Source organism: Bradyrhizobium sp. 187 (genome assembly GCF_023101005.1).
Taxonomy (GTDB): domain Bacteria; phylum Pseudomonadota; class Alphaproteobacteria; order Rhizobiales; family Xanthobacteraceae; genus Bradyrhizobium; species Bradyrhizobium canariense_D.
Window position 1 is genome coordinate 7150058 of record NZ_CP064693.1, and the last position, 228464, is coordinate 7378521.

204 protein-coding genes, 1 tRNA gene, 4 pseudogenes and 1 riboswitch (1 of these 210 cut by a window edge) are annotated in these 228464 nt (G+C 64.5%); of the genes and pseudogenes, 103 read left to right on the plus strand and 106 right to left on the minus strand.

What is annotated here, in order from left to right; translation table 11 throughout:
• Positions 1-107, plus strand: the final stretch of a protein-coding gene (locus IVB19_RS34450; protein WP_083926594.1) for a DUF2865 domain-containing protein. The gene continues 670 nt to the left of window position 1, outside the view; the window shows 107 of its 777 coding nt (coding positions 671-777); its start codon lies off the left edge, out of view; it ends in the stop codon at positions 105-107.
• A 156-nt stretch (positions 108-263) separates the two neighbouring features.
• On the opposite strand, the gene IVB19_RS34455 is transcribed toward IVB19_RS34450, so the two are convergent.
• The gene (locus tag IVB19_RS34455; RefSeq protein ID WP_018460048.1) at positions 264-695 is read right to left on the minus strand and encodes a hypothetical protein; all 432 of its coding nucleotides are present in this window, start codon (positions 693-695) and stop codon (positions 264-266) included.
• 188 nt (positions 696-883) lie between these two features.
• On the opposite strand from IVB19_RS34455, the pseudogene IVB19_RS34460 reads away from it, so the two are divergent.
• Positions 884-1173 (plus strand): annotated as a pseudogene (locus IVB19_RS34460) (GIY-YIG nuclease family protein).
• 63 nt (positions 1174-1236) lie between these two features.
• Here IVB19_RS34460 and IVB19_RS34465 read toward each other — a convergent pair.
• Complete coding sequence (locus tag IVB19_RS34465) at positions 1237-1494, minus strand: hypothetical protein (RefSeq protein ID WP_026233931.1); 258 nt, start codon at positions 1492-1494, stop codon at positions 1237-1239.
• Between the two features lie 206 nt (positions 1495-1700).
• On the opposite strand from IVB19_RS34465, the gene IVB19_RS34470 reads away from it, so the two are divergent.
• Together IVB19_RS34470 and IVB19_RS34475 are read left to right on the plus strand one after the other, a co-directional pair.
• The gene (locus tag IVB19_RS34470; protein WP_085384957.1) at positions 1701-4217 is read left to right on the plus strand and encodes a glycogen/starch/alpha-glucan phosphorylase; all 2517 of its coding nucleotides are present in this window, start codon (positions 1701-1703) and stop codon (positions 4215-4217) included.
• Positions 4218-4311: 94 nt separating this feature from the next.
• On the plus strand, positions 4312-5127 hold the full coding sequence (locus IVB19_RS34475; RefSeq protein ID WP_018460051.1) for an acyl-CoA thioesterase: 816 nt from the start codon (positions 4312-4314) through the stop codon (positions 5125-5127).
• 149 nt (positions 5128-5276) lie between these two features.
• Here IVB19_RS34475 and IVB19_RS34480 read toward each other — a convergent pair whose 3' ends face one another.
• From IVB19_RS34480 to IVB19_RS34490, 3 genes are all read right to left on the minus strand, one after another.
• The gene (locus IVB19_RS34480; RefSeq protein WP_018460052.1) at positions 5277-6893 is read right to left on the minus strand and encodes a phosphoenolpyruvate carboxykinase; all 1617 of its coding nucleotides are present in this window, start codon (positions 6891-6893) and stop codon (positions 5277-5279) included.
• A gap of 299 nt (positions 6894-7192) precedes the next feature.
• A complete protein-coding gene (locus IVB19_RS34485) occupies positions 7193-9787 on the minus strand; it encodes a CHAT domain-containing protein (RefSeq protein WP_247820791.1) in 2595 nt (864 codons plus the stop codon).
• Between the two features lie 63 nt (positions 9788-9850).
• A complete protein-coding gene (locus IVB19_RS34490) occupies positions 9851-10600 on the minus strand; it encodes a HugZ family pyridoxamine 5'-phosphate oxidase (RefSeq protein ID WP_026233934.1) in 750 nt (249 codons plus the stop codon).
• Between the two features lie 242 nt (positions 10601-10842).
• Here IVB19_RS34490 and IVB19_RS34495 point away from each other — a divergent pair, with 242 nt between their 5' ends.
• From IVB19_RS34495 to IVB19_RS34515, 5 genes are all read left to right on the plus strand, one after another.
• Positions 10843-11544: a response regulator transcription factor gene (locus tag IVB19_RS34495; RefSeq protein ID WP_007597749.1), complete on the plus strand. Its 702-nt coding sequence runs from the start codon at positions 10843-10845 to the stop codon at positions 11542-11544.
• A 116-nt stretch (positions 11545-11660) separates the two neighbouring features.
• Positions 11661-13466 (plus strand): sensor histidine kinase, encoded by a 1806-nt coding sequence (locus IVB19_RS34500; RefSeq protein WP_018460056.1) that lies wholly within the window; start codon positions 11661-11663, stop codon positions 13464-13466.
• Positions 13463-13987 (plus strand): HPr kinase/phosphorylase, encoded by a 525-nt coding sequence (locus IVB19_RS34505; RefSeq protein WP_018460057.1) that lies wholly within the window; start codon positions 13463-13465, stop codon positions 13985-13987. Before IVB19_RS34500 ends, IVB19_RS34505 begins: the two co-directional genes overlap by 4 nt.
• 133 nt (positions 13988-14120) lie before the next feature.
• Entirely contained in the window at positions 14121-14522 is a 402-nt protein-coding gene (locus IVB19_RS34510; protein WP_007597752.1) for a PTS sugar transporter subunit IIA, read from the plus strand.
• Positions 14519-14836: an HPr family phosphocarrier protein gene (locus IVB19_RS34515; protein WP_018460059.1), complete on the plus strand. Its 318-nt coding sequence runs from the start codon at positions 14519-14521 to the stop codon at positions 14834-14836. Before IVB19_RS34510 ends, IVB19_RS34515 begins: the two co-directional genes overlap by 4 nt.
• A 15-nt stretch (positions 14837-14851) precedes the next feature.
• Here the strand turns inward: IVB19_RS34515 and IVB19_RS34520 are convergent, their stop codons facing one another.
• Positions 14852-16477 (minus strand): glycosyltransferase family 39 protein, encoded by a 1626-nt coding sequence (locus IVB19_RS34520; RefSeq protein WP_026233935.1) that lies wholly within the window; start codon positions 16475-16477, stop codon positions 14852-14854.
• Positions 16478-16603: 126 nt separating this feature from the next.
• Here IVB19_RS34520 and lepA point away from each other — a divergent pair, with 126 nt between their 5' ends.
• Positions 16604-18415, plus strand: a complete 1812-nt coding sequence (gene lepA / locus IVB19_RS34525; protein WP_018460061.1) for a translation elongation factor 4 — start codon at positions 16604-16606, stop codon at positions 18413-18415.
• A gap of 268 nt (positions 18416-18683) precedes the next feature.
• Here the strand turns inward: lepA and IVB19_RS34530 are convergent, their stop codons facing one another.
• Positions 18684-19457 carry an SDR family NAD(P)-dependent oxidoreductase gene (locus IVB19_RS34530; RefSeq protein ID WP_018460062.1) on the minus strand — a complete coding sequence of 258 codons (774 nt, stop codon included), beginning with the start codon at positions 19455-19457 and terminating at the stop codon, positions 18684-18686.
• A gap of 181 nt (positions 19458-19638) precedes the next feature.
• On the opposite strand from IVB19_RS34530, the gene IVB19_RS34535 reads away from it, so the two are divergent.
• A complete protein-coding gene (locus IVB19_RS34535; RefSeq protein ID WP_245288562.1) occupies positions 19639-19962 on the plus strand; it encodes a response regulator in 324 nt (107 codons plus the stop codon).
• A 20-nt stretch (positions 19963-19982) separates the two neighbouring features.
• Here the strand turns inward: IVB19_RS34535 and IVB19_RS34540 are convergent, their stop codons facing one another.
• Both IVB19_RS34540 and IVB19_RS34545 read right to left on the minus strand, forming a co-directional pair.
• Complete coding sequence (locus tag IVB19_RS34540) at positions 19983-20192, minus strand: hypothetical protein (protein WP_085352004.1); 210 nt, start codon at positions 20190-20192, stop codon at positions 19983-19985.
• Positions 20193-20206: 14 nt separating this feature from the next.
• The gene (locus IVB19_RS34545; protein ID WP_007604975.1) at positions 20207-20380 is read right to left on the minus strand and encodes a hypothetical protein; all 174 of its coding nucleotides are present in this window, start codon (positions 20378-20380) and stop codon (positions 20207-20209) included.
• A 501-nt stretch (positions 20381-20881) separates the two neighbouring features.
• On the opposite strand from IVB19_RS34545, the gene IVB19_RS34550 reads away from it, so the two are divergent.
• The 3 genes from IVB19_RS34550 (at position 20882) to IVB19_RS34555 (ending at position 23058) form a co-directional block, all read left to right on the plus strand.
• Positions 20882-21343: a GNAT family N-acetyltransferase gene (locus IVB19_RS34550; protein WP_018460065.1), complete on the plus strand. Its 462-nt coding sequence runs from the start codon at positions 20882-20884 to the stop codon at positions 21341-21343.
• Between the two features lie 108 nt (positions 21344-21451).
• Complete coding sequence (locus IVB19_RS40145) at positions 21452-21949, plus strand: amidase family protein (protein ID WP_253075158.1); 498 nt, start codon at positions 21452-21454, stop codon at positions 21947-21949.
• Positions 21949-23058 carry an amidase family protein gene (locus IVB19_RS34555; protein WP_253075226.1) on the plus strand — a complete coding sequence of 370 codons (1110 nt, stop codon included), beginning with the start codon at positions 21949-21951 and terminating at the stop codon, positions 23056-23058. Before IVB19_RS40145 ends, IVB19_RS34555 begins: the two co-directional genes overlap by 1 nt.
• Positions 23059-23212: 154 nt before the next feature.
• On the opposite strand, the gene IVB19_RS34560 is transcribed toward IVB19_RS34555, so the two are convergent.
• On the minus strand, positions 23213-24613 hold the full coding sequence (locus tag IVB19_RS34560; protein WP_026233936.1) for a TAXI family TRAP transporter solute-binding subunit: 1401 nt from the start codon (positions 24611-24613) through the stop codon (positions 23213-23215).
• A gap of 256 nt (positions 24614-24869) precedes the next feature.
• On the opposite strand from IVB19_RS34560, the gene IVB19_RS34565 reads away from it, so the two are divergent.
• Positions 24870-26024 carry an acyl-CoA dehydrogenase family protein gene (locus tag IVB19_RS34565; protein ID WP_026233937.1) on the plus strand — a complete coding sequence of 385 codons (1155 nt, stop codon included), beginning with the start codon at positions 24870-24872 and terminating at the stop codon, positions 26022-26024.
• A gap of 206 nt (positions 26025-26230) precedes the next feature.
• The gene (locus IVB19_RS34570; protein WP_018460068.1) at positions 26231-26971 is read left to right on the plus strand and encodes a hypothetical protein; all 741 of its coding nucleotides are present in this window, start codon (positions 26231-26233) and stop codon (positions 26969-26971) included.
• 53 nt (positions 26972-27024) lie between these two features.
• Here the strand turns inward: IVB19_RS34570 and IVB19_RS34575 are convergent.
• Positions 27025-29193, minus strand: a pseudogene (locus tag IVB19_RS34575) (putative bifunctional diguanylate cyclase/phosphodiesterase).
• Between the two features lie 459 nt (positions 29194-29652).
• Here IVB19_RS34575 and mepA point away from each other — a divergent pair.
• The 4 genes from mepA (at position 29653) to modC (ending at position 32973) form a co-directional block, all read left to right on the plus strand.
• A complete protein-coding gene (mepA, locus tag IVB19_RS34580) occupies positions 29653-30597 on the plus strand; it encodes a penicillin-insensitive murein endopeptidase (RefSeq protein ID WP_026233938.1) in 945 nt (314 codons plus the stop codon).
• 221 nt (positions 30598-30818) lie between these two features.
• Positions 30819-31601, plus strand: coding sequence for a molybdate ABC transporter substrate-binding protein (modA, locus tag IVB19_RS34585; protein WP_018460072.1), 783 nt, complete (start codon positions 30819-30821; stop codon positions 31599-31601).
• 11 nt (positions 31602-31612) lie between these two features.
• Complete coding sequence (modB, locus tag IVB19_RS34590) at positions 31613-32308, plus strand: molybdate ABC transporter permease subunit (protein ID WP_018460073.1); 696 nt, start codon at positions 31613-31615, stop codon at positions 32306-32308.
• A gap of 2 nt (positions 32309-32310) precedes the next feature.
• Positions 32311-32973: a molybdenum ABC transporter ATP-binding protein gene (gene modC, locus IVB19_RS34595; RefSeq protein WP_018460074.1), complete on the plus strand. Its 663-nt coding sequence runs from the start codon at positions 32311-32313 to the stop codon at positions 32971-32973.
• A gap of 258 nt (positions 32974-33231) precedes the next feature.
• Here modC and IVB19_RS34600 read toward each other — a convergent pair whose 3' ends face one another.
• Positions 33232-33492, minus strand: coding sequence for a PepSY domain-containing protein (locus IVB19_RS34600; protein WP_018460075.1), 261 nt, complete (start codon positions 33490-33492; stop codon positions 33232-33234).
• Positions 33493-33829: 337 nt separating this feature from the next.
• The gene (locus IVB19_RS34605; RefSeq protein WP_018460076.1) at positions 33830-35623 is read right to left on the minus strand and encodes a potassium/proton antiporter; all 1794 of its coding nucleotides are present in this window, start codon (positions 35621-35623) and stop codon (positions 33830-33832) included.
• Positions 35624-35834: 211 nt separating this feature from the next.
• On the opposite strand from IVB19_RS34605, the gene IVB19_RS34610 reads away from it, so the two are divergent.
• From IVB19_RS34610 to radC, 3 genes are all read left to right on the plus strand, one after another.
• Positions 35835-37151 (plus strand): mechanosensitive ion channel family protein, encoded by a 1317-nt coding sequence (locus IVB19_RS34610; protein ID WP_026233939.1) that lies wholly within the window; start codon positions 35835-35837, stop codon positions 37149-37151.
• Between the two features lie 121 nt (positions 37152-37272).
• Positions 37273-38091 carry a type I methionyl aminopeptidase gene (map, locus tag IVB19_RS34615; protein ID WP_018460078.1) on the plus strand — a complete coding sequence of 273 codons (819 nt, stop codon included), beginning with the start codon at positions 37273-37275 and terminating at the stop codon, positions 38089-38091.
• A gap of 101 nt (positions 38092-38192) precedes the next feature.
• Positions 38193-38906: a RadC family protein gene (gene radC, locus IVB19_RS34620; protein ID WP_018460079.1), complete on the plus strand. Its 714-nt coding sequence runs from the start codon at positions 38193-38195 to the stop codon at positions 38904-38906.
• On the opposite strand, the gene IVB19_RS34625 is transcribed toward radC, so the two are convergent.
• Together IVB19_RS34625 and IVB19_RS34630 are read right to left on the minus strand one after the other, a co-directional pair.
• A complete protein-coding gene (locus tag IVB19_RS34625) occupies positions 38903-39223 on the minus strand; it encodes a YMGG-like glycine zipper-containing protein (RefSeq protein WP_026233940.1) in 321 nt (106 codons plus the stop codon). The two genes, radC and IVB19_RS34625, sit on opposite strands and share 4 nt — an antisense overlap.
• A gap of 163 nt (positions 39224-39386) precedes the next feature.
• On the minus strand, positions 39387-39761 hold the full coding sequence (locus IVB19_RS34630) for a hypothetical protein (protein WP_018460081.1): 375 nt from the start codon (positions 39759-39761) through the stop codon (positions 39387-39389).
• A gap of 253 nt (positions 39762-40014) precedes the next feature.
• Here IVB19_RS34630 and IVB19_RS34635 point away from each other — a divergent pair, with 253 nt between their 5' ends.
• A complete protein-coding gene (locus IVB19_RS34635) occupies positions 40015-41409 on the plus strand; it encodes a peptidoglycan-binding protein (protein ID WP_018460083.1) in 1395 nt (464 codons plus the stop codon).
• Positions 41410-41476: 67 nt separating this feature from the next.
• Here IVB19_RS34635 and IVB19_RS34640 read toward each other — a convergent pair whose 3' ends face one another.
• From IVB19_RS34640 to IVB19_RS34660, 5 genes are read right to left on the minus strand one after another with little or no spacing between them, the layout of a single operon-like run.
• A complete protein-coding gene (locus tag IVB19_RS34640) occupies positions 41477-42169 on the minus strand; it encodes an AprI/Inh family metalloprotease inhibitor (protein ID WP_026233941.1) in 693 nt (230 codons plus the stop codon).
• A complete protein-coding gene (locus tag IVB19_RS34645; protein WP_018460085.1) occupies positions 42169-43158 on the minus strand; it encodes a 2-hydroxyacid dehydrogenase in 990 nt (329 codons plus the stop codon). The genes IVB19_RS34640 and IVB19_RS34645 overlap by 1 nt, the downstream gene beginning before the upstream one ends.
• Complete coding sequence (locus tag IVB19_RS34650) at positions 43158-43976, minus strand: ABC transporter permease (RefSeq protein WP_018460086.1); 819 nt, start codon at positions 43974-43976, stop codon at positions 43158-43160. Before IVB19_RS34650 ends, IVB19_RS34645 begins: the two co-directional genes overlap by 1 nt.
• Positions 43973-44803, minus strand: a complete 831-nt coding sequence (locus IVB19_RS34655; RefSeq protein ID WP_085358545.1) for an ABC transporter ATP-binding protein — start codon at positions 44801-44803, stop codon at positions 43973-43975. The genes IVB19_RS34650 and IVB19_RS34655 overlap by 4 nt, the downstream gene beginning before the upstream one ends.
• Before the next feature lie 10 nt (positions 44804-44813).
• Complete coding sequence (locus IVB19_RS34660; RefSeq protein WP_026233942.1) at positions 44814-45836, minus strand: ABC transporter substrate-binding protein; 1023 nt, start codon at positions 45834-45836, stop codon at positions 44814-44816.
• Positions 45837-45974: 138 nt separating this feature from the next.
• On the opposite strand from IVB19_RS34660, the gene IVB19_RS34665 reads away from it, so the two are divergent.
• The 3 genes from IVB19_RS34665 to IVB19_RS34675 all read left to right on the plus strand — a co-directional run bounded on the left by IVB19_RS34665 (position 45975) and on the right by IVB19_RS34675 (position 49555).
• Entirely contained in the window at positions 45975-46781 is an 807-nt protein-coding gene (locus IVB19_RS34665) for a creatininase family protein (protein WP_085358543.1), read from the plus strand.
• A gap of 139 nt (positions 46782-46920) precedes the next feature.
• Positions 46921-47184 carry a hypothetical protein gene (locus IVB19_RS34670; protein WP_007597808.1) on the plus strand — a complete coding sequence of 88 codons (264 nt, stop codon included), beginning with the start codon at positions 46921-46923 and terminating at the stop codon, positions 47182-47184.
• A 388-nt stretch (positions 47185-47572) separates the two neighbouring features.
• On the plus strand, positions 47573-49555 hold the full coding sequence (locus tag IVB19_RS34675) for a carbohydrate porin (RefSeq protein ID WP_026233943.1): 1983 nt from the start codon (positions 47573-47575) through the stop codon (positions 49553-49555).
• A gap of 19 nt (positions 49556-49574) precedes the next feature.
• Here IVB19_RS34675 and IVB19_RS34680 read toward each other — a convergent pair whose 3' ends face one another.
• Complete coding sequence (locus IVB19_RS34680) at positions 49575-51650, minus strand: methyl-accepting chemotaxis protein (protein WP_018460091.1); 2076 nt, start codon at positions 51648-51650, stop codon at positions 49575-49577.
• Positions 51651-51887: 237 nt separating this feature from the next.
• Here IVB19_RS34680 and IVB19_RS34685 point away from each other — a divergent pair, with 237 nt between their 5' ends.
• Positions 51888-53183, plus strand: a complete 1296-nt coding sequence (locus IVB19_RS34685) for a hemolysin family protein (protein WP_085349708.1) — start codon at positions 51888-51890, stop codon at positions 53181-53183.
• Positions 53184-53395: 212 nt separating this feature from the next.
• Here IVB19_RS34685 and IVB19_RS34690 read toward each other — a convergent pair whose 3' ends face one another.
• From IVB19_RS34690 to IVB19_RS34700, 3 genes are all read right to left on the minus strand, one after another.
• Complete coding sequence (locus tag IVB19_RS34690) at positions 53396-53638, minus strand: PilZ domain-containing protein (RefSeq protein ID WP_018460093.1); 243 nt, start codon at positions 53636-53638, stop codon at positions 53396-53398.
• 98 nt (positions 53639-53736) lie between these two features.
• Positions 53737-55446 carry an FMN-binding glutamate synthase family protein gene (locus tag IVB19_RS34695; RefSeq protein ID WP_198957634.1) on the minus strand — a complete coding sequence of 570 codons (1710 nt, stop codon included), beginning with the start codon at positions 55444-55446 and terminating at the stop codon, positions 53737-53739.
• A 218-nt stretch (positions 55447-55664) separates the two neighbouring features.
• Positions 55665-56438 carry a ferredoxin--NADP reductase gene (locus IVB19_RS34700; RefSeq protein WP_018460095.1) on the minus strand — a complete coding sequence of 258 codons (774 nt, stop codon included), beginning with the start codon at positions 56436-56438 and terminating at the stop codon, positions 55665-55667.
• A gap of 400 nt (positions 56439-56838) precedes the next feature.
• On the opposite strand from IVB19_RS34700, the gene IVB19_RS34705 reads away from it, so the two are divergent.
• On the plus strand, positions 56839-57642 hold the full coding sequence (locus IVB19_RS34705; RefSeq protein WP_018460096.1) for an ATP-grasp domain-containing protein: 804 nt from the start codon (positions 56839-56841) through the stop codon (positions 57640-57642).
• Between the two features lie 21 nt (positions 57643-57663).
• Here the strand turns inward: IVB19_RS34705 and IVB19_RS34710 are convergent, their stop codons facing one another.
• The 8 genes from IVB19_RS34710 to IVB19_RS34745 form a co-directional block, all read right to left on the minus strand.
• A complete protein-coding gene (locus tag IVB19_RS34710; protein ID WP_018460097.1) occupies positions 57664-58512 on the minus strand; it encodes an amidohydrolase family protein in 849 nt (282 codons plus the stop codon).
• 3 nt (positions 58513-58515) lie between these two features.
• Positions 58516-59493, minus strand: coding sequence for an aldo/keto reductase (locus IVB19_RS34715; RefSeq protein WP_018460098.1), 978 nt, complete (start codon positions 59491-59493; stop codon positions 58516-58518).
• Positions 59494-59596: 103 nt separating this feature from the next.
• The gene (locus IVB19_RS34720; RefSeq protein WP_026233945.1) at positions 59597-60529 is read right to left on the minus strand and encodes a sugar-binding protein; all 933 of its coding nucleotides are present in this window, start codon (positions 60527-60529) and stop codon (positions 59597-59599) included.
• A gap of 94 nt (positions 60530-60623) precedes the next feature.
• A complete protein-coding gene (locus tag IVB19_RS34725) occupies positions 60624-61706 on the minus strand; it encodes an ABC transporter permease (protein WP_018460100.1) in 1083 nt (360 codons plus the stop codon).
• On the minus strand, positions 61706-62464 hold the full coding sequence (locus IVB19_RS34730) for an ATP-binding cassette domain-containing protein (RefSeq protein WP_007597833.1): 759 nt from the start codon (positions 62462-62464) through the stop codon (positions 61706-61708). Before IVB19_RS34730 ends, IVB19_RS34725 begins: the two co-directional genes overlap by 1 nt.
• 12 nt (positions 62465-62476) lie before the next feature.
• Positions 62477-63799, minus strand: coding sequence for a xylose isomerase (gene xylA / locus IVB19_RS34735; protein WP_247820792.1), 1323 nt, complete (start codon positions 63797-63799; stop codon positions 62477-62479).
• The gene (gene xylB / locus IVB19_RS34740) at positions 63800-65254 is read right to left on the minus strand and encodes a xylulokinase (RefSeq protein WP_018460102.1); all 1455 of its coding nucleotides are present in this window, start codon (positions 65252-65254) and stop codon (positions 63800-63802) included.
• Positions 65255-65336: 82 nt separating this feature from the next.
• A complete protein-coding gene (locus IVB19_RS34745) occupies positions 65337-66395 on the minus strand; it encodes a LacI family DNA-binding transcriptional regulator (RefSeq protein WP_018460103.1) in 1059 nt (352 codons plus the stop codon).
• Between the two features lie 111 nt (positions 66396-66506).
• Here IVB19_RS34745 and IVB19_RS34750 point away from each other — a divergent pair, with 111 nt between their 5' ends.
• Complete coding sequence (locus IVB19_RS34750; protein WP_018460104.1) at positions 66507-67034, plus strand: DUF1003 domain-containing protein; 528 nt, start codon at positions 66507-66509, stop codon at positions 67032-67034.
• A gap of 1 nt (position 67035) precedes the next feature.
• On the opposite strand, the gene IVB19_RS34755 is transcribed toward IVB19_RS34750, so the two are convergent.
• Both IVB19_RS34755 and IVB19_RS34760 read right to left on the minus strand, forming a co-directional pair.
• Positions 67036-67503 (minus strand): GNAT family N-acetyltransferase, encoded by a 468-nt coding sequence (locus IVB19_RS34755; protein WP_085384941.1) that lies wholly within the window; start codon positions 67501-67503, stop codon positions 67036-67038.
• A gap of 10 nt (positions 67504-67513) precedes the next feature.
• Positions 67514-68095, minus strand: a complete 582-nt coding sequence (locus tag IVB19_RS34760) for a helix-turn-helix domain-containing protein (protein WP_018460106.1) — start codon at positions 68093-68095, stop codon at positions 67514-67516.
• A 188-nt stretch (positions 68096-68283) separates the two neighbouring features.
• Here IVB19_RS34760 and IVB19_RS34765 point away from each other — a divergent pair, with 188 nt between their 5' ends.
• On the plus strand, positions 68284-69276 hold the full coding sequence (locus tag IVB19_RS34765) for an alpha/beta fold hydrolase (protein WP_018460107.1): 993 nt from the start codon (positions 68284-68286) through the stop codon (positions 69274-69276).
• Positions 69277-69280: 4 nt separating this feature from the next.
• Here IVB19_RS34765 and IVB19_RS34770 read toward each other — a convergent pair.
• A tRNA-Gly gene (locus tag IVB19_RS34770) sits at positions 69281-69354 on the minus strand.
• A gap of 172 nt (positions 69355-69526) precedes the next feature.
• Here IVB19_RS34770 and IVB19_RS34775 point away from each other — a divergent pair.
• The 5 genes from IVB19_RS34775 (at position 69527) to IVB19_RS34795 (ending at position 72574) form a co-directional block, all read left to right on the plus strand.
• Positions 69527-70105: a methylated-DNA--[protein]-cysteine S-methyltransferase gene (locus IVB19_RS34775; RefSeq protein ID WP_018456084.1), complete on the plus strand. Its 579-nt coding sequence runs from the start codon at positions 69527-69529 to the stop codon at positions 70103-70105.
• Between the two features lie 9 nt (positions 70106-70114).
• Entirely contained in the window at positions 70115-70954 is an 840-nt protein-coding gene (locus IVB19_RS34780) for a helix-turn-helix transcriptional regulator (protein ID WP_018456083.1), read from the plus strand.
• 56 nt (positions 70955-71010) lie between these two features.
• Positions 71011-71370 (plus strand): VOC family protein, encoded by a 360-nt coding sequence (locus IVB19_RS34785; protein ID WP_026233083.1) that lies wholly within the window; start codon positions 71011-71013, stop codon positions 71368-71370.
• A gap of 195 nt (positions 71371-71565) precedes the next feature.
• Positions 71566-71967: an SRPBCC family protein gene (locus IVB19_RS34790; RefSeq protein WP_018456081.1), complete on the plus strand. Its 402-nt coding sequence runs from the start codon at positions 71566-71568 to the stop codon at positions 71965-71967.
• 100 nt (positions 71968-72067) lie between these two features.
• Positions 72068-72574, plus strand: coding sequence for a hypothetical protein (locus IVB19_RS34795; protein ID WP_026233082.1), 507 nt, complete (start codon positions 72068-72070; stop codon positions 72572-72574).
• Here the strand turns inward: IVB19_RS34795 and IVB19_RS34800 are convergent.
• The 4 genes from IVB19_RS34800 to IVB19_RS34815 all read right to left on the minus strand — a co-directional run bounded on the left by IVB19_RS34800 (position 72571) and on the right by IVB19_RS34815 (position 77074).
• Positions 72571-74016: an MATE family efflux transporter gene (locus tag IVB19_RS34800; protein ID WP_085349691.1), complete on the minus strand. Its 1446-nt coding sequence runs from the start codon at positions 74014-74016 to the stop codon at positions 72571-72573. The genes IVB19_RS34795 and IVB19_RS34800 overlap by 4 nt on opposite strands.
• Before the next feature lie 161 nt (positions 74017-74177).
• On the minus strand, positions 74178-75227 hold the full coding sequence (locus tag IVB19_RS34805) for a hypothetical protein (RefSeq protein ID WP_204513160.1): 1050 nt from the start codon (positions 75225-75227) through the stop codon (positions 74178-74180).
• 104 nt (positions 75228-75331) lie between these two features.
• On the minus strand, positions 75332-75760 hold the full coding sequence (locus IVB19_RS34810; RefSeq protein ID WP_018456077.1) for a PAS domain-containing protein: 429 nt from the start codon (positions 75758-75760) through the stop codon (positions 75332-75334).
• A 177-nt stretch (positions 75761-75937) separates the two neighbouring features.
• Positions 75938-77074, minus strand: coding sequence for a 2'-deoxycytidine 5'-triphosphate deaminase (locus IVB19_RS34815; RefSeq protein WP_371827082.1), 1137 nt, complete (start codon positions 77072-77074; stop codon positions 75938-75940).
• An 80-nt stretch (positions 77075-77154) separates the two neighbouring features.
• Positions 77155-77234, plus strand: a riboswitch (SAM riboswitch).
• Positions 77235-77304: 70 nt separating this feature from the next.
• Here IVB19_RS34815 and IVB19_RS34820 point away from each other — a divergent pair.
• Positions 77305-78501: an O-succinylhomoserine sulfhydrylase gene (locus IVB19_RS34820; RefSeq protein ID WP_007615678.1), complete on the plus strand. Its 1197-nt coding sequence runs from the start codon at positions 77305-77307 to the stop codon at positions 78499-78501.
• A gap of 54 nt (positions 78502-78555) precedes the next feature.
• On the opposite strand, the gene IVB19_RS34825 is transcribed toward IVB19_RS34820, so the two are convergent.
• The 3 genes from IVB19_RS34825 to IVB19_RS34835 are packed head-to-tail and all read right to left on the minus strand — an operon-like array spanning position 78556 to position 81605.
• Positions 78556-79548: an SGNH/GDSL hydrolase family protein gene (locus IVB19_RS34825; RefSeq protein WP_026233081.1), complete on the minus strand. Its 993-nt coding sequence runs from the start codon at positions 79546-79548 to the stop codon at positions 78556-78558.
• 12 nt (positions 79549-79560) lie between these two features.
• Positions 79561-80340, minus strand: a complete 780-nt coding sequence (locus IVB19_RS34830) for an SGNH/GDSL hydrolase family protein (protein WP_018456073.1) — start codon at positions 80338-80340, stop codon at positions 79561-79563.
• The gene (locus tag IVB19_RS34835; RefSeq protein ID WP_085349686.1) at positions 80340-81605 is read right to left on the minus strand and encodes an OpgC domain-containing protein; all 1266 of its coding nucleotides are present in this window, start codon (positions 81603-81605) and stop codon (positions 80340-80342) included. Before IVB19_RS34835 ends, IVB19_RS34830 begins: the two co-directional genes overlap by 1 nt.
• A gap of 204 nt (positions 81606-81809) precedes the next feature.
• Between IVB19_RS34835 and apaG the strand changes: the two genes are divergently transcribed.
• Positions 81810-82202 (plus strand): Co2+/Mg2+ efflux facilitator ApaG/CorD, encoded by a 393-nt coding sequence (gene apaG / locus IVB19_RS34840; RefSeq protein WP_026233080.1) that lies wholly within the window; start codon positions 81810-81812, stop codon positions 82200-82202.
• A gap of 61 nt (positions 82203-82263) precedes the next feature.
• Here apaG and IVB19_RS34845 read toward each other — a convergent pair whose 3' ends face one another.
• The 3 genes from IVB19_RS34845 to IVB19_RS34855 all read right to left on the minus strand — a co-directional run bounded on the left by IVB19_RS34845 (position 82264) and on the right by IVB19_RS34855 (position 85583).
• Positions 82264-83283, minus strand: coding sequence for an Hsp33 family molecular chaperone (locus IVB19_RS34845; RefSeq protein WP_026233079.1), 1020 nt, complete (start codon positions 83281-83283; stop codon positions 82264-82266).
• 162 nt (positions 83284-83445) lie between these two features.
• Positions 83446-84381 (minus strand): ornithine carbamoyltransferase, encoded by a 936-nt coding sequence (gene argF / locus IVB19_RS34850; RefSeq protein ID WP_018456070.1) that lies wholly within the window; start codon positions 84379-84381, stop codon positions 83446-83448.
• Complete coding sequence (locus tag IVB19_RS34855) at positions 84381-85583, minus strand: aspartate aminotransferase family protein (protein WP_026233078.1); 1203 nt, start codon at positions 85581-85583, stop codon at positions 84381-84383. The genes argF and IVB19_RS34855 overlap by 1 nt, the downstream gene beginning before the upstream one ends.
• Positions 85584-86038: 455 nt before the next feature.
• Here IVB19_RS34855 and IVB19_RS34860 point away from each other — a divergent pair, with 455 nt between their 5' ends.
• Positions 86039-86551 (plus strand): GcrA family cell cycle regulator, encoded by a 513-nt coding sequence (locus IVB19_RS34860; RefSeq protein ID WP_007597869.1) that lies wholly within the window; start codon positions 86039-86041, stop codon positions 86549-86551.
• A gap of 238 nt (positions 86552-86789) precedes the next feature.
• Here the strand turns inward: IVB19_RS34860 and phoB are convergent, their stop codons facing one another.
• The 8 genes from phoB to IVB19_RS34900 form a co-directional block, all read right to left on the minus strand.
• Positions 86790-87497 carry a phosphate regulon transcriptional regulator PhoB gene (phoB, locus tag IVB19_RS34865; RefSeq protein WP_007597871.1) on the minus strand — a complete coding sequence of 236 codons (708 nt, stop codon included), beginning with the start codon at positions 87495-87497 and terminating at the stop codon, positions 86790-86792.
• 22 nt (positions 87498-87519) lie between these two features.
• The gene (gene phoU / locus IVB19_RS34870; protein ID WP_018456067.1) at positions 87520-88236 is read right to left on the minus strand and encodes a phosphate signaling complex protein PhoU; all 717 of its coding nucleotides are present in this window, start codon (positions 88234-88236) and stop codon (positions 87520-87522) included.
• A 10-nt stretch (positions 88237-88246) separates the two neighbouring features.
• Complete coding sequence (pstB, locus tag IVB19_RS34875) at positions 88247-89068, minus strand: phosphate ABC transporter ATP-binding protein PstB (protein WP_018456066.1); 822 nt, start codon at positions 89066-89068, stop codon at positions 88247-88249.
• The gene (gene pstA, locus IVB19_RS34880; protein ID WP_018456065.1) at positions 89065-89910 is read right to left on the minus strand and encodes a phosphate ABC transporter permease PstA; all 846 of its coding nucleotides are present in this window, start codon (positions 89908-89910) and stop codon (positions 89065-89067) included. Before pstA ends, pstB begins: the two co-directional genes overlap by 4 nt.
• A 4-nt stretch (positions 89911-89914) precedes the next feature.
• On the minus strand, positions 89915-90904 hold the full coding sequence (gene pstC / locus IVB19_RS34885) for a phosphate ABC transporter permease subunit PstC (RefSeq protein WP_018456064.1): 990 nt from the start codon (positions 90902-90904) through the stop codon (positions 89915-89917).
• Positions 90905-91002: 98 nt separating this feature from the next.
• Complete coding sequence (gene pstS / locus IVB19_RS34890) at positions 91003-92016, minus strand: phosphate ABC transporter substrate-binding protein PstS (protein ID WP_026233076.1); 1014 nt, start codon at positions 92014-92016, stop codon at positions 91003-91005.
• A 143-nt stretch (positions 92017-92159) separates the two neighbouring features.
• Positions 92160-93458, minus strand: coding sequence for an ATP-binding protein (locus tag IVB19_RS34895; protein ID WP_018456062.1), 1299 nt, complete (start codon positions 93456-93458; stop codon positions 92160-92162).
• Between the two features lie 33 nt (positions 93459-93491).
• Entirely contained in the window at positions 93492-94547 is a 1056-nt protein-coding gene (locus IVB19_RS34900; protein WP_018456061.1) for a putative bifunctional lysylphosphatidylglycerol flippase/synthetase, read from the minus strand.
• 350 nt (positions 94548-94897) lie between these two features.
• Between IVB19_RS34900 and IVB19_RS40295 the strand changes: the two genes are divergently transcribed.
• The gene (locus tag IVB19_RS40295) at positions 94898-95029 is read left to right on the plus strand and encodes a hypothetical protein (protein ID WP_256467754.1); all 132 of its coding nucleotides are present in this window, start codon (positions 94898-94900) and stop codon (positions 95027-95029) included.
• A 27-nt stretch (positions 95030-95056) separates the two neighbouring features.
• Here the strand turns inward: IVB19_RS40295 and IVB19_RS34905 are convergent.
• The 4 genes and pseudogenes from IVB19_RS34905 to IVB19_RS34920 all read right to left on the minus strand — a co-directional run bounded on the left by IVB19_RS34905 (position 95057) and on the right by IVB19_RS34920 (position 98389).
• Positions 95057-95988: pseudogene (locus tag IVB19_RS34905) on the minus strand (haloalkane dehalogenase).
• Positions 95985-96575 (minus strand): TetR/AcrR family transcriptional regulator, encoded by a 591-nt coding sequence (locus IVB19_RS34910; RefSeq protein WP_018456057.1) that lies wholly within the window; start codon positions 96573-96575, stop codon positions 95985-95987. Before IVB19_RS34910 ends, IVB19_RS34905 begins: the two are co-directional and overlap by 4 nt.
• 120 nt (positions 96576-96695) lie before the next feature.
• Complete coding sequence (locus IVB19_RS34915; protein ID WP_018456056.1) at positions 96696-96992, minus strand: membrane protein; 297 nt, start codon at positions 96990-96992, stop codon at positions 96696-96698.
• Between the two features lie 2 nt (positions 96993-96994).
• Entirely contained in the window at positions 96995-98389 is a 1395-nt protein-coding gene (locus IVB19_RS34920; RefSeq protein ID WP_018456055.1) for an OmpA family protein, read from the minus strand.
• 164 nt (positions 98390-98553) lie between these two features.
• Between IVB19_RS34920 and IVB19_RS34925 the strand changes: the two genes are divergently transcribed.
• Both IVB19_RS34925 and IVB19_RS34930 read left to right on the plus strand, forming a co-directional pair.
• Positions 98554-99612: a polysaccharide deacetylase family protein gene (locus IVB19_RS34925; protein WP_018456054.1), complete on the plus strand. Its 1059-nt coding sequence runs from the start codon at positions 98554-98556 to the stop codon at positions 99610-99612.
• Positions 99613-99736: 124 nt separating this feature from the next.
• The gene (locus IVB19_RS34930) at positions 99737-100537 is read left to right on the plus strand and encodes an SDR family oxidoreductase (protein WP_018456053.1); all 801 of its coding nucleotides are present in this window, start codon (positions 99737-99739) and stop codon (positions 100535-100537) included.
• A gap of 110 nt (positions 100538-100647) precedes the next feature.
• Here IVB19_RS34930 and boxB read toward each other — a convergent pair whose 3' ends face one another.
• The 4 genes from boxB to IVB19_RS34950 all read right to left on the minus strand — a co-directional run bounded on the left by boxB (position 100648) and on the right by IVB19_RS34950 (position 106384).
• A complete protein-coding gene (boxB, locus tag IVB19_RS34935) occupies positions 100648-102084 on the minus strand; it encodes a benzoyl-CoA 2,3-epoxidase subunit BoxB (protein ID WP_026233075.1) in 1437 nt (478 codons plus the stop codon).
• Positions 102085-102207: 123 nt separating this feature from the next.
• Positions 102208-103896 carry a 2,3-epoxybenzoyl-CoA dihydrolase gene (boxC, locus tag IVB19_RS34940; RefSeq protein ID WP_247295966.1) on the minus strand — a complete coding sequence of 563 codons (1689 nt, stop codon included), beginning with the start codon at positions 103894-103896 and terminating at the stop codon, positions 102208-102210.
• A 72-nt stretch (positions 103897-103968) separates the two neighbouring features.
• Positions 103969-104790, minus strand: coding sequence for an alpha/beta fold hydrolase (locus IVB19_RS34945; protein ID WP_018456050.1), 822 nt, complete (start codon positions 104788-104790; stop codon positions 103969-103971).
• A 52-nt stretch (positions 104791-104842) separates the two neighbouring features.
• The gene (locus tag IVB19_RS34950; protein ID WP_247295964.1) at positions 104843-106384 is read right to left on the minus strand and encodes a benzoate-CoA ligase family protein; all 1542 of its coding nucleotides are present in this window, start codon (positions 106382-106384) and stop codon (positions 104843-104845) included.
• Positions 106385-106524: 140 nt separating this feature from the next.
• Here IVB19_RS34950 and IVB19_RS34955 point away from each other — a divergent pair.
• Positions 106525-107445: pseudogene (locus IVB19_RS34955) on the plus strand (shikimate kinase); the annotation flags it as partial.
• A gap of 12 nt (positions 107446-107457) precedes the next feature.
• Positions 107458-107850: a group II truncated hemoglobin gene (locus tag IVB19_RS34960; RefSeq protein WP_018456047.1), complete on the plus strand. Its 393-nt coding sequence runs from the start codon at positions 107458-107460 to the stop codon at positions 107848-107850.
• A gap of 90 nt (positions 107851-107940) precedes the next feature.
• Here IVB19_RS34960 and IVB19_RS34965 read toward each other — a convergent pair whose 3' ends face one another.
• The gene (locus IVB19_RS34965) at positions 107941-108726 is read right to left on the minus strand and encodes an IclR family transcriptional regulator domain-containing protein (protein ID WP_018456046.1); all 786 of its coding nucleotides are present in this window, start codon (positions 108724-108726) and stop codon (positions 107941-107943) included.
• Positions 108727-108838: 112 nt separating this feature from the next.
• On the opposite strand from IVB19_RS34965, the gene IVB19_RS34970 reads away from it, so the two are divergent.
• From IVB19_RS34970 to IVB19_RS34980, 3 genes are all read left to right on the plus strand, one after another.
• On the plus strand, positions 108839-110197 hold the full coding sequence (locus IVB19_RS34970) for an aromatic ring-hydroxylating dioxygenase subunit alpha (RefSeq protein WP_204513152.1): 1359 nt from the start codon (positions 108839-108841) through the stop codon (positions 110195-110197).
• A gap of 193 nt (positions 110198-110390) precedes the next feature.
• On the plus strand, positions 110391-111827 hold the full coding sequence (locus tag IVB19_RS34975) for a glutamine synthetase family protein (protein ID WP_026233074.1): 1437 nt from the start codon (positions 110391-110393) through the stop codon (positions 111825-111827).
• Between the two features lie 293 nt (positions 111828-112120).
• Positions 112121-112486 carry a hypothetical protein gene (locus tag IVB19_RS34980; protein ID WP_039799580.1) on the plus strand — a complete coding sequence of 122 codons (366 nt, stop codon included), beginning with the start codon at positions 112121-112123 and terminating at the stop codon, positions 112484-112486.
• Between the two features lie 166 nt (positions 112487-112652).
• Here the strand turns inward: IVB19_RS34980 and IVB19_RS34985 are convergent, their stop codons facing one another.
• The 7 genes from IVB19_RS34985 to IVB19_RS35015 form a co-directional block, all read right to left on the minus strand.
• A complete protein-coding gene (locus IVB19_RS34985; protein ID WP_018456043.1) occupies positions 112653-113366 on the minus strand; it encodes an ABC transporter ATP-binding protein in 714 nt (237 codons plus the stop codon).
• On the minus strand, positions 113359-114126 hold the full coding sequence (locus IVB19_RS34990) for an ABC transporter ATP-binding protein (RefSeq protein WP_018456042.1): 768 nt from the start codon (positions 114124-114126) through the stop codon (positions 113359-113361). The genes IVB19_RS34985 and IVB19_RS34990 overlap by 8 nt, the downstream gene beginning before the upstream one ends.
• Entirely contained in the window at positions 114119-115063 is a 945-nt protein-coding gene (locus tag IVB19_RS34995; RefSeq protein ID WP_018456041.1) for a branched-chain amino acid ABC transporter permease, read from the minus strand. Before IVB19_RS34995 ends, IVB19_RS34990 begins: the two co-directional genes overlap by 8 nt.
• Positions 115060-115977 carry a branched-chain amino acid ABC transporter permease gene (locus IVB19_RS35000; protein WP_007615745.1) on the minus strand — a complete coding sequence of 306 codons (918 nt, stop codon included), beginning with the start codon at positions 115975-115977 and terminating at the stop codon, positions 115060-115062. The genes IVB19_RS34995 and IVB19_RS35000 overlap by 4 nt, the downstream gene beginning before the upstream one ends.
• Before the next feature lie 309 nt (positions 115978-116286).
• On the minus strand, positions 116287-116505 hold the full coding sequence (locus IVB19_RS35005; protein ID WP_026233073.1) for a hypothetical protein: 219 nt from the start codon (positions 116503-116505) through the stop codon (positions 116287-116289).
• A 1-nt stretch (position 116506) separates the two neighbouring features.
• A complete protein-coding gene (locus IVB19_RS35010; protein ID WP_018456038.1) occupies positions 116507-117166 on the minus strand; it encodes an acyl-homoserine-lactone synthase in 660 nt (219 codons plus the stop codon).
• Positions 117167-117249: 83 nt separating this feature from the next.
• Entirely contained in the window at positions 117250-117978 is a 729-nt protein-coding gene (locus tag IVB19_RS35015; protein WP_018456037.1) for a helix-turn-helix transcriptional regulator, read from the minus strand.
• Positions 117979-118145: 167 nt separating this feature from the next.
• On the opposite strand from IVB19_RS35015, the gene IVB19_RS35020 reads away from it, so the two are divergent.
• The 10 genes from IVB19_RS35020 to IVB19_RS35065 all read left to right on the plus strand — a co-directional run bounded on the left by IVB19_RS35020 (position 118146) and on the right by IVB19_RS35065 (position 128180).
• On the plus strand, positions 118146-118322 hold the full coding sequence (locus IVB19_RS35020; RefSeq protein WP_018456036.1) for a hypothetical protein: 177 nt from the start codon (positions 118146-118148) through the stop codon (positions 118320-118322).
• 332 nt (positions 118323-118654) lie between these two features.
• Positions 118655-119593: a LysR family transcriptional regulator gene (locus IVB19_RS35025; protein WP_018456035.1), complete on the plus strand. Its 939-nt coding sequence runs from the start codon at positions 118655-118657 to the stop codon at positions 119591-119593.
• Between the two features lie 143 nt (positions 119594-119736).
• A complete protein-coding gene (locus IVB19_RS35030) occupies positions 119737-120615 on the plus strand; it encodes a shikimate dehydrogenase (RefSeq protein ID WP_018456034.1) in 879 nt (292 codons plus the stop codon).
• A 55-nt stretch (positions 120616-120670) separates the two neighbouring features.
• Positions 120671-121801, plus strand: coding sequence for an ABC transporter substrate-binding protein (locus IVB19_RS35035; RefSeq protein ID WP_018456033.1), 1131 nt, complete (start codon positions 120671-120673; stop codon positions 121799-121801).
• A 97-nt stretch (positions 121802-121898) separates the two neighbouring features.
• Positions 121899-122774, plus strand: coding sequence for a branched-chain amino acid ABC transporter permease (locus tag IVB19_RS35040; RefSeq protein ID WP_018456032.1), 876 nt, complete (start codon positions 121899-121901; stop codon positions 122772-122774).
• A complete protein-coding gene (locus tag IVB19_RS35045; RefSeq protein WP_018456031.1) occupies positions 122771-123769 on the plus strand; it encodes a branched-chain amino acid ABC transporter permease in 999 nt (332 codons plus the stop codon). Before IVB19_RS35040 ends, IVB19_RS35045 begins: the two co-directional genes overlap by 4 nt.
• Entirely contained in the window at positions 123766-124509 is a 744-nt protein-coding gene (locus IVB19_RS35050; protein WP_018456030.1) for an ABC transporter ATP-binding protein, read from the plus strand. The genes IVB19_RS35045 and IVB19_RS35050 overlap by 4 nt, the downstream gene beginning before the upstream one ends.
• A gap of 10 nt (positions 124510-124519) precedes the next feature.
• The gene (locus IVB19_RS35055) at positions 124520-125257 is read left to right on the plus strand and encodes an ABC transporter ATP-binding protein (protein ID WP_018456029.1); all 738 of its coding nucleotides are present in this window, start codon (positions 124520-124522) and stop codon (positions 125255-125257) included.
• The gene (locus IVB19_RS35060; RefSeq protein ID WP_018456028.1) at positions 125254-126312 is read left to right on the plus strand and encodes a Gfo/Idh/MocA family protein; all 1059 of its coding nucleotides are present in this window, start codon (positions 125254-125256) and stop codon (positions 126310-126312) included. The genes IVB19_RS35055 and IVB19_RS35060 overlap by 4 nt, the downstream gene beginning before the upstream one ends.
• Positions 126309-128180 (plus strand): bifunctional sugar phosphate isomerase/epimerase/4-hydroxyphenylpyruvate dioxygenase family protein, encoded by a 1872-nt coding sequence (locus IVB19_RS35065; protein WP_018456027.1) that lies wholly within the window; start codon positions 126309-126311, stop codon positions 128178-128180. The genes IVB19_RS35060 and IVB19_RS35065 overlap by 4 nt, the downstream gene beginning before the upstream one ends.
• Before the next feature lie 169 nt (positions 128181-128349).
• Here the strand turns inward: IVB19_RS35065 and IVB19_RS35070 are convergent, their stop codons facing one another.
• Entirely contained in the window at positions 128350-129522 is a 1173-nt protein-coding gene (locus IVB19_RS35070) for an ABC transporter substrate-binding protein (RefSeq protein WP_018456026.1), read from the minus strand.
• A 296-nt stretch (positions 129523-129818) separates the two neighbouring features.
• Here IVB19_RS35070 and IVB19_RS35075 point away from each other — a divergent pair, with 296 nt between their 5' ends.
• Complete coding sequence (locus IVB19_RS35075; protein ID WP_018456025.1) at positions 129819-131081, plus strand: NAD(P)/FAD-dependent oxidoreductase; 1263 nt, start codon at positions 129819-129821, stop codon at positions 131079-131081.
• 164 nt (positions 131082-131245) lie between these two features.
• Here IVB19_RS35075 and IVB19_RS35080 read toward each other — a convergent pair whose 3' ends face one another.
• Both IVB19_RS35080 and IVB19_RS35085 read right to left on the minus strand, forming a co-directional pair.
• A complete protein-coding gene (locus IVB19_RS35080; protein ID WP_018456024.1) occupies positions 131246-132457 on the minus strand; it encodes an ABC transporter substrate-binding protein in 1212 nt (403 codons plus the stop codon).
• A 44-nt stretch (positions 132458-132501) separates the two neighbouring features.
• Positions 132502-133722, minus strand: a complete 1221-nt coding sequence (locus tag IVB19_RS35085; RefSeq protein WP_018456023.1) for a cytochrome P450 — start codon at positions 133720-133722, stop codon at positions 132502-132504.
• A gap of 83 nt (positions 133723-133805) precedes the next feature.
• On the opposite strand from IVB19_RS35085, the gene IVB19_RS35090 reads away from it, so the two are divergent.
• On the plus strand, positions 133806-134312 hold the full coding sequence (locus IVB19_RS35090; protein WP_018456022.1) for a MarR family winged helix-turn-helix transcriptional regulator: 507 nt from the start codon (positions 133806-133808) through the stop codon (positions 134310-134312).
• A 359-nt stretch (positions 134313-134671) separates the two neighbouring features.
• On the opposite strand, the gene IVB19_RS35095 is transcribed toward IVB19_RS35090, so the two are convergent.
• On the minus strand, positions 134672-136522 hold the full coding sequence (locus IVB19_RS35095) for a feruloyl-CoA synthase (RefSeq protein WP_085357700.1): 1851 nt from the start codon (positions 136520-136522) through the stop codon (positions 134672-134674).
• 380 nt (positions 136523-136902) lie between these two features.
• Here IVB19_RS35095 and atzF point away from each other — a divergent pair, with 380 nt between their 5' ends.
• The gene (gene atzF, locus IVB19_RS35100; protein ID WP_018456020.1) at positions 136903-138708 is read left to right on the plus strand and encodes an allophanate hydrolase; all 1806 of its coding nucleotides are present in this window, start codon (positions 136903-136905) and stop codon (positions 138706-138708) included.
• A 110-nt stretch (positions 138709-138818) separates the two neighbouring features.
• Here the strand turns inward: atzF and IVB19_RS35105 are convergent, their stop codons facing one another.
• The 10 genes from IVB19_RS35105 to ugpB all read right to left on the minus strand — a co-directional run bounded on the left by IVB19_RS35105 (position 138819) and on the right by ugpB (position 149844).
• Positions 138819-139541 (minus strand): GntR family transcriptional regulator, encoded by a 723-nt coding sequence (locus tag IVB19_RS35105; RefSeq protein WP_018456019.1) that lies wholly within the window; start codon positions 139539-139541, stop codon positions 138819-138821.
• Between the two features lie 4 nt (positions 139542-139545).
• Complete coding sequence (hpxZ, locus tag IVB19_RS35110) at positions 139546-139938, minus strand: oxalurate catabolism protein HpxZ (RefSeq protein ID WP_018456018.1); 393 nt, start codon at positions 139936-139938, stop codon at positions 139546-139548.
• A gap of 1 nt (position 139939) precedes the next feature.
• Entirely contained in the window at positions 139940-141337 is a 1398-nt protein-coding gene (locus IVB19_RS35115; protein ID WP_018456017.1) for an AtzE family amidohydrolase, read from the minus strand.
• Between the two features lie 7 nt (positions 141338-141344).
• Entirely contained in the window at positions 141345-141524 is a 180-nt protein-coding gene (locus IVB19_RS35120) for a DUF4089 domain-containing protein (protein ID WP_018456016.1), read from the minus strand.
• Positions 141524-143287, minus strand: coding sequence for a dipeptide ABC transporter ATP-binding protein (locus IVB19_RS35125; protein WP_247295952.1), 1764 nt, complete (start codon positions 143285-143287; stop codon positions 141524-141526). Before IVB19_RS35125 ends, IVB19_RS35120 begins: the two co-directional genes overlap by 1 nt.
• 103 nt (positions 143288-143390) lie before the next feature.
• The gene (locus IVB19_RS35130) at positions 143391-144290 is read right to left on the minus strand and encodes an ABC transporter permease (RefSeq protein ID WP_018456014.1); all 900 of its coding nucleotides are present in this window, start codon (positions 144288-144290) and stop codon (positions 143391-143393) included.
• A gap of 2 nt (positions 144291-144292) precedes the next feature.
• A complete protein-coding gene (locus IVB19_RS35135; protein ID WP_018456013.1) occupies positions 144293-145306 on the minus strand; it encodes an ABC transporter permease in 1014 nt (337 codons plus the stop codon).
• Positions 145307-145519: 213 nt separating this feature from the next.
• A complete protein-coding gene (locus IVB19_RS35140; RefSeq protein ID WP_018456012.1) occupies positions 145520-147142 on the minus strand; it encodes an ABC transporter substrate-binding protein in 1623 nt (540 codons plus the stop codon).
• A gap of 259 nt (positions 147143-147401) precedes the next feature.
• Entirely contained in the window at positions 147402-148349 is a 948-nt protein-coding gene (locus IVB19_RS35145; protein ID WP_247338302.1) for an aminoglycoside phosphotransferase family protein, read from the minus strand.
• Positions 148350-148503: 154 nt separating this feature from the next.
• Positions 148504-149844, minus strand: coding sequence for a sn-glycerol-3-phosphate ABC transporter substrate-binding protein UgpB (gene ugpB / locus IVB19_RS35150; RefSeq protein ID WP_026233069.1), 1341 nt, complete (start codon positions 149842-149844; stop codon positions 148504-148506).
• A 186-nt stretch (positions 149845-150030) separates the two neighbouring features.
• On the opposite strand from ugpB, the gene IVB19_RS35155 reads away from it, so the two are divergent.
• The 11 genes from IVB19_RS35155 to IVB19_RS35205 all read left to right on the plus strand — a co-directional run bounded on the left by IVB19_RS35155 (position 150031) and on the right by IVB19_RS35205 (position 161139).
• Positions 150031-151026 (plus strand): TRAP transporter substrate-binding protein, encoded by a 996-nt coding sequence (locus tag IVB19_RS35155; protein ID WP_026233068.1) that lies wholly within the window; start codon positions 150031-150033, stop codon positions 151024-151026.
• A 54-nt stretch (positions 151027-151080) separates the two neighbouring features.
• Positions 151081-153111 carry a sensor histidine kinase gene (locus IVB19_RS35160; protein ID WP_018456008.1) on the plus strand — a complete coding sequence of 677 codons (2031 nt, stop codon included), beginning with the start codon at positions 151081-151083 and terminating at the stop codon, positions 153109-153111.
• The gene (locus tag IVB19_RS35165; protein WP_018456007.1) at positions 153081-154826 is read left to right on the plus strand and encodes an ATP-binding response regulator; all 1746 of its coding nucleotides are present in this window, start codon (positions 153081-153083) and stop codon (positions 154824-154826) included. Before IVB19_RS35160 ends, IVB19_RS35165 begins: the two co-directional genes overlap by 31 nt.
• 10 nt (positions 154827-154836) lie before the next feature.
• Positions 154837-155571: a response regulator gene (locus IVB19_RS35170; RefSeq protein WP_018456006.1), complete on the plus strand. Its 735-nt coding sequence runs from the start codon at positions 154837-154839 to the stop codon at positions 155569-155571.
• 411 nt (positions 155572-155982) lie between these two features.
• Positions 155983-156594 (plus strand): sigma-70 family RNA polymerase sigma factor, encoded by a 612-nt coding sequence (locus tag IVB19_RS35175; protein ID WP_018456005.1) that lies wholly within the window; start codon positions 155983-155985, stop codon positions 156592-156594.
• 312 nt (positions 156595-156906) lie between these two features.
• Positions 156907-157335, plus strand: coding sequence for a cytochrome c biogenesis CcdA family protein (locus IVB19_RS40835; protein ID WP_247820794.1), 429 nt, complete (start codon positions 156907-156909; stop codon positions 157333-157335).
• Positions 157269-157604: a cytochrome c biogenesis CcdA family protein gene (locus IVB19_RS40840; protein WP_247820796.1), complete on the plus strand. Its 336-nt coding sequence runs from the start codon at positions 157269-157271 to the stop codon at positions 157602-157604. The genes IVB19_RS40835 and IVB19_RS40840 overlap by 67 nt, the downstream gene beginning before the upstream one ends.
• Positions 157605-157635: 31 nt before the next feature.
• On the plus strand, positions 157636-158199 hold the full coding sequence (locus IVB19_RS35190) for a thioredoxin family protein (RefSeq protein ID WP_018456003.1): 564 nt from the start codon (positions 157636-157638) through the stop codon (positions 158197-158199).
• An 84-nt stretch (positions 158200-158283) separates the two neighbouring features.
• Positions 158284-159258 (plus strand): hypothetical protein, encoded by a 975-nt coding sequence (locus tag IVB19_RS35195; RefSeq protein ID WP_018456002.1) that lies wholly within the window; start codon positions 158284-158286, stop codon positions 159256-159258.
• A 196-nt stretch (positions 159259-159454) separates the two neighbouring features.
• Positions 159455-160048 carry a L,D-transpeptidase gene (locus tag IVB19_RS35200; RefSeq protein WP_018456001.1) on the plus strand — a complete coding sequence of 198 codons (594 nt, stop codon included), beginning with the start codon at positions 159455-159457 and terminating at the stop codon, positions 160046-160048.
• Positions 160049-160101: 53 nt separating this feature from the next.
• The gene (locus IVB19_RS35205) at positions 160102-161139 is read left to right on the plus strand and encodes an amino acid ABC transporter substrate-binding protein (protein ID WP_026233067.1); all 1038 of its coding nucleotides are present in this window, start codon (positions 160102-160104) and stop codon (positions 161137-161139) included.
• A gap of 192 nt (positions 161140-161331) precedes the next feature.
• On the opposite strand, the gene IVB19_RS35210 is transcribed toward IVB19_RS35205, so the two are convergent.
• Together IVB19_RS35210 and IVB19_RS35215 are read right to left on the minus strand one after the other, a co-directional pair.
• Complete coding sequence (locus IVB19_RS35210; RefSeq protein ID WP_018455999.1) at positions 161332-162471, minus strand: acyl-CoA dehydrogenase family protein; 1140 nt, start codon at positions 162469-162471, stop codon at positions 161332-161334.
• A gap of 148 nt (positions 162472-162619) precedes the next feature.
• Entirely contained in the window at positions 162620-163834 is a 1215-nt protein-coding gene (locus tag IVB19_RS35215) for an acyl-CoA dehydrogenase family protein (protein ID WP_085349645.1), read from the minus strand.
• 136 nt (positions 163835-163970) lie between these two features.
• Between IVB19_RS35215 and IVB19_RS35220 the strand changes: the two genes are divergently transcribed.
• Both IVB19_RS35220 and IVB19_RS35225 read left to right on the plus strand, forming a co-directional pair.
• Entirely contained in the window at positions 163971-164516 is a 546-nt protein-coding gene (locus tag IVB19_RS35220) for a carboxymuconolactone decarboxylase family protein (protein ID WP_018455997.1), read from the plus strand.
• A gap of 91 nt (positions 164517-164607) precedes the next feature.
• Positions 164608-165102: a VOC family protein gene (locus tag IVB19_RS35225; protein ID WP_018455996.1), complete on the plus strand. Its 495-nt coding sequence runs from the start codon at positions 164608-164610 to the stop codon at positions 165100-165102.
• Here the strand turns inward: IVB19_RS35225 and IVB19_RS35230 are convergent.
• Positions 165099-165611: a DUF2938 domain-containing protein gene (locus IVB19_RS35230; RefSeq protein ID WP_018455995.1), complete on the minus strand. Its 513-nt coding sequence runs from the start codon at positions 165609-165611 to the stop codon at positions 165099-165101. The two genes, IVB19_RS35225 and IVB19_RS35230, sit on opposite strands and share 4 nt — an antisense overlap.
• Positions 165604-166383 carry a class I SAM-dependent methyltransferase gene (locus tag IVB19_RS35235; protein ID WP_245288425.1) on the minus strand — a complete coding sequence of 260 codons (780 nt, stop codon included), beginning with the start codon at positions 166381-166383 and terminating at the stop codon, positions 165604-165606. Before IVB19_RS35235 ends, IVB19_RS35230 begins: the two co-directional genes overlap by 8 nt.
• Positions 166384-166559: 176 nt before the next feature.
• Here IVB19_RS35235 and IVB19_RS35240 point away from each other — a divergent pair, with 176 nt between their 5' ends.
• Positions 166560-166994 (plus strand): helix-turn-helix domain-containing protein, encoded by a 435-nt coding sequence (locus tag IVB19_RS35240; protein WP_018455993.1) that lies wholly within the window; start codon positions 166560-166562, stop codon positions 166992-166994.
• Here IVB19_RS35240 and IVB19_RS35245 read toward each other — a convergent pair.
• The gene (locus IVB19_RS35245; protein WP_018455992.1) at positions 166986-168230 is read right to left on the minus strand and encodes an MFS transporter; all 1245 of its coding nucleotides are present in this window, start codon (positions 168228-168230) and stop codon (positions 166986-166988) included. The genes IVB19_RS35240 and IVB19_RS35245 overlap by 9 nt on opposite strands.
• 173 nt (positions 168231-168403) lie before the next feature.
• Positions 168404-169651 carry an MFS transporter gene (locus tag IVB19_RS35250; RefSeq protein ID WP_018455991.1) on the minus strand — a complete coding sequence of 416 codons (1248 nt, stop codon included), beginning with the start codon at positions 169649-169651 and terminating at the stop codon, positions 168404-168406.
• A gap of 207 nt (positions 169652-169858) precedes the next feature.
• Here IVB19_RS35250 and IVB19_RS35255 point away from each other — a divergent pair, with 207 nt between their 5' ends.
• Positions 169859-171925, plus strand: coding sequence for a prolyl oligopeptidase family serine peptidase (locus tag IVB19_RS35255; protein WP_026233064.1), 2067 nt, complete (start codon positions 169859-169861; stop codon positions 171923-171925).
• Positions 171926-172041: 116 nt separating this feature from the next.
• Here IVB19_RS35255 and IVB19_RS35260 read toward each other — a convergent pair whose 3' ends face one another.
• Positions 172042-172713 (minus strand): DUF938 domain-containing protein, encoded by a 672-nt coding sequence (locus tag IVB19_RS35260; protein ID WP_018455989.1) that lies wholly within the window; start codon positions 172711-172713, stop codon positions 172042-172044.
• Positions 172714-172971: 258 nt separating this feature from the next.
• On the opposite strand from IVB19_RS35260, the gene soxX reads away from it, so the two are divergent.
• The 10 genes from soxX (at position 172972) to IVB19_RS35310 (ending at position 180519) form a co-directional block, all read left to right on the plus strand.
• A complete protein-coding gene (soxX, locus tag IVB19_RS35265; RefSeq protein ID WP_018455988.1) occupies positions 172972-173325 on the plus strand; it encodes a sulfur oxidation c-type cytochrome SoxX in 354 nt (117 codons plus the stop codon).
• Between the two features lie 38 nt (positions 173326-173363).
• Complete coding sequence (soxY, locus tag IVB19_RS35270; RefSeq protein ID WP_018455987.1) at positions 173364-173855, plus strand: thiosulfate oxidation carrier protein SoxY; 492 nt, start codon at positions 173364-173366, stop codon at positions 173853-173855.
• A 15-nt stretch (positions 173856-173870) separates the two neighbouring features.
• Positions 173871-174182: a thiosulfate oxidation carrier complex protein SoxZ gene (gene soxZ, locus IVB19_RS35275; protein WP_018455986.1), complete on the plus strand. Its 312-nt coding sequence runs from the start codon at positions 173871-173873 to the stop codon at positions 174180-174182.
• A complete protein-coding gene (soxA, locus tag IVB19_RS35280) occupies positions 174182-175045 on the plus strand; it encodes a sulfur oxidation c-type cytochrome SoxA (RefSeq protein ID WP_018455985.1) in 864 nt (287 codons plus the stop codon). The genes soxZ and soxA overlap by 1 nt, the downstream gene beginning before the upstream one ends.
• A complete protein-coding gene (locus tag IVB19_RS35285; protein WP_018455984.1) occupies positions 175042-175359 on the plus strand; it encodes a hypothetical protein in 318 nt (105 codons plus the stop codon). The genes soxA and IVB19_RS35285 overlap by 4 nt, the downstream gene beginning before the upstream one ends.
• A gap of 55 nt (positions 175360-175414) precedes the next feature.
• Complete coding sequence (gene soxB / locus IVB19_RS35290; protein ID WP_018455983.1) at positions 175415-177166, plus strand: thiosulfohydrolase SoxB; 1752 nt, start codon at positions 175415-175417, stop codon at positions 177164-177166.
• Positions 177163-177621, plus strand: coding sequence for a DsrE family protein (locus tag IVB19_RS35295; protein WP_018455982.1), 459 nt, complete (start codon positions 177163-177165; stop codon positions 177619-177621). Before soxB ends, IVB19_RS35295 begins: the two co-directional genes overlap by 4 nt.
• A 270-nt stretch (positions 177622-177891) precedes the next feature.
• Positions 177892-178929 (plus strand): MBL fold metallo-hydrolase, encoded by a 1038-nt coding sequence (locus IVB19_RS35300; protein ID WP_018455981.1) that lies wholly within the window; start codon positions 177892-177894, stop codon positions 178927-178929.
• 76 nt (positions 178930-179005) lie between these two features.
• Entirely contained in the window at positions 179006-179179 is a 174-nt protein-coding gene (locus IVB19_RS35305; RefSeq protein ID WP_247820797.1) for a hypothetical protein, read from the plus strand.
• Between the two features lie 131 nt (positions 179180-179310).
• Positions 179311-180519, plus strand: coding sequence for an MFS transporter (locus IVB19_RS35310; protein ID WP_018455979.1), 1209 nt, complete (start codon positions 179311-179313; stop codon positions 180517-180519).
• 187 nt (positions 180520-180706) lie between these two features.
• On the opposite strand, the gene IVB19_RS35315 is transcribed toward IVB19_RS35310, so the two are convergent.
• Positions 180707-182077 carry an MFS transporter gene (locus tag IVB19_RS35315; protein ID WP_247295946.1) on the minus strand — a complete coding sequence of 457 codons (1371 nt, stop codon included), beginning with the start codon at positions 182075-182077 and terminating at the stop codon, positions 180707-180709.
• Between the two features lie 145 nt (positions 182078-182222).
• Between IVB19_RS35315 and IVB19_RS35320 the strand changes: the two genes are divergently transcribed.
• From IVB19_RS35320 to IVB19_RS35335, 4 genes are read left to right on the plus strand one after another with little or no spacing between them, the layout of a single operon-like run.
• Entirely contained in the window at positions 182223-182876 is a 654-nt protein-coding gene (locus IVB19_RS35320) for an ABC transporter ATP-binding protein (RefSeq protein ID WP_018455977.1), read from the plus strand.
• Positions 182873-185335, plus strand: a complete 2463-nt coding sequence (locus IVB19_RS35325) for an ABC transporter permease (protein ID WP_018455976.1) — start codon at positions 182873-182875, stop codon at positions 185333-185335. The genes IVB19_RS35320 and IVB19_RS35325 overlap by 4 nt, the downstream gene beginning before the upstream one ends.
• On the plus strand, positions 185325-186407 hold the full coding sequence (locus tag IVB19_RS35330) for a lipocalin-like domain-containing protein (protein ID WP_247295944.1): 1083 nt from the start codon (positions 185325-185327) through the stop codon (positions 186405-186407). Before IVB19_RS35325 ends, IVB19_RS35330 begins: the two co-directional genes overlap by 11 nt.
• A 27-nt stretch (positions 186408-186434) precedes the next feature.
• Positions 186435-186821, plus strand: coding sequence for an MAPEG family protein (locus IVB19_RS35335; RefSeq protein ID WP_018455974.1), 387 nt, complete (start codon positions 186435-186437; stop codon positions 186819-186821).
• Between the two features lie 161 nt (positions 186822-186982).
• Here the strand turns inward: IVB19_RS35335 and IVB19_RS35340 are convergent, their stop codons facing one another.
• From IVB19_RS35340 to IVB19_RS35350, 3 genes are all read right to left on the minus strand, one after another.
• Positions 186983-188176, minus strand: a complete 1194-nt coding sequence (locus IVB19_RS35340; RefSeq protein WP_026233063.1) for an ABC transporter substrate-binding protein — start codon at positions 188174-188176, stop codon at positions 186983-186985.
• Between the two features lie 306 nt (positions 188177-188482).
• Complete coding sequence (locus IVB19_RS35345) at positions 188483-191647, minus strand: efflux RND transporter permease subunit (RefSeq protein ID WP_018455972.1); 3165 nt, start codon at positions 191645-191647, stop codon at positions 188483-188485.
• Entirely contained in the window at positions 191644-192849 is a 1206-nt protein-coding gene (locus IVB19_RS35350; RefSeq protein WP_018455971.1) for an efflux RND transporter periplasmic adaptor subunit, read from the minus strand. The genes IVB19_RS35345 and IVB19_RS35350 overlap by 4 nt, the downstream gene beginning before the upstream one ends.
• A 279-nt stretch (positions 192850-193128) precedes the next feature.
• Between IVB19_RS35350 and IVB19_RS35355 the strand changes: the two genes are divergently transcribed.
• From IVB19_RS35355 to IVB19_RS35385, 7 genes are all read left to right on the plus strand, one after another.
• The gene (locus IVB19_RS35355; protein WP_018455970.1) at positions 193129-194283 is read left to right on the plus strand and encodes an iron-containing alcohol dehydrogenase; all 1155 of its coding nucleotides are present in this window, start codon (positions 193129-193131) and stop codon (positions 194281-194283) included.
• An 18-nt stretch (positions 194284-194301) separates the two neighbouring features.
• A complete protein-coding gene (locus tag IVB19_RS35360) occupies positions 194302-195852 on the plus strand; it encodes an AMP-binding protein (protein ID WP_247295941.1) in 1551 nt (516 codons plus the stop codon).
• Positions 195853-196024: 172 nt separating this feature from the next.
• Positions 196025-197623: an ABC transporter substrate-binding protein gene (locus tag IVB19_RS35365; RefSeq protein WP_085361917.1), complete on the plus strand. Its 1599-nt coding sequence runs from the start codon at positions 196025-196027 to the stop codon at positions 197621-197623.
• A 35-nt stretch (positions 197624-197658) separates the two neighbouring features.
• A complete protein-coding gene (locus IVB19_RS35370) occupies positions 197659-198606 on the plus strand; it encodes an ABC transporter permease (RefSeq protein ID WP_247490743.1) in 948 nt (315 codons plus the stop codon).
• Positions 198607-198615: 9 nt separating this feature from the next.
• Positions 198616-199509: an ABC transporter permease gene (locus tag IVB19_RS35375; protein WP_018455966.1), complete on the plus strand. Its 894-nt coding sequence runs from the start codon at positions 198616-198618 to the stop codon at positions 199507-199509.
• Positions 199509-200516, plus strand: coding sequence for an ABC transporter ATP-binding protein (locus IVB19_RS35380; RefSeq protein ID WP_018455965.1), 1008 nt, complete (start codon positions 199509-199511; stop codon positions 200514-200516). Before IVB19_RS35375 ends, IVB19_RS35380 begins: the two co-directional genes overlap by 1 nt.
• Positions 200513-201499, plus strand: coding sequence for an ABC transporter ATP-binding protein (locus IVB19_RS35385; protein WP_018455964.1), 987 nt, complete (start codon positions 200513-200515; stop codon positions 201497-201499). The genes IVB19_RS35380 and IVB19_RS35385 overlap by 4 nt, the downstream gene beginning before the upstream one ends.
• Before the next feature lie 50 nt (positions 201500-201549).
• On the opposite strand, the gene IVB19_RS35390 is transcribed toward IVB19_RS35385, so the two are convergent.
• The 7 genes from IVB19_RS35390 to IVB19_RS35420 form a co-directional block, all read right to left on the minus strand.
• A complete protein-coding gene (locus tag IVB19_RS35390) occupies positions 201550-203523 on the minus strand; it encodes an acetyl-CoA carboxylase biotin carboxylase subunit (protein ID WP_018455963.1) in 1974 nt (657 codons plus the stop codon).
• Entirely contained in the window at positions 203520-205136 is a 1617-nt protein-coding gene (locus tag IVB19_RS35395) for an acyl-CoA carboxylase subunit beta (protein ID WP_018455962.1), read from the minus strand. The genes IVB19_RS35390 and IVB19_RS35395 overlap by 4 nt, the downstream gene beginning before the upstream one ends.
• A gap of 113 nt (positions 205137-205249) precedes the next feature.
• Positions 205250-206116, minus strand: a complete 867-nt coding sequence (locus IVB19_RS35400) for a beta-keto acid cleavage family enzyme (protein ID WP_018455961.1) — start codon at positions 206114-206116, stop codon at positions 205250-205252.
• A gap of 199 nt (positions 206117-206315) precedes the next feature.
• A complete protein-coding gene (locus IVB19_RS35405) occupies positions 206316-207116 on the minus strand; it encodes a helix-turn-helix domain-containing protein (RefSeq protein WP_018455960.1) in 801 nt (266 codons plus the stop codon).
• A 170-nt stretch (positions 207117-207286) separates the two neighbouring features.
• The gene (locus IVB19_RS35410) at positions 207287-207943 is read right to left on the minus strand and encodes a glutathione S-transferase family protein (protein WP_018455959.1); all 657 of its coding nucleotides are present in this window, start codon (positions 207941-207943) and stop codon (positions 207287-207289) included.
• Positions 207943-209106 carry an acyl-CoA dehydrogenase family protein gene (locus tag IVB19_RS35415; protein WP_247295935.1) on the minus strand — a complete coding sequence of 388 codons (1164 nt, stop codon included), beginning with the start codon at positions 209104-209106 and terminating at the stop codon, positions 207943-207945. Before IVB19_RS35415 ends, IVB19_RS35410 begins: the two co-directional genes overlap by 1 nt.
• 76 nt (positions 209107-209182) lie before the next feature.
• The gene (locus IVB19_RS35420) at positions 209183-210319 is read right to left on the minus strand and encodes an acyl-CoA dehydrogenase family protein (RefSeq protein ID WP_018455957.1); all 1137 of its coding nucleotides are present in this window, start codon (positions 210317-210319) and stop codon (positions 209183-209185) included.
• A gap of 262 nt (positions 210320-210581) precedes the next feature.
• Between IVB19_RS35420 and IVB19_RS35425 the strand changes: the two genes are divergently transcribed.
• Together IVB19_RS35425 and IVB19_RS35430 are read left to right on the plus strand one after the other, a co-directional pair.
• Positions 210582-212132 (plus strand): acyl-CoA synthetase, encoded by a 1551-nt coding sequence (locus tag IVB19_RS35425; protein ID WP_026233060.1) that lies wholly within the window; start codon positions 210582-210584, stop codon positions 212130-212132.
• 73 nt (positions 212133-212205) lie between these two features.
• A complete protein-coding gene (locus IVB19_RS35430) occupies positions 212206-213426 on the plus strand; it encodes an ABC transporter substrate-binding protein (RefSeq protein WP_247295930.1) in 1221 nt (406 codons plus the stop codon).
• Positions 213427-213476: 50 nt separating this feature from the next.
• Here IVB19_RS35430 and IVB19_RS35435 read toward each other — a convergent pair whose 3' ends face one another.
• Both IVB19_RS35435 and IVB19_RS35440 read right to left on the minus strand, forming a co-directional pair.
• Positions 213477-214988, minus strand: coding sequence for a glycosyltransferase family 2 protein (locus IVB19_RS35435; RefSeq protein ID WP_247820799.1), 1512 nt, complete (start codon positions 214986-214988; stop codon positions 213477-213479).
• A gap of 47 nt (positions 214989-215035) precedes the next feature.
• Entirely contained in the window at positions 215036-215806 is a 771-nt protein-coding gene (locus IVB19_RS35440) for a helix-turn-helix transcriptional regulator (RefSeq protein ID WP_247295928.1), read from the minus strand.
• A gap of 183 nt (positions 215807-215989) precedes the next feature.
• Here IVB19_RS35440 and IVB19_RS35445 point away from each other — a divergent pair, with 183 nt between their 5' ends.
• The 5 genes from IVB19_RS35445 to IVB19_RS35465 all read left to right on the plus strand — a co-directional run bounded on the left by IVB19_RS35445 (position 215990) and on the right by IVB19_RS35465 (position 223508).
• Positions 215990-218251 carry a marine proteobacterial sortase target protein gene (locus tag IVB19_RS35445; RefSeq protein WP_247820800.1) on the plus strand — a complete coding sequence of 754 codons (2262 nt, stop codon included), beginning with the start codon at positions 215990-215992 and terminating at the stop codon, positions 218249-218251.
• Between the two features lie 189 nt (positions 218252-218440).
• A complete protein-coding gene (locus IVB19_RS35450; protein ID WP_085361925.1) occupies positions 218441-219010 on the plus strand; it encodes a class GN sortase in 570 nt (189 codons plus the stop codon).
• A 151-nt stretch (positions 219011-219161) separates the two neighbouring features.
• Positions 219162-220142, plus strand: a complete 981-nt coding sequence (locus IVB19_RS35455; protein ID WP_085361926.1) for a glycosyltransferase family 2 protein — start codon at positions 219162-219164, stop codon at positions 220140-220142.
• A gap of 157 nt (positions 220143-220299) precedes the next feature.
• Entirely contained in the window at positions 220300-222519 is a 2220-nt protein-coding gene (locus tag IVB19_RS35460; protein ID WP_247820802.1) for an acetate--CoA ligase family protein, read from the plus strand.
• Between the two features lie 158 nt (positions 222520-222677).
• Positions 222678-223508 (plus strand): MlaD family protein, encoded by an 831-nt coding sequence (locus IVB19_RS35465; RefSeq protein ID WP_018455949.1) that lies wholly within the window; start codon positions 222678-222680, stop codon positions 223506-223508.
• Positions 223509-223511: 3 nt separating this feature from the next.
• Here IVB19_RS35465 and IVB19_RS35470 read toward each other — a convergent pair whose 3' ends face one another.
• From IVB19_RS35470 to IVB19_RS35480, 3 genes are all read right to left on the minus strand, one after another.
• The gene (locus tag IVB19_RS35470; RefSeq protein WP_247295926.1) at positions 223512-226631 is read right to left on the minus strand and encodes an autotransporter outer membrane beta-barrel domain-containing protein; all 3120 of its coding nucleotides are present in this window, start codon (positions 226629-226631) and stop codon (positions 223512-223514) included.
• Positions 226632-226933: 302 nt separating this feature from the next.
• Positions 226934-227974, minus strand: a complete 1041-nt coding sequence (locus tag IVB19_RS35475) for an aliphatic amidase (protein WP_018455947.1) — start codon at positions 227972-227974, stop codon at positions 226934-226936.
• Between the two features lie 40 nt (positions 227975-228014).
• A complete protein-coding gene (locus IVB19_RS35480; protein WP_018455946.1) occupies positions 228015-228389 on the minus strand; it encodes an FmdB family zinc ribbon protein in 375 nt (124 codons plus the stop codon).
• Positions 228390-228464: the final 75 nt, after the last annotated feature.

Consider the following 228464-nt stretch of genomic DNA (forward strand, 5'->3'; position numbering starts at 1 on the left):
ACACGGTGGCGGCGGATGCCCCTGCCGCGGAGATCGTGCGCGAGACGCTCCCCGACGTGACGGTGCCGAAAACGCAAAAGCCGGCGAAGCGGGCTGGGCTGGACTAGCTCAGGCTCGTCTGTAGCCAAGCCGTCATTGCGAGCGACTTGTCCGCCGAAGCTCGAAGAGCGAAGGCGGAAGCGAAGCAATCCAGTCTGGCTCCGTGGAGGCACTCTGGATTGCTTCGTCGCAAGAGGCTCCTCGCAATGACGGAGGATGGTGGGTCACCGTCCGATGATCACGCCGATCACGTTCGGCGCCGCCAGATATTTCTCCTCGATCGCCGCGCGCGCGGCGGCGCGGTTGTCTGCCGTGAGCAGGCCGCGCTTCTCGGCTAAAATCATCCAGCAAAAACCCCACCAGTCGGTGAGCATGCCTTGGTCGTCGACGAGATCATAACCCTGCTCGGCGGCGAAGATGCGCGCATGCGCTTCGTCAAGCGTGTCGAGGAACAGATGGTCCTGCGCCGAAAACAGATCGTCGCTGACGTCGTCGATGGTGTAGCCCCAGATCGACTGGCACACCGCGTTGAACTCGCGGTCGAACTGGTCGTCGTCGACCGCGTGGCGCCGCGCCGCCTGATGCAGCCGCGACAGCGAGCGCGCGAAATCGGCGATCCTGGTGAGGGCAAATTGATCGAAGGCAATGGTGGACATGTAGTCCTCGCGAAGTCTGGCAGACGCTAGATATGGTGTCGGCAACACGCCGAATCACAATGATATATCAAAGACTTGCTAAAGTGTTCTTAATTTGTTCTGATGTTAGGCGCGATTGTTGGAGAGCGTCGTCCTGGCGAAAGCCAGGACCCATTACCCCGGTCAGTGTTGCTTTTGCGGGTTGGGCCATGAGCACGAGCAGCTACTTCGTCTACATTCTCGCAAGCCGCCATCACGACACGATCTATATCGGAATCACCAACGACGTCCGCGCGCGGCTTGAGCTACATCGTTCGGGTCGCGGCTCGAAGTTCGTGCACAAGTATAAAATCTTCCGCCTCGTTCATGTCGAAGCCTACGCAACACTGCAGGAGGCGATCGCGCGCGAGAAGCAGCTCAAGTTGTGGAAGCGGGACTGGAAGATCAAGCTGATCGAGGAAGAAATCCCGATTGGAATGATCGGTCAGGCCTCATCTGACAGGCGGGTAATGGGTCCTGGCTTCCGCCAGGACGACACCTTCTTCGTTGCACCAGCCCCTGCTCAATTCGCCGCTGACATCAACTTATCCCCGCACGCGCTTGCGTAAAATTTGCCGCCGCATTGGCGCTTGATGGCGGCGCAGCGGGCGGCGGAGGATGCGTTTTGCGGAAGCGTGACGGCGCAGCTCAGGCCGTCGGCGCTGCGGCCGATCTTGCCGGCGGCGAAGGCGGCGCTGGACGCGGTGATGCAGACGACGAGGAAGGTGGCGGCGGCGATTTCGATCAGCCGTCGCGTCACAGGTCTCATCAGAGAGTTCATCGGGCGCCTCCTCCACACTGATGGCTGAATTGGCCGCCATTCTAGCACCAAATCCACGTTTCCCCGTATGCGTCCGGGTTCCCAAATCGGCCCGTTCCTTGCATAATTTTACGCCAAACGCAGTGCACGGTCGCACCAGCAATGGTTCCGTACAGAGGCAAGATGCGTAGGGTCAGTAGTGTTCTCGCGACCAGGAAGTGACGACTTTGCAAGATTCATCGTTCCAGCCCAATTTCTCCGCCCCCAACCAGCCCATCGACGAACTCGCTCTGGCTGAGATCAAGGGCGCGATCCTGGCGAAGCTGCGCCTTGCCATCGGCAAGGATGCGGGCATGGCCACCAAGCACGACTGGTACCAGGCCGCGGCGCTGGCGCTGCGCGATCGCATCGTGCATCGCTGGCTCACGGCCGAGAAGCACAGCTACGATGCGGGGCGCAAGCGGGTCTATTATCTCTCGCTCGAATTCCTGATCGGCCGCCTCTTCAGCGACGCGCTGAACAATATGGGGCTATTGAAGATCTTCGAGGTCGCGCTCGGCGATCTCGGCGTTTCCTTGCCTGAGCTGCGCAAATGCGAGCCGGACGCGGCGCTCGGCAATGGCGGCTTGGGCCGTCTCGCCGCCTGCTTCATGGAAAGCATGGCGACGCTGTCGATCCCTGCGATCGGCTACGGCATCCGTTATGATTACGGCCTGTTCCGTCAGATCATCAATCAGGGCTGGCAGCAGGAATATCCGGACGAATGGCTCGGCTTCGGCAACCCTTGGGAATTGCAGCGGCCCGAAGTGATCTATGACATTCGCTTCGGCGGCGGTGTCGAGCATGTCGAAGACAAGGGCCGCGATCGCGCGATCTGGCATCCGTCCGAGACCGTGCAGGCGATGGCCTATGACACGCCGATCGTCGGCTGGCGCGGCCAGCACGTCAACGCGCTGCGGCTGTGGTCGGCACGCTCGCCCGATCCGTTGAAGCTCGATGCCTTCAACACCGGCGACTATGTCAGCGCCAGCGCCGAGCAGTCGCGCGCGGAAGCGATCTGTAAATTCCTCTACCCGAACGACGAGAGCCCGGCGGGCCGCGAGCTGCGCCTGCGCCAGGAATATTTCTTCGTCTCGGCTTCGCTGCAGGACCTGATCAAGCGGCACCTTGCGTCGGACGGCCAGCTTCGCAGCCTGTCGAGCAAGGTCGCGGTGCAGCTCAACGACACCCATCCGAGCCTGGCCGTCACCGAGCTGATGCGGATCCTGATCGACGACCACAATTTCCGCTGGGACGAGGCCTGGAAGATCACGGTCGCCACGCTGTCCTACACCAACCACACGCTGCTGCCTGAGGCGCTGGAGACCTGGCCGGTCGAGCTGTTCGAACGGCTGTTGCCGCGGCATCTCGAGATCATCTACCGCATCAACGTGCAGCATCTCGCGCTCGCAGAGGCGCGCGCCCCCGGCGACATCGACTTCCGCGCCTCGGTGTCGCTGATCGACGAGCGGAGCGGCCGGCGCGTGCGCATGGGCCAGCTCGCCTTCGTCGGCTCCCACCGCATCAACGGCGTCTCGGCGATGCATTCGGACCTGATGCGGGAGACCGTGTTCCACGACCTCAACCATCTCTACCCCGGCCGCATCACCAACAAGACCAACGGCATCACCTTCCGCCGCTGGCTGATGCTGGCGAACCCGAAACTGACCGATCTGTTGCGCGAGACCTGTGGCGACGCCGTGCTCGATGATCCGACGCAGCTCAGCCTGATCGAGGCCCGCGCCAGCGACGTCGAATTCCAGAAGAGGTTCCGCGCAGTCAAGCTTCACAACAAGACGGCGCTGGCGCGCCTGATCGGCGAGCGCCTCGGCATCAAGGTCGACCCGAACGCGCTGTTCGACGTGCAGATCAAGCGCATCCACGAATACAAGCGCCAGCTTCTCAATGTCATCGAGACGGTCGCGCTGTACCAGGCGATCAAGGACGACCCCAACGGCAACTGGGTGCCGCGGGTGAAGATCTTTGCGGGCAAGGCGGCGGCGAGCTACCGCTACGCCAAGCTGATCATCAAGCTGATCAACGACGTTGCGGAAGTCGTCAACAACGACCCCGCGATCGGCGGCAAGCTCAAGGTCGTCTTCCTGCCCGACTACAATGTCAGCCTCGCCGAGGTGATCATTCCCGCGGCCGACCTCTCCGAGCAGATCTCGACGGCCGGCATGGAAGCCTCCGGCACCGGCAACATGAAGCTGTCGCTCAATGGCGCCCTCACGATCGGCACGCTCGACGGCGCCAACATCGAGATCCGCGACCATGTCGGCGCGGAGAACATCGCGATCTTCGGCATGGAAGCCGGCGATGTCATGATCCGGCGCAAGCAAGGGCTGGACGCCTCCGACGTGATCCGCAATTCGCCGAAGCTCCAGCGCGCCATCAATGCGATCGGCGCCGGCGAATTCTCGCCCGGCGATCCCGGCCGCTTCGAATCGATCGCGCATGCGCTGCGCTATCTCGACCATTACATGGTCAGCGCCGACTTCGATTCTTATTACGAGGCGCAGCGCAGCGTCGATGCGCGCTGGCAGGTGGCGCCGGCCTGGACCCGCGCCTCGATCCTCAACGTCGCGCGCATGGCGTGGTTCTCCTCCGACCGCACCATTCGCGAATACGCCGAGGAGATCTGGAACGTGCCGGTCAACCCCACCACGCCGCTGCTGCCGACCTTGCGCGACGTCGCGGGCTGAATTTCCGCGACGTGAAATCGGTTACTCACGAGGTAATTGCACAAGCCGGCGGCGGACGTGATATGACGTCCGTCATTGAACGCCGGATCGAATAATGCACGCCAAGCTCCCGCACCCTTTCGACGACGCCACCCGCGTCACCGCCGGTGACTCCAGCTGGCAGGGACACACCAGCGACGATTACTGGGCCTTTGTCGGCCCGTTCGGCGGCGCCACCGCCGCGACTATCCTGCGTGCGCTGATCGAGCATCCGGAACGTGCCGGCGACCCGCTGGCGCTCACCGTGAATTACTGCGCGCCGATCGCGAAGGGGCCGTTCGATCTGGACGTGCGGCTGGTGAAGGCTAATCGCTCCAGCCAGCACTGGAGCGTCGAACTGTCGCAAGGCGGCGGCGAGGTCGCAACGCTCGCCACCGCCGTGTTCGCCGAACGCCGGCCGTCCTGGGAGCACAGGGTGGCGCAATATCCCGATGCAAAGCCGTTCGAAGAGACGATGCCGTTCCCGAAGATCGCGGCGTCCTGGGCCAACCAGTACGAATTCCGCTTCGTCGAGGGCGAGATGCGGATCGGCCCGCTCAAGCCCGAGCTCGCCAGCACTTACTCAAAGCTCTGGATCAGTGATCGCGAACCGCGCAAGCTCGACATGCCGTCGCTGATGTCGATGTCGGACGCCTTCTTCGGCCGCATCTTCCACGCGCGACGCGAGCTGGTTCCGTTCGGCACGGTGTCGCTGACGACGTATTTCCACACTGACAGCGAAGAGCTCGCCGCCGAGGACATCACGCGCGTGCTGGCGACGGCCGATTCAAAGATCATGCACAAGAGCTACGCCGACCAGAACGCCGAGCTGTGGTCGCCGAACGGAAGACTGCTCGCGACCACGACGCAGATCGCCTATTTCAAGGCGTAGCTGCTTCCGCGAGTTCGCCATCAATCCAGACTGTTTCCGCGGAGGGATTCTGGATTGCTTCGCTGCGCTCGCAATGACGGTGGAGAGACATCTTGAAAAGCAAAAGGGCGGCCTCGCGGCCGCCCTTTCGAATTTCAAACGACGCAAGCTTACTCCGCCGCGAGCTTCACGTCCGGTGCAGCGGCGCGGACCTCGGCGTCGACCTGGGCTTCGAACTTGGCAAAGTTCTTCTGGAACATGCCGACCAGCGCGCGGGCGGTCTTGTCGAACTCGTCCTTGTCCTTCCAGGTGTTGACCGGGTTGAGGATCTCGCTCGGCACGCCCGGCAGCGCGGTCGGGACCGCGAAGCCGAAATATTTATCGGTGCGGAATTCGACGTTGCGAAGCGAGCCGTCGAGGGCCGCGGTCAGCAGCGCGCGCGTCACCTTGATCGGCATGCGCGAGCCGGTACCGTACTTGCCGCCGGTCCATCCCGTGTTGACCAGCCAGCAGTCGACATTGTGCTGGGCGATCAGGTCGCGCAGCATGTTGCCGTAGACGGAGGGGTCGAGCGGCAGGAAGGGCGAGCCGAAGCAGGTCGAGAATTCCGGCTGCGGCTCATTGCCGAGACCGCGCTCGGTGCCAGCGACCTTGGCGGTGTAGCCCGACAGGAAGTGATACATCGCCTGCGCCGGCGAGAGCTTGGCGATCGGCGGCAGCACGCCGAAGGCGTCGGCGGCGAGCATCACCACGTTCTTCGGCTGCGGTGCGCGGCCGGTGCGCGAGGCGTTCGGGATGAACTCGAGCGGATAGGCCGAGCGCGTATTCTCGGTCTTGGAGCCGTCGTCGAAATCGACCACGCGGGTGTCTTCGTCCAACACGCAGTTCTCGAGCACCGCGCCGAAGCGGGTCGAGGCGGCATAGATCTCGGGCTCGGCTTCCTGCGACAGCTTGATGCACTTGGCGTAGCAGCCGCCTTCGAAGTTGAAGACGCCGTTCGGGCCCCAGCCGTGCTCGTCATCGCCGATCAGCGTGCGGTTCGGATCGGCTGACAGCGTGGTCTTGCCGGTGCCGGACAGGCCGAAGAAGATCGCCGCATCGCCCTTGGCGCCGACATTGGCCGAGCAATGCATCGGCATCACGCCGCGCTCGGGCAGATAGTAGTTCAGCGTGGTGAAGACCGACTTCTTCATCTCGCCGGCATAGTAAGACCCGCCGATCAGCACGATCTTGCGGGCGAAATCGATCGCGACGACATTCTCCGACTTGCAGCCATGGCGCTTCGGATCGGCGCGGAAGCTCGGCATGTCGATGATGGTGAGCTCGGGCACGAACGCCGAGAGCTCGATCGCCTCGGGACGGATCAGCAGCGTGCGGATGAACAGCGAGTGCCAGGCGAGCTCGGTGAAGACGCGGGTCTTGATGCGATAAGCCGGATCGGCGCCGCCATAGAGGTCCTGTGCGAACAGCGACTTGCCTTCGGCGTGCTTGAGGAAGTCCTGGTAGAGCGTCTCGAACTGCTCTGCGGTGATCGACTGGTTGCCGGCCCACCACATCTTCTTGTCGGTGGTGGCGTCACGCACCGTGAATTTGTCCTTGGGGCTGCGGCCGGTGAACTCGCCGGTGTCGGCGCAGAGCGCGCCATCGGCCGACAGCACCGCCTCGCCCGCGGAGAGCGCGTATTGATAGAGTTGCGGCGCACCGAGGTTCCAGTGAACCTGCTTGAGATTCTTTAAGCCGAATTTGTCGGCGCCGAAGGCACCGTTGCGCACGCCCGTCTCTTGCACGAAAAATCCTCCTAGAACCCACTCAGCGCGATCATGCTTGGCGCCGCCGCGGTCACCGTGATTACAGGCCGTTCGGCCTCGGTTGGAACGACCTAATACTGATGAACGCTGGCGTTGCCAAGCTGATCCCTTAGGATTTGGTTTATTCAAGGACCGCGCCAAACGTCGCGCATGTCAGCTCTGAGCAGGCGCATCAAAAAATCGACAATGATCGCGCAACCAAATGTGCGTTTCGGCGTTTCCTGAGGTTATTGCAACGCACAATGTCCAAGACAGCTGAAGGACAATCGCAGCCCGCCCTATCGTACCGCGCCTTCGCCGATGAGCGCGAAGGGCCCCCACATCGCTGGATAGGCGTTGCGCGGAGACGAGGTGTCGTCAACGTAGGTTAACATCGCGCGGCGCAAGGCTTCGGCACGCCCGATTTGTGGTTCGTTTTTGAGCAGCTCGAAAATCATCGTGGTCAGGCGGGTGGCAGCTTCCGAATCCACGGCCCAATGCGAGACCAGGAGCGCGCGCGCACCGGCGTAGAAGAACGAGCGCGCCAGTCCCGACAGGGCCTCGGCGCCGGGCTTGTCGCCCGCGATGGTGTTGCAGGCCGACAGTACAACCCAATCCGCATTGAGCTTGAGCTGAGCGACTTCACTCGCGGTGAGTAGACCGTCGTCGAGTTCAGTGGGCTGATCGGGAATGGAGAGCGCGAGCGAGGGCTCACCCAGTCCCTTGATGTCGCCGGCAACGAGGCCGTGGGTGGCAAAGTAGATGATGCCGTATTGAGCAAGCGCTGCACGCTTGAGCGTCGTCTCGCTGGCGTCGCGGCCGAGATGAATGTCGGCCTCGGAAGCCCCGACATCCCTGGCCACCGCGTTCAACTCATCGGCGGTGTCGGGCAGTTGCGGCAGCGCCTGCGCAAGCCGCGCGCGATCGACGCCGGCACCGCGCCAGAAATCACTATAGGCGATGGTCGCGATGCTGCGCGCGGCGACCTTGCCGTTCGCGGCGCGCCGCTCGGCGGGCCCTTCCAGTGCAGGATTGAACACGGGATCGCCGAAGCCGGTCATCGGCTTCACGCTTTGATCCCGACGCGCGAAGGCCCGCAGCGATTTCAGACTGCCCACCGACGGCAGCACCGAGACGGCCTGGCGCCGCAGCAGCCAGGCGGCGCCGCGATAGCCTTCGAGCGTGTCCGGGATCGCAGCCTGCGGCTTCTCCGTGACGAGCAGATGAAACGGCAATGCGGTCAGCGCAGCCGACGGCACCACCAGCAGGCTGTGCTTGTGCTTTGTCAACGCCTCGACCGGACCGAGCAGCGCGACATGGAGCTCGTTGGCGAGCGCCAGATCGAACAATCCGGATTTGCCGGAGGCGTCGCGCGCTTTGCCGACGTCGAGTCCCTTGCGGAATGCCGTCACCTTCTGCGTCAGCGCATCCGCGCCGAGTGGGATGGCCTTCCAGTCGACGCCCTCGCGCGTGATCGCGATGACACAGCTCTGCTTGTCGACGACGGAATAGAGCACCATCGCCTCGTCGGCCGACAGCAGCAGCCGGATGTCCTTTGCCGTCAACGGCAGCGGATTGGAGAGTGACGCGTAGTCGGGAAACTCGACCGCGAGCGTCTTCTGCAAGCCCGCACGCTCGTTGGCAATCATTGCAATCCGCGCGCGGCTGCGCTGTTCGGTTGCGAGATCGCGCTGCGCGGATTGCTTCGACACTGCGGCAACGATCGCCTTGTCGAGTGCCTCTGACTCAGCCGCGAGATCCTGATCCCGGCGCACCAGCTCGGCGAGCCGGTCGCTGCCGGCGGCAAGCCGAACCGCGAGCTTGTTCACGGCGGATGCGGCGGAGGATTGCGTGCCGCGCTGGATCGCGGCGAGGGCCTCGTCGAGCGCCTTGTCGCCGGACAGCAGATCTTGTTGGCGCGCGGCGAACAGGACCGGCAAGACGATGCGCAACTGGGCGCGATCGCCCCGAAGAGTCCTTTCCGCGAACGGCAATGCGTCCGCGGCGCGCCCGGCCACGTAGAGGAAATAAGCCAGATTGCCGGTCGAGGTCATGACCTCGGGATGATCGGGCCCGAGTGCATTTTCGCGGATGACCAGCGCGCGACGATAGAGCGGCTCGGCGTCACCGTAGCGCTGCTGGTGCTCGTAGAGGCCGGCGAGATTGTTCAGCGAGCGGGCGACGTCGGGATGATCCGGTCCCAGCACCTTATCCCGGATCGCGAGCGAGCGCTTGATCGGCGCTTCCGCGTCCGCATCGCGATTGAGATCGCGATAGACCTGGCCGAGATTGTTCAGGACGGTGGCCACCGCCGGATGCTCGGAGCCGCCAGCCTTCTGGTAGATCGCGAGCGCCCGCTGAAACAGCGGCTCGGCTTCGGCATAGTGCTGCTGCTTCACATAGAGCGTGGCGAGATTATTGAGTGACTGGCCGACATCGGGATGCTCGCGCGACAATCCCTTCTCGCGAACGGCGAGCGCGCGCTTGAACAGCGGCTCAGCCTCGGCGTAGCGGCTCTGCCGCTGGTAGAGCGCGGCGAGGTTGCTCAGTTCGGCTCCGATCAACGGGGTTTCGAGACCGAGCGACTTTTCCATCAGCATGATGGCGCGCTTGTAGAGCGGCTCCGCCAGATCGTCGTGGCCCTGACCGGCATGAACCTGGCCGAGGTTGTTCAGCGCGGCGGCGAGTTCGCGACCTGTGTCGCTCTTCTCCAGGTTCGCGACCATACCTTGCGCCAAAGGCAGTGCTTCCGAATATCTGCCGGCGCTCATGAGGGTGTTGATCCGCGCGCTCTCCGCGGCGAGACCTTTCTGGGCGACGCTAGGCGTGACAAGCGATGCGGTGATCGCGAGCGTCAAACCCGCAACCAGCGTCCGTCTATTCCATTCTGTCATGACGCTCTCGCCGCCGCCTTCTGACCGGTAACGAACTTGGGTCGCGGCGATGGGCAGCAGCGTTCAATGTGTTGCGCTCTGGTTCATCCTGGTGCGCGCTTCGCCGGCGAGGCGAACCAGCATCTTGCGCAGCGCCGTGCCATCAGCCACCCGCTCCGGAAAATCCAGCCGCAAGACGGTCTGGCCGTCCTGCATGTCGAGGCCCTCCGGGTCGCAGCCGGTGCAGCGCCAGTCGCCCGCGGCAGCACCGAGCAGTTTTGTTGCATAGAGGCCCATGGCCTCGCGGTGGTCGGCATTCATGTGCTCCACCGCGCCCTCCTCCGCCGTCAGCAAGTCCTCGGCCCCCGTGAGGTCGGTCAGGAATTGCTCCGGCTTGAGGTCGACGATCCGGCCGAAGCCGGCGACCAGATGGGTTCCCGTAGGCCGGATCCGAAAGAAAGAGAAATCTTTAAAGGAAACAAAGGCTCCCGCTGAGGGATGAGCATTGAGATACCGTCGCCGGAGCAGATCCTTGTCGGCATCGGCCGGCTCGGCATGGCCGGACAGCATGATCCGGGCACCTTCCAGCGGATCGCCCGCCGCCCGCTCGTCCAGCATCAAGGACACCCGGCTGTCGGCCAGGATGTTCCTGGTGTGCACGGCCAATCCTGAGATCAGCAGGATCGGAGAGCCATCCGGATGGCTCGCCAGATTGACCAGGGAACAATAAGGATCGCCGCTGCCGGCCATCAATGTCGCCAAGGCCCCCTGCCGTGACCGCCGCAGCAGCGATTTGGCGAGCTTTCCGGGGTCGAAGTCGGGGGTCGGTTGCATCGGCTTTCTCGGGTCAGGTGGTTGCATGGAGGGCCTTTTTTCGGGTAAACCGGGGCCCGGTTATGGGTCGAGATGCGGCGAATCTGCCGTGTTTCGTGGAACTTGGTCACACTTCAGCCTAGCTTGCATTGCTCGGTGACAAGGTTCGAATGCCAACATCGGCACCCATGTATGCGGCGCATCAGTGGATTGCTCGCCGTTTTCAAGCCACGACCCAAACGGAAAGCAGAAAGCAGAGGCTCATGCCCACAATCGCTTTGGTCGACGACGACCGCAACATTCTCACATCCGTCTCGATCGCGCTGGAGGCCGAAGGCTATCGCATCATGACCTATACCGACGGCGCCTCAGCGCTCGACGGTTTCCGCACCACCCAGCCCGATCTTGCCATCCTCGACATCAAGATGCCGCGCATGGACGGCATGGAGACGTTGCGCCGGCTGCGGCAGAAATCCGACCTGCCGGTGATCTTCCTGACCTCGAAGGACGAAGAGATCGACGAGCTGTTCGGCCTCAAGATGGGCGCCGACGACTTCATCCGCAAACCGTTCTCGCAGCGCCTGCTGGTCGAGCGCGTCAAGGCGGTGCTGCGCCGTTCGGCGCCGAAGGACCCGACCGTCACGCCGAAGGAGAACGACGCCAAGGCGCTCGACCGCGGCCTGCTGCGCATGGATCCTGAACGGCACACCTGCACCTGGAAAAACGAGCCGGTGACGCTGACCGTCACCGAATTCCTGATCCTGCAGGCGCTCGCGACCCGGCCCGGCGTGGTGAAGAGCCGCAACGCGCTGATGGACGCCGCCTATGACGACCAGGTCTATGTCGACGACCGCACCATCGACAGCCACATCAAGCGGCTGCGCAAGAAGTTCAAGGTGGTCGACAACGAGTTCGAGATGATCGAGACGCTCTACGGCGTCGGCTACCGCTTCAAGGAAGCCTGAGGCGCACGCGCCTCCACGAAAGACCGAGAGCATCGCCGGTTCTGATTCCATCGGGACCGGGATGGCTCTAGGATGCGGGGACCTTCGCACGAGCTGTCCTAACGCGGGCGTGAGCATTGCTTGACCGAACGCAGCCTGACGAGAACCAGAACGCCGAGGACGTCACCGCCCACGGCGCTCCGGATCAATTGGCTGAGGACAAGCTGGCCGTGCGGGGCTGGCGTCCACTGAACTGGTTGAAGCGCGCCGGGCAGTTCTTCTTCGCGCTGTCCTTCTCGAGCCTGACCCGCCGCATCGTCTCGCTCAACCTCGCCGGCCTGGTCGCGCTGGTGGCGAGCATCCTCTATCTGTCGCAATTCCGCGCCGGCCTGATCGACGCGCGCGCGCAGAGCCTGCTGGTGCAGGCGGAGATCATCGCCGGCGCGATCGCGGCGTCCGCGACGGTGCAGACCAACGCCATCACCATCGACCCCGACCGGTTGCTCGACCTCAAGCCGGGCGAGACCTATGGCGGCTCGGACGAGTATTCCCCGCTGGATTTTCCGATCAATCCGGAGCGCGTGGCACCGGTGCTGCGCACGCTGATCTCGCCGACCAAGACGCGCGCCCGCATCTACGACCCGAACGGCAGCCTGCTGGTCGATAGCCGCAGCCTCGATACCGTGGTGCGCTTCCCCCTGCCGTCAGTGTCCGCCGAGAAGCCTGGCATGGTCGAACGCGGCATGGTCGCGGTCCGTACTTGGCTCAATCGCGGCGACCTGCCGCTCTATCGCGAGCTCGGCCCCGAGAACGGCAATGGCTATGCGGAGGTCGGCGACGCGCTCCAGGGCCAGAAGCGCTCGATGGTGCGGGTCAATGCGCGCGGCGAGGTGATCGTCTCTGTCGCGGTCCCCGTGCTGCGCTCGCGCGCCATCCATGGCGCGCTGATGCTGTCGACGCAGGGCGACGACATCGACCAGATGGTCACCGCCGAGCGCCTCGCCATCCTCAAAGTGGGCGGCGTCGCCGCCGCGGTCATGATCATGCTGTCGCTGCTGCTCGCCAGCACGATCGCAGGTCCGGTCCGCCGGCTCGCCGATAGCGCCGAGCTGATCCGCCGCCGGATCAGGACCCGCGTCGAAATTCCCGACTTCACCCGTCGTCGCGACGAGATCGGCCATCTCTCCGGTGCGCTGCGCGACATGACCAGTGCACTCTACAGCCGCATCGAAGCGATCGAGATGTTCGCCGCCGACGTCGCGCACGAATTGAAGAACCCGTTGACCTCGTTGCGCTCCGCGGTCGAGACGTTGCCGCTGGCGCGCAACGAGAACAGCCGCGCGCGCCTGCTCGAGGTGATCGAGCATGACGTCAAGCGGCTCGACCGGCTGATCTCGGACATCTCCGACGCCAGCCGTCTCGATGCAGAACTGCAGCGCCAGGATGCGATTCCGGTCGACCTGCGCCGCCTGCTGACGACGCTCGTCTCCGTCGCCAATGAAACCAAGCTCGGCCATGACGTCGCGGTCGAAATGCGTTTCGAGGGCCGCAGCCCGACCGACAATTTCGCCGTGACCGGCCACGATTCGCGACTCGGACAAGTGGTCTCCAACCTGCTCTCGAACGCACAGTCCTTCTCCGAGCCCGGCAACAAGGTGCGCCTCACCTGCCGCCGCGTACGCGGAGAGATCGAGATCGTGGTCGACGACGACGGCCCCGGAATCCGCGACGACGCGCTGGAGCGCATCTTCGAGCGCTTCTACACCGACCGCCCTCATCAGGGCTTTGGCCAGAACTCCGGCCTTGGCCTGTCGATCTCCAAGCAGATCGTCGACGCACATGGCGGACGCATCTGGGCGGAGAACCGCCTCGGCCCGGCGGACGAGGACGGCGCGCCCAGTGTTGTCGGCGCGCGTTTCGTGGTGAGGCTGCCGGCGCTATGAGCGACGGTGGCCCCAGCGTTCACGCCTCGGCGGTCAAGGTTGGAGATCTGGCGGTGCTGATCCGCGGGCCCTCGGGCTCCGGCAAGTCGCGCCTTGCCTTCGATTTGATCATGGCAGGACGCAGCGGCGTGCTCGAAACGGCCGTTCTGGTCGGTGATGACCGTGTCCATCTGGCGACAGTCGGCCGCGAAATTGAGGTCCGCCCCGCCCCGGTTCTGGCCGGCCTGATCGAGATCCGGGGGCTGGGAATCCGCCGCTGCGACTTTGTGGAGCATGCGACCGTCGGCCTCGTGGTCGATCTGGACGCCGCGGATGCGGAGCGGCTGCCGCCGGCCCAATCCCTGAAAACAGCCATTTTAGGTGTCGAAATACCACGAATCCCAGTCGGCCGCGACTATTTGCCCCTTCCTCTGGTTGTCGCGGCCTTGACCACTACCAAGAGTTCATCTCCCGTTAACCCTTCAGGCGATTGTTTGAAGGGAAATGGTAACCATATGAACCCCACACTCGCGACCGAATAGACCGGCGCAGCTCCCCTTATCCATCCGTCTAGATTCAGGGAGATACGCAACATCCCCTCTTGCGCGGGGGCTCTGGATGGTCAAAGTGGCGCGTTCGTGCGGTGCACCAAAAGCGCCCGCGAGGAGTTTTCCGATGATTGGTCTAGTACTTGTGACCCACGGGCGCCTTGCCGACGAATTCAAGGCAGCGCTTGAACATGTCATGGGCCCACAAAAGCAAATCGAAGCGATCACGATCGGCGCCGAAGATGATTCCGATCTCTGTCGAAGCGACATTATCGAGGCGGTTAACCGCGTCGATTCCGGCGACGGCGTCGCGATCCTCACCGACATGTTCGGCGGCACGCCGTCCAATTTGGCAATATCCTGCATGAGCCGGCCGAAGGTCGAAGTGCTCGCGGGCATCAACCTTCCCATGCTGGTGAAGCTCGCCAAGGTGCGCGAGGAGCGTCCGCTCCCCGACGCGATCGCGATGGCCCAGGAAGCCGGCCGCAAATACGTCACCATCGCCAGCCGCGTCCTCGCCGGCAAATGAGCGACGAGGCGCCGCAAGCCGGGACGGGCGTGCCCGCGGGCGCGATCTCCAAGGACCTCCTGATCATCAACAAGCGCGGCCTGCACGCGCGGGCCTCCGCCAAGTTCGTTCAGGCCGTCGAGCGTTTCAGCGCGCAGGTCTGGGTGACGCGCGGCGGCGAAACCGTCGGCGGCACCTCGATCATGGGCCTGATGATGCTCGCCGCCGGTCCCGGCACCACCATCACGGTCGCCGCGTCCGGCGATGATGCCGAGGCCGCGCTCGCGGCGATCACCGAACTCGTTGAAAGCAAATTCAACGAGGAAGGGATTTAGGCGGATTCGCTTCGATCAATTCCCCGGCGGCGCGATGTAGATGTTCCAGCTCATCGACGGACCGGCTTTGCCGTGAGTGAAACGGCGCGTCGTCATTACGATGCGCTCGGCCTTCGGCGCAACTTCGGACACCCATTTTTCGAACGCCGGCAGGCGACCATCGGCCGGGTCGAACACGCCGATGAAGCCGTATCGCTTGACGTCATCGGGCGAAATCAATCCGGACCCCCAGGCCTCGAGCGGCGTGAACGCGGCCGGATGATCCGGGCTGTAGAACACCATCGGCTGGATCGATTCCATGGTGCCGGCGACGACCGCCCAGTGCGAGGCGAAGCGCGCGTGCCAGGCCTGCGTCAGCTCGCGCGCGAGATCCGAGCGCGCGCCGTAAGTCGCCGTATTGCCGGCATTGGCCGCCATCTCGCGGGCGGCGATCCAGGGCGAGGCAATGAGCGTGGCAACGCTGAGCACGAGCCAGATCGCGACAATGTTGAACAGCGCAGCGCTCTGCACCCGCAACGCCGGGATCGCGACCAGCGCCAAGGGCACCAGGAAGAACAGCGAGATGCCCCAATCGGTCTTCATGTAGATGCTGAAGGCCAGCGCGCCGAGCGCGGGGCCGACCGCGACGATGATCTGGATGAGCCAGACGTTGCGCGCCTGCGAAAGGTTCACGCTGGAATTCGCGCCGCGCGCCCAGTCCCGCGTGACGATGCGCAAGGGCGCACGCAGGAGCAGCCTGAACCAAGGTGGCACCAGCGCCATCGCCAGCGCGGCCAGCGCCACCGGCAATGCCAGCAGCGCGACATTATGCAGGGCATAGCCGGTCACGAGCTGATGCACCTGGCCGCTGTCCTCGAGGCTGTAGGTATCGCCGGCATAGGTCAGCGGCACGAAATGCGCGTCCGCCAGCCACACGATGTGCGGGATCATCGCCACCACCATCGTCGCGATCGCAACCCACGGTGCCGGCGACGACAGGAATCTCATTCGCTCCGGATGGATCAGCGCGGCAAGCCCGATGGCGCCGATCATGGTCAGCACCCAGTATTTGGTCATCAGCGCCAGCGCGCCGGCAAGGCCGAGCAACACTCCGGACTGCCAGCTCCGCTTCTCGAACGCATTGAGATAAGCGAGCACGAGGAGCGGCAAGGTGACGAGCTGGAGCAGGTCGGGATTGTACTTGAAACCCTTGAAATTGAAGATCGGGTAGAGCGCGACCATCACCACGACCAGGAACGCGCGCCGCGCATCCACGACGCGCAGCGCGATGAGCCAGCAGATCACCATACCGGTGCCGACGGTCGCCATCGCCAGCGCATAGGTCGCCCAGTCCGTCGGCGGGAACACTGTGAACCAGAGGCCGGCGACCCAGCCCGACAGCGGCGGGTGCTTGCCATAGCCCCAGAGGAATTTCTGCCCCCAGCCCCAGGCTTCCGCGACGTCCATGTGAACGTCCTGCGCTGCCTTGAGATTGATCAGGATGAAGGTCCAGAGCACCGCATGCAGGATGGCGAGCTGGATCACCAGCCAGAGGCGCGCCTCGGGGCGGGTCGCGCTGGCAACCAGCCAGGCGCGAAAGCGGGCATAGCTCACCCGGGTCTTCGCGCGCGCTCGGGCAGACGGGATCGAGGTCGTCGTCATGGGCCTGGACATCAGGCGTTGCGTAGCGCGTTTCGGGCCTTCGTGGAATCAGCTTGGCGTGAACAAAGGCCCTGAAATTACAGCAATATGGTTGCCGCACGGGGGTGTGAGTGGTATCCCGCGCCCATGACGACCGTCCCCATTTCCAACATCCGCAATTTCTCCATCGTCGCCCATATCGACCATGGCAAATCGACGCTGGCCGACCGCCTGATCCAGATGACCGGCGGCCTCACCGACCGGGAAATGGCGGGCAAGGAGCAGGTGCTCGATTCCATGGATATCGAGCGCGAGCGCGGCATCACCATCAAGGCGCAGACAGTGCGCCTCGCCTACCGCGCCAAGGACGGCAAGGATTACATCTTCAACCTGATGGACACGCCCGGCCATGTCGACTTCGCCTACGAAGTGTCGCGGTCGCTGGCGGCCTGCGAGGGTTCCCTGCTGGTGGTCGACGCCAGCCAGGGCGTGGAGGCACAGACGCTCGCCAACGTCTACCACGCGCTCGATGCGGGGCATGAGATCGTTCCGGTCCTGAACAAGGTCGACCTTCCCGCCGCAGAGCCGGAGAAGGTCAAGCAGCAGATCGAGGACGTCATCGGCATCGACGCCTCCGAGTCCGTGATGATCTCGGCCAAGACCGGCCTCGGCGTGCCCGATGTGCTGGAAGCGATCGTCACCCGCCTGCCGCCGCCGAAGGGTGATCGCGAAGCGACGCTGAAGGCGTTGCTCGTCGACAGCTGGTACGACGTCTATCTCGGCGTGGTGGTGCTGATCCGCGTCGTCGACGGCGTCATGAAGAAGGGCAGCCGGGTCCGCATGATGGGCACGGGCGCGGCCTATGACATCGAGCGCGTCGGCTTCTTTACCCCGAAGATGACGCAGGTCGACGAGCTCGGCCCCGGCGAGATCGGCTTCATCACCGCCGCGATCAAGGAAGTGGCCGACACCCGTGTCGGCGATACCATCACCGACGACAAGAAGCCGGTCACCGAGATGCTGGCGGGCTTCAAGCCGGCCATTCCCGTGGTGTTCTGCGGCCTGTTCCCCGCCGACGCCGACGACTTCGAGACCTTGCGCGCGGCGATGGGCAAGCTGCGCCTCAACGATGCCAGCTTCTCCTACGAGATGGAGACCTCGGCCGCACTCGGCTTCGGCTTCCGCTGCGGCTTCCTCGGGCTGTTGCACCTGGAGATCATCCAGGAGCGTCTGTCGCGCGAATTCGATCTCAACCTGATCGCGACCGCGCCGAGCGTGATCTACAAGATGAGCCTGACCGACGGACAGGAAATCTCGATTCACAATCCCGTCGACATGCCTGATGTGGTCAAGATCGCGGAGATCCAGGAGCCCTGGATCGAGGCCACGATCCTCACCCCCGACGAATATCTCGGCAGCGTGCTGAAGCTGTGCCAGGACCGCCGCGGCTCGCAGAAGGAGCTGACCTATGTCGGCTCCCGCGCCATGGTGAAATACGATCTGCCGCTCAACGAGGTCGTGTTCGACTTCTACGACCGCCTGAAGTCGGTCTCCAAGGGCTACGCCTCGTTCGACTATCATCTCACCGACTACAAGCCGGCCGATCTGGTCAAGATGCAGATCCTGGTCAACAACGAGCCGGTCGACGCACTCTCGATGCTGGTGCATCGCACCCGCGCCGAGGGGCGCGGCCGCGCCATGGTTGAGAAGATGAAGGATTTGATCCCGCCGCACATGTTCCAGATCCCGATCCAGGCGGCGATCGGCGGCAAGGTGATCGCGCGAGAGACGGTGCGCGCGCTGCGCAAGGACGTCACCGCAAAGTGCTACGGCGGCGACATCACGCGTAAGCGCAAACTTCTGGAGAAGCAGAAGGAAGGCAAGAAGAAGATGCGGCAGTTCGGCAAGGTCGACATCCCGCAGGAAGCCTTCATCGCCGCGTTGAAGGTGGACAGCTGAGGCGACGGCTTTAGGCCGCCGCGAGCGCGGCGAGACAGGTCCGGTCCGCGCTTTTCGGGACCGAAAACAAAAAAACGCGAAAACAACCCCATGCACAGTAGCGAGGGGCTTGTTCGGATTGAACTTTTGATTTTCAGAATTTCGTTTGACTCGTCGGGCAAAACAGGGGCATGATGGCATCATGCAGCACGTGGCAATGCCGTGCGCATGAGAGGCAGCATCGGCCTCCCGACGCTTTGGGAAGATGTGGGCTTCAGGCGAATTGCTTCTACGCCGGTGGAAGCATCACTCCCGTCAACTCGCCCAGCCTGTCCAGAAGCCGCTCCTGAAAATCGGGATCAACTGCTTCGTGCGCCGGCTCTTGTTGCCGGAGGTCATGCCAGTAACGACCGCTGACCAGGGCGGCGGGATCATCGCTCACAGCGAGCCAGGTCTGCGTCCGTTGTCCGGTGGCCACGCCGACCGGCGCTCCGGCACCGCCCATTTTGGTGCGCGCCCAGCCGGGATCGACGGCGTTGCTCAGCACCTGCGGCCAACGCCGCGCCAAGGCAAAGGCCAGTGCGACCATGTGCAGTTTGCTCTCCGCGTACGCCTTGGCCGGATCCCAGGTTCGCCTCGTCCAGTCGAGATCGCTCAACGATCCCTCTCCGCCGCGATGTAGTCCGCTGCTGAGATACACCAGCCGATCGGGGCGCTTCATCAGGGCGGTGAGCAAATAGGGCGCGAGCGTGTTGATTGCCAGGGTGGTGGCGTGGCCTTCGGGGGTCGGGCCGCGGCTGCGCTCGGTATAGACCCCGGCGTTGTGGATGACCGCGTCCATTCGTCCGATTGCGTTGACCTGATCTGCCACGTGTCTCGTCTGGGCGGCGCTCTTGAGATCGCCGATCACGACCCGTGCGGAATGCGATTCAAGCTCGGAGATTGCGGTCGCACGTTCCGCTGATCGTGCGTGCAGGACGACCTGGTGGCCCTGTTCGAGCAGAGACTGGGCAGCTGCGCGGCCCAGACCGTCCGTGCTGCCGGTGATGAAGACGATTGCCATTGCCGCTCCTGTTCGACCCCCGCTTCGGCGCCTGCGTCGAAACCTCAAGGAGAATGCAACATGTTCGACTGATCATGCCGTGGCGCAAGGAGCGCCGAACGAAGACATCACAACCGAACAATCTTCCGGGATGCGCATTAACATCCGATAAGTTGGGAATGACCGCATGTCGAATTTCGTCATGCTGCTGGTCGAGGACGACTCACTCCAGCGCGAAGTTCTGTCCGACCTTCTCAAGGACGAAGGGTTCGAAGTCGTCGAGTGCGCCACTGCGGAAGCCGCGGAGCTTATCGTGGCCTCGACGGGCACGGAGCTGCGGGCGCTCATCACCGATCACAACCTCGCAGGGAGAATGACCGGGCTTGAGCTCGCAGAATACGCTCGCAGTGCTCATCCGGGGCTCAACATCGTGCTGATGTCCGGGACGGTGATGGCGCCGCTGCCGCCCAACACGACCTTTTTGCGCAAGCCGTTTGCGCCCGCCCATTTGCTGGCGGCCGTGTAGAACCAGGATGCTCTCGAAGGTCATCCGCCCGAATTTTCTGCGCCGACGGTGTTCTCGCTCTCCGGCACCGTTAGCCGGACGGAATGACCCTGCCGCATGGCGAGCGATGCCGCGGCCACAGCCGCCTCGAAAGCGGCTTCCTTGGTCTGGTAAGTGTTCCGGATTTCGCCATCGTGGTCGACGTGCCAGGCACCGTCCCTGCCAACAATATCATAGGCTGCGAGGCCCATAGTCTATCCCTCCTTCATGCGTCCGGTGTTGCCTTGGACGCCTGGGTGCTGCTCACCGGGTCCGACGCCGGGAAACTGTCCTTCAAGCCCTTGTCCAGCTCGTCGTCCCTGGCCTTGTCGCGTCGGATGCCACGCTTGAGATCTTCCGCGTTCTTGTCCGGCGGTGCCGGATCGAATTTCTCGGTCATGCAAGTGTCCTTTCGCTACCTCAAACGCCTTGAGCTCCTGACCGTTCCTTCAGAGGAACCAACGCTGTCCGGTTTGGTGTTGAATGGAAAACCAGAGGGCGCCCGCAGCGCGGGTCTCTTTCATTCAGGTTGCGCCTCCAGCTATAATGCATCCTGAGATAGTATACGCATCGTTCCATCAGGAGAATGCAATGAAAGCGTCGGTTCTTGCGTTAGGGGGCTTGCTGATTTTGTCGATCACATCAGCGAACGCAGCACCCAAAGCCACTGTCGCCCCGACCACGGCGGCCAGTTCGGTCGCATGTTCCACCTCGGGTGGCGGCTTTGGGAGCTATCCGTCAGGCTGCCGAAACGGAGCTAACTTCAAGACCTACAATGAATGCAAGGAATCAGGCGTCAAGCGCGGCTGGAGACACGAAGACATGGCGTGGTACTGCAGCGGTCTGGGACTGCAATAGCGAGCGGTCTTTGTGCTTTTCACGCCGCGAACTGGAGTGGCCCATGGAATGCACAATCCGTCCTGCACTTGAAGATGACGCCGCTCATATCAGCGCGGTCATCGTGCGTGCACTGCGGGAAACCAACGCGAAGGATTATCCGAACGAGGTCATCGAAAGGATCGTGCGCGGCTTCAGTCCGGACGCTGTGCGGCAGCTCATTGGGCAACGCACCGTTTTTGTCGCTACCATCCGCAGCCGCATCGTCGGGACCGCGAGCCTCGACGGGTCCGTCGTCCGCACTGTCTTCGTCGCTCCACACGTTCAGGCCCGCGGCATCGGCAAGCTGCTGATGGCCGAGATCGAGCGTACCGCACGCGAGCGCAACATCCCTTCGCTGACCCTTTCTTCCTCAATCACCGCTGAAACCTTCTACGCCGGCCTTGGATTCAGGGCGGCGCGCGACAGCTATCATGGTGACGAACGCACGATCGTCATGGAGCGATTGCTCGATGGCAGTTCGTAAGATGGGCTTGGCGCTTGCGAAACCCATCGCCCCTCATTGATCCTCCCCGCCAAATCCGCCACGATAGTGCCTCTCGCACTCGCGATGGAATGGAGCAAGGAAAGGCAAATGTCCGAGCTTCCTAGAGCTGGCCTGACTGAGCCGCCGGCGTCGACCATGCAGATGCTCGCGCACGCGCCCATGAGCGACGTCATCGATGCCTTGGCCGGCAGACGGATCACCGCGAGAGCGCTGGCGGAATTCTATCTCGCGCGCATCGCGGCCTATGACCGCGACGGGCCTAAGCTCAACTCGGTCCGTGCACTCAATCCCGATGCGCTCGCCGGCACGAGGCCGTCGGCCCAGCGGCCGCTGGCGGGCGTCCCTATCCTACTCAAGGACAATATCGCGACCGGAGACGAACAGCCGACCACGGCGGGCTCGCTGGCGCTGGAGGGCGCGCGCGCCAGGGATGATGCCACCATCGTCAAGCTGCTGCGGAGCGCCGGCGCGGTGATCCTGGGCAAGGCGAACCTGACGGAGTTCGCCAACATGCTCGCGATCGACATGCCCTCGGGCTATTCATCGCTGGGCGGGCAGGTAAGAACCCCTACGCACCAGGGCTGATGGACGAGCACGGCATCCCGGTTCTGACCCCAGGGGGCTCAAGCTCGGGTTCGGCGGTCGCGGTGGCGGCCGGACTGTGCGCGGCCTCGATCGGTACCGAAACCTCGGGCTCGCTGCTGCACCCCGCCAGCCTGAACGGCCTCGTCACCGTGAAACCGAGCGTCGGGCTGATCAGCCGCGCCGGCATCCTGCCGCTTGCGCACAGCCAGGACACCGCCGGTCCGATGACGCGCACGGTGCGCGATGCCGCGATGTTGCTGAATGTGCTGGCTGCCAAGGACCCGCTCGACCCAGCGACGCAAGAGCAGCGGCGGCCGGCCGACTACACCGCCGGCCTCGTCGCCGACGCGATGAAGGGCGCGCGCATCGGCGTGCCGAGCGACCCCGCTGACCCGCTGAACGATTGCTATTACGGCAAGCTGCCGGCGAAGTCGGCCAAGCTGATGGCTGAGGTGATCAAGGTGCTGGAGGATCTCGGCGCCGTCATCGTGCGCGCCAGCATGCCCACACTTGGCTGGATCGGTGGGCCGGGCACGACCATGGCTGTGCTCAACCGCAATCCGCTCAGCGCCCACAAAGGCACGGTCGCAAGGCCGCCGGTCGTCTTTCTGTACGAGCTGAAGCACGATCTCAATCTCTACCTGAGGGATTGGGCGACCAACACTGACATCAAGACCATGGCCGACATCGTGGCCTTCAACGCAGCAAACGCCGACAATGCGCTGCGTTTCGGACAGGACCACTTCCTCGCCGCTGACTTGACCAGGGGCGATCTGAGCGAGCCCGAGTACAAGTCCGCACGTGCCATGGACCTGCTCTCCGCCAGGACGCGCGGCATGGACGCCTATATGAACCAGCACGAGCTCGACGCGGTGCTATTCCCCGGCGCCTATGGCGCCGCAATCGCCGCCAAGGCAGGTTATCCCAGCGTCATGGTGCCCGGCGGATTCGTCTCGGGGACAGACGACGGCAAAGACACGCCCGACTATCCGCTCGGCGTCACTTTCGCAGGGCGCGCCTGGAGCGAGCACAAGCTGCTGCGTCTGGCGTATGCCTTCGAGCAAGCAGCCAACGCACGCAGGCCGCCGTCGGGTCTGCCCGAGCTGTGATGTCGCCCGTGTCAGCGCGAGCTGGCGAGACCGACGCTAGGACCAGCTTGATCCTCCCCGCCGGATAGACCACGATTGCCTCCTTACCGCTCACACCAAGAATGGGCGAGGAAACGCGCATGAACGCAACTTCCGGATACCAAAGCCGGTATCGCTACCGCCGCGCGGCGAGCACGTTCGAAGGAGGGGTTTGCAACGCTGCGCGCCTCTCGCTGAGCGCATGATCGAACAGTTCGAGCACCAGGCCGAAGGCTGCCAGCTCCTCTTCCTCGATGGCGCCGTCATCGTAGCAGCCAAGTGTTTCGACGATGATGGCGTCGACCTCCTGCTGCATGGCCAATAGCTCGTGGTCGAATTCCGCGGTGCGCACCTTGGAAACCAGCGCCAGAATTCTGTTGCGATGGCCAGTGTTCTCGTCGCGTTCATCCCGATTCAGATATTGACGCAGCCAGGCGCCGGCCGAGCCAATGCCGGAGAGAAGCAGGAGCGCAAACCAGAAGTAGTCGCCATATCTGTCGAGGAAGGTGCGCTCGGTCCCGTCGATCACGGCCGCCGCTCCCCGATGAACCGGCAGCTCGGCTTCCTTCTCGGTGTCCGGCTTGGTGATTTGCGCAGCGCCAGGCACCTGCCTGGCAATCGCCTGCCGGAGGGCAAATTGCTGGCGGTAAAACGCTGACACTGTCGTTTCGGACAAGGCTTTCCGGGCGACGATCAAATGGCTGACACTGACGGTCTCCACCTTGTCATCGGGCCAGGCTGGATTCGCATTGAAAATGCTTGGCGGAATTTCCTCCGATTCATAACGCGGATGCTTCAGGGCGATGGCTTCCGATGCGTCGATCGCGAGAAATTTCGGCTCGCCACGCGCCCGGGCGGTCGCGGCGACGGCGTCGGCAGTTATCTTGCTGTCGAGCGGACCGACAGCCATGAAGGCGTCGAGGCTCGGGTCACGCGCCAGCTCCTCGAGCTGGCCAGTGCCGAATTGAGTGACCGTGACCTTGTCCGGCTCCACACCGGCGGCGCTCAGGATGACTCTCAGCAACGCGGCGTTCGCCGGGGTCGCGCCGATCACCCCCACCCTGCGCCCTGCGAGATCGGCGACCTCCTTGATTTTGGGCGCCGGCTTTCGCTTGGAGCCCTTGCCCGCCGGTCCCGAAGAAGACCACAGCACGACGAAGTTCTTGCGCAAGATGACGACTGTTTGCGCGTCGGCCGGCATTTCCAGATCGCCGCGACCGACCGCAAGGTCGGCCTTGCCGGCACCGAGCAGAGCGAGAGCTTCGGCCGCTCCGGCGGTCGCGATCGGAGACAACCTCACCGTCCTGCTTTCGTTGGCAAAGGCCTCGGTCATCGCCTCGATCACCTTGTGATCGTTGCTTCCCGGCGGTCCGACGGCAATCCGAAGCGTTATCGGCCGCAGCGCGTAATACAACGTGCCCGCAGCGGCACCGAAAACGAGAAATCCGATGGCTAAAATCAGCAATAGGGTCTTCGTCTGTCTCCGCCCTCTGCGGGCTGCGTCACTGCGTTTCATCGGAGCATCAGACGAGGACATTTGCCGCTGCCGGTTGGAGGCCAAAATCGCTGCCTGTTTCGGAACAGTATCATGCTCTTCTGGAAAACGATAATGTCGGAGCAGCCCCAATAGTTTCTTGGCCCGGCGTGAGCCTTTCGAGCTTGCGCGATCATCTCTGATTCCGCACTTCACGTGGCGATGGCCGGATTGACGCCACACCAACTTGATCCCCCTCGCCAAATAGATCACCATCGTGCGATTGACCGCTCACGGTAGAATGGGCGAGGAAACGCGCATGAACGCAACTTCCGGATTTGGCCTCGTCGAGCGGGCACGGGCTATTGCGCCGCTGATCGCGCGCGAAGCCGACGAGATCGAGCGGACGCGGCGACTGACCGATCCCGTCGTCGGCGCGCTGATCGAGAACGGGCTCTATCGCGCGCTGCTGCCGCAGAACCTTGGTGGCGCCGAAGCGCCGCCGGAAGCCTTCATGCAGATGCTGGAGGAGATCGCGAAAGCGGATGCCTCCACCGCCTGGTGCCTCGGCCAATGCACGGTCTGCGCCATGATCGCGGCCTCGCTCGACCACGACACCGCGCAGGAGATCTTCAACACGGCGCCGGGCATCCTCGCCTGGGGCGCGATCGCGCATGAGGCGCGGGCGGTCGAAGGCGGCTATCGCGTCACGGCGCGCTGGGATTTTGCCTCCGGCTCGCGGCAGGCGAGCTGGCTCGGCGCGCATGTCCGCATCGTCGGAGCCGACGGCGCGCCGCGGAAAAATGCCGACGGCTCGGCGGAGGTGCGCACCATCCTGTTTCCGGTCGCGAGCGGCGTGCTGCACGACGTCTGGCAGGCGATCGGGCTCGCCGGCACCGGCACCGATTCCTACGAGGTCGCCGACCTGTTCATCCCCGAGCGCTTCACCGCGTTTCGTGACGTGCCGTCCGCGCTACGCGAGCAGGGTCCTCTTTACAGGATCGGCACCGGCTCGACGTTCAGCCTCGGCTTTGCCGCGGTGTCGCTCGGCGTGGCGCGCGCCACGCTGGATGCCGCGATCGCGCTGGCGCGCGGCAAGCATCAGTCGCTGGCGGCAAGCGCCATGCGCGACAACCAGGCGGTCCAGGGCCTGATCGGCCGCACCGAGGGCGACCTGCGGGCCGCGCGCGCCTATCTCTATGCGACGGCAAGTGCGATGTGGCGCGATCTCTGTACGACCGGCGAATTCAGCGCGGCACATCGGGGCTCGGTTCGCCTCGCCGCGACCTGGACCATCCACCAATCGGCCAAAGTGGTCGACACCGCCTATCACATGGCCGGCGCGACCGCCGTATTCCGCAGCAATCCGTTCGAGCGCCGCTTTCGCGACATGCACGCCATCGCTCAGCAGATCCAGGCGCGCGACACGCATTACGAGGATGTCGGTAAGATGATCCTTTCAGGGGACCGCTGACGTCGAGCAGTTACGAAAGTGCACGCACGCTGACCTTTATTGAGTTGCCCTCCGGCGTCTTCGTCGCTGAACCTTCGTGAATTTTCTCCGACTAATTTCCATAGCTATAGGAACGACAGCTTTTCCGCTGTAACCGCGCCGACCACATGGAAGTGATGATTCCGAATTCTTCTTAGCGCGCTGGATTTGCGCAAGAGAGGTCCGTTATGGGCCGAACAGCTGGCAGGAAAGTCAGTTGCCATGCCATTCAGGGGCGTTCGCCGGGATGGCACCATGGTGGCATTCTCATTATCGCCATCCTCTGCATCGCATGCACTTTCCTGTTTGCGAGCGAGGCCGTGGCTCAATGCTCGGCGCGAGACGTCCTGCGGAATCACCTGAAGCTCAAGCAAGCGCCGTCTGGGCCGCAAATCCCAATCAAATCCGCCGTCGATGTCCCTGCGTGGAAGACGATAAGGATCGGGACGTTTGCAAACTTCTTCGCCCTCAGTAACGCTTTGGATGCGGCAGGTTGTGGCATCGGAAACTCGGCCGGCGAAATTCTCGCGCGGCCGACGTTTACCGTGAGCGCCACGACAACGAGCGTAGAGCTTTTCACGGTGTCGGCAGCCGAACTGGGCTTTCGGACCGACACTGCGTTGCTGGCAGACATCTACGCGCGCGCCAAACAATTGGGTTTCGGCCTGGCGGCTGCAGAAGTCGGACCACAACTGAGGCTTCAATATTTCGACCAGCCGATCGGTGAGTTTCTCATCATCGGAATGGAGCCAATCAGGACCTGGCAGGGCGCCCCCGTCATCTTGAATGTAGCCAATGGCGGCGCGGGACTTATCCTCATCGGCCAGGATGGCAGCGCCGACGCACAGATCCCCGCGGCATCCCGTTTTGTATTCGTGCGGTCCCATGAAACCGCTCCTGCCGAGGCCGTAACACTTGTCGGCCACTGAATTTCCGGGTTTGTGCATCTCGAGACGCAAGACAACAGGTCAGCACCTTAACCCTAGGCCACCAGCGCGGCGTCCTCGCCTACGCCGTCGATGCCGCGCTGCGCGGCGAGCAGGCTGATGATCTGCGCATTCGGCCGGGCCTTGCTGAACAGAAAGCCCTGGCCTTCGTCGCAGCCCTCAGTGCGGAGGCAGCTCAGCTCGGCTTCGGTCTCGACGCCTTCGGCGGTGATGGTGACGCCGAGGCCTTTGCCGAGGCTGACGATCGAGCGAATGATCGCCTGTGCCTCGCGATTGGCGCCGAGATCGCGCACGAAGGACTGGTCGATCTTGATCTTGTCGAACGGGAAGCTGCGCAGATAGCTCAGGCTGGAATAGCCGGTGCCGAAATCGTCCATTGAGATGCGCACGCCGAGCGCGCGCAGCGCGTGCAGCGTCGCCAGCACCTGGGCGCTTTTCTCCAGCAGCAGCGTCTCCGTGATCTCGAGTTCGAGCCGCCGCGGCGGCAGGCCGGAATGCTTCAGCGCATCCGTCACCACCGAAAGCAGATTGCCGCTGCGGAACTGGAGCGGCGACAGGTTGACGGCGACGCGGACGTCGTCCGGCCAGGTCGCGGCATCGTGACAGGCCCGGCGCAGCATCAGGCCGCCGAGCGGATTGATCAGCCCGGTTTCTTCCGCGACCGGAATGAACTCGGCCGGCGAGACCATGCCGCGCTCGGCATGCGGCCAGCGCACCAGCGCCTCGAAGCCGGTGATGCGGCCGCTCTGGAGGTCGATCAGCGGCTGATAGTACGGCCGCAGCACGTCGTTCTGAATGGCGTCGCGCAGCTCGACCTCGATCTTGCGGCGGGTCTGCGCTTTCGCATCGAGCGCCGCCTCGAAGAACGCGAACGATCCGCGCGCATCCAGCTTGGCGCGCGACAGCGCCATGTCGGCGCTCTTGAGCAGCTTTTCGGAATCGTCGCCGTCGCCCGGCGCCATCGCGATGCCGATGGAGGCACCGACCACCACGGAATGGCCGTCGAGCAGATAGGGATCGGCGATGGCTTCGAGCAGGCGCTTGGCCAGCAGCACCGCATCCTCGGGACGCGTCAGGCCGCTCTGCACGATGGCGAACTCGTCCGAGTTCAGCCGCGCCAGCGCGTCGTTCTCGCGCAAGGTCGAACGCAGCCGCTTGGCGACGCCACGCAGCAGCTTGTCGCCGACCGCGTGTCCAGCGTGTCGTTGACCGCCTTGAAATTGTCGAGCCCCAGCATCAGCAGGGCGACCTTGTCGGTGCTGCGCCTCGTATGCAGCAGCATCTCGTCGACCTGCTGGCGCAGCAGATTGCGGTTTGGCAGACCGGTCAGCCCGTCATGCTGGGCCATGAAGGCGAGCCGCGCCTCGGCGCGCTTGCGCTCGGTGATGTCCATCAGCGCGAGCAGCACCGCGGGCCGCTCGGCATAGATCAGTTCGCGCGAATAGATCGCAAGGTCGATCAGGGCGCCGTCGGCCCTGACGTGCTTCCAGGTGCGTCCGGCCTGCTCCTCGCCGGCCGCATCGGCGGTCCAGGGCGGCTCACTGTCGAAAGCCTGAAGGGAACGGATCGTCAGCCGCTCGAACTCGGCGCGGCTGTAACCGTAATGGGCGACCGCGGCATCGTTGACGCCGAGGATGCGCTCATCGTCCAGCGCGCAGACGATCATTGGGACGGGATTGCCGTCGAACAGCAGGCGAAACGAGGCCTCGCGCTGCTTCAGCTCGGTGATGTCGACGCGCAGGCCGACGACGCCGCCGTCGTCGGTCAGCCGCTCGTCGATCAGGATGACGCGGCCGTCCGCCAGCTTCTGTTCGTGGCGCGCGCCGGGCTGATAGAGCCTTTGCAGCCGCTCGGCGATCCATTCTTCCTCATGGCCGGCAGCCTCGGGATAGTCGCCGCGGGCGACGCCGATGCGCAGCGTGTCCTCGAGGCGCGCGCCTTCCTCGAACAGATCGGCGGTCTTGCTGTAGATCTCCGCGTATTGCTTGTTCCAGAGGACGTAGCGGCCCTCGGCGTCGAGAAACACGATGCCTTGCGGCAGGATCTCGATGGCCTGGCGCAGGCGCTCATGGGATTTGCGCGCTTCCGCGATCGCGGCCTCAGCCTCGGCACGGCTGCGCAGAACTTCGTCGCGTTCGGACGGAAGATGAGGGGCGCGCAAAGCGCGGCTTGCGCGGGTGCAGGCCGCCGAGCACGCTGCCCATTCGCTTTTTCGGCTTTCGAAACCCCAAACTCAACTTCACTCGTCCCAGTCGCACCCAGCCCCGCAACTCTTGGGGCAAGTGTCTGAAAAAAAGGTAATCCTGGGTGGCATGGCGATGGGACGCACGGTCTGGCAGTCTCGACAAAACAGCCCTCATTGCCCGTTTGCAAGGCGCGGCCGTGCCGATGGGCGCTCCAAGCGCATCGCATTGTCGTCATCGGAGAACGAGATGGCGCAAAATTGCGCGCTGCCTTGAATCATTTCCGGGATCCCGCGCGCTTGCATGCAGAAGGGGGTGAGTACGCGTCCCACGCACGAATTTTGGTCAATGCATGAGAGGGTTATCGCATTGTTAAAAACCGGCCGGCCGACGCACCGGGAACTACGACTTCGAGACGATATTTCAGCGGAAGGACTGTTCCTTAACCCTGACGCTGTGTTGGGTTATAAGAATGTCAACATGAGTCCCCGCCGCCTCGCCCCTCTCCTGCTCGTCATGACGCTCCTGGCCGCCGGCGACGCGCTGGCCCAGGACAAGGGCAGCGTCAACCCAAAGCCGCTGCCGCCGCTCGCCAATCCAAACGATCCCACTATCGGCGCCAAGGAGCTGTTCGCGCGAAAGCTGCTGCCGTCGAAGGGACCGGCGCACGTCATCGGCTCCTATGTGAAGGGCTGCATCGGCGGCGCCGAGCAGATGCCGCTCAACGGCGACAATTGGCAGGTGATGCGGCTGTCGCGCAACCGCAGCTATGGTCACCCCGCGATGATCGCGCTGATCAAGCGGCTTGCGGCAAGAGCGCACAAGGACGCGGGATGGCCGGGCATCCTGGTCGGCGACATCGCCCAGCCGCGCGGCGGGCCGGCGCTGTCCGGCCATGCCAGCCACCAGATCGGCCTCGATGCCGACATCTGGCTGACGCCGATGCCTGACCATCGCTTATCGCGCGAGGAGCGCGAGGACATGTCGGCGGTGATGATGGTGCGCCCGGACCGGCTCGACATCGATCCGAAGGTGTTCACGCCGGGCCATGTGCTGGTGCTGCGCGACGCGGCGCAGGAGCCGGCGGTGCAGCGCATCTTCGTCAATGCCGCGATCAAGAAGGCGCTGTGCCGCGAGGCCAAGGGCGACCGTTCCTGGCTGTCGAAGATCCGGCCGTGGTGGGGCCACGACTATCACTTCCACATCCGCATGCACTGCCCGGCGGGCGCGAGCGACTGCGAGGGCCAGCCGTCGCAATCCGAGGACGAAGGCTGCAAGCCCTCCGATCTCGCCTATTGGTTCAGCGACGGCGTGCTGCACCCCAAACCCCCGCCGGAGCCCCCGAAGCCGAAACCGCCGATGACGCTGGCGCAGATGCCGGCGGCGTGCAAGGCCGTGCTGCACGCGGGCAATGCGAAGCCGTAAAACTCTCCGCCAGGATGACGAATTCCTGGTTGGCGCTATGCGAACCGTCGCCTTTGACCTGTTCCGCCACCCTGTTATGATGACCCAGCGATCGCTTGCCGGACCGTAAGTCCGTCGGGCCTGCCGGAACAGCGCTTCCGCCGGTCGCAAGCCTCATTCAACCCACGCCGTCTTGCGCGCGCCGCCTTGCGTGCCCTGAGCGCGCGCATGGAGCGCTGCCGATGTCCCGCCTTTCCGTGCTTTTTTCAGCTTTATTCCTTCTGGCCGCGGGCCTTTCGCCTGCTGGAGCCGAGGACAAGACCATCACCGTGTTCGCGGCCGCCTCGATGAAGAACGCGCTCGACGAGGTCGACGCCGCCTACACCGCCAGGACCGGCGTCAAATTCATCGTCAGCTATGCCGCAAGCTCCGTGCTCGCCAGGCAGATCGAGCAGGGCGCGCCGGCCGATGTATTCGTCTCCGCCGACACCGACTGGATGGATTACGCGATCTCCAAGAAGACTATCAACGAGCCGACCCGGGTCAATCTGCTCGGCAACAGCATCGTGCTGATTGCGCCGAAGGATTCCAGGCTCGACAACGTCCCCATCGGGCAGGGGTTCGACCTCGCAAAACTCGCCGGCGACGGCAGGATCGCGACCGGCGACGTCAAGTCCGTACCAGTCGGGAAATATGCCAAGGCGGCGCTGACGAGCCTGGGCGCCTGGCAGGCGGCGGAGCCGAAATTCGCGATGGCCGAGAGCGTGCGTGCCGCGCTGACGCTGGTCGCGCGTGGCGAGGCCAACCTCGGCATCGTCTATTCCACCGATGCCAAGGTCGAGCCCGGCGTGAAGATCGTCGGCACCTTCCCGGCGGATTCGCATCCGCCGATCATCTATCCCGTCGCTGCGACCGCGACGGCAAAGGGCGACACAAGCGACTATCTCGCCTTCCTGCGCTCGACCGCCGCCAAGACCATTCTCGAAAAATACGGTTTCAAGTTCCTGATCAGCCCCTCTACTTAATTTGCGATTTGATGCTCGACATCTCTCCCGCCGAATGGACCGCGATCCTGCTCTCGCTCAGGGTTGCCGTGATCGCGACGCTGGTGGCAACGCCGTTCGGCATTGCGCTGGCATGGCTGCTCGCGCGGCGTGATTTCTGGGGCAAGTCGGTGCTCGATGCGCTGGTGCATCTCCCGCTGGTGCTGCCGCCGGTCGTCACGGGTTATCTGCTGCTGCTCACTTTCGGCCGCCGCGGACTCGTCGGCGCTTTCCTGGCGGACCATCTCGGCATCGTATTCGCCTTCCGCTGGACCGGTGCCGCGCTTGCCTGCGGCCTGATGGCGTTTCCGCTGCTGGTGCGCCCGATGCGGTTGTCGATCGAGGCGATCGACCGCCGGCTCGAGCAGGCCTCCGAGACCCTCGGCGCCACTCCTTTCAAAGTGTTCTTCACGGTGACGCTGCCCTTGGCGCTGCCCGGCGTGCTCGCCGGCATGGTGCTTGGCTTTGCCAAGGCGATCGGCGAGTTCGGCGCGACCATCACCTTCGTCTCCAACATTCCCGGAGAGACCCAGACGATTTCGTCCGCGATCTATTCGCTGATCCAGACCCCGGACGGCGACGCCGCCGCGGGACGGCTCGTGATCGTCTCGATCGTGCTGGCGCTCGGCGCGCTGATCGCGGCCGAATGGTTCGCCCGCCGCGCCACCGCGCGCCTGCACGGGAATTGACCATGCTGCGCGTCGACATCGAAAAGCAGCTCGGCGAGTTCTCGCTGTCCGCGTCCTTCGCGAGCGAAGGCCGCGTCATCGGACTGTTCGGAGCGTCGGGCGCCGGCAAGACCTCGCTGGTCAACATGATCGCGGGGCTGCTGCGGCCCGACCGCGGCACCATCGTGATCGACGGCGAGACGGTCGACGACAGCGCGGCCGGCATTCATGTGCCGACCTGGCGCCGCCGCATCGGCTATGTGTTCCAGGATGCGCGGCTGTTTCCGCATCTCAACGTCGCGCAAAATCTCGACTATGGCAGGCGGATGAACCACCTCGCGCCCGATCCGGCGCAGCACAAGCGCGTCATCGAGCTGCTCGACATCGGCGCGCTGCAGGGTCGCCGCCCCGGAAAGCTCTCCGGCGGCGAGCGCCAGCGCGTCGCGCTCGGTCGCGCGCTGCTGTCGCGGCCGCGCCTGCTGCTGCTCGACGAGCCGCTCGGCGCGCTCGACGAGGGCCGCAAGCTGGAGATCCTGCCCTATCTGGTGCGGCTGCGCGATGAGGCCAACGTCCCCATGGTCTATGTCAGCCACGACGTCGCCGAGCTGCGCCAGCTCGCGACGCAGATCGTGATGCTGAAGCAGGGCCGCGTGACGTCGTTCGGCGGGGTGAAGGTGCTGACGTGAGGGGTCCGTTGAGCAGGCAACGGATGAGGCAAGCCGCCGGCCCACCCTCCGCCGTCGTCCTGGCGAAAGCCAGGACCCATACCGCGTGATCTATCAGCGGCAGGTGGTGTGCGTACCAGCGAAGAAAACGTAACTGCCGGTGTTCGCAAAACTACTCCCCGGGGTAATGGATCGTACCGCGAGCGGCGATCGCGCTGCATTGGATGGTGGCGGTGCCGGCCGAGTGATCCTCGCCGACACCGCTACCGAGACCCGCCACTACCAGCCGCGATCGACGTTGCGCACCTCACCCGTTCGCGCGTCCACATCGACCTCCATCCAGCGGCCGGCGCGATCACGGCCTTCGATCTGCCATTCGTCGCCGAGGAACTCGGTGTGCGAGACGGTCATGACGCCGATGTCGGTGGCGACGTCGAGCGCGACCTGCATCGAGATCTGATCGCCGGTGTCATAGGCCATCGCGGGCGCGGCCGATCCGAGCCCGATCGCGACGATGGCCGGCAAGATGAGCTTTCGCATGGATTACTCCTGTCGGATGCGTTTACGCCGCTAAGAACGAGCGGCATCGCGGAGCGTTCCGGGAGCAGCGGTCACGAAGACGCGCAAATCTTCGGCGGTTGCGGCGATTTGGGGGCGGTTCCAGCGTTGTCGCCATCGCTCTCCGCCGTCGTCCGGCGAAAGCCAGGACCCATTACCCCAGAGAGGAGAGTGGGTGGGCCAGATCGTCACCACCAGCCTTCGCAAAACAGCTGACGGTGGGTATGGGTCCTGGCGCCTGTGCGCAATTGCGCACTAGGCCAGGACGACGAAGAAGCAGACGTGCGCTTCATCAATGACCGCCAACGCGGATGTGGCGTTAAACCCCAGCCACCGAGCTCCACAGATCCGCCAGCTTGCGCCGCAGGACCTGCCTGCGCGTCAGCGGCGCGGGCGTTTCCTCGTCTTCCGGCAGGCGCAGGCCGACGACGTTGACTCGGCCACCGGAGATGGAGCGCGCCACGAGCACGATCGGATCCAGCACGAGCTCCGCGCCCTCTTTCGGCGCGCGGTCGAGATGGACGTCGAAATAATCAGCGAGCGTGTGCCCGCGCTCGTCCTCGCCGACCTCCACGCCGTAGATCTCCGCGAGCTCGGCGAGCGTGTGCTCGCCGGAGACCATGAAGTCGCCCAGCAGATGCGGGTCCGGCGCTGAGCTCGGCTGCATGTCGACGAAGAAGCGGTCAAGCGATTCGGCCTTTTCCGGCGGCGCCAGCAGATAGATGTAATCGCCGGGCGCGATCGGCTCGGCTTCCGCCGGCGTCAAAATGTTCTCCTTGCGGATCACCAGCGTCGGCTTCGACCAGGACGGGATCAGGCCGCGGCGAAAATACAGGCTCTTGGACCGCACCGGATAGCCGACGAGCTGCTGCTCGAGCTGGCCGGGCAAGTCCAATTCGACACGGCGCGGGCCGCGTTCGGCGCGCGGCAGCGCCACGTGCAGCTTGCGCGCGGCCGGCCCCAGGGTCCAGCCTTGCAGGAGGAGCGAGATGATGACGACGACGAAGGCGACGTCGAAATAGAGATAGGCCTTCGACAGCCCGACCAGCATCGGGATCGAGGCCAGGAAGATCGCGACCGCGCCGCGCAGGCCGGTCCAGGCGATGAAGATCTTTTCGCGCCAGTTGAAGCGGAACGGCGCCAGGCAGACGAACACGGCGATCGGCCGCGCCAGCAGCATCAGGACGAATGCGATCCCGACCGCCGGCAGCACGCTGCCGCCGAGCCGGCTCGGCGAGACCAGCAGGCCGAGCAGGACGAACATCACGATCTGCGCCAGCCAGGTCGCGGCGTCCAGGAAGGCCACCACCGAATTATGCGCGCGGGTCGGGCGGTTGCCGATGATGATCCCGGCGAGATAGACCGCGAGGAAGCCTGAGGCATGCATGATCTGCGAGCCGCCGAAGATGACGAGCGCGGCGGTGGTGACAAACGGCGCATGGAGGCCCTGCGGCAGCGCGACCTTATTGAGCGCGATGACGACCAGACGCCCGCCGATCACCCCGACGACGGCGCCCAGCACGGCCTCCTGGGCGAACTCCATCAGCACATGCGCGGCCGTGCCTGTTCCCAGCGAGATGTACTCGACCAGCATCAGGGTCAGGAAGATCGCGAAGGGATCGTTGGTGCCGGATTCCACCTCCAGCGTCGCGCCGACGCGCGGGCGCAGGCGCAGGCCCTGGGTATGCACCAGCAGGAACACTGCGGCCGCGTCAGTCGAGGCCACCACGGCGCCGACCAGCAGCGACTCCGTCCAGTTGAGGTCGAGCGCATATTTCGCGAACGGCGCCGTGATCAGCGAGGTCAGCAGCACGCCGACGGTCGCGAGCACCATGGAAGGCGCGAGCACGGTGCGGATGCTGGCAAAGCGGGTCCGCAAGCCGCCGTCGAACAGAATCAGGGCGAGCGCGACCGAGCCGACCAGATAGGTGGTTCGGACGTCGTCGAACTGCAGCTGTCCGGGACCGGAATCGCCCGCGAGCATGCCGATCGCGAGGAAGACGAGCAGAAGGGGCGCGCCGAAGCGCAGCGCAAGCAGGCTTGACAGGATCCCGGCCAACACCAGGACGGCACCGAGCAATATGGCGAGGCTGACACTGTCGAGGGAAGCCATCCACCTTCCGGGTACGAAATCGCTGGAATTGCATCCTTATCGTCGGCGGACTCCCACGCCAACCCATTTTCTCCCGCTCGCGGCAATCTGCCCGCATTTTGCGGCCTTAACGCACTTCACTTGGCGGTGTATCGGTGGTCCGGCCGCGCCCTTTGTGGGATTCTCCGGCGCGCTCGAATCAACGCCTCCCGCCCGCTCCCCGACGAGACCGATAGACATGGACCTCAAAGACTTCATGGAGTTCGTGCAGACCACCGCGCGCAGCGTCGGGGCGGAAATCTCCTCGCCCTGGTTCTACCTGCAATTCGGGCTCATTCTGGCCGCGGCCGGCATCGCCTATGCCGCGGAAGCCGCCGTTCGCAGCCGCGTCGACATGACCTCGCTGGCGATGCGCTGGCCGCTGCCGCTCCGGCACTTCGTCCGGGTGATGGTCTCCAGCGCCTCGACGGCGGTTTTCACCCTGCTCGTGATCGTCTCCCGCGTGGTCATGTACCACGCGACCTGGCCGAGCCGCAGCTATCTCCTGATGGTCGCCGCCAAGCTGGGGCTGGCCTGGCTCGCGATCCGGCTCTTGACCTCGGTGCTGCGCAACGCCTTCATCGTCAAGCTGGTGTCGATCACGGCCTGGTTCGTCGCGGCGCTCTCGATCCTCGGCCAGCTCGATGCGACGGTCGACCTGCTCGACTCTTTCGCCATCGTGCTCGGCGGCCTGCGGCTGACGCCGTTGCTCGTGATCAAGGCGGGTGCGCTGCTGCTCATCGCGCTCTGGCTCACCAACATCGCCAGCAATTTCGCCGAGAGCCGGATCAACTCGACCACAGATCTGACGCCATCGGTGCAGGTGCTGCTGGTCAAGATCATCCGCATCGGCCTGCTTGCGGTCGCGATCGTGATCGCGCTCGGCACGGTCGGCATCGATCTCTCGGCGCTCGCGGTGTTCTCCGGCGCGGTCGGCGTTGGCATCGGTATCGGCCTGCAGAAGATCGTCGCCAATTTCATCTCGGGGATCATCCTGCTCGCCGACAAATCGGTGAAGCCCGGTGATCTCGTCACCATCGGCGACAACACCGGGCGGATCAGCGCGATGAAGACGCGCTATATTTCCGTCGCCGCCGGCGATGGCCGCGAATTCCTGGTGCCGAACGAGGATCTGGTGACGCAGAAGGTCGTCAACTGGACCTACACCGACAAGAACACGCTGGTGAAGATCGCCTTCGGCACCAATTACGACGCCGACCCGCGGCTGGTCTGCAAGCTCGCCGCCGAGACCGCGGCCGCTCACCCGCGCGCGCAGAAGGGCAAGCCGCCGAATTCCATCCTGACCGAGTTCGCCGAAGCCGGGATGAAGTTCTCGCTCACCTTCTGGATTGCCGACCCCGACGGCATGGACAACGTCAAGAGCGACGTGATGCTGGCGCTGTGGGACGCCTTCAAGCGCGAAGGCATCCGGGTTCCCTACCCGGTTCGCGAAATCCGCGTCCGCGGCGGCGCCCTGCCGGTGGAAACCATCATGGAAGTCCCGAATTAGGCCCGCTTTCAGGCGCAAGGCAGGGCAGGCCTGACTTGCATGAAGGCGCGCAATCATTAAATTGGGCGCGAAATCAAGCCTTTCCGCCGATATCGAGCCCACCCCAGAAGATTGCGCCCGCATGAGCTACGTCGAAGCTACCGATACCTCGCTCCGCAAGACCGGGCAGATCAAGCTGCATGGACCAAGCGCCTTTGCCGGCATGCGCAAGGCGGGAGCGCTGGTGGCGAAGTGCCTCGACGAGCTCACCGACATCGTCGGGCCCGGCGTTCCGACCGACCGCATCGACCAGTTCGTCCGCGACTTCGCGTTCAGCAACAATGCCTATCCGGCGACGCTGATGTATCGCGGCTACCGCTATTCAACCTGCACCTCGCTCAACCACGTGGTCTGCCACGGCATGCCCGGCGACCGTCCGCTGAAAGAGGGCGACATCGTCAACATCGACGTCACCTTCATCGTCGACGGCTGGTACGGTGATTCCAGCCGGATGTATGCAGTCGGCCCGATCGCACGCAAGGCGGAGCGGCTGATCGAGGTGACCTATGAGGCCATGATGCGCGGCATCGCCGCGGTGAAGCCCGGCGCCACCACCGGCGACATCGGCCACGCCATCCAGAGTTTCGTCGAGCCGCAAGCCATGAGCGTGGTGCGCGATTTCTGCGGCCATGGCCTCGGGCGCATGTTCCACGACGAGCCGAACATCATCCATATCGGCCGGCCCGGCGAGGGCGTGCAGCTCAAGCCCGGCATGTTCTTCACAATCGAGCCGATGATCAATCTCGGCAAGCCGCATGTGAAGATCCTCTCCGACGGCTGGACCGCCGTGACTCGCGACCGCTCGCTATCGGCGCAGTTCGAGCATTCGGTAGGCGTCACCGCCACCGGCGTCGAGATTTTCACGCTGTCGGAGCGGCACGGCGAGAAGCAGATCGGGTGATCCCGGCGGCTGACGTTCGCATTCGCCGGCTGGCGTGAAACGGATTTGCCGCCGCAATTGACGGTTGCAAAAACGGTTATCCGCGGCAATGCTGGCGGCCGATGCCCGCCAAGACCGACCACGACAAGAGCAAGCCCGAAGAAGCGCCGCACTATCTCGGCCATCGCGAACGGCTGCGCGAGCGCTTCTACAGCGCGGGTGCGGACGCGCTCAGCGACTACGAGCTGCTGGAGATGGCACTGTTTTCGGCGCTGCCGCGGCGTGACACCAAGCCGCTGGCGAAGTCGCTGATCAAAATTTTTGGCTCGTTCGCCGAGGTCGTGCACGCGCCGGTGGCGCGCCTGCGCGAGGTAGACGGTGTCGGCGAGTCCGCGATCCACCAGCTCAAGCTGCTCGCGGCGGCGGCGCATCGCGTCGCCAAGGGCGGGGTCAACAGCCGCAACGCGCTGTCGTCCTGGAACGAAGTGATCGACTATTGCCGCACCAGCATGGCGTTCGCCGACAAAGAGCAGTTTCGCCTGCTGTTCCTCGACAAGCGCAACCAGCTCATCGCCGACGAGGTGCAGCAGACCGGCACCGTCGATCACACCCCGGTCTATCCGCGAGAGGTGATCAAGCGCGCGCTGGAATTGTCCGCGACCGCGCTGATCCTGGTGCACAACCACCCCTCAGGCGATCCCTCGCCCTCGCAGGCCGACATCCAGATGACCAAGGCGATCATCGACATCGCAAAACCGCTCGGCATCGCCGTGCACGACCACATCATCGTCGGCAAGAGCGGGCATGCGAGTTTGCGCGGGATGCGGCTGATCTAGTAGCAATATCGCGGATCGACCGGGACATAGGAGCCGTCCCGGCGCTGCGCGTAGCAGCCGCGCTGATAGGCGTAATAGCCGGAGCGGCGGCGTTCGCCCTCGGAGGCGATCGCAGCGCCCGTGCCGGCACCGACGACGGCGCCGATGGCGGCGCCGCGGCCTCCGCCGATGGCGCCACCCACGATCGCTCCACCGACGCCACCGAGGATGGCACCGCCAATGGCGTCCTGCGCCGCCGCCTCATGAGCCGGCATCGCGATCACGACCGCCAGACATGCCGCGATAGCGAAACTTCCAATGCGAAGACCTCGAAGCATGCTCGCCCTCCCCTGTGGTCAGACGAGTCATAGCGCCGCAGCCGGATTCGGACCAGAAAAATCACCATTTCGGGACCCGGCGCGTCACGCTATGGCGTCGGAGGCTCGGATCGAAGGCGGCTCAGACCATGGCGCATGCGCAGCACGGGCCGGCCGCTTCATCTCATGCATCGACCCAGCGCTGCACGGCCTCGGCGGTGTCGGCTGGCGTGGTGTTGAAGCAGATCGCGGCGTCGGGCGCCAGGCGGTGGACGAGGTTGAGCACCTTCTCGAACAGCAGCAGACGCTCCCGAGGCTCGCGCAGCCCCGCGCCGATCACGATGCAGTCGAAATTCTCCTCGCGCAACGCTACCGTGACGGCGGCTTCCGCCGCGGCATCGAGATCGATCAGGCAACTCGTGACCTCGTAACCGAGATCGCGCAGGCGCAGCAGCTGCGCATCGATATAGTTGCGCACGAGCTCCGGCGTGAGCTGCGGGAATGCGCTGTAGTCCGCGTTGCCGGGTTCGATGCCGATCGCGAGGACGCGCGTGGTCATGTTGGACTCCCTGGCCAGACTGCCTCGCGTCGCTAACGGGGCAGCGGCCCTGCCGGTTCCGTCGCGGACCGCCGCCCTGATCCCGGTCCTGCCGCTCATTTTCCCGGCGAGGTTGTAACCCACTTCACACGCGGCGCCCCGGCGGCCTGCCAGACTTGCAGGAGATCACGCTGGCCTCACGCCCTGATCACGGCACCTGGTTCATTTCGACTGACGCGCAGTTGCGAAAACTCATTCATTGCGGGAGCGGAAAATGATTTCATTCGAGAGTCTGAAAAGCGAATACGAGCGTAATTGGGCCAATCTCGAGATCCGGCCTTCGCGCCTCTCCGACGCGAACGCGATCGCGCGCAAAGCCATCAACGGCAAGGCGACCTATCAGCAGATCGAGCGGTTGACCGGCGTGCCCTGGTATTTCGCTGCCCTCTGCCACTACCGCGAATCCAATTTCGATTTCGACACCTATCTCGGCAACGGGGAAACGCTCCATCGCGCGACGACGCTCGTTCCGAAAGGACGCGGTCCGTTTGCCACGTTCGTGGACGGCGCCGTGGACGCCTTCAGAATCGAGAATTTTGTCGGCGCTCACGACTGGGGGATCGCGCGGATTCTGTTCCGGCTCGAAGCGTTCAACGGCTTCGGCTATCACGCCAAGGGCTGCAACTCGCCCTATCTCTATGGCGGTTCGACGCTGTATGGCCCGCCCGAGGCAAGGGCCGGAAAATTCGTCCGCGATCATGTGTTCGATTCGAACCACGTCGATTCCCAGCTCGGCACCGCGGTGATCCTGCATGCGATGATGTCGCTGGATTCCTCGATCACCCTCGACGGCAGCCCGCAATTCGCAAGCCGCGCCGAGCCGGAGGACGACGCGGCGTCGACGATCGTCCTCATGCAGCAGGCGCTCAACAAGCTCGGCGCCAATCCGCCGCTCGCGGAGGACGGCATCAGCGGGCCGAAGACCAGGGCCGCGGTCTCGCAGTTTCAGCAGCAGAACGGCCTGAGAGATACCGGACTTCTCGACGGCGCCACCGTCGGCGCCCTCACGCGCGCGGCGCAGTCGGGCCCCACCGGACCGACCGGCGATGTCTCCCGGATCATGAAGCGGCTGGAGGACCTCGCGCAATTGCTGCGGCCGCCGGTCGGCGGTGTGACGCCGGCAACGACGACATCGGGCAATACGCTGCCCGCCACCAATGATCCGATCAGCCTGTTCGAACGGCTCTTTTCCCTCGTCAACAAGTCAGCCCCCATGCCAGGACCAGTCACCCTCACCCCAACCAGCCCCGCTCCCGTCGACCAGTTGAAGCAGGTCGTCGACCTGCTCGGCACCTTGCTCAACCGGGACGGCAAGCCCGTCCTCGGCCAGGTCAATGGCGCGCTCGGCGAGACCATCGGCAAGATGCTCGACGGCAAGAAGACTGCGCTCGGCATCGGCGGCTCGCTGATCACGGCGCTGCTGTCGTCGGTGACGGCGAGCCCCAATGCGGGAGGCCTTGCCGGGTTGCTCGGGACGCTCGTGTCGGCGGTGCCGGGCCTCGGCCAGTTCGCGATGCCGATCTCGCTGGCGCTCACAGCCTGGGGCGTGCTCGGCAAGATGGAGAAGTGGGCCCAAGGCACAGCGCCGCCGCCCAAGCCGACGACGTAGCCTGCCACCATCCTTCGAGACGCCCGCCTATGGCGGGGCCCTCAGGACGAGATTGCGTTTCGCGGCGCTACTGCCGCAGCATGATCAGGGGATCGGCGGTATCGGGGACGCGCCGCCATTGCGCGTTGTCGTCGGCCTCGAACTGCCAGGCCTCGCCGGCCTTCGACAGCAGGATGATCTGGCCGCGGTCTAGCCGCCATTGCGTCGGGTTGAACTGCGCGATGGCCGCATCGCATTTCGGCTTGAGGAAGACCTGGAAATTGTCCGGCCCGGCTTCCGTGTTGGTCAGCGTTAGCCCGCAGACAGGCTGGCCGTTGCCGCGCACGATCGACCAGTCGCCGATCATCTGGTCCATCGACTTCGCCATCGAGCGGGCGGCGGCGAGGTCTTGCAGGATGTAGACGCCCTCGCCCTGCCGCAGGCCCTCGAAGATGCCGGCCTCGACCTCGGTGAAGTCGATCACGGCCTCACCGCTCGCATCCTGCAAGCGGACGATGTCGAGACCCCTGACGCTCCAGGCGACGATGTCCTTGGTGAAAGGCAGCGCGGCCTTGCAGGCCGGCTCCAGCTCGAGCTTGAAGCCCTGCGCCGCGGCGTCGGCCTTGAGCGTGACGACGCAGGTCTTGCTGCGCTCGGTGGTCGAGAGCTCCCACTGCCCGGGCATCTCCTTCTTCAGGGTCGTCGTATCCTGCGCCTGCGCGATGCCGATCGCGGCCAAGCAGGCCACGACGGCGAATGTAACGACGCGAAGAACTCCCATCAGCGTCCCTTGAACGGCGTTTCGGCAACCGGCGTCAACGGCGCCTTGCCTGAGAACCAGGACTTGAGATTGTCGACCACGAGCTGATCCATCGCGTTGCGCGTCACCACCGAGGCCGAGCCGATATGCGGCAGCAGCACCACATTCTGCATGGCCTTGAGCTCGTCCGGCACGTTCGGTTCGGCCGCGAACACGTCGAGGCCGGCCGCGAGGATGGTGCCGGACTTGAGCGCCTGGACCAGCGCCGGTTCGTCGATCACCGAGCCGCGCGCAACGTTGACCAGCACCCCGCGCGGGCCGAGCGCCTTCAGCACCTCGGCGTTGATCATCTTGTTGGTCGAGGCGCCACCGGGCACGATCACCATCAGCGTGTCCACCGCCTTCGCCATCTCGATCAGGTCGGGGTAGTGCTTGTAGGAGACGTCCTTGGACGGGTTGCGGGTGTGATAGACCACCGGCACCAGCGAGGCATCGAGCCGGCGCGCGATCGCCTGTCCGATCCGGCCCATGCCGACGATGCCGACCTTGCGGTCGCGCAGCGAGCCGACGCTGAGCGGATAGTTCTGGGTCTGCCAGAGACCGGAGCGCACATAACGGTCGGCCTTGATGAACTCGCGCACCGTGGAGATCAGAAGCCCCATCGCGACGTCGGCGACCTCCTCGGTCAGCACGTCGGGCGTATTGGTGACGATGATGTTATGCTCGGCGGCGTATTTGGCATCGACGTGGTCGTAGCCGACGCCGAAGCTCGCCACCATCTCGATCTTGGGCAATTGCGACAGCGAATCCCGGTCGGCGCGCACGGTGTGATAGGTCACCGCCACGCCGCGGATCTTTTCGCGGATCGCCGGCGTCAGCCGCTCGAGATCGCCCCGCGTCTCCGCCTTGTGCACGACGAAATGATCGGAAAACCCGTTCTCGAGGATCGGCCGGACCGGCCCATAAATCAGAAGGTCGATCTTTTCGGACGAAATCGAACCGGTGGTCATCAGTTGTCCTTTCCAAGCGCGCTCTCGTGCCAGCGCCGTAAGACGAGGTGGGAAACTAGCGCCAGCACCCCATAGATGACAATCCCGGCCAGCGACAACAGCAGCAGCGCTGCGAACATGCGGGGTATGTTCAAGCGGTAGCCGGATTCTGCGATCCTGTAGGCGAGCCCGGAGCCGGCGCCGGCCGTTCCCGCCGCGATCTCGGCCACGACCGCGCCGATCAGCGACAGGCCGCCGGCAATGCGCAGGCCGCCGAGAATATAAGGCAGCGCCGCCGGCAGCTTGAGATAGCGCAGGGTCTGCTGTGGCGAGGCGCCATAGAGCTGGAACAGGCCCGCGAGGTTGCGATCGACCGAATTGAGCCCGAGCGTGGTATTGGACAGCACCGGGAAGAAGGCGACGATGAAGGCGCAGACCACGACCGCGGTCTGCTGCTCCAGATAGATCAGCAGCAGCGGCGCGATCGCGATGACCGGCGTGACCTGAAGCACCACGGCATAGGGGAATAGCGATGCTTCCACCCATTTGGACTGGTTGAACAGCAGCGCCAGCGCGATGCCGCCGACGCTGGCCGCGACAAAACCTTCAAGCGTGGTCAGCAGCGTCGCGGCAAGCGATTGCGACAGCACCGCCCAATCCTTGATCAGTGTCGCGAATATGACCGAGGGCGCCGGCAGCACGTAAGGCGGGATGTCCTTGATCCGGACCACGAGCTCCCAGGCGAGCAGTCCCGCCGCGAACACGATGACCGGTAGCGCGAAGCGCACCGCGCGTTGCGCGCCGGACGGCTTCGCAGTGACGGAAGCTTGCGCGTTCATAGCGTCGACTGCCCTGCATAGGACGGCGCCAGCGCCGCCGACACTTTCCGGCAATAATCGGAATAGGCGACTGAAGTGCGAAACTCCTCGCCACGCGGCTCGACCGTCTCGACGCGGAAGTCGGCCTGGATGCGGCCCGGCCGCGCGGTCATGACCACCACGCGCTGCGACAGATAGACGGATTCGAACACCGAATGCGTGACGAAGATGACGGTCTTGCCGAGCCTGCGCCACAGCGCGAGCAAATCGTCGTTGAGGCGGAAGCGCGTGATTTCGTCGAGCGCCGCGAACGGCTCATCCATCAGGAGGATATCAGGGTCTGTGACGAGCGCGCGCGCCAGCGACACCCGCATCTTCATGCCGCCGGAGAGCTCGCGCGGAAAGGCGTCGGCAAAATCGGCAAGCCCGACGCTTGCGAGCGCCTCATCGGCGCGCGCGCGCGATTCCGCCTTCGGAACGCCTGAGAGCTTCAGCGGCAACCGCACATTCTCGCGCACGCTGGTCCAGGGCATCAGGGTCGGTTCCTGAAACACGAAGCCGATGCCATGACCTGGGTGAACATGACCTGGCTGCGGTGTGCCCTCACGACGCGCCAGCCGGACGATTCCTGACGACGGCGCGCTGAGTTCGGCGATCAGCCGCAGCGCCGTCGACTTGCCGCAACCTGACGGCCCCAGCAGCGAGATGAACTCGCCCTTGCGCACCGCAAGATCGAGCGGGCCGAGCGCCATCAGGCCGTTGTCATAGGCCTTCGTCACGCCGCGCAGGCTGACAGCCAGAGCCGTCAGGCCGGTCTCGACCCCCGCCGACGTTTGGACTGATGACATCGGCCCTGCGCTACGGCTTGCTCGGGCGCAGCTCGGCGCCGACGCCCTTGTTGACGAAGCGCAGCGTATAGGATTTGCGGAAATCGAGGTCCGCCTTCACCACGCCCGCCTTCACCATCTTGTTGAAGAAGGAGGTGTAGCGCTCGTCGCTCATCGCGCCGATGCCGTTCTTCAGCGAATCGCCGGAATCGACGATGCCGTATTCCTTCATCTTGGCGACGGAATAGGCGAGCAGCTCGTCCGTCATCTCCGGATTGAGCTTCTTGATCATGGCGTTGCCCGCTGAATTGTCGCGGTAGATGTAATTGTACCAGCCGACCATGGAGGCATCGACGAAGCGCTGCACCAGGTCGGGCTTCTTCTCGACGACGTCGCGGCGGCTCTCGATCAGGGTCGAATAGGTGTTGAAGCCGTAATCGGCGAGCAGCAACACGTTGGGCTTGAAGCCCGCGGCCTTCTCGACCGCGAAGGGCTCCGAGGTGACGTAACCCTGCATCGCGCTCTTGGGATTGGCGATGAAGGGCTGCGGATTGAAATTGTAGGGGCGAACGTTCTTCTCGCTGAAGCCGTATTCGGACTTCAGCCACTGGAAATAGCTGGTCATGCCCTCCTTGGAGACGAACAGCGTCAGCGGCTTGAGGTCCTCGATCTTGGCGACCTTGGCATCGGGCTGCGTCAGCATCACCTGCGGATCCTTCTGGAACACCGCGGCGATGGTGACGACCGGGACGTTGTTGGCGACTGCGTCGAACGACATCAGCGTGTTCGCGGCCATGAAGAAATCGATCTTGCCGGCGATCAGCAGCATCCGGTTGTTCTCGTTGGGCCCGCCGGGCACGATGGTGACGTCCAGCCCGTATTTCTTGTAAGTGCCATCGGCGACGGCCTGGAAAAAGCCGCCATGCTCGGCCTCGGCGACCCAATTGGTGCCGAACATGACCTTGTCCAGGGTTTCGGCGCGGGCCGGGACGACCGAGACGAAAGCGGCCATCAGGCCCGCCGTTAAGGCTCGCCGCAGATGAGAGGGGCTCATGATGGGACTCCGTCGATCGCTTCTAGCCGATGTCCAAGCAACGCGATAAAACCGCAAGACATTCGGGGACGCGAGCCGGCCTGGCCCGCGTCCCCTGATACCCTAAATTACGCGACAAATTCGGGCAAAGAAACCTTGATGACGCCTTCCCGCGATTGGACCGAGATTCGCTGGGCCGATGCCAGCCTCGCGGAGGTTTCGCGCTGGATCGCGGTGCTGCCGCTGGCCGCGACCGAGCAGCACGGCCCGCATCTGCCGCTCGAGACCGACGTGCTGATCGCGGACGCCTATCTCGCGCGCGTGCGCGAGCTCCTGCCCGAGCGCGCTCCGGCCACTTTCCTGCCCGTTGAACCGATCGGGATTTCCACCGAGCATATCGACTATCCGGGCACGCAGACGCTGCCGACTGACATCGCGTTGAAAAAATGGACCGCGATTGGCGAGGACGTCGCGCGCCGCGGAGTGAAGAAGCTCGTCATCGTCACCAGCCATGGCGGCAACAGCGCGGCCATGATGCTGGTCGCGCAGGATCTTCGCGCGCATCGGAAACTGTTCGTGGTGACGACGTCGTGGTCGCGGCTGTCGGGCGCGGACAAGCTGTTCCCGGCCGACGAAGTGCGCCACGGCATCCACGGCGGCGCCATTGAAACCTCGATCATGCTGGCGCGCTATCCCGATCGGGTGCGCATGGATGCGATCGCGAATTTTCCCGCGAGCAGCATCGCGATGGAGCAGCAATATCGCTGGCTGTCGACGCAGCGACCCGCGCCGTTCGCCTGGCAGGCGCAGGATCTCCACGCGAGCGGCGCCGCCGGCAACGCGACGCTAGCCGTGGCCGCGAAGGGCGAGCAGCTGATCGACCAGGGCGCCCGCGCTTTTTGCGAGCTGCTTGCCGAGGTTGATAACTTCGACGTGAACAGGCTCGCAAAAGGCCCGCTCGGCTAGCGCTCATCCTTCTGGAATCATTCAGGAAAGAGCCAGACTCGAGCTCCGCCTTTGCCGAGTTCGAACCGGACGCGCGGAGCCTCCGTCCAACTCGGTACGCGGGCCACAAGGGACCGCCTCAACCCGGATGGAGTTTCACATGTCGATTAAGACCAAGATTTTCGCAGTTGCCCTCACCGCGCTCACCCTGACCGGCAGCGTCGTGGCCACCACCTCGCAGGCGCAAGCCAAGCCGCTCGGCTGGGGCGTCGGTGTCGGCCTGGGCATCGCCACCGCCGCCGTCGTCGGCTCCGCGATCGCCGCCAGCAACGATCCCTATTACAACGGCTATCACCGCTGCGGCTGGGCCGCCCAGTACAACGCCTTTGGCCAGTACGTCGGCCGCGTGCGTACCTGCTTCTGATTTGAGTCCCTGAGGCCGATCTCACGTGGATCCCGCGTCCGACACGGGCGCCTCATCCACCCGTGTCGTGCCCCGACCCCGCCGGATGTCCCCGGGCGGGGTCAACCGTTTTGGACCTTGGAATTTGTTGCAGTCCCGTCACATCGCGGTGCGAACCATCTCCTGCGACAATCCGCACTAGTTGCTACTGCGAATTAATCGCAATAAGGTTTCCAGAGACTCAGGGGCTTGGGAAGAAATCGCGCCGGATCGAGATCATCTCGACCGATCGCGGAGCACCTAATCCTGATGACAGGGTCGCCGCGAATCGGCAGGGATAGTGCGGCGAGTGGACACACTCGCTTTGGGGGCGTGCGTTTTGACGTTGAGGGGTCACCGTTACAGGTATTTGCGAACGGCCGCGGCGATTGCCACGGGCGTCTTGACTTTGCCCGCCAGCAGCCGCGCGGCTGATCTGCCGCTGAAGGCACCGGCGCTGAAGGCCGTCTATGACTGGACCGGCCTCTACATCGGTGCGCATGCCGGCTACAGCCTCGGCTCGTCGCGCTTCGCGCTGAACGACGGCACAGGCATTAGCGACAGCGGCGTCTTCAGCGGCATGATCGGCGGCGTGCAGGCCGGCTACAATTACCGGCTCAATTCCGGCTGGCTCCTCGGCGTCGAAGGCGATTTTTCGTTTCCGAACTACATCACTTCCAACTCGATCGTGTCCTTCCTGGCGACACCCGCCAACACCGTCACGCAGCAATGGGACTACACTGCGAGCCTGCGCGGCCGCGTCGGCTACACCAGCGGTCCCTGGCTGGTCTACGCCACCGGCGGCTTTGCATGGATGGGCGAGCGCTATTTCGACACGCCGGCCGCAGGCGAAGCAGTCCCGAAAATCCTGAACACGCGGCCCGGCTGGATCGCGGGTGCCGGCATCGAATACGGCTTTGCGCCGCATTGGAGCGCACGGCTCGAATATCTCTATAGCCGCTTCGACGGCGCCAATGTCGCCTTCTCCACAGGTGCCCAATACAATTCGTCGTCGCTCGACTTCCAAACGATCCGGCTCGGCCTCAACCGCAAGGTCGATTGGCCGGGCATGCCGGGCTACAATCCCAAGAGCTTGGGGATCGGCTCGCTAATCGACACCGAATCGGATCGCTGGGAGATCCACGGCCAGAGCACTTATCTGCCGCAAGGCTACCCGTCGTTCCCCGCCCTCTACACCGGGCCGAATTCGCTCTCGCCATCAAGGCAGGCCAAGGCGACCTGGAGCAACAGCCTGTTCCTGAACGCAAAGCTGTGGGACGGCGGCGAGGTCTACTACAATCCCGAACTGCTGCAGGGATTTGGATTGAACGACACGGTCGGCGCGGCCGGTTTCCCCAACGGCGAGGCGCAGAAGTCGAACTTCCCCTATCCGCACTACAACACATCGCGCCTGTTCGTGCGCCAGACATTCGGCTTTGGCGGCGAGCAGGAAGAGCTCGCGAGCGGCCAGTTGCAGCTCGGACAGAAGGTCGACGTATCCAGGCTCACGGTGCAGGCCGGCAAATTCCCCGTGATCGACGTGTTCGACGGCAACGCCTACGCCAAGGACACCCGCAAGGACTTCATGAACTGGTCGCTGTGGGCGCCAGGCGCCTTCGACTATTCAGCCGACAAGGTCGGCCTCACCTACGGCGTCACCGCCGAGCTGAACCAGAAGCAGTGGGCGCTGCGCGGCGGCTACTTCCTGATGGTCGCCGAGTCCAATTCGAATCATTTCGACACCAGGGTCGGCGAGCGCGGCCAGTACGTGCTCGAGCTCGAAACGCGCTTCTCGCTCCTTGGCCAACCCGGCAAGCTCAGGACCATCGGCTGGCTCGACAGCGCCAATATGGGCAGCTTCCGCGAGACGCTGGACAATCCCGCGCTCAACCTTGACATCGCGCAGACCCGACGCGGCCGTCTGAAGTATGGCTACGTGCTCAACCTCGAGCAGGCGATCACCGACGATGTCGGTCTGTTCAGCCGCTGGAGCTGGAACGACGGCAAGACCGAGACGCTGGCCTTCACCGACATTCACCGCAGCCTGTCGGCGGGATTGTCGATCAAGGGCACGAAATGGGGCCGGCCGGATGACGTGATCGGCGTCGGCGGCGCCATCAATGCCATCTCGCAGGATTATCGCGACTTCCTGGCCGCCGGCGGCCTCGGTGTTCTCATCGGCGACGGCGCGCTCAACTACCGCCGCGAGCGCATCCTCGAAACCTATTACGCCTACGCGCTGAACAAGAGTCTCACCCTCACCGCCGACTACCAGCTGATCGTCAACCCCGCCTACAACGCCGATCGCGGCCCGGTGTCGGTATTTTCCGGGCGGCTACACGGCGAGTTCTGAGCGCTTCCGGCTACGTGACTTACGCAGCCCGGATCGCGTCCAGGAACTTCCCGACCTCGACCTTGAGGCGGCCGCTCTCGCCGGACAGCGACTTCGCTGACGCGAGCACGGTGGAGGAGGCCGATCCGGTCTGGCTCGCGCCGCGCTGCACGTCGACGATGCTGGCGGAGACCTGTTGGGTGCCGCATGCCGCCTGCTGCACGTTGCGGGAAATCTCCCGCGTCGCCGCGCCTTGCTGCTCGACCGCGGAGGCGATCGCCGATGCGATCTCGGACATGCGGGTGATGGTGTCGCCGATCGACTTGATGGCGCCGACGGAATCCTGCGTCGCGCTCTGGATTCCCGTGATCTGCTGGCTGATCTCGCCGGTGGCCTTGGCGGTCTGCTCGGCGAGCGCCTTGACCTCGGAGGCGACCACGGCGAAGCCGCGCCCGGCCTCGCCGGCGCGCGCCGCCTCGATCGTTGCATTGAGCGCCAGAAGATTGGTCTGGCCCGCGATCTGGCTGATGAGCTCGACCACGTCGCCGATCCGGCCGGCCGCCTTGGCGAGTTCGCCGACATAGTCGTTGGTACGCGCAGCCTGCTGCACCGCTTCGCCGGCCACCCGCGCGGAGTCCTGGACCTGCCGGCTGATCTCGTCGACCGAGGACGCCATTTCCTCCGCGGCCGCGGCGACGGTCTGCACGTTGCTGGAGGCCTGCTCGGAGGCGGCCGCAACGGTCGCGGTGACCTTTTCCGATTGATCGGCGGTGCTCGTCAGCGTTCCCGCCGACACTTCCAGCTCCGACGATGCCGACGACACGGTGTTGATGACGTCGCCGATCAACGCTTCGAAATCGCGTGCGATCTGGTCCATGCGCTGGCTGCGCCGGAGCTTCGCCTCGGCTTCCACCGCGGCGGCCTCATCGGCGGCCTTCTTGGCGGAGAGCGAATCTTTGAAGTGCTGGAGCGAGCCCGCCACCTGGCTGATCTCGTCATTGCGGCCGGTCACGGGAATCTCGACCTCGTGCTGCCCGGCGGCAAGAGTTGCGATCACGTCCGCGAGCCGGCTGAGCGGCGTCACCACGCGCCTGCGCAACATCATCGTCACGCCACCGAGTGTCCCCAGCAGCGCCAGCACCGCCACGCCCGCGAGCGCGAGCATCGCCAGCGCGCCGTCGCGCGCGGCCGAGGCGCGCTCGGCAGCTTCCGCCAGCGCGGCATCGCGGACGCCGTAGAACATCTGGATGGCGGGGACGATGATGTTGGCCAGCTCTTCGGCATTGATGCCGTACTTGCCGTCGCCACGCGCCGCGAGCATCTCCTTGTCCACGGCAGCGGCTGCTTTCCCGAAATAGGAATCCGTCGCCGCCTTCAGCGCGGTGGCGATCCGGGGCGGGCTTCCGAGCTGGTCGATGCCGGCCTCGATGCGCTCGCGGTCGGCCTCGACACGTCCCTGCATCCGATCCATCAGCGACAATTCGGCCGCCGTGAGCGGTCGGCGAGCGCTCAGCGCCGGCGACAGCGTGGCGGCGCGGCTGCCGGCCGAGACGCGCAGATCCTGCGCCGTTCGCGCCAGGCTCAACAGCGCCGCAAGCGAGGAATCGGCATTGATGACCTTGGCTTCAAGCCGGTTCATGATCGGCTCGATATTGCCGATGACCTCGGCAACGCCTGGAAGGAAGCCCTTGATTACAGCGCCGTCGCGCGTCGCCAGGGGCACGCTCATCGCGCGATCTGCCGCCGTGATGATATCCTTGAGCCGCCGCGCAGTACGGTCCAGGTTTTCGATCATCGCTCCGGAATCATCCAGCACCATGATGGCGCGCCTTGCCCCCTCGAACGCGCCATCGACCGCTTTCGCCGCCTTTGCGGCGGCTTCGATCTGGACCTGCGTCGCAGAATTCTCCTGGAAGATCGGGGAAATGTAGGGAGCACGAAGGCCGGCAACGTGCTGACTGACCATCAGGGTCGCACCGAAGGCCTCGACCGTCTTGATCGCATCGGAGCGGTTCGTGAAGATGCGCGCCTGGGGTATCAGCACCTCGGCGCCAAGGATGACTGCAAACACCGTCACCGTCAGCATCGACAGCGCAAAGAGCTTCCCGATCCGCATTCTGATCCCCGAATACATTCCTGCAAATGCCGAGACCTAGCTGGTGGCCGCTAAGAGCCCGTTAAGCAACGGCATGCCCGTAGTTCCGCGGGGTATTGGGGAGTGCCTTCGGGGACGGGGTCGCCGAAGTTCCTTCGCGATGCCCGATGGGACAGAATCATCGGCATTTCTTCCTCGAATACCTATATCAAGACCTGTGCGGCCATCCGCGCCACACTGCCTTACCTCGGAACATCAATGCTCTCCGCCGAACTCGCCATCGTCGTCGTCCTGATCGTCATCAACGGCTTGCTGTCCATGTCCGAGTTGGCCGTGGTCTCGTCGCGCCCGGCCCGGCTGTCGATGCTCGCCGCCAAGGGCGTCCGCGGCGCCGAGCGGGCGCTGACGCTCGCGGCCGATCCCGGCAAATTCCTCTCGACGGTGCAGATCGGGATCACGCTGGTCGGCGTGCTCTCCGGCGCGTTCTCGGGCGCGACGCTCGGACAGCGGCTGACGCAATGGCTGCTCGAGCTCGGCCTGTCCGCAGGAATTGCCGACATCGTCGGAGTGGGGCTGGTCGTCACGCTCATCACCTACGCCACCCTGATCGTCGGCGAGCTGGTGCCGAAGCAGGTGGCGCTGCGCGACCCCGAGAGCATCGCGGTCAGGGTTGCACCCGCGATGCACGTGCTTGCGAAGGTCTCGCTGCCGCTGGTCTTCCTGCTCGATCTCTCCGGCAAGCTGATCCTCACGCTGCTCGGCCATGGCGGCAAGTCTGAAGAAAAAGTGTCAGAAGATGAGATCCATCATCTCGTCAGCGAAGCCGAAAACGCAGGCGTGCTCGAGTCAGGTGAAAAGGAGATGATCGCGGGCGTGATGCGGCTCGGCGACCGGCCGGTCGGCGCGATTATGACGCCGCGCACGGAGGTCAACGAGATCGACCTGAACGATACGCCGGAAAGCATTCAAGCGACCATCGCCAAGAGTCCGCATTCGCGCTTTCCGGTGTCCGACGGCGACCGCGACAAGCCGATTGGCGTGCTTCAAGCCAAGGACCTGCTGGTGGCCTTCATGAACGAGCGCACGCCGGATTTGCGCGTGCTGGTCCGCGAGGCGCCCGGCATTCCCGCCTCGGCCGATGCCCGCGACGTGCTGGCGATCCTGAAGGCTGCACCGGTGCATGTCGGCCTCGTCTACGACGAATACGGCGCCTTCGAAGGCATCGTGACGACGGCTGACATTCTGGAATCCATTGTCGGTGCCTTCCATTCCGAGGAAGGCCCGCCGGAACCGGCCTACGTCAAGCGCGCGGACGATTCGCTGCTGGTCTCAGGCTGGATGCCGGTCGACGAATTCGGCGAGCTGCTCGGCATCGAACTGCCGCCGCACCGCTACAACACCGTCGCCGGCCTCGTGCTGCAACAGTTCAACGTGCTGCCTGATGTCGGCGACGCCTTCGACTTTGGCGATTGGCACATCGAGGTGGTCGATCTCGACGGGCGGAGGATCGACAAGATTCTGGCGAGCCGGCGGAGCGAAGTAGAGACGGGGTGAGCCACTCTCGTCGTCCCGGAAGCGCAGCGAAGCGGAGCGCAGATCCGGGACCCATAGCCACAGGATTGAGCTTGGCGAAGACTGGTAGTTGCGCGGTGCTGCTGTCTGCGCATGATCGACAGATCACGCGGTATGGGTCCCGGATCTGCGCTGGCGCTTGTCCGGGACGACGGCGGAGTTTGTGGTTAGAGCTTGCGCCAAACTCTAGACCCTCACCCGAACCTCACCCCGATCCGCTTTTCCTTGCGCCAGATCACGGTGCAGGCGAGATGTTTTCCGTCGGCCCGCACAAGCAGGCTGAAATGGTCGGGGATGCCGACGGGACTGCTGACGTCGAGCGCGGCGCCGGTATCTGACAGGTTGCGGATAGTGCAGTCGATCGCGCCGCCGCCGCCGAACTCGATCGTTCCGGCCTTCAGCACGCGATGCCTTGCCTTGTCGCGCCGCTCGTCCATGGGAACAATCTACACCCAAAGTTGAATCAAACGTTAAACGCACCCCCCTCGCGATGCTTTTGCGCGCGCGGCCGCGGCCCTGCAAGTGGACCGGCGTCCTACAGCGCCGGCTGGAACGTCTCCGTCCGTGCCATCCGCCAGGCGTCCCGGAAGCGTGGGTCTTCGGTGCCTTCGAGCAGTTCGCCCGGACGCAGCGACGGATAAAGCTGCGCGAAGGATTTCACGTCCGTCGTCGAGGTGCGCTGGGAGAAGTGGATCGGGCGCAGCTGCTGCGGATGTTCGAGACCGGCCGCGGCGATCAGCTCGGTCAGCGAGTGCAGCGTCGCCAGGTGATAATTGTGCACGCGGTCGATCTTGAGCGGCACATAGAGTGCGCGCGCCCGCGTCGGGTCCTGCGTCGCGACGCCGGTCGGGCAGCGGTCGGTGTGGCAGCTCAGCGACTGGATGCAGCCGAGCGAGAACATGAAGCCGCGCGCCGAATTGCAGTAGTCCGCGCCGATCGCCATGGCGCGCGCCATGTCGAACGCGGTGGCTATCTTGCCGGAGGCGCCGATCTTGATGCGGTCGCGCGCGTTGATGCCGATCAGCGCGTTGTGGACGAAACTGACGCCCTCGCGCATCGGCATGCCCAGATGGTCCATGAACTCCAGCGGCGCGGCGCCGGTGCCACCCTCGTTGCCGTCGACAACGATGAAGTCGGGATAGATGCCGGTCTCGATCATCGCCTTGCAGATCGCCAGGAATTCCCACGGATGACCGATGCACAGCTTGAAGCCCGTCGGCTTGCCGCCGGAGAGCTTTCGCATCTCGCCGATGAACTTCATCATGCCGACAGGCGTCGAGAAGGCGCGATGCGAGGCCGGCGAGATGCAATCCTCGCCCATGGCGACCCCGCGGATCTTGGAAATCTCCTCCGAGACTTTCGCCGCCGGCAGCACGCCGCCATGACCGGGCTTGGCGCCCTGGCTGATCTTGAGCTCGACCATCTTGATCTGGTCCTGGGTCGCGACGCGCGCGAAGGCTTCGGGATCGAAGGCGCCGTCGAGATGACGACAGCCGAAATAGCCCGAACCGATCTCCCAGATGATGTCGCCGCCCATCTCCGCGTGATAGGGGCTGAAGCCGCCCTCGCCGGTGTCGTGCGCGAAGCCGCCCTTCTTGGCGCCGGCATTCAGCGCGCGCACGGCGTTCGGGCTGAGCGCGCCAAAACTCATGGCGGAAATGTTGAATACCGAAGCCGAATACGGCTTGGCGCAATCCGGGCCGCCGATAGTGACGCGGAATTTCTCCTCGGCATGCGTCTTCGGCGAGACCGAGTGATGCATCCACTCATAACCCTGGCGGTAGACGTCCTCCTGGGTACCGAACGGACGCTTGTCGAGCTGCATCTTGGCGCGCTGATAGACCACCGCACGGATGTCGCGCGAGAACGGCATGCCGTCCTTCTCGCTCTCGAAGAAATACTGCCGCATCTCCGGGCGTATCTCTTCGAGCAAAAAACGGATATGGGCCGAGATCGGGTAGTTGCGCAGAACGGCGTGGCCCTTCTGCATGAGGTCGCGGACGCCAAGCGCCGTCAGCGCGCCGAAGATCAGGATCGGGATCAGCAGAATGTCGAAGATCTTGCCATCGGCAAATCCGATGCCGGTCAGCAGCGCAGTGACCACCGCGCAGATCGTCAGGACGATGAAGCGCGGAGAGAATGGCAGCAGCAGGGTTTCCATGATCCCCTCTTCCGCCAGCGGCAGCCGTTTGACCGACGGGTTGGGCGATTCCTGCGTTTTGTTCTCGTCGGCCACGATTCCCATCCTCTCGCCAGCATGAGGCGGTACGATACGCCCGCGCCTGTCATACGGATATGACGCGGCGGTTGTTTCACGCTAGCGAATTCGGCGGGGACAAATCAATCAGCCCGATGGGCGGGCTGCTGCGGTGCAGCAGGGCTCGGGAGGGACGGGCATTAACCGGTCAAGGCGCTTTACTCAGGCAAGCGTCCTGGCTTTTGCCAGGACGAGACCGAGAGGGCCTACCGCTCGACGAACGCCTTTTCGATCACGAAATGGCCGGGCTTGTTGCCCGAGCCCTCGACGAAGTCGCGGCCTTCGAACATCAGTTTCAGCTCTTCGAGCATCGCCGGGCTGCCGCACATCATGATGCGGTCGGTCGCGATGTCGAGCGGACCCTGGCCGATGTCGTTGAAGATCTGCTCGGAGCTGATGAGGTCGGTGATGCGGCCGCGATTCTTGAACGGCTCGCGGGTCACGGTCGGGTAGTAGATGAGCTTGTCCGCGAGCAACTCCCCGAACAGTTCGTCCTCGCGAAGACCGGCGACGAGCTTCTCGCCATAGGCGAGCTCGGAGACCTGGCGGCAGCCGTGCACCAGCACGATGCTGTCGAACTGGTCGTAAACCTCGGGATCCTTGATCAGGCTGGCGAAGGGCGCGAGGCCGGTGCCGGTCGAGAGCAGCAGCAGCCGCTTGCCGGGAATGAGATTGTCCGTGATCAGCGTGCCGGTCGCCTTGCGGCCGACCAGGATGGTGTCGCCTTCCTTGATCTTCTGGAGACGCGACGTCAGCGGGCCGTCCTGAACCTTGATCGAGAAGAACTCGAGCTCTTCCTCGTGATTAGCGCTCGCCATGCTGTAGGCGCGGAGCAGCGGGCGGCCCTCAACCTCGAGGCCGATCATCGCGAACTGGCCGTTCTGGAAGCGGAAGCCGGAATCGCGGGTTGCGCGAAAGCTGAACAGGGTGTCGGTCCAGTGCTGGACGGAAAGAACCTTCTCTCGGTAAAACGCGCTCATGATTTTCGATATTCCGAATAATTGCGGTTTTAGGGCAAAAGCGTTGCCCGGCCCCTGAAAGCGGAGCGGACACCATTGCCATGGCGGAGGATTTCGCGAGTGTGATCTACGCCATTGAGACCAATAATCAACCTCGTTCCGGATGCAATTGATGCCGGTCAAACCGGCATTTGCGGCGGAAATGGTCACATCATTAATGGATCTGCTGTCCAGCGCATTCGGAAGGCAATTTCTTTTCCCTCCCAGGCTCGAATACAGCACTTAATTTCCGTAGCGCTCGCGAGAATTTCATTAAGAATAGCTCTGATTTCACCCCCGTTTAGCGTCGTTTCCCCGATTTTTGCGGCTTTTGGCGCCAAGATCGACCGGAACTGGCGACTAGGACCGGCGACAGAGACAGATGGCGAGCGGCGAGCGGATCTTCGTGCAGGCGATCAAGCGCTATTGCGTAACCCATGGCATCGCGCTCGATGTCCGCGCCGATGGCTGGCTGCTCGCGATGCGCCGGGGCGAGCAGCGCCACTTCGCGTTCGGCTACGACATCGGCCTCAACAGCGCCATCGCGCACCGCCTGGCCAATGACAAATCGGCCACCGCCGAGGTGCTGGCGCTCGAGGGCGTGCCCTGCATTCCCCATCGCCTGTTCCTCAATCCGAAGTTGGGCGAGAAGGTTGTCGGCGTTGGCTGGCGAGAGGCAATGCTGGCGCTGCTTGGCGACAATCCGCAAGGCGTGGTGGTGAAGCCGAACGAGGGGACGTCGGGACGATCCGTCTTCAGGGTCACGACGGAAACAGAGCTCGATCATGCGGTTGGCGAAGCCTTTTCGATGAGCGCCGGACTCGTGATCTCACCCTATGCCGTGATCGAGGACGAAGTACGCGTGGTCCTGCTCGATGATGTGCCACTCGTCGTCTACAGCAAGCAGCGTGGCTCGGGTTGGCGGCACAATCTCGATGCGGGCGCGAAGCCCGTGCTGATGCAGGACGGCGATCTTCGCACAGCCTGCGCAAAGCTCGCCATCAACGCCGCCAAGGCCATCGGCATCACCTTCGCCTCGATCGACCTCGTGCACGTCGACGGCGTCTGGCGCGTGCTCGAGATCAATTCCGGCGTGATGATGGAGGCGCTGGCGAAGCTGCATCCGGAGCTGGTGCAGACGACGTACGATGCGGCGCTGGATCGGGTGTTTGGGGACAAACACTGAGCGACACGCGCGCTGGCGGCTTCAACCAATCGCCAACCGATACGCAGCCTTCGCATTCACGCCGAACGCCTTCTCCCGCACCTGCGGCCCGAGCTTCATCAGGCAGGCCCCCAGCGCGCCCGTGATCTCACCATAGCTCCCCGCGAGCAAACATACCGGCCAGTCCGAGCCGAACATCAGGCGATCCTCGCCGAAGCATGTCGCGGCGTGCGCGACGAACGGAAACAGCCGTTCCGCATTCCAGTCGCTCCACACCGCTTCCGTCGCCAGCCCCGAGACCTTGCACCAGACATTGCCGCAGGCCGCGAGTGCCGCGATGCCGTTGGACCATCCAGTGCTTCCGCCATCGGCGATCGGCGGCTTGGCTGCGTGGTCGAGCACGAAGCGCGCCTGCGGGAACGCTTGCGCGGTTGCGATCGCGGCCGGCAGCTCGCGGGTGCGGACCAGGAAATCGTAGGCGAGATCGTGCGCGAACACGGCCGTGAGGCCGCGCTGAACGTCCTCGCGCAACAACCAATCCGAGTCGGCCTCGTCATGGACCTGGTGGCGGATGCCGACCAGCTTGTCGCCGCCGGGCGAAGCACGCAACTGCTCCAGCGTATCGCCAAGTGCAGCGTCGGTCAGATCGGCCCAGCCGACGACGCCGATCACCGAGGGCGTCGCATGCGCGATCCGCAGGAATTCCTCGGTCTCAGCCAGCGCGGAGCGGCACTGCACCAGGATGCTCGCGTCGATGCCGTTCGCGCTCAAAAGCGGCGCGAGATCGGCCGGACCGAAGGCACGCCGGATCGGCGTGAGCTCGGGCGCGTCCATCCAGGGATAGTCGGCGCGCGCCGGATCCCAGAAATGCTGGTGAGCGTCGACGATCATGCCTTACGCTCCGGCCGGCAATGGCGCGCGGGCGTCGACGAGTTTTCGCCCACGCAGCTCCTGCCAGAACGCCGCCGGCACCGCCATCTCCGACATCGCGATGTTGTCGGCAATTTCCGCGGCGTTGCGCGCGCCCGTCACGGCGACCGTGACTGCCGGATGGGCCATGCAGAACTGCAGCGCGGCGGCTTTCAGCTCGGTGCCGTGCTTGCGGCAGAGCTCGTCGAGCGTGAGCGCGCGGGCGACGAGTGCCGCATCGGCATCCTGATAATTGAACTTCGCGCCCGTGTGCGGATTGGCCAGGATGCCGCTGTTGTAGATGCCGCCGAGCAGGATGCCGATATTCTTCGCCGCGCAGACCGGGAACAGCGCATCCAGCGCGCCCTGGTCGAGCAGCGTGTAGCGGCCGGCGAGCAGGAAGCAGTCGACCGGAACGGCCTCTGCAAACCGGACCAGCATGTCCGACTGGTTCATGCCGGCACCGATCGCCTTGACGGTACCGTCCCCGCGCAGGCGCTGGAGCGCGCGGAAGGCGCCGGCGACGGCGTCGTCATAGTGATCGTCGGGATCATGCACGAGCAGGACATCGACGCGGTCGAGCCCAAGCCGCGCCAGGCTTTCCTCCACCGACCGCATCACGCCGTCATAACTGAAATCGAACACCGGCCGCTCGCGCGACGTGCCCTTGTAATGCTCGTCCTCGGCGGCAGCGCCATCGGGCGCACGCAGTAGACGGCCGACCTTGGTCGAGATCGCGTAGGAGTCACGGGGTTGTTGCCGCAGGAATGCGCCAAGGCGTCGCTCCGCGAGGCCAAAGCCGTAGAGCGGCGCGGTGTCGAAGAAGCGGATTCCGAGCGACCAGGCGCTTGCGATGGTCGCTTCCGCATCGGCATCGCTGACGGGGGTGAACAATCCGCCGAGCGGGGCAGAACCGAGGCCGAATGAGGTGACATCGAGCGAGCCGAGCCGCGACCTTTTCATTCCCATTGCCTCAACAGTCCTCCCCAACAGCCAAAATCATCTCTCCCGCTTGCGAAAATCGCAAGCGGGAGAGGCACGCAGGAGCGTGGGGCTGGCGACGCTCCTACTTCAACATCTGCGCAACGTTGTCCTTGGTCACGAGATCGAGGCCGGTATAAACGATCTCCGGCACCTTCTCGCCCCTCTTGATGGCGAGCAGCGTGTCCATCGCCTTCTCGCCCATCTCGAACGGACGCTGGCCGACCAGCGCATTGGCGTAGCCATCGCGCAACAGCTCGAGCTGCATCTTCAGCGTATCGGCCACGACAAGCGTGAACTTGCCGGAATCGATATCCTTCTTGTACCTGGACGCGAAGGCCTTGAAGCCTTCGGGGGCGAACATCGGCCAGCCGCCGATGGGAACGATTGCGGCGAGGTCGGGCGTCGCGGTACGCATGTCAGTCATCTGCTGAACCGCCAGCGCGGGATCGTCGTTGCAGAACGTTGGAGAGCCCGCGACCTCGGTCCATTTCGAGCCCTTCAGCGCCTCGCGCACGCCGTCAACGCGTTCGGCGAGGTTCTTGGCGCCGGGACCACCCGAAACCATGGCGTATTTGCCGCCGTCGGGCCGCAGCTTCAGGAGCTCCTTGCCGAGGGCGACGCCGAACTCCTTGTTGTTGGTGCCGATATAGGCGATGCGCTTGGCGCGGGGCGCATCGGCGTCGAAGGTGATGACAGGGATGCCGGCCGCGGTCGCCGCGTCGATCGACTTGGTCATCGCCGCGACGTCGGCAACCGAGATGGCGAGGCCGTCGACCTTCTGGGTGACGAAGTCCTGGATGATCTGGGCCTGCGTCGCCGGCTCGTGCTCGACCGGCCCCTTGTAGATGCACTCGATATTGCCGAGCTCCTTGGCACGCTTCAGGCAGCCGTCGCGCGCGAAGTCGAAGAACGGATTGTTCATCGCCTTGGGCACGATCACGAACCGGTAGTTTGCGGCAAACGCCGGCGTAGCCATCATCGCCACCGCGATGCCGGCAAGTAGAAATTTCCTCATCGTCTCCTCCACCCTTCTTTGGCGCCTGTCCTCTCAAGATCGTCCGGGAAGTGGACAGGCGGCATTTTCGTTGCCGTCCCGGAACGACGTCGTTTCAGATCATCCGCGAGCGGATGCGGTCGACCAATACGGCCAGGATGATGATCACGCCCACCAGCGTCTGCTGCCAGTAGGAGCTGACCTGGGCGAGCACGAGGCCGTTGCGGATCACCTCGAGCAGCACGCAGCCGACGATGGCGCCGAGTGGACCACCGATGCCGCCGGCGAGATTGGCACCGCCGATGACGGCCGCAGCGATCACGTTGAGCTCGTAGGACGTCGCCATGTTGGCCGGCGCCGATCCGAGCCAGCCCGAGATGATGATGCCCTGGAGGCCTGCGGCGAGCGCGCAGATCACATAAACCTCGATCTTCACCCGCACGACCGGGATGCCGGTGAGTTCGGCCGCCTTCTCGTTACCGCCGAGCGCGAACACGTGACGGCCGAACGAGCTGTGGTGCAGCACCACGGCCATCGCCAGCGCGAGGACGATCAGATAAATGAATGGCACGGGCACGCCGAGCACGTCGCCGGAGGTGAGCGCGTAGAAATAACCGGCATCCGGCCCACCGGGAAAGCTGCCCCGTCCGTTGGAGACGACATAGCCGAGCCCGCGCACGATCGAGAGCATGCCGAGGGTGGTGACGAACGGCGACAGGCCGAGCACCGCGATACAGAAGCCGTTGACGAGGCCGGCGAGCAGCGCGACGCCGAGGCCGGCGAGGAGCGAGACCACCAGGATCAGGCCAGGGACATTGGCGAGCACGGTCTTGCCGTCGGCCGCCATGTGCACGAACAGGGATCCCGCCGGCGAGCCGGGCGCCGACAGCTCGGTCATCACCATCGAGGTGATCATGGCGGAGAAGCACATCATCGAGCCGACCGACAGATCGATGCCGCCGGTGATGATCACGAAGGTGACGCCGAGGGTAGCGATAGCGATGAAGGAGAAATTCTTCGCCACGTTCTGCATGTTGCCCTCGGTGAAGAAGTACGGGCTGGCGAAATGCATGACCACCAGCAGCACCGCCAGCGCGAGCAGGACATAGCCGGTCTGGGACGCGAAAATGCCGCGCTGCCACCATCTAATCTTGCCGATGTTCGAGAAGGTGATCGGAGATTCCATGGGCATGGCCATCACGCCGCCTCCTTCGCGCCGGTGATCAGGGCGGTGACTTCCTCGGGGGAGGTCTGGTGGATGGGCTTGTCGGCCCGCTTTTCGCCGCGGCGCATGACGATGACGCGATCGCACACCGCGAACACGTCGGGCATGCGGTGCGAGATCAGCATCACGGCAACGCCCTGCTCCTTCAGCCGGTGAATCAGGCCGAGCACCTGCTCGACCTGGCGGACCGAGATCGCGGCCGTCGGCTCGTCCATCATCACCAGCTTCGCGTTGGAGAGCCGCGTCCGCGCGATCGCAACCGCCTGGCGCTGGCCGCCCGACATCTGCTTGACGAGATCGTCGGGGCGCGTCTCCGAGCGCAGCTCGCCGAACAGCTCCAGCGCACGCGCCGCCATTGCCTTGTGGTCGAGCAACGCGAACGGCCCGATCCTTCGCTTCAGCTCGCGCCCGAGAAACACGTTGGCCGCTGCGGTGAGATTGTCGGCGAGCGCAAGGTCCTGATAGACCACCTCGATGCCGACGCCGCGGGCATCGACGGGCCGGTTGAAATGGACGGCGCTGCCGGCGAAGCGGATTTCGCCGTGGCTGGGGCGGAAATTGCCGGCGATGATCTTGACCAGCGTCGACTTGCCCGCGCCGTTGTCGCCCATCAGGCCGACGACTTCGCCGGGGAGGACCTGCATGTCGACATCATGCAGCGCGCGGATCGCGCCGAACTCCTTGCCGATGCCGGTCAGCTCGAGGACCGGTGTCGCTTGTGCATTTGTCATCAGCGGCCTTCCTCAGACGTAGCGGTTGACGAGGGATTCCAGATATTCCTGCCGGCCCGAGCGCGGCTGCGGGTCAAAGCCCGGGCCGTGCGCGCGGTCGGCAAGTTCGGCAAGCGAGCGCTGGCCGCCGAGAATGGCGCGGCCTTCAGGCCCGGCCCATCCCTCGTAGCGTTTCGCGAGCGGCCCAGTGAGCACGCCGGCGTCGAGCATGTCCGCAGCGGCGAGCAACGCCCGCGCGCAGGCATCCATCGAGCCGACATGGGCATGGATCAGATCGTCGGGATCGATCGACTGGTGGCGGATCTTGGCGTCGAAATTGAGCCCGCCGGAGCTGAAGCCACCGCGGCTCAGGAGCTCGTGGAACACCAGGGCAAGCTCGGGCACGTTCATCGCGAACTGGTCAGTGTCCCAGCCGAGCAGATCGTCGCCGCGGTTGATGTCGAGCGAGCCGAACACACCCAGCGCCTCCGCCAGCGCGACCTCGTGATGGAAGGAGTGGCCGGCGAGGATGGCGTGGTTCTGCTCGATGTTGAGCTTGACGTCCTTCAGCAGGTCGTAACGCGCGAGGAAGCCGTAGCAGGTGGCGACGTCGAAATCATATTGGTGCTTGGTCGGCTCCTTCGGCTTCGGCTCGATCAGGATCGGTCCCTTGAAGCCGATCTTGTGCTTGTGCTCGACCACCAGCGAGACGAAGCGGCCGAGCTGGTCGAGCTCGCGCTTGAGATCGGTGTTGAGCAGCGTCTCGTAGCCCTCGCGCCCGCCCCACAGCACGTAGTTCTGGCCGCCGAGCCTGTGCGTCACCTCCAGCGCGGCGCGGACCTGGCCGGCGGCATAGGTGAATATCTCCGGGTCTGGATTGGTGGCCGCGCCCGCCATGTAGCGGCGATGCGTGAACAAATTGGCGGTGCCCCAGAGCAGGCGCACCTTGCTTGCGGCCATCTTCGCTTCGAACAGATCGGCGATGGCATTGAGGTTGGCAACAGATTCGCCAAGCGAGTTGCCTTCCGGCGCCGCATCGACGTCGTGGAAGGTGAAGAAGGGCACGTCGAGCAGGCGAAACAGCTCGAAGGCGACGTCGGCCTTCGCGCGCGCCTGCGCCATCGCATCGGCGCCGTGATGCCAGGGCCGCAGGAACGTCTCGCCGCCAAAGGGATCGCCGCCGGGCCAGCACAACGAGTGCCAATAGCAGACCGCAAAGCGCAGATGGTCTTCCATCCTGCGGCCATGGACGAGGCGGTCCTTGTCGTACCAGCGGAAGGCAGGCGTGTTGCCGGCATCTCCGCCGGCGAAGGCGACAGGTACGCTTGTATCGAAGAATTTCACTGACGCAGTCACTCAGGCACACTCCTTCAACGCGGGATAAAGTTCGCGCCAGCGGCGATAGGCCTCGTCATAGGCCGCGCTGACCGATGCGCGAGGCGTAAAGCTCGCGAGCCGCCGCGGACGGGTGCAAACCGCAGCCGCGTCTTCGCCGGTGGCGGCGAGCCGTCCGAGCCTGGCGGCGCCGAGCGCCGCTCCGACCTCGCCCTCCTCGACGCGGTGGACGGGGATGCCGAGCACATCGGCGCAGATCTGCGCCCACAGCGGCGAGCGCGAGCCGCCGCCGACGAGATCAACCTCGGGAAGCGGCCCGCCCGCCGCGCTCAGTGCCGCCAGATTGTCGCGCGCAGCGAAGGCGACGCCTTCGAGGACGGCCTGAACGATCTGGGAGCGCCCGGTCGCACCGCGCAGGCCGACGAAGGCACCGCTGGCGGCGGCATCGTTGTGCGGCGTGCGCTCGCCGTCGAGATAAGGCAGGAATTTGACCGGACTCGGTCCATCGACGCGCTCGCCGAGCGGCGCCAGCAGCGCTGGCGCCGGCGTCTCCATCACGCCCGCGAGCCAGGCCAGCGAAGCCGCCGCCGACAGCATCACGCCCATCTGATGCCAGCGGCCGGGCAGCGCGTGACAGAACGCATGGACCGCCGCGGCCGGCGCCGGTGCAAACCGATCGGTGACGCGGAACACCACGCCGGATGTGCCAAGCGACAGAAACGCATCGCCCGGCGCGATGGCGCCGAGCCCGATCGCGCTCGCGGCATTATCGCCGGCGCCGCCGGCGACCACGACATCCCTAGTCATGCCCCAGCGTTGAGCGTAGTCCGGCGCGAGCGTCGCGCTGACGTCGCTGCCCTCGACCAGGCGTGGCATGTGATGGAGATCGAGCCCGGTGGCATGCAGCAGCAGGGGCGACCAGCGGCGCAGACCGACGTCGAGCCATAGCGTGCCGGCCGCGTCCGACATGTCCTCGACCATCTCGCCGGTCAGGCGATAGCGGACATAGGCCTTCGGCAGCAGCACCTTTGCGACGCGCGCGAAGATTTTCGGCTCGTGCCTGGCGACCCAGAGCAGCTTCGGCGCGGTGAAGCCGGGCATGGCCAGATTGCCGGCGATCGTATGCAACGACGGGCAGCGCCGCTCCAGCGCGACGCATTCGGCATGCGAGCGACCGTCGTTCCAGAGGATCGCGGGACGCAGCGGCGCTCCGTCCTCGTCCAGCAGCGTCGCGCCATGCATCTGGCCGGATAGTCCGATGCCGCGCACCCGCGCGACCTCGCGGGGATGGCGGGCGGCAAGATCGTCGACCGCGCCGACCGCCGCATCGACCCAGGCATCGGGATCCTGCTCGGACCACAGCAGCGCCGGATGCGACAGCGCAAGCTCGCGCGCCGCCGTCGCGACAACAGCGCCGGCTTCGCTGACGAGCACCGCTTTCACACCCGATGTGCCGATGTCGATTCCGAGATACACGCCGTCCTCCCTTTCGCCTGTTGCGGTGCGCGAACTCAAAGTCGCCTTACCCGCAACGGGTCGTTTTGAATTCCACCTGCCGCTAAGGCAGATTGTCCCGCATCACGATGTCGATCCTGATCTTCTCCTGTTCGCGCAAGATCGGCTCGCCACGGGCGAGCGCGAGCAGCACACGTACGGCGGCGCGCGCTTCATGTCCGGGGTTCTGCGAAATCGCGGCATGCATCACGCCCTGCAGCAGCAGCCGACGCGTCAACGCGGTGAGGTCGTGTCCGACGAACACCGCCTGCTTGTCGCGACTGGCATCGCTCAACGCCTTTTCATTCAACGCGTTGGCGACGCCTTGCGTACCGGCGCCGACATTATAAAGACCCACGATGTCGGCATGCCGGCTCAACAGCCGCGTCAACACCTGCTCCGAACGCGCGTCCTCGTCGCGCCCTTCGAGCACCGGCAGCACGGTGAGGCCGGGGAATTCCGACGCCATCACCTGGTTGAAGCCAAAAATGCGCTCGGCATGATCGCGCAGGCCCTGCGAGCCCGCGACGATCGCGACCTTGCCGGACTTTTGTCCGACCAGCCGCCCGACCAGCGCGCCGGCAGTCCGCCCCGCAGCAATGTTGTCGATGCCGACATAATGGTGCCGGCGCGACGACGGCACGTCCGAGACCAGCGTCACGACCTTGGCGCCGGCATCGACGAGATCGTCGATCGCGGCGCGGACCCTGGGATGATCCAGCGCCACCACAGCGACACCGTCGTAATCATCCGAGAGCCCTTCCAGGGATGCCGCGAGCATGGACGGATCGAACACGTCGGTCGCGACGGTCTCGACGCCAAGGCGGCGGGACGACAACCAGCCCGACATCTCGCCGAGATAATCCTGGATCTGCTGCATGAACGGGTTCGGCCCCGACGGCATCACGAAGGCGAAACGGCGGGCGCGGCCGCGGGCGAGCTCGGCGGCGGCCACGTGCGGCTGGAACGAATTGCGCTCGATCGCCTCCTTGACGCGCCGGACCGTATCCGGCCGCACGCCCGGCCGATTGTGCAGGACGCGGTCCACCGTCGCGAGGCTGACGCCGGCCTGGCGGGCGATGTCCTTCAGCGTCAGCGCGGTCGTGGTGAGCGTCTCGGCCATGGCTGAAGGCTAGCAGAGGTGTTTTGAGGTACGCAACTCATTTTGAGAGGCGGCAGCATTTTCCCGCAGCTCAGCCCAGGAACAGCCTTTCCCGTCCGCCGTTGCCGCCCTGTGCATAACGATATCACCCATGATCCGGGCGAGGGATTGAGCCCGACGCTCGAGCGCAACATCCAGGCTCTGGTCGAGCGCCGCCGCCGGGAGCAGCGCGCTGCCAAGGGTCAGGAAAAGCTTGCCGATGCGATCACGGCGTTCACCGGCAGCATGGCGTTCGTCTATCTCCATGTCGCTGTGTTCGGCTTCTGGATCATCGCCAATCTGCATTGGCTGCCGGGAATCCCGGCCTGGGACGAGAGCTTCGTAGTGCTGGCGATGATTGCTTCGGTCGAGGCGATCTTCCTGTCGACATTCGTGCTGATCTCGCAGAACCGCATGAGTGCAGCAGCGGACAAGCGCGCCGATCTCGATCTCCAGATCAGCCTTCTCGCCGAGCACGAATTGACCAAGGTTGCCCGCCTCCTTACGCAGATCGCCGAGCGGCTCGATGTCCAGCCCGACTCGAAACGGGATCTGGAGGAGGCAAGCCGCGACATCGCTCCCGAGCGCGTGCTCGACAGGATCGAGGAGACGCGCTCCTGAGCTATCGGCTGGCCGACAGGTCGAGGGTCAGGAACAGGCTGTTGGGATCCTCGACATAGCCCTCGAACGGGCCGCAGAGGACAAAGCCATGCGCCCGGTAGAGCGCGAGCGCCGGCTTGAAATAGTCCCACGAGCCGGTCTCGAGGCTGAGCCGCGCCATGCCGCGCGCGCGGGCTTCTGTGACGATGTGGCGGAGCATCTCACCGCCAAAGCCGCGCCGCCGCGTGGTCTGGAGCGTGTGCATCGACTTCACCTCGCCGTGCTCGGCTGACAGCGTCTTCAGCGCACCGACGGCGACCAGCGTCTCGCCGTCCCAGCCGGTCCAGAACGCGATGTCGGGCGCGCGCAGTCCGGAGAGATCGAGCGCATGGGCGCTGCCCGGCGCGGTCTGCGCCCGCGCCGCCGTGACGTGATGATCGAGCAGCGCGATGACGCGCGGATCAAAGGTGTCGCCGGTGCGGATCTGCATCGTCACGGTCTCACATCTTGCCGTAGGACGCGCCGCGGCGCGTGATGATGACGTAGCGCGCGTCCTGTCTGGTCTCGTTCTCGAAGATCACCGCGCGCATCACATCGAAGTCGAGACAGTCGCCTTCGCGCAGGCGAACCGCCTTGGCGTCGATGTGCACGGCGATCGCGCCCTCCAGCATCAGGAGCTGCTGGGTGAAGGCATTGCGGCCCCAAGGGCTGTATGGCACCCGCGCACCGGCCGGCAAATCGACGACGATGATCTCGATGCCGCTCGCCGCGTCCGTGGGCGACGCGTGACGGCGGCGATAGCCGCTGTCGGGATCGCGCCAGTGCGGCTGGTCGGCGAGCCGCACCAGCCGCTCCGGCGGCTTTTCGGCCAGCGCGACGACGTCGCTGAGCGACACGTCGAGCGCGGCGCAGAGTTTTCCCAGCAGCGCAGCCGTCGCGCTGCTCTGCGCCCGCTCCACCCGCCCGATCATCGCCCGGCTGACGCCGGAGCGGCCTGCGAGCTCATTCAGCGTCATGCCGGCCTGCGTCCGCAGCGTCTTCAAGCGACGACCGATCGCGCGATCGAGTTTCTGCTGGTCCATTTTCTTTACAGGTCCTGGTCTCTGATCCGAACATTGCCGACACGAGGACCGCACCCATCAGGGCCGCGAGAAGCTTAAGCTGGGCGATGCGTGCGTGCCGGAAGCGAGGGGCCAATATATTAGAAACTTTGCGGAGCCTATAGGGCCGACTAGGATAGACCCAACGACGATGACCGGGAGGCGGCGACATGGGCGAACCGACGCAGCGGACGATCAAGGCCAACGGCATCAGCCTCAACGTCGCCGAGCAGGGCAAGGGGCCGATGGTGCTGCTCTGCCACGGCTTTCCGGAAGGTTGGTACTCCTGGCGTCACCAACTCGAGGCGCTGGGGGCAGCCGGTTTCCACGCGGTCGCCCCTGACATGCGCGGCTACGGCAAGAGCGACCGGCCCGAAGCGATCGACCAGTACACGATCCTCCACATGGTCGGCGACCTCGTCGGCGTGCTCGACGCTTTCGAGGCGAAGGACGCCGTCATCGTCGGGCACGACTGGGGCGCGACGATCGCCTGGCACACGGCGCGCCTGCGGCCCGACCGCTTCCGCGCCGCCGCCATTCTTAGCGTGCCCTATCGACCACGCAGTCCGGTGCGGCCGACGAGCGTAATGCCACAGACGGCGGATGCGCAGTTCTATCAACTGTATTTCCAGGAGCCGGGTGTCGCCGAAGCAGAATTCGAAAGGGATACGCGCGCAACGCTCGGCGCGATGCTCTATGGCGGTTCCGGCGAAGGCGCGGCGGTGATCCGCGCCAATGCCGAGCGTCAAGGGCGGACCGCCGGTGTCGGCATGGTCTCTCGCAAGGACGGCATGCTGCCGAAGGTGCAGGTGCCGCTGCCGTCGTGGCTGAGCAGCGCGGACCTCGACTATTACGGCGCCGAATTTGCCCATAGTGGGTTTCGCGGACCGCTCAACTACTATCGCAACATCGATCGCAACTGGGAGCTGATGGGCGCCTTCGAGGGCGTCAAGGTGGTCGTGCCCTCGCTCTTCATCGCCGGCGACTACGACATGGTCATGGCCTTCCCTGGCGCCGCCGAGCACGTTGCCAACATGAAGCAATGGGTGCCGCAATTACGCGAGATCAAGATGCTACCGGGGTGCGGACACTGGACGCAGCAGGAACGGCCGGCGGAGGTGAACGCGGCGATCGTGGAATTTCTGCGGAGCCTGCCGAACTAAAGGATGGAGCGGGCGAAGGGAATCGAACCCTCGTATGCAGCTTGGGAAGCTGCCGTTCTACCATTGAACTACGCCCGCGGATGCGCAGCTTGCGCCCGCTCTGATTAGCCGAGACGGCGCATCTCGCCAAGCGCTTTGGCGCAGCCCGCCCGCCCCTTCTTAAGTTTCCGGTACGATTTTGGGTGCGGCGGATTGTGGCGGTGTTATGGTCGCGGTCTGGGGAGAGCGTACGTTGCGTGGGGGCGTGTGTATGGTGGGGCATGGCTACGCGATATTCGACACGACCATAGGGCGCTGCGGCATCATCTGGAGCAGCACCGGGGTCGTCGCCGTGCAGTTGCCGGAGGCGCGGGAGATCGACACCCGCCGCCGGATTTTCCAGATCCATCCCGAGGCACGCGAGCAGCGGCCTTCCGCGAACGCCGAGTTCGCGATCGAGGGCATCGTGAGCTTGCTGCAGGGCAGCGATGCTGATTTTTCCGAGGTCAGCCTGGACGCGAGCGGGGTGCCCGGCTTCAACCGGCGGGTCTACGAGGCGGCCTGCGCCATCCCGCGCGGGGAGACGCGCACCTATCACGAGATCGCCAAGGCGCTGGGCGCCTCCGGCGCCGCGCATTCGGTGGCACAGGCGATCGCGAAAAATCCCTACATGCTGATCGTGCCCTGCCACCGGGTGCTGGAGGCCGGCAATTACACCGACCGGCTCTCGCCCTATGGCGGCGTAATCTCCAAGCGGCGGCTGCTGTCGCTGGAGGGCACCCATCCGATCGCCAGCAAGACGCTGTTCGACGTCCTGCTGCCCGTTGCCCCACCGAGACCCTCCACCTAGATAGGGAGGATGGATGCAACAACGCTGCTGACCACCCCCTCGATGACCGTCTCCGAGTTTCGCTGCGACGCGGGACCGGACGACAGCCCGTTTGCGGAGTGCCGCACCGGCCATTCCATCGCCTATGTCCGCGCCGGCAGCTTTGGCTGTCATTGCCGCGCCGGCTTCTTCGAGCTGGTGGCGGGCTCGATGCTGGTCGGCGCGCCAGGCGAGGAATACACCTGCACACATGAGCACGTCGCCGGCGACGTCTGCCTGTCCTTTTTCCTCAGCGAGGATCTGGTCGACGCGCTCGGCGGCCGGAGCGACGTCTGGCAGGTCGGCGCGACGCCACCGTTGCCCGAGCTGATGGTGCTGGGCGAGCTCGCCCAGACGGCGGCAGATGGCAACAGCGACCTCGGTCTCGACGAGGTCGGGCAGATCCTCACCGGTCGTTTCGTCGATGTCGTGTCGGGCAAGGCGCGCAAGCCGACGACACCGACGGCGCGTGATCGCCGCCGCGCCGTGGAAGCCGCGCTCTGGATCGACGCCAACTCGCATGCCGAGGTCGACCTCGAACAGGCGGCACGGCAGGCAGGCCTCAGCCCCTTCCACTTCCTGCGGCTGTTCTCCGCCGTGCTCGGCGTCACTCCGCATCAATATCTGGTGCGCTCGCGGCTGCGGCATGCGGCGCGGCTGCTGACTGACGACGACATCGCAGTCACCGACATCGCCTACGACGTCGGCTTCGGCGATCTCTCCAACTTCGTCCGCACCTTCCACCGCGCCGCTGGTGTATCGCCGACCAAGTTCCGCCAGGCTTCGAAGGGAGAGCGCAAGATTCTCCAAGAGCAGCTTGCCCTCAACTGACTAGGTTCGTCTCCGGCGCGCGCCGATTGTGGCGCGCTTTGGCAATGGAGACGACCATGTACGACCATATCGGATTGCGCGTTGCCGACCTCGACGCCGCCACGCGCTTCTACACCGCGGTGCTGGCGCCGCTCGGTTATGTCGTGTGCTCGAGTGGCGATGGTTATGCCGGCTTCGGGCCGAAGGGCGAGCCGGCGCTGTGGCTGCACCTGAACAAGGGGCGCAAAGCCGATGGCGTGCACATCGCGTTTCGCGCGGGGGATCATGACGCGGTCAAGGCATTCCACAGCGAGGGCTTGAAGAGCGGTGGCCGCGACAATGGCGGCGCCGGCCCGCGCAAGGATTACAGCCCGACTTACTACGCGTCGTTTTTGATCGATCCCGATGGCAACAATGTTGAGGCGGTCTGTGTGTGAACGCGGCAGCCCTCACCACACACACACGCTGTCATCCCCCGGCTTGACCGGGGTATCCAGTACGCCGCAGCTCCTCGATTCAATCACAGCGGCCTCTGGAATACTGGATCGCCCGATGGAGTCGGGCGATGACAGCTGGGATGACGGCGCTATCGCTCGCTTCTCTACATCAAGGAACTCAACCAGGATTGCATCATGGCCTCCATCCACAACGACATTCCCCTCAACGCCCCAGCGCGCGACGTCTGGGATGCCGTGCGCGATTTCGGCGCGCTGCATCGGCGGTTGGCGCCGGGCTTCGTCACGGCCTGCACGCTCGACGGCGACACGCGCATCGTCACCTTCGCCAACGGATCGGTGGCGCGCGAGGTGCTGGTCGATTGCGACGATGCGCGGCAGCGGCTGGTCTACGCGATCAACAACGAGCGGCTGAAGCATTACAGCGCCTCGGTGCAGGTGATCGCCGAGGGCGAGGCGAGATGCCGCCTGGTCTGGATCATCGACATGCTGCCGAACGAGCTCGCGCCCTATGTGCAGGGACAGACCAAGGACGCCGTCGCCGCCATACACCGCGCGTTTCCGGCCGCAGCTGCGTGATCTTTCTCACAGAGCCCAGCCCTCGTCCGCAATAACGATGGCGCCGTGCGTCCGGTTGGCTCCGCTCTCCCGGCGGCGCCACGCACGCGAGGAGCAGGCCATGAGAGGTGCGGACAAGGTGATCTGCCAGGCGGCCGCCGTGCTGCTGATGTTTTCGATTTCGAGCGCGCCGGCAAAGGCGCAGTTCTTCGGCGGCGGCGGTGCCGGCGGCGAGGACATAATGACCCAGATGGCGCCGATGCTCGAGATGATGAAGGCCAAGATGGGCAAGCGCCGCTTCGGCATGATGATGCAGACCATGGGCCCGATGATGAGCCGCATGATGGAGAATGGCGGTGGTGGTCTTGGCATGATGGGCGGCGGTGGCATTGGCGGCCTCGGCGCCGGCAACCTCGGCGGCGGTTTCGGCGCGCCCAATTACGGCGGCTACGCGCCGATGGGTGGAGGCGGCACCATGCCGGCCGGAATGGGCGGCATCGGCGGCGGCGATATCATGGGCATGCTCGGCGGCGCCGGTGGCGGCGACATGATGGCGATGATTCCGCAACTGATGCGGCTCGCCAATGTCGGCGGTGGTGGCGGCCATCGCCGCCACAGGCACCGCTAGTCCGCGGCGGCCGACAGAGCCGGCCTGATCGCAGGTTTGGTTTGGCGCGGTCCCCAGCGTGTCAGCACCACGCTGGAGCACGAGAGCAGGCCGAGCACGACCATCGAGCTCGCCGCCAGCCAGAAGAAGCTTTGCGCGGTGGCATCATGCGTCGACAGCCACCAGCCGACAGCCGAGATGTAGATCAGCCGCGCGGTCTGCGCCAGCACCGGGCCGATCACCTTCGCAGCGCCCTGCGACGAGAAATACATCGTCGAGGCGAGGCCGATGAAGGCGTAGAACGGCGCCACTGTCGACAAATATTGGTGGCTGGTGGCGCGCACGGTCGCGCTGTCCGTGAAGATGTTCACCCAGAGATCGGGGAAGGCCGCGACCAGGCACGCCGGTGCACCGACGGCGACGAAGGCGCTCGCCGCTGCGATCCAGGCGATGCGCCGGGCGCGGGCGATGCGGCCGGCGCCGACCGCCATGCCGATCATCGGCACCGAGGCGATGCCGAACGAGAACGCGATCGAGGTCAGCAGGAATTCCAGCCGCGCACCGATGCCGTAGCCGGCCAGGATCGCGGTGCCGAATTTCGCAAGCATGTGAGTGAAGATCGAGATCGTCAGCACCGATTGCAGCGGCGAGAAGCAGGCGATGGCGCCCACTTTGAGGATGTCGAAAAACATCGCCCATTGGATGCGAAGTCCGCGCAGCTTCGGCGTCACGCGGGCGCGGCCGGAGAACAGGTACCAGCCCATCACGCCGATATTCATGCAATAGGCAATCAGCGCGCCGGCGGCGACCCCGCGCATGCCGAATTGCGGCACCGGACCGAGGCCGAGGCCAAGCGTGCCACCGAGCACGATCTGCCAGGCCGCGGAATTGAGGATCAACAGCGACGGCAGCTTCATGTTGCCGGTGCCGCGCAGGACGCCGGCCATGGTGTTGAGCAGCCAGGGCAGCACGGCGCCGCCGAAAAACACCTGGGTGTAGGCGATCGCATGCGTCAGCACGTCGCCGCGGCCGCCGAGCATCTCAAGCACCTTGGGCCCGAAGATCAGCATGCCCAGCATGAAGACGAGGCCGAAGCTGATGCCGATCAGCAGCGCGTGCGCGGCGAGCGTCCCGGCACGCTCGCGATCGCCCGCGCCGAGCGCGCGCGCGATGGCGGAGGCCACCGCGCCGCCCATCGCACCGCCTGACATGGTCATGGTCAGGATCACTGTCGGAAACACCAGCGCCATCGCGGCCAGCGCTTCCACGCCGAGCCGTCCGATATAGGAGGTCTCCGCAATCACGGTGCAGGTGCCGGCTGAGAGCGCGACCACGTTGGGCCAGGCCAGCCCGAGCAGCGTGCGCAGGATCGGCCCGTCCATCAGCGCGCTCCTCACGGGGCGCGGAGGCGGCGGCAGCGGACGCTCTTGTTCATCGACCGGGATTTCGGCGATGTCTGACATGTCCTCTCCGGGCAAAGCGCCATTTCCGGCGCAGCAATGCTTGGGTGTGCCAATGAATTGGTTCGCGCAGGGCGCAACAAGAGGCTTGTTAGCACGACGCGCAGCGATTCCTCCTGCGCTAGGTGCAGGCGTGCCCTGCGGCAGCGCGGTGACGCCGTCGTCTACCCAATCGTCCAGAGCAATGGCGGACGACCGCTCGGTGTCGGGGACAGGTGCACGCCGATGTGCCGGCCGCACCCGGCCGCAAGCCCCTCGAACAACCCCGCCAGCACCTTGGCGCAAGCGGAGTGGTTATCGGCGCCGTCTTCCATCAACCTCCAGCTCTGCTGACGGATTTCGAACGTGCCCTCGGATTGCGTCGTCTCAGCCGCATCGTCCTGCGCGACAAACAGCGCGTTGAGGAACGTCGCGAATTCGCTCGCACCGCCGCGGCCCATCGACAGCGCCGCAGCGACCTCATCGAAATATTGCATCCCGATCAGCTTGCCCGTGAGGTGCAGGAGATAGCCCGCATCCTCCGGACCGAACAGCTGCACCATCACGGGCGCGGCGGTGCGCACATATTCCATCGCATAGTTGCGATAGGCTTTTTCCAGTCTCGGCCTTGGCCAGCTTGCGACCGGCAACGCCGGAGCCGCGGCTGCATCGAACAGCGGGGCTTCGAGGTGCCGCGCGAACACGAGGCGCTGGTCGAGCTCGAGGGGCTGGTCATATTGATAATAGTAGCCTTCGAGCCCGTCCTGGCCGTCGACGCTCTGCTTGGTGCAGACGAACCCCAATCTGGTATCGCCGAGCGCCACGCCGTTGTTGGCGTGCCAGCCGCGCAGCATCGCGCGCGAGACTTCGCCCGGCACGCCGCAGATGGCAGTGCCTTTCCAGATCCAGCGCGGCGGCGGATAGCGGATCCAGGCTTTGCGGTCGCTCTCATACATGTATTCGACGTGCACGCCGCCGATCCAGTTCGAGAGATAGTGATATTGCGCGGCTGCCACGGCGGGCGGCAGATGGCTCAGCCCGAGCTTCTCCAGCCCCGGCAGGAAGCGCTCCTGCTGCTGGCGGCGGAACACGCGAAAGACGAACTCCGCAGCATCTGCCGTGCCGCGACGCGTGACCACGGTGAGGATCAGACCGGTGAAGTAGGCGTGATAGAGATCGGCAACCGCGCGCCAGCGTTTCCATTGAGCTTCCTGCGCGGGGTCTGGTGCGGTCATGTTCGCTCCCGATCGTTGTTCTGATCGAGTGTGTCACTGCATCCGGTGACGGACAAGCTGAGCCGCACGCAGGGAGCCCTGCACGCCGGCGCGCCAATTCCGCATCACGAATTTTGCGCAGGCTTAGTTTGCGAGGCTTTGGCGGCACGCTCGCGCTCGACGCGCTCGGTGACGTCGCGTGCCATCGCCACCGATCCCTGCACCACTCCAGCGGCGTCCCGCACCAGCGCAAAGGTCATCTCGATGTAGAGCTTGCGTCCGTCCTTGTGCAGCGCGCGGGTCAGTGTCGGCTTGCCCGCAAGCTTCATCGCGCCGCTGGCAAGCGCGGCCTCAAAACCTTTCCAGTGCGCGGCGCGCAGATGTTCGGGAATGATCAGGTCGAGATTCTGGCCCAGCGCTTCGTCCGCCGAGAAGCCGAACAGTGCGGACGATGCGCGGTTCCAGCGCATGATCGTGCCGGAGCGATCCGAATAGATCAGCGCGTCGGCGACGTCGTCGAGGATTCTTGCGTCGAGTTCGGATTGATCTGTCATTTCGCCACCTCGGACGTAGCCCGGATTCACTTCCCATCTTGACACAGATTCGGTGTCATCGCCCGACTTGATCGGGCGATCCAGTATTCCAGAGGCGGATGTGATCGAACCAATAGGCTACGGCGTACTGGATGCCCCGGTCAAGCCGAGGCATGACAGCGGAAGGTGAGGCTATCCCTACACCCGGAAATGCTTGCTCAGCTTCAGGCCCTGCGCCTGGTAGTTCGAGCCGATGCGCTGGCCGTACATCGCGTCGGGGCGGGCCAGCATCTTCTCGTAGACGAGGCGGCCGACGATCTGGCCGTGCTCGAGGATGAACGGCACCTCGCGCGAGCGCACTTCGAGCACGGCGCGCGAGCCTAGCCCGCCGGCGCCGGCATAGCCGAAGCCGGGATCGAAGAATCCGGCATAATGCACGCGGAACTCGCCGACCAGCGGATCGAACGGCACCATCTCCGCGGCGTAATCGGGCGGCACCTGCACCGCCTCTTTCGACGCGAGGATATAGAACTCGCCGGGATCGAGGATCAGGCTGCCGTCGGGACGGGCCGAGATCGGCTCCCAGAAGTCCTCGACGGAATAGCCGGCGCGGCGATCGACGTCGATGACGCCGGTGTGGCGCTTGGCGCGGTAGCCGACGAAGCCGCCGCTCTTCTCGCCGGAGAGATCAACAGAGACGGCGACGCCGCCGGTGAGGTCGGCATCGTCGATATCGACGAGACGCTCGGTCGCGTGCAGCGCCTCGAGGTCGTCGATGTTGAGGATGGCATCGCCGGTGCGGAAGCGCACCTGGCTCAGGCGCGAGCCCTCGCTGACCAGCACCGGAAACGTCTTCGGGCTGATCTCGGCATAGAGCGGGCCGTGATAGCCGGCACCGATCATGTCGAAGCGGCGGGTGCCGTCGGCGATCACGCGGGTGAAGACGTCGAGCCGGCCGGTCGAGCTCTTCGGGTTGGCGGCCGCGACGATTTCCGGCGGCAGCGCGAGGCTTTCAAGCAGCGGCACGATGTAGACGCAGTTGGTCTCCAGCACCGCGCCGTCGGCGAGGCTGAACTCGTGCAGCTTCAACTCGTCGATGCGCTCGGCGACCGTGGCGCCGGGACCGGGCAGGAAGCTGGCGCGAACGCGATAGGCGATATCGCCAAGACGCAAATCGAGGCTCGCCGGCTGGATCTGGCTTTCGACGAAGTCGTAAGCGGGCAGGATGAGACCGCCCTCCGCCATCGCCGCGATCATGCGGTCGGGCAGGATACCATTGGCGTCGGCGGCGACCGTGAACGTCAACCCGGGGTCCTCATCAGGGATCAAACACATCCCGACATGCGGGAAATATGAGCGTTTTACGGCTATCCGATGGACGTCTTGACGGAAAGGGCATTGCGGAATATGAGCATGACTTATCCCGTGGTGATTTGAGCCGGCCGGCTTGCAGCCACGTTAAATAAGTCGCTAAACAGGCCGGGGACCTCTGTGATCCCGGCCCGTGGAGATATTCCAGGCCGGTTTTTTTGTGACCATTCTCGATGGTCACTTCAGGAGGTCCTATGTCGAAGTCCCCGGCGCCAACCGCCCACTACCGTCCCGAAACTCGCCTGGTTCATTCCGGCACCTTACGCTCGCAATATGGCGAGACGTCGGAGTCGCTGTTCCTGACCCAGGGCTACGTCTACAACAGCGCTGAGGAGTGCGAGGCGCGGTTCAAGGGCGAGGACCCCGGCTTCATCTATTCACGCTACTCCAATCCGACCATCTCGATGTTCGAGCGCCGCATGATCGAGCTCGAAGGCGCCGAAGCGGCACGTTCGGCCGCGACCGGCATGGCCGCGGTGACGACCGCGATCCTGGCGCCGCTCAAGGCCGGCGATCACGTCGTGGCCTCGCGCGCGCTGTTCGGCTCGTGTCTCTACGTCGTGCAGGATTTACTGCCGCGCTACGGCATCGAGACCACGCTGGTCGACGGCCTCGATCTCGACCAGTGGCAGCGCGCCATGAAGCCGAACACCAAGACGTTCTTCCTGGAGAGCCCGACCAATCCGACGCTCGACGTGCTCGACATTCCCGGCATTGCCGAGATCGCGCATAGTGGCGGCGCGCGGCTCGTCGTCGACAACGTGTTCGCCACCCCGATCTGGCAGAGCCCGCTCGCGCTCGGCGCCGACGTCGTGGTCTATTCCGCGACCAAGCACATCGACGGCCAGGGCCGCTGTCTCGGCGGCATCATCCTGTCCTCGGAAGCGTTCATCGCCGAGCACATCCACAATTTCATGCGCCAGACCGGCCCGTCGATCTCGCCGTTCAACGCCTGGGTCCTGCTCAAGGGGCTGGAGACGCTCGCCGTGCGCGTGCGCGCGCAGACCGAGACGGCGGCGCGCATCGCGGACGTGCTGGCGAGCCATCCGAAGATTTCGCGGCTGGTGTTTCCCGGCCGCGCCGATCATCCGCAGGCTGCATTGGTGAAGAAGCAGATGCGCGGCGGCTCGACGCTGGTCGGCCTCGAGGTCAAGGGCGGCAAGCAGGCGGCGTTCCGCGTGCTCAACGAGCTCAAGCTCGCCAAGATCTCGAACAATCTCGGCGACGCCAAGAGCCTCGTCACCCATCCCGCGACCACGACGCATCAGCGTTTGAAGCCGGAGGACCGCGCCGCGCTCGGCATCAGCGAAGGATTCATCCGCTTCTCGGCAGGCCTCGAGCACGCGGACGATCTGATCGAGGATCTGACCGCGGCGCTGGAGAAGGCGTGAGTTATTGTCGTCCCGGCCTAGTGCGCAATTGCGCATGGGGGCCGGGACGACAAGTCACATTGGCCGGTACGTCCGCACGTCCGCGGGCACGTTCACGCCGAGCTTGATCTGGCCGACGGAGCGAATGATGTCGTCGCCGAGGAGCTGGGCGAAGCAGGCATAGCCCCAATCGTTCATGTGCAGTCCGTCGGCGATCACGAAACTCTCGACCGGAAGCGATTGCTTCTCGTGCCAGTCGCGCATCACCTCGAAGCGCGGGAAGATGCCGACGTGACGGAGCTCGGCGACCTTGCCGAGCAGCTTCACCATCTTGCCGGCGCTCTCGGCGCGCTGGTTGACGGCGGGCGAATATTGCGGATCGACCAGCACGATGTCGGTGCCGCCGGTGGCCTGGATGCGAGCGATGCCGTCCTCGACCAGTTTGGCGGTCTCGCCAGGATCGAGATTGCGCAGCACGGCATTGGTGCCGACCTGCCAGATCACCAGATCCGGATGCACGTCGATCACCTCTTTCTGGAGACGCTTCATCATCTCGGGCGCATCCTCGCCGCCGACGCCGGCATTGACGACGGTGATGTCGGCGGTCGGATAGTGCCGGTGCAGCTGCGCGGCAAGGCGATTGGGATAGTTGAACTCCGGCGAGCTCGCGCCGAATCCCGCGGTCGACGACGAGCCGAACGCGACGATGACGACGGGCTGGCCGGCGACGAGCTTGCCCGCGACATGCGGCAGCGAGCCCATCGCCTTCGAGCCGCCCTTCGGCGACAGGCAGGGCACGCGGCTAAAGATGTCGCCGGCGGATTTCGCGACCTGCTTCACCTTGTCGATGGCGCGCGCCGTGATGCCGCGCTGGTCGGGGGACGTCGCTGCGACGGTGGTCTGGGACGGTGAAGCGGGAGCCGGATCAGCCGACTGCTGCGGGGCCGGTGTTGCCTGCGCGGCCTGCGTCTGCGCGTGGGACTGCGAGGCCGGACTCAGCAACAGCAGCACCGCTGCTGCGGGCACAGCCAGCCATGCCGTCAGGCAAAAAGGGCGGAGAGAACTCATTAACGCTAGACCTCAATTTTGCTGCTGGGCCGGCTCCAGATGGGCAGCGTCGATCAGGAACTGTGCCAACGCCCGGCCAAGGCAATCATGGACCTGCTTCGCCAACTCGGGCCCGCGCGACGGGCTGAATAGGTCGAACTGGCCCTGATCATTCCACTGCCGCATGATCGCGAACCGATCGAACAGCGGAATATCGTGCTCCTGCGCCACCACCCGCATATTGTCGAGGTATGGCGGCACCGAGATCATGGTTTCGGTACGCGGACTGTACTGCAAATTCATCAAGACGACGTCAGCCCCTGCCTTTTGCAACGCAACAACCCCTTCGGTCACCGCGCCACGAAAATCATCGGGATCGATGGCTCGGATAGCATCGACAGTCCCGGTCTGCCAGATGACCAAAGTAGGCGTTTTTGCTTCCATCAGCTTAACGAAGCTGGCAGCCGCCTCCTCGGCCGTTTTCTTGCTCTGTATTTCTACGGAGACGTGCACAGTCTCGGACGGCGGCAGCTTGTCCTTCAGGATGGCCTGCATCCGCGCCGGATAAGAGGCGTCCTCGGAAGCCGGAATCGTGGTCGAGCGACTGCCGATGACCAGGATTTCGAGCGGCTTGCCGGCCTTCACGGCATCGGCGACCTTGGGAAGCTGGCTTTCGCTGGTGAGCAGATAGGACGGCACTTCACAGGCTGCGGGCGCGGCTGAAGCAGCCGGCGCAGCATCGTCCGCGCGCGCCGGAGGCGCGGCGAGACCACCGCACAGCAGGATCAGGCTCAGGAAAACCTTCGCCTTCATCAGCCCCCTCCCGCCATATCGGCGCTGCCGACGGCGCTTTTGGTTTTCGAACCGCTCTTGTCAGCCACCCGCTTGTACCACGAAATCAGCCAGGCCATGGCCCACATGATCAGGATTCCGGAGAGACTTATTAGCGCATGCATGACCGGGCCGCCCGAGACTTCGGCCAGGATGAAATGGCCGGCAAAGGCGAGGAAGACGCCGAGACAGAATATCTCCAGGGAATGCGAGCCGCACAGGATCAGCGGCCGCAGCCAGGGCGATTTCAGGCCCGGCCAGTCCCGGGGCAGGACGCGCACGGTGAGCGCGGCCAGCGCCAGGAAATGCGTGAAGCGCAGCACGTCAAGGTCGGCCTTGTCGATCGGATACATCCACTGCTCGAGCCGCTTCGGCATGAAGTGGGAGAGCTGCGGCACATACCAGGTCAGCGTCACGTAGAATGCCGCAACCAGATAGGCGATCGCGATCCACATCGTCACCCGCGAAGCCAGAATGTGCGACATGCGTCGCGCACCCCCGAGCGCGCACCATGCCCCGAACACGAACAGCAATTGCCAGGCGAAGGGATTGAAGGCCCAGAAGCCGTTCGGATAGGCCGACAGATAGAGGTCGTATTCCCAGGTCACCGCGTAGAGCGCGACCGAGAGGCCGAGCGTCACGTCGGGGCGCCACTTCATCAGCCACAGGATCAAGGGCAGCGCCAGCATCAGCACGATGTAGAGCGGCAGCACGTCCATGTTGACCGGACGGAAGCGCAGCAGCAGCGCCTGCACGATCGTGACGTCGGGCTGCTTGAGGAAATCCATGATGCCCATCTCTTCGGTGTAGAGCGGGTTCTCGAACCTGGTCGCGACGTAGGAGATTTCGGCAAGGAAGATCGTGAACAGGAAGACGTGGGCGACATAGATCTGCCAGACGCGCCGCAGGATGCGCGCGGTGGCGACGACGATGCCGGACTCCAGCATCGCCCGACCGTAGACGAAGGCGGCGGTATAGCCGGAGATGAAGATGAAGATCTCGGTGGCGTCGCTGAAGCCGTAATTGCGGATCGTGAACCAGGTCAGAAGGCTCGGCGGCAAATGGTCGATGAAGATCAGCCACAGCGCAAGGCCGCGGAATAGGTCCAGCCGGAGCTCGCGCTCGCCGATGGCTGGCAGCGAAATGGCCGGCGCGGCCGCGCGCCGCTTCGCTCCCGCGGACTTGACCTCCACAGGTTTAGCGGTTCCCGCGATCGTCGATCCCGTCACTTGGTCGGCAATGGTCATCGGGGGCCTAAAAACCCTTCCGCAAATCGCGACGTGGCAAGGAGTGTACCGGTCCGGCCGTCATCTCGCAAAGCGACCGGATCACAAGCAAGTACATTTGCAAGCCCATTTGGACGTGTACTTCCCTGCGAATTCTGGCGGGACGATGTCGCCAAGGCGTCTCCGGCGTTTGGTTCCCGGGCGGTTTTCGGTATGATGGCAATCATGTACCGCGCCGTGACCCGCCAGATCGAAGTGACCGTCGAGCCGAACTTTGTTCCGGAGCAGTCGTCGGCTGACCGCTCCCGTTATTTCTGGGCCTATACCGTCGTCATCACCAATTCCGGCGACGAGACCGTGCAGCTCAAGACGCGGCACTGGATCATCACCGACGCCACGGGCCGGCAGCAGGAGGTGAAGGGCGAGGGCGTCGTCGGCGAGCAGCCGACGCTCGCGCCCGGCGAACGCTTCGAATACACCTCCGGCGTCCCGCTCACGACCGCCTCGGGCTTCATGACCGGCCGCTACCAGATGGTCAGCGCGACTGGCGAGCGCTTCGAAATTGACGTGCCGACGTTCTCGCTGGACAGCCCGGACAACAAGCGGGTGTTGAACTAGGGCAGGAGATGGTGGGCGCGCTCCGCTTTGGCCGACCCTATCGCACCTGCAGGCTAACGCCTTACGCGTCTTCCACGCCTGCTTCATCCGGCGTGAACTCGTACACCGAGCTGCAGAACTCGCAGGTCACGACGACCTTGTCGTCCTTGACCATCGCGGCACGGTCGTCAGACGAAAAGCTCTTTAGCATCGATGCCACCGCATCGCGCGAGCAGGAGCATTGCGCCTTCAAGGGCAGCGGATTGAACACGCGCACGCCGCGCTCGTGGAACAGGCGGTAGAGCAGCCGCTCCCCGGACAGCTCCGGATCGATCAGCTCAACGTCTTCGACGGTCTCGATCAGCGAGCGTGCCTCGACCCAGGCATCGTCTTCAGCGACGGCGTGCACTTCGACGCCTTCGGGCGCATCGCCGGGATGCAGATCGGCCTGCCGCGCACGCTCGGGCGCCTTCGGCAGGAACTGCATCAGCATGCCGCCAGCACGCCAGCGATGCTTGCCGCCGTCGTTCGAACGCCATTCCTCGCCGACAGCGAGACGCACGCGTGTCGGGATCTGCTCGGAGCGCAGGAAATATTCGTGAGCGGCGTCTTCGAGGCTGCCGCCGTCGAGCGCGACCAGGCCCTGGTAGCGGCTCATGTCGGGGCCTTGGTCGATGGTCATGGCGAGATGGCCGTGGCCCAGCAGCGCGCCGGAATGCGTGCCAGTATCTTTGGCCTCGCCGAGCCGCGCGGCGTCGTAGCGCGCATAGGCGCGCAGGCGATCCGGCGCCTGATAGTCCACGACCAGGAACGACACCGGACCGTCGGTCTGGGCCTGGAGAATGAAGCGGCCCTCGAACTTCAGCGAGGAGCCAAGCAGCGTGGTCAGCACGATGGCCTCGCCGAGCAGCTTGCCGACCGGCGCGGGATAATCGTGCTTGGTCAGGATTTCGTCGAGCGCCGGACCAAGCCGCACCAGCCGACCGCGCACATCGAGCGCGTCGACCTCGTAAGGCAGCACGGCGTCATCGATCGGAACCGCGGATGGCGCGCGAACCGGGCCTTCAGGCCCGGTTTTCATATCAGGGGATTGGGAAACCATGGCGCTTTATCTGGGGTCGGAAGGCGGAATTGGAAGGGGTGAGGGCTGCATCCAGAATGCAGCACGGATCGTACGCAAGCACGGCAAATTCGGTGTCGTCCTGGCGAAGGCCAGGACGACGATGAAGACCTACTTCGCCGGCACGGCGGATACCGGCCCGGATTACTTCACCGCGTCGAAGCACCAGGCCAGAATGCCCTTTTGCGCGTGCAGGCGGTTTTCGGCCTCGTCGAACACGACGGATTGTGGACCGTCGATCACCTCGTCGGTGACCTCCTCGCCGCGATGGGCGGGCAGGCAGTGCATGAATAGCGCATCCGGCTTGGCAAGCGACATCAGCTGCGCATTGACCTGATAGGGCTTGAGCACGTTGTGGCGGTGCTTGCCTTCCTTGTCGCCCATCGACACCCAGGTGTCGGTCACGACACAATCGGCGCCGCGCACGGCGGCTTCGGCATCCGTGCCGAGCATGATCGGCGCGCCGGTCGCCTTGATGAAGTCGCGCATCGCCTTTTTCGGCGCGAGTTCCGGAGGCGTCGCGACATTGAGCTGGAACTTGAAGCGCTCGGCGGCGTGCGCCCAGGAGGCGAGCACGTTGTTGTCGTCGCCGGTCCAGGCCACGGTCTTGCCCTCGATCGGGCCGCGATGTTCCTCGTAGGTCATGAGGTCCGCCATCACCTGGCAGGGATGCGAGCGGCGCGTCAGGCCGTTGATGACGGGCACGGTGGCGTTCGCTGCAAGCTCCAGCAGGGCATCGTGATTGAGGATGCGGATCATGATGGCGTCGACATAGCGCGACAGCACGCGCGCGGTGTCGGCGATGGTCTCGCCGCGGCCGAGCTGCATTTCGGCGCCGGTGAGCATGATGGGCTCGCCGCCGAGCTGGCGCATGGCGACGTCGAAAGACACCCGCGTCCGCGTCGAGGGGCGCTCGAAGATCATCGCCAGGGTCTTGCCTTCGAGCGGCCTGACCGGCTGATGCGCCTTCTGCTTCGCCTTCATCGCGGAGGACGCAGCGAGCATGCGCTTGAGCTCCGACAGCGGCAGCTCGTTGATATCGAGGAAGTGCTTCGGTGTTTTATCGGGCGACTTGCTCATCAGCTTGCCGCCCGCTTGTTGCCGGACAACGCGGTGCAGGCGCGCTCGAGCCGCCCGACGCTGTCCTCGATCTCGGCTTCGGTGACGATCAAAGGCGGCAGGAAACGCACGACATTGTCGCCGGCACCGACGGTGAGCAGCTTTTGGTCGCGCAAGGCTGCAACGAGATCGCCGGAGGGCACCACGGCCTTGATGCCGATCAGGAGGCCCTCGCCGCGCACTTCGCTGACGACATCGCCGTGACGGTCGATCACGGAGGCGAGCTTCTGCTTGAGCAGCAGCGACATCCTCTGCACGTGGTCGAAGAAGCCGGGCTTGAGCATGACGTCGAGCACGGCGTTCGCAGCCGCGATCGCGAGCGGATTGCCCCCGAAGGTCGAGCCGTGCGAGCCCGGCGTCATGCCGGACGCCGCTTCGGCGGTCGCAAGGCAGGCGCCGATCGGGAAGCCGCCGCCGAGCGCCTTGGCCAGCGACATCACGTCGGGTTCGACGCCAAGGCGGCGGTACGCGAACAGATCGCCGGTGCGGCCCATGCCGGTCTGCACCTCGTCGAAGGCGAGCAACAGACCCTTCTCGTCGCAGAGCTGGCGCAACGCCCTCAGGAAGGCGGGCGTTGCCGAACGCACACCGCCCTCGCCCTGGATCGGCTCGATCAGGATGCCGGCGGTCTGCGGACCGATTGCCTTTTTCACGGCATCGAGATCGCCATGCGCAACCTGGTCGAAGCCCTCCATCGGAGGGCCGAAACCTTCGAGATATTTTGCCGATCCCGTTGCGGCCAGCGTCGCCAGCGTGCGGCCATGGAAGGCGCCTTCGAAGGTGATCATGCGATAGCGGTCGGGATGACCCTTTGCGGCGTGATAACGGCGCACGACCTTGATCACGCATTCCAGCGCTTCGGCGCCGGAATTGCAGAAGAACACGAAATCCGCGAAACTTTCATTGCACAGGCGCGCGGCGAGCTTTTCGCCGTCCGGGCTCTGGAACAGATTCGACATGTGCCAGAGCTTGGTGGCCTGCTCCTGCAACGCCGCGACCAGCGCCGGATGGGCATGGCCGAGCGCATTCACCGCCACCCCGGAGGTGAAATCGAGATAGCGCTCGCCATTGGTCGCGATCAGCCAGCAGCCTTCGCCACGCTCGAAACCAAGGTCGGACCTGGCGAAAACGGGGAGCAAATGCGGCGCTGCGCTGTTAGTCATGATGGTCACTTGAATGTTGCGGACGGAGTGAGCGTGCATTGCGCAACGCACCATCGACCGGCCCGGAAAACGAAACGTGCCGCCTCTTGAGGGCGGCACGTGCGACTATCTTAGGCCTGGTGAAACGGGTGTCAATGCCGCCCGGAAAGCCTCGCGAAACGCTGAATCCGTAGTCTTGCGGTGCCGATTTTGCGGGATTTGGCCACGGAACATGTGGAAGCGAGTCGGCGGACTCTTGCGCGGGAGTCACGCCATATTGTAGCGTTTGGATTGTCAGATACGACATCTCGTGCAGTGGTTCTGATCTTTAAGTCCTTATGTACCGGCGTAAACGTTCGGGCGTTCAAGACGCGCCCGGCGAGCCTTAAGGGATTCTGGCGGCACGGGTTTTTGAAGGCTTAGGCATTCGCTGCGAGGCCCCAGGATGGCTGGCGCGCAGCGAGGGAAAGGGTGCAATGACGGTTTTGACCTGGTCCGATGATCGCGTCGAGCAGCTGAAAAAGCTCTGGGAGGCCGGACTTTCGGCCAGCCAGATCGCGGCGGAGCTCGGCAATGTGACCCGCAATGCCGTGATCGGCAAAGTGCACAGGCTCGGCCTTTCGGGCCGCGCCAAGAGCCCATCATCGGCAGCGCCGCGGCCGCGCAAGGCGCGCCCCGCGCAGCACATGATGCGGGTGAGCCGCCCGATCTCGCGCGGCAACACCGCGCTGGCGCAGGCCTTCGAGGTCGAGGCTGAGCCGGATCCGGTCACCTACGACAACGTGGTGCCGATGAGCCAGCGGCTGTCGCTGCTGGAATTGAACGAGGCGACCTGCCACTGGCCGGTCGGCGATCCCTCGAGCCCGGACTTCTTCTTCTGCGGTGGAAGGGCGCTGTCCGGACTGCCCTATTGCGCCCAGCACTCGCGCGTTGCGTACCAGCCCGCGTCGGATCGGCGCCGCGCACCGGTAAAGCCGGGTCCCCGTTAGTCGTCACGCGAAGACAGTTCAACAATTTCAGTGTCGTCCCGGCCTAGTGCGCAATTGCGCACGGGGGGCCGGGACCCATACTCCGAGCACGCAATAATCGTGCGGAAGGGGTCACTCCGAGTCTTCGCCAAACCACGTTCGGTGGTTATGGGTCCCGGATCAGCGCTCGCTTCGCTCGCTTGTCCGGGACGACGGCTGAGAATGCAGGGACAGCTCGCCAACAAACAAGCCTGCAACCCTACACCTGCTCCGCCTTCGCGAAGCGATCATCCAGCGCGTAGCCGGCGCCGCGGACGGTGCGGATCGGGTCCTGCTCGCGGCCGAGATTGAGCAGCTTGCGCAGGCGGCCGATATGCACGTCGACGGTGCGCTCGTCGATATAGATGTCGCGGCCCCAGACGCTGTCGAGCAGCTGCTCGCGCGAGAACACCCGTCCCGGATGCTCCAGGAAGAACTCCAGCAGGCGATATTCGGTCGGACCGAGATCGATCGGCCGGCCCGAGCGCGCCACGCGGCGCTTGTCACGGTCGAGCTCGATGTCGCCAAAAGCAAGGACGGTGGCGAGGCGCTCCGGGCTCGCGCGCCGCAGCAGGCCTTTCACGCGCGCCAGCAGCTCCGGCACCGAGAACGGCTTGACGATGTAATCGTCGGCGCCGGTCGCAAGACCCCGCACCCGCTCGCTCTCCTCGCCGCGCGCGGTGAGCATGATGATCGGGAGCTGCTTGGTCTCGGGACGGGTGCGAAGCCGCCGGCACAATTCGATGCCTGACAGGCCCGGCAGCATCCAGTCGAGCACGATCAGATCGGGGATGTGCTCCTTGAGGCGGGTGTCGGCGTCGTCGCCGCGCATCACCGTCTCGACGTCATAGCCGTCGCCTTCGAGGTTGTAGCGGAGAAGCTCGGTCAGGGCTTCCTCGTCCTCAACCACCATAATGCGTGCGCCCATCGGGTCGTCGCTCCTTAAGTCTTCAGGTGTTCGGTACCGTGTTGGCAAAGGTCGTCATGTCGCCCTTCGGCCGCTTGTCGGTGATCGCCTGGCCCTCGATCATGTAGAACACGGTCTCGGCGATATTGGTGGCGTGGTCGCCGATCCGCTCGATGTTCTTGGCGCAGAACATCAGATGGATGCAGAACGAGATATTGCGCGGATCCTCCATCATGTAGGTGAGGAGTTCGCGGAACAGCGAGGTGCAGATGGCGTCGACTTCCTCGTCGCCCTTCCACACCGCCATCGCCGCCGGCAAATCATGCGCGGCATAGGCGTCCAGCACCGACTTGACCTGCTGCTGCACGAGGTCGGTCATGTGCTCGAGGCCGCGGAACAGCTTGAGCGGATGGAAGTCCGTCTCCAGCGCCGCGACGCGCTTGCCCATGTTCTTGGCGAGGTCGCCGATGCGCTCGAGATCGGTCGCGACGCGCATGGCGCCGACGATCTCGCGCAGATCGACCGCCATCGGCTGGCGGCGGGCGATGGTGAGCACCGCACGCTCCTCGATGCGCTTCTGCAGCGCGTCGAGCTCGGTGTCGATGGCGACGACGCGCTGGCCGAGCGGGACGTCGCGGCGGATCAGCGCGTCGACGGACTCGACGATCATGCGCTCGGCGATGCCGCCCATCTCGGCGACCAGGCGAGTGAGTTCCTGGAGGTCGGTGTCGAAAGCCTTTGCGGTATGTTCAGAACCCATGTCGCGTCTCCTAGCCGAACCGGCCGGTGATGTAATCCTGCGTGCGCCGATCTGACGGCGACGTGAAGATCTTGCTGGTGTCGTCGAACTCTATCAGCTCGCCGAGATACATGAAGGCGGTCTTGTCGGAGACGCGCGCCGCCTGTTGCATGTTGTGGGTGACGATAGCGATCGTGTAATCCTCGGACAGCTCCTGGATCAGCTCCTCGACCTTGGCGGTCGAGATCGGGTCGAGCGCCGAACAGGGTTCGTCGAACAGGATCACCTCGGGCCGCACCGCGACGGTGCGGGCGATGCAGAGGCGCTGCTGCTGGCCGCCGGAGAGCGACAGGCCGGAGGCGTTGAGCTTGTCCTTGACCTCGTTCCACAGCGCGCCGCCGCGCAGCGCCTTCTCGACGCGGCCGTCCATCTCGGACTTCGAGATCTTCTCATAGAGACGGATGCCGAACGCGATGTTCTCGTAGATCGTCATCGGGAACGGCGTCGGCTTCTGGAACACCATGCCGACGCGGGCGCGCAGCAAATTGAGGTCCAGCCTGGGGTCGAGAATGTTGGTCTGATCGAGCATGAGCTGACCGGTGGCGCGCTGGCCGGGATAGAGGTCGTACATCCGGTTGAAGATGCGCAGCAGGGTCGACTTGCCGCAGCCCGACGGACCGATGAACGCCGTAACGCGGTTGGCGCCGAGCGTCAGGTTGATGTTCTTCAGCGCATGGTGCTCGCCGTAATAGAAGTCCAGGTTACGCACGGTCACCTTGGGGGGCGCCTCGGGCAGCACCGCCGCGTGCGGCAGTCCACCGGACGCGCTCATCGACACGGAAAGATCACTCATTTTGCGGTCCTCTCGGCGCCAAGGATGCGCGCGAAAATATTAAGGGCAAGAACGGTCAGGGTGATGAGCAGCGCCCCGCTCCAGGCCAACTGCTTCCAATAGGCATAGGGGCTCTGCACGAAGTTGTTGATGGTCACAGGCAGGTTCGCCATCGTCTTGTTCAGGCCGAGGCTGAAGAACTGGTTCGATAGCGCGGTGAACAGCAGCGGCGCGGTTTCACCGGCGACGCGAGCGGTCGCGAGCAGCACGCCGGTGATGAGACCCGATCGGGCAGCACGATAAGCGATCCGCTTGATCACCAGCGAACGCGGCAGGCCGAGCGCCGAGGCCGCCTCGCGCAACGCGTTCGGCACCAGCAGCAGCATGTCCTCGGTCGTGCGCAGCACCACCGGGATCACGATGACCGCGAGGGCGAGCGAGCCTGCGATCGCCGAGAAGCCGCGCATCGGCACCACCACGGCGCCGTAGATGAACAGGCCGATGATGATCGAGGGCGCCGAGAGCAGGATGTCGTTGATGAAGCGGATCACCGAGGTCAGCCGGTCATTGCGGCCGTATTCGGCGAGATAGGTGCCGGCGAACATACCGAGCGGCGCGCCGATGCCGACGCCGATCACGGTCATGATCAGCGAGCCGACGATGGCGTTGAGCAGACCGCCCTCGTTCGATCCCGGTGGCGGCGTGTTCTCGGTGAACAGCTGGACATTGAGTCCCGCCAGCCCGTTGTAGAGCAGCGTGATCAGGATCAGCGCGAGCCAGGTGACGCCGAAGGCGGTTGCGGCGATGCAGAGCCCGCGGACGACGATGTCCTTGCGGCGTCGGCGTGAATAGATCGGATTCATGGCGCTAATTCCCCGCCTTCTTTTCCAGCCGCATCAGCATCAGCCGCGCCGCTGCGAGCACGAAGAAGGTCAGAACGAACAGCAGGAGGCCGAGCAGGATCAGGCCGGATTGGTGCAGGCCGTCGCTCTCGGCGAACTCGGATGCGATCGCCGCCGAGATCGTGGTGCCCGGCGCAAAGATCGATGACGAGATCCGGAACGAGTTGCCGATGATGAAGGTCACCGCCATGGTCTCGCCGAGCGCGCGGCCCAGCGCCAGCATGATGCCGCCGATGACGCCGACCCGGGTGTAGGGGATCACCACGCTGCGGACGACTTCCCATGTGGTGCAGCCGACGCCGTAGGCGGCTTCCTTCAGGACCGGAGGCACCGTCTTGAACACGTCGACCGAGATCGAGGTGATGAAGGGCAGCACCATGATGGCAAGGATCAGCGCGGCATTGAACAGGCTGAGATAGGACGGGGGACCTGCGAAGATCGCGCCCAGCACGGGAACGCCGTCGAAGATCTTGATCATGAAGGGCTGGAACGTGTTGGCCAGGAACGGACCCAACACGAAGAAGCCCCACATGCCGTAGATGATCGAGGGAATACCGGCGAGCAGCTCGATTGCCATGCCGATCGGGCGGCGCAGCCATTGCGGGCAGAGCTCGGTGAGGAAGATCGCAATGCCGAGACCCACGGGAATGGCGATCAGCATCGCGATGAAGGAGGTGACGAGCGTGCCGTACATCGGCCCGAGCGCGCCGAGCACCGGCGGATCTGCGGAGGGCGCCCAGCGCTGCGTCCACAGGAAGGAGACGCCGTATTCTTTCATCGCCGGGAAAGCGCCGACGATCAGCGAAATGATGATGCCGCCGAGGATCAGAAGCACCGAGATCGCGGAGAGCCGCGTAATCCAGTAGAAGGTAACGTCGCCGAGCTTGAACGCGCTCAAGGCCTTGGCGCGGTCATACGGTCCGGCGTCGTCGATTACATCGCTCTGAACGGCCATCTCTGCCACGCCGATCCCCTGTACCAAATAGTATACGTTTTTTGTTGGTCCGTGCCCCGGATGCAGCGCAGCGCATCCGGGGCACGAGCGTCGCGAACCTAGCTCTTGATGTCGGCAGCCCAGGTCTTCTCGATCAGCTGAACGACCGGATCCGGCATCGGGATGTAGTCGAGCTCTTCAGCCGCCTTGCCGCCGCTCTTGAAGGCCCAGCGGAAGAACTTGATGGCTTCCTGCGAGGCCGCCTTGTCGGTGGCGTCCTTGTGCATGAGGATGAAGGTCGCCGCCGTGATCGGCCAGGATTTCTCGCCGGGCTGGTCGGTCAGGATGACGTAGTAGCCGGGAGCCTTGGCCCAGTCGGCGTTGGAGGCGGCCGCCTGGAAGGCTTCGACGGTGGGCTGCACAGGCTTGCCGGCCTTGTTGATGAGACCGGTGTAGGTCAGCTTGTTCTGCTTGGCATAGGCGTACTCGACATAGCCAATCGAGTTCTTGGTCTGGCTGATGTTGCCGGACACGCCTTCATTGCCCTTGGCGCCGACGCCGACCGGCCACTCGACCGCGGTACCCTCACCGACCTTGCTCTTCCAATCCGCGCTGGCCTTGGCGAGGTAGTTGGTGAAGTTGAAGGTGGTGCCCGAACCGTCCGAACGGCGGACCACGGTGATGGCCTCCGAGGGCAGCTTCACGTTCGGGTTGAGCTTCTTGATCGCGGCGTCGTCCCATTTGGTGATCTTGCCGAGATAGATGCTGGCCAGCGTCTCGCCGTCGAACACCAGTTCACCGGGCTTCACGCCCTCGATGTTGACGACGGGCACGATGGCACCCATCACCATCGGCCACTGGACGAGGCCGTCCTTCTCGAGCTGCTCGGCCTTGAGCGGCGCATCGCTGGCGCCGAAGGTCACGGTCTTGGCCTGGATCTGCTTAATGCCGCCGCCGGAGCCGATCGACTGGTAGTTCAGACCGTTGCCGGTCTCCTTCTTGTAGGCGTCGGCCCATTTGGAATAGATCGGGAACGGGAACGTCGCGCCGGCTCCGGTGATGTCGGCAGCAAAGGCCGCCGTCGTCGATGCGGCGACAATGCCAGCAGCGACGAGTGTTTTGAGGAAATTCATGCTGGTCTCCATACAGGGGAGCGAAGCGCCATCCGCGCCCGATCGCGCTCCCCGTGCCGCCCCTTTAGGAGCGGACAGCTGAGCTTTTACGAAGGTTTGGTGACAGTCGGATGACAGTGTTAAGCAGCTGAAATCGCTGGAATTTAGCTCAGAGCCGCAGGCTTGCCCTGGGGAAAACAGGCGGTGAAAGTGGCGCCCTGTTTGGGCACGCTTTCGATCAAAAGCCGGCCGCGATGACGGTTAAGAATATGTTTCACCAGCGACAATCCCAGGCCGGTGCCGCCCTGCGAGCGGCTGTCGCCGACATCGACCCGGTAGAAGCGCTCGGTCAGCCGCGGCAGGTGCTCCGGCGCGATGCCGGGGCCGAAATCCCGGACCAGCACCCGGATTTCCTGAGTTCCATCAGGGGCCGCGCCTGATATCAGCGACACGATAATGCGTCCACCGGAGGCGCCGTATTTGAGCGCGTTCTCGATCAAATTCTCGAACAGGCGGAGCAACTCCTCGCGGTCCCCCGCGATCAGCACCGGGGTCTCGGGCAGCTGGGTCTCGACCTCGACCTGGCGTTCCCGCGCCAGCGGCTCGAGCCCATCGGCGACCTGCAAGATGATCGGCAGCAGGTCGACCAGGGTGTCGGGCCGCACATGGGCCGACAGCTCCACCCGCGACAGCGACAAGAGATCGTCGATCAGGCGCGCCATCCGGGTGGCTTGGTTGTGCATGATGCCGAGGAAGCGCTCGCGCGCCTTGGGATCGTCCTTGGCCTGGCCCTGGAGCGTGTCGATGAAGCCGGACAGCGCGGCCAGCGGCGTGCGCAGCTCGTGGCTGGCATTGGCGACGAAATCGGCCCGCATTTCCTCGACCCGGCGCAGCGGCGTCTGGTCGTGAAAGGTCATCAGCATGCATTTGTCGGCGCCGCCAAAGGTGGTCGGCACCGGCACCGGCGTGATGGTCAGCTCCATCCAGCGATCGACCGGGACATGGTCGAGATAGGTCGCGCGCCGCGGCTCGGTGGTCGCGATCGACTCGCGCAGCGCCGTGATGATCTCGGGCGAGCGCAGCGCGAACTGGGCGAGCTCATTCCGGCGCAGTGCCGGCGCGAGCTGGGCGGCTGCGGCGTTGAGATGGATGACGCGGCCGGCGCGGTCGAGCAGCACCGCGGGATCGGGCATGCCGGCGACCACTGCGGCGACCGCCGCGCTCTCGACCGGGTTGACGCGGCGGGTCTCTTCGCGCGAGGCGGCGGTATCGTGCAGGCGCCACGGGATCAGCGCTGCGGCCGCGATGCAGAGGAACACCGCAATCGCATGCAGCGCCGATAATTCCCCCAGCGAGACCACCACGGATAGGGCGAGCGCGGCGGCGATCAGGATGACGGTCGAGTGCCGCAGCCGGTCGGACCAGGGCGGGGAGGAGGGAGAAGTTGGGGCGTCGATCGCCATCGGGGTGGGCTTCTCCAAAAGGCCTTGCGCCGGTCAGGCGCCGCTGTCGCTGCGCTTTCTCACGTAAGCGGCTTCAGGCGCGGGGCCGGGGTCGAGCTTGAGCGCAGCCTGCTGCAGGCGCTTCGATCGTGCGCCGATGATAACTTCGCGAAACGTCAGCAAGATTACAGATATGACAAAAGGGGACAGATAATAGAGGACGCGGAACAGCAGCATCCCGCCCAGCAGCTCCTCGCGGTCCATCTGCCAGAGCCCGACCAGCATCGCCGCGTCGAACACGCCAAGGCCTCCGGGCGAATGGCTGGCAAAGCCGAGCAGCGTGGCCGAGACGAAGATCACCGCGACCACCACGAAACCGAGATTGGGCTCGTCAGGGACCAGCACGTACATCGCGAGCGCGCAGAAGCCGAGATCGATGATGCCGATCGCGATCTGGAGCAGCGTCAGCGGGCCGCCCGGCAGCATCACGGTCCAGGGCCCGCGGCCGACCATGCGCGGCTGGGTCCAGACCCAGACCACGTAAGCGACCAGTCCGACGATGATCATCATCGCCAGCATCCGGTTCAGCCAGGGCGGAAGCATGTCGATCGAGGCCGCGGCTTCCGGATGATAGGAGATGCCGAGGCCCAGCACCGCGGCATTGCCGAGCCAGAAGGTCAGGCCGGCGAGGAAGCAGATCTTTGCGACGTCGATCGCGTTCAGGCCATAGGCGGAATAGATGCGGTAGCGCACCGCGCCGCCGGTGAAGACGCTGGCGCCGACATTGTGGCCGATCGAATAGCTGGTGAAGGCAGCGAGCGCGTTAATCCGATAGGGCACGTGGGGATGGCCGATCGCGCGCACGGCGAACAGGTCGTAGAAGGTCAGCGTGAAATAGCCCGCAGCGACGAACAGCGCCGCCATCGCGATCTGGCTCGGCTCGGTGCTCTTGATCGCTTCGAGGACTTCGTTGACATCGATGCCGCGCAGCATGTGGTAGAGCACATAGCAAGCGATGCCGATGACCGCGACGCTGATCACAACTCCAAGCTTATGCAGGATTTGCTTCTGGCGCAGAAACGACATCGCCCTGCGTATGGCTTCCAGCATCTAAACCTCGAACAACGCTTCAGCGGCCAGGGTGGCCGGCGAACAGGCGGACGACACGCAGGCACCCGACGAATCCTCGCCGGCGGCTCCGGCATCGCGCATGCCCCCTGCCCCTCCACTAGCGCGTTTTGGGGCGGAGTGGAATTCGACAATTCGAACAAAAAGTCGTGGCTTCAAGGTTTTAGGCAGGTTGCGGGCTCCTGATGCACGGTTTGGCGCTTTCGGCGGCAAGCCTGACGCGAATCTCCATGGCCATCCTGGCGCAGACGCCATGAAGTTTTGATGATTTCGGCCGTACAATGTTCCGTCACGGCTTAAGTCGAAATCAATCTATGGGCGGGATTTCGCTGTTGAAAGAGGGTCGCGCCGCGCGCGGCCGCTGCGGCGCGCACGATTACGTGGCCGACGGCTCGCGCTCGATCATCCGGTTGCACTGCGACATCACAGACGTCATTGCGGCCGCCCGCCAGCGGCCGCGATGAGCACGTCGTTCGGAGGTAGCGTTCTGCTCAGGCCGCAAGCTGCGGGCGCACTGCCTCGATGCCCGCGATCCAGCCGGCGACGGAGCGCCCGATCGCCTCGGGGTGATCCTCCTGGAGGAAATGCAGGCCGGCGCCGAGACGAACCAGCGCGCAGTGCTTCAGGGAGGCTGCAAACCGTTCGGCAAATTCCGGTGAGACCAGAGCTCCGGGCTCGCCGGTGAACAGGAGCTTTGGATAGAACGACGCGGCCAGCGCTGCATGCGCGGACTGCAGAGCTGATAAACGTCAGCGGGCTCGCCTGCGATCGGCAGTTCGCGCGGAAGTGCAAGAACGGGCCGGCGGCTCTCTGGTGTTGGAAACGGCGCGCGATAGGGCGCCATCTCGTCATCGCTGAGCTTGCGGACCATGCCGCCGGGTAGCACGCGCTCGACGAAGGCATTCGCCTCGAGGATCATCGCCTCGCCCTCGCCCGGCGTCCTGAATTTACGGAAGGCCGCCCGCGCCGCCTCGGCATGCTCCTGCTCTGCGGCAACCTCGGTGTCGTGGAAGTCCTGCCAGGTCGGCATCGGACGAATGAATTCCATGAAGGCAAGGCCGCGCACGAAATCCGGCCGGCGCGCCGCAAGATGAAATGCGAGCGCCGTGCCCCAATCCTGCGCGACCAGATAGGCCGACGTAATGCCGCGCTGTTCGATGAAGGCATCGAGATAGCGGACGTGGTCGAAGAAGCGATAGGCGATGTTGGGCTTGCCGGACTGACCGAAGCCGATGTTGTCGGGCGCGAGGCAATGCGCGACCGGTGACACCAGGGGCATGATGTTGCGCCAGATGTGCGAGGACGTCGGATTGCCGTGCAGGAAGAGCGCGACCGGCGCGTTCTGCGCGCCTGCCTCACGATAGGCCATGCCGCTTCCGAGGACGGACGCTTTGCGAAGCTTGATGTCGATCTGCTTGGTCATGTCAGCTCCTTGAACACGGTTTGGAATGCGATGCTCTTGAAACGTTCGAGCGCTTTGGGATTGCGGTCGACCTTCATGCGCAGGATCGCGCCCTGCCAGGACGCGAGCAGGAAGTCTGCGAGCTCCTCGGGCTCGAAATCGGATGCGATCTCGCCGCTGGTTTGGGCATCCCTGATGCAGGCGGCGAACGGCATGCGCCATTCAGCAAAGATGGCCGCAAGGCGCGCGCGCAGCATCTCGCTGCTGCCGGTCGCCTCCAGACTGAGATCGCCGATCAGACAGCCGCGGCCGTAGCCGTCCGCTTCGAGCCGGCCAATGATGATGTCCAGGTAGCGCTTCAGCCGAGCCCGCGGGGTCAGCGAGGTGTCGTCGAGCGCCTCGGCGACCAGCCCCCTTGTGATCTCGAAGTAGCGGTCGAGCACCTCGGAGGCGAACGCTTCCTTGGAGCGGAAATGATTGGTGAAGGACCCCTGCGGCGCGCCCGCAGCAGTGGTGACGTCGCGCACGCTGGTGCCGTGATAGCCGGTCCGAAACATGACCTTCAGGCCGGCGTCGAGAATGGCGTCTTTGAGCGAGGGCTTGGGCATGGCATTATAATACGTACGTACGTATTATTGTCAAGCGCGCTTTGTCGCCCTGGAAATCTGATGGCAGCGCAAGTTGATGAGCGCGATAGCGGGCGCGCGTTTGCCTCTCAGCTCAGCCGCTCAGGCCGGTGGCATGCTGCGCGCGACCACACGGTCGCGCAGCCAGGCGCCGATGCCGCCGCCGACGAGGTAGCAGGCGAACATGACCAGGCCGAGGTCGAGCCAGTAGCCGAAGCGACCGGGGACCACATGCGCGAACGAGGCCGCGACCAGGCCGGCAACAAGCACGGCGAGCCAGCGCGCGGTCACCTTCGAGGTGCCGTTGCCGCGTTGGACCACCGAGATCCAGCCCATGCAGAAGCCGAGCAGCAGCGAGCCGATCAGCCAGCCCAGATGGAACGAGACGAGATAGGGCATCGTCACCTCACCAGAAATTCGATGCGGCGGTTCTGCGCCTTGGCGTCTTCGCTGTCATTGCCGGCGACGGGCTGCGTGCTGCCGTAGCCGACCGCGGTGAACCGGTTGCCAGGCAAGCCGGCCTTGACCAGGTAGTCGATCACCGCCTTCGCGCGCTTCTCCGACAGTGCCTGGTTGAAGGAATCCTCGCCGTCGGCATCGGTATGCCCGGCGACCTCGATATTGGTGGTGGGACATCGCAATGCCGTCTCGATCAGATGATCAAGAATGCCGGCGGAATCCGGATCGATCTCGGCGCGCTTCGCCCCGAAGCGAATCTTGGCCTTGGCCAAGAGCTCGGAGAACAATTGCTGGCACACGGTGCCGTCGACCGGCCCGGCCGCGGGTTTCACCGTGATTTCCGGCTTGTACTGCCAGTTTTTCGGAAAATCCTTGCCGAGGCCTGCGCGGATGTCGTTGGCGGCACCTTCATAGAGCGCATCGCCCGACAGCTTCACCTCGCGGTCGGACACGACGAGCGTGCCGGTCGACAGTCGCGACAGCGCGCCGAGCGCTGCGACCACGGCGGGGCTGAAGGAGCCGGGCGCGCCGACGCTGGCCTTGAGATTGTCGACAACCTTTTCGTTGAAGAATTTCCGCGACGCGCTGGTGGCGATGGCCGCGTGGACATTGTTGTCGGGAACATAGCCGGTCAGCGTCACCGTCGCGGCCACCGGATCCTTGTAAGCCTGGAACACGTAAGGCGGCGCCTTGACATCGTTGGCGGCGATCGAAAAGCCCTCGGGCAGGTTTTTAAGGGCCGCTGCGACCGCTTCGCGGCCGCCGAGATCGCGCGCCATCCCTGACAGAGTGACTTTGGTGTCTGTGATCGTGATCTTGCCGTCCTTGAGCTTGCCGATCTGGTCGAGCAGCAGCATCGCAGCCGCCTCGAACCGCGGCGGTGCGCCGCGGGCCAAACCCATCTGATCGGCCACCTCGGTGCCGCCGACCTCCTTGCGGGCCGCCTCGGTCAGGCGGCCCTTCATCGACGGCAGGGGCGCGGAGCCTGACAGCGTCACCCGCACCACGTCGCGCTCGGCGTTCCAGACGAAGGGCTTTGCCTCGGGCACGAGGCGGGTCCGGTCGTCGACCAGGCGCACGCCGGGGACGGTCTCGACCGCCACAACAGCGTCGCGGCGCCCCTCCTCAGAAAACGCGTCCGCAGCCAGGCTGACGTCGCGGCCATCCACCGCGATCCGGGTCTTGTCCAGAACGGTATCCTTTAGCGCCGCCGAGCTGCGGGCGGAAAGGTCCGCCTCGACCGGCAAAGTGTTATTCCAGGCCGCAAATCCCCACATGACGGCCAAGGGGATCAGCCCCGGCCACCATTTGCTGGCCCACCTGAAAAGCTTGTGCATTCGACGACCCGAACTCTGGAACCGGAGACAAAACAAACCCTTGGCAGGCTGTCAAACCGGAAATGACGCCCTTCCGAAGGCCGGGCCTGGACAATTGGAATAACTTTTTCTTCAAGGGTTCTTCCGTAAGTTGAAAGCGGAATGCCAAAGTCCGCCAGCGGGTCATGAAACAACTCCGTAACAACGTCATCCGCGCCGGGCTGGAAGCACTCTATTTCAGCGGCGCCCACCACCTGTTGCGTCCGCTTTTGTCGGGCGTCGGCGCCATATTCATGCTGCATCACGTGCGGCCGGCCCGCGGCGCGGCGTTCCAGCCGAACCGGCATCTCGAAGTCACCCCCGAATTCCTGCGTGCCACACTGCGCCACCTGCGCGCGCGCGAGATCGACATCGTCAGCATGGACGAGCTGCACGAGCGGCTGGTGCGGCGCCGGTTCGACCGCCGCTTCGCCGCCTTCACGCTCGACGATGGCTATCGCGACAATCTCGATTTTGCGCTGCCGGTTCTGCGCGAATTTGACGCGCCCTTGGCGGTCTATGTCGCCAGCGATTTCGCGGAGGGGACGGGCCGGCTGTGGTGGGAGGCGCTGGAGGCCGTGATCGCCAAGACCGAGCAGATCGAGGTGACGATCGGCAATGCCGCGCTGCGGCTCGATGCGACGACGCCAGCCGCCAAGCAGGTGGCGTTCGATCGCCTGCACGACTGGTTGCGCGCACTGCCCGGCGAGCACGATCTCAAGCGCGAGATCGAGGCGCTCTGCACGAAGTACGGCGTCGACATGGCCGCGCTGTGCCGCAGCCTCTGCCTGTCCTGGGACGAGGTGAAGACATTTGCCGCCGATCCCCTGGTCACGATCGGCGCGCATTCCGTCAGCCATTGCAATCTCGCCAAGCAAAGCGAAGCGATCGCCACGCAGGAGATGGCCGTGAGCCGCGCGCGGATCGAGCAGGCGCTCGGCCGCAACGTTCAACATCTGGCCTATCCCTATGGCGATCGCGAGGCGGCGGGCGAGCGTGAATTCGTGCTCGCTGCATCCGCCGGCTTCAAGACCGCGGTGACGACGCGGCCCGGCATGCTGTTCGCCGAAGACGCCGGCCGCATGACGGCGCTGCCACGGGTCTCGCTCAACGGCAATTACCAGGACACGCGGATTCTGCCGGTGCTGACCTCGGGCGCCGCGACCGCGATGTGGAACGGCTTCCGCAGGATCGCGGCGGCTTAATCTCTCCGTCTTGGCTGCCCGAACTCGGACGTCGCATGGCGAAAGCCAGGACGACGATGCGGCACTTTCCTTGACTCCCCTCCCTACCCCGCTCAAAACGTCGCCAAACACCAAGGGAGGCACCATGTTCAACGATCTGTTCTCGCTCAAAGGCCGCGTCGCGCTGGTGACCGGTGGTTCGCGCGGCATCGGCAAGATGATCGCGGCGGGATTTCTCAGCGCGGGAGCCGCGAAGGTCTACATCACCGCGCGCAAGGCAGGACCTTGCGAGGCCACCGCGAGAGAGCTGTCAGGCCGATATGACGGTGAGTGCATCGCGCTGCCGATCGACATCTCGACCGTCGACGGCTGCGACAGGCTCGCTCGCGAAATCATCAAGCTGGAGCCGAAGCTCAACATCCTCGTCAACAATGCAGGGGCTGCCTGGGGCGCGGAGTTCGACGAATTCCCCGAAAGCGGCTGGGACAAGGTGATGGACCTCAACGTCAAGTCGCTGTTCTTCCTGACCAAGGCGCTGGCCAAGCCGCTGCGCGCGGCGGCTTCGCATGAGCGGCCCGCCAAGGTCATCAACATCGCCTCGGTTGACGGCATTTTCGTCAATCCCGGCGAGACCTACTCCTATGCCGCGAGCAAGGCCGCGGTGATCCATTTGACGCGGCGCATGGCGACGAAACTGATCAAGGACAACGTCAACGTCACCGCGATCGCGCCCGGCGCGTTCAAGTCCGACATGAACCGGGCTGCGCGCGACCATTCGGACGAGGTCGCCAAGCGCATTCCGGCGCGGCGGATCGGAACCGACGAGGACATGGCCGGCGTGGCGATCTATCTCGCCTCGCGCGCGGGTGACTACGTGGTCGGCAACACCATCGCGGTGGATGGCGGCGTGGTGTACGCGAACGCGGGGCTGGAGATCGCGGGGTAGGCGGGGGCGCGTCAGCACGACGCCCTCACCTCACACTCCGGTGTAGTCCCGGCCTTCGCCGGGACGACAGGTGAGTATGTAGCGCGGCCGTCGCGCCTCGCTGGCGGCCCTTACGACTCGATCCTCACATATTCGAAATCGCCGGGCTTGTTGTCGATGCCGACTTTCGGCGGTGAGATCCAGGAGGCGAACTGGCCGGTCTCGGTGACGGGCTGCATCAGCGAGGTGATGAAGTCGCCGTCCGCGGTCGAGGGCAGCCATTCGTCCTTGCGCTTCGCCCAGGTGGCATCGTCGATCAAAATGCCGTCGGGCGTCGCGTGGATGCCCTTGAACTCGCCGATATGGCGGTGGAAGGCGACGTTGGGCAGCTTGAGCTGAAACTGGTAGCCCGCGGTCGAGATCACCTTGTTCCAGCGCAGCATGCCCTTGACGCAATCCTGGCTGTAATCGTCGCGCAGGCGCATGTTGAGCGCGGTCAGCGCCGGCTCGTCGACGAGCTTGATCTCACCGTCGATGAACTTCAGCACCGGATAGGTGGCGTTCTTGAGCTGATGATCGTCGTCGATCTGGGTCTCGTGATAGCGACCCTTGATGCCGGTGTTGAAGGCGTTCGCCGCGTTGGTCGAGACTTCCGAGCCAAACAGATCGAGCGACAGCGTATAGTGCAGGTTCAGCTTCTTCTGAATGGTCGGCAGGTCGATCACGCCGAGCGCGCGGACCTTCGCGATGTCGGTGGGATCGGTGATGCCGGCTTCGCGCATCGCATCGCAGGTGCGCTGCACGACGCGGGTGATGCCGGTCTCGCCGACGAACATGTGGTGCGCTTCTTCCGTCAGCATGAAGCGGCAGGTGCGCGACAGGGGATCGAAGCCGGACTGCGCAAGCGAGTGCAGCTGCATCTTGCCGTCGCGGTCGGTGAAGTAGGTGAACATGAAGAAGGACAGCCAGTCCGGCGTCGCCTCGTTGAAGGCGCCCAGCATGCGCGGCGAGTCGGCGTCGCCCGAGCGGCGGCGCAACAAATCGTCGGCCTCTTCACGTCCGTCGCGACCAAAGTACTTTTGCAGCAGGTACACCATCGCCCAGAGGTGACGGCCTTCCTCGACATTGACCTGGAACAGATTGCGCATGTCGTACAGCGAGGGCGCGGTCTTGCCGAGATGGCGCTGCTGCTCGACGGAGGCGGGCTCGGTGTCGCCCTGGATCACGATCAGACGGCGCAGCATGGCGCGATACTCGCCCGGGACTTCCTGCCAGGCCGGCTCGCCAAAATGCTCGCCGAACGGCACGACGCGGTTCTCTTCCTGGGGAGCAAGGAGAATGCCCCAGCGATACTCGGGCATCCGCACATAGTCGAACTTGGCCCAGCCGCGCGGATCGACCGAATAGGCGGTGCGCAAGTACACCAGCGATTCCTGGAAGCCTTCCGGCCCCATGTCTTTCCACCAGTCCATGTAGCCGGGATGCCAGCCTTCCAGCGCCTTGAGCACCTGGCGGTCTTCGGCCAAATTGACGTTGTTCGGAATCTTGGTCGAGTAGTCGACGTTCATGATGTTCATGGAAGACCTCCCGTGTGGGACTAGTTCATTAAATCGCGGGCATCGAATTGTGGGATCGCGAATAGCGAGGCGAATGACGTCTCTATTCGCTATTCGCCACTCTCCATTCGCGCTCTACACTCGCGTCATATCGAATTTCGGCTTCTGGCCGCTGCCGTAGCGGCGCAGCGCGCCTTCCTCGCCGACCGCGTTGGGGCGCTGGAAGATCCAGTTCTGCCACGCGGTGAGGCGCGAGAAGATCTTCGATTCCATCGTCTCGGGGCCGACGAAGCGCAGGTTGGCTTCCATGCCGGTGAGGCTGTCGGGCGAGAAGCTGGCGCGCTCCTCCAGGAACACGCGGACCTCGTCGTCCCAGTCGATGTCGTCGAGTGCGAAGGTGACGAGACCGAGCTCTTCGGCCTGCTCGGCGTCCAGCGCGGTGCCCGTCGTGGCTTCCGCGCGTTCCACATCGGACGGATCGGCCTGGAAGCGCGACTGAAGCCGCGTCAGGCCATGGCTCATCGGATACGGGCCAAAATTCATCGCTGACAGTTCGATCGACGGCGGCGGGCGGTTGTCGCCCTGGCGCGTGCCGATCAGCATGTAGGAACGGTCGGCGGCGAAGACGAGCTCGGCGAGCGTGCCGGCGAAGCAGGAGCCGGGCTCGACCAGCGTCACCAGCGTGCGCGAGGTGACGTCGATGCGCTTCAAGACACGCTTCCAGTAGTGCCTGATTTCGTTGACCAGCCAGTGCGCCTTGTTGGCTTCGAGGAAGGCGTCGCAGGCGAGCACATGGGCGCGGTCGCCGTGACTCTTGAACACCAGCATCGCGATCTCGAGCTCGTTGATACGCAGATGCAGGATGGCGTCGTCGAGTTCGCGCGCGACCTGGAGCGGCCAGAACGCGACACCCTGCGCCATCATCCCGTCGATATCGGCGGGCGGCGCGGCTTCAGGCGCCTTGATCGAGATCGTGGCGATGCGGGCGGCGCGGTCGACGTCGACGGTGACAAAGCCGTAGCGGATGCTCGTCTCATCGATGATGCGCTTGAGCGGCGTCAGCGCGATGCCCTTGCCGCTGCCCTTGCGCTTCGAGGCCTGGGCGAATTCCCTGGCGCGCTCGGCAACCTTGCCTTCGAGCTTGCTGTTCGGCGCGATCTCGTCGACCAGGCGCCATTGCACGGCGCGCTTGCCCTTCACGCCTTCTTCGATGGTGCAGAAGAAATCGGCGTGATCGCGGCGCACCTTGCGCTTGTCGACCACACGCGTGAGGCCGCCGGTGCCCGGCAGCACCGCCAGCAGCGGCACTTCGGGCAAGGCGACGGCGGACGCGCCGTCATCGGCAAGCATGATGTAGTCGGTGGCGAGCGCGAGCTCATAGCCGCCGCCGGCGGCCGAGCCGTTCACGACGGTGATAAAGCGCTGGCCGGAATTCTCCGACGAGTCTTCCATGCCGTTGCGGGTCTCGTTGGTGAACTTGCAGAAATTGACCTTGTGGGCATGCGTCGAGCCGGCGAGCATGCGGATGTTGGCGCCGGCGCAGAACACGCGGTTCTTGGCCGAGCGCATCACCACGACCTTCACCTCGGGGTGCTCGAAGCGCAGGCGCTGGACCGCGTCGGCAAGCTCGATGTCGACGCCGAGATCGTAGGAATTGAGCTTGAGCAGATAGCCCTCGAACAGGCCGCCATTCTCGTCGACGTCCATGGTCAGGGTGGCGACGTCACCGTCAACCGCGAGCTTCCAGTGCCGGTAGCGGGACGGCTCGGTCTGGAAATCGATGAATGTCGCGCCGCCTGCGAGGCGCCGATCTTCCTCGGCCATGGGCCACCCTTGAGTTCGTCTTGGTTTACCGTTAGATGCACAATAATGCATATTGTTGCGCGCGTCTAGACTTTAACGGCCCATACATGCATTTTGTTGCATGTCCTCTCCTAGGGCCGCTGCTGCAAATTGCTCAATCGCGTGAAGCGTCGCTCCCGGAGCTTCGCGATGCGGAGAATGCGCCGCGCCTGACATGACTTTCAAATCGACCGGGCAATAGCATTCGTGCTGCGCGATCTCGGCCTGACGCAGCGTCCCGTATTGGTCGTCCACGCCTTGAAGGATCAGGACGGGAACGCGGATATAAGCGAGATATTCCGAGATATCCCAGTCGCGGAATTTGGGATCGAGCCAGGCGGCGTTCCAGCCGTAGAAGGCGTTGTCGACGTCCGTGTGCCAGCGCGCGAGCTTTGCCTTCAGGTCGGTGGTCTCAAATGCCGTCTTGATGTCCGCAATCGACTTCACCGAGATGTCCTCGACGATGAAATGCGGCGCGATCAGTACGAGGCCGTTCAGGCGATGATCCTGATGCGCGCCGGCATAGATCGTCGCGATCGACGCGCCGTCGGAATGGCCGAGCAGCAGGCCACGCCTGAAGCCGATCGCGTCGAGGATCTTCGGCAGCACGTCGAGTGCCTCGCGCTGCATGTAGTCGAGCGGCCGCGGCAGCGCGACCTTGCTCGACTGGCCGTAGCCCGCGCGCGAATAGACGAAGATGCCGGCGGAGGTCGCCTCTCGCAGCTTCTCGGGGAAGTCACCCCAGAGCCCGACCGAGCCGAGGCCTTCATGCAGCATGACGATGGTCGGTGCATCGGCGGATTGCGGCGCCAGCCATTTGTATTCGAGGCTGGCGTCGCCGATGCTGAGGAAGCCGGTGGGGGCGAGGTTGGTCATGCTCTGTCGCTCTTCTCTCTCCGTCGTCAAGCCCGGCCATGACGACCTGTTGTCAATTCGCCCCGTCCCGCAGCTTGAACCGCTGGATCTTCCCCGTCGCCGTCTTCGGCAAGGAATCCACCACGTCGATCCAGCGCGGATATTTCCACGGGCCGATCTTCTGCTTGACGTGATCCTTAAGCATCTCCTGCAGGCCCGCCGTCGTCGCGCCGGGGCGCAGCACGACGAAGGCCTTGGGCTTCAGCAGACCTTCCGGATCGGCTTCGGGCACGACGGCAGCTTCCAGCACGGCGGGATGCGTGATCAGCGCGCTCTCGACCTCGAAGGGCGAGACCCAGATGCCAGAGACCTTGAACATGTCGTCGGCGCGGCCGCAGAAGGTATAGCGGCCCTCGGAATCCCTGACATATTTGTCGCCGGTGCGGGTCCACGGCCCCTCGAACGTGCGGCGGCTCTTGTGGCGCTGGTTCCAGTACCCCTCGCCGGCGGAGGGCGCATCGACCAGGAGCTCGCCGACCTCGCCGTCGGCGACATCCTGTCCGGCCTCGTTGACAAGCCGCACCGCATAGCCGGGCACCGGTTTGCCGGAGGAGCCGTATTTGATGTCGCCGGGCGCGTTCGACAGGAAGATGTGCAACAGCTCGGTCGAGCCGACGCCGTCGAGAATATCGACGCCGAAGCGCGCCCTCCAGCTGTTGCCGACGGACTCCGGGAGCGCCTCGCCGGCCGAGGTGCAGATGCGGAGCGACTTGCCGCCGCGCTCGCTCTTCATCGCTTCGTCGTTGAGCATCGCCGCGAACAGGGTCGGCACGCCGTAGAAGATCGAGGGATTGTAGCGGTTCATCAGGTCGAACATGCGTGCGGGCGTCGGCCGTTCGCTGTTGAGCACCACGCTGGCGCCGACCGACATCGGAAAGGTCAACGCATTGCCGAGGCCATATGCGAAGAACAGCTTTGCCGCGGAAAGACAAACGTCGTTCTCGCGAATGCCGAGCACCTGCTTCGCATAAGTGTCCGCGGTCGCCTGCATGTTCGAATGGATGTGCCGCACGCCCTTGGGCATGCCGGTCGAACCTGAGGAATACAGCCAGAATGCCGGTTCGTCGGAATGGGTGGCGGCGGTGGTGAACTGATCGCTCTCGTCCGCAATCTCCTCGGCGAGCTGCTTGTGGCCGTTCTGTTTGGCGCCGGAGACCACGACATGCTCCAGATCCGGCATGCGGCCGACGACGTCCTTGATGACGGGATAGAGCGCTTCCGAGACGAACAGCACGCGCGCGCGGCAATCGGCGAGGATGTAGGCGTATTGATCTGATGTCAGCAGCGTGTTGAGCGGCACCGGCACGATGCCGGCGCGGATCGCGCCCAGAAACACGATCGGGAAGTCGACCGTATCCAGCATGATCATGGCCACGCGCTCTTCGCGGCGGCCCCCGAGCCGGCGCAGCATGTTGGCGGCGCGCCGCGTTTCGCGCTGGAGCTCGCCATAGGTGAGGCGTGAGACGGTGTCGTCGAAGGCGAGCTTGTTGCCGCGTCCCTCCTCGACGTTCCGGTCGAGCAGCCAGGTCACCGCGTTATAGGATCCCTCGCTCACGGACTTCTCCCCTGAATTTAGAATTATAATTCATAGAAAGACACCGCCTCGGCTTGCTGTCAATGCCAGCAGGCACTATGTTTCATTAATACGCGCCGCAGGACCTCTTTAAAAGAAGACATCCGCTCAAGCAGGCCCATGATCCGCAGTCCATGACCGACAGTCCCGACGCCGAATCCCGATTTCTCGAACAGCTCGGCCAGCGCGTGCGCACCATGCGCGCGCTGCGCGGCATGTCGCGCAAGGTGCTCGCTAAGGTATCAGGAATATCGGAGCGCTACATCGCGCAGCTCGAAAGCGGCAAGGGCAACGTCTCCATCGTGCTGCTGCGCCGCGTCTCCGACGCGATGGGCGCGCATCTCGAAGACCTGCTTCCCTCGGCCGATCCGACCCCGGACTGGCAGATGTTTCGCGATCTCCTGCGCAAGGCGACGCCGGCGCAGGTCGCACAAGCAAAAGATCTGCTCGCAGGCGGCAGCGCCTCCGCGCCGCGGCGCGCGCCGTTCTGCGGCATCGCGCTAATCGGCCTGCGCGGCGCCGGCAAATCGACGCTTGGGCGGATGCTGGCGAAGAAGGTCGGCTGGAGCTTTGTCGAGCTCAACAAGGAGATCGAGCAGCAGAACGGGCTGTCGGTCGCCGAGATCATCGCGCTCTACGGCCAGGAAGGCTTTCGCCGCATGGAGCAGGCGGCGCTGCAGCAGCTGCTCGCGCGCAACGAGCTGATGGTGCTGGCGACCGGCGGCGGCATCGTCTCCGAACCTCTGACCTTCGACCAGATCCTGTCGTCGTTCTACACGATCTGGCTGAAGGCCGAGCCCGAGGAGCACATGGCCCGCGTCCGCCGCCAGGGCGATTTGCGCCCGATGGCCGACGACCGCTCCGCGATGGCGGAGCTGCGCAACATCCTCTTGAGCCGCGAGCCGCTATATGCGCGCGCGACGGCGGTGGTCGACACGGCGGGGCTGTCCGTCGATGCCGCCGCGGCGCGCCTGGTTGATGCGGTCCGGCCGGTGCTGCAGAACGAAGCGCGCAGCTTCGGGCTGCGCAGCGTCGCGCTGTAGGTCCGAACTCCCATGACCGAGAGCGACGTCGCAATCGCCATGTTCGAGCGGATCGGCGGCAGCGCCACGATCGATCGACTGGTCGATCGCTTCTACGACCGGATGGATACGCTGCCGGAGGCGAAGATCATCCGCGCGATGCATGCGGACGACCTCGGCCTGATCAGGGATGTGCTGAAGCGCTATCTCACCGAATGGACCGGCGGCCCGAAACTCTATTCGGTCGAGAAGGGCCACCCGCGGCTGCGCCAGCGCCACATCGGCTTTGCCATCGGCGATGCCGAGCGCGACGCGTGGATGCTCTGCATGCGCGGTGCGCTGGAGGAGACGGTTGTGGACGCCGCAGCGCGGCAGGACCTCGACAAGGCGTTGTCCGGCCTCGCCGACTGGATGCGCAACCGCTAGTGATTTTTGCACGGGCGCGTAGCCCGGATGAGCGAAGCGACATCCGGGTCTTCACGATGACTTTCCCGGGTATCGCTTCGCTCACCCGGGCTACAAGAGTTGCGACCGCAACGCCTCCGCGCCCTCACGCAACAGCGGCAAAAATCGCTCGATCAATTCCTGCGCCGGCACGCGATCGACGTGCGCGCCCATGTTAATGGCGGCGACGATCACGCCGTCGTAGCGGCGGACGGGGACCGAGATCGAGCGGAAATGCGGCTCGGCCTCGCGGTCCACCAGCGAATAGCCCTGCGCGCGATCGGCGACGGTGCGCGCGAGCAGCACCTTGGGATCGGTTACCGTCTGCGGCGTCAGCGCTTCGCGCTTCGTCGCCGTCAGGCGCGCAGCAAGCTCGGCATCGTCGAGTTGACCGAGCATGGCGCGGCCGACCGAAGTGCAGAAGGCCGGAAGCCGGTAGCCGATTTCCAATCCGCCCGAGAACATCCGCGCCGGACTGCTGCGCGCGATGAACACGACCTCATCGCCGTCGAGCACCGCGAGCGAGGAGATTTCGTTGGCCGCTGTCGCGACGCGGTCGAGCACCGGTTGCAGGACCGTGACGAGTTGGCTCGACCGCAGATACGACGCGGCGAGTGTCAGCACATGTGGCGTCAGCGAGAACAGCTTCCCGTCGCCACTGACGAAGCCGCCGCGCTGGAGCGTGAACAGCATGCGCCGCGCGGTGGCGCGGGGAAGCTCAGCGGCACGGGCGAGATCGCTCAGCGTCATCGGGCCGGCCGTGATGCCGAAGCATTGCAGCAGGCGCAGCCCGCGATCGAGGCTCTCGACGAAATCCGTCGCGCGTTCGTCGCTCTCGCTTCGCTTCAGCTTGGGCATGGTGTCGGGTCATTCGTGCAAAATAGTGCTTGCTGCCGCGTCAAGGCATGCCATAATTCGCCCATTCGTTCAATAGGCGAACAAACGCCATTCCATAAAGGATGCACTCGCCATGATGAGCCAGGAGCAGAACGACCTGATCACCCGCACCGGTGCGAAGGACCCCTGCGGGAAGCTGATGCGAAGCTACTGGCAGCCGGCGGCGCTGGTGGACGAGCTCGACGGCGATCGACCGATCCGTCCCGTCAGATTGCTCGGCGAAAGCCTGGTGCTGTTCCGCGACGAGACGGGGCGTTACGGCCTGATCGATCGCCACTGTGCGCATCGCGGCGCCGATCTCGCCTTCGGACGGCTCGAGCATGGCGGCCTGCGTTGCGCCTTCCATGGCTGGCTGTTCGACGCCACCGGGCAATGCATCGAGACGCCGGCGGAGCCGAAGGACTCAAAGCTCTGCCAGAACATCCGTCAGCGCTCTTACCCTGTGGTGGAGAAGAGCGGCATCCTCTGGGCTTATCTCGGCGAGGGCGAGCCGCCGGCATTTCCCGAGCTCGACTGCTTCGTCGCGCCCGGCACGCACACCTTCGCGTTCAAAGGCCACATGGCCTGCAACTGGCTCCAGGCGCTCGAAGTCGGCATCGACCCCGCGCACGCCTCCTATCTGCATCGCTTTTTCGAGGACGAGGACACCTCGACGGCCTACGGCAAGCAGTTCCGCGGCACATCGGCAGGCAGCGACTTGCCGATGACGAAGATTTTGCGCGAATACGACCGCCCGATCATCAATGTCGAGCACACCGAATACGGCCTGCGGCTGATCGCGCTGCGCGAGATCGACGAGGAGCGCACCCATGTGCGCGTCACCAACCAGCTCTTTCCGCACGGCTTCGTCATCCCCATGAGCACGGAGATGACGATCACACAGTGGCACGTGCCGGTCGACGACGAGAACTGCTACTGGTACGCGATCTTCACCAGTTATTCGAACCCCGTGGACAAGCAGAAGATGCGCGACCAGCGGCTCGAGCTCTATGAGCTGCCGGATTACAAATCGCGCAAGAACGGGACGAACGATTACGGCTTCGATCCGCACGAGCAGCAGACGGCGACCTATACCGGCATGGGCACCGACATCAACGTCCACGACCAGTGGGCGGTGGAATCGATGGGCGCGATCCAGGACCGCACCCGGGAGCACCTCGGCACGAGCGACAAGGCGATCGTGCAGTACCGGCGCCTGCTGCGGCAGGAGATCGAGAAGGTCGCAGGCGGCGAGAAGCCGATGCTGCATCTCGACGAGGCCACCGCACGTTCGATCCAGGGTCCGGCGACCATGGACGGCATCGGGCCGACCCGAGGCTGGGAGATCTACTGGATGGAAGTCGACGTCAAGCGCCGCCGCAGCGCGCCGTGGACGGCGCCGGTGCCGAAGGAGATCGCGGACAACGTGCATCGCCTGACGGCGGCGGAGTGATAATGCAGTTCGCCGCTAGCGAGGCGAGACGGCGGCTCCACATTCTCCGCTGTCATGCTCCGCGAAAGCGGGGCATCCAGTACGTCGCGGCCTCTCGTGAACACACGGACGTCTCTGGAATACTGGATCGTCCGCCTTCGCGGACGATGACAGTGTGCGCTATACTCTCGCCGAGCAAGAAGGAACTGCCAAAGTGACTTTCGTCGCGCGTCATGCGCTGTGGTCGGATGAGCAGAAGGACGCCGCATTGCGCGTGCGGCGCATCGTCGACGAGAAGAATCTCGAGGTCATCCGCCTCGCCTTCCCGGACCAGCACGGCATTTTGCGCGGCAAGACCATCGTCGCCTCCGAGGCGATCGCCTCGCTGGAGAGCGGCTGCTCCATCACCACCACCATGCTCGCCAAGGACACCTCGCACCGCACGGTGTTTCCGGTGTTCACGTCAGGCGGCGGCTTCGGCATGAAGGAGATGGAGGGCGCGGCCGACGTGCTGATGGTCGCCGATCCCACGACGTTTCGCGTTTTGCCATGGGCGCCAACCACGGGCTGGGTTCTCTGCGACCTCTATTTCAACGACGGCCGTCCCGTGCCGTTCGCGACGCGCGGGCTCTATCGCAAGGTGCTCGACGAGCTCGCAAGTCGCGGCCATGATTTCGTGGCAGGCCTCGAGGTCGAATTCCACATCTTCAAGCTCGACGATCCGCATATGCGCCCGGAGGATGCCGGCCAGCCCGGCACACCGCCTTCGGTGAGCCTGCTCAGCCACGGCTATCAATACCTCACCGAGCAGCGCTTCGACCAGATGGAGCCGGTGCTGGAGATCTTGCGGCGTGACATCGTCGCGCTCGGTCTGCCCTTGCGCTCGGTCGAGGTGGAGTTCGGGCCGAGCCAGTGCGAATTCACCTTCGCCCCGAAGAAAGGCATTGAGCCCGCGGACAACATGGTGCTGTTTCGCTCTGCCGTGAAGCAGATCGCGCACCGCCACGGCTATCACGCCACGTTCATGTGCCGGCCGAAGCTGCCGAACCTGTTCGCGAGCGGCTGGCATCTGCACCAATCGGTGGTCTCGCGCGCGAGCGGCGAGAACCAGTTCATGGCCAAAGACGGCGGCGAGCCGCTCAGCGCGTTCGCCCGCGCCTGGCTTGCGGGCCTGCTCGACCACGCCCGCGCGTCGACCGTGTTCACCACCCCGACCATCAATGGCTACAAGCGCTACCGCTCCTATTCGCTGGCGCCGGACCGCGCGATCTGGGGCCGCGACAATCGCGGCGTGATGATCCGCGTGCTCGGCGACGCCGGCGACGCCGCCACGCGCCTGGAAAACCGCATCGGCGAGCCCGCCGCCAATCCCTATCTCTACATGGCCTCGCAGATCCTCTCCGGCCTCGACGGGGTCGACCGCAAGCTCGATCCCGGCCCGTCGGCCGACACGCCTTACGAAACCAAGGCGCCGCTGTTGCCGAAATCGCTGCGCGACGCGGTCAGCGCGCTGAAGGACGATCCGTTCTTCCGCGAAAAGCTCGGGCCTGAGTTCGTCGATTATTACACCCACATCAAGAATGCCGAGATCGACCGCTTCCTGTCCGAGGTGACCGACTGGGAGCACCGCGAATATTTCGAGGTGTTTTGAGCCAGACACGCCCTCACCTCCCCGTGAGGCGACTTCGTCCGCTCAGTTCCGACGACATTTCACCGCTCCCGACGAAGCCATTTTCCAAGGCCCACGAAAACCGCCGGAAAGACGGGCGATGTAGATTTGCTCCGTGATCAACAAAGGAGTTCGGTCATGTGGGGTCATCTGTTCAGTTTGATCTATCGCCTGTCCTGCCGCGCCACTCTGATTGAGATCGGGGCGGGTCGCTCGTCGCGATAGAGGCCCAGCGGATTTAGGTAAGAGCGATTGACTAGCGAACGGAGGGTGTCATGCGAAAGCTGATCCTGATCGCGGCAATGTCGCTGCTGGCAAGCCAGGCCTATGCCGGCGGACCACGGAGCCTTAGCCTTGCGGCGACAAATGCGAGCCAGCAGACCGCCGAGCCGGGAACGACAGCAGCCACGCCGCCACAAGCTCCGGCGGCAGCACCCACGAATGTCCAGACGGCGACCACGGCCGCAGCTTCAACGTCTCCGGCAGCGACTGCGACGACAACCGCGATCGCTCCGGCCGCAACTCAGTCCAGTGCCGCGCCGATTGCCAGCACAAGAGAAATGACCAAGCCGAAACGTCGCCAGCCATCCACCGAGGCCCGCGTGATTCGCGAACTGCATCGGCACGGGATTTACTGGTGATTGCCAATGTCGTCCTGGCGAAAGCCAGGACCCATTACCCCAGCGAAAAGTTGTCGCACGCGGCTGCTAACCGCCAATCTTCGCCAAACTGAATTCGGTGGCTATGGGTCCTGGCTTTCGCCAGGACGATAACGTATGAGCGGCGCCCAGCATCGCGCCCTCACCCTCAAATCCCTAGATATTTGTGCTGCAGATCCGGCTCAGCCAACAGCTCGTCCGAGGTGCCGCTCCATACCGTCTTGCCGCGCTCGATGATGGTGTGGCGGTCGCAGATGCGGGCGAGGTGGTCGACGTTCTTGTCGACGACCAGGATCGACTGTCCCCGGCTCTTGAGCAGCGACAGGCAGCTCCAGATCTCTTCGCGGATCAGAGGCGCCAGGCCTTCGGTCGCTTCATCCAGGATGAGCAGCTTCGGGTTGGTCATCAGCGCGCGGCCGATGGCGAGCATCTGCTGCTCGCCGCCGGAGAGCTGGTTGCCCATATTGGAAGCGCGCTCGGCCAGGCGAGGAAACATCACGTAGATCGCCGCCAGCGTCCAGGGATTGCTGCTGCCGAAACGATCGGCCGCTGCCGCGACAAGGTTTTCGCGCACGGTGAGGTTCGGGAAGATCTGCCGCCCCTCGGGGACGAGGCCGACACCGAGTTGCGCGATCCTGTAGGACGGCTGCGTCCGCACTTCCGAGCCCGCAAAGCGGATGCTGCCGGCGCGCGCCGGCGTCAGGCCCATGATGGATCGGATGGTCGTGGTTTTGCCCATGCCGTTGCGACCCATCAGCGAGACCATCTCGCCTGATTTGACCGACAGGGACAAGCCGAACAGCACCTGGGACAGGCCGTAGCAGGTCTCGATGCCGTCGACCTCGAGCAGCGTGTCATCCATGGTGCGTCACCACATGGGCCTCGCCGAGATAGGCGCGCTTGACGTCCTCGTTCGCCCGAATCGCGGCCGGATCGCCGGAGGCGATGACGCGGCCATAGACCAGCACGGAGATGCGGTCGGCGAGCGCAAACACCGCCGGCATGTCGTGTTCGACCAGGACGATCGAGACCTCCTTGCGCAGCTCCTGGAGCAGCTGCACCATGCGCTGGGATTCGGTGACGCCGAGTCCCGCCATCGGCTCGTCGAGCAGCAAAAGTTTCGGCTTGCTTGCCAGCGCAACCGCCAGCTCGATCTGGCGACGCTCGCCATGGCTGAGCCTGGACACCAGGACATCGGCACGATGGACGAGACCGACGCGATCGAGCGCGGCATGCGCGGCATCGCGCAGGCCCTTCTCCTTGCGTGCATCGGCGAAGAAGCGGAACGAGGTGCCGGCATGCGCTTGCGCCGCGAGCGCGACATTGTCGGCGGCGGTGAAATCGAGCAGCAGCGAGGTGATCTGGAAAGAACGTGCCAGGCCCAGCGCGCAGCGGCGATAGGCCGGCAGATAGGTGATGTCGCGCCCCGCCAGCGAGACGCTGCCGGAATGCGGCTCCAGATGCCCTGTGAGCTGGCTGATCAGCGTGGTCTTGCCGGCGCCGTTCGGGCCGATGATGGCGTGCAGCTCGCCTGCCGCAACGTCGAGCGAGACGTTGTCCGTCGCAATGATGCCGCCGAAGCGGCGCACCAGCCTGTCGACGCGGAGCAGCGGCTCAGCCACGATTGAGCCTCCCGAGCAGGCCCATGATGCCGCCGCGGCCGAACAGCACGATCAGCAGCAGCAGCGGACCCATGATCAGCGCCCAGTATTCGGTGAGCTGCGACAAGAACTCTTCCAGCAACAAATACACCACCGCGCCGATGACCGGACCGAACAGCGTGCCCATGCCCCCGAGGATCACCATCACCATGAGGTCGCCGGAACGGGTCCAGTACATCGCGGCCGGGCTGACGAAATCGGTGTTGTTGGCGAGCAGCGCGCCGGCGAGGCCGCACATCATGCCCGAGATGACGAAGCAGACCAGCTGGTAGCGTTTCGAGGGAAAGCCGATCGCCTGCATGCGCTGCTCGTTGGAGCGCAGGCCCTGCAGGACGAGGCCAAAGCGCGAATTGACGATGCGCCAGATCAGGAAGACCACGCCGAACAGGCAGGCGAGGCAGAGATAATAGAATTGCGTGCGGTTCGACAGATTAATCAGCCCGGAGAAGTCGCTGCGCTTGTAGACGGTGAGGCCGTCATCGCCGCCATAACGCGCCAGCCCCGAGGCGACGTAATAGGCCATCTGCGCGAACGCCAGCGTGATCATGATGAAATAGACGCCGCGGGTGCGCAAAGACAGCGCGCCGATCACCAACGCATAAAGCGCGGAGGCCGCAAGCGCGACCGGAAACTGGATGAAGCCCGAGCCCACGCCTTCCTGCGCCAGCATGCCGACCGCATAGCCGCCGATGCCGAGATAGGCGGCGTGGCCAAAACTCATCATGCCGCCAAAACCCATGATGAGGTTGAGGCTCGCGGCCGCCAGGGCCAGGATGACGATGCGGGTGAGCAGCGTCAGGATGAAGATGTTGCCGGATGCTTGCGAATAGAGCGGCAGCAGCACGAGACCCGTCAGCAGCAGGACCGTGACGACCTTGCTCACAGTGAAAGCCTTCATCGGCGGTTGGCCGGAAACAGCCCCTCCGGACGCACCACCAGCACGATAGCCATCAGCAGATAGATCAGCATGGAGGACAGCGCGGGCGCGGCGGTGGAGGCCGCGGCGCCGCTCAGCACCTGCCGCAGCAGATTGGGCAGGAAGGCGCGGCCGAGGGTGTCGATCATGCCGACGAAGATCGCGGCCAGGAACGCGCCGCGGATCGAACCGATACCGCCGATCACGATGATGACGAAGGCGAGGATCAGAATGTTCTCGCCCATGCCGATCTGCACGGTGAGGATCGGCGCCTGCATCAAGCCGGCAAGGCCCGCGAGCGCGGCACCGAGACCGAACACCAGGGTGTAGAGCAGCTTGATGTTGATGCCGAGCGCACCGATCATCTCGCGATTGGAGGCGCCGGCCCGGATCAGCATGCCGATGCGGGTGCGCATCACGCCGAGATAGAGCAGCAGCGCAACCAGCAGCGCCACGACGATGATGGCGAGGCGATAAGCGGGATAGTGAATGCCCGGCAGGATCGGCACCGGCACGGTGAGCCAGGCCGGCAGCGGCAGCGCAAGGCCGGCCGGCCCCCAGATCAGCCGCACGGCCTCGTTGAAGAACAGGATCAGGCCGAAGGTCGCGAGCACGTGGTCAAGATGGTCTCGTCCGTAGAGATGCCGCAGCGCGGTCATCTCGAGCACGATGCCGAGCACGAGCGTCGCGCCGAGCGCCAATAGCGCACCGAGCAGGAAGCTGCCGGTCCAGGCTGCGAAGGTCGCGGCGAAATAGGCGCCCATCATGTACAGCGAGCCGTGCGCGAGGTTGACGAGATCCATGATCCCGAACACCAGCGTCAGGCCGGCGGCGAGCAGGAACAGCAGCAGGCCAAACTGCAATCCGTTCAAGAACTGTTCGACGACGAGCAGCATCAAAACTCTTTCAGGCGCACGCAGGTTCGCGCCGATGTTCGAACACGGTCGCCATCAGTGAAAGAGCTCCCCCTGCCTGGACAAGGCGGAAAAATGGGTAATGGCAGTATCGTTCCGAGGCAAGAGCGATTCGACACCCAACATGCACTTTGTTGCATGCCGATGCATCCGATCGGTCCTGGCCCTGCAATCGGTGTTGCAAGAAGACTGCCGCGCAGGATGGGTCAACCTGCCGCACCCAAACGGATCACCCTCCCTCCGTTGCGGGAGAGAGGGTGTGAATTCGTCGCAACGTGTGGATGGAGACGCCTAGTGCGACGTCATCTGCCGGCGAAGGTCATCCGGCTCGGCAAGCACGCTGTTGGCCGTCGAGGCCTCCAGCGCCGCCATCCGGAACAGATAGGCGAGCGTCGCCAATCCGGTGTCTTCCGCCATCTGCGCGAGTTCGAGCGCCATGTCGGACATGTAGCCCAGATTTTCGTCCTTGATCTGCGCCATGATCTGGCTGTCCCGCATCATGTTCGACATCTCAGGCGCTCTTTCGTTGCGCGGCAGCGAGGCCGCAGAGGTTGGCAAGGGCGATGCAATTGATACGCGGACCGTCCTGTTGGACGATGGAAGGCACGCCGATGCGATCATGCAGGGCATCGAGCGTCTCGCGGAGAATGTCGATCGTCGCCGCCATGGTCCATGCGTTCTCCACCAGTGCCGGCAGACCGAGCGGGGTCACGACGAAGCCGGCCTCATGAAAGCGCGGCAACCACCAGGTTTCCATGATCGCGCTGACCTGCGCGATCCCCTGACCGAGGCAGAACTCCTGCACGGCCGCCATCAGTTGCAGGTTGAGCGCGCCGTCGCGGCGATCGCGCACGACGAAGTAGCGCGACCATTCCCAGACCAGAGGATCCACCGGGTAGCCGCGCACCGCTGCCAGATGGGGAAAGACCTCGCTCATCATCGAAGGCTTGGTGGTCGGGTAGAGCCGGTGACCGCCGATGACGCGGCGTCCCTCCAGCGCAAGCAGATAAACGGTGTCCTCGTCGTCATAGGAATCGATTTCGCGGCAATCCGGCCTGCGCAGCGTCTCCCAGCGCCGCTCTTCGACGAAGATGTCGTGCCGCAGCCGAAAATGCTGATCGAGTACATCTTCGTAAAGGTGGCGATTTACTGCAGAAATGGCGTGAATCATGAAAACCCCCATTCATCCTCAATGGAGGGCACCCTCTGCGAAAAGAGGATGGTTCGGTATTGGGAAATTTCCCAGTACGTCGCTTAGGGATTGATGATCTTGTTGCGAATCGCCAGTGCTACCGCATGCGTACGGTTGACGGCTCCGAGCTTGCGCCCGGCGGTTGCAAGATGCTCTTCGGCGGTGCGCTGCGTGATGTGCAGGATCTCGCCGATTTCCCAGGCCGATTTGCCCTGCGAGGCCCAGGCGATCACCTCGCGCTCGCGCGGGGTGAGGCGTGCCGAGGGATACGGCGCTGGATCGAGCAGACGGCGAATGTGGTCGAAGCCATACATCGCCATCAGGTGCAGTGCCGGCTTGCTGCGGGGATTGAGGTCGAGATGGACGCCCCCGAGCGACACCGCGGCCTCGTAGCCGGTGAGTCCGTGGATCGGCACAATGAAGCCGCGCGTCATGCGAAAATCGGTGGCGCGGTTCATCACCTCGGCCGCGTTCGGCTCGAGCTCCGCATCATAGGGTGCTTCCGACCATTCGAACGGGTTGACTGACTGGCGGCACAACCGCACCACCGGGTCGAAACGGTCGTAGTTATTTTCGGTGTAGAGACCAAACCAGCCCGCGGGCCAGCGCTTGGCGAGCACCATCTGTGCAAACTGTTGGTCGGGATTGGGCAACCCCGTCACGATGATAGTTTCAAAACCGAAGCGACCAAAGGCCGATTCGAGCGCATTCATGGCGTCGGGCACCTTGCGATAGGCCCCAAGCCCCTCGATGAAGTCGAGCGCTTCCCGGCCATAATCCACGGCGGACATCGGTGCGTTTCCTGACCCTCGCTGTGCGATATAGCACGTCTTGGGGCACTGCCTCAATTCACGGATTCCGTAGTTTCCCGGTATCCCATTGACCCCGAAGGCTTAATCTACTTGTGGAAGAAGGGACGTCAAGATACACCTACAATGTCTGAAGCGGGGAAACCACGATGGAAGACGAGGACATCGCCCTCAACAGCGTGCTCGGCCTGGAACTCAACCGCGTATTTTTCGCCGTCCGCGAAACGGCAAACAAGCAGAAGATCATCGAGTTCGCACGCGGGGTGCTGCAAAGCGAGCGCAGCAAGCCGGCAGAGAGCGCCACGCCGGACGGACCGGCGAGCTAGCACGCAATTGCTGTGAGCGCACGAACGGTCCGTTCGGCGCCATGCCTTCCTCTGATCTGAACCGAACAACCGAACGCGAATGTTTCCTTCCTTCTCCCCTTGTGGGAGAAGTGGCATAGGCGGCCTTCGGCCGCCGTTCTTAAAACAAAACGCCGACGCTTCGCATCGGCTATGGCGCCGGATGAGGGGTTGTTTCCACGCGTTCAAATGCGCGAGGCTCGTGCGGGGAGAGAACCCCTCACCCGCCTCGCGCTATCGCGGCGATCCGCCCTCTCCCACAAGGGAAGAGGGAAAGGCAGCGCCGACCACGATTACCTTCGGATGCCCAGGACATGATGACGCTGCGCCAGGTTGAAGTGATCCGTGCCGTGATGGTGACGGGCACGATCGGCGGCGCGGCGAAGCTGCTGAACGTTTCGGCGCCGGGCATCAGCCGCCTGGTGAAATATACCGAGCGCTCGCTCGGCATCCGCTTCTTCCAGCGCCAGAACGGCCGCTATTTCCCGACGCCGGAAGCCGAGAACATCTTCGAGCAGATCAACGGCGTCTACAAGAAGGTCGACGACCTCTCCGAGATCATCTCCAAGATCGGGCGCGGCGGATTGTCGGAATTGCGCATCGGCTCGGTGCCGAGCATTTCGCAAGTCATGGTGCCGCGCGCGATCGAGCGGGTCCGGCGGCGCTATCCGGATTTGGGCATCGACATCAACATCCTCAAGCTCGAGGAAGCCATCGACTATCTCATGCTCGGCCGCGGCGAGTGCGTGGCGATGAGCTATCGCCTGGAGCATTCCGGGCTCGACTTCATGCCGCTCGCCTCGGGCGAGCTCTATTGCATCGTGCCGCCGGGCCACGAGCTCGCCGGCCGCAAGCAGGTCTCCGCCGCCGAGATCACGCGCTATCCGCTGATCGGCATCGATCCCAATGATCCCTACGGGCGGATCATGGCCGAGATCTTCGCGCGCCACCGCCTCGAGTACAACATCACCATCCGCGCCCGCTTCGGCACCACGGTCTGCGCGCTGGTGAAGGCGGGGCTCGGCATCGCCATCATCGACCAGTTCACGGTGGCCCATGGGGGCTATCCCGGCATCGAGCTGATCAAGATCACCGAGCCGACGCGATTCGACACCTATATCGCGGTGAAGCGCGGCGCGCCGCTGTCGCTTCATGTCGAGTATTTCATCGAGTCCCTGCGCGCGGAGATGCGCGCGGTCGAGCCGTCGCGGGGCAAAGGCAGGGCCGCGCCGCCACGGGCGCGGAAGAGATAACATTATGTTAGGTTTGCAGCACAAAAGGGTAATTGTGTTAGGCCGAGGAAAGGCTATCGTTCCTGGGGGAAGCCCCTTGGAATTGGGCGGATCTCCCCGCTAAAGGCCGGGATCAAACGCTCCCAACGAGACGATAGCGAACCATGTCAAAGCGCGGACCCGCCGCACCCAAAAAGCTCCTGACCGGCCTGATCGGCGCACCCATCGCGCATTCTGCCTCCCCTGCCATGCATGAGCGCGCCGCGGAGGGGCTTGGGCTGCGCGGCCATTACCAGCTCATCGAGGTCGCCGGCGCCGACGCGGGCGGGCTCCGCATGATGCTCGAGGGCGTGCGGCGGCTCGGCTTTGCCGGCGTCAACGTCACTTTTCCCTACAAGGAGGCGGTGGTCCCGCTGCTCGATGAACTGGCACCGGGTGCCGCCGCCATGGGGGCGGTCAACACCGTCGTCGTCAGGAACGGCCGGCTGATCGGCCACAACACCGACACGACGGGCTTTGCGCGCGCCGTCGCGCCGCTGCTGGCGGCCTCTGGAAACGCAGTCGCCGTGATCGGCACCGGCGGCGTCGGCAAGGCGATCGCGTTTGCCCTGGCGAGCCTTGACGTGACCGACATCCGTATCTTCGACAGCGAGCCGGCACGCGCCGAAAAACTCGCCGCGCTGCTCGACAAACAGGGTGGCGCCAGGGTCGCCGCAAGCGTCGAGGCCGCGCTCGACGGCGCAACGGGCCTCGTCAACGGCACGCCGGTCGGCATGCTGCCGAACCGGGAAACGCCGGTCGCGCCGACGCTGCTACGTCAAAACCTGTGGGTCGCCGACGCCGTCTATTCGCCGCTGATCACGCCGCTGCTGGCGGCTGCCCAAGCCAAGGGCGCGCGGATCATGACCGGACGGGAGCTTGCGATCTACCAGGCCGCCGACGCTTTCGAACTGTTCACTGGCCTTGCCCCATCCACCGAGATCATGGGAGAGGCATTCGACGAGGTGATGGCGGCACGAAGCTCGGCCTATCACGCAGCGTAACCGAAACGGCCGGACACAAGGCCGCGGACACCATCACGAAACAGGAGGAGAAACCATGAAATCGACTTTGCTGGCGGGCGCCCTGCTTGCCTTCGCGACTGCAACCAGCGTGCACGCCCAGGCGATCAAGCTCGCCGACGTCGCCGAGCTTTCCGGGGGCGGCGCCACCGTCGGCACCAACTGGAAGAACGGCATCGACCTCGCGATCGAGGAGATCAACGCCAAGGGCGGCGTGCTCGGCCGCAAGCTCGAAGTCACTCATGCGGATTCGCAATCCAACCCGGGCGTCGCGCGCGCGCAGGTGCAGAAGGCGCTCGACGCCGAGCCCTATGTGCTGCTCGGACCCGGCTATTCCGGCTCGGTGAAGGTGACCGCGCCGCTGGCGGCCGAAGCCGGCATCGCGCAGATCATGGGTGGCGAAGCCGCCGAGCTGACGCAAGGCGGAAACAAATTCCTGTTCCGCACCTCGTTCGGCCAGCAATCCTCGATGCCGAAGGTCGCCAAATACATTCACGACGACATGAAGGCGAAGTCGGTCGCCGTGGTCTGGGTCAACAATGACTTTGGCCGCGGCGGCCGCGATGTCGTCGTCAAGGAGCTCGACCGTCTCGGCTCCAAGGTCGTCGCCGATCTCTCCACCGAGGCGGGCCAGGCCGATTTCGCCGCCGACGTCGGCAAGATCAAGGCCGCCAATCCCGACGCCGTATTCGTCTATTTGAACGAGGAAGAGAGCGCACGCATCCTCAAGGAGCTGAAGCGCCAGGGCGTCACCGCACCGCTGATGGGCGAGACCACGCTGATCGGCCAGAAGGTGATCGAGCTTGCGGGCGATGCCGCCAACGGCGCGCGCGGCCATGTCGGTCTCACCACCGACGCGCCGGTCGACCTGATCAAGGCGTTTCGCGACAAGTTCGCGAAGAAGTACAATTACGTGCCCGACCATAACGGGCTGAAAGGCTATCTCGCGGTCTACATGGTGAAGGCCACCACCGACAAGATGGGCAAGGTCGATTCCAAGGCGTTCGCCGACACCCTGCATGGCCTGACCATCAAGGCCGCCGACGAGCCGGGCATCTTGATGGACGTCACCTTCAGCGAGACCGGCGACATCGACCGCCAGAGCTTTCTGGTCGAGGTGGTCGAAGGCAAGCAAGTCGTGAAGCAGGTGCTGCCGAAGGTGAAGTGAGGTCTTGCCCTTCTGCCTCGCCCCGCCCTTCGCGGGGAGAGGGAGAAGGACGAGCGAGGAGAGCGGGGAGACAGAGCGCGAGCGCCGAGAGGGGAAAATGTCCAATCTGTTCGATCTTCTGGTCGCTGGACTTGCCACCGGCGCGATCTATGCGCTGGTCGCGGTCGGCTTCACGCTGCTGTGGCAGACCTCGCAGACCATCAATTTCGCACAAGGCGAGTTCGTGATGCTGCCGGCGTTCCTGATGCTGGCGGCGATGCATGCCGGCGCGCCGTTCTGGCTCGCGATCATCCTCGGCATCCTGCTTTCGATGCTCCTGCTCGGCCTCGCCTTCAAGATGCTGCTGGTGGATCCGATGTTGCGCCATGGCGTGCTGCCGCTCGCGATCGCGACCATGGCGCTCGCGATCGGTCTCAAGGAGGCCGTAAAGCAGTTCTTCAGCGCCGAAGCCTCACCCTTCCCCTCGATCGTGCCGACCGGCGACGTCTCCATCCTTGGCCATGCCGTCTCGCTGCAAAGCATCGGCGTCCTCGTCCTCGCCATCCTTGCCGTCTTCGGCTTGACTGCGCTTCTCAACCGCACCTCGCTCGGCCACCAGATGCAGGCGGCGGCGCAGAACCCGACGGTGGCGCGCATCATCGGCGTCCCGGTCGAGCGCATGATTCTCCTGACTTTCCTGATCAACGCGTTCCTGGTCGCTCTCGCCTCGCTGTTGATCACGCCGATCTACCTCGCGAAATTCACGTCGGGCGAGGTACTGGGCCAGGCCGCCTTCATCGCCGCGATCGTCGGCGGGTTCAACCAGGTGCGCGGCGCGATCGCAGGCGGCCTCCTGATCGGCGTGCTCGACAATCTCGCGGCCGCCTATGTTTCAACGCAGTACCGCGCCGCCGTGCCTATGATCTTCCTGATCGCCGTCATCCTGTTCCGACCGCAGGGCTTGCTCGGCCGTGCCGAGGAGCGCACCGTATGAGCGGCTTCGCCAAACCTCTCAAGATCGCGTTCGGCCTCATCGTGGTCGCTGCGCTGATCGTTGTCCCCATGAACTTCAACCGCTATGGCCTGTTCATCCTGAGCCAGTGGGCGGTGATGGCCATCGCCGCAATGGGCCTCAACCTCACACTCGGTTATGCCGGCCAGGTCTCGCTGGCGCAGGGCGCCTTCGTCGGCATCGGCGCTTACGCCGCGGCGATCATGACCACGCATGGCTGGCCGCTGCCGGCGGCGATCGTCGTCGCGATCGGCTTGAGCTTCGCGGTCGGCTGGGTGCTCGGCTATCCCGCGCTGCGGGTGCAGCATCACTACCTCGCCTTCGTCACGCTCGCCTTCTCCACGCTGGCCTTCCTGGTATTTCGCAACGAGAGCTGGCTCACCGGCGGCATCTACGGCATCTCCAATATTCCGCGTCCGCACATTTTCGGCATCGCGACCAACAAGCCGCTGCCGTTCTACTATGTCTGTCTCGGCTCGCTCGCTATCGTGTCGCTCGCGGTGTGGTGGCTGATCCGCTCGCCGTGGGGCCGCGCCTTCATGGCGCTGCGCGAAAACCCGCTGCGGGCGCAGTCGCTGGGCGTCGACACGCGGCGCTATACGCTGATGGCGTTCGCGATCGGCTCGGCGCTCGGCGGCGTCGCGGGGGCGCTCTATGCGCCGCTGACGCAATATATCGATCCCGTGCCGTTCAACCTGTCGCTCTCGCTCGACCTCCTGATGATGGTGATCGTCGGCGGCGCCGGATTCTTCCTGGGTCCGTTCCTCGGCGCGATGATCGCGGTGCTGTTGCCGGAGTGGCTGCGCTTCACCGAGGGCTATTATCTGATGCTCTACGCGATCGCGGTGATGGGGCTGCTGATCTGGTCGCCGACCGGCATTTTGGGAATCCTCGACCGCTATCTCGCCGAACGCCGCACCAAGGCGGCCTCCGCCCAGCGCGCCGTCGCAAAGTCCCGGCTGGAGACAGTGCAATGAGCGCGGTCCTCGAAGTCACCGACATCAAGAAGAATTTTGGCGGCATCAGCGCCGTCGGCGGCGTCTCTTTCGACGTCCGCGAGGGCGAGATCCTCGGCCTGATCGGCCCGAACGGCTGCGGCAAGTCGACCCTGTTCAACTGCATTCTCGGCCAGCTCACGCCGAGCGGCGGCGAGGTCAAGCTCGACGGCAAGGTCGTCACGGGCTTGCGACCCGCCGAGCTCAACAAGCTCGGGGTCAGCCGCACCTTCCAGCTCCTGCAGGTGTTCCCCAAACTCTCGGTGCGCGAGAACCTGATCCTCGCAGGCCAGGAGCACCAAGGCAGCATGGCCTCGCGCCTGGTCGGCCGCTCCGATGCCGGACTGACGGAGGCCGCCAACCAGATGATCGGCTTTTTCAAGCTCGATCATCTCGCCGACGAGCCGGCCGGCGGGCTCTCCTACGGCCAGCAAAAACTGCTCGACGCCGCCATGGCCTTCATGGGCGGACCGCGCCTGGTGCTGCTCGACGAGCCAGCCGGCGGCGTCAACCCGTCGATGTTGACGGATCTGAAGGAGCGGCTGGTGGCGATCAACCGCGAGAAGAACGCCACCTTCGTCGTGATCGAGCACAACATGGAATTCGTGATGTCGCTGTGTTCCCGCGTGATGGTGATGGCGGAGGGCAAGGTGCTGGCGATGGGACGACCGGACGAGGTGCGAAAGAACCCCGCCGTGATCGAAGCCTATCTCGGACATTGAGGAACCAGCCATGAGCGATCCGATCCTCTCGGTTCACAATCTCGTCGGCGGCTACGGCAAGATGACGATCCTGAACGGCACCACTTTCGCCGTGCCGCAGGCCACCATCACCACCATCATCGGCCCGAACGGCGCCGGCAAGTCCACCGTGTTCAAGGCGATCTTCGGCCTGCTCAAGCTGCGTGAGGGCAAGATCAACTTCGCCGGCCGCGACGTCACCCATTTGAGCCAGCGCGCGCTGCTCAATGCCGGCATCTGCTACGTGCCGCAGGGCCGCAACATCTTTCCCGAGCTGTCGGTGCGCCACAATATCGAGCTCGGAGGCGTTTCGGCGGGCAAGGGCATCGACCTGCAGAGCCGGATCGAGGCCGCGCTCGACCTGTTCCCGGCGCTGCGGCGGAAATCGACGCAGCAGGCCTCCACGCTATCCGGCGGCGAGCAGAAACAGCTCGAAATCGCCCGCTCGCTGCTGCTCGAACCGAAGCTCGTTCTGATCGACGAGCCCTCAATCGGCCTGTCGCCACTGATGGTGCAGCAGACTTTCGACATCCTGAAGAGCTTGCGCGACCGCGGTGTCACCATTCTGATGATCGAGCAGAACGCCCGCTCGGCGCTGGAGATTTCCGACATCGGGATCGTGCTCGAGCTCGGCCAGACCCGCATGGTCGACAAGGCGGAGCGCATCTTGAACGACCCGCGGATCGGCCAGCTCTTCCTCGGCGGCGCCATGGAGGAGAGCGCAGCATGAGCGCGCCAAGGCGCATCGCCGTTGCCGGCGCCGGCCTGATCGGCCGCCGCCATATCGAATTGATCAACGCTTCACCAGACTGCGTGCTGGCGGGCATCGCCGACCCTTCGCCTGCCGCAAAAGAGTTCGCGCAGACGCGCACCACACCCTGGCATTCGGATCACCGCACGTTGCTGGCGCAGGAAAAGCCTGATGGCCTGATCATCGCCTCACCGAACGCGCTGCACTTCCAGATGGTGCTCGACTGTGCCCAAGCCGGCGTGCCCGCGCTGATCGAGAAGCCGGTGACCGATACGGTCGCGGCCGCGCAGCGCCTGTGCGCGGCGATCAGGCGGACCGGCGTGCCGATGCTAGTCGGCCATCACCGCCGGCACAATCCGATCATCAAGGCCGCACGCGAGACGGTGGCGACCGGCAAACTCGGCCAACTCACGGCTGTGGTCGGACTGTGGCTCCTGAAGAAGCCCGACGATTACTTTGATGTGGCGTGGCGGCGCGAGCATGGGGGCGGCCCGCTGCTCATCAACCTGATCCACGACATCGACAATCTCCGATTCATCTGCGGCGAGATCACCGAGGTGCAGGCGTTGACGTCGAACAAGGTTCGCGGTTTCGCCGTCGAGGACACCGCCGCGTTGCTGCTGCGCTTCGCCAACGGCGCACTGGGAACGGCGACCGTGTCGGACGCAACGCCGGCGCCATGGAGCTGGGAGCTGACCTCGGGCGAGAACACTGCGTACCCGAAGCGGGATCAGCCCTGTTACATCCTCTCCGGCACCGCGGGCTCGCTGTCCGTGCCGAATATGGAGCTTTGGTCCTACGCGCGAGAGCCCGGCTGGCACGCGCCGCTGTCGCGCGAGACCATCACGCCGCCGGCATTCGATCCATTGGCCGAGCAGCTCCGGCATTTCCTCGCCGTGATCGCGGGCCATGAACAACCACTGATCGCGGTCGAAGACGCAATGGGCACACTTGCGGTCGTCGAAGCCGTCAGCGAAGCGGCACGCACGGGCCAGAAGATATCGCCGGGCCAAATCATGGAGCAGGCAGCATGACCAAACGCTCGATCGCAACGGTCTCACTCTCCGGCGCTCTCGACGAAAAGCTCCGCGCCATCGCATCCGCCGGATTCGACGCGGTCGAGATTTTCGAGAACGATCTGCTGTCGTTCGGCGCAGGTCCGCGCGACATCGCAAAGCTCTGCGGGGACCTCAATCTCGAGATCTGTGCGTTTCAGCCGTTCCGCGATTTCGAAGGCATGCCGGAGCCGCAGCGTTCGCGAAACTTTGCCCGCGCCGAACGCAAGTTCGACCTGATGCAGGAGCTCGGCACCGATCTGCTGCTGATCTGCTCCAACGTGTCGCCGGCCGCGCTCGGCGGCATCGACCGCGCCGCGGATGATTTTCGCGAGCTTGGCGAGCGCGCGGCCAAACGGTCTTTGCGCGTCGGCTACGAGGCATTGGCCTGGGGACGCCACGTCAACGATTACCGCGATGCCTGGGAGATCGTGCGGCGCGCCGATCACCCCGCGATCGGTGTCATCCTCGACAGCTTTCACGCACTGGCCCCCGGCTTTCCGGTCCGCGCGATGCCCTCGATCCCCGGCGACAAGATCTTCCTGGTCCAGCTTGCAGATGCGCCGAAGCTCGAGCTCGACATCTTGTCGTGGAGCCGGCACTTCCGCTCCTTCCCCGGCCAGGGCGACCTGCCGGTCGGCGAGTTCATGGCGGCGATCGCGGCGACCGGCTATGCCGGGCCGCTGTCGCTGGAGATCTTCAACGACCAATTCCGTGCCGGCTCGGCCGTGCAGACCGCGGTCGACGGCCTGCGTTCGCTGATCCTGCTGGAGGACCAGCTTGCACCGGATTGGCCAAAGCTCATCGGCGAACCCTTGGCGCCCAAGCCCAAAAGTCGCGGCACGGGATTCATCGAGTTTGCCGTCAACGAGACCAAGGCCGGCGAACTCGCCCGCCTGCTCGCGCAGCTCGGTTTCCGCAAGACCGGCAAGCATCGCAGCAAGGCGGTGGAGCGCTGGTCGCAAGGCAAGGTCGAGCTCGTCGTCAACTCCGAGACCGACGGCTTTGCGCATTCGCACTACGTGACGCATGGCCCCGGCGTCTGCGCCATCGCGCTCGATATCGACAATGCCGGCCTCGTTATGCAGCGCGCCGAAACACTGAAAGCGCGCACCTTCTATCAGCCGGTCGGGCCGGGCGAGCTCGAGATTCCCGCGATCCACGGCGTCGGCGGCAGCCTGCTTTACTTCCTGGACCAGGCCGGCAAGAACTGGGACACGGATTTCGAACAGGTACCGAGCGACGCTCGCGCGGACGCCCTGCTGGCCGTCGATCACATCGCGCAGTCGATGCCCTATGACGAGATGCTGTCGTGGCTGCTGTTCTACACCGGCATCCTCGACCTCAAGCGGCTGCCGCAGATGGAGATCGCCGATCCCAGGGGCCTCGTGCAAAGCCAGGCCGTCATCAACGGCGACCAGAGCCTGCGCTTCGTGCTCAACGGCTCATCCGCCAACCGCACGCTGCCGGCCCGCTTCATCTCGGAGTTTTTCGGCTCGGGCGTGCAGCACGTCGCATTTACGTGCCGGGATATCTTTGCGGCAGTCGCGGAGATGCGCAAGCGCGGCGCGGATTTCCTGGATATCCCGGATAATTACTACGACGACGTCGAAGCCAAATACGACCTCGCACCCGAGCTGATGAGGCAGCTGCGCGCCAACCACATTCTCTACGACCGCGAGGGCGACGGAGAGTTTTTCCAGGTCTACACCCACATCTTCGACGAGCGGTTTTTCTTCGAGATCGTGGAGCGGCGGGATTATCAGGGCTTCGGCGCGGCCAATGCCGGGATCAGGCTTGCCGCGCAAGCGCGCGAGGTGCGGCCCGCGAGCATGCCGCGCGTGTAGCTTACTTTCCCTCTCTCCTTGTGGGAGAGGGTGGCTTGCCGCAAAGCGGCGAGACGGGTGAGGGGTTCTCTCCGCGAGACCTTACTTTTGAATACGCGGAAACAAACCCCTCATCCGGCGCTTCGCGCCACCTTCTCCCACAAGGGGAGAAGGGGTATCGTGCTTGTGGCTACTTCATCGCGCATTTGTCGTGGAAGCGATCCTGGTCGTTCTCGACGATGGTCGCGACCGTCTTCAGCGAGAGCTGGCCTTCGCCGTCCTTGACCACGTCCTGGAGGTAGAAGTTCTGCACCGGGATGTGGTTCTTGCCGTACTTGAACGGGCCGCGCAGCGACTTGAAGTTGGCCTTCTCCATCTCGGCCTTCATCGCGTCCTTCTTGCTGGTGTCGCCCTTCACCGCGACCACGGCGCTGTTGATGAGCTGGGCCGCGTCGTAGGCTTGCGCGCCGTAATAGGTCGGACGCAGCCCGGGGTACTTCTTGCGATAGTCGGCGACGAAGCGCTTGTTCTGCTCGTTGGGCAGATCATTCACCCATTCCTGCGCACCGGGCACCCCGAGCGCGTTCTCCTTTTGCAGCGGCAGCGACAGCTCGTCGACGGTGAAAGCCGTGTAGAGCGGCATCGTGCTCTTCAGCCCGGCCTGCGCATATTGGTTGAGGAACTGCACGCCGGCTGCACCGGGATAGAACACGAAGATCGACTCGGCACCCGAGGCCCGCGCCTTGGAGAGCTCGGCGGAGAAGTCGAGCTGGCTCGGCCAGACCGTGTATTCCTCGCCCTTGACCTCGCCCTTGAACGTGCTCTTCACGCCCGCCAGCATGTCCTTGCCGGCGGCGTAGTTCGGGCCGATCAGGAACACGCTCTTGACGCCCTTCTGGTTCATGTAGAGGCCCATGGCGGCCGGCGTCTGGTCGTTCTGCCAGGAGGTCGAGAACACGTAAGGCGAGCAGAGCTCGCCCGCGAGCTGCGACGGACCGGCATTGGCCGAGATCAGGAAGGTCTGCGAGTCCACGGCGGTCTTGAGCGAGGCCAGCAGCACGTTCGACCAGATGTAGCCGACGATGAAGTCGACCTTGTCGGACTGCACCAGCTTCTCGGTCTTCTGCTTGCCGACGTCGGGCTTCTGCCCGTCGTCCTCGTAAATCACCTCGACCGGCTTGCCGTCCATCTTGCGGCCGATGTGATCCAGCGCGAGCTCGAACGAATTGCGCATGTCGTTGCCGATCACGGCGGTCGGGCCGCTGAAGGTCGAAACGAAGCCGATCTTGATGGTGTCGCCGGCGGATGCCGGGCCTGCCAGCACCAGCGCCGCTGCGCCCGCCAGCCAGAATGCCGTCCTCATAACCACTCCCCTCCATATTATTATGCCCGGAAGCAGGGTGATTGCCGCCCCGGGGTCATCTCTATTGAACGCAAAATCTGTCGCGCCGCCAATGGTTCAGCGCCCGCCCTGCACCATATTTCGCCCCGAACGGCGATAGCAAGAAATATAATTCTACTTACTTCGGCTAAGGCTGCGGCGCTTTCTCGCGGGCGCGATACATCCGGCCTATGCCTCGATTGACGACGGCTATTGGACCGCGGCGCCTGATCAGCGTTTAGATGAGGATAGAGCCGCGAGATTCGGAGGGGCGCATCATGACCACGACACCGCACCGCGTCGTCATCGTCGGAGCCGGTTTCGGCGGGCTGGAGGCGACCCACCGGCTCGCCGGCAGCCCGGTCGAGATCACGCTGATCGACCGCCGCAACCATCATTTGTTCCAGCCGCTGCTCTATCAGGTCGCCACCGCCTCGCTCGCCACCAGCGAGATCGCCTGGCCGGTCCGGCACCTGATGCGCGACCGGCGCGATGTGACGACGCTGTTTGCGACGGTCAGCGGCGTCGATGCCGACAGGCGCTGCGTGCTGATCGACGACGGCAGCGAGGTGCCTTACGACACGCTGGTGCTCGCCACCGGCGCGCGTCACGCCTATTTCGGCCACGACGAATGGGAGCAATGGGCGCCGGGTCTTAAAACACTGGAGGACGCGACCACGCTGCGCCGTCATATCCTGGTGGCGTTCGAGCGCGCCGAGCGTGAGACCGATCCGGCCAAACGCGCGGCACGATTGACTTTCGTCATCGTCGGCGCCGGCCCCACCGGCGTCGAACTCGCCGGCACCATCGCCGAGATGGCGCACCACACCTTGCCAGCCGACTTCCGCAACATCGACACCAACAAGGCGCGCGTGGTGCTGATCGAGGCGGGTCCGCGGGTGCTGGCAGGCTTTCCAGATGATCTCTCGGCCTATGCCCAGGCCTCGCTGGAGAAGATCGGCGTCGAGGTCGTGCTCGGCCAAGCCGTCACTGAGATCAACCGCGAGGGCGTGGTGTTCGGCGGCAAGCTGCTCGAAGCCAAGACACGAATCTGGGCCGCCGGCGTGCGCGCCTCGCCCGCGGCGGAATGGCTGGGCGCACCGGCCGATCGCGCCGGGCGCGTCCAAGTGGAGGCCGATCTTACGATCCCCGGTCATCCCGAGATCTTTGCAATTGGCGACACCGTTTTGATCAACGCCTGGGACGGCAAGCCTGTGCCCGGCATCGCGCCGGCCGCCAAGCAGCAGGGCCGTCACGTGGCCGAGACCATCAAGGCCCGGCTGCGCCAGGAGCCGACAGGCCCGTTCCGCTACAAGCACTCCGGCAGCCTCGCGCAGATCGGCAAGCGGCTCGCGGTGATCGACTTCGGCCGCATCAAGCTGCGCGGCACCATCGCGTGGTGGATCTGGGGCATCGCCCATATCTACTTCCTGATCGGCTTGCGCCATCGCCTCAGCGTCGCCCTGAGCTGGCTCTGGATCTACGCCCGCGACCAGCGCGCTGCGCGGCTGATCACGCAGGGATCGAGCAAGGTGGTGTAGGGCTTCTTCTTCCTCTCCTCGTTCTTACGGCGAGAGGGTTGGGGTGAGGGGCCTCTCCGCGAACGAGATATTGGTGAGACCTGTACCCCCTCACCCGGATCGCAAGAGCGATCCGACCTCTCCCCGCGAGCGGGGAGAGGTTAAGTGAGGCGCGATCGCCGCCCCTACTTCACCAGCTCGCACCCACCTTCCGCGAGCGGTCGAAACGCCTGCTCCGCAGAGATCGTCGAAACCAGCTTGTAATAGTCATACGGATATTTCGACTCCTCCGGCTTCTTCACCTCGAACAGATACATCGGATGCACGACGCGGCCGTCCTGGCGGATCGTGGTGTCGCCGAACAGCTTGTCCTTGCCCTTGAACTTTTTCATCTCGGGCACGGCATCCTTGGCATTGTCGCTGCCCGTGACGGCGACCGCGTTGAGATAAGCGAGCGTGGAGGCATAGACCCCGGCCTGGTTGCCGCTCGGCATCTTGCCGTTCATGCCGGGCCGCGCCGCGAAGCGCTTGGCGAAGGCGCGGGTGTCGTCGTTCATGTCCCAGTAGAAGGCCTCCATGAGCTGGAGCCCTTGCGCGACCTTGATGCCCATGCCGTGGACGTCGTTGATGAAGAGCAGGAAGGCGACGAGTTTTTGTCCGCCCTGCTGTATCCCGAACTCGGCCGCCTGCTTCACCGCGTTGATGGTGTCGCCGCCGGCATTGGCGAGCCCGATCACTTGGGCCTTCGAGCCCTGCGCCTGCAACAGGAAGGACGCGAAGTCGGACGTGCCGAGCGGATGCTTGGAGGAGCCCAACATCTTGCCGCCATGCGCCTCGATGTATTTCTGGGCTTCCGCCTCGATGCCCTTGCCGAGTGCGTAGTCAACCGTGAGGAAATACCAGTCCTTGCCGCCGCGCGACATCATCGCGGCCGCCGTGGTGTTGCCGGTCGCCCAGGCGTCGTTGACCCATTGGATGGTGTTGGGCGAGCAGGCCTTGCCGGTGAGATCGGAGCTCGCGGTGGACGACGCGAGGAACGTCATGCGGCTATCGCGCAGCAGCGTGTTGATGGAGAGGCCAACGGCCGAGTTCGGCACGTCGACGATGGCGTCGACGCCCTCGACATCGAGCCATTTGCGCGCGATTGCATTGCCGACGTCGGCCTTGTTCTGGTGATCGGCATAGACGATCTCGACCTTGATGCCCTTGCCGCCGCCGTTGAAATCCTCAGCGGCCATGCGCGCGGCCTCGACCGAGCCCATGCCGTTGGTGTCCTGGAAAATGCCGGAGATGTCGTTGAGCACGCCGACGCGCACGACATTGTCCGAGATCTCGGCATTTGCCGCGCCGCCAATCAGGCTCGCGGCCAGCGCAAGCGTCCACTTCAAGTTCTTCATTGTTCCCTCCCCTGTCGTATTTGTTGTTTGCGATGACGACAGCGTCAGGCTGGCGTGATGCGCACAGGCAGGCTGTCGAGCCCGCGCAGCGTGTTGTTGAAGCGGCGCTGCGGCTCGCCCATGATCTCGATCTTTGCGATCCGGCGGGCCAGCGCCGCGAGCATTGTCTCGCCTTCGAGCCGCGCGACCAGCTGGCCGACGCACATGTGAATACCTGAGCCATAGCCAACATGGCCGGACGTGCGGCGGGTTATGTCGTAGCTGTCGGGCTTGTCCCAGCGCCCCGGATCGCGATTGGCAGCCGCCAGGAACATCAACACCTTCTCGCCCTCACCGATGGTCGCGCCTGACAGTTCGACTTCGCGCGTGGTCGTGCGGAAGAAGGTCTGCACCGGGCTTTCAAAACGAACGGCCTCCTCGAAAGCGTTGCGCGCCAGCGTAAAATCGTTGCGCAGGCGCTGCCACTGCTCAGGGAAGCGCGCGAGACAGTAGACCGCTGCACCGATGCCGTTGACGGTGGTGTCGAGGCCCGCTGACAGAAGCGAACGCACCAACAGCGGCGCTTCGGTCGCGGTGATGGCACCCTCGCCGACATGGGCGTGGATGCAGGCGCCGATGCCGCCGGGCGTGAGGCTGTCCCGCTGGCACTGCTCGGTGACGTAGGCCTGGTGAGGCGCCGAGCGCGCGATCGCCTCGTTGCGCAACTGGTTCGGCGGGCCGAAGGCGTTGAACACCAGGCTCGCATAGGGAATGAGATTCTCGCGTCCCTCAGGCTTAAGCCCGAGCGCATCTGGGAAGATCGACAGCGGATAGGCCTCGGCAAGGTCCGTGATGGCATCGAAGTTGCGCTTCTCCAACAGCGCGTCCACACGCTCTTCCGCTGCCGCGGCAAAGCGGTCGCGCAGCCCCTTCATCACCGTCGGCGACAGCACCTTTGAGAGCACGGCGCGGGTGCGGGTGTGCTCGGGAGGATCGGCCTCGAGGATCAGGCTGGGCGGCCGCCACGGCGTCTCCTTCGCGAAATCGGCGAGGCCGACGCCACGACTGGAGCAGAACGTTGCGGGATCGTTCAGCACGGCATGAACTTCGGCATAGCGCGCCACGCCATAGACGTTCCACTTGTCGAGATAGACGACAGGTCCCGCCTCCCGCAGCAGCTCATGCGTGGGATAGGGATCGGCGAAAAAATCCATCGCGAACGGATCGACGTCGAGATGCGGGACGGCCGACGAACCGCTAATTTCCTGGGAGCTGGAAGTGCTCATGGAAGTCCTCCCTCATTTTGATCTTGTGAAAGGGCCGCGCTTACCTTTAGGTCTCCAGACACGCCGCGAGACAGAATCCCGACATGCCGCCGCCTTCGACCAGAGCCCGCCAGAAACCTGCGCCCGCCGAGACGGGACCGACGCTCGATCTTGACCGCTACGTCCCCGCGTTCATCACCTTCATCGCCAACAAGCTCTCGAACAGCGCCACCGCGTTCTATCAGCGAGAGTTCGGCGTCAACGTCACGGAATGGCGGATCATGTCGCTGCTCGCGATCGAGCCCGGCATTCCCGCCTCGCGCATCTGCCACGTCATCGGTTTCGACAAGGGCCCGGTGAGTCGGACGCTGGCCGGCCTGGAAAAGCGGGGGTTGATCTCGATCCGTACCGATCCCAATGACGGGCGCACCCATTCGATCTCGCTGACGGCGAAGGGCCGCGCCATCCATGACAAGGTGATCGTCGCTGCATTCGAGCGCGAACGGCGCCTGTTGTCCTGCCTGGACAAGGACGAGCGCGAGGTGCTGATCGACCTGTTGCGCCGCCTGCATGAAAATCTCGGCGCGGTGACCGGCAGCACCGAGACCTGACGGGCCACACAGCGGGCGCTGAGCCCTGTCATTTCCAGGCATGCGCCAACATTCGCCGGCGGCACCCTCTCTGCCGAGCATAGCTTCCTCCGATCCGACGCGGCGGTTCCTCCCGCCGTCATCCGTGTCTGGAACGGTTCGCATAAATTAGTTGCTTGGGCAACAAAAGAATCGTGCAGCATAATGCGGCAGGGCGGCTGGCGTAGTTGGGTTTGCCGAGCTCTCTTGTCCCGGACGCGCTGCAGCGTGAAACGCTGCTGCGCAGAGCCGGGATCCAGAGATGCCAATCACGAAGAATGGCCCCGGCTCTGCAGCGCATCACTGCGTGCTGCGCTGCGTCCGGGGCACAGGCCCAAGCGCTACAGACCGATCCACTCGCCCGGCGCATCGTCATCCAACCGCGCCACCGCATCGGCACGGCGCGTCAGCACCGCGCGCTGGTTGATGTAGCCCTTGTCGGTGATCTCGCCGCCGTCGACCGACGGCGGCTCGGCGAGCAGCAACGCGCGCGTGGCGTGGCCGGAGGAGTTGGCGCCGTGTTGCTTCAGTTTCGCCAGCCCCCGCGCGATCGCGGCTCTGATCTTCTCATGCGCGAGCACGTCGTTCACGCCTGCGGTCTCGGGCAGGCCGGCATGCGCGCGGCACGCAGCGATGTTCGGAAACACCAGGAAGCGCACCTCGTCGCCGCCATGGCCGGTGACGACGATGTCCTGCGCGAGCGGCGCCAGCGCGGCGATGCCGGCGAGGCGCAGTGTGCCGACACTGACCCAGGTGCCGGAATTGAGCTTGAAATCCTCCGCGACGCGGCCGTCAAAGAATAGGCCGCGTTCGGGCCGGTTCGCGTCGGCGAACTTCACGGCATCACCGATGAGATAAAAGCCCTCGTCGTCAAAAGCCTGCCTGGTCAGCTCCGGCGCCTTCCAATAGCCCGGCGTGACGTTGGGGCCGCGCACGCGCACCTCCAGCTTGTCGCCGGAGGTAACGAGCTTCAGTTCGGTGCCGGGAATGGGCACGCCGATATTGCCCGAGCGCTCCGCGAGGAAATGGCAGTCGGTGGCCAGCGGCGACGTCTCGGTCGAGCCCCAGGCCGAGACCATCGGCATCGCGCGGCCAACAGTCTTGACGGAGAGTTCTTCCAGCGCATCCCAGAGATTCTGCGGCAGCGCCGCACCGGCGTAGAACGCGAATTTCACCTCGCTGAAGAAGCGGCGACACAGCTCCTCGTCGCCGCGCAGCGCCGCGATCAACATGTCGAAGCCGCGCGGCACGTTGAAATAGACCGTCGGCATCACGCTTCTGAGGTTGGCGAGCGACATCGCAAACAGACCGGGCGCCGGCTTGCCGCCGTCGATATAGAGCGAGCCGCCATTGCGCAGCACGAGATTGAAATTGTGGTTCGCGCCAAACGTGTGGCTCCAGGGCAGCCAGTCGAGAATGACCAGATCGTCGCGCGCCCGTTCGAGAAAAGTCCAGGTCTGCGCCTTGGCCTGCTGGCTGGACGTCAGCATGCGCTGGGTGTTGATCACGGCTTTCGGCGTGCCGGTCGAGCCCGAAGTGAACAGGAGTTTTGCGATCGTATCGGGCGTCACCGCGGCGAAGGCCTTTGCGACGTCGGGGCTCTCGGGCGTTGCCGCGATAGTGCGAAAGGCCAGCGCATCGGCATCGTCGGCATTGCCGCTGATAATCTGCGCGCTATGCAGCGGCTTGATCGCGGCCAGCGCCGCCGCAAACGGCCTCGTCGCGGAGACATAGATCGCGGCGGGCTCAAGCAACGCGATCATGCTCTTGAGCTTGTCGAAGTCCTTTGACATCAGGGAATAGGCCGGCGAGATCGCCGCCGAGGGCACGCCGACATGCTGCGCCGCCAGTGCCAGCAGCGCATGATCGATGCTGTTGTCGGAGAGGATCGCGAGCGGGCGCTCCGCGCCGAGACCGTGCGCCAGAATCCAGGACGCCGCCGCGCGCACCTGGCGCAGCGCCTGCGCATAGGTAACGGTGCTCCATGGCGCTTCGGCACTGCTGCGCTCGGCGAGGAAAATCGCGTCGGGCCTCTGCCGCGCCCATTGCTCCAGCCAGTCGCCGACGCAGCGCGCGCCATCGCGCAGAGGCTCGGGCGAGCGCAGCACGATGCTGCCGTCGGCGCGATGCTCGGCAACGGTTCTGGGTGTCGCAAACAGGCTCGAAGCATCACCGCGTGGGGCGGCTGTCATGGTTTCCTCCTCGCCCGGAAGCCGGGACCGGTCGCAGCCTCGTCGCGGACCGCGTTGGCCAGCATGTTGGCCACGACAATTGTTGGGGCGCAAGCTGGGGCCAGGTGGGACGGCCCGCCGCCGTTCAAAGGGCTGGTCGCCGCGCATCCGCGGCATGGATTGCTGGCTGCACCTGATCTAGCTGCCTATTATTTGCGCAAATGCTCGTAACAGGGCGCTGACACGAAGGTCCGCCGGAGCTCGAAATATCCCACAAGCCACTGATCTCTCGGTAATATCCGCAGCACTTGTCCTGCCCGGATTCTGTACACAATGGCACATCGCTTGCTTCGATCGGGGTGAAGAGACGTAGCCGGAGATTTGTCGCCATGAAGGCTGAAATGGGGGCTGAGCAGCCTGAAACGGTCGCCGCGATCGTGGCCGCGCATCGCGCGGGCACGCTCACACCGGCGCAGACGGTCGCGCGCACCTATCAGCGCATCCGCGACCACAACGACCCCGCCGTCTTCATCAGCCTGCGCGACGAAAAGGACGCGATCACGGAGGCCGAGAAGCTCGCCACCAAGGACGCCGCCAGCCTGCCGCTCTATGGCGTGCCGGTCGTGGTGAAGGACAATATCGACGCGCTGGGATTTCCGACCACCGCGGCGTGCCCGGCCTTCTCGTATACCCCGACACATGATTCGACCGCGGTGCAGCGGCTGCGCGCCGCCGGCGCGATCATCATCGGCAAGACCAATCTCGACCAGTTCGCGACCGGCCTTGTCGGCGTGCGCTCGCCCCACGGCATCCCCAGAAACGCGATCCGCGAGGACCTCATTCCCGGCGGCTCGAGCTCGGGATCGGCCACCGCCGTCGGCGCCGGGCTGGTGCCACTGTCGCTCGGCACCGACACCGCCGGCTCAGGCCGCGTGCCGGCGATGCTCAACAACATCGTCGGTCTCAAGCCGAGCCTCGGCATGATTTCGACCGCTGGCCTGGTGCCGGCCTGCCGGACGCTCGACTGCATCTCGGTATTCGCTTTGACGGTCGACGACGCCGCGCTGGCGCTCTCCGTGATGGCAGGTCCCGATCAGGCAGATCCGTTCTCGCGCGACCGGCCGCTTGGCGCGATCACCCCGCTCCCGGCAAACCTGCGCCTGGGCGTGCCGCGCAGCGGACAGCTGATCTTCTTCGGCGACAAGAAGGCGGAAGCGGCTTACGCCGAGGCGCTGAAGCGCTGGACCGCGCTTGGGGCAACGCTCGTCGAATTCGACCTCGAGCCGTTCTATGAGACGGCCCGACTGCTCTACGAGGGACCGTGGGTGGCCGAGCGCTATCTCGTGATCCGCGACCTGCTCGCCTCGGCACCGGAGGCGATCCATCCCGTGACGCGCGAGATCACCGCGGCCGGTGCGCGGTTGACGGCGACGGACACCTTCTCCGCGCTCTATCGTCTGCAGGGCCTGCGCAAGATCGCCGAACGCACCTTCACCAATATCGACGCGCTGGTGCTGCCGACGGCGCCGACGGCCTATACGACCGCGCAGGTGCGGGCCAATCCGGTCGAGCTCAACAGCCGGCTCGGCACCTATACCAATTTTGTCAATCTGCTCGATCTCTGTGGTCTCGCGCTGCCGGCGGCGATGCGCGCCGACGGCATCCCGTTCGGCATCACAATTCTTGCACCCACCGGGCACGATGCGCTGCTCGCCAGCATCGGCCGCGTGTTCCATGCCGATACCAAACTGACGCTTGGCGCAAAGGGCGTCGTGCAAGCCGCGCTGGCGCCGCTTGCCGCAAGCGGCGTCGACGAGATTCCCATCGCCGTGGTCGGCGCGCATCTGTCCGGCATGGCGCTGAACGGCGAACTGAAAGCGCTGAACGGCCAGCTGATCGAGGCAACCAGGACCGCGGCGGACTACAAGCTCTACGCATTGAAGACCACGCCGCCAAAGCCGGGCATGCTGCGCGTCGAGGCCGGCAAGGGCGCGTCGATCGAGCTGGAAATCTGGTCGCTGTCGTCGTCCGCCTTCGGCAAGTTCGTCAACGCGATTCCCGCGCCGATGGCGATCGGCACGGTGCGGCTGGCCGATGGCCGCAGCGTGAAGGGATTTCTCGTCGAGCCCGAGGTGCTGGGCGAGGCTCGCGACATCACCGCGTATGGCGGCTGGCGGAAGTATATGGCGGAAGCTACGACAGCGTAGGTCTCGTAGGTGGGCAAAGCGAAACGTGCCCACCATCACCGTCAGCTTGGGGAGATGGTGGGCACGGCGCTTTGCGCCTTTGCCCACCCTACGCAACCGTGCGCGCGCCCCTAAACCGACACCGCGTAGATCTCGTACTCCCCGCGCACCAGCTCGATATGCGCGCGCATCGCGGCGGCGGCGCCCTGCTTGTCGCCGCGCATGATGGCGACGACAACGCGGTCGTGCTCGGCTTGCGACTTGGCGAGACGGCCGAGATTGCGGAACTGGGCGCGGCGAAACGGCTGTACGCGCACGCGCGTCGCCAGCGTGATCTCGGCGATGTAGCCGTTCTGCGATCCCGCATAGATCGCGTTGTGGAAGCGCTCGTTGACCTCGTGGAAGCGCTCGGGATTGCCGGCGTAGCTCAACACCCGCAGTTCTTCGTGGATGGCTTCCAGGCCGTGACGCTCAGTGGCGGACATGCGCTCGGCGGCAAGACCCGCACACAGCGCCTCAAGCTCCGCCATGGCCTCGAACATGCCCGTCAGCCGTTCGAACGAGGGCTGCGCCACCACCGCGCCGCGATGAGCGCGCGCTTCGACGAGGCCGCTTGCCACGAGCTGACGCAGGGCTTCCCGCACCGGCGTGCGCGAAACGCTGAAGCGGCGCGCGATGTCGGTCTCGTCAAGCGGCGCACCGGGTGGCAGAGCTCCGCGCACGATCTCGTCGGCGAGCTGCAGGCGCAGCTCCTCGGCGCGCGTGACCTTGTGCGCTGACGGCGCCCCCCGGTCGACACGCGGCACCGCCGGTTCGGCCGGCAGCGCTCCGGGCGGAAGATCGTCAAGCGTCATACGGTCAGGTCTCTTTCGACTCGTCGATGATGCTGACATGGGCGGCGACGACGCGCCAGCCCTCCGGGAATTTTACCCAGGTCTGCATCTGCCGGCCGACCTTGCCCGGCATCGTGTCGCGATAGAACAGGGTGGAGGCAACCGCGGTGTCGCGGCCATAGCTGGTGATCACGGTTTTCGCGGTGCGGCGATTGAGGCCGACCGCCGAGCGGCCGGCGCGAAAGCCGGAGATTGCTTCATAGCCGTAGAGGTTCTCGCCGATGCCATAGCGCAGCGTGCGGGGATCGTTGCGGAAGAGCTCGCCGAGCACGGCGACGTCGTTGGTGATCAGGGCCTGCTCATAGCGCTCGAACGCAGCTTTGACGTCTGCGATCACCTCGGGGAGATCGATCTCCATCTCAAAATCCTCTTGGGCTGGGCGCGGCGGCAACACCCATCTTCTCCAACGCGAACGCGACGCGCAGCGCGATGTCCTCGCGCCATGGCGCGGCGATGATCTGCACGCCGATCGGCAGCGGATCGAGCGGCACCGGCACGGCGACCACAGGCAGGCCGATGAACGAGATCGGCTGGGTGTGGATGCCGATATTGGCGCGCACCGGCATCTCGACGCCGCCAAGATTGAAATTGACCTGGCCGAGCTTCGGCGCGGTGCATGGCGTCGCCGGTGCGATCAGCACGTCGACGGATTTGAAAATCTCGGCGAGTTGCGCGCGATACCAGCGGCGGAATTTTTGCGCGCGGTCGACCAGCGGCGCCGGCACCATGGCGCCCGCAATCAGCCGGTCGCGCACGGCGGGATCGAAATCGTTCGGCCGCTTGCGCAGCCGATCGAGATGCAGCGAGGCGCCCTCGGTGGTGGTGATGACATAGGCCGCCGCGCGGGCGCGCGCAGCTTCGGGCACGTCCACCACGCGCGTTGCGCCCAGCGCCTTGGCGACGCGGCTGACGGCTTCGACAGCTTCCGGAAACAAATTGGTCTGGAAGTACCCGCCGGCGATCGCGATGCGCAGGTCGGACACCGGATTGGCAAGCAGCGGTGTCGTCGGCTCCAGACCACGTGTGGTGGTGCAGGCGGCATCGTCGGCATCCGGTCCCTGCATGGCGTCATAGGCCAGCGCGAGATCGGTGGCGGAGCGCGCGAACGGGCCGAGATGATCGAGGCTCGCGACGAACGGGAAAGAGCGCGCACGCGAGAGCCGGCCATAGGTCGGCTTCAGGCCGAAGATGCCGCAGAACGAGGACGGCACGCGGATCGAACCGTTGGTGTCGGAACCGAGCGCGATCGGCACCAGCGCGCCACCAACGGCGCTGCCCGAGCCGCCGGAGGAGCCGCCGCTCATCCGCGTCGTATCGTGCGGATTGCGCGAGGGACCGTCATGGACGTTCTCGCCGGTGAAGTCATAGGCGTATTCACCCATGTTGAGCGCACCGACCAGCACGGCGCCGGCCGCTTCCATGCGCTCGATCAGCGTGGCATCGCGCGTGGCGGGTGCGCGATCGCGGTTGATCTTCGAGCCTGCGCGCGTGGCGAGGCCTGCGACGTCGAACAAGTTCTTCACCGCGAACGGCACGCCGGCCAATGGGCCGACGGACTTGCCGGCGGCGATATCGGCATCGATTGCGCGCGCTTTGGCGCGGGCGCGATCGGCGGTGATGTCGGTAAACGCATTGAGGATGGTGTCGTGCTGCTTGATGCGCGCAAGCGCGGCTTCGGTCGCATCGAGCGCGGACATCTTGCGGCCCGCAACCGCGCTCGCGATCTCGGAGGCCGTCATCTCTGGCTTGGTCGTCATGGCGGCGTCAGACCGTGAACACGGGCGCCGGCTCGGTCTCGTCCGGCAGCGCGAATTCGTCGACGAGGCGGCCGAGCCGCAGCGAGACCTCGAGATTGGCGCGGATGGACGCCCTCCATGCTTCCTCGACGGGCAACGCCAACGCTTTGGTGACAGCGTCGATATAATCGTCCAACGGTTCGGCCATCACGCTCCCAAACAAGCTCTCAGTGTGCGCTCTGTCTGCAGCGGCGGATGCGGGATCGCCGTCAGCAGCTCCTTGGTGTAGTCGTCCTGCGGATCGCTCAAGACCCGCTCGGAAGATCCTTCCTCGACGATTCGACCCGACCGCATGACAATGACACGATCGCACAACAAGCGCACTACGTTCAAATCATGCGAGACGAACAGATAACTCATACCTAGTCGGGCCTTGAGGTCCTGGAGCAGATTGAGGACCACGGCCTGGACCGAAACGTCGAGCGCGGCGGTCGGCTCGTCCAGGATCACGAGTTTCGGGTGCAGGGCGATGGCGCGGGCGATGCCGACGCGGGCTTTCTGGCCGCCCGACAATTGGTGCGGGAAGCGATCCAGCAGATTGTGCGGCAGGCCCACCATGGTGGCGAGCTCCTCGCAGCGGGCGCGGAGCGCGTCGCGCCCCCTGACGTCGCCGAGCTGCATGATGGGATCGGCGATGGCACGCACGGCGGTGAAGCGCGGGTTGAGGCTGTCGGTCGGATCCTGGAACACCATCTGGATGCGGCTGCGCTGCGGCAGCCGGGCAAAGCCGGCGGGCGCGATGCCGCCGATGTCCTCGCCGTCGAACTGGATCAGCCCCGAGGTCTGATCCAGCAGCCGCATCACCATCATCGACGTGGTCGATTTGCCGCAGCCGGACTCGCCGACCAGGCCGACGCTCTCGCCGTGACCGATCGAGAAGCTGATGCCGTCGACGGCGCGGAACACGTCCGGCTCGACCGGCGGCTTGCGGCCGAACAATTTGCCGAGCGTGGCGGTGGCGCCCTGGCGGGGATATTCCTTGACCAGCTTGTCGATGAGGAGAAGGGGCTGCCCGCTCTTCCTGGCCTCGTCCTGCGAAGCCTGATGGATGGCCCGGTCAGGCCCGGCCACGACGGCTGAGCCTTCCTCCTCCGGCAACAGATCCCGCAGGCTCACGCCGAGCCGCGGCGTCGCGCGCATCAGCTTCTTGGTGTAGGGGTGCTGCGGGTTGGCGAAGATGTCGGCGGCCTTGGCGGTCTCGACCACCCTGCCCTTTTCCATCACGACGACGCGGTCGCAATAAGCAGCGGCGAGGCCGAGATCGTGCGTGATCAGGATGGTGGACATTGCCTTGCGCTTGGTCAATTCCACGATCAGATCCATCACCGCCTTCTGCGTGGTGACGTCCAATCCGGTCGTCGGCTCGTCCGCGATCAGTAGCTGCGGATTGCAGGCGAGCGCGAGCGCGATGACGACACGCTGGCACATGCCGCCTGACAATTCGAACGGATAGGCGTGATAGCGCTCGCGCGGGCGGGCGATCTTGACCTGCTCCAGCGCCTCGATCGCCTTCTCGCCGCGGTCCGAAACCATGGCCTGCTGGACATGGGTGCGCAGCACGTCCTCGATCTGGTCGCCGACCTTCCGGATCGGGTTGAGCGCGGCGCGCGGATTCTGGAAGATCATCGAGACTTCGCGACCGCGCAGATCGCGCATCTGGTCTTCGGTCGCGGCCTTGACGTCGATGCCCGAGAACATCACCGAGCCTTCGGCGATCCGCCCCGCACGGTCGAGAATGCGCATCACCGCATACGACGTCACCGATTTGCCGGAGCCGGACTCGCCGACGATCGCAAGCGTCTCGCCCTTGGCGACGGAAATGTTGACGTGCTGCACCGCCTTGACGATGCCGCGGCGGGTGGTGAATTCGACGGTAAGGTCCTGGACGTCGAGCAGCGGCGGGGCGGTCATGGGCACCTCCCAACTAAAAATGGCGAAAACAACCCCATGCACAGTAGAATGAGGTTGATTTCATTGGGGAATTTCGAGCGAAAAAGTACGCCTAACCCAGCCATCACGTCCTCCGCTGGGGGTCGACGATGTCGCGCAGGCCGTCGCCGAGGAGGTTGAAGCAGAACACGGCGATCATCAAAGCGAGGCCCGGGAATAGCGCGATCCACCATTCGCCTGACACCATGAAGCCGGCGCCTTCGGCGACCATGATGCCCCATTCGGCCGTCGGCGGACGGACGCCGAGGCCGATGAAGGAGAGACCGGCGGCATTGAGGATGGCGTAGCCCATGGTCAGCGACATCTGCACGATCATGATCGGCATGATGTTCGGCAGGATATGCACGAGCAGAATGCGGAATTCGCCGTTACCGGACAGACGCGCGGCCTGCACGAAGCCGGCGTTACGGCGGACATTGGCTTCGGCGCGCGCAACGCGGGCGTAGAGCGGGAAGTTCACGATGGCGGTGGCCAGGATGATGTTCTGCACGGTGTTCCCCAGCGCGGCGACGATGCCCATGGCCAGCACGAACAGCGGGAACGCCATGATGGTGTCGGCGACGCGGCCGACGATGCGATCGGTCCAGCCGCCGAAATAGCCGGCCGCGATGCCGGCGAGCCCGCCCATCAGGAACACCAGGGCGACGGAGGCGACCGCGATGAACGTATCGAGCCGCGTCGCCACCACGACCCGGCTGAAGATGTCACGGCCCAATTGATCGGTGCCGAACCAGTGCGCGGCCGACGGTGGCTTCAGCGACGCCACGGTGTCGGACGCCAGCGGGTCATACGGCACCACATAGGGGCCGAAGATCGCGGCAAGGAGGATCACGATCAGCAGCGCGAATGCAAAGCCGGTGACCTTGTTCTCGCCGAGCACGTAGCGGGTCTGGTCGAGGAGCGCGACGAGACCCGACGTGCGCGCGGGGCCGACGGGTTCAACAGCAGGCGCAACGGTGCTCATGATTAGCCCTCCAACCGCACGCGCGGGTCGATCACGCCATAGAGAATGTCGATCACGAGATTGAGCAGCACGTACATCACCGCCATGGTCAGCACGAACCCCTGCACCGGCGCGAAGTCCGACGAGATCAGCGCTTCGACGGCGTAAGAGCCGATGCCTGGCCAGGCGAACACTTTCTCCACCAGCACGTTGGCGCCGAGCAGGAACGAGAACACCATGCTCAGCGTGGTGATGACGGGGAGCATCGCGTTGCGGAAGGCGTAGGTGACGATGACGGTCGCCGGCGACAGGCCGCTGGCACGCGCGGTGCGCACGAATTCGGAGGACAGCACCGCCAGCATCGAGGCGCGCGTCATGCGCGCGATCGGCGCCAGCGAGAAGATCGCAAGCGTCGTCGCCGGCAGGATGAGCTGGCTGCATGCCGAACGGAACGCCTCGAAGTCGCGCGCGATCAGGGTGTCGATCAGATAGAAGCCGGTCACTGTCGGCGGCGCGCTGTAGAACACATCGAGCCGGCCGAGCGGCGCGGGCGACCAGCCGAGCCGGAAATAGAACACATAGACCAGCACCAGACCTGTGAAGAACACCGGCAGCGAGACGCCGGCCGTCGTCGTCACACGGCAGAGATGGTCGACCCATGAGCCCGGCCGCGTCGCCGCCAGCACGCCGAGCGGAATCGCGATCACGACCGAGACGATGAGGCCGAGCAGCGTCAGCTCGGCGGAGGCCGGCAGGCGGTTGCGGATCTCGGCTGCGACCGGCTGGCCGGTCGTGAGCGAGTTGCCGAAATCGCCATGGGCGAGATCGTTGGTGTAGCGAAAGAACTGCTCGATCAGCGGCTTGTCGAGGCCGAGTTTTTTCCGGATCTGCTCGACGGCTTCTTTCGTTGCGGCGGGGCCGGCGAAATACGCCGCGGGATCACCGGGCAATGCGCGGGTCAGCAGGAAGGTGACGATGACGACCCCGATCAGCGAAGGAATCGCGAACATCAGGCGCTTGCCGATCATGGTCAGCATGGCGACTTCCTCTTGCGCGTTGAATGAACCCGACACGCGGCCACTCGCTCCGCTGCGTTCCCTCCCCCCTTGTGGGGGAGGGCTAGGGAGGGGGGTGGCTCCGGGAGAGATCGGAGTTTGTGGCTACCCCTCTCCCCACCCCTCCCCCACAAGGGGGGAGGGAGCCTGAAAAGCGTGCTCACCTCACTGCGAAGGACAGCGCCCGCCATCCCCTTACCCCTTCGCCATCGCGCGATAATCCAGCCTCCGGTGGAACCAGTATTGGTAGCCGCTGATGTTCTTCTGCATCGCGACGTTGACGAACGGCTGGTACAGCGGGATGCGCGGGATGTCGCTGTAGGCGAGGTCGACGAAGCCCTTCACGTCGGTGTCGTAGGTCGCGGTGTCGCCGGTCGCGGCGGCCGCGCGTGCGCCGTCGATCAGCTTGTCCATCTCCGCCGACTTGTAGCTCATGGTGTTGAAGACGGAATTATTGCCGTGATAGCACCAGTAGAAGAAGTATTCGGGGTAATCGAGCCAGCCCGAGAATACGTTGGTGAAGAGCGGCATTTCCTTCTTGTTCAATTCGGTGCGCCAGTTGGCGCCGGGCACCTTGTTGATGGTGGTCTTGATGCCGATCTGGGCCAGGCTCTCCTGCACCAGCACGCAGAGCGGCTCGTTGACGCCGGCGAAGTTGAGGTCGAACGAGATCGTGGTCTCGAAGCCGTTCGGGTAGCCGGCCTCGGCCAGCAGCGCCTTCGCCTTGTCCATGTCGGTGTTGTATTTGTGCGGCTGCGGCCAGGCGACTTCGGTTGGCTTGTCCTTGGGCGCGCCGAACATCGGGTTAGCCAGCCCGAACATCACCGCGTCCATGATCTTCTGATAGGGAATCGCGCAGGCGACCGCCTGACGTACCTTGGGATTGTCGAACGGCGGCTTGGTCACGTTCATGCCGATATACTGGATGCCGTTGGAGAACGGCAGCGACACCACGTTGAGCTTGCCGCTCGCCTTCATCTCCTGGAAATCCTTGAACGGCAGCTCATAGGAGATGTCGGCGTCGCCGCGCTCCAGCAGCGCGCGGCGATTGCCGGCCTGCGGCACCATGCGCCAGATCACGCGCTTGATCTTCGGCAGCGGGCCGCCGACCCAATCGTCGTTGCGCTCCATCACCACTTCGGTGCCGGCGGTCCACTTCGTCACCTTGTAGGCGCCGGAGCCCGCGGTCTGCTGCTTGGTGAATTCGAGTCCCCAGGGATCCTTCTCGCTGGCGTTCTTCTTCACCAGCTCGGAATTGATGATGCAGGGCACGATCACCGCGAGATCGGGGATCGTCAGCTTGTCCTTCTTCAGGAAGTCGACACGTACCGTGTAGTCGTCGATCACGACGAACTGCTCGGGTTTCGTGAGCGAGCCCGCGCTCATCTGGAAGGTGGGGAATCCGCCGACGCTGACGGCTCGGTCGAGCGACCACTTCACGTCCTTGGCGGTCACAGGCGCGCCGTCGTGGAATTTGGCGTTCTTCTTCAGCTTGAAGGTGACCGACCTGTCGTCGATCTTGAAGTCCTCGGCGAGTTCGCCCTTGAACTTGTCGCGGTCGTAATAGGGCACGCCGCCGGGGCCGGTCTTCATCTCGTGGCTGAGCAGGCGGTCGTAGCAATTCCAGGACACCTCATAGCCGGGCACGTTGGTGCCGACGCCGTGGATATCGAGATTGTTGGGGCCGCCTTCCGAGACGATCAGCAGCGTCTCCGAGCGCGCATCGGCCTTGGCCGACGAGATCACGGACGGCATGGCCGGAAGCGCCGCGCCTGCGGCCAATCCGGAAACGGACTTGAGGAAATCGCGGCGCTTCATGGAATGGCTCCAACACAAAAGTTTTCTGGTTGGAACTGGATTCGCAAGGTTCGTGCCAAGGCTTAAGCAAGGATTAAACCAGCTAAGCCTATGAAATGTTTATAGGAAAAGGCTGCTATCCGGGCCGTCGATCAGAAGCCAAGCCGTCGGACATTGCATACAAACAGGTATATTTGCCTAAAAAATATGCTTCGAGAATACCAGCCTATTGCGTGAGCGCGTCTCGCCCCTAGGTGGCGCGGCTATCGATCGCGGCCCGTCACCCCGGCCAGATCAGTTCCTGAAGTTCGACCAGATCATCCGCCTGCTCCTGCCAGCCCTCGATGCAGATGTGGCTGTTGAGGTCGCTGGCGCGATGCAGCAGCATCAGGGCCATCAGCCGTCGCTTGAGCGCGAAGTCGAGCTTCGCATAGCCAAAGCCTTCGAGCAGGTTGCGCACCCTGCCCGGCCGGCCCGCTGCCATGAAGGCGCTAGGGCCGAGCAGATCGTAGTCCCGCCATCCCGCCAGCACGTCGCCGAAGTCGAACAGGCCGGCGAGAGACCATTGATCGTCGTGGCGGGCGAGCAGGAAGTTCTCCGGAATGTATTCGCCGATCAGGATCACCGGCGACGCATCCATCGGAATGAGCGCGGCCGCATCACGCAGGAGATCGTCGAGGCCGGCGAGGAATTTCGGCGCCAGGCCGAGACGCGTGTGCCGCGCCTTGCAGCCCTGCATCTGGGCCCGCATGAAGTCGTCCCAGCGCGGCTGGATCTGCGCGAGTGAGCCGAGCGGCGCGCGCTGCACGGCGGCGATGGTCTCGCCGATCTGTCGCAGCACGCGCTCCTTCTGCGCTTCCGGCAACGACGGCCAGACCTCCGAGCCGAGCGTGCCGGCAAGGCGCGTGATGATCAGATAAGGCCAGCCGTCGCGCTCGCCTTCCGCGACGATCTCGGGAATTGGCAAGTCAATGCGACCGGCAAGCTGGGCCAGCGAGCCGTGCTCGGAGACGAACTGCGCGCGGAGCAGCGGCGGGAAGATTTTCAGGATCAGGCGATCGCCGAGCCCGACCACGAGATTGGTGCCGGTGGCAAACACGTGCGGCGCGCTGGCATCGAGATCGTGGCTGCGGGCGATGTCGAGTGCGATCGGCAGCCATCGCGGAGGGTCGGCGCGAAAGGCGCGAAAGCTTGCCGCGTCGGCGAGGTGGGGGAGTGGCATCGACATCGTAACCTAACGGCTGTTGAGCTCGTCATGCCCGGGCTTGTCCCGGGCATCCACGTTCTTCGTGCTGCGGCCAAGGCGTGGATGGCCGGGACAAGCCCGGCCATGACGCTGTGGAACGGCCTTGCGCCTTAACGCCGAGCTACCATCCCTCCCCCTACCTATCCGGGCTGGCGCGCTCGAACTGGCGCAGGATCTTGTTGCCGCGTTCGACCGCAGCATCGAGCGCGGCTTGCGCGCTCTTGCGGCCGGCAAAGGCCTGCTCCAGCTCGTCCTCGATCGCGCCGCGGATCAGCACGAAGGAGCCGAGCCGGATGCCCTTTGAATTCTCCGTCGGCGGATGCAGCGTGATCTCTTCGAACGACATCGCCGAGCCCGGATTGCGCTCGTAAAAACCTTGCGCGCGCGTCAGCTCGAAGGCGGCGCGGGTGACAGGCAGATAGCCGGTGTTCTGGTGCCAGGCGGCCTGCACGCCGGGCTGCGACAGATAGGCGAAGAATCGTGCCACGCCTTTGTATTCCTCGCGCGGACGGTCGCGCAGCACCCACAGCGTGGCGCCACCGATGATCGAATTCTGCGGCGCACCCTTCACGTCGGGCCAATACGGCATCATGCCGTAGCCAATCTCGAACTTCGAATTCGCCTTGATGTCGGCGCGCGTCGCCGAGGAGCCGATGAAGATGCCGCATTCGCCGTTCTGGAAGCGCGGCTCGGCCGACTGGCCGCGGCCGCTATAGTCGAACACTTTCGTTTTCTGCCACTCGCTGAGCTCGGAGACGTGACGCACGAGAGACGGATTGTTGATGGTCAGCTCGGCATCCAACGCGGCAAAGCCGTTCGCCCGCGTTGCCAGCGGCAGATTGTGGAAGGCTGAAAAATTCTCGACATGGATCCAGGACGGCCAGGAGGTGGTGAAGCCGCACACCGCGCCGCGATCGCGCAGGCGTTTTGCAGCAGCGCCAAGCTCCGGCCAGGTCTTCGGCGGCGCCTCCGGATCGAGCCCTGCGTCGCGGAACATGGTCTTGTTGTAATAAAGAATCGGCGTCGACGAATTGAAAGGGAAGGACAAGAGATTGCCGGCCGCATCGGTGTAGTAGCCGGAGACCGCGGGAAGGTAGTCATTGAGCGAGAACGGCTCCTTCATGTCCCGCATCAGGCTGAACACGGGATAGATCGCGCCCTTGGCCGCGGTCATGGTGGCGGTGGCGACCTCGTTGACCTGGACGATCGCGGGCTGGCTGCGCGAGCGGAAGGCGAAGATCGCGGCCGTCACCGTCTCGGTGTAACTGCCCTTGTAAGTTGGCACCACGCGATAATCCGGCTGCGAGGCGTTGAAGTCGGAGGCGAGCTTTTCCAGTTGCCGGCCGAGTTCGCCGGACATGGCGTGCCACCACGCGATGTCGGTCGCGGCACGCACCGGCGCGGCCAAGGAGAGCGCCGCAAAGGCGGCGACGACCTGCAAAAGGCGCGATGCTGAAGTCACGATGGCTCTTTCCATGCCGCACCGACGAAAGCGGCTGCCCCTGCTTAAGGCGCGGCATTTGCGGTTTCAACCGGGAATGAGCCCCGGCCGCGCCGCACAATCACGTCGAGGCGCCCGGCGGGATGGCCTTCCCACGACCATCTGCTAGATTGCATTGAACCTTTTCCTCCCGCCATAGACTCCACCACTGAGGGGTTGAGTGTGCCAGTGTTGAACCGTGCCGAACGCACGCGGACCGGGGTGGTTTTCGTCGCGCTTTTGATCGCCCTCTGCGCGACGGGAGCTGCTGCGCGTGAGTTCCGCGCCGCCGACACCCAGACCGAGGATTATCCGACCGTGCAGGCGCTGCGCTACATGGGCGCCCTGATCGCCGAGCGCAGCGGCGGTCGGCACGAGGTCAAGGTCTTCCACTCCCGCCAACTCGGCGAGGAGAAGGAGACCATCGAGCAGACCCGGGTCGGTGCGATCGATCTCAACCGGACCAATGTGGCGCTGATCGGCAATTTCGTTCCGGCGATGAACGTGCTGGCGATGCCGTTCCTGTTCCGGTCCATCGAGCACATGCAGAAGGTGCTGGACGGGCCGATCGGCAGCGAGATCCTCGGCAGCTTCGAGCCCTACGGCTTCGTTGGCCTCGCCTTCTACGATTCCGGCGCGCGATCGATCTACAACGGCGCCCGCCCGGTCAGAAACGTCGCGGACCTCAAGGGATTGCGGATCCGGGTGCAGCAGTCGGAGTTGATGAGCCAGATGATCCGCGCGCTCGGCGCGGAGCCGGTCGAGATGCCCTATGGGCAGGTGCTTGCCGGGCTTGCCAACCACCTGATCGACGGCGCCGAGAACAACTGGCCATCCTACGTGACGACGGACCATTACAAACATGCCGGCTATCTCGCCCTCACCGAGCACACCATGAGCCCCGAAGTGCTGGTGATTTCGCTGAAGGCCTGGAAAAGCCTGTCGGCCGACGAGCAAACCATCTTCAGGGAAGCCGCACAGCGCTCCAGCCGCTTCATGCGCGAGAAATGGCGCGACCTGGAGGAGCAGTCGCAGCGCAAGGCGGAAGCAGCGGGCGTCACCATCGTCAGGGATATCGACCGCAAGCCGTTCGAAGACGCGATGGTCGCGATCTACGCCAAGGCCGGGCAGGATCCGGCCGCGGCCGCGCTGATCGAACGCATTCGCAAGGTGGAGTGAGGCCTCTTGCCCGGGCTTGGACACAGCGAGCATGCAGACAGGTCGCCCGGCCCGATGGGGCGGCTGCGCGCGCGGCTGGTCGGCGTGCTCCGGGCGGTGCCGATCCGTTGGCGCATCCTGTCGATCGCGGCGCTGAACTCCGCCGTGGTCATCGTGCTGGTCGGGCTGATCTGGAACGGCTCGCAGGTGCTCGGCTCGGCCTGGGACGACGTGCGCCAGGTGCGCGAATCCGACCGGATTCTGGCGCTGCTCGAAAGCGAGACCGGGCGGCTGCACAATCTGATCCACCGCTACATCAACCAGCCGAGCCCCGACCTGTTCGCCGAGATCCTGCTGCTGCGCGAGGCGGTGCTGGGGACGCTGACCAATCGCGCCGCCAAGGACCCGATGCTGTCGGGCTCGGTCGAGGAGCTGGAGCGCACCACCGACCGCTTCCTCAACGGCTTCGGCGAGCTGCGCGGCGTGCAGGCCACCATCGCGAAGACCTACGAGGATCAGGTGCAGGGACCGGCCAGGGACATGGCCGGCCTTTACTCCATCATCGAAGGCGCCACCGGCCATCGCGACGCGCTGATCTGGCCTTCGCTGGGCAAGTCGCGCGAGGCCTTCACCGCGATGCTGGTCGCGGCCAATTCCTACTATCTGTCGCTGTCATCGGGTGCGGCCGACGACGCCCGCCGCAACACCGAGACCATCGAGAAGACCATCCCCGTGATGATCGATCTCGCCGACAACGACCTCCAGCGCATGGCGCTGCGACGACTCGCCGCCCGGACCGCCGCGCTGCGCGAGGGTTTTGCAAAGCTCTCCGAGCAGCTCACGAACCGTACCGAGCTGCTGCGCAACACCATCGACGCCAACCAGGCCGAGGCGATCGGCGCCATCGACGATCTCTCCACCAAGATGCGCCAGCGCGAGCAAAAGGCGCAGGAGACGTTCGACCGCACGCTGGCGGACATTTCCCGTCGCGTTCTCTCCATCGCCGTGATCTTCCTCGGCATCATCCTCACCGCCGGCGTGCTGATCGCGCTGTCGATCCGGCTGCCGCTGCAGCAGATCATGGCGGCGATGCGCGCGATCACGCTCGGCGACCTCGGCCGCGAGGTGCAGGGCACGCGCGCGCGCGACGAGGTCGGAGCCATGGCGCGCGCGGTGGAAGTGTTCCGCGAGAACGCCATCGCGAAGCGCCAGACCGAGGACGAGCTGCGCGCGTCCAAGGAGAAGGCCGAAAGCGCGCTGCTCGAGCTCAACGCCGCGCAGCAGAATCTGATCGATGCCGAGAGGCTCGCAGCCCTCGGCGGCCTCGTCGCCGGCGTCGCGCACGAGGTCAACAACCCGATCGGCATCAGCCTCACCGTTGCGTCGAGCTTTGCCCGGCGCACCGAAATCTTCGAGGCCCAGCTCAAGGGCGACGGCGGCCTGCGCCGCTCGCAGCTGGAAGAATTCGTGCAGTCCTCGCGCGACGCCTCGCAGCAGCTCGTCGCCAATCTCCAGCGCGCCGGCGAGCTGATCCAGTCGTTCAAGCAGGTCGCGGTCGACCGCTCCCATGCCGAGCGGCGACAGTTCTCACTGAGCGAAGCCACCGAGCAGATCATCGCGAGCCTGCGGCCGGTGTTGAAGCGGTCGCCGATCACGCTCCATGTCGACATGCCCGAGGGGCTGCTGCTCGACGGCTATCCCGGCTCCTACGGCCAGATCCTGACCAATTTGTTCCTCAACGCCGCCAACCACGCCTTTGCCGACGGCCGCGCCGGCACGATCACGATCTCGGCGCGGCCGCGCGGGGCCGACGACGTCGAGATCATCTTCACCGATGACGGGGCCGGCATGACCTCCGACGTGCAGCGCCAGGCCTTTGACCCATTCTTTACCACCAGGCGCAATGAAGGTGGCACGGGACTCGGCCTCCATATCGTCTATAACCTCGTCACCCAGCAGCTCGGCGGTCGCATGATGCTGGAATCCAAGCTGGGACAAGGCACTACTTTTCGCATTATCATGCCCCGGGTCGCCAAGGGCGGCGGGCAAAGCACAGAGACTGACGGGACTTCTCAATGGCCGAACAGGACGATGTCCTCCACCTGATCGACGACACCGGTACCGCATCGGAGGATGTTGACGCCCGGAAATGGAAGATCGCCGTCATCGACGACGATCCGGCCGTGCATGACGGTACGCGTTTTGCGCTCTCGGACTATTCCCTCAACGGCCAGGGCCTGGAGATCCTCTCCGCCCATTCCGCGGCCGAAGGTCGCAAGCTGATGGCCGCGCACAACGACATCGCCGCCGTGCTGCTCGACGTCATCATGGAGACGGACGTCGCCGGCCTCGAGCTGGTCGAGTACATCCGCAACGAGCTCAAGAACGAGACCGTGCGCATCATCCTGCGCACCGGACAGCCCGGTCAAGCGCCTGAACGGCGCGTGATCGTGCAGTACGACATCAACGACTACAAAGCGAAGACCGAGCTCACCGCCGACAAGCTGTTCACCTCGCTGACCGCGGCGCTGCGCTCCTACCAGCAGCTCGAGCGCATGCTGCAGACAAGGCGCGGGCTCGAGATCATCATCGACGCGGCTTCGACGCTGTACGATTTCAAGTCGATGCAGCGGCTCGCCGAGGGCGTACTGACCCAGCTTGCCTCGCTGCTCAACGTCGATTGCGCCGGTATCCTGGTTTTGCGCGACAATGGCGGCATCGACCCCGAGCTCTCGGTGCTCGCCGGCAGCGGCTGCTACAGCCGCTTCATCGGCACCACCTCGTCGAAGGCGCTCGACCCCGATCTGCGCGCGATGGTGGAAGCCGCGTTCCAGGGCCGCAAGAACGAATTCGCCGACCACCGCAGCGTGATCTATTTGCGCACCGGAAGCGGCCGCGAGGTCGTGGTGCTGCTGCAGGCCGAGCGCGAGCTGTCCGAGACCGACCGCTCGCTGGTCGAGATCTTCTCCAGCCGGCTCTCGATCGCCTTCGACAACGTCATCCTCTACCAGCAGCTCCAGGCCGCCAACACCCAGCTGGAAGACCGCGTCGCCCAGCGCACCCGCGCGCTGATGCAGGCCAACCGCCGCCTCTCGGCGCAATGGCTGCGGCTGCAACGCGCCAACGGCTTCAAGAACGAAATCCTCGGTACCGTTGCCCACGATCTGAAGAATCCGCTCGGCGTCATCCTCGGCCGCACCGAGATGCTGAAGGAGTTGATCTCGACCGGCGCGTCGTCAGGCGGCGTCGTGGCCCAGGTCGATCACATCCGCGATGCGACCAAGCGCCTGACCACGATGGTCGATCATCTGATCTCGGATGCGATGGCCGATGCCTTCGACATCACCATCCGCCGCGAGCCCGTCGACGTCGCGGCCCTGGTCAAGGAGGTCGCCGAGGCCAACCAGCCGCTCGCCGTCAACAAGCAGCAGGCGATCAGCGTCACCGCGCCCGTCAACGTCGTCACCATGTGCGACACCGACCGCATTCGCGAGGCAATCGACAATCTGATCAGCAACGCCATCAAATACTCACCGATCGGCGGCAAGATCGGCGTCGTCGTCAGCCATGAGGGCGGCGACACCATCGTCCGCGTCAGCGACGAGGGCGCCGGCCTGTCGCCGGAGGATCTCGGCCGCCTGTTCGGCCGGTTCCAGCGGCTGTCGGCAAAACCGACCGCCGGCGAGAGCTCGACCGGGCTTGGGTTGTCCATCGTCAAGCGTATTATCGACATGCACGGCGGCGAGGTGACCGCCGAGAGCGAGGGCCCCGGCAAGGGCTCGACCTTCACCATCACCCTCCCCGCGACCGAAATTTCGTGATCTCAGGACCATGACCCAAAGCCAGCACATCATGATCGTCGACGACGAGGCCCCGGCCCGGGAGATGGTCGGCGATTACCTCAAGATGCACGGCTTCACCGTGACGCTGTGCGACGGCGGTAAGTCGTTGCGCACGGCGATCGACGGCAGCATGCCCGACCTCGTCGTGCTCGACCTCAACATGCCGGAGGAAGACGGGCTCTCGATCATCCGCGACCTCAAGAGCCGCATCAACGTGCCGGTGATCATGCTGACGGCGACGGCAAGCCCGATCGACCGCGTCGTCGGCCTCGAGCTCGGCGCCGACGATTACGTGGCCAAGCCGTGCGAGCTGCGTGAGCTGATGGCACGCATCCGCTCGGTGCTGCGCCGGAGCGCGCCGGCGAAAGCCGTGGCGGACGCGGCGGCTGCGAAATCGGACAAGGAGCAATTGGTACGGTTCGGGACCAAGTGGCTCGATCTCGAAGCGCAGGCCTTGCGCGACGACGAGGGCAACGAGCACCCGCTGACCGCATCCGAGTTCGGGCTCTTGAAAGTGTTCGCGGCCAATCCGAAGCGCGTGCTGTCGCGCGAGCGCCTGCTGGAATTGGCCAATGCCCGCGACGCCGAAGCCTTCGACCGCGCCGTCGACCTGCGCATCATGCGCATCCGCCGCAAGATCGAGCCCGATCCGGCAAAACCCGCCGTGATCCGCACCATCCGCGGCGGCGGCTATTTGTTCTCGCCGGCGGGTGAGAAGGCGTAGGGGCTCCATTGTCGTCCTGGCGAACGCCAGGACCCATTACCCCAGGCAGAGATTGTGGCGCGAGCTGGCAACCACACGTCTCCGCAAAACGTCTCCCTGGGGTAATGGGTCCTGCATCGGCGCTCGCTTTGCTCGCTTGTCCAGGACGACACGGGGAGTGCGAACGCAAAAGCCCGAAATACGTTCCCGGCGCCTCCGCTGGCGGCCTAATCCCCACCCCCGTATTTTCCGTACCTTGAAATTCCACGCTTTTTTGCCCCGAATGTTTCGTCGCGGCTAATTCGACGAAACAATTTGTCGGCGCACGAAACCATTTTCCGCTTTTCGTGCAGACGTCCCGAAACGTTGGCTCATTAACACTTTGGTCCAAGGAAACGCCGCTCGGTTGCGGCGCTACGGGGAGCCAAGTCAATGCCGAACGTCATCGCCATCAACGCCCAAGCCAGCCAGAGCATCATTGCCGCTCAGGCGACCTCGGACGACATGCTTCTCGAAAGCATTGCCGACGGCAACCGGACGTCCATGCACATCCTTTATTGCCGGCACAATGTGCGCGTCTACCGCTTCATCCTGCGGATCGTGCGCGACGCGACTACGGCGGAAGACCTGGTGAGCCAGGTGTTTCTGGACGTGTGGCGGACCGCCGGCCAATTCCAGGGCCGCTCGCAGGTTTCGACCTGGCTGCTCTCGATCGCCCGCTTCAAGGCGCTGACTGCGATGCGCCAGCGCCGCTTCGAGGACATCGACCAGGAAGACGTGCGCCAGATCGCCGATGGTTGCGACACGCCGGAGACCTCGCTCGACCGCAGCGACACCAGCGCCATCCTGCGCGCCTGCGTCCAGAAGCTGTCGCCCGCGCATCGCGAGATCATCACGCTGGTCTACTACCACGAGAAGTCGGTGGAGGAGGTCGGCCAGATCATCGGCATCCCGCAGAGCACGGTGAAGACCCGGATGTTCTACGCCCGCAAGCAACTGGCCGAATTGCTTAAGGGCTGTGGCGTCGAGCGCTTCGCCGCCTGAAATTCAGATATTTCAATGGGATAGGCCATTGGCTTTGGCCCTATCTCGGACACGGAAGTGTTACCGCCGACGAAACAATTGAAACAAAGCACAACATCAGGCGGAAAAACTTCCCTCCTATAAAGCTCACATACGGTTTCGTTAAACCTCCCAAGACCTCCAACGACCCGGACGGGATGCCCCCCTCCGGGTCGTTTTGTGTTTGGAGCAGACAGCTGCGGCAGCAGCACTCCCGTCACGAAGGCGTGACGCGGCGTAACGACTGCCTCGCTCATCCCGAACTGCCCTCGTGACCCTCTCCACGAGTGCCCCATGCTCGAACTTCTCTTCGCTGCCCTCGCCGGCATCCTCACCATCGCCGCGCCGTGCACGCTGCCGATGCTGCCGATCCTGCTCGGCGCCTCAATCGGCCGCAGCTCGCATCTTCGTCCGGCGATGATCGCGCTCGGCTTCGTCATCTCGTTCTCCGCGACCGCGCTGCTGCTCGGCGCCATCACGCGGCTGTTTAATTTCGATCCGAACGTGCTGCGCGAAGCGGCCTCGATCCTGCTGCTCGGCTTCGGCCTGTTGATGCTGTGGCCGGCACCGTTCGAATGGCTGTCGATCCGGCTCAACGGCTGGCTCGATCTCGGCAACTCCAGCGCACGCAGCGCGAGGGCGCACTCGGCGGGCTCGTGCTCGGCACCACGCTCGGCCTGGTCTGGACGCCCTGTGCCGGCCCGGTGCTCGGCTCGATCCTGACGCTGGTCGCAACGACTGAGAAGGCGACCTGGGCCGGCACGCTGCTGATCGCCTACGCCATCGGCGCGGCGATTCCCATGCTGGCGATCGCCTATGGCGGGCAGGCCGCGACCACGCGCGTGCGCAGTCTCGCGCGCATTTCGCCACGGCTGCAGCAGGGCTTTGGCGTCGTCGTGATCGGCTTCGCGCTCGCCGCCTACTTCCAATACGACACGCTGATCGTGGCGTGGCTCACCGGCTTCTATCCCACCGGCCAGATCGGCCTGTGATCATCCCTCAGCTTCACCGGAGGATCTTTCCATGACTTTCAAACTGCTCGCCGTCTCCGCCGCACTGATCGGCATCGCCGTAACAGGCGCCGTCATCCCCGGCATCTGCGACGAGGCCGCGCGCGCTGTCCCTGTCGTCACCGCCGCCGCCAGCCAGGACACCGCGCCCGACTTCGCCGGCATCAACAACTGGTTCAACTCGAAGCCGCTTAATATCGCCGATCTCCGCGGCAAGGTCGTGCTGGTGGACTTCTGGACCTATGGCTGCGTCAACTGCGTCAACACGCTGCCGCACGTCACCGATCTCTATGCCAAGTACAAGGACAAGGGCCTCGTCGTGGTCGGCGTGCACACGCCGGAGTTCCCGTTCGAGCGCTCGGCCTCCAATGTGCAGGCGGCGCTGAAGCGCCACGGCATCACCTATCCGGTGGCGCAGGACAATGATTCCAGGACCTGGAACGCTTACCGCAACCGATATTGGCCGGCGCAGTACATCATCGACCAGAACGGCAAGATCGTATTCCAGCACGAGGGCGAAGGCCGTTATGACGAGATCGACCGCACCGTGGCAAAGCTGCTGAACGCCAATAGCTGACGCCCGGCACGGGTCGCGCCCTTGTTGCTTGACTCCACGGACCCGTCCGTGGAGTTTCGCGGGCCACGTAATCAGCCGCCCGCGATGGACGACGCCACCAACAGCACCGACATTCGCCTTCGCGAGGGCGCCTCGATTGCGCAGCGGCTGGTCATGTCCGGCTTTGCGGCTGCCGTTGCGCTGTGCTTCACGCCGGGCCTGTTCACACACGATCCCCTGGAGGTGATCATCTCCGTGGTCGCGCTGCTCGTTGGAGCAGCGTTCGTCGCTATCATCATGCTGGCGCCGGCGGTGGTGTGGATCATCACGCCGGACGAGATCTTGATCGGCGAGCAGCGCCCGTTCGGAAAACTGCGGACGCGGATCGTCGCCAAGGACGACATCAAGGGATTGCAGGTTCCCGGCAGCAAGAGGGCGAAAGCCCGCTTTCAGCTGGCCTTCACGCTGGCCTCCGGAGAACGCCTGACCTCGCCGCCGATCTCCGACGTCACCCATGTGCACGACACGGTGGCGCGGATCGCCGCGCAATTCGACGTCCCCGACGTCGAGTCTCCGGTCAATCCGCTCGATGCCAGCAATCCCGAGATGCGTCTCGGCGACCCCCTCGAGCCGTTCTCGAAGAGAGACATCAGGATCGTCGCACTGATCGTCGTCGCATTGTGCGCCGTTCCCTACGCCTACAGGCTCTGGCGTGGCCTGTCGCCCGGGTCGGTCGACATCGTGCTGCTGCCCGTCGGCGCGCTCGCCGCTTTTGGCGTTTCCCGTTATGCCAACCTTGTGACCGGCGCGTTCTGGATCATCCGCCAGGGCGATATCCGGATCGAACGCCTGTGGGGCGACGGCACGTTGCGCGCCGACCACATCGAAGGGCGCGACGTCAAGACGATCACGGTCGAGCGCCGCGGCCGCTCCGAGGACGAGCACTGCATCGTCGTGATCCGATTGCAGTCAGGACAACGGTTTCGCAGCCCTCGCATCGGTTCGAGGCCTGAGGCCCGGGCCGTGGGGACGGAGATCGTCCGGCGGCTCGGGATCGCGGCTGAGAATAACCAGATCTGACAGGCCGCGCGCGGTGAGGATGCTGCGACCACTGCTTTTCGCGCCATCCCCCGTTTGTGGCATTGCGCGCGGTCCGTCAAAAAACCAAAGCATTCTCGTGACATATGGTCTAAGGGTGCCTTGAACTTGCCATGAAGATGGCCCTGAGATTTGATGGTTCCAGATGATTTGGCTTTGGCCGCGGGGAGAGCTTGAAATGACGGATTTTCGTCGCCTGACCGGGGTGTTTGTGGCTGCGATCGGCCTGATCCTGTCCGCGCCCCACGCCTACGCCCAGCAGCCCGACCGCGGCGACGAGCCGGGCCTGGTCGCCGACGATGCCTATGAGCTCGATCCGGAATGGCAGAAGCAGGTCGTCTACTTCCGCACCACCGAAGCGCCCGGCACCCTCATCATCTCGACCGCCGAACGGCATCTCTATCTGGTGCAGCCTGGCGGTCGTGCGATCCGCTACGGCATCGGCGTCGGCCGCGACGGTTTTCAGTGGCAGGGTCTGGTGAACATCACCAACAAGAAGGAGTGGCCGGACTGGACGCCGCCGCCGGAGATGATCCAGCGCCAGCCTTATCTGCCGCGCTTCATGGCCGGCGGCCCCGGTAATCCGCTCGGAGCGCGCGCCATGTATCTGGGCACCACGGTCTACCGCATCCACGGCACCAACCGGCCCGACACGATCGGCACCAAGGTCTCCTCCGGCTGCTTCCGGCTCGTCAACCGCGACGTCGCCGATCTCTACGATCGCGTCCCTGTCGGCACCAAGGTCGTCATCCGGCAGAAGCCCGAACTCTGATCTCCTCGCATTAGCGAATATTCCTTTTCCCGATTTTTCGAGAGAGCAACATGATGCGCACTTTTCGTGGCGGCCTGCTGATCGGGCTCGCAGTCGCCGTGCTGGTCGCCGTCCTGGCCATCATCTATGAATTCTACGACACCCGCACGTTGAAGCGCACCGTCCGCCGCGGCGAAGTGCTGTGCGGCGTCAACAAGGGCCTGCCGGGCTTCTCGATCCCCGACGACAAGGGCAACTGGACCGGCTTCGACGTCGATTTCTGCCGCGCGGTGGCTTCCGCGATCTTCAACGACCCGAGCAAGGCGAAATTCGTCGCGCTCGATGCCAACGAGCGCTTCAAGGAATTGCAGAGCCGGAAAGTGGACATCCTCTCGCGCAACTCGACCTGGAGCATGGCGCGCGAGCTCGACTACGATCTCTATTTCCCCGCGGTCGCCTATTACGACGGCGCAGGCTTCATGCTGCCGCGCGCGCGCAACAAGGAGACCGCGCTGGACCTGACCGGGAGCAAGGTCTGCGTCCAGACCGGGACCACCACGGCGCTCAACGTCGCGGATTACTTCCGTGCCAACAACATGAAGTATGAAGAGGTGAAGTTCGACAAGCTGGACGACGTCGTGAAAGCCTACGACACCGGCAAATGCGACACGCTCTCCGCCGACGTCTCCCAGCTCTACGCGCTGCGGCTGAACCTGTCGAAGCCCGGCGACAGCATGATCCTGCCGGACATGATCTCCAAGGAGCCGCTCGCCCCCGTCGTGCGCCAGCGCGACGACGACTGGATGATGATCGTGAAGTGGACGCTGTACGCGATGATCAACGCCGAGGAGCTCGGCGTCTCCTCGGAGAACATCGACGAGGCCCTGAAGTCGAAGAAGCCGGAAGTGATGCGGCTGGTCGGCACCGAGGGCAATTACGGCGAGCAGCTCGGCCTGACCAAGGATTGGGTGGTCCGCATCATCCGCCACGTCGGCAATTACGGCGAGATGTACGAGCGCAACATCGGCGAGAAGTCGAAGCTGAAGATCCCGCGCGGCATGAACCAGCTGTGGAATGCGGGCGGCGTGCAGTACGCGCCGCCGGTGCGGTAAGAGGTCTTTGTCGTCCCGGCCTAGTGCGCAATTGCGCACGGGGGGCCGGGACCCATAACCACCATCGGAAATTGTAGCGGCAGCTAGCAACTCCGAGTCTTTCTCAAACTGCTCCCTGGGGTTATGGGTCCCGGCCTTCGCCGGGACGACACCTCTATTCGAGGCGCAGCTGTGCCCATTGGTACCCTCGCCTCAATACCCCCGCGCCCTTGCCAGCTGCTCGGTGTGGTAATTGGCGTCGCCGAACAATTCCTCGCACACGCGCGCGCGCTTCATAAAGAAGCCGATGTCGAACTGGTCGGTCATGCCCATGCCGCCATGCATCTGCACGCCTTCCTGCACCGCGCGCGTGGCGGTGGTGCCGGCGCGGGCTTTCGCCACTGCGACGGCTGACGCCGCCTTGGCGACGTCCGTATCGAGCGCTTGCAGCGCCTTCATCACGGCGGCGCGGGTGATCTCGATATCGACATAGAGTTCGGCGGCGCGGTGCTGCAGCGCCTGGAATTCGCCGATCAGCTTGCCGAACTGCTTGCGGCTCTTCAGGTACTCGACGGTACGGTTGAACACCTCTTCGCTCAGACCCACCATTTCGGAGGCCACTGCGCCCCGCCCGATATCGAGCACGCCGTGGAGCAAGCCGGCTCCCTGGTCGACTTCGCCGAGCACGCTGTCGGCATCGACCTCGACATTGGCAAGCTCGATCCGCGCCGCATTGTGCGCGTCGACCATGATGGTGCGCTCGATCGCAACGCCCTTGGCCTTGGGGTTGACCAGGAACAGCGTCAGCCCCTCGCGCTCGCCGGCTGAGCCGGCCGTACGCGCAGCGACGATGAGGAGATCGGCAACGTGACCGTCGACCACCAGCGCCTTGGCGCCGGAGAGTTTGAAGCCGTTGCCGGCGCGCACGGCCTGGAGGCTGGTCTGAAGCGGGCGGTGTTTTGCGCCCTCGTCGATCGCGAGCGTCGCGAGCAGGGAGCCGTTGGAAATCTTCGGCAGATACTCCGACTTCTGCGCGGCATTGCCGCCACGGTTCAGTGCCGAGGCCGCGACCACGCTGGTTGCGAGGAAGGGCGAGGGCATCAGCGTGCGGCCGATCTCCTCCATCACCACCCCGGCCTCGACATAGCCGAGGCCGCTGCCGCCGAACTCTTCCGGCACCAGCAAGCCGGCAAAACCCATCTCGGCGAAGGAATGCCAAAACTCCCTGGAGAAGCCGATGGGGTCTTTGCTATCGCGCAGATGCCGCAAATGCGACACCGGCGCCTTGTCGCTGATCAGCCCGCGCGCGCTGTCGCGGAGCATCGATTGTTCTTCGGTGAGGACGAGGGCCATGTGCAATGTCTCTAACGTCTGGCGGAATGCATGTCTGTTGTTGTCATTCCGGGGCACGCGAAGCGTGAACCCGGAATTTCGAGGTTCTCAGGTGCGCAACCGCGCACCTTAGTTCGGTCCTGCGGACCGCCCCGGAACGACGCTGGGGTTACGCCCCCGGCAAATCGAGGATGCGCTTGGCGACGATGCCGAGCATGACCTCGGTGGTGCCGCCCTCGATCGAGTTGGCCTTGGTCCGCAGCCAGGCGCGCGGACGCGCTCCTTGTTTCGAACGCTCGCTCTCCCATTCCAGCGCATCGACGCCGCCGGCCGACATCAGGATCTCGTAACGGCGCTTGTTGAGCTCGGTCCCGTAATATTTCATCGCCGACGAGAACGCCGGATGGGCCTGACCGGCCTTGGCGAGATCGACCGCGCGCTCGGCGCAGGCGCCAAGGGCCGCTTCGTCGACGTCGAAGCTGGCGATGCGGCCACGCAGCATGGAATCGTCGAGCCGTCCCTGCGCATCGGTGCCGACGGAATCGGCCGCAATCTGGCCCAGCGGACGGCCGACGCCGCGCTCGCCCATGCCTGATATCATCGCGCGCTCATGCTGGAGCAGATATTTTGCGACGTCCCAGCCGCGATTGACGGTGCCGACCACATGCGATTTCGGCACGCGGACATTGTCGAAGAAAGTCTCGCAGAACGGCGAGTAGCCGGAGATCAGGAGGATCGGTTTGGTCGTCACGCCCTTCGAGGTCATGTCGAACAGGATGAAGCTGATGCCGTCATGCTTCTTCGCGGCGGCATCGGTGCGAACGAGGCAGAAGATCCAGTCGGCGTAGTTGGCATAGGAGGTCCAGATCTTCGACCCCGTAATGATGAAATCATCGCCGTCGCTCTCGGCGCGGGTCTGCAGCGAGGCGAGATCGGAGCCGGCGTTCGGCTCGGAATAGCCCTGACACCAGCGGATCAGGCCCGCGGCGATCTTTGGCAGATGCTCCTTCTTCTGGGCATCGTTGCCGTATTTCAGCAGCGCCGGCCCGAGCATCCAGATCCCGAAGCTCGACAGCGGGGGCCGCGCGCCGATCCTGGCCATCTCCGCGCGCAGCACCTTGTGCTCCGCGGCGCTTAAGCCCCCACCGCCATATTCCTTCGGCCAGTCCGGTACGGTCCAGCCCTTGTCGCGCATGCGTTCGAACCAGATGCGTTGCGGCTCGGACGAAAATTTTGCGTTACGTCCACCCCAGAACACGTCGGCGTCGGACGTCGCGGGCTTGCGCATTTCCGGCGGGCAATTGGCTTCCAACCAGGCGCGCGTTTCGCTGCGGAATGTTTCGAGATCGGCGGTCTCAGTCTCGCTGGCCCTGGAGTCAGTCATAGGTCGTTTCCATCAATCTATGTCGGTTTGTTGGGCGCGACTCTGGGCCAAGCTCCCGCGGAATTCAACCACTTCCGTGTCACGCATCCGCTATAGTCGCCGCCACGGCGAGCTTGAAAACAAAGAGGAAACAACAATGCGCCTGAAGCTTCTTTCGCCTGGCGAAATGAACGAGAGCCAGCGGCAGACCTATGACGAGTCGATTGCCGGCAAGCGCGGCAGGCCGCCGGCACCGATGATGGCCTGGCTCAACAGCCCCGACATGGCCCGTCACGCCACGCGGCTCGGCGAGGTCCTGCGTTACGATACGATATTTCCCGCGAAACTTTCGGAGATCGCGATCCTGGTGACGGCGCGGCACTGGACCGCCCATTACGAATGGTACGCGCACAAGCGGCTGGCGCTTGCGGGCGGCATGGACCCTGACATCATCGACGCGATCCGCGACCGCCGCACGCCCGTCTTCGACGATCCCAGGGCTAAGATGATCTACGACGTCGCAAAATCGCTGCATGAGGGCCACGGCGTCGAGAAGGGCCTCTATGACGAGGCGGTGAAGCTGCTCGGCGAGCGCGGCGTGGTCGAGGTGATTGGTCTCTGCGGCTATTACACGCTGGTGTCGATGACGCTGAACACGTTTGAGTTCGAGCTGCCGGAGGGCGAGGTGCGGGAGCTGTCGTAAGTTGCCTATCCGGAAACGCTGGGTTTCGGGATCGGCCGGTAGCACTGTCCCGAGGCCGGACTTATGTGGAGCTCATCAACGGAGCAGCCGCATGTCGCAAAACCAAGCCGTCGCCGCCGGCACCAGGATCGGCCACGTCCATCTCAAAGTCGCCGATCTCGATCGCGCGCTGGGCTTCTATTGCGGCGTGCTCGGTTTCGAGCTGATGCAGCGCATGGGCTCGGGCGCGGCCTTCATCTCGGCCGGCGGCTATCACCACCACATCGGGCTCAACACCTGGGAGAGCAAGGGCGGCTCGCCGCCGCCGCCTGATGCGACCGGGCTCTATCACACCGCGATCCTCTATCCGACGCGGCCGGCGCTGGCGGATGCGTTGCACCGCGTGCTCTCGGCCGGCATTGCGCTCGACGGCGCCAGCGACCACGGCGTCAGCGAGGCGCTGTATTTGCGCGATCCGGACCAGAACGGTGTGGAGCTGTATTGGGACAAGCCGCGGGAGCAATGGCCATTCGGGCCGGACGGCAAGCTTTCGATGTTCACGAAGCGGCTGGATGTGGAGGAGCTGCTGAAGCAGCGGGAGGCCTAGTCCGCACCTCGCCACTGCACGAGCCTCAGGACCCATCCGGCCACATAGAGCCCGACGCCGAACACGGCATGCGTGAGTAGCGTGTTGAGACGCGCCACGTTGGGACGTGGCGCGTGATGGGCTGCAATGCCGAGGCCCATGCCCGGCTGCATGATCAGGAAAGGTGCCGCCACGCTGCCGATTCCGACGATCAATGCGGGGCCGACACGCGGGGAATGCAGCCAATCGAGCCCCCAGATCGCCAGCAAGACGGCCGCGAACGCAATGCCGATCAGGTAGTGCGCGGCCCACCCAATCAGGCGCTCGCGTGGAGCCGGATCGGGTGCCGCGATCTTAAGATGCCGATACTGTCCGCGCGCGAGCAGGATGAGCCAGCGACCTAGGAGTCCATAGTCTAGCGATGGGATTCCAAGAACATGCGCGCGGAGAACTGCCCAACCATCGATCACGGCCGTTGCACCGGATCCGATCAAGGCGGCGCCGACCAGAAATTCAATCATTTCACCCATTCGAGACCTCGCCTGCCGCGTCGGTTGAAGCCCGCGCCTGGATCATCCAGCATGCGGCGGTAAAACGGATCGCATCTGCCTCCACGTAGGGGGCGAAGGCGGGCCGCACCGCATCCACGACCCTTTCGCGCAATCCCCTGTCGGCGTCCTGCAGGATCGTTCCGACGGGTCCCAGCCAACCGACATAGCGAGCGAGTTCGCTGGCAGGAAAGCGGCATGGAATATCCACCGGCCGGATGTCGATCTCGGTCCAGCCGCTCTCCAGCAGGATGGTCCTGACCCGATCTTTGTCAGCGAAGGCGAACTGCCCCGGACCGCCGGATGGACGGGCAGGCATATTCGGCAGAAGGGGCGCGGCGGCTCGTTCGGCCGCCGTCATGAACGGATTCTCCGCTGCGCCCCGCCATGCAACGACGGCGAGCCCGGCGCCTTCGGCGGCAGCGCGCCTCAGATTTGCGAAGGCCGCAACGAGGTCTTCGAAGAACATCACGCCGAGACGTGAAATGATCGTATCGAAGCTCGCCGGGTCGAATTTATGGTGCTGCGCATCGGCGCAGATAAAGCTGGCCGAGGTGCCTTCGCGCTCGGCGCGGGCCAGCGCCGCCCCGATCATCGGCGCGGAGATGTCGATGCCGACCACACGGCCGCCTTGCCCGAGCTTTCGAGCGACCGCAACGGTCAGACCACCAGTGCCGCAGCCGACGTCCAGAACGCGACGATTGGAGCCGGCAGGAACGGCCTCGCACAGCGGCCTCTCGAATTGCTTGAACATCTCATCCAGGATGTCCTGGGTCTCGACCCAGGCGCGTCCGGCGGGACCATTCCAAAGCCTCATCTGCTCAATCGCCTTCTGCATAGCGTCCATGATGGTTTCCCCTTTCGTCTTGCCTTGGCGGCGTTGGACGCGGCATACTGCCAGTTCAAGTGAACTTGAGGTCAAGAGGCGTGATGACGATCGATATCGCCGAAGTCGCACGGCGCTCCGGTGTTCCGGCGTCGACGCTGCGATTCTATGAGGAAAAGCGGTTGATTGCCCCGATCGGCAGGCGCGGCCTGCGCCGGCTGTTCGATCTGGAGATCCTGGATCGCCTGGCGCTGATCGCGCTGGGGCGCGCGGCGGGCTTCTCGCTCGATGAAGTTGCCCGGATGTTCGCACCCGACGGAAGGCCGCGTATCGACCGGCGGAAGCTTGCCGCCAAGGCCGACGAGTTGGACCGAACGATCCGCAAGCTTATCGCGATGCGCGACGGCCTGCGCCATGCCGCGGCCTGTCCGGCGCCAAGTCACATGGAATGCCTGCATTTTCGCCGCCTCATGCGGGTCGCGGCATTGGGAAAGGCGAGGTCGCCCAAGCGGGCACCGCGCGCGCCGCGATCAGACTGAAGCGGTCGATCGCCTTGTGTGCCCCCGCACCATGATCAACGCCGCGGCCACCAGCTCCAGCGCAATACACAGATAGAACGGCAGCTCATAGCCACCGGAGAAATCGCGCAGAAAACCGACCACGCCGGGGCCGAACGCATAGGTCACCTGGTTGATCGCAGTGTTGAGGCTGATCAGCACGCCGAACGAGGCGGAATCGAATTCCTGCTGCACGATCAGCGACGGCAGCGTGATGAGATTGCCGACCGAGAAGCCGAATAACGCGCAGGCGGCGATCAGCACGTAATCATTGTGCAAATTGATGACGACGAGAAGCGCCACGGCCTGGCTCAGAAACGACAGCGCCGAGGCGAGCCGCTGGTTGAGTCGGTCGATCACCAGCGAGAACAGCACCCGGCCGATCACCGCCATCGCGGTCAGCACCGCAACCGCGACGGCCGCGCGCTCGCGCCCGATCACGGGATCGAGGAACGAGATCAGGTGGACGATGAAGCCGACCTGCGCGAACAGCACCAAAGCAAAGGCAATGGTCACGGTGAGGAAGCCGACATCGCGCAACGCCTGGCTACGAATCTGCGCCGACGATTGCGGCTTCGTTTTCGTCGCGGCGCGCCGGCCATGGAGATCGGGCGGGCGGCCGACGACAATCAGGATCACCGGCACGAGCAGTACCAGCATGGCGCCGGCGACGATAAACATAGCGCTGGCGAAGCCGACATGGCCGATCAAGCTCACCAGCAGCGGCACGCCGACGATGCCGCCGAAGCTTGCGCCGTTCAGCGCGAGGCTGATCGCCATGCCGCGCTTCTGGTCGAACCACAGGCTGATCGTGTTGGTGATCATGGCCAGGCTCGTGCCGGCCCAGCCGAAGGCGAGCACGGCGTTCGCGAGATAAAGCTGCCACGGTTCGCGCACCGCGCCGATCGCGACCGCCGCGGCCGACATCGCCAGCGTCCCTGCGATCAGGCCGAGGCGCGGGCCGTACTTGTTGACGGCTTCGCCGACGAAGACGACGAGCAGCGCGCCGAACAGATAGAAGAACGTCGTGGCCGACGAGATCAGCGAGGCCGACCAGCCGTGCGCACGCTGGAGCTCGGCGACATAGACGCTCTGGCCGTAGAAGCCGAGCCCCCAGCCGAAGGTCGCGAGCAGGAAGCAGACCGCAACGATGCGCCAGCCTTCGTAGCGGAGAGAGGATTCGTCGACGGATCCGTCGTGTCGAGGGTTATCGAGCATGCCGCTTACTCCGTCATGCCCGGACTTGTTCCGGGCATCCACGTTCTTCGATCCGCGCGCTCAAGACGTGGATGGCCGGGACAAGCCGGCCATGACGACATCTAGTAACCTTCACCAGAAAATCACTTCGACCTGGATCGAACTATCAACGCTGCTGACAGCCTCCCGCCATCTCAGATCGCATCCGGGAACTCGCCCATGGCCGCGTCGAGCCGCGCTTTGCGGCGACGGGTCCAGGACGCCAGCGAGAGCACGGCGAGACCGAGCAGCACCGGCGGAAACACCACCATGTTCACCGCGGACCAGCCGTAACTGGCGAGCAGTTGGCCGGACGAGAACGAGCCGATCGCCATCATGCCGAACACCAGGAAATCGTTGAAGGCCTGCACCTTGTTGCGCTCCTGCGGCCGGTGCGTCTCCAGCACCAGCGCCGAGGCGCCGATGAAGGAGAAGTTCCAGCCGACACCGAGCACGATCAGCGTGGCCCAGAAATGCATCGCGGTGATGCCGGACAGGCCGATGCCGGCCGCGCCGGCCTCCAGCAGCAGGCCGGCGGCAACGATCTTGCGCGCGCCGAAGCGGGCGATCAGCGCGCCCGTGAAGAAGCTCGGCCCGTACATGGCGACGATGTGCCATTGAATGCCGAAATTGGAATCTGAAACGCTCAAGCCGCACAGCTTCATGGCAAGCGGCGCCGAGGTCATCACCAGGTTCATCATGGGGTAGGAGATGACGCCGCACAGCGCCGCTGCGATGAAGCGTGGCTGGGTCACGATCTCGAGCAGCGGCCGCCCGCCATGAAGATCGGCCGGCGCCGGTTTCGGCATGTCGACCCCGGCGACGATGCCCATCGCGATGAGCGCGACAGCCGCCTGGACCAAGAAGCTGAAGGCGAAGAGATAAGGCTGCCAGACATCCATGGTCCATTGCACGAGCTGCGGACCGAGCACGCCGGCGAACACGCCGCCCGCCATTACCCAGGACACCGCCTTGGGTCGGTACGCCGCGCTGGCGCCGTCGGCGGCAGCGAAGCGATAGGACTGCGCCACCGCGCCGTAGAGGCCGCCAAGAAAAGTCGCCAGACAGAACAACGGAAACGAAGCGTGCAGGATCGCGAAGCAGCCGAGCAGGCCGGTGAGCGTACCCAGGCCCGTGCCGATGATGAAGGCCCAGCGGCGGCCGAAGCGACTCGATATCGCGCCGGTCGGCAGCGTGCCGGCCGCAAGCCCCAGCACGTACATCGACAGCGGTACCGTCGCGAGCGACATGTCGGGTGCAAGCGTCGCACCGACGATGGAGCCGGTGGCGAAGATCACCGCCGAATTGGCGCCGGTCAGCGCCTGCGCGGCAGCAAGGCGCACCACATTGGCGCGCACGCGGGCGTCGGCGGCGACCTCATTGGCTGCAGTCACATCCAGCATCGGCATTTCCGCCCCAACGGGCTTTTAAGTGCTTTCAAGGGCTCGCTTGATTCCCGGCACTATGGCGGGACGCGGGAGGGCGGGCAACCGGCGCAAACGGGCGCAGGCCATGTCTCTGACGCAATCGGGCCGATGATAATGGGCCGCGCACTTGACGGCTTGCGCTCGATCAAATCCTATCCGCCGCGACCTTCCGGAGTTTCGTTCATGTCCGTCGACGACAGGCCTACGCTCAGCGCTCCTGACGACGATCCCTGGCTCTGGCTGGAGGAGATCGAAGGCAAGCAGGCGCTCGATTTCGTCACGCGGCAGAACAGCCTGACACTCGACGCGTTCGGCGGAGCGGCCTTCGCGCGCGATCGCGACATCCTCGCGGCGATCTACGATCGTCCCGACAACATTCCCTATGTCAGCCGCCGCGGCACCGAACTGCACAATCTCTGGAAGGACGCCACCAACCCGCGCGGCCTGTGGCGGAAGACTTCCCTCGCGGAGTTTCGCAAACCGCATCCGACGTGGGAAATCATGCTGGATGTCGACCAGCTCGCGGCACGCGAAGGCGAGGACTGGCTGCTGAGCGGCATCACCACGCAGCCGGGAAGCGCGCGCGCCATTTTGGGGCTGTCGCGCGGTGGCAGCGATGCCGTCACCTTGCGGGAATTCGACCTCGACACCAAGAGTTTCGTTGCGGACGGATTTGCGCTGTCGGAAGCCAAGGGCGGCGCCGATTGGCTCGATGCCGACACGCTGCTGCTGTCGAGCGCCCATGGCGAAGGCATGGCGACGAGCTCGGGATATTCCCGGACGGTTCGACTGTGGCGGCGCGGCCAGCCTGTCGATCAGGCGCAGGTGATCATCGAGACCACGGCCGATCATATGGCGATCTCCGGCATCGTCGACGACACCGCTGCGGCCCCGCGCAGCTGGATCGTCGACCAGATCGACTTCTTCAATCATGCGCTCTGGCTGCGCGACGCAGACGGTGCGACGACGAAGCTCGATCTGCCGACCGGCATCTGGTTGCAGGCGCATGGCGACTGGTTCGCGATGAAGCTGCGCGAAGCCTGGTCGATCGAGGGCAAGACCTATGCCGCCGACACCGTGCTCGGCATGTCGCTCTCGGCGTTCCTCGCCGGCAGCCGCGATTTCGCGGTGCTGTTCGAGCCGGAACCTCGCCGCGCCCTGCAAGGCCTGTTCTGGACCGGAGGCAAGCTGGTGCTGTCGATCCTCGACGAGCTCCAGCCGCAATTCGAGATCTGCACGCCGTCGGCCACAGGCTGGAGCCGCGCGTCGCTCGGCGGCCTGCCGCAGATCGGCGTCGTCGACATCTGGCCGCTGGATCGCCATCCCTCCGAGAGCAATGGCGACCTGCTTGCCAATGTGCAGGATCCGCTGACGCCGCCGTCGTTGCTGCTGATCGAGCGCGGCGTCGCGAGCCCGACCGTGTTGAAGCAGGCGCCGAAAACATTCAACGCCGACGGCCTCGTGGTGACCCAGCACGAAGCGATCTCGACCGACGGCGAACGCATCCCCTATGTACAGACCGGCCCCGCCGGCGAGACCGGCGATGCACCGGTCTATATGAGCGCCTATGGCGGCTTCGCCCATTCGGTGAAGCCGTATTACAACCCGTCGCTCGGCAAGCTGTGGCTGGAGCGTGGCGGCACCACGGTGCAGGCGAATTTGCGCGGCGGCGGCGAATTCGGCACGCGCTGGCACGATGCCGGCCGGCTCGCCGGCAAGAAACTGTCGCACGACGATTTCGCCGCCGTTGCCGCCGATCTCGTCCGCCGCGGTGTGACGACGGCAAAGCGCATCGCCGCGCAGGGCGGATCGAACGGCGGCATCCTCATCACCAACATGCTGGTGCGATACCCCGAACGTTTCGGCGCGCTGTTCTGCACCATCCCGCTGATCGATATGCGCCGCTACACGAAGCTGCTCGCCGGCGCGAGCTGGATCGCGGAATATGGCGATCCCGACAAGCCCGAGGAGTGGGACTGGCTCAAGTCCTACTCCGCCTATCACAACGTCAAGGCCGGCCAGCCGTATCCGCCGATCCTGATCGCCACCACGCGACGCGACGACCGTGTCCATCCCGGGCATGCGCGCAAGATGGCGGCAAAGCTCCAGGCCATGGGCTACGAGGCCTGGTTCTACGAGCCTGAAGCCGGTGGCCACGGCTACGGCAAGGACAACAAGGAGCGCGCCGGGTTCGAGGTGATTGGCTTTCGGTTCTTAAAGGACAAGATCGGGTGGAAGGACGAGGGCTAGCGTTTGCGGCGCTGACATCTCCGCACGGTCATGGCCGGGCTTGACCGGGCCATCCACGCCTTAGCTGGTGCACGAAGAACGTGGATGCCCGGGACAAGCCCGGGCATGACGACCTCCTATCGCGCGAATACCAAGGTCAGATTGTTCGCGGGCATGTCCATCGTATCGACAAGGCGAAGACCAACGCCGCGGGCAAGCGCCTCGACATCGGCGATGTCACGCACGCCCCAGTCGGGATTGCCTTCACGCAGGGAGGTGTCGAACACCGCATTGCTGAGCGCGATGTGCTTGCCGCCGCGCTTGAACGGGCCGTAGAGGAACAGCTTGCCGTCGGCCCGCAAATAGCGGCCGGCGCCGGCGAACAGACCCTCGGCGACGCTCCATGGCGCGATGTGGATGACATTGGCGCAGAACAATGCGGCAAGACTCGACGGCCCCTGCCCGCTTTTCATCTCCGGGCACCAGTCCGGATCGGTGAGATCGATCCGCAGCGGCGAGCGGATGTTTTTGAGACCTGAATGAACGCGCCAGGCCTCGATGCTCTTGAGGTGGCGCTGGTTGAGATCGCTGGGCCACCAGATCAGGCCGGGCGTGTGACGGGCGAAGTAGACCACGTGCTGGCCGGTTCCGCTGCCGAGCTCGACCACGTTGCCGGTGCAGCCGGCGAGATGCCGTTCCAGTGCCGCCCAGAGCGGCTCGTGATTGCGATGAAATGCCGGCGCATCGAGCCGCCCATCCGACTCGACCCGACCGCCATCCCTGCCGAATTCGACGACATATTCAGCCAAGTGAGGTCCCCTTGAAAAAACGAGAACGCGATGAAAACAGGTTGAGCGCCCAAACGCTCAGGAAACAGCCGGCCCGCGCCACGGTCCCTAACTCTCGGACCAAGCCGGCTGAACAAATAATCTCTTTAGTTGCAATCGGGAAGATATTAACTCCATTTTGTCGCGTGGATAGTCTTGATTGTCAGGCGGCGCCCTTTGTGCTTTGGAACGCTTCTATTTCGTAATCGAGACCATCGCATAACGCCTCGGAATAACGCCTTGACCGCCTTTTCCCGGACGCCCGTTCTGTTCATCTTGCTGGCCATTGCAGCCGGCCTCGCCACCCCGGCGTGGGCGCAGTCCGCTGTGGCCGACGGCCAGAAACTCGCTTTCGACCGCGGCAAGGGCAATTGCCTGACCTGCCATGTCATCAGGGGTGGCGACCTGCCGGGAACGATCGGGCCGGAACTGAAGGACCTCAAGGCCAAGTACCCCGATCGCAACGAACTGACCGCGATCATCTTCGACGAGACCAAGCGCAATCCGCAGACCATGATGCCGCCGTTCGGCCGGAACCGGATTTTGACCGAACAGGAGATCAGCGCGATCGTTGATTTCCTGCAGACCCTGTGACTTCAGGCATGCCACGAGATTTGGTTGGGAGACCAGAGATGACCACACTCACCGGCCCAAGCGCGACGCGGCGCCTGATCCTTCAGGGCGCAGCCTCGGTCGCGTTGCTCGGCCTCGGCAATCTGCCGTTCGGCGCCGCGCCCGCGCGCGCCGCGGCCAACGACAAATATCCGGAAGAGGCGTTCAAGCAAAAGAGCGAGGCTGACGCCATCAAGGCGCTCTACGGCAAAACCGCCGAGCCGTCCGACAAGGTCAAGCTGGACGCCCCCGAGATCGCCGAGAACGGCGGTGTGGTGCCGATCTCGGTGACGACGACACTCGACAAGGTCACCTCGATTTCATTCTTCGTGGCCGAGAATCCCAGCGCGCTGGCCGCCAGCTACAGGATTCCCGAAGGCACGATCCCTGCTGTCGCCAACCGGCTGAAGATGGCCAAGACCACCAACGTGGTCGCGATCGTGGAGGCCGACGGCAAGCTCTACAGCGCGACCAAAGAGGTCAAGGTCACCGTCGGCGGCTGCGGCGGCTAAGCGAGGAAGATCGAGATGGCATCCAGCATTCGCGTCCGCGCCACCACCAACGGCGACATCACCGAGGTGCAGGCGCTGATCCAGCACCCGATGGATACCGGCTTCGTCAAGGACGCCAAAGGCGAACTGATCCCGGCGCATTACATCCAGCAGCTGAAATTCGAATGTAACGGCAAGGACGTCTTCGTTGCCGATTGGGGCACCGCGGTCTCGAAGGACCCCTACGTCAAGTTCAGCTTCAAGGGAGCCAAGAAGGGCGACGATCTCAAGGTCTCCTGGACCGATAACAAGGGTGCGTCGGACACGACCACTGCGAAGATCTCGTGATGAAGGCCCGCACCACCATCCTGCTTGGTTCGTTGAGCGCCGCGCTCGTCGCGTTGGCCCTCACCTCTCCACGCGTGGTGGCGGCCGACAAGGTCGATCCCATCGCCGATGCCAAGGCGTTCCAGAACTTCTTCTTCCAGAAATTCCCTGATGTGAAGCACGAGGATTTCGTCAACGGTCCTTATTCCATGAACGAGGACATGAAGCGGCAGTGGCAGGAGAAGGAGGAATTCCCGCCCTACGAGTTTGCGCTCGACGCCGGCAAGGAGATGTTCGCCACCCCGTTCAAGAACGGCAAGACCTATGCGGACTGCTTCCCGAACGGCGGCATCGGCATCCGCCAGAACTATCCTTATTTCGACGAGAAGGAAGGCAAGGTCGTCACGCTGGAGCTGGCGCTCAACCGCTGCCGCGAGGCCAATGGCGAGGCGCCCTATTCTTACGTCAAGGACGAGATGGCCTCGCTCACGGCGTACATGGCCTTCACCTCGCGCGGCAAGCCGATGGACATCAAGATCCCCGACGATCCTCGCGCGCTCGCGGCATTCGAGAACGGCAAGCGCTATTTCTACACCCGCCGCGGCCAATTGAATTTCTCCTGCGCGAGCTGCCATGTGCAGAGCCCGGGTGAGCGCATCCGCGCCGAGATCCTGGCGCCGGCGCTTGGCATTCTGAACGCGATGCCGATCTACCGCTCCGAATGGAGCGGCATGGGCACCACCAGCCGCCGCTTCGTCACCTGCAACAGCCAGACCCGCGCGGTTCCGCTGGAGCCGCAGGCGGATGAATATCGCGACGTCGAATATTTCCTGTCCTACGTCGCCAACGGCCTGCCGATATCGGGACCGGGAGCGCGGCCATGAAGCTGTCACTCCCTTTCGTCCGGCTGCTTGCCTTGCTGCTTACCCTCGGGCTCGCGCCGGCGGCGCGCGCGGCAGATGAGGCAGACTACAAGGCGGCCTTTGCCGCCGCCGAGGCCGCCTCCAAGGAGGCCGCCGGCATGCGCAACCAATGGACCGTGACCGTCTCGACGCTGGCCGCCGCAAAGAAGGCGGCCGATGGCGGCGATTTCGACCGCGCCGTGGCCGCAGCCAGGGAGGCCGAGGCGCTGGCGAAGGCGTCGATCTTCCAGGCGATTTCCGAAAAAGAAGCCTGGAAGGCGATGGAAATCCGTTAGACTGTTCGCTTGTGCAACAGCCTTGCGACCGTGAGAGGGCGCGGAGAATTTCTGGATGGCGATCCGCCGCCGCGATTTCCTGAAGAATGCAGGCCTTGCTGCCGCATCGCTGAGCCTGCCGCGGCTTGCGCTCGGTGCTGAGGCTGCGAGCATTTACGACCTCGAACGGTTCGGCAATGCGCGCATCCTTCACCTCACCGACACGCATGCGCAACTCAATCCAGTCTATTTTCGCGAGCCCAGCGTCAATATCGGGATCGGCGAGATGGCGGGACGGCCGCCGCATCTGGTCGGCCGCGCCTTTCTCGACCGTTTCGGCATCAGGCCCGACAGCGCGGATGCCTATGCCTTCAGCTGCTTCGAGTTCGAGAAGTCCGCAGGCCGCTTCGGCAAGCTCGGCGGCTTCGCCCATCTGAAGACGCTGATCGACCGCTTGCGTGGCGATGTCGGCGAAAAACGCTCCGTGCTCGTTGACGGCGGCGACCTCTGGCAAGGCTCGGGACTTGCCAACATCATGCAGGGCCGCGACATGGTCGAGGCCGCAAACCTGCTCGGTGTCGAGGCGATGACCGGGCATTGGGAATTCACCTATGGCGAGCAGGCGCTGCGCGACAATCTCGCGCGCTTCAGGGGCGAGTTTCTGGCGCAGAACGTTTTTCTCACCGAGGAAGCCGCATTCAATGATGCCCCGGCCTTCGACAAGGCGACGGGACGCGTGTTCAAGCCCTCCGTGATCAAGGAGCTCGGCGGCCATCGCGTCGCGATCGTCGGCCAAGCCTTCCCTTACGTGCCGATCGCGCATCCCAAACGGTTCACGCCGGACTGGTCCTTCGGCATCCGCGAGGAAGAGCTCCAGAAGCATGTCGACGGCCTGCGCGGCACCGACAAGGTCGATGCGGTCATCCTGCTGTCGCATAACGGCATGGACGTCGATCTCAAGCTCGCAAGCCGCGTCACCGGTATCGACGTCATCCTCGGCGGCCATACCCATGATGCGATCCCGCAGCCCATCGCCGTGAAGAATGCGAGCGGCACGACGCTCGTCACCAATGCCGGCTCCAACGGAAAATTTCTGGCCGTGCTCGATCTCGCGCTCGACAAGGGCAAGGTCGGCGACGTCAAATATCATCTGCTGCCGGTCTATTCCGAGCTGTTGAAACCCGATCCCGGGATGGCCGAACTGATCGGCCGGTTGCGGGCACCCTTCGTCACCGACTGGTTGGAGAAGATCGCGACGCCCGATCGCCTGCTGTATCGACGCGACAATTTCGCCGGCCCGGTCGACGAGCTGATCTGCAGCGCGCTGCGCACCGAGTTCGACGCCGAGATCGCGCTGTCGCCGGGCTTCCGCTGGGGCGTCACCGGACTGTCCGGCCAGGCACTGACGATGGAGGATTTGCTCGCGGAAACCGCGATCAGCTATCCCGAGACCTATGTGCAGGAGATGACCGGCGCGGAGATCAAGGACGTGCTGGAAGACGTCTGCGACAACCTCTTCAATACCGATCCCTATTACCAGCAGGGCGGCGACATGGTGCGCGCCGGTGGGCTCAGCTACACCTGCACGCCGACGGCGACGATCGGCAGCCGGATCTCGGAGCTGAAGCTCAATGGCGGCAAGGCGCTCAGTGCCAGCCACCGCTACAAGGTCGCGGGCTGGGCCTCGGTCAACGGCCAGCAAGGCGCGCCGGTGTGGGATGTGGTGGCAAAATATCTGCGCTCGGGCCGGATGTTTCAGGAGCGGCTCGGCTCCGGCGTCACGCTAAAGGGCGTCGAGGGTAATCCGGGCATCGCAGGACAGGGATGATGCGGTCGCAAACCCTATCCGCGATGCTGCTGGCGCTGTTCGCCTGGGCGGCGATGCCACCGGCTTTCGCGCAGCAGGTGCCGCTCCAGGACAAGCCGTTCGCCGAGCACAAGATCGTGCTGCAGCTCTCCGATGGCGATGCCAGGAAGCAAGCTCTGGTGCTCAGCGTCGCCAACAATTTGCTGAAGGCCTACGACCCCGACAAGGTCGCAATCGAGGTGGTGGCGTTCGGTCCCGGCATCGACCTCCTGTTCACCGGCAGCGAGCGCCGCAAGCAGGTCGAGAGCCTGATCGCGCAAGGCGTACGCTTCGACATCTGCCTCAACACTGTCGACACGATCGAGCGGGAGACCGGCAAGCGGCCGGAGTTCATCCCTGCCGCTACGCCGGTGCAGGTCGGGGTCGGGCAGATCCTGTTCCTCAGCGAGAACGGATACACGGTGGTGAGGCCCTGAGCCTTTTGTCGGGGCGAAGCGTCGCGGCATACTCGGTGTCATCGCCGGCGAAGGCGGGCGATCCAGTACTCCGAGACCGCGAGGGGTACGGGAGGGCGCGGCGTACTGGATTCCCCGCCTTCGCGGGAATGGCAGCCGTGGCTAGGTGACGCCCACCCGCCCGTCACAGGAATAAAAATCTTCCAAATTTTCTTGCTTACACAGTGAATTGCTTCTCTTGTAAGCCCGAAATGTAATAGAATCTCGGGGTAGTTCACGCCGGGTCTTGCCATGATCTTCCGCCAGCTCTTCGACAGTGTTTCGGGCACCTACAGCTATCTCCTGGCGAGCCGCGCCGGCGGCGAGGCGCTGATCCTCGATCCCGTGCTGGAGAAGGTCGACCGCTACTGCCAGCTCCTGCGCGAGCTCGATCTCAAGCTGGTCAAGGCCGTGGACACCCATCTGCACGCCGACCACGTCACCGGCCTCGGCGAGCTGCGCGACCGCACCCATTGCATGACCGTGATGGGCGACCAGACCAAGGCCGACGTGGTGGCGATGCGGGTTGCCGACGGCGACAAGGTGACGATCGAGGGCCTGTCGCTCGACGTGATGTACACGCCCGGCCACACCGACGACTCCTACTCCTACTTGATGGGCGACCGCGTCTTCACCGGCGACACGCTGCTGATCCGCGGCACCGGCCGCACCGATTTCCAGAACGGTTCGTCGCGCGCGCAGTACGATTCGATCTTCAACCGCCTGCTCAAGCTGCCCGACGAGACCATGGTGTTCCCGGCGCATGACTACAAGGGCGACACCGTCTCCACCATCGGCGAGGAGAAACGCTACAATCCGCGGCTCCAGGTGCGCTCGGTCGACGACTATATCGAGCTGATGGCCAATCTGAAGCTGCCCAATCCGAAGATGATGGACGTCGCGGTGCCCGCCAACATGCATGTCGGCCTGCACCAGGAGGAGCTGGAGAAAGAGGGCCGCGTGCTCCGCGCCGTCGAGGCGATCCGCAGCCTCGGCCGTCCCGATATCCTGCTGGTCGATTTGCGCGAGACCAATGAGCGGATGAAGCACGGCATGCTCGAAGGCGCGCTGCATACACCCTATCCGTCCGTTGAGGACAGCCTCAAGCCCGGCGGCATGCTGCGCGAGGTCGCGGCCGCCACCGGTCGCCGCGTCGTGTTCTTCTGCGCCTTCGGCGAACGCTCTGCGATGGCTGTCGCCGCCGCCAAGGAGGCCGGGCTCACCAACACCGCCCACATCGCCGGCGGCATCGATGCCTGGAAGAAGGCCGGCGGGCCGGTGGTGCACTGACCGCCTTGAGATAAGTCAGGAACTGCACATATCTTCCGGATAGGTTTGGGCGCAGCATCACTGTCCGGGACCAGCCATGGCCAAGATCGGCAAGCCGAGCGCGCCGCCCAAAATTGCGGACGACGCGCCAGCAAAAGACAAGGCGAAGAAGCCTCAGCCTCCGCGCGACACCGAAGACGATGATTACGAAGACGGCGACATCGCGACACCAAAGCGCGACCGCTACGGGGCGGACGACGAGCCGTTTTGAGGGGCTCGTCTCTTGCCACGCTCTCAACTGTCGTCCTGCCCCGCGCTACTGCCATGCGCCTGCGTTCATGGACAAATAACCGCTCTGCCCGATAGTTTGCGCGTCTCCAAAGGACGTGAAACGGAACTGCAATGGTCGACGTTCTCGCCGCACCGCAGCAAGGCAAGGCGGACAGCGCGCTACGCACGCTGACGGGAATTTCGATCGCGCATTGGGTCAGCCATTTTCATCTGCTGGTCCTGCCGATGCTGTTTCCCTTCCTCAAAAATCAACTCGGCGTCGGCTACGTCGAGCTCGGCTTCGCGCTGACCGTGTCGGCCGTGGTGTCGGGGCTGACGCAGGCGCCGACCGGCTATCTCGTCGACCATTTTGGCGCGCGAAAGATTTTGCTGGGCGGCCTCACCCTCGGCGGCCTCGCGCTGATCCTGCTTGGCCTGCATCTCAGCTACACCTCGCTGATCGCCTGCGCCGTGCTGCTCGGGCTCGCCAACAGCGTCTACCATCCCGCCGATTACGCCATCCTCGCCGAGCACATGGACGAAGCGCGGATGGGCCGCGCCTTCTCGATCCATACCTTTGCCGGCTATTTCGGCGGCGCGGTGGCGCCGGCGATCGTCGCCGCGATGGTCATCGTGTCAGGCGGTGTCGGTGCGCTGATCGCATCGGGCGTGATCGGCGTTCTGGTCGCGGTGTTGCTGGTGACCATGAACATTCCCGATGCCGGCGCGCACAAGACCAAGCCAGGCACCGAGAACGCACCCAAACAGGCCGTGATCACGCCGGCGCTGATCACGCTGACGGCACTGTTCATGCTGCTCAGCCTGTCGGTCGCCGGCATCAACAATTTCGGCGTGGTGGCGCTGATGAGTGGCTATGGCGTGACCTATTCCGCGGCCAATGTCGCGCTCACCGCCTTCCTCGGTGCAAGCGCCGCCGGCGTGCTCGCGGGCGGCTTTCTTGCCGACCACACCGAGCGCCACGGCTATGTCGCCGCCGCCTGCTTCGCCGCGAACGCGGCGATCGTGCTGCTGATCGCGCTGGTCACGCTGCCGGGCTGGGCGCTGACCGCCACGATGGCGGCCGCGGGATTCCTCTCCGGCGTGATCGCGCCTTCGCGCGACATGCTGGTGCGCAATGCAGCACCTCCCGGCGCGGCGGGGCGCGCCTTCGGCATCGTCTCCACCGGCTTCAATCTCGGCGGCATCGTCAGCCCGCTGTTGTTCGGCTGGATTATGGACCAGAGCGCGCCGCATTGGGTGTTCGGCGCATCCGTGATCTTCATGGTCGCGACGGTGGTGCTGTCGCCGTTCACGGAGCGGAAGCGGCAAATCGCGGCTTGAGCAACAAACTCAATTGTCGTCCCGGCCTAGTGCGCAATTGCGCATAGGGGCCGGGGGTCCATAACCACGAATCGGAGTTGTGGCGCAAAGCTGCCAACTCCAAGTCTTCGCCAAACTAAAAATCGTGGTTATGGATCCCGGCCTTCGCCGGGATGACAGTTGTGATTGGGTTGGCTGAAGTGGCCCCTTACGTCGGCGACACCGCGCTATTCAGCGGCGCTGCCTGCGGAGCAGCTCCACCGGTCAGCCTGGCCTTTTCCGTGTTGGGCCAGAGCAGGAGCAGCCCGAGCGCACCGGAGCCGACCATGATCGCGGCGTTGATGGTGAAGCCGGTCATGTAGCCGTCGAGCATGCTGCCGGCGCGCTGGATTACGCTGCCCATCACGAGCGGCGCGATGATGCCGGAAAGCGTATAGAGCGCACCGTAGATCGCGAGAACCGCGCCGCGCTGCGACGTCGGCGTGAACTCGCCGAGCATGGGCGGGCAGACGACGTAGATCGCGCCGCACAGGCCGGAGCCGACCACGAGCAGGGCGATCTGGAGGCCGGCACCTTGGACGTGCGGCATCATCGCGAGGATCAGGCCGCCGACGATCAGCGGCACAGAGCCGAGCACGCCGCGGGAGATCCGCGACGTGTAGCCGCGTGCCAGCATCACCTGCGAGATCCAGCCCGTGAGAATGACGATGGTCGCCCCGAACACCCAGGGCAGGATCGAGACGAAGCCCGCCTGAGACTGCGAGAAGCCGAGGCCCTTGACGATGAAGGGCGTGAACCAGGTGAGCCCGAGCGACAGCGCCCAATAGGCGCCGAAGGTCGCGGTCACACAGCCGATGAAAGTGCGCGATGTCAGAAGCTGGAGATAGGGTATTTTCGGTTCGATCACGGCCGATGCGTGGGTGTCCAGCGGGCCTTCCTTGCCGAGTGCGAGCCAGGCGGCGACCCAGATCAGGCCGACGATTCCAAGCGCACCGAACGCATAGTGCCAGGAATGATTGACGATGATCCAGTTCAGCGCCGGGACCGCCAGGATCACGCCAAAGGCCGAACCTTGCGACAGGATTGCGGTCGGCATCGTGCGCTTCTCGTCGGGGAACCATTTGTAGACTGCGTGCATCGCCACCGAGGCCGCCGGGCCTTCGCCGGCGCCGAGCACGATGCGGCAGATCAGGAGTGTGGTGAAAGAGACGGTGCCGACCATCGGAAACTGCGTCAGCGCCCAGATCACCGCGAGCGTCAACAGCACCCAGCGGGTCGGTACCTTGTTGACGATGAAGCCCACCACGATCGCCGAGATCGAGAACAGGAAGAAGAACGACGAGCCGAGCAAACCGAACTGCTCGGGCTCGAGCTTCAGCTCGGTCATGATCGGAACGCCCGCGAGACCGACGACGATCTTGTCGGCGAAGTTCACCAGCATGAAAAGAAACAGGAGAAATGTAACGGTCCAGGCGCCCTTTGGCGTTTGCTTTTGCGTTTGCTTTTGCGTTTCCTTCGACGTTTCCTTGGACATCCCCGTCATCTTGCCCGCCGCGGGCTGCGTTGCCTGAGCGCTCATCGTTCTCCCCGTCGTCCCTTTTTGGCACTTTTTTGATGTGGTCCTCTTAGGAGCTAACAACGGCTTCAATACCAACGCAACCCGGCATTTCCGCAGCAAGTGTGCTACGCAGCAATTCCGCTAATTCCGTCCGGCGCCATTCATCGTGCTGAGCATCCGAAACCTCTCCAAGACGTTCTCTTCGGCCGGTGAGCCGGTCCATGTCCTGCGCGGCGTCGATCTCGATCTCAAGGCCGGCGAACGCGTCGCACTGACCGGCGAGTCCGGCAGCGGCAAGAGCACACTGCTGCACCTGATCGCAGGGCTCGATGCCGCCGATGGCGGCACGATCCGACTGGAAGACACGGAGGTCACCAAATTGTCCGATGCGGGACGCGCGGGCCTGCGGCGCGACCGGATCGGCCTGGTGTTTCAACAATACAATCTGATCCCGAGTCTGTCGGTCGGGGATAATCTGGTGTTTCAGGCACGGATCGCCGGCCGGTACGACGAGGCTTGGTACAAGGAGCTGATCGAGCGTCTCGGGCTTGGCGGCCTGCTCAAGCGTTATCCAGAACAATTGTCGGGCGGACAGCAGCAACGGGTCGCGATTGGCCGGGCCCTGGCGACGAAGCCGTCGTTGCTGCTGGCGGACGAGCCGACCGGCAATCTCGACGAGGCCACCGCCGAGGACGTGCTGGCCTTGACGCGCGACCTCGTCACGCGCACCGGCTGCGGCTTTCTGATGGTGACGCACAGCCTGCATCTGGCCGCCGCACTCGATCGCCACGTCAACCTGCATGCCGGGCGGATCGCATGAGGCGCGCGCTCTGGGTCCTCGCCGTGCTGCTCAGCCATTGGCGGCGCCACAAGATGCAGTTCGCGACGCTCCTGATCGGGCTGATCGCGGCGACTGCGCTGTGGAGCGGCGTGCAGGCGATCAACCAGCAGGCCCGCAGCGCCTATGACCGCGCCGCGGCAACCTTCGGCGGCGCGCGCACGCCGATGCTGGTCGCGCCTGATGCCGCGACTTTTCCGCAGGAGCTGTTCGTCAAGCTGCGCCGCGCCGGCTGGCCGGTCTCGCCGATGCTGGAGGGACGGGTCCAGGTCAACGGGCGCTCGGTCCGGCTGCTCGGCATCGAGCCGGTGACGCTACCGGTCGATGTCGGCAACGCACCGCGCCTCGGCGCCGCCGATCTGAGCAGCTTCGTGGCGCCGCCGGGCCAGACGCTGGTGGCAAAGGAAACGTTGACCGACTTGCAGGAGCGGGAAGGCGCAGCGCCGCCGATCAGCAACGGCGCAATACTGCCGCCGCTGCGCGTGCTGCCGCAGCTCGTGCCCGACGTGCTCGTGGTCGATATCGGCGTGGCGCAGCGGCTGCTGAACAAGCCGGACCAGATCTCGCGGCTTCTGATCGGCAAGCCCAAGGGCAAGCCCGCGCCCTTAGCGAGCGTCGTCGGCGACCGCTTACAGCGGGTTGAGCCGGATGCGGAGACCGAGCTGGAGCGTCTCACCGACAGCTTTCACCTCAACCTCACCGCGTTCGGCCTGCTGTCGTTCTTCGTCGGTCTTTTCATCGTCAATTCAGCCGTCGGCCTCGCCTTCGAGCAGCGGCTGCCGATGCTGCGCACGCTGCGGGCCTGCGGTGCCTCGGCACGACTGGTCAACACCGTGCTGGTGGTCGAGCTCGTGGCGCTGTCGCTGGTCGCAGGCCTGATCGGGCTCGCCTGCGGCTATTTCATTGCAGCCGCGCTCTTGCCCGACGTCGCAGCATCCCTGCGAGGGCTCTACGGCGCGCAAATCCCGGGGCAGCTCAGCTTGCGTCCCGAATGGTGGCTCGCCGGGATCGGCATCAGCATTGTGGGCGCGCTTGTTGCCGCGGCGACCAGCCTGATCAAGGCTGTCAGGATGCCGGTGCTGGCGACCGCGCAGCCGCGCGCCTGGCAACAGAGGCAGAGCCGTTGGCTGATCCTGCAGAGCGGGGCTGCCTGCGCCGTGTTCGCCGTCGCGCTGTTGCTGCTCCAGTACGGGCAATCGCTGATCGCGGGCTTTGGCGTGCTGGCAGCGCTGATGCTCGGCGCGGCGTTGATCTTGCCGGCCTTCCTCGACATCATCCTGCAAACCGGGCAGCGTTTCGCGCGAAAACCGCTCGCGCTGTGGTTCTGGGCGGACAGCCGGCAGCAGCTCTCGGGATTGTCGCTGGCGCTGATGGCGCTGCTGCTCGCGCTCGCCGTCAATGTCGGGGTGTCCACCATGGTGGAAACGTTCAGCCGCACCTTCATCGGCTGGCTCAACGGGCGGCTCGCAGCCGACGTCTACATCAGCGCCTCCGACAATGCGAAAGGCGTCGCGATCCGCAACTGGCTGAAGGAGCGCAGCGATGTCCAGGCGATCCTGTCGGGCGGACGTGCCGAGGCGCAGGTGCAGGGCCAGCCGGTGGAACTGCTCGGCCTGCCCGATCACGCGCTCTATCGCGAGCGCTGGCCGCTGCTCGAAGCCGCACCCGGTGCCTGGACACAACTCATACCCGGCAATGCCGCTTTCATCAGCGAGCAGCTGAGCCGCCGCCTCAACGTCCGCGTCGGTGACGTCGTTGACGTCCCGGCGCCGGGCGGGACCTGGGAGCTCGACATCGTCGGCATCTATGCCGACTACGGCAACCCCAAGGGACAGCTGGCGGTGAATGTCGCGGCGCTGATCCGGCATTTTCCGCAGACGCCGCAGACGCGCATCGGTCTCATCGTCGCGAAGGAGAATATCCCCGGTCTGATCGCGGCGCTGCAGAAGCAGTTTGCGCTGGACGACCGCAGCGTCGCCGACCAGGCGACGGTGAAGGCGGAATCGATCCGCATCTTCAACCGGACCTTTGCGGTGACCTCGGCGCTGAACGCCTTCACCCTCGGCGTCGCCGGGATCGCGCTTCTGACCAGCCTTCTCACACTGGCGAACTCGCGCCTGCCGCAGCTTGCGCCGCTCTGGGCGATCGGTATCACGCGGCCACGCCTTGCCGCGATCGAATTGACCAAGACGCTGTCGGTCGCGCTGTTCACGTCTCTGCTGGCGGTGCCGCTCGGGCTGCTGGTGGCGTGGTGCCTGATCGCGATCGTCAATGTGAAAGCGTTCGGCTGGCGGCTGCCGTTCCATGTATTTCCGTTGCAACTGGTCGAGCTGGTGGCAGTCGCGCTGTTCGCCTCGTTGCTTGCCACCCTGCCGCCGATGATCCGACTTGCCCGGATGCAGCCGGCGAGCCTCGTCAAGGTGTTTGCCAATGAGCGCTGATGGGATTTCGCGGCGCACCTTCGCCGGCGGCATCGCCGCGCTCGCGGCAGTCCGCCGCGCAGGCGCGCAAGGCTATGCCGGGCTCGGCGAGACAGCCGACGGCTTTGCCAAGGTCACGCCGGGGAAGACGTTCGCCTTTCCGGACGATCACGGGCCGCATCCGGAGTTTCGCATCGAATGGTGGTATCTCACGGCGAACCTCGTCGATGCCAGCGGCGCGGCTTGCAGCCTGCAATGGACGCTGTTCCGACAGGCGACGCAGCCGGGGCCGCAGGGCGAAGGCTGGGCCAATCAACAGGTGTGGATGGCGCATGCCGCGGTAACGCGCGCCGACACCCACCGCTTCAACGAGCTGTTTTCCCGCGGTGGTGTGGGACAGGCCGGAGTCACGGCGAAACCGTTCTCGGCCTGGATCGACGATTGGGAGATGAACGGATCCGAGCGCACCGAAGATCGCGCTTTAGCGCCGCTGACGCTGAAGGCCTCGGGCGCCGACTTCAGTTACGTGCTGACGCTCGAGGCCGATCGTCCGGTGGTGTTGCAGGGCGCCGGCGGCTACAGCCGTAAATCGGAGCGCGGTCAGGCCTCCTATTATTACAGCCAGCCGTTCTATCGCGCCCGCGGCACGCTCACCATCGACGATAGGACGGTCGATGTTTCCGGCCAGGCCTGGATGGACCGCGAATGGAGCAGCCAGCCACTCGATGCCGACCAGACCGGCTGGGACTGGCTGTCGCTGCACCTGTCATCCGGTGACAAGCTGATGCTGTACCGGCTCCGGCAGAAGGACGGCAAAGATTATCCGTTCGGCAACTGGATCAGCGCGATGGGCGAGACGCAGATGATCGCGGGCGACGACATCCAGATGATGCCGAAAGCGACGGCTGAGGTCGCGGGACACAAGCTCCCGGTGGAATGGCAGATCGCGATCCCCTCGCGGTCGTTCTCGATCCAGTGCAAGCCGCTCAATCCACAGGCGTGGATGGGGACCGGTTTTTCCTATTGGGAAGGGCCGATCAGCTTTGCCGGTACGCATGACGGCGTTGGCTATCTCGAGCTGACCGGGTATTGAACCGGGACCTCTTCGAAGGGACTAGCGATGCATCACCTCACCGCCCTCGTCACGCTGCTGGCGATCCTGTTCTACTTCTTCACCTCCATCAACGTGTCGCGCTCGCGCACCAAAACCGGCGTCAAGGTGCCGGCAATGTCGGGCCATCCGGATTTCGAGCGCGCGTTCCGGATCCAGATGAACACGCTGGAATGGATGCCGATCTTCCTGCCGTCGCTCTGGCTTTTCGCGATTTACATCAGCGATTCCGGCGCAGCGGCGATCGGCGCGGTCTGGATCGTCGGCCGCATCGTTTACTTCATCGGCTATTCGAAGGCCGCCGCAAAACGCGGCCCGGGATTTTTTATTCAGGGTATCGCGGCCATTGCGCTGTGGGCGGGGGCGCTGGGGGCGGCGGTGCTGCGACTGGTGTGAGGCAGCCGACATACGGCCACTTGCCCCGCCGTCGTCCTGGCGGAGGCCTGGACCCATAACCACAGGACACGGTTATGGGCACGATGGCGGCGACAGCTTGTTTCAACAAGCGGCTGTCGGGGTAATGGGTCCTGGCTTTCGCCAGGACGACATAGAGATCCTCACTTCGTCAGCGGGCAGCCGCTCTCCTTGGCAGTGAAGAACGCCTTCTCGCCGGGAACGACCGCGAGCTGCTTGTAATAGTCCCAGGGCTTCTTCGATTCCGCGGGCTTCTTGACCTCGAACAGATACATGTCGTGGACCATGCGGCCGTTCTCGAGCACCTTGCCGCCTTGCGCGAAGTCGTCGTCGACCGGCAGCTCCTTCAGCTTCTTGGCGACCGCATCCGGATCCTTGGACCCGGCGGCCTTGACCGCCTTGAGATAGCTCAGCGTCGCCGAATAGGTGCCGGCCTGGATCATGTTCGGCATCCGGCCGGTGCGCTTGAGAAAGCGTTCGCCGAGATGGCGCGTGCGGTCGTTGATGTCCCAGTAATAGCCCTCGGTCAGCACCAGGCCTTGCGCGGCCTGCAAGCCGAGGCCGTTCACTTCGGCGAGCGTCATCAAGAGGCCCGCGAGCTTCTGGCCACCGGAGACGATGCCGAACTCGGACGCCTGCTTGATCGAATTGGTGGTGTCGAGGCCGGCATTGGCAAGGCCGACGATCTTCGCCTTCGAGCTCTGCGCCTGGAGCAGGAAGGAGGAGAAGTCCGAGGAGTTGAGCGGCACGCGCACCGAACCGAGCACCTTGCCGCCATTGGCGGTGACGATCTCGCTGGTGTCCTTCTCCAGCGCGTAGCCGAAGGCGTAGTCCGCGGTGAGGAAGAACCAGCTGTCGCCGCCGGCCTTGGTCAGCGAGCCGCCGGTGCCGACACCGAGCGCGCGGGTGTCATAAGCCCAGTGGAAGCCATAGGGCTGGCAGGCATCGCCGGTGAGGCGCGAGGTCGCAGCGCCGACGACGATGTCGATCTTCTTCTTTTCCTTGGAAAGCTCGTGGATCGCGAGCGCGACCGATGAGGTCGTCAGCTCCGTGATCATGTCGACGTTCTCGACATCGTACCAGCGGCGCGCGATCGAGGTCGCGAGATCCGGCTTGTTCTGGTGGTCGGCGGTGACGAGCTCCACCTTCTGGCCCAGCACCTCGCCGCCGAAATCCTCGATCGCCATCCGGGCGGCCTCGACCGACCATTTGCCGCCGTAATCGGCGTAGACGCCGGACTGGTCGTTGAGGATGCCGATCTTGACGCCTTGCGCAGAGGCCGGCGCGGCCAGCAGCAAAGCCGAAATTGCGACAGCGGCCAAAAGTGCTGATTTCATCTGTTAGCTCCCAGCAGTTTTCTGTTTTGAAATCGCGCGGATACTAGTGAAGAACCCCGGCGGTGCCCATCCATTGCATGTTGGTCGTTAGTATGAAGGGCGTGCCAAGCAAACGGCGTCGTCCCGGCCTAGTACGCAATTGCGCACGGGGGCCGGGACCCATACCGCGGAATCCCTCGGTTGCGGTCGGTAGGAGTACCGAACGACGAATCTTCACTAAACCACGTTCGAGGGTTATGGGTCCCGGCCTTCGCCGGGACGACAGCGTGAATATTGAAGGGTCGGTGGCGCGCCATTTGATACTTATCAGCCCACCGCCTTCGGCTTCCCCTCGTTCTTCCCCTCGGCCAGGTTCCGCACCACCACATAGAAGATCGGCGTGAACAGAAGCCCAAACAGGGTGACACCGATCATGCCGAAGAACACGGCGACGCCGACGGCTTGCCGCATCTCCGAGCCCGAGCCGGACGAGATCACCAGCGGCAAGACGCCGAGGATGAAGGCGAAGGACGTCATCAGGATCGGCCGCAGGCGCAGGCGGCAGGCGTCGATCACGGCCTCCAGCCGCGGCTTGCCTTCTTTCTCGATGTCGCGCGCGAACTCGACGATCAGGATCGCGTTCTTTGCCGCCAGCCCCACCAGCACGACGAAACCGATCTGGGTGAGGATGTTGACGTCCTGCCCCATGATGCGCACGCCGATGGTGGCCGCCAACAGGCACATCGGCACGATCAGGATCACCGCGAACGGCAGGGTCCAGCTGCCGTATTGCGCGGCAAGCACCAGATAGACGAACAGCACGCAGATCGGGAATACGTAGAGACCCGCATTGCCGCCCGTGATCTGCTGGTAGGACAGATCGGTCCACTCGAAGCTGAAGCCACTCGGGAGGGTGTCGTCGGCGAGCTTCTTGATCGCGTTGAGCGCGGTGGTCGAGCTGGTGCCCGGCGCCGGCTCGCCCTGCAGCTCGGAGGCCGCGTAGAGATTGTAGCGCGCGACGCGGTCAGGGCCGGAAACGTCCTTGAACTCGACCACGCTGCCGAGCATCACCATGTCGCCGGAGGCGTTGCGCGTGCGCAACCGCGAGAGATCGCTCGGCTCTTTCCGGAACGGGAAGTCGGCCTGCGCGGTGACGTGGTAGGTGCGGCCGAACAGGTTGAAGTCGTTGACATAAGTCGATCCGAAATAGGTCTGGATCGTGTCGTTGATGCCGGCGATGGGAACGCCGAGCTTCTGCGCCTTGGTGCGGTCGATGTCGACGAAGAGCTGCGGCGTATTGGCCGAGAACGGCGAGAACACGGAGGGAGCGAGCAGCGAGGGCGATTTGCGCGCCGCGGCGACAAGCTCGTCAGTAGCCGCGGCGAGCATCTCCGGCCCACGGCCCTGGCGGTCCTGGATGCGGATGGTGAAGCCGCCACCGGTGCCGATGCCGGGCACGGCCGGCGGCGGAATCACGATGATGAAGGCACCCTGAATCGCGGCCAAGCGTTTGCGCAGCTCGACCGTGATGGCGTTCGCAGACAATCCTTTCTTGATCCGCGCCTCGGGCTCGTCGAACACTGGGAAGAGCGCCGCCGCGTTGCCGGCCTGCGTCCGCGTCGCGCCGGAGAAGCCGGCGAAAGCGGCCACGCGGATGATACCCGGCGTATCCAGCGCGATCCGCTCGATCTCGCGCACGACCTCGGTGGTGCGCGCCAGCGAAGCGGCGCCCGGCAATTGCACGGAGATGATGACGTAGCCGCGGTCCTGCGCCGGAATAAAGCCTTGCGACGTGGTGGCGATCAGCCAGCCGGCGCTGCCGATCAGCACGACGTAGATCAGGATCATCACCGCCGAATGCCGGATCACGAAATTGGCGAGGCCGGCGTAGCCATGCGCGAGACGGTCGAACACGCGGTTAAACACGCCAGTGAAAGCGTTCCAGCCGCGTGCAACAAGATTCCAGCGCGCGGGCGGCCGTTTCTCCTCGTGGGGGACGAGGAGAAGCGAGGCCAGCGCCGGCGATAGCGTCAACGAGCAGAAGCAGGAGATTGCGGTCGCGACCGCAATGGTGACGGCGAATTGCTGGAAGAACTGACCCGAAATTCCGCCCAGAAATGCGGTCGGGACGAACACCGCGCACAGCACCAGCGCGATCGACACCAATGCGCCGCCGACCTCCTCCATGGTCTTCAGCGCGGCATCGCGCCGGCTCATGCCATGCTCGAGATGCCGCTCGACATTCTCGACCACCACGATGGCGTCGTCGACCACGATACCGACGGCGAGAACGAGCCCGAACAGCGTGAGATTGTTGATCGAGAAGCCGAGCGCCGCCATCACCGCGAAGGTGCCGACCAGCGAAACCGGAATCGCGATGATCGGAATGATCGCGGGACGCCATCCCTGCAGGAACACCAGCACGACGACGACCACGAGCAACATGGCCTCGTAGATGGTCTTGATCAGCTCGTGGACGGACTGCGCGATGAACTCGGTCGGGTTGTAGCCGATATTGAAGTCGAGGCCTTTCGGAAAGGTCTCCTTCAGCTTCGTCATGGTGTCCGAAATGTTCTTCGCGGTCGCGAGCGCGTTCGATCCCGGCCGCTGCGTCACCAGCATGGCGACCGCCGATTTGCGCAGCAGGAAGCTGTTGGTGGAGTAGGCGAGAGCACCAAGCTCGATACGGGCGACGTCGCGCAGGCGCACCGTGCGGCCGTCGGAGCCGGCCTTGATCAGGATGTCCTCGAACTGCTTCTGGTCTTTCAATCGCCCGGTGAAGGTGAGGTTCGGCTGGAAGGCGCGGTCGGCGATCGGCGGTTCGGCGATCTGGCCGCCCGCGATCTGCACGTTCTGCGCGCGGATCGCGGCGAGCACCTCGGTTGCGGTCAGGCCGAGATTGGCGATCCGGTCAGGATCGAGCCATAGCCGCATCGAATAATCGCGCGCGCCGAAGATCTGGATGTCGCCGACGCCGTCGATCCGCAGCAGCTGATCGCGGACCTGGAGCAGCGCATAGTTGGAGATGTAGAGTTGGTCGAACGTGTCGTCGGGCGACAGCATGAACACGACCATCAGGATGTCGGGCGAGTTCTTGCGCGTGGTGACGCCGTTGCGCTGAACCTCTTCAGGCAAACGCGGCTGCGCGATCGCAACGCGGTTCTGCACCAGCACCTGGGCTTTGTCGAGATCGGTGCCGAGCTTGAAAGTGACGGTGATGGTGAGCTGGCCGTTCGAGGTCGCCTGGCTGTAGAGATACAGCATGTCCTCGACGCCGTTGATCTCCTGCTCGATGGGTGCGGCAACCGTGTCGGACACGGTCTGCGCGGAGGCGCCGGGATATTGCGTGGTGACGACGACGGTCGGCGGCACCACTTGCGGATATTCGGAGACCGGCAGCGTGGTATAGGCCAGCGCGCCGACGATCAGCAGCACGATCGACAGCACCATCGCCAGGATGGGCTGGTTGATGGAGAGACGGCCAAGATTCATGATTTGCCACCGGCGGGCGCTGGTGCCGTCTGCGGTGCGACCTTGGCACCGACGCGGGCGCGCTGGATGCCGTTGACGATGACGCGGTCGTCCGCCTTCAATCCCTCGCGGATCACGCGCAGGCCCTCGTCGAGCGGTCCGAGCGTCACGGGACGCGCCTCGACGGTGTCGTCCGGCTTGACCACGAACACGATCTTGCGGGACTGGTCAGTTGCGACCGCAACGTCGGGGATCAGCAGCGCTTCATAGGGCGCGCTGCCGATCAGTCTGATACGCCCGAACTGACCGGGCAGGATCGAAAGATCGGTGTTCTTGACCACGGCGCGGCTGCGCAGCGTGCCGGTGGAGACATCGAGGCGGTTGTCGAGGAAATTGATGCTGCCTTCACGGGATGGTTTCGTCTCGCCGGCGAGCGTCACCTGCACCGGGTTCGCCGTATCGCGCGAACTCGGGCGGCGGCCTTCGAACCACAGCTTGCTGTATTTGATGAAGGTCGCCTCATCCATGTCGAAATAGATATAGATCGGGTCGAGCGTCACGATCGAGGTGAGCAGCGTCGACGTTCCGGTATCGCTGCCCTGCACGAGATTGCCAGGGCTGACAAGGTGGCGGCTGACGCGGCCGGTCAGCGGCGCCGTCACATGCGTGAATTCGATATTGAGCTTGGCGACTTTGAGCGCACCCTCGGCCTGTGTTTCGGCAGCGTGCGCAGCCTGCAAGGCCTGACGGCGCTGATCGACCACCTGCTCGGAGACGGCGCTGGTCTGCACCAGGCTCAAACCGCGATCGAGCTCCCGCTTTGCAAGCTCCACCTTGGCACGGGCATCGGAAAGCTGCCCCTCGGCCTGCGTGGCCACCGCCTCGAACGGACGTGGGTCGATGACGTAGAGCAGATCGCCCTGACGCACGATGGCGCCATCCTGGAATTCGACAGAGTTGACGAACCCGCCGACGCGCGGGCGGACCTGCACCTCCTCCATCGCCTCGAAGCGGCCGGTGAACTCGTCCCAATCGGTGACGGTGCGCTTGACCGGTTGGGCGACGGTTACCGGCGCCGGCGGGGGAGCGCTCGCTTGCGAGGCCGGCTGGCCGCAACCGGTGAGCACGAACGCCGCGGCGAGAAGGCCGACGATGGCGTAAGGCCGAGGCGAAACGAAATCGTGCGTTTTGACAAATTGCTCGCTTCCGTCCGGTCCAGTCATCCCAGGTCCTCGCATCAAAGCCGCGGAAAAAGCAGGGTACGCCTGTACCCGCGGGCGCCACAAGATGGGTGGCAATGATGAACTCTTCAAGACCAAAGCGCAGGCAATGCTCGGAGGAATGCCCTGGCCGGATGACGGGTTGACAGGGCTTGTTGGCCTCTCCCCGTAAGCCGGGAGAGCAAGCGGAGAGTGCGTTAGCGTCTTCGCACATGACGGGCGGAGCCGGCTCGGCTAGATTGCTCCTCATAAAACAAGACGAATTGTCCGGGGAGGACAGGCGTGCACCAGGGACGTGTCGTTTACGGCGCGATCGAGGAAGTCGTGTTCGGCCACCCCGCGGCCGAGGCCGTGGTCGCCCAGATGGACCGGCTGGGGACGCGCCGCGCCTTCCTGATGGTCTCGGGCACGCTCAACCGGCAGACCGACGAAATCGCCAAGATCAAACAAGCCCTGGGCACAAATTGCGCGGGCGTCTTCGATGCCATGCCGGCGCACACCCCGCGCGAGGCGGTGATCGCCGCCACCAATGCGGCGCGCGAAGCGGGCGCCGACCTGATCGTCACCGTGGGCGGCGGCTCGATCACCGACGGCGCCAAGGCGGTGCAGCTCTGCCTCGCCAACGGCATCGACGATGTCGACGGCATCGAGCGTATCCGCGTGCACAAGGGCGTCGCGCCCGAGATGACGGCGCCGACCGTGCGTCAGATCAGCGTGCCGACCACGATCGCCGGCGGCGAGTTCAGCTCGATCGCAGGCGTCACCGACCGCACCGCCCATGTGAAACAGATGCTACGGCATCCGCTCAGCGTTCCGCGCGCGACCATCCTCGATCCCGCCATCACCGTGCACACGCCGGAATGGCTATTCCTCTCGACCGGCATCCGCGCCATCGATCATTGCGTCGAGGCGATCTGCTCGCGCGAGACGCACCCCTATGCCGACGCGCAATCGGTGAAGGGCCTCGCCATGCTCGCCGACGCGCTGCCACGGGTGAAGGCTGACCCTGCTGACCTCGACGCGCGAATGGATGCGCAGATCGGCACCTGGCTGTCGATGGGCGCGCTCGCCGCTGGCGTGCCGATGGGCGCGAGCCACGGCATCGGTTACGTGCTGGGCGCAGCCTTCGACGTACCGCATGGCTACACCTCCTGCGTCATGCTGCCGGCCGTGATGCGCTGGAATGCGCGCGACAATGCCGAGCGCCAGATGATCGTCGCGGCCGCAATGGGCTTTCCCGGCCACGCGGCAGCCGATGTGCTCGATGCCTTCATCCGCTCGCTCGGCATGCCGCGCAGCCTCGCCGATGTGCGCGTCTCGCCGGAGCATTTCGACGCCATCGCGGACGCTGCGATGCGCACGAACTGGATCCCGCGCAACCCGCGCAAGATCGACAGCCCCGCTCAAGTGCGCGAAATCCTGCTTCTTGCCGCATGATCCAAAGCCGGAGGACTGATGTACCCAGGTCAGCATGCCCGCCTGCGCCCACTCCAGCCCGCCTTCATCATGGCGACGACCGGCGAGGCCGTCACCTATCGCGAGCTCGATGCGCGCAGCAATCGGCTGGCGCACCTGTTCCGCAAGTATGGCCTGAAGCGGCTCGACCACTACTCGATCTTCATGGAGAACAATTCCCGCTACCTCGAAGCCTGCGGCGCGGGCGAGCGCTCCGGCCTCTACTACACCTGCATCAACTCGTTCCTGACGCCGGGCGAGTTCGCCTATCTCCTGGTCAACAGCCAGTCGAAAATCCTGATCACGTCGGTTGCGAAGCTCGATATCGCCCGCGAGGCGATCAAGGTCTGCCCCGACATCAAGCTGTGCATCGTCGCCGACGGCCCGGGCGAGAGCGAGCGCATCGTCGGCCTCACTGAGGTAACCGCCGACCTGCCGAAGACGCCGATCCCGGATGAATGGCTCGGCACCGCCATGCTGTATTCATCGGGCACGACGGGACGGCCAAAAGGGATTCTGCGGCCGCTTCCGGAGGAGCCGCCGAAACACAATCTGCCGTTGTTCGATTTCCTGACAAAGCTTTGGCACTACCGCGAGGGCATGATCTACCTGTCGCCGGCGCCGCTCTATCATTCGGCGCCGCAGGCCGCCGTGAACCTCACGATCCGCATGGGCGGCACCGCGATCATCATGGAGAATTTCGATCCCGAGCGTTACCTCCAGCTCGTCGAGCGGTGGGGTATCACTCACACCCAGTTGGTGCCGACGATGTTCTCGCGCATGCTCAAGCTGCCGGAGGAGGTGCGCACGCGCTACGACCTGTCGTCGCTCGAGATCGCGATCCATGCCGCCGCGCCCTGCCCCGCCCTGGTCAAGGACGACATGATCAAATGGTGGGGACCGATCATCCACGAGTACTACGGCGCGACCGAAGGCCTTGGCTTCACCGCCTGCGACAGCGCGGAATGGCTCGCCCATCGCGGCACCGTCGGCAAGGTCCTGCTCGGCGATCTCCACATTCTCGACGAAAACATGAAGCCATGCCCGACCGGCACGCCGGGTCAGGTCTGGTTCAAGACGGCCTCGCCATTCGAATATTTCAACGACCCGGAGAAGACCAGGGAAGCGCGCTCGGCCGACGGCAGCATGAGCACGGTCGGCGACGTCGGCTATGTCGACGAGGATCGTTTCCTTTATCTAACGGACCGCGCGACCTTCATGATCATCTCCGGCGGCGTGAACATTTATCCGCAGGAGTGCGAGAATCTGTTGATCACCCATCCGAAGGTTGCGGACGCCGCGGTGTTCGGCGTGCCCAATTCCGATCTCGGCGAAGAGGTGAAGGCGGTGGTGCAGCCGATGCCCGGGGCCGTGCCGGGCGAGGCGCTCGCCGAGGAGCTGATCGCGTTCTGCGGGGCGTCGCTGTCGCGGCAAAAGGTGCCGCGCTCGGTCGATTTCGAGAAGGAGTTGCCGCGGCTGCCGACGGGGAAGCTGTACAAGCGGCTGCTGCGGGACCGGTATTGGGGGAACAAGGCGTCAAGGATTGTGTGAAGGGCCGCTGTCGCCGGAGAAACTTCCCTCTCATCGTGAGAGACACCCCTGCGGCCTTCCGTCGTCCGAATTGCCGAGAGAGTAGCGGACCTTGACGGTTGCCTCACCGCGCACGCGCCGCTATCGTCGGGACAAACAGGCCGCAAAAGGCCGATGTCCAGGGAGGACGAGGATGCGGAGCGTACGGGCGCTCGCCGCGACGGCGGCGCTATCTTTGCTTGCGTTTTCGAGCGTTGCACTCGCCAGCGAGCCCAAGCAGGGCGGCATTTTGCGGATGTACCACCGCGACAGTCCCGGCAATGCCTCGATCCACGAAGGCGCGACCTACTCGCTCAACGTTCCCTTCATGCCGGTGTTCAACAACCTCGTCATCTACAAGCAGGACGTGGCGCAGAACAGCATGGACACCATCGTGCCCGAGCTCGCCGAGAGCTGGGCCTGGGTCAACGACAACAAGACGCTGACCTTCAAGCTACGCCAGGGCGTGAAGTGGCACGACGGCAAGCCGTTCACCTCGGCGGACGTCAAATGCACCTTCGACATGCTGATGGGCAAGTCGCAGCAGAAGTTCCGGCAGAACCCGCGCAAGAGCTGGTACGAACAGGTCAACGACGTCTCCACCAACGGCGATCTCGAGGTCTCCTTCAATCTGAAGCGGCCACAGCCTTCGCTGCTGGCGCTGCTCGCCTCGGGCTACACGCCGGTCTATCCCTGCCACGTCTCGCCCGGCGACATGCGCACGCACCCGATCGGCACCGGGCCGTTCAAGTTCGTCGAGTTCAAGGCCAATGAATCGATCAAGCTGACCCGCAATCCCGACTATTGGCGCAAGGGCCGGCCCTATCTCGACGGCATCGAGTTCACCATCATCCCGAACCGCTCCACCGCGATCCTCGCGTTCGTCGCCGGCAAGTTCGACATGACCTTCCCGACCGAGGTGAGCATCCCGCTGCTCAAGGACGTCAAATCGCAGGCGCCGAACGCGGTCTGCGTGGTCGAGCCCAACAATGTCGCCACCAACATCATCGTCAATTCGTCCGCGCCGCCGTTCGACAATATCGACATCCGTCGCGCCATGGCGCTGTCGCTCGACCGAAAGGCCTTCATCTCGATCTTGTTCGAGGGCCAGGGTGACATCGGCGGCACCCTGCTGCCGCCGCCGAATGGGCTGTGGGGGATGCCGAAGGAGATGCTCGAGACCATTCCGGGCTACGGCCCCGACATCAACGCCAACCGTGAGGAAGCGAAAAAGCTGATGCAGAAGGCCGGCTATGGGCCGGATAAGCATCTCGCCGTCAAGGTCTCGACCCGCAACATTCCGGTCTACCGCGATCCTGCGGTGATTCTGATCGATCAGCTCAAGAGTATCTATATCGACGGCGAGCTCGACGTGGTCGAGACCGCAAACTGGTTCCCGAAGATCGCGCGGAAGGATTACATGCTCGGGCTCAATTTGACCGGCAATGCCGTCGACGACCCCGACCAGTCCTTCTACGAGAACTATTCCTGCGGCTCCGAGCGCAACTACACCAATTACTGCAACAAGGAGATCGAAAAGCTGTTCGACGTGCAGTCCCAGGAGACCGACATTAACAAGCGCAAGAAGCTGGTGTGGGACATCGACAAGAAGCTGCAGGAGGACGTCGCCCGCCCGATCATCTTCCACGCACGTACCGGCAGCTGCTGGCAACCTTACGTCAAGGGCGTGACGGTGATGTCGAACAGCTCCTACAATGGCTATCGCTACGAGGACGTCTGGATGGACAAGTAGCGCGGGCGGCTGACGGGTTCGACGGGAGGCGATGCATGTTTGCCTATCTGGTGCGGCGCCTGTTGCTGATGCTCCTGACCCTGTTCGGGATCTCGATCATCATCTTCTTCCTGCTGCGCATCGTCCCCGGGAATATCGTCGACATCCTGTTCGCCGCCGCGGGCTATGTGGACCCCGCCGACAAGGCCAATCTGGAGAAGGAGCTCGGCATCGACCAGCCGCTGGTGGTGCAATATTGGCACTGGATCAGCGGCTTCCTGCGCGGCGATTTTGGCTACTCCTACGTCTCCGAGAAGCCGGCGCTCCAGGAGATCCTGCCACGGATCCCGATCACCGCACGGCTCGCGGGCCTGGCGCTGTTGTTCTCGACCTCGATCGGCATCCCCCTTGGCGTGATCAGCGCGGTGAAGCAGGGAACGAGGCTCGACTACGCATTGCGTGTGGTGAGCCTCAGCGGATTGTCGCTGCCTTCGTTCTGGCTTGGCCTGCTCATCCTCACCGCCTCGGTGGCGATGTTCAACCAGATGCCGATCTTCAACCCGAATCCAGCGACTTGGCTGGAAGCGTTTGCGACCTATGCCGTGCCCGCCGCAGCCGTCGGCTTCCGCAGCGCGGCACTGACCATGCGCATCACGCGATCCTCGATGCTGGAGGTGCTGCGGCAGGACTATATCCGCACCGCGCGTGCCAAGGGCGCATCGGACGCCGCTGTGAACTATCAGCATGCGCTGAAGAATGCGATTCTGCCCGTCATCACCGTGATTGGCATCGAAGCGGCGTTCCTGATCGGCGGCCTCATCGTGACGGAGACGGTGTTCAACATCCCCGGCGTCGCGCGCTTCCTGGTCGAGGCGATTCGCTGGCGCGATTATCCGATCGTGCAGAACCTGGTGATGCTGATTGCCATCGTCGTGGTGAGCGCGAATTTCATCGTGGACATGCTGTACGCGGTGTTCGACCCGCGTATCCGGTACACGGATTAGGAGAACCTGTTGGCTGCGATCGACTATGACGTTGAACTGAGGCGCGCCGGGGCGCACGCGACCGTCGGCTGGCGGCGCGTGCTGTTTTTGGCGCAGCGGCATGTGCTGGGCGCGGCCGGGCTCGTCATCATGACCCTGTTCGTGTTCACCGCGATCTTCGCCGACTTCATCGCGCGTTACGATCCGCTGACGATCGATGCCGCTCGGGCACTGGCGCGTCCAAGCCTGGCACACTGGATGGGCACGGATTCCTTCGGCCGCGATGTCTTCAGCCGCATCATTCATGGCGCGCGGATCTCGCTCGCGGTCGGCATCGGCTCGACGGCGCTCGGCGGCAGCATCGGCGTGATCGTCGGCCTCACCTCCGGCTATCTCTCCGGCTGGGTCGATCTCGTGTTCCAGCGCGTCTCCGATGTCCTCCAGGCGCTGCCGCTGCTGGTGCTGGCCCTGATCATGACCGCGGCGCTTGGGCCGTCCTTGCCGAACGTCATCATTGCGATCGCCATTCCGCTGATCCCGACCGTCTCGCGCGTCATCCGCGCCAACACGCTGGCGCTGCGCGAGCTGCCATTCATCGAGGCCGCCAAGTCGATCGGCATGAGCGAGGTACGCATTGCGCTCCGTCACGTGCTGCCGAATACGCTGGCGCCGCTGATCGTGCTTGCGACGGCCCAGCTCGGCTCGACTATCCTCACGGAAGCCTCGCTCTCCTTCCTCGGCCTCGGCATTCCCGAGCCGTACCCGTCGTGGGGGCGCATGCTCTCTGAATCCGCCGCCGAATATGTCCGCACGGCGCCATGGCTGGTGATCTTCCCGGGCATCGCCATCAGCCTCGCGGTGTTCGGCGCCAATCTGTTCGGTGACGCCTTGCGCGACATCCTCGATCCCCGGCAGCGCGGCTGATGGCTGAGAACTCCGATCTCGTGATCGAGGTGAAGAACCTGAAGACGGTGTTCTTCACCAACTCCGGTCTGTTCAAGGCCGTCGATGATGTTTCCTTCACGGTGAAGCGCGGCGAGACGCTGGCGATCGTCGGCGAATCCGGCTGCGGCAAGAGCGTCACTGCACTATCGCTGATGCGGCTGGTGCCGGATCCACCCGGCCGCATCGTCGGCGGCTCCGTCACGCTCGAAGGCACCGACCTTCTGACGCTGGACGAAGCAGAGATGCGTGCCGTCAGGGGCAACCGCATCTCGATGATCTTCCAGGAGCCGATGACCTCGCTCAATCCGGTGATGCGGATCGGCGACCAGATCGTCGAGACCGTGCGGCTGCACCGGAACATGTCGAGCAAAGAGGCCCGGGGCATCGCAATCGAGATGCTGCGCCTGGTGCGCATCCCCGAGCCGGCTCGGCGCGCGCGGGAATATCCGCATCAGCTGTCCGGCGGCATGCGCCAGCGCGCCATGATCGCGATGGCGCTGGCGTGCCGGCCGGTGCTGCTGATCGCGGACGAGCCCACGACCGCGCTCGACGTCACCATCCAGGCGCAGATTCTGGCGCTGATCCTAGACCTTCAGAAAGAGCTCGGCACCGGGCTCGTGCTGATCACGCATGATCTCGGCGTCGTCGCGCAGACCGCGCAACGCGTCATCGTGATGTATGCGGGACGCAAGGTCGAGGAAGCGAGCGTCGAGGCGCTGTTCGCCGCGCCAAAGCACCCCTACACGCGCGGATTGATGGCATCGATCCCGGCGGTGCCGGCGCCCGGCGTTGCCGCGCCGGCACGGTTGAACGAAATTCCCGGCACCGTGCCGTCGCTGGTGGGGCTGCCCAAAGGTTGCGCGTTCGCGCCACGCTGCAAGCTCGCGATCAAGCGCTGCGAGGCCGAATATCCGCCGCTCATCGATTGGGGCGGCGGCCATCTCGCGGCCTGCTGGCGCGCAGCCGAAGTGGCGGAGGTGGCATGACCGACGCACTGCTCGAAGTCACCGAACTCAAGAAGCACTATCCGGTGCGCGCCGGCGTGTTGCGCCGACAAATCGGCACAGTGCATGCGGTCGACGGCGTCTCGTTTTCGGTTGGGGTCGGGGAGACGCTGGGCCTTGTCGGCGAATCCGGCTGCGGCAAGTCGACGGTGGCGCGCAGCGTGCTGCGGCTGGTCGAGCCGACCTCGGGCCAGATTCGCCTCGAAGGCGAGGACATCACGCATCTCTCCAAGTCCGCGCTGCGGCCACACCGTCGTTCGATGCAGATCGTATTCCAGGATCCTTTCGCCTCGCTCAACCCGCGCATGACTGCCGGAGACATCGTGGGCGAGCCGCTGTTCGTGCACGGGCTCGCGACCGGCAAAGCGCTGGAGGCACGTACCGCACAGCTGTTCGAGCAGGTTGGCTTGCGGCCCGACCAGATGCGCAACTTCCCGCATCAATTCTCCGGCGGCCAGCGCCAGCGCATCTGCATCGCCCGCGCGCTGGCGCTCGGGCCCCGCCTGATCGTCTGCGACGAGCCGGTCTCCGCGCTCGATGTCTCGATCCAGGCGCAGGTGATCAATCTCCTGATCGATCTGCAACGGCAGCACGGCTTCTCCTACCTCTTCATCGCGCATGACCTCGCCGTGGTCGCCCATATCAGTCACCGCGTCGCCGTGATGTATCTCGGCCGCATCGTCGAGATCGCGGACAAGGACGAGCTGTTCCGCAATCCGCGCCATCCCTACACGCAGGCCCTGCTCGCCTCGGTACCGGTCGCCAACCCGCTCGCCAAAAAGCTCGTGCCGCTGGTCGACGGCGACGTGCCAAGCCCGGTCAATCCGCCGCCGGGCTGTGCGTTTCACACCCGCTGCCGGTATGCGATGGAGCGATGCAGGACGGAACGACCGGCGTTGGTGGACGCGGGGGACGGGCACCAGGTGGCGTGCTTGCTCAATGGCGGAACGGGGCGGAGCCAGTAGCTCCGCTGTCGTCCCGGCCTTCGCCGGGGCGACGAGTTGAGCTTGCCGCCCTACTCAGCCCCGATCTCCGCCACGATCCGGCCCGTTGTCACCTGCTCGCCCTCGGCGACGTCGATCGCGGCGACGACGCCGTCGATGCCGGCCTTGTGGACATGCTCCATCTTCATCGCTTCCAGCGTCATCACCGGCTGGCCGGCAGTGACGCGGTCGCCCGGCTTGACCAGGACGGCAACGACGCGGCCGTTCATGGCAGCGCGAACCTTGCCGTCTCCGTTGCTTGCGGCCGCCTTCGGCGCGGCGAGGGTGAGATCGGTCGCCGCGAGCGGGATGCCGCGGCGCTGGAGGTGGAGCCGGTCGCCGTCGCGCAGGAATTTGGCACTGTCCATCACGCCGTCATGGCGGAAGCGAATCACGTCGAGATCGAGTTGGTCGATCTCGAACTTGTCTTGCCGGCCGTCCCTGGCAACAATGTAGCTGCCATCGCGCTCGCGCCAGACTTCTAGCTCAAGCGCCTGGCCTGCGATCTCGATTTTCGCCGGCAGCGGGAACGTTGCCGCGAGGCTCCGTCCGCGGCGCCACGACGGTGCCTGGGGGTTCGTGACGTAGAGCAGCAGGCCGGCCAAGGCCATGTCGAATGCGGCGTCCGCGCGCGGCGCCAGCAGCTCGTCGCGATGGGCACCAATGAACGCCGTGGTCGCCTCGCCTTTGGCGAAGCCGGGATGACGCAGGCATGACATCAGGAAAGTCTGATTGGTAGTCACACCAAATCCGGTCAGTTGCTCCAGGCCGACGATCAGCCGCCCCCTCGCCTCCTCGCGGGTCGCGCCATGGCCGATCACCTTCGCGATCATGGAATCGTAGAACGGCGGAATCTCGGAGCCCGATTGCAGCGCATGTTCGACGCGGATGCCATCCGGCACCTGCCAGCGCGCCATGCGCCCGGACTGCGGCATGAAATCCTGCGCGGCGTCCTCCGAGCACAGCCGCACCTCGATGGCGTGGCCTGTGAAGCGAATGTCCTGCTGCTTGAGCGGCAGCGACTCGCCGCGCGCGACGCGCAGCTGCAATTCGACGAGATCGAGCCCGGTGATGGCCTCGGTGACGGGATGCTCGACCTGGAGACGCGTATTCATCTCCATGAAGTAGAATCCGCCGCTCGCATCGAGCAGAAATTCGAGCGTGCCGGCGCCCTCGTAACGCAACGCCTTCACCGCGGCGACCGCGACCTCGCCCATCTTCGCACGCAGGTCGGGCGTGACTGCGGTCGACGGCGCCTCCTCGATTAGTTTCTGGTGCCGCCGCTGCACCGAGCAGTCGCGCTCGCCAAGATGGATGGCGTTGCCATGGCTGTCGCCGAACACCTGAATTTCGATGTGACGGGGATTCTGGATGGCGCGTTCGAGGATCACCGTGGGATCGCCAAACGCCGCCTTCGCCTCGGACCGCGCGCTACGCAGTGCCTCGGGGAACGAATTGGCATCCGCAACGAGCCGCATCCCGCGTCCACCGCCGCCGGCGACCGCCTTGATCATCACGGGAAAGCCGATCTCTCTCGCCTCCGCGAGCATGACTTCATCGCCCTGATCGGCGCCCTGATAGCCGGGCACGACGGGCACGCCGGCCTTTTTCATGATCTCCTTGGCACCGGCCTTGTTGCCCATTGTCTCGATCGCCTGCGGCGACGGGCCGATGAAGACGAGGCCGGCATCCTTGCAGGCTTGCGCAAACTCCTCGTTCTCGGCGAGGAAGCCATAGCCGGGATGAACGGCATCCGCGCCGCTGGCCTTTGCGGCCGCTATGATCGCGGCGATGTTGAGATAGGACTGCGCCGGCAGCGCTTCGCCGACTCGCACGGCCTGGTCGGCCTGTTGCACATGAAGCGCATCCCTATCCGCATCCGAATAGACCGCGACGACGCCGAGGCCGAGCTTCCGCGCGCTGCGCATCACCCGCAGTGCGATCTCGCCGCGATTGGCGATCAGGACCTTGAAGAACGGCCGGTGCTGCACTGATCCGTTCCTCATGGGCGGGCCACCGAGAATTGCATGCGCTGTGGGCTCCGCGCGTCACCTTCACGACAGATCGCGAGCACTTCGGACAGCACCGCGCGGGTGTCGCGCGGATCGATCACGCCGTCGTCGAGCACGCGCGCGCTGGTCGAGAACACGTCCATCTGGCCGTCGAACACGCCGACGATCTGCGCCTTCATGCCATCGAGCTTTTCTTTTTCGACCGGCTTGCCGCGACGCGCGGCTGCGGCTTCGGTGACGATCGCCATGGTCTCGGCGGCCTGCTCACCGCCCATCACGGCAGTCTTGGCGTTGGGCCAGGAGAAGCAGAAGCGCGGATGGAAGCCGCGCCCGCACATGCCGTAATTGCCGGCGCCGAACGAGGCGCCGCAATAGATGGTGATCTGCGGCACTGTCGCCGACGTCACCGCCTGGATCATCTTGGAGCCATGCTTGATCATGCCGGCTTCTTCGTAAGCTTTGCCGACCATGTAGCCGGTGGTGTTGTTCAGATAGAGCAGCGGCGTTCGGGTTTGGCAGCACGCCTGGATGAAATGCGTCGCCTTGTTGGCACCGGCCGGATCGAGCGGACCGTTGTTGGTGATGATGCCGATGGTCTGGCCCTCGATGCGGGCATGGCCGCAGACGGTGGCCGGGCCGTAGTTCGGCGCCATCTCGGTGAAGTCGGAATCATCGACGATACGTGCGATCACCTGCTTCATGTCCACGGAGCGCTTGTGGTCCATCGGCATAATGCCGAGCAGTTCGTCTTGATCGTAGCGCGGCGGCTTATATTCCGCGCTCGCCCTGCCCGGCCGTTCCCATTCCAGCGCCGCCATGATCTCGCGCGCGATGCGCAGGGCGTCGCGGTCATCCTCGGCGAGGTAGTCGCCAAGTCCCGACACCTGCGTGTGCATCTCGGCGCCGCCAAGCTCCTCTTCGGTCGCGATCTCGCCGGTGGCGGCCTTCAGCAGCGGCGGCCCGGCGAGGAAGGCGCGGGTGCGGCCACGGACCATGACGATGTAGTCGGACAGGCCGGTCTGATAGGCGCCGCCGGCGGTCGAGGAGCCATGGGTTACGGTCACGACGGGCAGGCCCGCTGCGGAGAGTCGCGCGAGATTGCGGAAGATGTTGCCGCCGCGGACAAAGTCTTCGACGCGGTAGCGCAGGAGATTGGCGCCGGCGCTTTCGACCAGCTGGACGTAAGGCAGCTTGTTCTCCAGCGCGAGCTCCTGCACGCGTATCGTCTTGTCGAGGCCGTAGGGCTGAAGCGCGCCGGCATCGATGCCGGAATCGTTGGCGCTGACCATGCAACGGATGCCCGAGACGAAACCGATGCCGGCGATGACGCCGCCGCCGGGGACGCTCTTGTCCGGATCAGATACGTCGAACATGTAGCCGGCGAGCGTGGACAGCTCGATGAAGGGCGCGCCGGGATCGAGCACCAGCGCGACGCGCTCGCGCGGCAACAGCTGGCCGCGCTTGTGGAAGCGGTCTTTCGCCGCGGCTGATGCCGCACGCGTGCGCTCTTCCAGCGCGCGCATGCGGTCGATCAGGCCAAGCATGCCGTCGCGGTTGGCGCGATAGGCGGCACTGCCGGGAGAAATCGTGTTTTCGAGAATGGACATAACTCAATCCTGCTCGTCATTGCGAGGAGCAAAGCGACGAAGCAATCCAGGCGCATTCATGGAAAGATTCTGGATTGCTTCGCTTCGCTCGCAATGACGGTTGAGGCGATAATTTACCTATTCGTCCCAAAAATCTTTCGCGCTTCCGCCGGGCTCGCGATCTCGCGGCCGGCACGGCGGGCGCAGGCGGCGATGGCGTCGATCAGCTGGCCGTTCGACGTTACCTTCTTGCCGTCGGCGAGATAGAAGGCATCTTCGAGACCGGTGCGCAGATGACCGCCGAGCTCCGCACAGCGCTGGTGCAGCGGCCAGATTTCTTCGCGGCCTATCGCGGTGACCTGAAATTGCGCCTCGGGACGCTTCAGCTTGATCAGGATCGGCAGCAGATCGGGATCCGACGGCATGCCGGAGGCGACGCCCATCACAAAGTTATACTCGAGCGGGCCCTTGTACATGCCGACCTGGCGGTACATGCCGACGCAGCGGACGATGCCGACGTCAAAACATTCGAATTCGGGGATGGTACCGACCGCGTTCATGACGTCGAGATAGTCCTTCACCTTCTCGACCGCATTGTCGAACATCATCGGCGGCCAGGCCCAGCTGTTGTCGGCCTTCACCTTCAGGTAATTTAGCGAGCCGGCATTGCAGGCCGCGATCTCCGGCCTGGTCTCGCGGATACAATCCAGCGCACCGTTGTAGTTCGGCCCGGAGACGCCGGAGGTGTGATTGATGATCACGCCAGGGCAGGCTTCGCGAATCGCCTGCTGGATCTCCTTGCTGACGCTGACCTCCCAGGACGGCAGATGCCCCTTGTCCGGCGCCTGCTGACGCAGATGGATGTGCATGATGGACGCGCCGGCATCGAACGCAGCCTTGGCCTCGCGCGCCATCTGCTCGGGCGTGACAGGCACGTTGTGCTGCTTCGGGTCGGTGAGCACGCCGTTCAGCGCGCAGGTGATGACGGCCTTGTCGCTCATGCCTTGAATGTCTCGCACGTTGATAATTCAACGTTTGCGATCATGTGATGGGCGGCAGGCGGCTTCTTGCGCGGAGAAGCTGGAAAAAGGCGATAAACCGTAGGGTGGGCAAAGGCGCTCTTGCGCCCTTCCCACCATCTCTCAATACCTCGCGAAGATGGTGGGCACGCTTTCGCTTTGCCCACCCTACGAGACGACGCTAGCTCGCCTCCGCCAGCCTCACGGTCTCGCTGCTGCGATAGATCGCGAGATCGCGCGAGCCGACGAAGATCGCGCGCGGCTTCAGGCCGTAGAAGCGGCGGATCGAGTGGCTGAAATGGGTGGAGTCGGGATAGCCGATGTCCTGCGCGAGATGGGCGAGGTTGAGGTCCTGGTTGGCGAAGTGCAGCAGGTGACGCGCCCGCTTCCAGGCGCGGAAGGAGCGGAACGAGATGCCGGTCTCTTCCTTGAACAGATGCAGGAAGCGCGAAGCGGAAAGTCCGGCCTCCGCCGCGCATGTGTCCGCCGTCACGGGTTCGCCCGTGAAGCGGCCGATACGGGCGACCGCACGCGTCACGCGGGGGTCGAGCACGCGGCGCGGCAGCGCCTCGCCAAAACACATCTGGTCGAATTCGGCGGTGGTGATGTCGCCGTAGCGACGCTGGCGCAGCAGCGTGTAGGCGGCGAGGATCTTGCGGGCATAGACGGCCCTGTCGGGTCCGGTGAGCCGCTCGGCCAGGACCTCGATCACGCCATCGGGCATGCTCTCCGGCTCCAGCGTCACGCTGATCGCGGTGCGGTAGTCGCTCGCAATGGAATGCCGCTGGTTCGGTAGGGTAACGAACAGCTCGCCGGTGGCGAGCGCATCATCGATCGTCAGATGCAGACTGCCCTTCACCGCGACATAGACATGGCAGCAGCCGGGCGTCCGCTTGCGGGGGCGGCCGAGCAGGCCGGCATAGAATACCCGCTCCGGCGTGATCAGCATCAAATGGTCGGATTCGCGACCGTTATCTTCCATTGGGATCCTCCTCGCGCGGCTCTTTGGCCGCTGCGGACGGAGGTCACCTTAGCGGAAATCTGGGCGCTGTCACGGCGGGATAGCGCTATCATGAAGCGCAAAACAGCGGCAGTCCCGACGACCCGGAACTCCCGGCAACATGGCCGTCCCGGCTTTCGCCAGAACGACAATCAGGCCCTCACCCTTGGCGCCACGTTCTGCTCGACGCCGGCCTGTTGCTCCGCAGCAACCGCGCGCTTGAAACCATCCCGTTGCTGCAAGCGTGCCCAATAGGCTGCGACATTTGGCCCAAAATCCTTGGCAAGCCCGATAGTATCGGCGAGGCGGAGCGCGTAACCGATCACGATGTCGGCGGCAGTGAAGCGGCCCGCGCACAAGGCCTCGGTATTTGCGGTGGCTGCCTCGACGGCGCGCAGGCGGCCCAAAAACCATTTGGCATAGTCGCCGGCGACCTGCGGATTGCGGCGCTCTTCCGGCTCGAGCTGGGTGTATCGGAGCACCAGCGTCTGCGGGAAGGTTAACGTGGCGTCGCTGAAATACATCCAGTTCACGAACGCGCCATAGGCGGGATCTTCGGGTCCGACCATCAGTGGCGTCGGTCCATGCTTGATGCCGAGATAGTGGCAGATGCCGGAGGACTCGGTCATTTTCGTCTCGCCGTCGACCATGAAGGGAATCGTGCCCAGCGGATTGAGCGCGAGATACTCCTTGGCGAAGACCCGCGGCGGGAACGGCAGCATCTTGAGCTCGTAGGGCAGCCCCATCTCCTCCAGCATCCAGAGCGGACGGAATGAGCGCGCGGCGTCGCAGTGATAGAGCGTGATCATCAGGAACTTCCTTTGCTGCCGGGCAGCGTCCCCATCATCTTGCACAGGACCATCAGCATGACCTCGTCGGCGCCGCCGCCGATCGATGTCAGACGGCTGTCGCGATAGGCACGGCTGACCGGCGTCTCGTTGGTAAAGCCCATTCCACCCCAATATTGCAAGCAGGCGTCGGTAAGCTCGCGGCCGAGTCGCCCGGCCTTCAGCTTGGCCATGGTCGCAAGTTTCGTGACATCCTCGCCCGCCACAAGCGCCTCTCCGGCACGGTAGATCAGCGCGCGCAACAGCTCGACCTCGGTCTGCATCTCCGCGAGCTTGAAATGAACGACCTGGTTGTCGAGGATCGACTTCCCAAAGGCCTTGCGATTGCGGGTGTATTCGATGGTCTCGTTGATAATGTATTCATGCGCCTTCAGGCAGGCGGCCGCACCCCAGAGCCGCTCCTCCTGGAACTGGATCATCTGGTAGGTAAAGCCCTTGCCCTCCTCGCCGATCCGGTTGCGCTTGGGCACGCGGACATTGTCGAAGAAGATCTGCGCGGTGTCGGAGGAACGCATGCCCATCTTGTCGAGCTTGCGCGCGACCGTGACGCCCTTGGTCTTCATGGGCACACAGATCAGCGATTTGTTGCGGTGAACGGACCCGTCGCCCGTATTGGCGAGCAGACAGATCCAGTCGGCCTGGGTGCCGTTGGTGATCCACATCTTGCCACCATCGATGACGTAATCGTCGCCGTCCCCGCGCGCATTGGTCTTGATCGAGGCCACGTCAGAACCCGCGCCGGGCTCCGAGACGCCAATGCAGGCCACATAGTCGCCAGAGATCGAGGGCGCCAGGAATTCGCGCCGCACTTCATCGGAGCCGAACCGCGCCAGCGCAGGAGTCGCCATGTCGGTCTGCACCCCGATCGCCATCGGCACGCCGCCGCAATTGATCGCGCCGAGTTCCTCCGCCATCATCAGCGCATAGGAATAGTCGAGGCCGGAGCCGCCGAATTCGACCGGCTTGTTCAGCCCGAGAAAGCCGAGCCTGCCCATCTTCCTGAACAGCTCGTGCGCCGGGAAGATGTCGGCCTTCTCCCATTCATCGACATGCGGATTGATCTCGTTGGCAATGAATTTTTGCAAGGAACGGCGGATCTCGTCGTGGTCGGCGGTGAACAGCATCTTGTTAGCCCAGTTCTTGGTATCTCTGAGGTGCTCGTCATGGCCGGGCTCGTCCCGGCCATGACGGAGAAAGAGGTCACAACCCCATCTGCCGCGACGCGAGATCCTTCATGATCTCCTCGGTGCCGCCGCCGATCGCGTTGACCTTGACCTCACGGTAGATGCGCTCGGCCTTGATGCCGCGCATGAAGCCGGCGCCGCCAAAAATCTGCACCGCTTCCGAGGCGCAGAACGCCATGGTCTGGGTCGCCTGGTTCTTCATCATGCAGATTTCGGCGACCGGGCTTTCGCCCTGCTCCAGCCGCCAGGCCAGCATCTCCAGCATCGCTTGCGATGCGGCGACCTTCTGCGCCATGTCGACGATCTTGTGGCGGATCACCTGGTGCTGCGCGAGCGGCTTGCCGAAGGTCTTGCGCTCCTTGGCGTAGGCAATGGCCTCGTCGAGGCAGACGCGCGCGAACGCGGTGCAGCCCGCCGCCATGCCCATGCGCTCGCTGTTGAAATTCCGCATGATGATCTTGAACCCCTGGCCTTCCTCGCCGATCAGGTTTTCCGCCGGTACGCGGCACTCGTCGAAATGCAGGGTCGCGGTGTCGGAGGCCCACCAGCCCATCTTCTTCAGCTTTGTCCGGGACAGGCCGGGCGTATCCCCCTCGATCAGGAGCAGGCTGACGCCGCCGGCGCCCTCGCCGCCGGTGCGCACCGCAACGGTCAGATAGTCGGCACGCATCCCGGATGTGATGAAGGTCTTCTCGCCGCTCACGACGTAGTGATCTCCGTCGCGCCGCGCCTTGGTGCGGAGGCCCGCGACATCAGAGCCGCCGCCCGGCTCGGTGATCGCGAGCGCGGAGATTTTCTCACCCGCGAGCACCTGAGGCAGCACGCGCGCCTTCACCTCGGGGCGCGCGGCCCGCGCGACCGGCGGCGAACCGATCGTATGGCTCATCAAGCTGGCGCTGACACCGCCGGCGCCAGCCCGCGCCAACTCCTGGCTGGCGACGATCCTCATGAACTGGTCGGCGGCGATCCCGCCATATTCCTCGGGGAAACCGAGTCCCAAGAGCCCGATCTCGGCCGCCTTGCGATAGAGCGCGCGGGGGAATTCACCGGCCTCATCCCACTCGTGGGCGAAGGGCGCAATCTCCTTGTCGACGAAGCGGCGCATCACCTCGCGAAAGGCGTCATGCTCGGCGGTATAGAACGGGCTCATCATCGCACTCTCGCCTTGCTGGCGGATTCGTCTCGTCCACCATGGCCGGAACCTTGGCGGCTCACTTGCGCGGAGTGGCTGGCCGAGCCCCGCTCCAAGCAAGCTCGCTCTAGCAACTCAACGCAAGACGATTTTCATCGCTCGCGCGCCAACTCCGGATCAAAAAAAGGATGGTGCACAAACTCCGGCTGGCCCTTGGGCCATGCCGGGCATGGTGCATGGCAATAGGGACGCGGGCGGCACAAGTCCGCCGAGGGAGGAATTCTTGGCCGTTCGTTACTACGACTGGATCGCCCACCATGGCCGCCGCACACCGAACAAGATTGCGGTGATAGACCTCGCGAGCGAGCGCCGCTTTACCTATGCGCAGCTCGACGCGCGCATCTCGCGTCTCGCGTCATTTCTGCGCCATGCGCTGAAAGTCTCGCGCGGCGAGCGGGTCGCGGTGCTGGCGCTGAACACGACCGATACGCTGGAGGTGCAATTCGCCTGCGGGCGGTTAGGTGCGATCTTCGTGCCGCTGAACACCCGCCTCACCGTTCCCGAACTCCAGTTCATCACCGCAGATTGCGCGCCGAAGGTGATGATCCACGACACCGATCTCGCCGAAACGGCGCTGGCCGTGGCAAGGCTCTGCGGCATTGCGACGAGCCTGCTGCTTGGCCCCAGCGGGACTTATGAGGCCGGCATCGCCGCCGCAAAGCCACTCGAGAAAATCGAGGAGGTGACCCTCGATGACGTCTCGACCATCATGTACACCTCGGGCACAACGGGTCATCCCAAGGGCGCCACCATCACCCATGGCATGACCTTCTGGAATTGCGTCAATCTCGGCGGCCCCGCCTGCATCGGGCCGTCCTCGGTGCTGCTCACCGTGCTGCCGCTGTTCCACACCGGCGGCCTGAATTGCTACACCAATCCGGTGCTGCACGCCGGCGGCACCGTGATGATCATGCGCGCCTTCGATCCCGGCACGGCGCTCGGCCTGATCAACGATCCCGCACAGGGCATCAACGTGTTCTTCGGCGTGCCCGCGATCTACCAGTTCATGGCCCAGCATCCGGCGTTCGCGACCACCGACCTCGGCCGGTTGATCGTGGGAGGTGTCGGCGGCGCACCAATGCCGGTGCCGCTGCTCAAGGTGTGGGAGGCGCGTGGCGTCGCACTCCAGCAGGGCTACGGCATGACCGAGACCTCGCCGGCCGTGCTGGTGCTCGACCGCGAGGATGCGGCACGGAAAGCCGGCTCCGCCGGCAAGCCGGTGCTGCACACGGAAGTGCGCATCGTGCGTCCTGACGGCGGCGACGCCGATGTCGGCGAACTCGGCGAGCTCTGGGTCAAGGGACCGAACATTACGCCCGGCTACTGGAACAGGCCGGAGGCGAACAAGACGTCGTTCACCGATGGCTGGCTGCACACGGGCGACGCGACACGCGTCGATGAGGAAGGTTTTTATTACATCGTCGACCGCTGGAAGGACATGTACATTTCCGGTGGCGAGAACGTCTATCCGGCCGAGGTCGAGAACGTCCTGCACCAACTCGACGCTATCGCGGAAGCCGCCGTGATCGGCATTCCCGATCCGCAATGGGGCGAGGTTGGCCTCGCCATCGTCGCGGCCAAGCCCGGCCAGCGGTTGACCGAGACAGATGTCTTCGCGCACTGCGCGGCGAATCTCGCGCGCTTCAAATGTCCACGCCAGGTCCGCTTCGTCGATGCGTTACCCCGCAACGCCACCGGCAAGATCCACAAGCCGACCTTGCGCAAGGAATTCTCAGGCGCCTCGGAAGTCGACAAGAAAGCCGCCAACGCCTGATCAAAGCGCCCCTCTCGCGGGCACTTTTCTTTTTGACGTGCGTGTTCCAACCCAGAAAAGCCAAGGAATTTTCATGAACAAGAAACTCTCCCTGCTCGCCGCAGCAACGGCGCTGATGCTGCTGACAGCCCAAACCGCGTATGCGCAAAAGGCGTACGACACCGGCGTCACCGACACCGAGATCAAGATCGGCAATGTCGAGGCCTATTCCGGCCCGGCTTCCGCCTACGGCGTCATCGGCAAGACCGAGGAAGCCTATTTCAAGATGATCAACGATCAGGGCGGCATCAACGGCCGAAAGATCAATTGGATCTCCTACGACGACGGCTACTCGCCGCCTAAGACCGTTGAGCAGATCCGCAAGCTGATCGAGAGCGACGAGGTCTTCCTGGTGTTCAACGCGCTGGGCACGCCGACCCAGACCGCCGTGCAGAAGTATCACAATTCCAAGAAGGTGCCGCAGCTGTTCCTCGCCACAGGCGCCAGCAAGTGGAATGACCCGAAGAACTTTCCCTGGACGATGGGCTTCCAGCCCAGCTACCGCGTCGAGGCACAGATCTTCGCGAAGTATATTCTGAAGGAGAAGCCGGACGCGAAGGTCGCGATTTTTTATGCCAACGACGATTTCGGCAAGGACTACCTCGCCGGCATCAAGGACGTGTTCGGTGACAAGGCATCGAAACTGATCGTGGCCGAAGAGAGCTACGAGACGTCGGAACCCTCGATCGATGCTCATATCGTCAAGCTCAAGGGCACCGGCGCCGATGTCTTCGTGAACATCGCCACGCCGAAATTCGCGGCGCAGGCGATCAAGAAGATCGCGGAGCTGGAGTGGAAGCCGATGCATCTCATGACCGATGTCTCGGTGTCCATCGGCGCGGTGATGAAGCCTGCCGGCCTCGAGGCATCCGAAGGGGTGCTGTCGGCTGGTTATCTGAAGGATGCGTCGGATCCGCAGTGGAAGGATGATGAGGGCATGAAGAAGTTCATGGTCTTCGTCGACAAATACATACCCGGTGCAAATATTTCGGACGCCAATCTGGTTTACGCCTATGCCGCAGCCCAGACCATGGTGCAGGTGCTGAAGCAGGCGGGCGACAATCTGACCCGTGAGAATGTGATGAAGCAGGCAGCGAGCCTCAAGGACTTCGTGCCCGACACACTGATCCCGGGCATCAAGATCAACACCTCCGCCACGGACTTCGCGCCGATCGAGCAGCTCAAGATGTGGCGGTTCAAGAAGGGCCAGTGGGAACTGTTCGGCGATATCATCAGCGCCGAAACGGGCGGCTAGTTCGACTGAGAGCAACAGCCTGAATCGACCGAATAGCGGCCGAAGGGCCGCTATTCTTTTCCAGCAAGCGACGGCGCTGTTCCCGCGCTTTCAACCTCGATCATGTCGTCGCCGACGTCGATGCCCGCGATCGGCAGGCCGAGACGACGCGAATCGCCGACGCCCCTGAACATGGGGCATGCCCAGGCGAGGGTGGCGATGCCTGACGGCGGCAGATCGAGGCTCAGCCTGTAGCTGTCACAACCGGTCACGACCGCTTCGGGGCGGATGGCCGTGCCATCGACATAGAATCGCGTGTCTATCGTATCTAGCGGTGCGCGAAGTGCGGGGCTTCGAACGCGGACAATGGTGCGGCCCGGCTTCCCCTTGATGCGCACGGCTGCCTCTGGTTCGCTCCAGCGGAAAGTGTGACCGGCAGAGAACTCTTCGGCATGGAATCCGATCTGCGCGACAACGCGCTCACCAAGGAGCCCGTCAACAGGTCCCGCATCTCGTCCGAGACGGTGAATGCAATCGAGCCTCTGATGCCGGATCAGCGCGGCGATGTATCGCCGCATCCATCGCGCGATCGCATCGCTCGATCCGGCGGCCGTCACAGCGACCAGCACGGCCCGCGCGTGCCATGCCGCCAGCCGCGCGAAACCGCGCGCGCCGAGACCGCCGAGCAGCGCCGGCACGGCCCAACGCCATACCGCCAGCCATTTCTCGCCAGGCCCTCCCCCGCCGTCACCGAGGCTGGAGCGCAGGAGCGCGTTCAGTGCATTGCGGGCGAGCGACGCGCCGGCCTCGCTCCGCGAGCTCCACTCGACCGGAATGTCGAGCAGCTCGCTGCCGGCATCGTTGCGGGCCTCGCTCAGATAGCGAATCTCGCCTTGCACGAAGTCGAGCGTGAATTGCTTCAGCTCGCCGATCTCACCGACATAGTAGTGATGGAAGCGCGCCTCCTCGAGATAGCCGATGAAATGACCTCTCGCGTGATAGGCGGCGGCGAGCACCCATTCGGCGAAATGACCGAGCTCCTCGCGCAGGCCGCCGCATTCCCGGTAGACGTCGTGCCGCGTCACGAAACACTGATCCAGGACCTTGCGCCAGGGATGCTGCTTCATACCGAACTCGATGTCGGCCTGGTACATGGCGGCCTCTGCCACGGATAACCGGTTATGGCAGATCGGGATCGAACGGCAGGAAAAGCCGGCCCAATCGGGATGAGCATCGATCGCGCGAATGCAGAGTTCGATCACGTCGGGTTCGGGCCGGCAGTGCGATTCCGTGAAGAACAGATAGCTGCCGCGCGCCTTCGTCGCGCCGAATGCGCAGAGCCCGATGTCGTGTTCGGAATCGGTGAATTCGAGGCGAGCCCTGTTGCCGGCCAGCGCCTTCAACTGCTCGCGTGCCGTGAAATCCGGAGGCACGACCAGAATGATCTCGTAGAGCGATGTGTCGGCAGTTTGCGACGTCCAGCCGAGCCAGGACATCTCCCACTGCCCGCGGTGAGATTCGAGCGGGATAATGATTGAGAACAGCGGAGATTCGCCGTCGTAGAGTGCGGACGCGTCCTGCATGTCCCCTTATAGACGCATGCTCGTCATTCCGGATAATTTCTTGCGGGCTATACCGACAGAAACAGCGCGAACGATTCTTCCACCGTTCGGCGCAGAAGCTTTTGGTACAATTCGTGGTTAGCATCGCCGGGCGCGACCCGACCCAGCGAGGGCTTCGCGAAGTTTCGGAGCGGCACATAAGCGATCGGCGCTGCGATCGGCGTCAGCTGCGAGCCGGGACCGGCGCGGAGCGTCGAGATGATCCCGTACATCTCGCCGGCGACCGTCGGCCGCGACACAGTGATCACGCGATGCTGGCCGTGCTTGATGATGACGAGATAGATGAAGCCGGACTGATGCGGCACGGCGACCTCGCCGGTGTGTTCATAGGCGGCATCGGTCCGCTCGCCCTCGCGGAACACCAGTGAAGAGACCTTCGGCTCCCAGACGATCTCGGTGCGGTAGGCGAAGATCGCGTCCTTGTCGCCGAACGACGGTCGCAGCGTGATGTAGACGTCCTCGAGCCACGTCACCGCGCGATGGGCATAGGAGCCGAGGCTGTCGGGCGCGACATCGTTTGCGGCCGGAGGCGTCACTACGGCGGCGCTTCTGCGCAGGGAGACGCCCAGCGCCTGCTCCAGCCGCACCGTGGTCGCCAGCGTGAACGGCCGTCGGCCGCCGAGCACCTTCTCCAGCGTCGACAGGCTGAGCTTGGCCTGCTCGGCCAGCGCCTGCCGGGAGATCCGGCGCCTGGCGAGCTCCTCGCGAATGGTCTCCGCGATCTCGCGGCTCTGCTCGTCCGACAGCTGCTTGTCGGTGAATTTGTCCTGCGTCTGCATCGTGGCCCTGCTCCAGGACGACATCCTAGCAGGACGGACAAACCAGCACAAAACCGCACTTCGCCATCTCGGAGGCGGCCGGCCGGGCCGGCCGTGGCGGAACATTGCCGATCATTCTGCTCGCGAAATCGGGCCGTCCCGGCGGATGCTCGGGGCCAGCAAACATGCTCGGGAGCAGGCCAAATGGATACTTTTGACACGACGGACAGCAACGAACACCCTTGGCTGGGCAGACTGATCGTGGTCGGACTGTTCCTTCTGGCGCAGGGCATCGCGGTGATGCTGGTCGCCTTCGTGGCCCTGCTGGTGAGCTTCGAGCCGGGCTGGTCGGCGACGACGGAGCAGGCCAGCCTGCTCCAGCCCGGCGATGCCAAATCCGGTTCTCTCCTCCTCAAGGAGGATGGCGCCTACACGGAAGCGATCCGCCTCGGCATCGACGTCGACATCACGGTGTCGGGCCCGACACTGCGAGCACGAGTCACCCAAATCTTTCGCAACCCGACGAAGGACTGGGTCGAGGCGACCTATGTCTATCCGCTCCCCGCGGACGGCGCCGTCGATTCGCTGAAGATGGTGGTCGGCAACCGCGTCATCGTCGGGGACATCAAGGAGCGGCAACAGGCGCGCATGATCTACGAAGAGGCGCGCCGCGCCGGCCAGAAGGCCGCGCTCACCGAGCAGGAGCGGCCGAACATCTTCACCAACTCGGTCGCCAATATCGGCCCTGGCGAAACCGTGCTGGTGCAGATCGAATATCAGGAGCCGGTGCATCAATCCGGCAACGAATATTCGCTGCGCCTGCCGCTGGTGGTCGGGCCGCGCTACAATCCGGCGCCGATCGTCCAGAGCGTCGATTTCCGCAACGATGGCTCCGGCTGGGGCGCGACCAACTCGGACCCGGTGCCGGACCGCGACCGCATCTCGCCGCCCGTGCTGGATCCCGCCAGGAATGCACCGGTCAATCCGACCAGCATCACGGTGCGTCTGAACGCCGGCTTTGCGCTCGGCGAGGTCACGAGCCCCCATCATAACGTCAAGGTCGCGAGCCCGGACAATACGATGCGAATCGTCTCGCTTGCCGACGGTGCCGTGGCTGCCGACCGCGATTTCGAACTGACCTGGAAGCCAGCGGCCGTGAAGGCGCCGTCGGTCGGCTTATTTCGCGAGCGCGTCGGCGACGCCGATTATTTGCTTGCCTTTGTCACCCCGCCCGCCGCCGAGCAGGCGACGCAGAAGCCGCGGCCGCGCGAGGTGATATTCGTGATCGACAATTCCGGCTCGATGGGCGGCACGTCGATCGTTCAGGCCAAGGCGAGCCTCACCTACGCGCTCTCCCGTCTCCAGCCGACCGACCGTTTCAACGTCATCCGTTTCGACGATACCATGGACGTGCTGTTTCCGGTCTCCGTCGCGGCGGATGCCGAGCGTGTCGGTGAAGCCACCTCGTTCGTCAGCGCGCTGCAGGCGCGTGGCGGCACCGAGATGGTGCCGGCGATGCGGGCCGCGCTGACCGACAAGCTTGGCGACGCCGGCATGGTTCGCCAGGTCGTATTCCTGACCGACGGTGCGATCGGCAACGAGCAGCAATTGTTCGAAACGATCACGGCGATGCGCGGCCGCTCGCGCGTGTTCATGGTCGGCATCGGGTCGGCGCCCAACACCTATCTGATGACGCGCGCCGCCGAGCTCGGCCGCGGTGCCTTCACCCATATCGGCTCCGTCGAGCAGGTCGAGGAGCGCATGCGCGGCCTGTTTGCCAAGCTCGAGAACCCGGCCGTGACCGGGCTGAGCGTAAAGTTCTCCGAAGCGAAGGCCGACGTCACACCGACGATCATTCCCGACGTCTATCGCGACGAGCCGCTGGTGCTGGCGGCAAAGCTCGACACGCTTGCGGGCTCGGTCGAAATCAAGGGCCGCGTCGGTGACCGCCCATGGTCGGTGACGCTGCCGCTGCAAAATACGGCCGAAGGCAACGGCCTGTCGAAGCTTTGGGCCAAGCGCAAGATCGCCGATGCCGAAGTGGCGCGCACCCTGCGCGAAATGACGCCCGAAGACTCGGACAAGGCAATCCTGGCACTGGCGCTCGACCATCAGATCGTCACGCGGCTCACCAGCCTCGTCGCGGTCGACAAGACGCCGAGCCGTCCCGAAGGCGAGCCGCTCAAGCCCAGCGAATTGCCGATCAACCTGCCGGCCGGTTGGGATTTCGCGAAGGTCTTTGGCGAACGACAGCAGGTCCCAGCGCAGCTCCGCGAGCGTCACGCCGATGCACGCAACCAGCCGGCCACGAGGCGACCGACGCCCGCTGCACCGGATGCGATCCGCCTGCCCAAGACCGCGACCTCGGCCGAGCTGAAAATGACCGCAGGCCTGATCTTGGTCGTGCTCGCCCTGATCCGGTTCGTGTTCAAGCGGCGTCAGTCCTTGCTCACTGACGCCGCTTGAGAGAGGAGCCCCCCGAACTCCTCTGTTAGCGCGCGCGGCTGCCCGTCCCACACACCAACGGCCGCGCGCGCCTTTTTGAACTCGCCCTCTCACCTTCGTCATTGCAAGCGAAGCATCCAGAAACTCATCCACGGAGACAGTCTGGATTGCTTCGTCGCTTCGCTCCCCGCAATGACGGGAATTAGTACAATGCCGCGCATCATCTCTCCCCTCGCTCTCGCCCTGATCGGCATCATCCTGTTCGGCGACGGCGCCTACATCCATGCCAAAGCATGGCTCGCGCAGGTGCTGCTGGAGCGCGCATTCGACCAGAGCGTTGCGACCGGCGAGGTGGTCAGGCCATGGTCATGGGCCGATACTTGGCCGGTTGCGCGAATCGAGGTGAGGCGGATCGGCGCCCGCGCGATCGTACTGGAAGGCGCGAGCGGCCAGGCGCTCGCTTTCGGGCCCGGCCATATCCGCCAAACGGCTGACGCGGGCGAGCGGGGCGTTGCCGTATATGCAGCGCACCGCGACACTCATTTCCGTTTCCTGCGGAATGTCGCCATTGGTGACCTGATCGACGTCACACGCAGTGATGGCAAGCACTTTCGTTTTCGCGCGGATTCCTCCGCTGTGGTTCGCTTCGATGCCTCGGGGATCGATCCTGCGGCACGGGCAGCCGAACTCGTGCTCGCGACCTGCTGGCCGTTCAACGCCGTCGCGTCCGGCCCCGAGCGCTACATCCTGCATGCTACCCTGATCGGCACTGATGAATAGCGGTTCGCAATCGATCCGCACCCCCCTCTTGAATCCGCCCGACCTGTAGGGACAATGCCGCTCGATGGAACCCCTGAACCGGCGCCGTCGACCGCAGACCCATCAGAATGGCCTATTGAGCATTTCCGCTGTAATTTGCGAGAAGACGGTGATGGATGAGGAGTTCAGGCAGCGTCTCGAACAGCTGGAAAGCCGCGTCGCGCTCCTGGAGAGGAACCAGGATCTTATCGCCGCCGGGCAAAGACGCTCCTCGCTTCGGAGCCTCTGGCGCCGCCCGCCGATGTGGACCTTCGAGCAATATCCGCCGCGCCTGCTCAACCTGACGGCTTTCCCGCGAGCTCCTGCGATCCATCCGGGCGCGCCCAGAATCGCGATGGTCACTCCGAGCTACAACCATGCGCAATATCTCGGCGCCACGATCGACAGCATCGTCAGCCAGAACTATCCGGACCTGTATTATCACGTGCAGGACGGCGCCTCGATCGACGGCACGCTCGATCTCCTGAAGAGGCGCGGCGATAGCCTGAGCTGGAGCAGCGAACCGGACAAGGGGCAATCCAGCGCCATCAATCTCGGCTTCGTCGGCGCCGAGAGCGAGATCATGGCCTATCTCAACAGCGACGACGTGCTGCTGCCCGGGACACTTGCGTATGTCGCAAATTACTTCATCGCACATCCGCGTGTCGACGTCGTCTACGGCCATCGCGTCTTCATCGATCGCGAGGGACTCGAGGTCGGCCGCGCCGTGCTGCCGCCTCATGACGGCAAGGCGTTGCGATATGCCGACTACATTCCGCAAGAGACGATGTTCTGGCGCAAGCGCGTATGGGACAGGATCGGGCCGATCGACGAGAGCTTACACTACGCGATGGACTGGGACTTCATCCTGCGGGCGCAAGCCGCAGGATTCAAATTTGCACGCTTGCCGCGATTTCTCGCCTGCTTCCGAATCCATGACGCACAAAAGACGGCATCGACCTATGCGGTCGGCGTCAGGGAGATGGGCATCCTGCGGCGACGCATTCTCGGCTTCGAACCGACACAGATGCAGATCCGGCGCGCCATCGCTCCTTATCTGGCGAAGCAGCTGGCCTATCACTACGCCTACAAGCTCGGCATCCTGCGATACTGAACCACGGCGCGAGCAGTGATCCCAAAATGTCGATCACCAGGGCTTGGCGCGCGCTCATTCCACCGCACGGCATACCCGCCCACGTGGTTGCCAGTCCGAAGAACTCGCCATAGAACAGAGACGCACCGCCAACAAGAACAACAGGTGAGGTCACACCATGGAAGCTCGCGTATCTGCCGCCTCAGCTTCATCGCGCCCATGGTCTCCGCCGCCCGATGCCAGCGACATCGTCAAGGGCATCCACGCCCTGCTGCATCCGCGCAACATCGTGCTGGTGGGCGCGACCGACAAGCCCGGCAACTATGCCGAGCGCATCTGGAACAATTTGGTCAAATACGGCTACGAGGGCGGGCTCTATCCCGTCAATTCCAAGCGCGACACCATCTGGGGTGTCCCCTGCTACAAGGACTTTGCAAGCCTCCCGGAGAAGCCCGACCACGTGCTGGTGCTGGTGCCGGCGCGCTTTGCCGTGCAGGTGATCCGCGATGCCGCCGCGGCCGGCGCGCGCTCGGCCACCATCGTCACCTCGGGCTTCAGCGAGTTGCAGGACGAGGAAAGCCAGAAGCTCGCCGCCGAACTGCAAGCGGCCGTGCGCGAGACGGGATTGGCGGTCACCGGCCCGAACTGCCTCGGCAATTTGAGCGCGGGCGAAAAGCTCTTCACCAATATCGACGACCGTATCGTCACCATGGAACAGGGCGCGGTGGCGATTGCCGGGCAATCCGGCGCCATCGTCATGGCGATCCGCCAGGCCCTGGAAGATCGCGGCGTCGGGGTCGGCTACATGGTGACGACCGGCAACGAGGCAGGGCTCGAGACGCCGGACCTGATGCGCTATTTCGCCGAGGATCCTAGCATCAAGGTGATCGTGGTCTACCTCGAAGGCGTGCGCAACACCAAGGCATTCCGGGACGCCTGCAAGGCGGCGCGCGCCGCGAGCAAACCGGTGATCGCGCTCAAGCTCGGAGCGTCCGAGGGCGGCCGCGCGGCGGCGATGGCACATACCGGCGCGCTCGCGGGCTCGATCGAGACCTTCGACGCCATTGCAACGCGCGAAGGGGTCATCAGGGTCGGCGGGCTCGACGAGCTGATCGAGACCACCGAATGTTTCGTCCACGCCGCAGTGCCCAGGGGCGACCGGCTCGCCGCAGTGACGCTATCCGGCGGCAAGCGCGGCATGCTGATCGACGCCTTCGATGCAGAAGGCCTGAATTTTGCACCACTCAGCTCGCATGTCGGCTCGGAGCTGGCAAAGATGCTCGGGCCGGGCTCGATCGTCGGCAACCCGCTCGACGCCGGCTTTGCCGCGGTGGTCGATCCCTCCGTCTACATGAAATCGATCGGGCTGATGATCGACGACCCCGATATCGACATCGTCATCATCGATGCCGAGCTGCCGAAAGCGCCGCACGAGCTGCGCGAGCGCAATCTGCGCATCGTCGACGAGATGGCGAGCCGGGCCGGCAAGCCGGTGATCTATATCAGCGCGATGTCGATCGGCTTCACGGAGTTCACCAAGACCTTGCGCAAGTCGCTGCCGCATCTCGCGGTCATGCAGGGCATGGATCGCGCGGTGACTGCGATCAAGTCGCTGCTCGACTACGCCAAGCTGCGCAAGGAAGTGCCTGATATCGTCTCCAGCTCGAAGCCTGCAGCGCGCGCCGTGCTTGAGAAGGCGCTGAAATCGGCAATTGGCGCCGCGCTCGACGAGGTCGCCTCCAAGAAGCTGCTGAAGGCCTATGGCATCCCGATCTCGAAGGAGGCAATCGCACAGGCGGCAGCCGAGGCCGTGAAGATCGCCAAGCAGATCGGCTTCCCCGTCGTGGCCAAAGTCGTCAGCGCCGAGATCCTGCACAAATCAGATATCGGCGGCGTGGTGCTGAATCTCAACAACCCGGCCGCGGTGAAGAAGGCGTTCGCCGACATCACCGCGCGGCTGAGCAAGCTGAAGGGCAAGCCGAAGCTCGACGGCATCCTGATCGCGCAACAGGTGAAGGCAGATCTGGAACTGGTGGTCGGCGCCTCCCTCGATGCCGAGATGGGCCCGGTCGTGCTGTTCGGCACTGGCGGCATCGACATCGAGCTGATGAAGGACGTCGCGCTCGCCGGCGCGCCGCTGGACGAGGCTGAGGCTCGACTCCTGATCGGCCGCACCAAGGCCGGTATCAAGATGCGCGGCTATCGGGGCAAACCGGCCTTGCACGAGGCCTCCGCGGTGAAGGCGCTGGTCGGCCTGTCCAACCTGATCGCGGATGCTGGCGACCGGATCGCCTCGATCGACGTCAATCCGTTCCTGATCAATGCCAAAACAGGCGTCGCCGTCGATGCCCTGATCGTGCTGAACAATGCTGCGGCCAAGAACACCGCCGGGCATTGATGTCGCTGAGGGCGGTTTAGCGCAGCGTAATCCGCCAATCCTTGCGACAAAACGCGAGAGGAAGTGGCGGGTTACGCTTCCCTAACTCGCCCATCCTATTATTGCGGCCACGCCATCATCCTTCCAACTTCCCCGCTTTGGCCGTAAAATCATCCCGCATGGCACGCGCGAGCAATCTGGTGATCGGAACGGCGACGCTGGCGGTGATCGCCGTGGCGTTCGGCGGCGTGCTCGGCGTGCAGAAATGGCGCACCCTCCAGAGCCGCAGCCAGTTGCGCGTGGTATTCGAGGGGGGCTCCGCCAGCGGATTGCGCCGCGGCGGACCGGTCAATTTCGATGGCGTCCCCGCCGGCCAAATCCTGTCGATCAAGCTGGACAATCCGCGCAAGGTCGTGGCCCTGGTGATGCTCGACAATACCGCGCCGATACGCAAGGACACCGTCGCGGGCATCGAGTTCCAGGGCCTCACCGGCGTCGCCGCGGTCTCGCTGATCGGCGGCGCGCCCTCGGCGCCGCCAGTGCCGCTGGACTCGGACGGCGTCCCCGTGCTGACCGCCGATCTCAGCGATGCCGAATCGATCGTCGACACCCTGCATAGCGTCGACCGTACGATCGTCAGCAACGCCCCGGCGATCAAGGAAGGCCTGCGCACGTTCGAGAACTACACCGCCGATCTCCGGAGCAAGGGCGGCGAAATCGATTCCGTCATGGCCAGGGTCGACAGCGCCTTCGCGGGCTTCGACAAGGCGGTCACAAAGATCGAAGGCGTGGTGCCCGGCTTTGCCGACGGCAAGGCGGATGAGCTGTTCGAAAAGATCCAGGGATTGCACGAACTCGCCGACACCATGAAAAAGAAATCGGCGAACTTCCTCGATGACATCCGTCGCTCGCTGCTCGACGTCAGCGAAGCCGCCAACAAGATGAGCGGGACACCCACGCCGGCCGCCGCTCCGCGACCGCCCCGGAAGCCGGCGCAGCAGAAACGGTAGCGCCTACCACGCGTAGCGGACGACGCCCTTGCCGGCGTAAGAGCGGGTGACGTTCGAGAACTCGCCCTCGAAAGTCGCCGACGCAGACCAGCCGTTCATCCAGCTCATCTGCACCGCCGCTGTGGTCAGCGCGGAATCGTGTGCTTGGGCGGCGCCGTTCACCACGAACGCCGATCCCGGCAACGTTTGGAAGACCGCACCGATGGTGCGATCCGGATTGTAGTCATGCGCCCAGGCGACGCGGCCGCGCAAGGTTATCAGGCCGCCGGCTGCGGCAAAGGACTTGTCCGCGCGCAGGCCGAGTTCGGTGCGGGTGCTGGTCACGTCCTTGGCGGCATAATTCAGCGCGAAGACGTTGCTGCCGACCACAGCGAACTCCGAATAGCTCGGAAGGCTGAACACGGTGGCCTGGAGCGCCGCATAGGGGGTGAGGCCGATCCACTGCCAGGCATAGCGATAGCCGCCCTCGACACGGCCCGAGAGCGCGTTGGCGTTGAACTGCGCACGCAATTGATCCACGCCGGCGGCGGTGACGATGCGATTGGTCGTGACGTCCTGCCAGCCATAGGCCAGCGCGGCCGTGACATAGGCCGGTCCTGCGTTGTGACGCACGAAGGCGCCGGCCTGGAACAAATCCGAGCGGCCCCAGCCGAGCCCGGTGACATTGAAGCCGGTGCCGCCGCCGGCGAGCGCAAAACCTACGATCGTCGACGGCGAGAAGCGATAATCCAGACCAACCGCCGTGCCGTACACGCTGCTGGTGGCGTTGTTCGAGCCAAGCGCCGCATTGCCGTCAGTGGCCTGCGAGCCGCCATAGCCGGCGGCCCAGACGTCCCAGCGCTGCTCGAATGTCAGCGGCGGTGCCTTGCGGTAGATCGAAGCAAGGGCTTCGTTCGCGTTCTTGCGGGTCGCGGCATAGGCAGTCGCGTTCGTCTCGTCGGCATAGGGCGTCGCGCCCGGTGCGCCGCCGCGTCCCGCGCTGAAGACGTCGGTCAACAAGCCGATAAATTGGTTCATCGCATTGAACGTCGTCTGCTGCGATCCCGTCCCTGATTCGCCGGAGGCTTGCGTCAGTCCCGTCGGCGAGAGATTCGCCAGCACCACGGGAAGGCTGCCGGTGTTGTCGAAGTAGTGCGTCAGAATGTTGGCGACATTCTGCTGGTTGATATTGAGGCCGCCGCCATAGCCCAGCGCGAGATCCAGGAAGACGTTGTTGGGGTCGTAGCTCAGGGTCGCATGCAGGTTCGATGACAAACCCGCGACGACCGGATTGAAGCTGTCGGGCAGCGTGCCCGCGTTCAGGATCGTGTAGTGCTTCGCGATCGAGCCGGTCGGTACGACGACGACCGTGGCGCCGGCGAGCGTCGCCGTTCCCGTGACGACCGCGACGCCGTTGCTGGTGCCCGAGACCTGCACCATGTAGTGCGACGCCGACGTAAACGAGAGATCACCGGACACGTTGAGCGTCCCGGTGGGACTGCCCGGTGCTAGCGTACCGCCGTTGACGGAGATGGAGCTTCCGACCGTGCCGACGCCACCGAACGTGCCGCCGGCCGCGACACTCACATTGCCATTGATGGTGCCGGCCAGCGTGAGCGTGCCGCCCAGCACGTTCCAGTCCTGATTACCCGTGCCGGTCACCGTCCAGGTCGAATTGTCGACCTTGTTGAAGGTCGAGAAGCCGTCATACTGAAGAAGGGGACCGATCAGGTCGAGGTTGAACGTATCCTTGCCGATGCCTCCGAGCTGGAACGTGTCGACGCCAGTGCCGAGCACCAGGCCGTTGATGATGCTGCCGGGTCCTAGCGTCAGCGTGTTGGGGCCGCAGACACAAAACTCGATTGCAGCGATTCCGGCCGCAGCGTTGATGGTCCCGGAGTTGAAGACGTTGGCCCCGCCGCTCACGCTGATGCCGACGCCGCCAGCACCGACGGTGATGGTTCCGGTATTGACAACGTGGTTTGTCGTTGTGAACGAGCTCACGTCGATGCCGAAGCCGGAATCGCCGACCGTGATCGTACCTCTGTTGATGATGGTGTTGGAATCACCGAGAGCTACGATGCCCTCGGCGAAATCGGCCCCTGTGATCCGTCCATTGTTGCTGATCGTGGAGGACAGGCCCGTAAACGCGATGCCCGCACCGCCCAGACCCACGCTGATCGTCCCGTTTTGGTTGATCGCGACCCGATTGCCCTGCACCGCAATGCCGGCGGACGTGCCATCGCCCGACTTGATCGAGCCACTATTGGTGACCTTGGCGTCATCACCGAACAAGGCGATGCCGGCACCAAAGTCGCCGGCCGTGATTGCGCCGAAATTGCTGACGATTTGAAAACTACCCTGCATAAAGATGCCAGCGGCACCCTGCCCGACCGAAATCGTGCCGGTGGCGGTGTTGGTGACCGTGTTGTTATCCATGGTCGCAACGATGCCGCCGGAGAAGCCGGAGGAATCGCCGACCTTGATCGCGCCTGCATTGGTCACGGTCGTGCCACCGAACGAAGCGAAAATCCCGATTGAATCATCGAGTCCGGTGATCGTGCCCGTCGCGGCGTTGGTGATCGTGTTGCTCTGGACCGCGAAGATGCCCGCGCCCGACGCGCCGATGGACAGCGCACCGCTGTTGCTAACGCTATTGTTGTTTCCTACCGAGATCGCGCTGCCGTGGTCGCCGGTGGTGACGGTCCCGGCATTGATGATGATGTTGTGATCGAGCGCGGAGATACCGAGGCCGTTATCAAGCACCGTGATGGCGCCGTTGTTGGTCACGGTGTTCGAATTGCCGCCATTGATGCCGGTGAGGCCCGAGCCCGCCGCCACCGTGCCGTTGTTAGTGATGACGTTGGTGTCATTGACGTTGATCGCCGCCGTGCCGTTATCGTTGACGCTGGCGCCAGTCAGCACATTTACGGTCAGATTGGTGACGCCGCCGCTTGCCGCAAAGCCGTCGGCATCGGTGCCGCTACAGGTGACGGTCTGCCCGCTTGCCGCCGGGTCGGGCGCGCAGTCCGCCTGCGCAGGTGTCGCCGATAGGCCGAGGCTGAGAACGACCGCCACGACAGACGAAGCGACCGCGGCAAGGCGCAGCCCAATCCGACCAGCCTTCGGCGGCCCAAATTCCACTTTGATGCCCTCAGTCCAGCGCTCCCCAGCGGCGCCGCCGGCAAACTAGGCCGCCGGGCCCCTCCGTGGAACTACGGAATCGGCGGAATCGCTGGGGACAGCAAAACCGGACTGATTCAGCGGACCATGTTGCACCAGAGGCACGCTTTTCCGGCGCAGCCTGGTCGATCCACGACGTTTGCGTGTGCGGTTCGGTCGCAGTATTGACCGTCGTTCACATCAATGACTGATCATCTGGGGCGGCGCCGCGTCCCAACGGGAGCGAGCGGCACGCCTTCACACACACTGATTTGGGCAACGGCTTAGTAATTGGTGGGCGCCGCTTCATTCGGGATGCCGTCGATCGGGCATTCGGCGGTACCGGGCGTCGCGCGCGTCATCGCCTCGACCATGTCCCGGGTGCCTTCGGGATCGGCGATCCAGTTCTTGTAGAAATCATAGGGGCAGACGGCGAGGCCGCGCGGGCTTTCGCCGGAATTGATCATGCCGGTGTAGCCGCGGTGGACCAGCTTGTAGAGATGGTTCTGCGACTGGCCGTTGCGGCGCGCATCGCGGATCAGATGCTTCGACAGCTGGGCATATTGGATGCCGTAGTCCTCCTCGCCGCACTCGCCGAGGGTGCGGCCGTCGAAACCGATGATCGCGGAGTGACCGAAGTAAGAATAGACGCCGTCGAAGCCGGCAGCGTTGGCGACCGCGACATAGACATTGTTGGCCCATGCCATCGCTTTTGAAATCAGGATCTGCTGCTCCTTGGCCGGATACATGTAGCCCTGGCAGCGCACGATCAGCTCGGCCCCCTTCATGGCGCAGTCGCGCCAGATCTCCGGGAAGTTGCCGTCGTCGCAGATGATCAGGCTGACCTTCATCCCTTTCGGGCCGTCGGAGACATAGGTGCAATTGCCGGGATACCAGCCCTCGATCGGCACCCACGGCATGATCTTGCGGTACTTCTGCACGATGTCACCCTTGTCGTTCATCAGGATCAGGGTGTTGTAGGGCGCCTTGTGCGGATGCTCCTCGTGGCGCTCGCCGGTGAGCGAGAACACGCCCCACACCTTGGCCTTGCGGCAGGCCTCCGCAAAAATCGCGGTCTCTTCACCGGGCACCGCGCAAGCGGTCTCATACATCTCCTTGGAGTCGTACATGATGCCCTGGGTGGAGTATTCCGGGAAAATCACCAGGTCCATGCCGGGAAGGCCGGTCTTCATGCCCACCACCATGTCGGCGATCTTGCGGGCGCTGTCGAGCACCTCGGCCTTGGTGTGCAGGCGCGGCATCTTATAGTTGACCACCGCGACGCCGACGGTGTCGTTGCTGCTGGAGATGTCACCGTGAAGCATTTGAATTGCTCCTCTACTCTGTTTGAGATTGCCGCGTGAATCAGTGACTGATCATCCAGGGCCGCGCGGTGGGAAAACCCTTGGCACCGCTCCTGGTCTTGGTCACCAGCCGCGCCGGCTTGTTCTTATCCGGCGCGTTCTTTGACGAATTCTTGCCCGTGGAGCAGCAGCCGCAACCGGGGCCATGCGAGGCCTTGTATTGCGCCAGCGTCTGCGGCGCGTGCGTGCTGCGCTCGTTGGCGGCGTGAGCCTTGCGCGTCTCCGACGGCATGCAGAAGAAGTTCGGGGCGGTCAGAATCACGCGGGGCGCCATGATTTCACATTGCGGACAGGCTTGCGGATCGTCGCATTCGGCCATCGGGCGCATATCCTTGAACGGACCGCAATCGTCACAGAGATATTCATAGACCGGCATCGCATCATCCCTACGCTGTTGTCTGTGAGAGAACTGTCGCGGCGGATGCGGGGCGGCAGATACGCCGTCTCGCAT

Bases quoted from the DNA above. Each gene is read 5' to 3' on its own strand.
- IVB19_RS35415 (WP_247295935.1), bottom strand. From the start codon at position 209,106: ATGCTGTTCACCGCCGACCACGACGAGATCCGCCGTTCCTTGCAAAAA.
- IVB19_RS35065 (WP_018456027.1), top strand. From the start codon at position 126,309: ATGACCAAACGCTCGATCGCAACGGTCTCACTCTCCGGCGCTCTCGAC.
- IVB19_RS34555 (WP_253075226.1), top strand. From the start codon at position 21,949: ATGGACGAGCACGGCATCCCGGTTCTGACCCCAGGGGGCTCAAGCTCG.
- IVB19_RS35390 (WP_018455963.1), bottom strand. From the start codon at position 203,523: ATGAGGAACGGATCAGTGCAGCACCGGCCGTTCTTCAAGGTCCTGATC.
- IVB19_RS34815 (WP_371827082.1), bottom strand. From the start codon at position 77,074: ATGTGTTTGATCCCTGATGAGGACCCCGGGTTGACGTTCACGGTCGCC.
- IVB19_RS34565 (WP_026233937.1), top strand. From the start codon at position 24,870: ATGAACGCAACTTCCGGATTTGGCCTCGTCGAGCGGGCACGGGCTATT.
- IVB19_RS35345 (WP_018455972.1), bottom strand. From the start codon at position 191,647: ATGAATCTTGGCCGTCTCTCCATCAACCAGCCCATCCTGGCGATGGTG.
- IVB19_RS35405 (WP_018455960.1), bottom strand. From the start codon at position 207,116: ATGGAAGATAACGGTCGCGAATCCGACCATTTGATGCTGATCACGCCG.
- IVB19_RS35455 (WP_085361926.1), top strand. From the start codon at position 219,162: ATGGATGAGGAGTTCAGGCAGCGTCTCGAACAGCTGGAAAGCCGCGTC.
- IVB19_RS34680 (WP_018460091.1), bottom strand. From the start codon at position 51,650: ATGCGGATCGGGAAGCTCTTTGCGCTGTCGATGCTGACGGTGACGGTG.
- IVB19_RS34635 (WP_018460083.1), top strand. From the start codon at position 40,015: ATGATTTCATTCGAGAGTCTGAAAAGCGAATACGAGCGTAATTGGGCC.
- IVB19_RS35365 (WP_085361917.1), top strand. From the start codon at position 196,025: ATGCGGAGCGTACGGGCGCTCGCCGCGACGGCGGCGCTATCTTTGCTT.
- IVB19_RS34785 (WP_026233083.1), top strand. From the start codon at position 71,011: ATGTACGACCATATCGGATTGCGCGTTGCCGACCTCGACGCCGCCACG.
- IVB19_RS35430 (WP_247295930.1), top strand. From the start codon at position 212,206: ATGAACAAGAAACTCTCCCTGCTCGCCGCAGCAACGGCGCTGATGCTG.
- IVB19_RS34855 (WP_026233078.1), bottom strand. From the start codon at position 85,583: ATGACTAACAGCGCAGCGCCGCATTTGCTCCCCGTTTTCGCCAGGTCC.
- IVB19_RS35020 (WP_018456036.1), top strand. From the start codon at position 118,146: ATGGAAGACGAGGACATCGCCCTCAACAGCGTGCTCGGCCTGGAACTC.
- IVB19_RS34685 (WP_085349708.1), top strand. From the start codon at position 51,888: ATGCTCTCCGCCGAACTCGCCATCGTCGTCGTCCTGATCGTCATCAAC.
- IVB19_RS34765 (WP_018460107.1), top strand. From the start codon at position 68,284: ATGGGCGAACCGACGCAGCGGACGATCAAGGCCAACGGCATCAGCCTC.
- IVB19_RS34790 (WP_018456081.1), top strand. From the start codon at position 71,566: ATGGCCTCCATCCACAACGACATTCCCCTCAACGCCCCAGCGCGCGAC.
- pstB (WP_018456066.1), bottom strand. From the start codon at position 89,068: ATGAGTGATCTTTCCGTGTCGATGAGCGCGTCCGGTGGACTGCCGCAC.
- IVB19_RS35360 (WP_247295941.1), top strand. From the start codon at position 194,302: ATGTACCCAGGTCAGCATGCCCGCCTGCGCCCACTCCAGCCCGCCTTC.
- IVB19_RS35045 (WP_018456031.1), top strand. From the start codon at position 122,771: ATGAGCGGCTTCGCCAAACCTCTCAAGATCGCGTTCGGCCTCATCGTG.
- IVB19_RS34970 (WP_204513152.1), top strand. From the start codon at position 108,839: ATGATGAGCCAGGAGCAGAACGACCTGATCACCCGCACCGGTGCGAAG.
- IVB19_RS34505 (WP_018460057.1), top strand. From the start codon at position 13,463: ATGAGCGACGGTGGCCCCAGCGTTCACGCCTCGGCGGTCAAGGTTGGA.
- IVB19_RS34760 (WP_018460106.1), bottom strand. From the start codon at position 68,095: ATGGACCAGCAGAAACTCGATCGCGCGATCGGTCGTCGCTTGAAGACG.
- IVB19_RS35205 (WP_026233067.1), top strand. From the start codon at position 160,102: ATGCGCACTTTTCGTGGCGGCCTGCTGATCGGGCTCGCAGTCGCCGTG.
- IVB19_RS34545 (WP_007604975.1), bottom strand. From the start codon at position 20,380: ATGACCGAGAAATTCGATCCGGCACCGCCGGACAAGAACGCGGAAGAT.
- IVB19_RS34605 (WP_018460076.1), bottom strand. From the start codon at position 35,623: ATGGCTTCCCTCGACAGTGTCAGCCTCGCCATATTGCTCGGTGCCGTC.
- pstS (WP_026233076.1), bottom strand. From the start codon at position 92,016: ATGAATTTCCTCAAAACACTCGTCGCTGCTGGCATTGTCGCCGCATCG.
- IVB19_RS34825 (WP_026233081.1), bottom strand. From the start codon at position 79,548: ATGAGTTCTCTCCGCCCTTTTTGCCTGACGGCATGGCTGGCTGTGCCC.
- ugpB (WP_026233069.1), bottom strand. From the start codon at position 149,844: ATGGAAAGAGCCATCGTGACTTCAGCATCGCGCCTTTTGCAGGTCGTC.
- IVB19_RS35240 (WP_018455993.1), top strand. From the start codon at position 166,560: ATGACGATCGATATCGCCGAAGTCGCACGGCGCTCCGGTGTTCCGGCG.
- IVB19_RS34530 (WP_018460062.1), bottom strand. From the start codon at position 19,457: ATGGCAATCGTCTTCATCACCGGCAGCACGGACGGTCTGGGCCGCGCA.
- IVB19_RS35145 (WP_247338302.1), bottom strand. From the start codon at position 148,349: ATGTCGATGCCACTCCCCCACCTCGCCGACGCGGCAAGCTTTCGCGCC.
- IVB19_RS35245 (WP_018455992.1), bottom strand. From the start codon at position 168,230: ATGCTCGATAACCCTCGACACGACGGATCCGTCGACGAATCCTCTCTC.
- IVB19_RS40835 (WP_247820794.1), top strand. From the start codon at position 156,907: ATGCTCGAACTTCTCTTCGCTGCCCTCGCCGGCATCCTCACCATCGCC.
- IVB19_RS35315 (WP_247295946.1), bottom strand. From the start codon at position 182,077: ATGAGCGCTCAGGCAACGCAGCCCGCGGCGGGCAAGATGACGGGGATG.
- IVB19_RS35335 (WP_018455974.1), top strand. From the start codon at position 186,435: ATGCATCACCTCACCGCCCTCGTCACGCTGCTGGCGATCCTGTTCTAC.
- IVB19_RS34835 (WP_085349686.1), bottom strand. From the start codon at position 81,605: ATGACCATTGCCGACCAAGTGACGGGATCGACGATCGCGGGAACCGCT.
- IVB19_RS34900 (WP_018456061.1), bottom strand. From the start codon at position 94,547: ATGCTGGAAGCCATACGCAGGGCGATGTCGTTTCTGCGCCAGAAGCAA.
- IVB19_RS35480 (WP_018455946.1), bottom strand. From the start codon at position 228,389: ATGCCGGTCTATGAATATCTCTGTGACGATTGCGGTCCGTTCAAGGAT.
- IVB19_RS35015 (WP_018456037.1), bottom strand. From the start codon at position 117,978: ATGTCCGCCGTGGATTATGGCCGGGAAGCGCTCGACTTCATCGAGGGG.
- IVB19_RS34455 (WP_018460048.1), bottom strand. From the start codon at position 695: ATGTCCACCATTGCCTTCGATCAATTTGCCCTCACCAGGATCGCCGAT.
- IVB19_RS35030 (WP_018456034.1), top strand. From the start codon at position 119,737: ATGTCAAAGCGCGGACCCGCCGCACCCAAAAAGCTCCTGACCGGCCTG.
- IVB19_RS34510 (WP_007597752.1), top strand. From the start codon at position 14,121: ATGATTGGTCTAGTACTTGTGACCCACGGGCGCCTTGCCGACGAATTC.
- IVB19_RS35040 (WP_018456032.1), top strand. From the start codon at position 121,899: ATGTCCAATCTGTTCGATCTTCTGGTCGCTGGACTTGCCACCGGCGCG.
- IVB19_RS35395 (WP_018455962.1), bottom strand. From the start codon at position 205,136: ATGTCCATTCTCGAAAACACGATTTCTCCCGGCAGTGCCGCCTATCGC.
- IVB19_RS34795 (WP_026233082.1), top strand. From the start codon at position 72,068: ATGAGAGGTGCGGACAAGGTGATCTGCCAGGCGGCCGCCGTGCTGCTG.
- IVB19_RS35475 (WP_018455947.1), bottom strand. From the start codon at position 227,974: ATGCTTCACGGTGACATCTCCAGCAGCAACGACACCGTCGGCGTCGCG.
- IVB19_RS35005 (WP_026233073.1), bottom strand. From the start codon at position 116,505: ATGTCGAACATGATGCGGGACAGCCAGATCATGGCGCAGATCAAGGAC.
- IVB19_RS35170 (WP_018456006.1), top strand. From the start codon at position 154,837: ATGACCCAAAGCCAGCACATCATGATCGTCGACGACGAGGCCCCGGCC.
- IVB19_RS34960 (WP_018456047.1), top strand. From the start codon at position 107,458: ATGACCGAGAGCGACGTCGCAATCGCCATGTTCGAGCGGATCGGCGGC.
- IVB19_RS35330 (WP_247295944.1), top strand. From the start codon at position 185,325: ATGAGCGCTGATGGGATTTCGCGGCGCACCTTCGCCGGCGGCATCGCC.
- pstC (WP_018456064.1), bottom strand. From the start codon at position 90,904: ATGGCCGTTCAGAGCGATGTAATCGACGACGCCGGACCGTATGACCGC.
- IVB19_RS34645 (WP_018460085.1), bottom strand. From the start codon at position 43,158: ATGACCACCGGTTCGATTTCGTCCGAAAAGATCGACCTTCTGATTTAT.
- IVB19_RS34845 (WP_026233079.1), bottom strand. From the start codon at position 83,283: ATGGTTTCCCAATCCCCTGATATGAAAACCGGGCCTGAAGGCCCGGTT.
- IVB19_RS34650 (WP_018460086.1), bottom strand. From the start codon at position 43,976: ATGAACGCGCAAGCTTCCGTCACTGCGAAGCCGTCCGGCGCGCAACGC.
- IVB19_RS35380 (WP_018455965.1), top strand. From the start codon at position 199,509: ATGGCTGAGAACTCCGATCTCGTGATCGAGGTGAAGAACCTGAAGACG.
- IVB19_RS34930 (WP_018456053.1), top strand. From the start codon at position 99,737: ATGTTCAACGATCTGTTCTCGCTCAAAGGCCGCGTCGCGCTGGTGACC.
- IVB19_RS35090 (WP_018456022.1), top strand. From the start codon at position 133,806: ATGCCGCCGCCTTCGACCAGAGCCCGCCAGAAACCTGCGCCCGCCGAG.
- IVB19_RS35130 (WP_018456014.1), bottom strand. From the start codon at position 144,290: ATGAGCACCGTTGCGCCTGCTGTTGAACCCGTCGGCCCCGCGCGCACG.
- IVB19_RS35435 (WP_247820799.1), bottom strand. From the start codon at position 214,988: ATGCAGGACGCGTCCGCACTCTACGACGGCGAATCTCCGCTGTTCTCA.
- IVB19_RS35340 (WP_026233063.1), bottom strand. From the start codon at position 188,176: ATGAAATCAGCACTTTTGGCCGCTGTCGCAATTTCGGCTTTGCTGCTG.
- IVB19_RS35160 (WP_018456008.1), top strand. From the start codon at position 151,081: ATGGGGCGGCTGCGCGCGCGGCTGGTCGGCGTGCTCCGGGCGGTGCCG.
- IVB19_RS35055 (WP_018456029.1), top strand. From the start codon at position 124,520: ATGAGCGATCCGATCCTCTCGGTTCACAATCTCGTCGGCGGCTACGGC.
- IVB19_RS34520 (WP_026233935.1), bottom strand. From the start codon at position 16,477: ATGACGACGACCTCGATCCCGTCTGCCCGAGCGCGCGCGAAGACCCGG.
- IVB19_RS35350 (WP_018455971.1), bottom strand. From the start codon at position 192,849: ATGACTGGACCGGACGGAAGCGAGCAATTTGTCAAAACGCACGATTTC.
- argF (WP_018456070.1), bottom strand. From the start codon at position 84,381: ATGAGCAAGTCGCCCGATAAAACACCGAAGCACTTCCTCGATATCAAC.
- IVB19_RS34465 (WP_026233931.1), bottom strand. From the start codon at position 1,494: ATGAACTCTCTGATGAGACCTGTGACGCGACGGCTGATCGAAATCGCC.
- IVB19_RS34915 (WP_018456056.1), bottom strand. From the start codon at position 96,992: ATGCCCTATCTCGTCTCGTTCCATCTGGGCTGGCTGATCGGCTCGCTG.
- IVB19_RS35085 (WP_018456023.1), bottom strand. From the start codon at position 133,722: ATGAGCACTTCCAGCTCCCAGGAAATTAGCGGTTCGTCGGCCGTCCCG.
- IVB19_RS34600 (WP_018460075.1), bottom strand. From the start codon at position 33,492: ATGCGAAAGCTCATCTTGCCGGCCATCGTCGCGATCGGGCTCGGATCG.
- IVB19_RS34515 (WP_018460059.1), top strand. From the start codon at position 14,519: ATGAGCGACGAGGCGCCGCAAGCCGGGACGGGCGTGCCCGCGGGCGCG.
- IVB19_RS34725 (WP_018460100.1), bottom strand. From the start codon at position 61,706: ATGGCCATGCCCATGGAATCTCCGATCACCTTCTCGAACATCGGCAAG.
- IVB19_RS34715 (WP_018460098.1), bottom strand. From the start codon at position 59,493: ATGAAAAGGTCGCGGCTCGGCTCGCTCGATGTCACCTCATTCGGCCTC.
- IVB19_RS35385 (WP_018455964.1), top strand. From the start codon at position 200,513: ATGACCGACGCACTGCTCGAAGTCACCGAACTCAAGAAGCACTATCCG.
- IVB19_RS34670 (WP_007597808.1), top strand. From the start codon at position 46,921: ATGTCGATTAAGACCAAGATTTTCGCAGTTGCCCTCACCGCGCTCACC.
- IVB19_RS34690 (WP_018460093.1), bottom strand. From the start codon at position 53,638: ATGGACGAGCGGCGCGACAAGGCAAGGCATCGCGTGCTGAAGGCCGGA.
- IVB19_RS35310 (WP_018455979.1), top strand. From the start codon at position 179,311: ATGGTCGACGTTCTCGCCGCACCGCAGCAAGGCAAGGCGGACAGCGCG.
- IVB19_RS34540 (WP_085352004.1), bottom strand. From the start codon at position 20,192: ATGGGCCTCGCAGCCTATGATATTGTTGGCAGGGACGGTGCCTGGCAC.
- IVB19_RS35000 (WP_007615745.1), bottom strand. From the start codon at position 115,977: ATGCTGCTCGTCGTCGAACAGTTCTTGAACGGATTGCAGTTTGGCCTG.
- IVB19_RS35165 (WP_018456007.1), top strand. From the start codon at position 153,081: ATGGCCGAACAGGACGATGTCCTCCACCTGATCGACGACACCGGTACC.
- IVB19_RS34695 (WP_198957634.1), bottom strand. From the start codon at position 55,446: ATGGGAATCGTGGCCGACGAGAACAAAACGCAGGAATCGCCCAACCCG.
- soxZ (WP_018455986.1), top strand. From the start codon at position 173,871: ATGGCATCCAGCATTCGCGTCCGCGCCACCACCAACGGCGACATCACC.
- IVB19_RS34805 (WP_204513160.1), bottom strand. From the start codon at position 75,227: ATGACCGCACCAGACCCCGCGCAGGAAGCTCAATGGAAACGCTGGCGC.
- IVB19_RS34570 (WP_018460068.1), top strand. From the start codon at position 26,231: ATGGGCCGAACAGCTGGCAGGAAAGTCAGTTGCCATGCCATTCAGGGG.
- boxC (WP_247295966.1), bottom strand. From the start codon at position 103,896: ATGGCCGAGGAAGATCGGCGCCTCGCAGGCGGCGCGACATTCATCGAT.
- IVB19_RS34535 (WP_245288562.1), top strand. From the start codon at position 19,639: ATGCTGCTGGTCGAGGACGACTCACTCCAGCGCGAAGTTCTGTCCGAC.
- IVB19_RS34985 (WP_018456043.1), bottom strand. From the start codon at position 113,366: ATGGATGACACGCTGCTCGAGGTCGACGGCATCGAGACCTGCTACGGC.
- IVB19_RS35095 (WP_085357700.1), bottom strand. From the start codon at position 136,522: ATGACAGCCGCCCCACGCGGTGATGCTTCGAGCCTGTTTGCGACACCC.
- IVB19_RS35210 (WP_018455999.1), bottom strand. From the start codon at position 162,471: ATGGCCCTCGTCCTCACCGAAGAACAATCGATGCTCCGCGACAGCGCG.
- mepA (WP_026233938.1), top strand. From the start codon at position 29,653: ATGAGTCCCCGCCGCCTCGCCCCTCTCCTGCTCGTCATGACGCTCCTG.
- IVB19_RS34730 (WP_007597833.1), bottom strand. From the start codon at position 62,464: ATGACAAATGCACAAGCGACACCGGTCCTCGAGCTGACCGGCATCGGC.
- IVB19_RS34665 (WP_085358543.1), top strand. From the start codon at position 45,975: ATGACGCCTTCCCGCGATTGGACCGAGATTCGCTGGGCCGATGCCAGC.
- IVB19_RS35120 (WP_018456016.1), bottom strand. From the start codon at position 141,524: ATGGCCGAACCGTTGGACGATTATATCGACGCTGTCACCAAAGCGTTG.
- boxB (WP_026233075.1), bottom strand. From the start codon at position 102,084: ATGAACGTCGACTACTCGACCAAGATTCCGAACAACGTCAATTTGGCC.
- IVB19_RS34485 (WP_247820791.1), bottom strand. From the start codon at position 9,787: ATGACAGAATGGAATAGACGGACGCTGGTTGCGGGTTTGACGCTCGCG.
- IVB19_RS34700 (WP_018460095.1), bottom strand. From the start codon at position 56,438: ATGAGCGCGTTTTACCGAGAGAAGGTTCTTTCCGTCCAGCACTGGACC.
- IVB19_RS34625 (WP_026233940.1), bottom strand. From the start codon at position 39,223: ATGCTTCGAGGTCTTCGCATTGGAAGTTTCGCTATCGCGGCATGTCTG.
- IVB19_RS35370 (WP_247490743.1), top strand. From the start codon at position 197,659: ATGTTTGCCTATCTGGTGCGGCGCCTGTTGCTGATGCTCCTGACCCTG.
- IVB19_RS34820 (WP_007615678.1), top strand. From the start codon at position 77,305: ATGTCGAAGTCCCCGGCGCCAACCGCCCACTACCGTCCCGAAACTCGC.
- IVB19_RS34945 (WP_018456050.1), bottom strand. From the start codon at position 104,790: ATGACCAACCTCGCCCCCACCGGCTTCCTCAGCATCGGCGACGCCAGC.
- IVB19_RS35255 (WP_026233064.1), top strand. From the start codon at position 169,859: ATGTCCGTCGACGACAGGCCTACGCTCAGCGCTCCTGACGACGATCCC.
- IVB19_RS34980 (WP_039799580.1), top strand. From the start codon at position 112,121: ATGCGAAAGCTGATCCTGATCGCGGCAATGTCGCTGCTGGCAAGCCAG.
- modC (WP_018460074.1), top strand. From the start codon at position 32,311: ATGCTGCGCGTCGACATCGAAAAGCAGCTCGGCGAGTTCTCGCTGTCC.
- IVB19_RS35060 (WP_018456028.1), top strand. From the start codon at position 125,254: ATGAGCGCGCCAAGGCGCATCGCCGTTGCCGGCGCCGGCCTGATCGGC.
- phoU (WP_018456067.1), bottom strand. From the start codon at position 88,236: ATGGGTTCTGAACATACCGCAAAGGCTTTCGACACCGACCTCCAGGAA.
- IVB19_RS35460 (WP_247820802.1), top strand. From the start codon at position 220,300: ATGGAAGCTCGCGTATCTGCCGCCTCAGCTTCATCGCGCCCATGGTCT.
- pstA (WP_018456065.1), bottom strand. From the start codon at position 89,910: ATGAATCCGATCTATTCACGCCGACGCCGCAAGGACATCGTCGTCCGC.
- IVB19_RS35080 (WP_018456024.1), bottom strand. From the start codon at position 132,457: ATGAAGAACTTGAAGTGGACGCTTGCGCTGGCCGCGAGCCTGATTGGC.
- IVB19_RS34925 (WP_018456054.1), top strand. From the start codon at position 98,554: ATGAAACAACTCCGTAACAACGTCATCCGCGCCGGGCTGGAAGCACTC.
- IVB19_RS34775 (WP_018456084.1), top strand. From the start codon at position 69,527: ATGGTGGGGCATGGCTACGCGATATTCGACACGACCATAGGGCGCTGC.
- IVB19_RS35410 (WP_018455959.1), bottom strand. From the start codon at position 207,943: ATGATCACGCTCTATCACTGCGACGCCGCGCGCTCATTCCGTCCGCTC.
- IVB19_RS35225 (WP_018455996.1), top strand. From the start codon at position 164,608: ATGTCGCAAAACCAAGCCGTCGCCGCCGGCACCAGGATCGGCCACGTC.
- IVB19_RS35125 (WP_247295952.1), bottom strand. From the start codon at position 143,287: ATGACCGCCCCGCCGCTGCTCGACGTCCAGGACCTTACCGTCGAATTC.
- IVB19_RS34895 (WP_018456062.1), bottom strand. From the start codon at position 93,458: ATGGCGATCGACGCCCCAACTTCTCCCTCCTCCCCGCCCTGGTCCGAC.
- IVB19_RS34630 (WP_018460081.1), bottom strand. From the start codon at position 39,761: ATGACCACGCGCGTCCTCGCGATCGGCATCGAACCCGGCAACGCGGAC.
- IVB19_RS35465 (WP_018455949.1), top strand. From the start codon at position 222,678: ATGGCACGCGCGAGCAATCTGGTGATCGGAACGGCGACGCTGGCGGTG.
- soxB (WP_018455983.1), top strand. From the start codon at position 175,415: ATGGCGATCCGCCGCCGCGATTTCCTGAAGAATGCAGGCCTTGCTGCC.
- IVB19_RS35420 (WP_018455957.1), bottom strand. From the start codon at position 210,319: ATGATGAGCCCGTTCTATACCGCCGAGCATGACGCCTTTCGCGAGGTG.
- IVB19_RS35400 (WP_018455961.1), bottom strand. From the start codon at position 206,116: ATGAGCGACAAGGCCGTCATCACCTGCGCGCTGAACGGCGTGCTCACC.
- IVB19_RS35190 (WP_018456003.1), top strand. From the start codon at position 157,636: ATGACTTTCAAACTGCTCGCCGTCTCCGCCGCACTGATCGGCATCGCC.
- IVB19_RS35450 (WP_085361925.1), top strand. From the start codon at position 218,441: ATGCCGCGCATCATCTCTCCCCTCGCTCTCGCCCTGATCGGCATCATC.
- IVB19_RS35285 (WP_018455984.1), top strand. From the start codon at position 175,042: ATGAAGCTGTCACTCCCTTTCGTCCGGCTGCTTGCCTTGCTGCTTACC.
- IVB19_RS35250 (WP_018455991.1), bottom strand. From the start codon at position 169,651: ATGCTGGATGTGACTGCAGCCAATGAGGTCGCCGCCGACGCCCGCGTG.
- IVB19_RS35105 (WP_018456019.1), bottom strand. From the start codon at position 139,541: ATGACGCTTGACGATCTTCCGCCCGGAGCGCTGCCGGCCGAACCGGCG.
- IVB19_RS35135 (WP_018456013.1), bottom strand. From the start codon at position 145,306: ATGCTGACCATGATCGGCAAGCGCCTGATGTTCGCGATTCCTTCGCTG.
- IVB19_RS34490 (WP_026233934.1), bottom strand. From the start codon at position 10,600: ATGCAACCGACCCCCGACTTCGACCCCGGAAAGCTCGCCAAATCGCTG.
- IVB19_RS35445 (WP_247820800.1), top strand. From the start codon at position 215,990: ATGGATACTTTTGACACGACGGACAGCAACGAACACCCTTGGCTGGGC.
- IVB19_RS34800 (WP_085349691.1), bottom strand. From the start codon at position 74,016: ATGTCAGACATCGCCGAAATCCCGGTCGATGAACAAGAGCGTCCGCTG.
- IVB19_RS34910 (WP_018456057.1), bottom strand. From the start codon at position 96,575: ATGCCCAAGCCCTCGCTCAAAGACGCCATTCTCGACGCCGGCCTGAAG.
- modB (WP_018460073.1), top strand. From the start codon at position 31,613: ATGCTCGACATCTCTCCCGCCGAATGGACCGCGATCCTGCTCTCGCTC.
- IVB19_RS35070 (WP_018456026.1), bottom strand. From the start codon at position 129,522: ATGAGGACGGCATTCTGGCTGGCGGGCGCAGCGGCGCTGGTGCTGGCA.
- IVB19_RS34780 (WP_018456083.1), top strand. From the start codon at position 70,115: ATGGATGCAACAACGCTGCTGACCACCCCCTCGATGACCGTCTCCGAG.
- IVB19_RS34475 (WP_018460051.1), top strand. From the start codon at position 4,312: ATGCACGCCAAGCTCCCGCACCCTTTCGACGACGCCACCCGCGTCACC.
- IVB19_RS34965 (WP_018456046.1), bottom strand. From the start codon at position 108,726: ATGCCCAAGCTGAAGCGAAGCGAGAGCGACGAACGCGCGACGGATTTC.
- map (WP_018460078.1), top strand. From the start codon at position 37,273: ATGAGCTACGTCGAAGCTACCGATACCTCGCTCCGCAAGACCGGGCAG.
- IVB19_RS34655 (WP_085358545.1), bottom strand. From the start codon at position 44,803: ATGTCATCAGTCCAAACGTCGGCGGGGGTCGAGACCGGCCTGACGGCT.
- IVB19_RS34755 (WP_085384941.1), bottom strand. From the start codon at position 67,503: ATGCAGATCCGCACCGGCGACACCTTTGATCCGCGCGTCATCGCGCTG.
- IVB19_RS35075 (WP_018456025.1), top strand. From the start codon at position 129,819: ATGACCACGACACCGCACCGCGTCGTCATCGTCGGAGCCGGTTTCGGC.
- IVB19_RS35140 (WP_018456012.1), bottom strand. From the start codon at position 147,142: ATGAAGCGCCGCGATTTCCTCAAGTCCGTTTCCGGATTGGCCGCAGGC.
- IVB19_RS35325 (WP_018455976.1), top strand. From the start codon at position 182,873: ATGAGGCGCGCGCTCTGGGTCCTCGCCGTGCTGCTCAGCCATTGGCGG.
- IVB19_RS34710 (WP_018460097.1), bottom strand. From the start codon at position 58,512: ATGATCGTCGACGCTCACCAGCATTTCTGGGATCCGGCGCGCGCCGAC.
- IVB19_RS35295 (WP_018455982.1), top strand. From the start codon at position 177,163: ATGATGCGGTCGCAAACCCTATCCGCGATGCTGCTGGCGCTGTTCGCC.
- IVB19_RS35175 (WP_018456005.1), top strand. From the start codon at position 155,983: ATGCCGAACGTCATCGCCATCAACGCCCAAGCCAGCCAGAGCATCATT.
- atzF (WP_018456020.1), top strand. From the start codon at position 136,903: ATGGGGGCTGAGCAGCCTGAAACGGTCGCCGCGATCGTGGCCGCGCAT.
- IVB19_RS35035 (WP_018456033.1), top strand. From the start codon at position 120,671: ATGAAATCGACTTTGCTGGCGGGCGCCCTGCTTGCCTTCGCGACTGCA.
- IVB19_RS34550 (WP_018460065.1), top strand. From the start codon at position 20,882: ATGGAATGCACAATCCGTCCTGCACTTGAAGATGACGCCGCTCATATC.
- IVB19_RS34560 (WP_026233936.1), bottom strand. From the start codon at position 24,613: ATGTCCTCGTCTGATGCTCCGATGAAACGCAGTGACGCAGCCCGCAGA.
- IVB19_RS34640 (WP_026233941.1), bottom strand. From the start codon at position 42,169: ATGGGAGTTCTTCGCGTCGTTACATTCGCCGTCGTGGCCTGCTTGGCC.
- IVB19_RS34745 (WP_018460103.1), bottom strand. From the start codon at position 66,395: ATGGCCGAGACGCTCACCACGACCGCGCTGACGCTGAAGGACATCGCC.
- lepA (WP_018460061.1), top strand. From the start codon at position 16,604: ATGACGACCGTCCCCATTTCCAACATCCGCAATTTCTCCATCGTCGCC.
- IVB19_RS34705 (WP_018460096.1), top strand. From the start codon at position 56,839: ATGGCGAGCGGCGAGCGGATCTTCGTGCAGGCGATCAAGCGCTATTGC.
- IVB19_RS34995 (WP_018456041.1), bottom strand. From the start codon at position 115,063: ATGAAGGCTTTCACTGTGAGCAAGGTCGTCACGGTCCTGCTGCTGACG.
- IVB19_RS35235 (WP_245288425.1), bottom strand. From the start codon at position 166,383: ATGTTCAAGCAATTCGAGAGGCCGCTGTGCGAGGCCGTTCCTGCCGGC.
- IVB19_RS35010 (WP_018456038.1), bottom strand. From the start codon at position 117,166: ATGATTCACGCCATTTCTGCAGTAAATCGCCACCTTTACGAAGATGTA.
- soxA (WP_018455985.1), top strand. From the start codon at position 174,182: ATGAAGGCCCGCACCACCATCCTGCTTGGTTCGTTGAGCGCCGCGCTC.
- soxY (WP_018455987.1), top strand. From the start codon at position 173,364: ATGACCACACTCACCGGCCCAAGCGCGACGCGGCGCCTGATCCTTCAG.
- radC (WP_018460079.1), top strand. From the start codon at position 38,193: ATGCCCGCCAAGACCGACCACGACAAGAGCAAGCCCGAAGAAGCGCCG.
- IVB19_RS35050 (WP_018456030.1), top strand. From the start codon at position 123,766: ATGAGCGCGGTCCTCGAAGTCACCGACATCAAGAAGAATTTTGGCGGC.
- IVB19_RS35115 (WP_018456017.1), bottom strand. From the start codon at position 141,337: ATGACGACCAAGCCAGAGATGACGGCCTCCGAGATCGCGAGCGCGGTT.
- modA (WP_018460072.1), top strand. From the start codon at position 30,819: ATGTCCCGCCTTTCCGTGCTTTTTTCAGCTTTATTCCTTCTGGCCGCG.
- phoB (WP_007597871.1), bottom strand. From the start codon at position 87,497: ATGGGCGCACGCATTATGGTGGTTGAGGACGAGGAAGCCCTGACCGAG.
- IVB19_RS34920 (WP_018456055.1), bottom strand. From the start codon at position 98,389: ATGCACAAGCTTTTCAGGTGGGCCAGCAAATGGTGGCCGGGGCTGATC.
- IVB19_RS35220 (WP_018455997.1), top strand. From the start codon at position 163,971: ATGCGCCTGAAGCTTCTTTCGCCTGGCGAAATGAACGAGAGCCAGCGG.
- IVB19_RS34810 (WP_018456077.1), bottom strand. From the start codon at position 75,760: ATGACAGATCAATCCGAACTCGACGCAAGAATCCTCGACGACGTCGCC.
- IVB19_RS34720 (WP_026233945.1), bottom strand. From the start codon at position 60,529: ATGAGGAAATTTCTACTTGCCGGCATCGCGGTGGCGATGATGGCTACG.
- hpxZ (WP_018456018.1), bottom strand. From the start codon at position 139,938: ATGGAGATCGATCTCCCCGAGGTGATCGCAGACGTCAAAGCTGCGTTC.
- IVB19_RS35025 (WP_018456035.1), top strand. From the start codon at position 118,655: ATGATGACGCTGCGCCAGGTTGAAGTGATCCGTGCCGTGATGGTGACG.
- IVB19_RS34830 (WP_018456073.1), bottom strand. From the start codon at position 80,340: ATGAAGGCGAAGGTTTTCCTGAGCCTGATCCTGCTGTGCGGTGGTCTC.
- IVB19_RS35440 (WP_247295928.1), bottom strand. From the start codon at position 215,806: ATGCAGACGCAGGACAAATTCACCGACAAGCAGCTGTCGGACGAGCAG.
- IVB19_RS35300 (WP_018455981.1), top strand. From the start codon at position 177,892: ATGATCTTCCGCCAGCTCTTCGACAGTGTTTCGGGCACCTACAGCTAT.
- IVB19_RS34860 (WP_007597869.1), top strand. From the start codon at position 86,039: ATGACGGTTTTGACCTGGTCCGATGATCGCGTCGAGCAGCTGAAAAAG.
- IVB19_RS40145 (WP_253075158.1), top strand. From the start codon at position 21,452: ATGTCCGAGCTTCCTAGAGCTGGCCTGACTGAGCCGCCGGCGTCGACC.
- IVB19_RS34495 (WP_007597749.1), top strand. From the start codon at position 10,843: ATGCCCACAATCGCTTTGGTCGACGACGACCGCAACATTCTCACATCC.
- IVB19_RS35200 (WP_018456001.1), top strand. From the start codon at position 159,455: ATGACGGATTTTCGTCGCCTGACCGGGGTGTTTGTGGCTGCGATCGGC.
- IVB19_RS35305 (WP_247820797.1), top strand. From the start codon at position 179,006: ATGGCCAAGATCGGCAAGCCGAGCGCGCCGCCCAAAATTGCGGACGAC.
- IVB19_RS35215 (WP_085349645.1), bottom strand. From the start codon at position 163,834: ATGACTGACTCCAGGGCCAGCGAGACTGAGACCGCCGATCTCGAAACA.
- apaG (WP_026233080.1), top strand. From the start codon at position 81,810: ATGTACCGCGCCGTGACCCGCCAGATCGAAGTGACCGTCGAGCCGAAC.
- IVB19_RS35230 (WP_018455995.1), bottom strand. From the start codon at position 165,611: ATGGGTGAAATGATTGAATTTCTGGTCGGCGCCGCCTTGATCGGATCC.
- IVB19_RS35195 (WP_018456002.1), top strand. From the start codon at position 158,284: ATGGACGACGCCACCAACAGCACCGACATTCGCCTTCGCGAGGGCGCC.
- IVB19_RS34660 (WP_026233942.1), bottom strand. From the start codon at position 45,836: ATGAGCCCCTCTCATCTGCGGCGAGCCTTAACGGCGGGCCTGATGGCC.